223 protein-coding genes, 5 tRNA genes and 1 pseudogene (1 of these 229 only partly in view) are annotated in these 224773 nt (G+C 36.8%); 120 read left to right on the forward strand and 109 right to left on the reverse strand.

Annotation, left to right across the window (positions count from 1 at the left end; all coding sequences use genetic code 11):
- The 3 genes in view from HNP38_RS10215 to HNP38_RS10225 are tightly spaced (at most 2 nt apart) and all read right to left on the reverse strand, a layout consistent with a single transcriptional unit that may run on beyond the window.
- Window positions 1-80: the beginning of a glutathionylspermidine synthase family protein gene (locus HNP38_RS10215; RefSeq protein ID WP_184188851.1), read on the reverse strand. It extends 1051 nt beyond the left edge of the window; 80 of the gene's 1131 nt are visible here — the first part of the coding sequence; the start codon lies at window positions 78-80; its stop codon lies off the left edge, out of view.
- 2 nt (window positions 81-82) lie between these two features.
- The gene (locus HNP38_RS10220) at window positions 83-415 is read right to left on the reverse strand and encodes a hypothetical protein (protein ID WP_184188854.1); all 333 of its coding nucleotides are present in this window, start codon (window positions 413-415) and stop codon (window positions 83-85) included.
- Between the two features lie 2 nt (window positions 416-417).
- Window positions 418-747, reverse strand: coding sequence for a hypothetical protein (locus tag HNP38_RS10225; RefSeq protein ID WP_184188857.1), 330 nt, complete (start codon window positions 745-747; stop codon window positions 418-420).
- A gap of 80 nt (window positions 748-827) precedes the next feature.
- On the opposite strand from HNP38_RS10225, the gene HNP38_RS10230 reads away from it, so the two are divergent.
- A complete protein-coding gene (locus HNP38_RS10230) occupies window positions 828-1682 on the forward strand; it encodes a neutral zinc metallopeptidase (protein WP_184188860.1) in 855 nt (284 codons plus the stop codon).
- Window positions 1683-1736: 54 nt separating this feature from the next.
- Here the strand turns inward: HNP38_RS10230 and HNP38_RS10235 are convergent, their stop codons facing one another.
- Window positions 1737-2603: a GLPGLI family protein gene (locus HNP38_RS10235; protein ID WP_184188863.1), complete on the reverse strand. Its 867-nt coding sequence runs from the start codon at window positions 2601-2603 to the stop codon at window positions 1737-1739.
- A gap of 145 nt (window positions 2604-2748) precedes the next feature.
- On the opposite strand from HNP38_RS10235, the gene HNP38_RS10240 reads away from it, so the two are divergent.
- From HNP38_RS10240 to sufD, 6 genes are all read left to right on the forward strand, one after another.
- Window positions 2749-3078 carry a HesB/IscA family protein gene (locus HNP38_RS10240; RefSeq protein ID WP_184188867.1) on the forward strand — a complete coding sequence of 110 codons (330 nt, stop codon included), beginning with the start codon at window positions 2749-2751 and terminating at the stop codon, window positions 3076-3078.
- Window positions 3079-3119: 41 nt separating this feature from the next.
- Window positions 3120-4565 carry a Fe-S cluster assembly protein SufB gene (sufB, locus tag HNP38_RS10245; protein ID WP_184188870.1) on the forward strand — a complete coding sequence of 482 codons (1446 nt, stop codon included), beginning with the start codon at window positions 3120-3122 and terminating at the stop codon, window positions 4563-4565.
- Between the two features lie 38 nt (window positions 4566-4603).
- The gene (locus tag HNP38_RS18140; RefSeq protein WP_317166725.1) at window positions 4604-4777 is read left to right on the forward strand and encodes a four helix bundle protein; all 174 of its coding nucleotides are present in this window, start codon (window positions 4604-4606) and stop codon (window positions 4775-4777) included.
- Window positions 4740-4946: a four helix bundle protein gene (locus HNP38_RS18145; protein WP_317166726.1), complete on the forward strand. Its 207-nt coding sequence runs from the start codon at window positions 4740-4742 to the stop codon at window positions 4944-4946. Before HNP38_RS18140 ends, HNP38_RS18145 begins: the two co-directional genes overlap by 38 nt.
- 93 nt (window positions 4947-5039) lie before the next feature.
- The gene (gene sufC / locus HNP38_RS10255; RefSeq protein WP_184188873.1) at window positions 5040-5783 is read left to right on the forward strand and encodes a Fe-S cluster assembly ATPase SufC; all 744 of its coding nucleotides are present in this window, start codon (window positions 5040-5042) and stop codon (window positions 5781-5783) included.
- A 114-nt stretch (window positions 5784-5897) separates the two neighbouring features.
- Window positions 5898-7205 carry a Fe-S cluster assembly protein SufD gene (gene sufD, locus HNP38_RS10260; RefSeq protein ID WP_184189538.1) on the forward strand — a complete coding sequence of 436 codons (1308 nt, stop codon included), beginning with the start codon at window positions 5898-5900 and terminating at the stop codon, window positions 7203-7205.
- A gap of 65 nt (window positions 7206-7270) precedes the next feature.
- On the opposite strand, the gene HNP38_RS10265 is transcribed toward sufD, so the two are convergent.
- Window positions 7271-8191: a DUF3078 domain-containing protein gene (locus tag HNP38_RS10265; RefSeq protein ID WP_184188876.1), complete on the reverse strand. Its 921-nt coding sequence runs from the start codon at window positions 8189-8191 to the stop codon at window positions 7271-7273.
- Window positions 8192-8446: 255 nt separating this feature from the next.
- On the opposite strand from HNP38_RS10265, the gene HNP38_RS10270 reads away from it, so the two are divergent.
- The 4 genes from HNP38_RS10270 to HNP38_RS10285 all read left to right on the forward strand — a co-directional run bounded on the left by HNP38_RS10270 (window position 8447) and on the right by HNP38_RS10285 (window position 12546).
- Window positions 8447-9214 (forward strand): rhomboid family intramembrane serine protease, encoded by a 768-nt coding sequence (locus HNP38_RS10270; protein ID WP_184188894.1) that lies wholly within the window; start codon window positions 8447-8449, stop codon window positions 9212-9214.
- A gap of 35 nt (window positions 9215-9249) precedes the next feature.
- Window positions 9250-10359 (forward strand): DNA-processing protein DprA, encoded by a 1110-nt coding sequence (dprA, locus tag HNP38_RS10275; protein ID WP_184188911.1) that lies wholly within the window; start codon window positions 9250-9252, stop codon window positions 10357-10359.
- Window positions 10360-10549: 190 nt separating this feature from the next.
- Entirely contained in the window at window positions 10550-11908 is a 1359-nt protein-coding gene (gdhA, locus tag HNP38_RS10280) for an NADP-specific glutamate dehydrogenase (RefSeq protein WP_184188914.1), read from the forward strand.
- Between the two features lie 260 nt (window positions 11909-12168).
- Window positions 12169-12546: an iron chaperone gene (locus tag HNP38_RS10285; protein WP_228461030.1), complete on the forward strand. Its 378-nt coding sequence runs from the start codon at window positions 12169-12171 to the stop codon at window positions 12544-12546.
- A 38-nt stretch (window positions 12547-12584) separates the two neighbouring features.
- On the opposite strand, the gene HNP38_RS10290 is transcribed toward HNP38_RS10285, so the two are convergent.
- The 3 genes from HNP38_RS10290 to HNP38_RS10300 all read right to left on the reverse strand — a co-directional run bounded on the left by HNP38_RS10290 (window position 12585) and on the right by HNP38_RS10300 (window position 14507).
- Window positions 12585-12926 (reverse strand): hypothetical protein, encoded by a 342-nt coding sequence (locus HNP38_RS10290; RefSeq protein ID WP_184188917.1) that lies wholly within the window; start codon window positions 12924-12926, stop codon window positions 12585-12587.
- Window positions 12927-13047: 121 nt separating this feature from the next.
- Window positions 13048-13536 (reverse strand): YkgJ family cysteine cluster protein, encoded by a 489-nt coding sequence (locus tag HNP38_RS10295; protein WP_184188921.1) that lies wholly within the window; start codon window positions 13534-13536, stop codon window positions 13048-13050.
- A complete protein-coding gene (locus tag HNP38_RS10300; RefSeq protein WP_184189542.1) occupies window positions 13536-14507 on the reverse strand; it encodes an ion channel in 972 nt (323 codons plus the stop codon). Before HNP38_RS10300 ends, HNP38_RS10295 begins: the two co-directional genes overlap by 1 nt.
- A 191-nt stretch (window positions 14508-14698) precedes the next feature.
- On the opposite strand from HNP38_RS10300, the gene HNP38_RS10305 reads away from it, so the two are divergent.
- On the forward strand, window positions 14699-15082 hold the full coding sequence (locus tag HNP38_RS10305; RefSeq protein WP_184188924.1) for a group III truncated hemoglobin: 384 nt from the start codon (window positions 14699-14701) through the stop codon (window positions 15080-15082).
- On the opposite strand, the gene HNP38_RS10310 is transcribed toward HNP38_RS10305, so the two are convergent.
- The 7 genes from HNP38_RS10310 to hflX all read right to left on the reverse strand — a co-directional run bounded on the left by HNP38_RS10310 (window position 15079) and on the right by hflX (window position 21110).
- Complete coding sequence (locus tag HNP38_RS10310) at window positions 15079-16149, reverse strand: calcium:proton antiporter (protein WP_184188927.1); 1071 nt, start codon at window positions 16147-16149, stop codon at window positions 15079-15081. The genes HNP38_RS10305 and HNP38_RS10310 overlap by 4 nt on opposite strands.
- Window positions 16150-16215: 66 nt before the next feature.
- The gene (locus HNP38_RS10315) at window positions 16216-16548 is read right to left on the reverse strand and encodes a DUF6122 family protein (protein WP_184188930.1); all 333 of its coding nucleotides are present in this window, start codon (window positions 16546-16548) and stop codon (window positions 16216-16218) included.
- Window positions 16549-17268, reverse strand: coding sequence for a DNA alkylation repair protein (locus HNP38_RS10320; RefSeq protein ID WP_184188934.1), 720 nt, complete (start codon window positions 17266-17268; stop codon window positions 16549-16551).
- Between the two features lie 4 nt (window positions 17269-17272).
- Complete coding sequence (locus tag HNP38_RS10325; RefSeq protein ID WP_184188937.1) at window positions 17273-17920, reverse strand: DUF4919 domain-containing protein; 648 nt, start codon at window positions 17918-17920, stop codon at window positions 17273-17275.
- A gap of 28 nt (window positions 17921-17948) precedes the next feature.
- Window positions 17949-19235, reverse strand: coding sequence for a cation:proton antiporter (locus tag HNP38_RS10330; RefSeq protein WP_184188940.1), 1287 nt, complete (start codon window positions 19233-19235; stop codon window positions 17949-17951).
- Window positions 19236-19257: 22 nt separating this feature from the next.
- A complete protein-coding gene (locus HNP38_RS10335; protein WP_184188944.1) occupies window positions 19258-19887 on the reverse strand; it encodes a DUF4919 domain-containing protein in 630 nt (209 codons plus the stop codon).
- Window positions 19887-21110 carry a GTPase HflX gene (gene hflX / locus HNP38_RS10340; RefSeq protein ID WP_184188947.1) on the reverse strand — a complete coding sequence of 408 codons (1224 nt, stop codon included), beginning with the start codon at window positions 21108-21110 and terminating at the stop codon, window positions 19887-19889. Before hflX ends, HNP38_RS10335 begins: the two co-directional genes overlap by 1 nt.
- A gap of 204 nt (window positions 21111-21314) precedes the next feature.
- Between hflX and HNP38_RS10345 the strand changes: the two genes are divergently transcribed.
- The 4 genes from HNP38_RS10345 (at window position 21315) to HNP38_RS10360 (ending at window position 25621) form a co-directional block, all read left to right on the forward strand.
- Window positions 21315-22022: a LytR/AlgR family response regulator transcription factor gene (locus tag HNP38_RS10345; RefSeq protein WP_184188950.1), complete on the forward strand. Its 708-nt coding sequence runs from the start codon at window positions 21315-21317 to the stop codon at window positions 22020-22022.
- 149 nt (window positions 22023-22171) lie between these two features.
- Window positions 22172-22651 (forward strand): T9SS type A sorting domain-containing protein, encoded by a 480-nt coding sequence (locus tag HNP38_RS10350; protein WP_184188953.1) that lies wholly within the window; start codon window positions 22172-22174, stop codon window positions 22649-22651.
- 6 nt (window positions 22652-22657) lie between these two features.
- A complete protein-coding gene (locus HNP38_RS10355) occupies window positions 22658-25204 on the forward strand; it encodes a beta strand repeat-containing protein (RefSeq protein ID WP_184188957.1) in 2547 nt (848 codons plus the stop codon).
- 6 nt (window positions 25205-25210) lie between these two features.
- Window positions 25211-25621: a hypothetical protein gene (locus tag HNP38_RS10360; RefSeq protein WP_184188960.1), complete on the forward strand. Its 411-nt coding sequence runs from the start codon at window positions 25211-25213 to the stop codon at window positions 25619-25621.
- A gap of 87 nt (window positions 25622-25708) precedes the next feature.
- Here the strand turns inward: HNP38_RS10360 and HNP38_RS10365 are convergent, their stop codons facing one another.
- Window positions 25709-26143 carry an META domain-containing protein gene (locus HNP38_RS10365; protein WP_184188963.1) on the reverse strand — a complete coding sequence of 145 codons (435 nt, stop codon included), beginning with the start codon at window positions 26141-26143 and terminating at the stop codon, window positions 25709-25711.
- A gap of 89 nt (window positions 26144-26232) precedes the next feature.
- Between HNP38_RS10365 and HNP38_RS10370 the strand changes: the two genes are divergently transcribed.
- The 3 genes from HNP38_RS10370 to HNP38_RS10375 all read left to right on the forward strand — a co-directional run bounded on the left by HNP38_RS10370 (window position 26233) and on the right by HNP38_RS10375 (window position 28996).
- On the forward strand, window positions 26233-28437 hold the full coding sequence (locus HNP38_RS10370) for a S46 family peptidase (RefSeq protein ID WP_184188966.1): 2205 nt from the start codon (window positions 26233-26235) through the stop codon (window positions 28435-28437).
- An 81-nt stretch (window positions 28438-28518) separates the two neighbouring features.
- On the forward strand, window positions 28519-28656 hold the full coding sequence (locus HNP38_RS17995) for a hypothetical protein (protein ID WP_228461031.1): 138 nt from the start codon (window positions 28519-28521) through the stop codon (window positions 28654-28656).
- Window positions 28616-28996, forward strand: a complete 381-nt coding sequence (locus tag HNP38_RS10375; RefSeq protein ID WP_228461032.1) for a YdeI/OmpD-associated family protein — start codon at window positions 28616-28618, stop codon at window positions 28994-28996. Before HNP38_RS17995 ends, HNP38_RS10375 begins: the two co-directional genes overlap by 41 nt.
- A gap of 335 nt (window positions 28997-29331) precedes the next feature.
- On the opposite strand, the gene HNP38_RS10380 is transcribed toward HNP38_RS10375, so the two are convergent.
- From HNP38_RS10380 to HNP38_RS10425, 10 genes are all read right to left on the reverse strand, one after another.
- On the reverse strand, window positions 29332-30867 hold the full coding sequence (locus tag HNP38_RS10380) for a YifB family Mg chelatase-like AAA ATPase (RefSeq protein ID WP_184188969.1): 1536 nt from the start codon (window positions 30865-30867) through the stop codon (window positions 29332-29334).
- A gap of 187 nt (window positions 30868-31054) precedes the next feature.
- Entirely contained in the window at window positions 31055-32023 is a 969-nt protein-coding gene (locus HNP38_RS10385) for a T9SS type A sorting domain-containing protein (RefSeq protein ID WP_184188972.1), read from the reverse strand.
- A 38-nt stretch (window positions 32024-32061) separates the two neighbouring features.
- On the reverse strand, window positions 32062-33471 hold the full coding sequence (locus HNP38_RS10390; RefSeq protein ID WP_184188975.1) for an outer membrane beta-barrel protein: 1410 nt from the start codon (window positions 33469-33471) through the stop codon (window positions 32062-32064).
- Complete coding sequence (locus tag HNP38_RS10395; protein WP_184188978.1) at window positions 33464-34030, reverse strand: RNA polymerase sigma factor; 567 nt, start codon at window positions 34028-34030, stop codon at window positions 33464-33466. The genes HNP38_RS10390 and HNP38_RS10395 overlap by 8 nt, the downstream gene beginning before the upstream one ends.
- A gap of 100 nt (window positions 34031-34130) precedes the next feature.
- Window positions 34131-34703: a DUF4840 domain-containing protein gene (locus HNP38_RS10400; protein WP_184188981.1), complete on the reverse strand. Its 573-nt coding sequence runs from the start codon at window positions 34701-34703 to the stop codon at window positions 34131-34133.
- 359 nt (window positions 34704-35062) lie between these two features.
- The gene (locus HNP38_RS10405; RefSeq protein WP_184188984.1) at window positions 35063-35485 is read right to left on the reverse strand and encodes a hypothetical protein; all 423 of its coding nucleotides are present in this window, start codon (window positions 35483-35485) and stop codon (window positions 35063-35065) included.
- 2 nt (window positions 35486-35487) lie between these two features.
- Window positions 35488-37446: a hypothetical protein gene (locus HNP38_RS10410; protein WP_184188987.1), complete on the reverse strand. Its 1959-nt coding sequence runs from the start codon at window positions 37444-37446 to the stop codon at window positions 35488-35490.
- Window positions 37433-37759, reverse strand: coding sequence for a hypothetical protein (locus tag HNP38_RS10415; RefSeq protein ID WP_184188990.1), 327 nt, complete (start codon window positions 37757-37759; stop codon window positions 37433-37435). The genes HNP38_RS10410 and HNP38_RS10415 overlap by 14 nt, the downstream gene beginning before the upstream one ends.
- Window positions 37746-38114, reverse strand: a complete 369-nt coding sequence (locus tag HNP38_RS10420) for a hypothetical protein (RefSeq protein ID WP_184188993.1) — start codon at window positions 38112-38114, stop codon at window positions 37746-37748. Before HNP38_RS10420 ends, HNP38_RS10415 begins: the two co-directional genes overlap by 14 nt.
- A gap of 21 nt (window positions 38115-38135) precedes the next feature.
- Window positions 38136-42164: a hypothetical protein gene (locus HNP38_RS10425; RefSeq protein WP_184188996.1), complete on the reverse strand. Its 4029-nt coding sequence runs from the start codon at window positions 42162-42164 to the stop codon at window positions 38136-38138.
- A gap of 397 nt (window positions 42165-42561) precedes the next feature.
- Between HNP38_RS10425 and HNP38_RS10430 the strand changes: the two genes are divergently transcribed.
- The 4 genes from HNP38_RS10430 to HNP38_RS10445 are packed head-to-tail and all read left to right on the forward strand — an operon-like array spanning window position 42562 to window position 44462.
- Window positions 42562-43074: a hypothetical protein gene (locus tag HNP38_RS10430; RefSeq protein WP_184188999.1), complete on the forward strand. Its 513-nt coding sequence runs from the start codon at window positions 42562-42564 to the stop codon at window positions 43072-43074.
- The gene (locus HNP38_RS10435; protein ID WP_184189002.1) at window positions 43071-43412 is read left to right on the forward strand and encodes a tRNA-binding protein; all 342 of its coding nucleotides are present in this window, start codon (window positions 43071-43073) and stop codon (window positions 43410-43412) included. The genes HNP38_RS10430 and HNP38_RS10435 overlap by 4 nt, the downstream gene beginning before the upstream one ends.
- A 15-nt stretch (window positions 43413-43427) precedes the next feature.
- A complete protein-coding gene (locus HNP38_RS10440; RefSeq protein ID WP_184189005.1) occupies window positions 43428-44132 on the forward strand; it encodes a 3'-5' exonuclease in 705 nt (234 codons plus the stop codon).
- Window positions 44133-44135: 3 nt separating this feature from the next.
- On the forward strand, window positions 44136-44462 hold the full coding sequence (locus tag HNP38_RS10445) for an SUF system Fe-S cluster assembly protein (RefSeq protein ID WP_184189008.1): 327 nt from the start codon (window positions 44136-44138) through the stop codon (window positions 44460-44462).
- An 83-nt stretch (window positions 44463-44545) separates the two neighbouring features.
- Here the strand turns inward: HNP38_RS10445 and HNP38_RS10450 are convergent, their stop codons facing one another.
- The 4 genes from HNP38_RS10450 to HNP38_RS10465 all read right to left on the reverse strand — a co-directional run bounded on the left by HNP38_RS10450 (window position 44546) and on the right by HNP38_RS10465 (window position 47324).
- Window positions 44546-45394: a sulfurtransferase gene (locus HNP38_RS10450; RefSeq protein ID WP_228461033.1), complete on the reverse strand. Its 849-nt coding sequence runs from the start codon at window positions 45392-45394 to the stop codon at window positions 44546-44548.
- A gap of 9 nt (window positions 45395-45403) precedes the next feature.
- Window positions 45404-46252 carry a hydroxymethylglutaryl-CoA lyase gene (locus HNP38_RS10455; RefSeq protein ID WP_184189014.1) on the reverse strand — a complete coding sequence of 283 codons (849 nt, stop codon included), beginning with the start codon at window positions 46250-46252 and terminating at the stop codon, window positions 45404-45406.
- 294 nt (window positions 46253-46546) lie between these two features.
- On the reverse strand, window positions 46547-46918 hold the full coding sequence (locus HNP38_RS10460) for a helix-turn-helix domain-containing protein (protein ID WP_184189016.1): 372 nt from the start codon (window positions 46916-46918) through the stop codon (window positions 46547-46549).
- A complete protein-coding gene (locus HNP38_RS10465) occupies window positions 46893-47324 on the reverse strand; it encodes a transposase (RefSeq protein ID WP_184189019.1) in 432 nt (143 codons plus the stop codon). The genes HNP38_RS10460 and HNP38_RS10465 overlap by 26 nt, the downstream gene beginning before the upstream one ends.
- A 234-nt stretch (window positions 47325-47558) precedes the next feature.
- On the opposite strand from HNP38_RS10465, the gene pepT reads away from it, so the two are divergent.
- Window positions 47559-48806, forward strand: a complete 1248-nt coding sequence (gene pepT / locus HNP38_RS10470) for a peptidase T (protein ID WP_184189022.1) — start codon at window positions 47559-47561, stop codon at window positions 48804-48806.
- A 302-nt stretch (window positions 48807-49108) separates the two neighbouring features.
- On the opposite strand, the gene HNP38_RS10475 is transcribed toward pepT, so the two are convergent.
- The 5 genes from HNP38_RS10475 to HNP38_RS10495 all read right to left on the reverse strand — a co-directional run bounded on the left by HNP38_RS10475 (window position 49109) and on the right by HNP38_RS10495 (window position 51031).
- Entirely contained in the window at window positions 49109-49510 is a 402-nt protein-coding gene (locus HNP38_RS10475) for a hypothetical protein (RefSeq protein ID WP_184189025.1), read from the reverse strand.
- Window positions 49488-49883: a hypothetical protein gene (locus tag HNP38_RS10480; RefSeq protein ID WP_184189028.1), complete on the reverse strand. Its 396-nt coding sequence runs from the start codon at window positions 49881-49883 to the stop codon at window positions 49488-49490. Before HNP38_RS10480 ends, HNP38_RS10475 begins: the two co-directional genes overlap by 23 nt.
- A 98-nt stretch (window positions 49884-49981) precedes the next feature.
- Window positions 49982-50386, reverse strand: a complete 405-nt coding sequence (locus HNP38_RS10485; RefSeq protein WP_184189031.1) for a hypothetical protein — start codon at window positions 50384-50386, stop codon at window positions 49982-49984.
- A gap of 32 nt (window positions 50387-50418) precedes the next feature.
- Complete coding sequence (locus tag HNP38_RS10490) at window positions 50419-50706, reverse strand: hypothetical protein (protein ID WP_184189035.1); 288 nt, start codon at window positions 50704-50706, stop codon at window positions 50419-50421.
- 64 nt (window positions 50707-50770) lie between these two features.
- Window positions 50771-51031, reverse strand: coding sequence for a hypothetical protein (locus tag HNP38_RS10495; protein ID WP_184189038.1), 261 nt, complete (start codon window positions 51029-51031; stop codon window positions 50771-50773).
- 1042 nt (window positions 51032-52073) lie between these two features.
- On the opposite strand from HNP38_RS10495, the gene HNP38_RS10500 reads away from it, so the two are divergent.
- Window positions 52074-53840 carry a helix-turn-helix domain-containing protein gene (locus tag HNP38_RS10500; RefSeq protein ID WP_184189041.1) on the forward strand — a complete coding sequence of 589 codons (1767 nt, stop codon included), beginning with the start codon at window positions 52074-52076 and terminating at the stop codon, window positions 53838-53840.
- 40 nt (window positions 53841-53880) lie between these two features.
- On the opposite strand, the gene HNP38_RS18000 is transcribed toward HNP38_RS10500, so the two are convergent.
- The 3 genes from HNP38_RS18000 to HNP38_RS10510 form a co-directional block, all read right to left on the reverse strand.
- Window positions 53881-54048, reverse strand: a complete 168-nt coding sequence (locus HNP38_RS18000; protein ID WP_228461034.1) for a hypothetical protein — start codon at window positions 54046-54048, stop codon at window positions 53881-53883.
- A 2-nt stretch (window positions 54049-54050) separates the two neighbouring features.
- Window positions 54051-55103: a thiamine-phosphate kinase gene (thiL, locus tag HNP38_RS10505; RefSeq protein WP_184189044.1), complete on the reverse strand. Its 1053-nt coding sequence runs from the start codon at window positions 55101-55103 to the stop codon at window positions 54051-54053.
- Window positions 55104-55165: 62 nt separating this feature from the next.
- The gene (locus HNP38_RS10510) at window positions 55166-55660 is read right to left on the reverse strand and encodes an acyl-CoA thioesterase (RefSeq protein ID WP_184189047.1); all 495 of its coding nucleotides are present in this window, start codon (window positions 55658-55660) and stop codon (window positions 55166-55168) included.
- Between the two features lie 114 nt (window positions 55661-55774).
- On the opposite strand from HNP38_RS10510, the gene HNP38_RS10515 reads away from it, so the two are divergent.
- The 4 genes from HNP38_RS10515 to HNP38_RS10530 are packed head-to-tail and all read left to right on the forward strand — an operon-like array spanning window position 55775 to window position 59873.
- Window positions 55775-56977 carry an NAD(P)/FAD-dependent oxidoreductase gene (locus tag HNP38_RS10515; protein ID WP_184189050.1) on the forward strand — a complete coding sequence of 401 codons (1203 nt, stop codon included), beginning with the start codon at window positions 55775-55777 and terminating at the stop codon, window positions 56975-56977.
- A 37-nt stretch (window positions 56978-57014) separates the two neighbouring features.
- Window positions 57015-58316 (forward strand): alpha/beta fold hydrolase, encoded by a 1302-nt coding sequence (locus HNP38_RS10520; protein WP_184189053.1) that lies wholly within the window; start codon window positions 57015-57017, stop codon window positions 58314-58316.
- Window position 58317: 1 nt separating this feature from the next.
- Window positions 58318-58956 (forward strand): DUF2306 domain-containing protein, encoded by a 639-nt coding sequence (locus HNP38_RS10525; RefSeq protein ID WP_184189056.1) that lies wholly within the window; start codon window positions 58318-58320, stop codon window positions 58954-58956.
- Complete coding sequence (locus HNP38_RS10530) at window positions 58953-59873, forward strand: YARHG domain-containing protein (protein ID WP_184189059.1); 921 nt, start codon at window positions 58953-58955, stop codon at window positions 59871-59873. The genes HNP38_RS10525 and HNP38_RS10530 overlap by 4 nt, the downstream gene beginning before the upstream one ends.
- 2 nt (window positions 59874-59875) lie before the next feature.
- Here the strand turns inward: HNP38_RS10530 and HNP38_RS10535 are convergent, their stop codons facing one another.
- The 3 genes from HNP38_RS10535 to HNP38_RS10545 form a co-directional block, all read right to left on the reverse strand.
- Window positions 59876-60274, reverse strand: coding sequence for a DUF2809 domain-containing protein (locus HNP38_RS10535; protein WP_184189063.1), 399 nt, complete (start codon window positions 60272-60274; stop codon window positions 59876-59878).
- A gap of 118 nt (window positions 60275-60392) precedes the next feature.
- The gene (locus HNP38_RS10540) at window positions 60393-61049 is read right to left on the reverse strand and encodes a thioredoxin family protein (protein ID WP_184189067.1); all 657 of its coding nucleotides are present in this window, start codon (window positions 61047-61049) and stop codon (window positions 60393-60395) included.
- 10 nt (window positions 61050-61059) lie between these two features.
- Complete coding sequence (locus tag HNP38_RS10545) at window positions 61060-61548, reverse strand: TlpA family protein disulfide reductase (RefSeq protein ID WP_184189070.1); 489 nt, start codon at window positions 61546-61548, stop codon at window positions 61060-61062.
- A 121-nt stretch (window positions 61549-61669) separates the two neighbouring features.
- Here HNP38_RS10545 and HNP38_RS10550 point away from each other — a divergent pair, with 121 nt between their 5' ends.
- Entirely contained in the window at window positions 61670-62116 is a 447-nt protein-coding gene (locus HNP38_RS10550; protein WP_184189073.1) for an energy transducer TonB, read from the forward strand.
- A gap of 271 nt (window positions 62117-62387) precedes the next feature.
- Here the strand turns inward: HNP38_RS10550 and mutS are convergent, their stop codons facing one another.
- Both mutS and HNP38_RS10560 read right to left on the reverse strand, forming a co-directional pair.
- On the reverse strand, window positions 62388-64976 hold the full coding sequence (gene mutS / locus HNP38_RS10555) for a DNA mismatch repair protein MutS (protein WP_184189076.1): 2589 nt from the start codon (window positions 64974-64976) through the stop codon (window positions 62388-62390).
- 226 nt (window positions 64977-65202) lie between these two features.
- Window positions 65203-66075, reverse strand: a complete 873-nt coding sequence (locus HNP38_RS10560; protein ID WP_184189079.1) for a cupin-like domain-containing protein — start codon at window positions 66073-66075, stop codon at window positions 65203-65205.
- A gap of 80 nt (window positions 66076-66155) precedes the next feature.
- Here HNP38_RS10560 and HNP38_RS10565 point away from each other — a divergent pair, with 80 nt between their 5' ends.
- The gene (locus HNP38_RS10565; RefSeq protein WP_184189082.1) at window positions 66156-67052 is read left to right on the forward strand and encodes a bestrophin family protein; all 897 of its coding nucleotides are present in this window, start codon (window positions 66156-66158) and stop codon (window positions 67050-67052) included.
- Here the strand turns inward: HNP38_RS10565 and HNP38_RS10570 are convergent.
- Window positions 67042-67641: a carboxypeptidase-like regulatory domain-containing protein gene (locus tag HNP38_RS10570; protein ID WP_184189085.1), complete on the reverse strand. Its 600-nt coding sequence runs from the start codon at window positions 67639-67641 to the stop codon at window positions 67042-67044. The two genes, HNP38_RS10565 and HNP38_RS10570, sit on opposite strands and share 11 nt — an antisense overlap.
- Before the next feature lie 55 nt (window positions 67642-67696).
- Here HNP38_RS10570 and HNP38_RS10575 point away from each other — a divergent pair, with 55 nt between their 5' ends.
- The 11 genes from HNP38_RS10575 to HNP38_RS10625 all read left to right on the forward strand — a co-directional run bounded on the left by HNP38_RS10575 (window position 67697) and on the right by HNP38_RS10625 (window position 76507).
- Window positions 67697-68314, forward strand: a complete 618-nt coding sequence (locus HNP38_RS10575) for a toxin-antitoxin system YwqK family antitoxin (protein ID WP_184189088.1) — start codon at window positions 67697-67699, stop codon at window positions 68312-68314.
- A 4-nt stretch (window positions 68315-68318) separates the two neighbouring features.
- Window positions 68319-68849 (forward strand): RNA methyltransferase, encoded by a 531-nt coding sequence (locus tag HNP38_RS10580; RefSeq protein WP_184189091.1) that lies wholly within the window; start codon window positions 68319-68321, stop codon window positions 68847-68849.
- A gap of 185 nt (window positions 68850-69034) precedes the next feature.
- Window positions 69035-69685 carry a CBS domain-containing protein gene (locus tag HNP38_RS10585; protein WP_184189094.1) on the forward strand — a complete coding sequence of 217 codons (651 nt, stop codon included), beginning with the start codon at window positions 69035-69037 and terminating at the stop codon, window positions 69683-69685.
- 1 nt (window position 69686) lies between these two features.
- Window positions 69687-70553 (forward strand): NAD kinase, encoded by an 867-nt coding sequence (locus HNP38_RS10590; RefSeq protein WP_184189097.1) that lies wholly within the window; start codon window positions 69687-69689, stop codon window positions 70551-70553.
- Between the two features lie 70 nt (window positions 70554-70623).
- Complete coding sequence (gene fbaA, locus HNP38_RS10595; RefSeq protein ID WP_184189100.1) at window positions 70624-71694, forward strand: class II fructose-bisphosphate aldolase; 1071 nt, start codon at window positions 70624-70626, stop codon at window positions 71692-71694.
- A gap of 97 nt (window positions 71695-71791) precedes the next feature.
- Window positions 71792-72646 carry an acetyl-CoA carboxylase, carboxyltransferase subunit beta gene (gene accD / locus HNP38_RS10600; RefSeq protein ID WP_184189104.1) on the forward strand — a complete coding sequence of 285 codons (855 nt, stop codon included), beginning with the start codon at window positions 71792-71794 and terminating at the stop codon, window positions 72644-72646.
- Between the two features lie 54 nt (window positions 72647-72700).
- Window positions 72701-73219: a DUF6973 domain-containing protein gene (locus HNP38_RS10605; protein ID WP_184189107.1), complete on the forward strand. Its 519-nt coding sequence runs from the start codon at window positions 72701-72703 to the stop codon at window positions 73217-73219.
- Between the two features lie 80 nt (window positions 73220-73299).
- Window positions 73300-74010, forward strand: coding sequence for a hypothetical protein (locus HNP38_RS10610; protein WP_184189110.1), 711 nt, complete (start codon window positions 73300-73302; stop codon window positions 74008-74010).
- 86 nt (window positions 74011-74096) lie between these two features.
- Window positions 74097-75500 carry a nucleoside recognition domain-containing protein gene (locus HNP38_RS10615; RefSeq protein WP_184189113.1) on the forward strand — a complete coding sequence of 468 codons (1404 nt, stop codon included), beginning with the start codon at window positions 74097-74099 and terminating at the stop codon, window positions 75498-75500.
- Between the two features lie 2 nt (window positions 75501-75502).
- Entirely contained in the window at window positions 75503-76054 is a 552-nt protein-coding gene (locus HNP38_RS10620) for a hypothetical protein (protein WP_184189116.1), read from the forward strand.
- Between the two features lie 60 nt (window positions 76055-76114).
- The gene (locus tag HNP38_RS10625; protein ID WP_184189119.1) at window positions 76115-76507 is read left to right on the forward strand and encodes a hypothetical protein; all 393 of its coding nucleotides are present in this window, start codon (window positions 76115-76117) and stop codon (window positions 76505-76507) included.
- Window positions 76508-76519: 12 nt separating this feature from the next.
- On the opposite strand, the gene HNP38_RS10630 is transcribed toward HNP38_RS10625, so the two are convergent.
- From HNP38_RS10630 to HNP38_RS10645, 4 genes are all read right to left on the reverse strand, one after another.
- Window positions 76520-77401 carry a ferric siderophore ABC transporter substrate-binding protein gene (locus HNP38_RS10630; protein ID WP_184189124.1) on the reverse strand — a complete coding sequence of 294 codons (882 nt, stop codon included), beginning with the start codon at window positions 77399-77401 and terminating at the stop codon, window positions 76520-76522.
- 32 nt (window positions 77402-77433) lie between these two features.
- Window positions 77434-77832, reverse strand: a complete 399-nt coding sequence (locus HNP38_RS10635) for an ExbD/TolR family protein (RefSeq protein ID WP_184189127.1) — start codon at window positions 77830-77832, stop codon at window positions 77434-77436.
- 61 nt (window positions 77833-77893) lie between these two features.
- Window positions 77894-78598: a MotA/TolQ/ExbB proton channel family protein gene (locus tag HNP38_RS10640; RefSeq protein ID WP_184189130.1), complete on the reverse strand. Its 705-nt coding sequence runs from the start codon at window positions 78596-78598 to the stop codon at window positions 77894-77896.
- Window positions 78599-78769: 171 nt separating this feature from the next.
- Window positions 78770-79231, reverse strand: coding sequence for a hypothetical protein (locus tag HNP38_RS10645; RefSeq protein ID WP_184189133.1), 462 nt, complete (start codon window positions 79229-79231; stop codon window positions 78770-78772).
- Between the two features lie 168 nt (window positions 79232-79399).
- Here HNP38_RS10645 and HNP38_RS10650 point away from each other — a divergent pair, with 168 nt between their 5' ends.
- On the forward strand, window positions 79400-81196 hold the full coding sequence (locus HNP38_RS10650) for a DUF885 domain-containing protein (RefSeq protein WP_184189148.1): 1797 nt from the start codon (window positions 79400-79402) through the stop codon (window positions 81194-81196).
- A gap of 160 nt (window positions 81197-81356) precedes the next feature.
- On the opposite strand, the gene nth is transcribed toward HNP38_RS10650, so the two are convergent.
- Window positions 81357-81977 (reverse strand): endonuclease III, encoded by a 621-nt coding sequence (gene nth / locus HNP38_RS10655; RefSeq protein ID WP_184189151.1) that lies wholly within the window; start codon window positions 81975-81977, stop codon window positions 81357-81359.
- A 32-nt stretch (window positions 81978-82009) separates the two neighbouring features.
- Here nth and HNP38_RS10660 point away from each other — a divergent pair, with 32 nt between their 5' ends.
- Both HNP38_RS10660 and HNP38_RS10665 read left to right on the forward strand, forming a co-directional pair.
- The gene (locus HNP38_RS10660) at window positions 82010-82459 is read left to right on the forward strand and encodes a peroxiredoxin (RefSeq protein WP_184189154.1); all 450 of its coding nucleotides are present in this window, start codon (window positions 82010-82012) and stop codon (window positions 82457-82459) included.
- A gap of 4 nt (window positions 82460-82463) precedes the next feature.
- The gene (locus tag HNP38_RS10665) at window positions 82464-83357 is read left to right on the forward strand and encodes a TolB family protein (RefSeq protein WP_184189157.1); all 894 of its coding nucleotides are present in this window, start codon (window positions 82464-82466) and stop codon (window positions 83355-83357) included.
- Between the two features lie 12 nt (window positions 83358-83369).
- On the opposite strand, the gene HNP38_RS10670 is transcribed toward HNP38_RS10665, so the two are convergent.
- The 5 genes from HNP38_RS10670 to HNP38_RS10690 are packed head-to-tail and all read right to left on the reverse strand — an operon-like array spanning window position 83370 to window position 87598.
- A complete protein-coding gene (locus HNP38_RS10670; protein WP_184189160.1) occupies window positions 83370-83912 on the reverse strand; it encodes a GNAT family N-acetyltransferase in 543 nt (180 codons plus the stop codon).
- The gene (locus HNP38_RS10675; protein ID WP_184189163.1) at window positions 83872-84543 is read right to left on the reverse strand and encodes a hypothetical protein; all 672 of its coding nucleotides are present in this window, start codon (window positions 84541-84543) and stop codon (window positions 83872-83874) included. Before HNP38_RS10675 ends, HNP38_RS10670 begins: the two co-directional genes overlap by 41 nt.
- 31 nt (window positions 84544-84574) lie before the next feature.
- The gene (locus HNP38_RS10680) at window positions 84575-85657 is read right to left on the reverse strand and encodes a mannose-1-phosphate guanylyltransferase (protein WP_228461035.1); all 1083 of its coding nucleotides are present in this window, start codon (window positions 85655-85657) and stop codon (window positions 84575-84577) included.
- Window positions 85658-85659: 2 nt separating this feature from the next.
- Complete coding sequence (locus HNP38_RS10685; protein ID WP_184189166.1) at window positions 85660-86250, reverse strand: SprT-like domain-containing protein; 591 nt, start codon at window positions 86248-86250, stop codon at window positions 85660-85662.
- A gap of 1 nt (window position 86251) precedes the next feature.
- Window positions 86252-87598, reverse strand: a complete 1347-nt coding sequence (locus HNP38_RS10690) for a TolC family protein (RefSeq protein ID WP_184189169.1) — start codon at window positions 87596-87598, stop codon at window positions 86252-86254.
- Between the two features lie 503 nt (window positions 87599-88101).
- On the opposite strand from HNP38_RS10690, the gene HNP38_RS10695 reads away from it, so the two are divergent.
- From HNP38_RS10695 to HNP38_RS10710, 4 genes are all read left to right on the forward strand, one after another.
- Entirely contained in the window at window positions 88102-89772 is a 1671-nt protein-coding gene (locus tag HNP38_RS10695) for a GEVED domain-containing protein (RefSeq protein ID WP_228461036.1), read from the forward strand.
- A gap of 134 nt (window positions 89773-89906) precedes the next feature.
- On the forward strand, window positions 89907-91148 hold the full coding sequence (locus tag HNP38_RS10700; RefSeq protein ID WP_184189175.1) for a bifunctional folylpolyglutamate synthase/dihydrofolate synthase: 1242 nt from the start codon (window positions 89907-89909) through the stop codon (window positions 91146-91148).
- 46 nt (window positions 91149-91194) lie between these two features.
- Window positions 91195-91269 (forward strand) — tRNA-Val (locus HNP38_RS10705).
- Window positions 91270-91302: 33 nt separating this feature from the next.
- A tRNA-Val gene (locus tag HNP38_RS10710) sits at window positions 91303-91377 on the forward strand.
- A gap of 75 nt (window positions 91378-91452) precedes the next feature.
- On the opposite strand, the gene HNP38_RS10715 is transcribed toward HNP38_RS10710, so the two are convergent.
- Genes HNP38_RS10715 through HNP38_RS10730 form a run of 4 tightly spaced genes read right to left on the reverse strand, consistent with a single transcriptional unit; the run spans window position 91453 to window position 94219 of the window.
- Complete coding sequence (locus HNP38_RS10715; protein ID WP_184189546.1) at window positions 91453-92391, reverse strand: glycosyltransferase family 9 protein; 939 nt, start codon at window positions 92389-92391, stop codon at window positions 91453-91455.
- A gap of 44 nt (window positions 92392-92435) precedes the next feature.
- Entirely contained in the window at window positions 92436-92855 is a 420-nt protein-coding gene (locus HNP38_RS10720) for a SufE family protein (RefSeq protein ID WP_184189178.1), read from the reverse strand.
- Window positions 92856-92901: 46 nt separating this feature from the next.
- Window positions 92902-93996, reverse strand: a complete 1095-nt coding sequence (locus HNP38_RS10725; RefSeq protein ID WP_184189181.1) for a glycosyltransferase — start codon at window positions 93994-93996, stop codon at window positions 92902-92904.
- Window positions 93977-94219, reverse strand: a complete 243-nt coding sequence (locus tag HNP38_RS10730) for a uroporphyrinogen decarboxylase (RefSeq protein WP_184189184.1) — start codon at window positions 94217-94219, stop codon at window positions 93977-93979. Before HNP38_RS10730 ends, HNP38_RS10725 begins: the two co-directional genes overlap by 20 nt.
- A gap of 153 nt (window positions 94220-94372) precedes the next feature.
- On the opposite strand from HNP38_RS10730, the gene HNP38_RS10735 reads away from it, so the two are divergent.
- A complete protein-coding gene (locus HNP38_RS10735; RefSeq protein ID WP_184189187.1) occupies window positions 94373-96898 on the forward strand; it encodes an ATP-dependent Clp protease ATP-binding subunit in 2526 nt (841 codons plus the stop codon).
- Window positions 96899-97132: 234 nt separating this feature from the next.
- Here the strand turns inward: HNP38_RS10735 and HNP38_RS10740 are convergent, their stop codons facing one another.
- Entirely contained in the window at window positions 97133-97660 is a 528-nt protein-coding gene (locus HNP38_RS10740) for a hypothetical protein (RefSeq protein ID WP_184189191.1), read from the reverse strand.
- 104 nt (window positions 97661-97764) lie between these two features.
- On the opposite strand from HNP38_RS10740, the gene mnmA reads away from it, so the two are divergent.
- Window positions 97765-98952, forward strand: a complete 1188-nt coding sequence (gene mnmA / locus HNP38_RS10745; protein WP_184189194.1) for a tRNA 2-thiouridine(34) synthase MnmA — start codon at window positions 97765-97767, stop codon at window positions 98950-98952.
- A 1-nt stretch (window position 98953) separates the two neighbouring features.
- Here mnmA and HNP38_RS10750 read toward each other — a convergent pair whose 3' ends face one another.
- The 6 genes from HNP38_RS10750 to HNP38_RS10775 all read right to left on the reverse strand — a co-directional run bounded on the left by HNP38_RS10750 (window position 98954) and on the right by HNP38_RS10775 (window position 103672).
- On the reverse strand, window positions 98954-99733 hold the full coding sequence (locus tag HNP38_RS10750; RefSeq protein WP_184189197.1) for a hypothetical protein: 780 nt from the start codon (window positions 99731-99733) through the stop codon (window positions 98954-98956).
- 111 nt (window positions 99734-99844) lie between these two features.
- Entirely contained in the window at window positions 99845-100081 is a 237-nt protein-coding gene (locus tag HNP38_RS10755) for a hypothetical protein (RefSeq protein WP_228461037.1), read from the reverse strand.
- Window positions 100082-100091: 10 nt separating this feature from the next.
- Window positions 100092-100859 (reverse strand): glycine-rich domain-containing protein, encoded by a 768-nt coding sequence (locus HNP38_RS10760; protein WP_184189200.1) that lies wholly within the window; start codon window positions 100857-100859, stop codon window positions 100092-100094.
- Window positions 100860-100899: 40 nt separating this feature from the next.
- Window positions 100900-101316: a hypothetical protein gene (locus HNP38_RS10765; RefSeq protein WP_184189203.1), complete on the reverse strand. Its 417-nt coding sequence runs from the start codon at window positions 101314-101316 to the stop codon at window positions 100900-100902.
- A 33-nt stretch (window positions 101317-101349) separates the two neighbouring features.
- On the reverse strand, window positions 101350-101778 hold the full coding sequence (locus tag HNP38_RS10770; RefSeq protein WP_184189206.1) for a hypothetical protein: 429 nt from the start codon (window positions 101776-101778) through the stop codon (window positions 101350-101352).
- A gap of 46 nt (window positions 101779-101824) precedes the next feature.
- Complete coding sequence (locus HNP38_RS10775; RefSeq protein ID WP_184189209.1) at window positions 101825-103672, reverse strand: SPFH domain-containing protein; 1848 nt, start codon at window positions 103670-103672, stop codon at window positions 101825-101827.
- Between the two features lie 101 nt (window positions 103673-103773).
- On the opposite strand from HNP38_RS10775, the gene HNP38_RS10780 reads away from it, so the two are divergent.
- The gene (locus HNP38_RS10780) at window positions 103774-104667 is read left to right on the forward strand and encodes a hypothetical protein (protein WP_184189212.1); all 894 of its coding nucleotides are present in this window, start codon (window positions 103774-103776) and stop codon (window positions 104665-104667) included.
- 49 nt (window positions 104668-104716) lie between these two features.
- On the opposite strand, the gene HNP38_RS10785 is transcribed toward HNP38_RS10780, so the two are convergent.
- The 7 genes from HNP38_RS10785 to HNP38_RS10815 form a co-directional block, all read right to left on the reverse strand.
- Window positions 104717-105460 (reverse strand): LytR/AlgR family response regulator transcription factor, encoded by a 744-nt coding sequence (locus tag HNP38_RS10785; protein ID WP_184189215.1) that lies wholly within the window; start codon window positions 105458-105460, stop codon window positions 104717-104719.
- A gap of 58 nt (window positions 105461-105518) precedes the next feature.
- Window positions 105519-105812, reverse strand: coding sequence for a 2TM domain-containing protein (locus HNP38_RS10790; protein WP_184189218.1), 294 nt, complete (start codon window positions 105810-105812; stop codon window positions 105519-105521).
- A 464-nt stretch (window positions 105813-106276) separates the two neighbouring features.
- Window positions 106277-106834 carry a methyltransferase family protein gene (locus HNP38_RS10795; protein ID WP_228461038.1) on the reverse strand — a complete coding sequence of 186 codons (558 nt, stop codon included), beginning with the start codon at window positions 106832-106834 and terminating at the stop codon, window positions 106277-106279.
- A 1-nt stretch (window position 106835) separates the two neighbouring features.
- Window positions 106836-107135, reverse strand: coding sequence for a 2TM domain-containing protein (locus HNP38_RS10800; RefSeq protein ID WP_184189221.1), 300 nt, complete (start codon window positions 107133-107135; stop codon window positions 106836-106838).
- Between the two features lie 11 nt (window positions 107136-107146).
- The gene (locus HNP38_RS10805) at window positions 107147-108463 is read right to left on the reverse strand and encodes a 2TM domain-containing protein (RefSeq protein WP_184189224.1); all 1317 of its coding nucleotides are present in this window, start codon (window positions 108461-108463) and stop codon (window positions 107147-107149) included.
- Window positions 108464-108653: 190 nt separating this feature from the next.
- On the reverse strand, window positions 108654-109298 hold the full coding sequence (locus tag HNP38_RS10810; protein ID WP_184189228.1) for a hypothetical protein: 645 nt from the start codon (window positions 109296-109298) through the stop codon (window positions 108654-108656).
- 82 nt (window positions 109299-109380) lie between these two features.
- Window positions 109381-111606 (reverse strand): TonB-dependent receptor, encoded by a 2226-nt coding sequence (locus HNP38_RS10815; protein ID WP_184189231.1) that lies wholly within the window; start codon window positions 111604-111606, stop codon window positions 109381-109383.
- A 270-nt stretch (window positions 111607-111876) separates the two neighbouring features.
- Here HNP38_RS10815 and HNP38_RS10820 point away from each other — a divergent pair, with 270 nt between their 5' ends.
- Entirely contained in the window at window positions 111877-112380 is a 504-nt protein-coding gene (locus HNP38_RS10820; RefSeq protein ID WP_184189234.1) for a superoxide dismutase family protein, read from the forward strand.
- 57 nt (window positions 112381-112437) lie between these two features.
- On the opposite strand, the gene HNP38_RS10825 is transcribed toward HNP38_RS10820, so the two are convergent.
- A complete protein-coding gene (locus HNP38_RS10825) occupies window positions 112438-114567 on the reverse strand; it encodes a carboxy terminal-processing peptidase (protein WP_184189237.1) in 2130 nt (709 codons plus the stop codon).
- Window positions 114568-114711: 144 nt separating this feature from the next.
- Here HNP38_RS10825 and surE point away from each other — a divergent pair, with 144 nt between their 5' ends.
- The 4 genes from surE (at window position 114712) to HNP38_RS10845 (ending at window position 118181) form a co-directional block, all read left to right on the forward strand.
- Window positions 114712-115500: a 5'/3'-nucleotidase SurE gene (surE, locus tag HNP38_RS10830; RefSeq protein WP_184189240.1), complete on the forward strand. Its 789-nt coding sequence runs from the start codon at window positions 114712-114714 to the stop codon at window positions 115498-115500.
- Complete coding sequence (locus tag HNP38_RS10835) at window positions 115481-116146, forward strand: GNAT family N-acetyltransferase (RefSeq protein ID WP_184189243.1); 666 nt, start codon at window positions 115481-115483, stop codon at window positions 116144-116146. The genes surE and HNP38_RS10835 overlap by 20 nt, the downstream gene beginning before the upstream one ends.
- A gap of 227 nt (window positions 116147-116373) precedes the next feature.
- Window positions 116374-117414: a GMP reductase gene (locus HNP38_RS10840; RefSeq protein ID WP_184189246.1), complete on the forward strand. Its 1041-nt coding sequence runs from the start codon at window positions 116374-116376 to the stop codon at window positions 117412-117414.
- 8 nt (window positions 117415-117422) lie between these two features.
- Entirely contained in the window at window positions 117423-118181 is a 759-nt protein-coding gene (locus tag HNP38_RS10845; protein ID WP_184189249.1) for a DUF1835 domain-containing protein, read from the forward strand.
- Window positions 118182-118187: 6 nt separating this feature from the next.
- Here HNP38_RS10845 and HNP38_RS10850 read toward each other — a convergent pair whose 3' ends face one another.
- The 4 genes from HNP38_RS10850 to HNP38_RS10865 form a co-directional block, all read right to left on the reverse strand.
- Window positions 118188-119516 (reverse strand): DUF6056 family protein, encoded by a 1329-nt coding sequence (locus tag HNP38_RS10850; RefSeq protein WP_184189252.1) that lies wholly within the window; start codon window positions 119514-119516, stop codon window positions 118188-118190.
- Between the two features lie 3 nt (window positions 119517-119519).
- Window positions 119520-120263, reverse strand: coding sequence for a 3-oxoacyl-[acyl-carrier-protein] reductase (gene fabG / locus HNP38_RS10855; protein WP_184189255.1), 744 nt, complete (start codon window positions 120261-120263; stop codon window positions 119520-119522).
- Window positions 120264-120498: 235 nt separating this feature from the next.
- Complete coding sequence (gene rsmI, locus HNP38_RS10860) at window positions 120499-121173, reverse strand: 16S rRNA (cytidine(1402)-2'-O)-methyltransferase (RefSeq protein WP_184189258.1); 675 nt, start codon at window positions 121171-121173, stop codon at window positions 120499-120501.
- A 2-nt stretch (window positions 121174-121175) separates the two neighbouring features.
- Window positions 121176-122579: a hypothetical protein gene (locus tag HNP38_RS10865; RefSeq protein ID WP_184189262.1), complete on the reverse strand. Its 1404-nt coding sequence runs from the start codon at window positions 122577-122579 to the stop codon at window positions 121176-121178.
- A 60-nt stretch (window positions 122580-122639) separates the two neighbouring features.
- Here HNP38_RS10865 and HNP38_RS10870 point away from each other — a divergent pair, with 60 nt between their 5' ends.
- The 6 genes from HNP38_RS10870 (at window position 122640) to HNP38_RS10895 (ending at window position 131359) form a co-directional block, all read left to right on the forward strand.
- A complete protein-coding gene (locus HNP38_RS10870) occupies window positions 122640-123230 on the forward strand; it encodes a thymidine kinase (RefSeq protein WP_184189265.1) in 591 nt (196 codons plus the stop codon).
- A 138-nt stretch (window positions 123231-123368) separates the two neighbouring features.
- Window positions 123369-125816, forward strand: a complete 2448-nt coding sequence (locus tag HNP38_RS10875; RefSeq protein ID WP_184189270.1) for a bifunctional UDP-N-acetylmuramoyl-tripeptide:D-alanyl-D-alanine ligase/alanine racemase — start codon at window positions 123369-123371, stop codon at window positions 125814-125816.
- A gap of 2 nt (window positions 125817-125818) precedes the next feature.
- A complete protein-coding gene (locus HNP38_RS10880) occupies window positions 125819-127978 on the forward strand; it encodes a patatin-like phospholipase family protein (protein WP_184189274.1) in 2160 nt (719 codons plus the stop codon).
- 4 nt (window positions 127979-127982) lie between these two features.
- A complete protein-coding gene (ybeY, locus tag HNP38_RS10885; protein ID WP_184189292.1) occupies window positions 127983-128390 on the forward strand; it encodes an rRNA maturation RNase YbeY in 408 nt (135 codons plus the stop codon).
- A 173-nt stretch (window positions 128391-128563) separates the two neighbouring features.
- On the forward strand, window positions 128564-130426 hold the full coding sequence (gene mnmG, locus HNP38_RS10890; RefSeq protein WP_184189294.1) for a tRNA uridine-5-carboxymethylaminomethyl(34) synthesis enzyme MnmG: 1863 nt from the start codon (window positions 128564-128566) through the stop codon (window positions 130424-130426).
- Between the two features lie 111 nt (window positions 130427-130537).
- Entirely contained in the window at window positions 130538-131359 is an 822-nt protein-coding gene (locus HNP38_RS10895; RefSeq protein WP_184189298.1) for a class I SAM-dependent methyltransferase, read from the forward strand.
- Window positions 131360-131459: 100 nt separating this feature from the next.
- Here the strand turns inward: HNP38_RS10895 and HNP38_RS10900 are convergent, their stop codons facing one another.
- The 3 genes from HNP38_RS10900 to HNP38_RS10910 all read right to left on the reverse strand — a co-directional run bounded on the left by HNP38_RS10900 (window position 131460) and on the right by HNP38_RS10910 (window position 135303).
- Entirely contained in the window at window positions 131460-132047 is a 588-nt protein-coding gene (locus HNP38_RS10900; protein WP_184189301.1) for a hypothetical protein, read from the reverse strand.
- A 6-nt stretch (window positions 132048-132053) separates the two neighbouring features.
- Window positions 132054-133997 carry a hypothetical protein gene (locus tag HNP38_RS10905; protein ID WP_184189304.1) on the reverse strand — a complete coding sequence of 648 codons (1944 nt, stop codon included), beginning with the start codon at window positions 133995-133997 and terminating at the stop codon, window positions 132054-132056.
- Window positions 133998-134112: 115 nt separating this feature from the next.
- A complete protein-coding gene (locus HNP38_RS10910) occupies window positions 134113-135303 on the reverse strand; it encodes a phosphoglycerate kinase (protein WP_184189307.1) in 1191 nt (396 codons plus the stop codon).
- 547 nt (window positions 135304-135850) lie between these two features.
- On the opposite strand from HNP38_RS10910, the gene rpiB reads away from it, so the two are divergent.
- From rpiB to tsaB, 10 genes and pseudogenes are all read left to right on the forward strand, one after another.
- Window positions 135851-136285 (forward strand): ribose 5-phosphate isomerase B, encoded by a 435-nt coding sequence (gene rpiB, locus HNP38_RS10915; RefSeq protein ID WP_184189310.1) that lies wholly within the window; start codon window positions 135851-135853, stop codon window positions 136283-136285.
- A 376-nt stretch (window positions 136286-136661) separates the two neighbouring features.
- Window positions 136662-136916 (forward strand): annotated as a pseudogene (locus tag HNP38_RS18005) (thrombospondin type 3 repeat-containing protein); the annotation flags it as partial.
- A gap of 656 nt (window positions 136917-137572) precedes the next feature.
- The gene (rnr, locus tag HNP38_RS10925) at window positions 137573-139726 is read left to right on the forward strand and encodes a ribonuclease R (protein WP_184189313.1); all 2154 of its coding nucleotides are present in this window, start codon (window positions 137573-137575) and stop codon (window positions 139724-139726) included.
- A gap of 62 nt (window positions 139727-139788) precedes the next feature.
- Window positions 139789-140475, forward strand: a complete 687-nt coding sequence (locus tag HNP38_RS10930; RefSeq protein WP_184189316.1) for a LysE family translocator — start codon at window positions 139789-139791, stop codon at window positions 140473-140475.
- Window positions 140472-141401, forward strand: a complete 930-nt coding sequence (locus HNP38_RS10935; protein ID WP_184189319.1) for an LD-carboxypeptidase — start codon at window positions 140472-140474, stop codon at window positions 141399-141401. Before HNP38_RS10930 ends, HNP38_RS10935 begins: the two co-directional genes overlap by 4 nt.
- A gap of 2 nt (window positions 141402-141403) precedes the next feature.
- A complete protein-coding gene (locus HNP38_RS10940; protein ID WP_184189322.1) occupies window positions 141404-141901 on the forward strand; it encodes a hypothetical protein in 498 nt (165 codons plus the stop codon).
- Between the two features lies 1 nt (window position 141902).
- A complete protein-coding gene (locus tag HNP38_RS10945; protein WP_184189325.1) occupies window positions 141903-142274 on the forward strand; it encodes a YraN family protein in 372 nt (123 codons plus the stop codon).
- Between the two features lie 83 nt (window positions 142275-142357).
- Entirely contained in the window at window positions 142358-143107 is a 750-nt protein-coding gene (locus tag HNP38_RS10950) for an SDR family NAD(P)-dependent oxidoreductase (protein ID WP_184189328.1), read from the forward strand.
- A gap of 1 nt (window position 143108) precedes the next feature.
- A complete protein-coding gene (locus tag HNP38_RS10955; RefSeq protein WP_184189332.1) occupies window positions 143109-143549 on the forward strand; it encodes a nuclear transport factor 2 family protein in 441 nt (146 codons plus the stop codon).
- A gap of 110 nt (window positions 143550-143659) precedes the next feature.
- Window positions 143660-144349, forward strand: a complete 690-nt coding sequence (tsaB, locus tag HNP38_RS10960) for a tRNA (adenosine(37)-N6)-threonylcarbamoyltransferase complex dimerization subunit type 1 TsaB (RefSeq protein WP_184189335.1) — start codon at window positions 143660-143662, stop codon at window positions 144347-144349.
- A gap of 57 nt (window positions 144350-144406) precedes the next feature.
- Here tsaB and HNP38_RS10965 read toward each other — a convergent pair whose 3' ends face one another.
- From HNP38_RS10965 to HNP38_RS10980, 4 genes are all read right to left on the reverse strand, one after another.
- The gene (locus tag HNP38_RS10965; protein ID WP_184189339.1) at window positions 144407-146971 is read right to left on the reverse strand and encodes a tetratricopeptide repeat protein; all 2565 of its coding nucleotides are present in this window, start codon (window positions 146969-146971) and stop codon (window positions 144407-144409) included.
- 84 nt (window positions 146972-147055) lie between these two features.
- Window positions 147056-147610: a Maf family protein gene (locus HNP38_RS10970; RefSeq protein WP_184189550.1), complete on the reverse strand. Its 555-nt coding sequence runs from the start codon at window positions 147608-147610 to the stop codon at window positions 147056-147058.
- Between the two features lie 9 nt (window positions 147611-147619).
- A complete protein-coding gene (locus HNP38_RS10975) occupies window positions 147620-148138 on the reverse strand; it encodes a KdsC family phosphatase (RefSeq protein WP_184189342.1) in 519 nt (172 codons plus the stop codon).
- Window positions 148128-148877 (reverse strand): Rossmann-like and DUF2520 domain-containing protein, encoded by a 750-nt coding sequence (locus HNP38_RS10980; protein WP_184189346.1) that lies wholly within the window; start codon window positions 148875-148877, stop codon window positions 148128-148130. Before HNP38_RS10980 ends, HNP38_RS10975 begins: the two co-directional genes overlap by 11 nt.
- 97 nt (window positions 148878-148974) lie before the next feature.
- Here HNP38_RS10980 and HNP38_RS10985 point away from each other — a divergent pair, with 97 nt between their 5' ends.
- From HNP38_RS10985 to lepA, 10 genes are all read left to right on the forward strand, one after another.
- Window positions 148975-149526: an RNA polymerase sigma factor gene (locus tag HNP38_RS10985; RefSeq protein WP_184189349.1), complete on the forward strand. Its 552-nt coding sequence runs from the start codon at window positions 148975-148977 to the stop codon at window positions 149524-149526.
- Window positions 149527-149545: 19 nt separating this feature from the next.
- Window positions 149546-150082 carry a hypothetical protein gene (locus HNP38_RS10990; protein WP_184189352.1) on the forward strand — a complete coding sequence of 179 codons (537 nt, stop codon included), beginning with the start codon at window positions 149546-149548 and terminating at the stop codon, window positions 150080-150082.
- 6 nt (window positions 150083-150088) lie between these two features.
- A complete protein-coding gene (locus HNP38_RS10995; protein WP_184189355.1) occupies window positions 150089-150598 on the forward strand; it encodes a hypothetical protein in 510 nt (169 codons plus the stop codon).
- A 102-nt stretch (window positions 150599-150700) separates the two neighbouring features.
- A complete protein-coding gene (locus tag HNP38_RS11000; RefSeq protein WP_184189358.1) occupies window positions 150701-151729 on the forward strand; it encodes a hypothetical protein in 1029 nt (342 codons plus the stop codon).
- Between the two features lie 182 nt (window positions 151730-151911).
- Window positions 151912-154086 (forward strand): zincin-like metallopeptidase toxin domain-containing protein, encoded by a 2175-nt coding sequence (locus tag HNP38_RS11005; RefSeq protein ID WP_184189375.1) that lies wholly within the window; start codon window positions 151912-151914, stop codon window positions 154084-154086.
- Between the two features lies 1 nt (window position 154087).
- Window positions 154088-154387, forward strand: a complete 300-nt coding sequence (locus HNP38_RS11010) for a hypothetical protein (RefSeq protein ID WP_184189378.1) — start codon at window positions 154088-154090, stop codon at window positions 154385-154387.
- A 94-nt stretch (window positions 154388-154481) separates the two neighbouring features.
- Window positions 154482-154907, forward strand: coding sequence for an EndoU domain-containing protein (locus HNP38_RS11015; protein ID WP_317166728.1), 426 nt, complete (start codon window positions 154482-154484; stop codon window positions 154905-154907).
- 18 nt (window positions 154908-154925) lie between these two features.
- Complete coding sequence (locus HNP38_RS11020; RefSeq protein ID WP_184189381.1) at window positions 154926-155288, forward strand: hypothetical protein; 363 nt, start codon at window positions 154926-154928, stop codon at window positions 155286-155288.
- Between the two features lie 256 nt (window positions 155289-155544).
- Window positions 155545-155898, forward strand: coding sequence for a hypothetical protein (locus HNP38_RS11025; protein WP_184189384.1), 354 nt, complete (start codon window positions 155545-155547; stop codon window positions 155896-155898).
- 129 nt (window positions 155899-156027) lie between these two features.
- The gene (lepA, locus tag HNP38_RS11030) at window positions 156028-157824 is read left to right on the forward strand and encodes a translation elongation factor 4 (protein WP_184189399.1); all 1797 of its coding nucleotides are present in this window, start codon (window positions 156028-156030) and stop codon (window positions 157822-157824) included.
- 38 nt (window positions 157825-157862) lie between these two features.
- Here the strand turns inward: lepA and HNP38_RS11035 are convergent, their stop codons facing one another.
- The 3 genes from HNP38_RS11035 to HNP38_RS11045 all read right to left on the reverse strand — a co-directional run bounded on the left by HNP38_RS11035 (window position 157863) and on the right by HNP38_RS11045 (window position 160797).
- Window positions 157863-158075, reverse strand: coding sequence for a hypothetical protein (locus HNP38_RS11035; RefSeq protein WP_184189403.1), 213 nt, complete (start codon window positions 158073-158075; stop codon window positions 157863-157865).
- A gap of 47 nt (window positions 158076-158122) precedes the next feature.
- On the reverse strand, window positions 158123-159988 hold the full coding sequence (locus tag HNP38_RS11040; protein WP_184189406.1) for a hypothetical protein: 1866 nt from the start codon (window positions 159986-159988) through the stop codon (window positions 158123-158125).
- A gap of 167 nt (window positions 159989-160155) precedes the next feature.
- Window positions 160156-160797: a DUF1579 domain-containing protein gene (locus HNP38_RS11045; RefSeq protein WP_184189409.1), complete on the reverse strand. Its 642-nt coding sequence runs from the start codon at window positions 160795-160797 to the stop codon at window positions 160156-160158.
- Between the two features lie 132 nt (window positions 160798-160929).
- Here HNP38_RS11045 and HNP38_RS11050 point away from each other — a divergent pair, with 132 nt between their 5' ends.
- The 18 genes from HNP38_RS11050 to HNP38_RS11140 all read left to right on the forward strand — a co-directional run bounded on the left by HNP38_RS11050 (window position 160930) and on the right by HNP38_RS11140 (window position 174377).
- Window positions 160930-161607 carry an NUDIX hydrolase gene (locus HNP38_RS11050; protein ID WP_184189411.1) on the forward strand — a complete coding sequence of 226 codons (678 nt, stop codon included), beginning with the start codon at window positions 160930-160932 and terminating at the stop codon, window positions 161605-161607.
- Between the two features lie 275 nt (window positions 161608-161882).
- Window positions 161883-162425, forward strand: coding sequence for an NADAR family protein (locus HNP38_RS11055; protein ID WP_184189413.1), 543 nt, complete (start codon window positions 161883-161885; stop codon window positions 162423-162425).
- A gap of 22 nt (window positions 162426-162447) precedes the next feature.
- Window positions 162448-162996: a 2OG-Fe(II) oxygenase gene (locus HNP38_RS11060; RefSeq protein ID WP_184189415.1), complete on the forward strand. Its 549-nt coding sequence runs from the start codon at window positions 162448-162450 to the stop codon at window positions 162994-162996.
- 70 nt (window positions 162997-163066) lie between these two features.
- Complete coding sequence (locus HNP38_RS11065; RefSeq protein ID WP_184189417.1) at window positions 163067-163402, forward strand: hypothetical protein; 336 nt, start codon at window positions 163067-163069, stop codon at window positions 163400-163402.
- A 2-nt stretch (window positions 163403-163404) separates the two neighbouring features.
- Complete coding sequence (locus tag HNP38_RS11070; RefSeq protein WP_184189419.1) at window positions 163405-164259, forward strand: hypothetical protein; 855 nt, start codon at window positions 163405-163407, stop codon at window positions 164257-164259.
- Between the two features lie 3 nt (window positions 164260-164262).
- Window positions 164263-165333 carry an adenylosuccinate synthetase gene (locus HNP38_RS11075; protein ID WP_184189421.1) on the forward strand — a complete coding sequence of 357 codons (1071 nt, stop codon included), beginning with the start codon at window positions 164263-164265 and terminating at the stop codon, window positions 165331-165333.
- Window positions 165334-165353: 20 nt separating this feature from the next.
- Window positions 165354-165758 carry a hypothetical protein gene (locus HNP38_RS11080; protein ID WP_184189423.1) on the forward strand — a complete coding sequence of 135 codons (405 nt, stop codon included), beginning with the start codon at window positions 165354-165356 and terminating at the stop codon, window positions 165756-165758.
- Window positions 165759-165761: 3 nt separating this feature from the next.
- Window positions 165762-166994 (forward strand): TIGR02452 family protein, encoded by a 1233-nt coding sequence (locus HNP38_RS11090; protein ID WP_228461039.1) that lies wholly within the window; start codon window positions 165762-165764, stop codon window positions 166992-166994.
- On the forward strand, window positions 166991-167638 hold the full coding sequence (locus tag HNP38_RS11095; RefSeq protein ID WP_184189425.1) for a DUF4291 domain-containing protein: 648 nt from the start codon (window positions 166991-166993) through the stop codon (window positions 167636-167638). The genes HNP38_RS11090 and HNP38_RS11095 overlap by 4 nt, the downstream gene beginning before the upstream one ends.
- Complete coding sequence (locus HNP38_RS11100) at window positions 167622-168137, forward strand: O-acetyl-ADP-ribose deacetylase (protein WP_184189428.1); 516 nt, start codon at window positions 167622-167624, stop codon at window positions 168135-168137. Before HNP38_RS11095 ends, HNP38_RS11100 begins: the two co-directional genes overlap by 17 nt.
- 3 nt (window positions 168138-168140) lie before the next feature.
- Window positions 168141-168824: an SIR2 family NAD-dependent protein deacylase gene (locus HNP38_RS11105; protein ID WP_184189430.1), complete on the forward strand. Its 684-nt coding sequence runs from the start codon at window positions 168141-168143 to the stop codon at window positions 168822-168824.
- The gene (locus HNP38_RS11110) at window positions 168824-169792 is read left to right on the forward strand and encodes an ADP-ribosylglycohydrolase family protein (RefSeq protein ID WP_184189431.1); all 969 of its coding nucleotides are present in this window, start codon (window positions 168824-168826) and stop codon (window positions 169790-169792) included. The genes HNP38_RS11105 and HNP38_RS11110 overlap by 1 nt, the downstream gene beginning before the upstream one ends.
- Window positions 169793-169796: 4 nt before the next feature.
- Complete coding sequence (locus HNP38_RS11115) at window positions 169797-170285, forward strand: hypothetical protein (RefSeq protein ID WP_184189433.1); 489 nt, start codon at window positions 169797-169799, stop codon at window positions 170283-170285.
- 194 nt (window positions 170286-170479) lie between these two features.
- A complete protein-coding gene (locus tag HNP38_RS11120; RefSeq protein ID WP_184189435.1) occupies window positions 170480-171022 on the forward strand; it encodes an RNA 2'-phosphotransferase in 543 nt (180 codons plus the stop codon).
- Between the two features lie 3 nt (window positions 171023-171025).
- Window positions 171026-171760 (forward strand): metallophosphoesterase, encoded by a 735-nt coding sequence (locus HNP38_RS11125; RefSeq protein ID WP_184189437.1) that lies wholly within the window; start codon window positions 171026-171028, stop codon window positions 171758-171760.
- A gap of 91 nt (window positions 171761-171851) precedes the next feature.
- Window positions 171852-173576, forward strand: a complete 1725-nt coding sequence (locus HNP38_RS11130; RefSeq protein WP_184189439.1) for a hypothetical protein — start codon at window positions 171852-171854, stop codon at window positions 173574-173576.
- Between the two features lie 119 nt (window positions 173577-173695).
- Window positions 173696-173977, forward strand: coding sequence for a hypothetical protein (locus tag HNP38_RS11135; RefSeq protein ID WP_184189441.1), 282 nt, complete (start codon window positions 173696-173698; stop codon window positions 173975-173977).
- On the forward strand, window positions 173967-174377 hold the full coding sequence (locus tag HNP38_RS11140; RefSeq protein ID WP_184189444.1) for a hypothetical protein: 411 nt from the start codon (window positions 173967-173969) through the stop codon (window positions 174375-174377). Before HNP38_RS11135 ends, HNP38_RS11140 begins: the two co-directional genes overlap by 11 nt.
- 59 nt (window positions 174378-174436) lie before the next feature.
- On the opposite strand, the gene HNP38_RS11145 is transcribed toward HNP38_RS11140, so the two are convergent.
- Window positions 174437-175318, reverse strand: coding sequence for a cupin-like domain-containing protein (locus HNP38_RS11145; protein WP_184189446.1), 882 nt, complete (start codon window positions 175316-175318; stop codon window positions 174437-174439).
- 340 nt (window positions 175319-175658) lie between these two features.
- On the opposite strand from HNP38_RS11145, the gene HNP38_RS11150 reads away from it, so the two are divergent.
- The 8 genes from HNP38_RS11150 to HNP38_RS11185 all read left to right on the forward strand — a co-directional run bounded on the left by HNP38_RS11150 (window position 175659) and on the right by HNP38_RS11185 (window position 186017).
- Window positions 175659-178361, forward strand: a complete 2703-nt coding sequence (locus tag HNP38_RS11150) for a TonB-dependent receptor (RefSeq protein ID WP_184189449.1) — start codon at window positions 175659-175661, stop codon at window positions 178359-178361.
- A 277-nt stretch (window positions 178362-178638) separates the two neighbouring features.
- Window positions 178639-179550 (forward strand): GLPGLI family protein, encoded by a 912-nt coding sequence (locus HNP38_RS11155; protein ID WP_184189451.1) that lies wholly within the window; start codon window positions 178639-178641, stop codon window positions 179548-179550.
- A gap of 128 nt (window positions 179551-179678) precedes the next feature.
- Window positions 179679-179933 (forward strand): ferrous iron transport protein A, encoded by a 255-nt coding sequence (locus HNP38_RS11160; RefSeq protein ID WP_184189453.1) that lies wholly within the window; start codon window positions 179679-179681, stop codon window positions 179931-179933.
- On the forward strand, window positions 179933-181966 hold the full coding sequence (gene feoB / locus HNP38_RS11165) for a ferrous iron transport protein B (RefSeq protein WP_184189455.1): 2034 nt from the start codon (window positions 179933-179935) through the stop codon (window positions 181964-181966). The genes HNP38_RS11160 and feoB overlap by 1 nt, the downstream gene beginning before the upstream one ends.
- Entirely contained in the window at window positions 181966-182118 is a 153-nt protein-coding gene (locus tag HNP38_RS11170) for a hypothetical protein (protein ID WP_184189457.1), read from the forward strand. Before feoB ends, HNP38_RS11170 begins: the two co-directional genes overlap by 1 nt.
- Window positions 182119-182200: 82 nt before the next feature.
- Window positions 182201-183037: a DNA damage-inducible protein D gene (gene dinD / locus HNP38_RS11175; RefSeq protein WP_184189459.1), complete on the forward strand. Its 837-nt coding sequence runs from the start codon at window positions 182201-182203 to the stop codon at window positions 183035-183037.
- Window position 183038: 1 nt separating this feature from the next.
- Window positions 183039-184421, forward strand: coding sequence for a phosphoglucosamine mutase (gene glmM / locus HNP38_RS11180; protein ID WP_184189462.1), 1383 nt, complete (start codon window positions 183039-183041; stop codon window positions 184419-184421).
- A 216-nt stretch (window positions 184422-184637) separates the two neighbouring features.
- A complete protein-coding gene (locus tag HNP38_RS11185; RefSeq protein ID WP_184189464.1) occupies window positions 184638-186017 on the forward strand; it encodes a tetratricopeptide repeat protein in 1380 nt (459 codons plus the stop codon).
- 85 nt (window positions 186018-186102) lie between these two features.
- Here HNP38_RS11185 and HNP38_RS11190 read toward each other — a convergent pair whose 3' ends face one another.
- Genes HNP38_RS11190 through HNP38_RS11200 form a run of 3 tightly spaced genes read right to left on the reverse strand, consistent with a single transcriptional unit; the run spans window position 186103 to window position 188070 of the window.
- Complete coding sequence (locus HNP38_RS11190; RefSeq protein WP_184189466.1) at window positions 186103-186990, reverse strand: DMT family transporter; 888 nt, start codon at window positions 186988-186990, stop codon at window positions 186103-186105.
- Window positions 186977-187630 carry a leucyl/phenylalanyl-tRNA--protein transferase gene (gene aat / locus HNP38_RS11195; RefSeq protein ID WP_184189468.1) on the reverse strand — a complete coding sequence of 218 codons (654 nt, stop codon included), beginning with the start codon at window positions 187628-187630 and terminating at the stop codon, window positions 186977-186979. The genes HNP38_RS11190 and aat overlap by 14 nt, the downstream gene beginning before the upstream one ends.
- Before the next feature lie 56 nt (window positions 187631-187686).
- Window positions 187687-188070: a DUF3127 domain-containing protein gene (locus tag HNP38_RS11200; protein ID WP_184189470.1), complete on the reverse strand. Its 384-nt coding sequence runs from the start codon at window positions 188068-188070 to the stop codon at window positions 187687-187689.
- 162 nt (window positions 188071-188232) lie between these two features.
- Here HNP38_RS11200 and HNP38_RS11205 point away from each other — a divergent pair.
- The 3 genes from HNP38_RS11205 (at window position 188233) to HNP38_RS11215 (ending at window position 188488) form a co-directional block, all read left to right on the forward strand.
- Window positions 188233-188314: transfer RNA gene (locus HNP38_RS11205), tRNA-Leu, on the forward strand.
- 8 nt (window positions 188315-188322) lie between these two features.
- A tRNA-Gly gene (locus HNP38_RS11210) sits at window positions 188323-188398 on the forward strand.
- A gap of 6 nt (window positions 188399-188404) precedes the next feature.
- Window positions 188405-188488, forward strand: a tRNA-Leu gene (locus HNP38_RS11215).
- Window positions 188489-188601: 113 nt separating this feature from the next.
- Here the strand turns inward: HNP38_RS11215 and HNP38_RS11220 are convergent.
- From HNP38_RS11220 to HNP38_RS11300, 17 genes are all read right to left on the reverse strand, one after another.
- A complete protein-coding gene (locus HNP38_RS11220; RefSeq protein ID WP_184189472.1) occupies window positions 188602-189132 on the reverse strand; it encodes an antirestriction protein ArdA in 531 nt (176 codons plus the stop codon).
- 606 nt (window positions 189133-189738) lie between these two features.
- Entirely contained in the window at window positions 189739-192420 is a 2682-nt protein-coding gene (locus HNP38_RS11225; RefSeq protein ID WP_184189474.1) for a DUF4365 domain-containing protein, read from the reverse strand.
- 416 nt (window positions 192421-192836) lie between these two features.
- On the reverse strand, window positions 192837-193187 hold the full coding sequence (locus HNP38_RS11230; RefSeq protein ID WP_194299352.1) for a hypothetical protein: 351 nt from the start codon (window positions 193185-193187) through the stop codon (window positions 192837-192839).
- A 53-nt stretch (window positions 193188-193240) separates the two neighbouring features.
- Window positions 193241-193915 carry a hypothetical protein gene (locus HNP38_RS11235; RefSeq protein WP_184189476.1) on the reverse strand — a complete coding sequence of 225 codons (675 nt, stop codon included), beginning with the start codon at window positions 193913-193915 and terminating at the stop codon, window positions 193241-193243.
- A 363-nt stretch (window positions 193916-194278) separates the two neighbouring features.
- Complete coding sequence (locus HNP38_RS11240; protein WP_228461040.1) at window positions 194279-194947, reverse strand: hypothetical protein; 669 nt, start codon at window positions 194945-194947, stop codon at window positions 194279-194281.
- A 322-nt stretch (window positions 194948-195269) separates the two neighbouring features.
- Window positions 195270-195668 carry a hypothetical protein gene (locus HNP38_RS11245; protein WP_184189478.1) on the reverse strand — a complete coding sequence of 133 codons (399 nt, stop codon included), beginning with the start codon at window positions 195666-195668 and terminating at the stop codon, window positions 195270-195272.
- Between the two features lie 702 nt (window positions 195669-196370).
- A complete protein-coding gene (locus tag HNP38_RS11250; protein WP_184189480.1) occupies window positions 196371-197312 on the reverse strand; it encodes an RHS repeat-associated core domain-containing protein in 942 nt (313 codons plus the stop codon).
- A 41-nt stretch (window positions 197313-197353) separates the two neighbouring features.
- Window positions 197354-197749, reverse strand: a complete 396-nt coding sequence (locus tag HNP38_RS11255) for a hypothetical protein (RefSeq protein ID WP_184189482.1) — start codon at window positions 197747-197749, stop codon at window positions 197354-197356.
- Window positions 197746-201678, reverse strand: a complete 3933-nt coding sequence (locus HNP38_RS11260; protein WP_228461041.1) for a DUF6443 domain-containing protein — start codon at window positions 201676-201678, stop codon at window positions 197746-197748. The genes HNP38_RS11255 and HNP38_RS11260 overlap by 4 nt, the downstream gene beginning before the upstream one ends.
- A 32-nt stretch (window positions 201679-201710) precedes the next feature.
- A complete protein-coding gene (locus HNP38_RS11265; protein ID WP_184189484.1) occupies window positions 201711-204863 on the reverse strand; it encodes a hypothetical protein in 3153 nt (1050 codons plus the stop codon).
- A gap of 6 nt (window positions 204864-204869) precedes the next feature.
- The gene (locus HNP38_RS11270) at window positions 204870-206432 is read right to left on the reverse strand and encodes a T9SS type A sorting domain-containing protein (RefSeq protein ID WP_184189486.1); all 1563 of its coding nucleotides are present in this window, start codon (window positions 206430-206432) and stop codon (window positions 204870-204872) included.
- A 206-nt stretch (window positions 206433-206638) separates the two neighbouring features.
- Window positions 206639-206866 (reverse strand): hypothetical protein, encoded by a 228-nt coding sequence (locus HNP38_RS11275; RefSeq protein ID WP_184189488.1) that lies wholly within the window; start codon window positions 206864-206866, stop codon window positions 206639-206641.
- Window positions 206863-207699 (reverse strand): hypothetical protein, encoded by an 837-nt coding sequence (locus HNP38_RS11280; protein WP_184189490.1) that lies wholly within the window; start codon window positions 207697-207699, stop codon window positions 206863-206865. Before HNP38_RS11280 ends, HNP38_RS11275 begins: the two co-directional genes overlap by 4 nt.
- A 17-nt stretch (window positions 207700-207716) precedes the next feature.
- The gene (locus tag HNP38_RS11285; RefSeq protein ID WP_184189492.1) at window positions 207717-208055 is read right to left on the reverse strand and encodes a hypothetical protein; all 339 of its coding nucleotides are present in this window, start codon (window positions 208053-208055) and stop codon (window positions 207717-207719) included.
- A gap of 412 nt (window positions 208056-208467) precedes the next feature.
- The gene (locus HNP38_RS11290) at window positions 208468-209364 is read right to left on the reverse strand and encodes a hypothetical protein (protein ID WP_184189494.1); all 897 of its coding nucleotides are present in this window, start codon (window positions 209362-209364) and stop codon (window positions 208468-208470) included.
- 154 nt (window positions 209365-209518) lie between these two features.
- Window positions 209519-209782, reverse strand: coding sequence for a helix-turn-helix domain-containing protein (locus tag HNP38_RS11295; protein WP_184189496.1), 264 nt, complete (start codon window positions 209780-209782; stop codon window positions 209519-209521).
- A 587-nt stretch (window positions 209783-210369) separates the two neighbouring features.
- Window positions 210370-211671 (reverse strand): phage integrase SAM-like domain-containing protein, encoded by a 1302-nt coding sequence (locus tag HNP38_RS11300; protein ID WP_184189498.1) that lies wholly within the window; start codon window positions 211669-211671, stop codon window positions 210370-210372.
- 460 nt (window positions 211672-212131) lie between these two features.
- Here HNP38_RS11300 and HNP38_RS11305 point away from each other — a divergent pair, with 460 nt between their 5' ends.
- The 4 genes from HNP38_RS11305 (at window position 212132) to HNP38_RS11320 (ending at window position 218741) form a co-directional block, all read left to right on the forward strand.
- Window positions 212132-213235 carry an NUMOD4 domain-containing protein gene (locus HNP38_RS11305; protein WP_184189500.1) on the forward strand — a complete coding sequence of 368 codons (1104 nt, stop codon included), beginning with the start codon at window positions 212132-212134 and terminating at the stop codon, window positions 213233-213235.
- Between the two features lie 765 nt (window positions 213236-214000).
- Complete coding sequence (locus HNP38_RS11310) at window positions 214001-217795, forward strand: hypothetical protein (RefSeq protein ID WP_184189502.1); 3795 nt, start codon at window positions 214001-214003, stop codon at window positions 217793-217795.
- A gap of 124 nt (window positions 217796-217919) precedes the next feature.
- A complete protein-coding gene (locus HNP38_RS11315; protein WP_184189504.1) occupies window positions 217920-218522 on the forward strand; it encodes a Fic family protein in 603 nt (200 codons plus the stop codon).
- Window positions 218523-218741 carry a hypothetical protein gene (locus tag HNP38_RS11320; protein WP_184189506.1) on the forward strand — a complete coding sequence of 73 codons (219 nt, stop codon included), beginning with the start codon at window positions 218523-218525 and terminating at the stop codon, window positions 218739-218741.
- 3 nt (window positions 218742-218744) lie between these two features.
- Here HNP38_RS11320 and HNP38_RS11325 read toward each other — a convergent pair whose 3' ends face one another.
- Entirely contained in the window at window positions 218745-219578 is an 834-nt protein-coding gene (locus tag HNP38_RS11325) for a tyrosine-type recombinase/integrase (protein WP_184189508.1), read from the reverse strand.
- A 1070-nt stretch (window positions 219579-220648) separates the two neighbouring features.
- On the opposite strand from HNP38_RS11325, the gene HNP38_RS11335 reads away from it, so the two are divergent.
- Genes HNP38_RS11335 through HNP38_RS11350 form a run of 4 tightly spaced genes read left to right on the forward strand, consistent with a single transcriptional unit; the run spans window position 220649 to window position 224377 of the window.
- Complete coding sequence (locus tag HNP38_RS11335; protein ID WP_184189510.1) at window positions 220649-221851, forward strand: hypothetical protein; 1203 nt, start codon at window positions 220649-220651, stop codon at window positions 221849-221851.
- Between the two features lie 4 nt (window positions 221852-221855).
- Window positions 221856-222722 (forward strand): JmjC domain-containing protein, encoded by an 867-nt coding sequence (locus HNP38_RS11340; protein ID WP_184189512.1) that lies wholly within the window; start codon window positions 221856-221858, stop codon window positions 222720-222722.
- A gap of 19 nt (window positions 222723-222741) precedes the next feature.
- Window positions 222742-223023 (forward strand): nitrile hydratase subunit alpha, encoded by a 282-nt coding sequence (locus HNP38_RS11345; RefSeq protein ID WP_184189514.1) that lies wholly within the window; start codon window positions 222742-222744, stop codon window positions 223021-223023.
- Between the two features lie 10 nt (window positions 223024-223033).
- Window positions 223034-224377 (forward strand): DUF4135 domain-containing protein, encoded by a 1344-nt coding sequence (locus tag HNP38_RS11350; RefSeq protein ID WP_184189516.1) that lies wholly within the window; start codon window positions 223034-223036, stop codon window positions 224375-224377.
- The last annotated feature ends 396 nt before the right edge of the window (window positions 224378-224773 follow it).

Here is a 224773-nt window from a genome sequence, read left to right on the forward strand (position 1 = left end):
TCCAGGGAATGATATCCAAACCCAAGGCTTTCAAGTTTATGTTCCCAATTTTTACGGATCTCTGATGGTATTCTCTTCATAATTATGATGATGCTCTAAATCCGCTTTTTCCCAAGCCTCCTCTTGCAATATTTCCCTTATAAGTATTTCTTCCAAGATTGGATTTCGCACTTATGGCGTCGCTGTAATACCCAGCTTTCTGATAAGCGCCATTATTATAAAATCCATAAGGCCTGAAAGCATGGTACAGGAAAAAACCAGGCATAAAACCGTGAGTTCTTGTGTAGGATGCAGTAGTATCAGATCTCATGTACACCTTCTTCTCATTCTTCAGCTGTTCTTTTGGCTTATTTTGAGAACAGGCGGCAAGAATACCGGTTACAAAAAGTAATTTTACAGAACTTGACTTTTTCATTATCATTGAACCGTTATAAAAAATTCATAATCCTTTTTGACTTTTGCAGTATGTTCATAACCATCTTTATCACCTACAACCATCATAGTATCTTCAAGACTTGGAATAGTATCCCTTTTAATAATCTCTTTGAAAAGCTTATTATTTTTCCATATCTTATGCTTGGTAATAAGAACATCTGCAGTATCCATATGCTGAACCGAAAGCTCAGTTTCAATAGATGCTTTTTTATCCACGCTCCCCACTGTATCTTCTGCAGGCTTTTTTTTACTGCATGCCATTAAAGCAATCATACCGGTCAATAATAAAAAGCCAAGTTTAATTTTTCTCACTTTAATTGTAATTTTTCACAAAAGTAGTTATTTAATAATGATATTAATTTTAAATTTACAAGCGAAAAAATTATTTTACTATGAAATGGACAGACGACAGAAGTGGTAATGTGGAAGACAGGCGTGGGCTGGGTAGCGGTGGTGCTATCGTAGGCGGTGGGCTTGGAACCCTTATTATTGCTGCAATTATATTTTTCCTGGGCGGAGACCCTTCATCCATCCTTTCTTCAGGAGTTGGAAGTAGTTCTACACAAACCGAGCAAAGGCAATTAAATGCCAATGAGCTTAAAATTCGTGAATTTGTGCAAATGATCACCGCTGAAAATGAGCAGACCTGGAACAAAATTTTCGCAGAGAACGGGATGCAGTACCGTCCGGCAAGGGTAGTCCTGTTTGAAGATACTACACAATCAGGATGTGGTACAGCGCAATCTGCAATGGGACCTTTCTACTGCCCGGCAGACCAGACGGTTTATATGGATATGAGTTTCTTCAAAGAATTACAGCAAAGATTTGGTGCCCAGGTGACTGAGTTCTCTATTGCATACGTTATGGCACACGAAATGGGGCACCATGTTCAAACCCTATTAGGAACTACACAGAAAGTAGATGCATTAAGACGAAGCGGGAGATATTCCGAAGCTGATATGAACAGGGTTTCGGTGGCTACCGAACTACAGGCAGATTTCTATGCCGGGCTTTGGGCCAGACAAACGGATAGCAGGGAGCATATTCTGGAGCCGGGAGATATTGAATCGGCTATCAGTGCGGCTCAGGCCGTAGGTGATGATAACATCCAGAAAAGGTCTCAGGGATATGTGGATCAGGAAAGCTTTACACACGGTTCATCAGCACAGCGTAAAGAATGGTTTATGAAAGGCTATAACACAGGAGACATCAGACAAGGTGATACTTTTAACCAGCTTTTAAAATAAGTCTATTTACCATATAAAAAAACCCTGAAATGTTGTTTCAGGGTTTTATTTTTACTATTGCAATTCGATCGGATTACTGTTTCTCTTAACCTCTTCTTTTATCCTCTCCTCCATTCTTTTTCTCATTTCTGCCGGATTTTGATTTCCGCCACCAAATCCACCGCCGCCACGGTTTCCTCCGCCACCGCCTATCCTCATTGGCCCGGCCCCACCGCCGCTACTTTGGGCGATGAAAGACATAGGGTCATCCAGAAATTTTTTCTGCTGCTTCACAAAATCCACTCTCTTGACTTTTATGGTATTTCCAAACTGATTCAAACCCGGAAGCTCATCAATTTTATAGTTTTTCATCAGGTCAAAAGAATAATCCCCCTGATCATCTTCCACTTTAACAATTAAACCCGGAAGCCCTCCAAATTTATAAGGCCCATCCTGATAAGGAAGATCTGTAGTGAACCAGGCCGTCCATTTCCGTCCTGCAAAATCCGTTTCTGCCTTCTGAACCTTATACTCCCCTATTTTTGTAGTTTCCGGAAGAATCTTCCAGTTTAAGGAGCGATCTTCCTCATAAGAATAAATATACCTTCCCAGTCTGTCCTTAAAGACTGTTTTTTGATCCGTCTTATCCTTTTCAACCGAATAATTAATATTTGATCTCAATGTTTCCATCTGATCCCTGTTAATACTTCCTCTTCCGCCGCCACCCTGAAATGCCCGCTGCATAATGGAATCCCTTTTATACCTGTTCTCAGAGTAAAAAAGAGACTTTTCCGCAGAAATGTCTAAATAAGCATTCTCTGTTTTTATCTCATTTTTATTGGATGCATCCGGCTTCATTGTCACCTGGTAGACAAACCTGTTCGCTTGTGCAAAAACATTCTGCATAAACAGTGCTAAAGCAATAATGCCAATTCTCTTCATTTTAAAATTATTTATTGTTTGGATTTCAAAAGATTATCAAAGTTAAAGCTATCAATAATAAAAATCGATAAAATAAAAATGTTGATTTTTATTTCCTAATTATTGTTCGTAGTTTTGCATAATTAAATCATTCTAAATAAATACAATGATAAAAGTATCAGATCATGCAAAGGCAAAAGCTGTTCAACTGATGACAGAAGACGGCTTTAACCCTGCTGAAGACTATATAAGAGTGGGGGTGAAAAGTGGCGGGTGCTCCGGTTTAGAATATGTTTTGAGGTTTGACAACGAAAAAACAGATACTGACCAGATTTTTGAAGACAATGGGATCAAAATCATTGTAGACAAAAAATCGATCCTTTACTTAGCGGGAACCATTTTAGAGTATTCCGGAGGATTAAACGGAAAAGGATTTGTTTTTAACAATCCGAATGCATCCAGAACGTGCGGATGCGGAGAGAGTTTCAGTCTTTAAGATAAATTAAAAGATTTAGAAATTCATAGATTTAGATAATTATGAAGTACACAGAAGACGACCTGCGTGTCGATTTAGAAAATAAAAAATACGAGTTCGGATGGGAAACGAAGATTGATTATGAAGACTTCCCGATCGGCTTAAATGAGGATATCATCCGTGCCATCTCTGCTAAAAAAGAAGAGCCGGAATGGATGACAGAATGGCGTCTGGAATCTTTCAGGATCTGGCTGAAAATGGAAGAACCTACATGGGCGAATATTAAGTATGAAAAGCCTGACTTTCAGGCTATTCGTTATTATGCTGCCCCCAAAATAAAACCGGAACTGGCAAGCCTGGATGAGGTGGACCCGGAATTATTAAAGACTTTCGAAAAGTTAGGAATTAATATCGAGGAACAAAAAAGGCTTTCAGGAGTTGCGGTTGATATTGTAATGGACTCTGTCTCAGTAAAAACAACATTTCAGGACACATTGGCGGAAAAAGGAATTATTTTCTGCTCGATCTCTGAAGCGATCAGAACCCATCCTGATTTAGTAAGAAAATACCTTGGAAAAGTAGTTCCGAGAGGAGACAACTTTTATTCGGCACTAAATTCTGCCGTATTTTCTGACGGAAGTTTCTGCTATATCCCGAAAGGCGTAAGATGCCCGATGGAGCTCTCCACATATTTCCGTATCAATCAGGCAGGTACAGGGCAGTTTGAAAGAACCCTTGTTATTGCTGATGAAGGAAGCTATGTTTCTTATCTTGAAGGGTGTACTGCCCCGTCAAGAGATGAAAATCAGCTCCACGCTGCCGTTGTGGAATTAATCGCACTGGATAATGCTGAAATCAAATATTCAACCGTTCAGAACTGGTATCCGGGGAATGAAGAAGGAAAAGGAGGGGTTTTCAACTTTGTGACGAAAAGAGGGCTTTGTGAGAAAAATGCAAAAATCTCCTGGACCCAAGTAGAAACAGGTTCTGCCGTAACATGGAAATATCCTTCGTGCATTCTGAAAGGAGACGGTTCTATCGGAGAATTCTACTCTATTGCGGTGACCAATAATCACCAATATGCAGATACGGGAACAAAAATGATCCATATCGGAAAGAATACAAAGTCAACGATCATTTCTAAAGGTATTTCGGCTGGGAAATCCAATAACTCATACAGGGGACTGGTAAAAGTAATGCCTTCTGCCAAAGGAGCCAGAAACTTTTCTCAGTGCGATTCCCTATTGATGGGCAATGAATGTGGCGCACATACTTTCCCTTATATTGAGATCAAAGATCCTTCTGCACAGCTGGAGCATGAAGCTACAACCTCAAAAATCGGGGAAGACCAGATCTTCTACTGCAACCAGAGAGGGATAGATACGGAAAGAGCCATTGCTCTGATCGTAAATGGCTTCAGCAAAGAAGTTTTAAATAAACTTCCTATGGAGTTTGCCATCGAGGCTCAGAAATTACTAGAGATTTCATTAGAAGGCTCCGTTGGATAATTAAAAATGAGGTAATTTGAGAATGTGATAATCAGGTAATGAAAGAAAATATAATTTTAAGTAAAACATTCAATTTTTCATTACTCATTATTAAATATTGTGAATTACTTCATGAACAAAAAAGGTTTGTCATATCAAACCAGCTTTTAAAATCAGGAACATCGATTGGAGCCAATGATAAGAGAAGCACAAAATTCAGAAAGCAAAAATGATTTTATACATAAATTCAAAATTGCAGCAAAAGAAATAGAAGAAACAAATTATTGGTTACTTTTATGCAAGCATTCTGAAAATTACCCTAATTGTGATGATTTGCTTGAACATTTAAAAGAAATTGAAAATATTACAAATAAAATAATAATTACATCAAAAATGAGATAATTTGAGAATAAGATAATTTGAGAATCGTAGTTTACATTTGCATTCTTCCTCTATTACCTAATTACCATATTATCTAATTATCATATCAGATTTATGTTAGAAATAAAAAACTTACACGCCAGAATTGAAGATGGTGCAGAAATTTTAAAAGGAATCAATCTTGAAATAAAACCAGGTGAAGTTCACGCTATTATGGGACCGAACGGAGCCGGAAAATCTACTCTTTCTTCTGTAATTGCAGGAAAAGAAGACTATGAAATTACGGATGGGGACATTATTTTCGATGGAGAGAATATTAATGAAGATGCTCCTGAGGACAGGGCGCATAAAGGGATTTTCCTTTCTTTTCAGTATCCGGTGGAAATTCCGGGGGTTTCTGTAACCAATTTTATCAAAGCGGCTCTGAATGAAAACAGAAAAGCAAACGGATTAGAAGAAATGCCTGCCAAAGAAATGTTAGGAATGATCCGTGAAAAGTCTGAAAAATTAGGAATTAAAAAAGATTTCCTTTCCAGATCTTTAAATGAAGGATTTTCCGGAGGTGAAAAGAAGAGAAACGAGATCTTCCAGATGATGATGCTTAATCCCAAACTGGCTATTCTTGATGAAACAGATTCAGGACTAGATATTGACGCTTTAAGAATTGTTGCAGATGGTGTCAACACATTTAAAAATGAGGGAAATGCCGTTCTTCTGATTACTCACTACCAGAGATTGCTTAATTATATCCAGCCTGATTTTGTTCATGTTTTAGCAGATGGTAAGATCATTAAAACAGGTGATAAATCTCTGGCGTTAGAGCTTGAAAGCAAAGGTTACGACTGGTTATTGAATTAATCATCGCGCATATTATCTGGGATTTCCCACATGATAATAAACGGATAATCCGTAAAAATTAAAACAAATTATTTTAAAATATATAAATAAGGTGTGATGGCCGAAATATCAGTAATGGCTTTATACGAACAAATTACAGACAACCACGGTAAATTTCTGGAGAGTCTTCGTCACAGGTTTTTAGACGAAAGCAGAAAGGCAGCTCTTCAAAGATTTGAAACCGCTGGTTTTCCGACCAAAAAAGACGAAGAATATAAATATACCAACCTAAAGGAGATCACTGAAAAGGAATATAATTTCTTTCCGAAAGAAAGTCACAATATCACCAAAGAGCAGTTAGACCAGCTGCATTTGGGAGAAGAAAATTTTGACTGGATCGTTTTTGTAAATGGTAAACTTCATAAAGAGCTATCAAAGATCTCTATTGAAAATGTAGAATTTCTTTCATTCAACTATGCTTTGAATGATGAAAAGCATAAAGAGGTTTTTGATACTTATTTCAATACGATTGCTTCCCAAGGCTCTGCTTTCATCAATTTGAATCTAGCCTACTGCAAATATGGTTTTTTCCTGAAAGTGCCTAAAAATGTAGTGATTGAAAAACCAATTCACATTTTCTATCTTTCACAAAATCAGGAGGAAAATACGTTCTACAATACAAGAAATTTATTAATTGTAGAAGACGGGGCCAAAGTGGAGGTCATTGAAAGCCATCATAATTTTGATGATACCTTCGTATTGACGAACTCTGTGACTGAAATTTTCACGTATCCCAATGCAAAAGCAGACTGGCATAAACTCCAGAATGATAATGATACCTCCTATCTGATCGACAATACCTTTGCAAAACAGGAAAAAGACAGCTTAACGACTGTGAATACCTTCTCTTTTGGAGGTAAACTGGTAAGAAACAACCTGGATTTTATTCATAACGGACAGAATATCAATTCTTTCATGAACGGGATCACTATTATCGGGAAAGACCAATTAGTAGATCATCATACGGCAGTGCATCATAACTTTCCCAATTGCGAAAGTTATCAAAACTATAAGGGTATCTTCGGGGACAATGCCCACGGTGTTTTCAATGGAAAGGTTTTTGTAGATAAGGTAGCTCAAAAAACAAATGCTTACCAGCAAAATAATAATGTGCTTTTAAATGAAGGCGCCACCATTGATACCAAACCTCAACTTGAAATTTTTGCGGATGATGTAAAATGTTCTCACGGCTGTACTGTAGGACAATTGAATGAAGACGCCTTATTTTATTTAAGGGCAAGAGGTATCTCCAAAAAAGAAGCGCAAGCTTTACTTTTATATGCATTTGCCAATGACGCCATGCAGAACATTGACATTGAGCCTCTTAAAGAAAAAATATCGAAACTATTGGCTGAAAAGCTGAATGTAGATATTGAGTTTTAAGATAGATAATTGATAATCAAAAAGCACTTCCGGCGGAAGTGCTTTTTGATTTCAGTCCTGATTAATTATTTTAACCAAGACTGATTATCTTTTTTAGAAGAACGCTTTACTCCATTATCAATATTATATGCCAGACCAACACCTAAAGTCTGCTTCAGCTGCGTTCGCTTGATCTGGTTATGGTCATACAGCAGGTCCAGGGTTATATTCGATGAAATATATTTGTTGATCTTCATATTTAAGACTGCCCCATAGGCAAGAACCAGCCTTTCCGGATGATCCAGATAGTTTGAAAATACAGAAGCCGTATTTGTCAGGTTAATATTCTCCATAAGTTTCACCTTATAAATAGCTGTTCCTAAGAAACCGAACTGGAATAATGATGAATCCCCGTCATTTTTTAATCCGTATGTTCCTGCTTTCTGTAAATCTTCATCCAGAACAAAGGTCCATCTTGCATTGGCAGGACGCAGAGTCATTGTAAAGTTATCATTAGGACGATAAGTAACCCCGGCACCTACATTCACATATCCAGGAGCCATAAAGTTTGAAATTTTAGCTGCTTCCGGATTGTTGCCGTCATCATAACCTGCTGCGAACTGAGTCAGCAAACTTGCTCCGACTGAGAAATACCAGTTCTTCGCAAACTCCCTCCCATAATTAGTGGAAAGATTAAGCACATCCTGGGTCTTTCTTGTTCCTATCCCTTTCGTATTATTCTGCCCGTACCCGAGAACAATAATATTTTCCCAAAGATCTTTACCTTTTTCATAAGTCAGATTATAATTAGCTCCGGCCAGCCATCCCACGTTATTGGCCCCACCGCCTACCCAATTAGAAAAGGCAGCCTGGTTAAGCATTAAAGTATTTTGTCCCTGAACTGACCATGCTTTGATCGTATCAGCAGCAGGAGCGTCAGTTTTGGTTTCCTGTGAGGTCACACTTATCCCTAAAGAAACAGAAATGACCAATAAAAGTTTTTTCATATATAAAAGAATTTCTGTGCAAAAATAAAAATATAATTTTTGTTAAAAGAAAAAGTCACTATACAATGAATACCATATGAAGAATATATCCTTCAAAATAATTAACTTCTGCTCGTCAATGACAAAATAATATACTAAAAAACCCAAAGTTCCTTAAAATCATTACCTTTTGTCTTAAAATAAAATAACCCTCACAAAATCATCGCCAAATTTTCCGAAATTTATTGTTGGCTTTTGATTTGACGTATTTCCTGCATGTTTAAAAATGTAATTTCCAAAAGAGCGATCATAAACCCTTTGCTGATGCTTTCGGCCATGTGGTTAGGCTATTTTCTGCAGATGCAGGGCTTTTTTGACAGCTGTTTTGGAGCTATTATTCCCTTATTGCCTGAAGGTTTATTGGGCGTGATTACGGCACCTCTTTTACACGGAAACCTGGACCATATTATTAGCAATTCAATTCCTATTGCAGCACTCATGTTCCTTTTATACCAGTTTTACCCTTTGGTAGCCAATAGGGTTTTCATCTTGGGATGGCTGGCAACAGGCTTGTTGGTCTGGCTTCTTCCTCCTATTGATATACTTACGGGCGAGTACCTTTATACATGTACCATCGGAGCAAGTGGTGTAGTATATGTATTAGCCTTTTTCCTATTTTTTAGCGGTGTTTTCAAATGGAATATGAAACTCCTTACCATTTCCTTACTTGTAGTACTGTATTACGGAAGTCTCATTTGGGGAATGTTTCCGGAAGAGCTATTCTATACCCTTAATGAGCCAAGCAAAATATCCTGGCAGGCACACCTTGCCGGAGCTGTTGTAGGGAGTATTATCGCTTTTGTTTTCAAAAATGTAGGTGAAAAAAAAAGAAAGTTCATATGGGAATTTCCTAATTATTACAGTGAAAAAGATGACAGGCTGTGGCAGGAATATAAAGAAAGGCACCCTGAGGATTTTCTGGAAATGCCTTATAAAAAAAGAGACGAAATCTGGGATCATCTGGATGAATTAAGAAAAAGGTAAGACTTATTTCATTACATTTGAAATAAAAACACACAATGATTTCCGAAGAACATCTTTATGCAATCGCACTCCGCGAATGCAGTCAGATTGGTGATATCAATTTCCTTAAACTTGTACGGGCATTCGGAAGTGCTAAAAATGCATGGGAAAATGCAAAAAAAGGGCATCAACCGATAGAGGGTATCAGCAGAAAAACGGTTATGGATATAGGCAATCCCGAATATCTGAAGTTTGCTGAAAAAGAACTGAAATTTTGTGAAAAGAATAATGTACGGATTAAGCTAAGGCATCTTAACGATCTTCCTTTTTTACTGAATGAATGTGATGATGCTCCTGCCATTTTATATCAGAAAGGCCACTTTGATCATTCCATAAAGACCATAAGCCTTATAGGTACAAGGAATATTACCTCATATGGCAGGCAATTTATAACTGATTTTTTTGAAGAAACCGGGAATTGCCATTATATTTCTATAAGCGGACTTGCTTTAGGAGCAGATAAAGAAGTTCATGAACGATCCATTCAGTACAAAATTCCTACAGTTGCTGTTCTTGCCCACGGATTTCACACCTTATATCCTTCAAAGAATAAAAAACTTGCGGAAAAAATACTGGCAGAGGGTGGAGCACTGATCACTGAATTTAATTCTTCCCGAAAACCGGACAGGGAAAATTTTATTCAGAGGAACAGGATCATTGCGGGAATTTCTCCTTCTACCATTGTGGTGGAAACCGGTTTTGGCGGTGGATCAATAAGCACGGCAACTTTTGCCAATCAATACAACAGGGATGTTTTTGCACTTCCCGGGAAAATTACGGATCAATATAGCCAGGGGTGCAATCAGCTGATCTTACAAAATAAGGCAACAGCCATTTCAACCCTTAAAGATCTCATTGATTATCTTGGTTTCAGCATACCTTCTGTAAAACCGGGTGATCTTTTCCCTAGCAGCGAAACACATACACAATTATCTGAAAATCAGAAAATAATCTACCAGTCCATAACCTGCCATCCTAAAATTTCCATAGATGGTTTAGCCGACAAAACAGATTTTTCTTCCCATCAGATTTTAGCTATAATTTTAGAATTAGAGCTTTTAGGGAAAGTGAAATCATTTTCCGGGAGACAATTTATCTCGATCTAAGATTTAACGATTTCTTAATATTGCATTATTTTACAAATAAGATTTAATTTTTAATAATATTTGCCTTCAAATTGTCAGTTTAATAATATTAAGTCATTATATTTTTAAATTTTCAGCAATGTTTCATTAAGGTGTTGTGAATCTTGAAAAAAAAATTAAATTTGTTGGCAATAATATTCAACCTTACTCTATGGAACAATATAATATTGAGCAGAAAATCCAGGATTTTATCGCTAAGATTGAAGCAAAAAATCCAAATGAACCGGAGTTCTTGCAAGCTGTAAAAGAAGTTGCTGTAACTGTAATTCCGTTCATTGCTACAAAGAAAGAATATAACGGAATGAAGCTTCTTGAAAGAATGGCTGAAGCGGAAAGGATCATTATATTCAGAGTTCCATGGGTTGATGACAAAGGAGAGATCCAGGTAAACAGAGGATTCAGGATTCAGATGAACTCTGCGATCGGGCCATATAAAGGAGGAATCCGTTTCCACCCTACGGTAAATTTATCTGTTCTTAAGTTCCTTGCTTTTGAGCAGGTATTTAAAAACTCCCTGACTACTCTTCCAATGGGAGGAGGAAAAGGAGGTTCGGATTTTGACCCTCAAGGGAAGTCTGATATGGAAGTAATGCGTTTCTGCCAGGCTTTCATGACAGAATTATGTAAGCATATCGGTCCTGAAACGGATGTTCCTGCGGGAGATATTGGTGTAGGCGCCAGAGAGATCGGTTATCTTTTCGGGCAATATAAGAAGATCAGAAACGAATTTACCGGAGTTCTTACAGGTAAAGGTCTTGCTTATGGGGGTTCACTGATCCGTCCTGAAGCTACAGGATACGGTGTTGTTTACTTCGCTGAGCAAATGCTTAAGACTATCGGACAGACATTTAAAGATAAAACAGTAACGGTTTCAGGTTTCGGAAACGTAGCCTGGGGAGTGATCAAAAAAGTATCTGAACTGGGAGGAAAGGTAGTAACTATTTCCGGGCCCGACGGTTACATCTATGATAAAGACGGTATCGATGGTGAAAAGATCGATTACTTACTGGAGCTTAGAGCTTCCGGAAACAACAGAGCCGAAGATTATGCCAAAAAATATCCTTCTGCCGAATTCCATGCAGGAAAACGCCCTTGGGAAGTGAAGTGTGATGTAGCGATGCCTTCAGCAACTCAGAATGAATTAGACCTTGAAGATGCTAAAAAATTGGTTGAAAACGGATGTGTTTGCGTGACTGAAGCAGCCAACATGCCTTCAACTTTAGATGCAATCAATTATTTCTTAGACAGTAAAGTATTATTCTCTCCTGGTAAAGCTTCTAACGCTGGTGGTGTAGCAACTTCAGGATTAGAGATGACTCAAAACTCCATTCGTCTGAACTGGACCTCTGAAGAGGTAGATGCAAGACTGAAAGAGATCATGATAGGAATCCACAAAGCCTGCAGAGACTACGGAAAAGAGGAAGACGGCTATGTAAATTATGTAAAAGGAGCTAATATTGCCGGCTTCGTGAAAGTTGCAGAAGCAATGCTGGCACAAGGAGTAGTATAAACAATATAAAGGTTGGGAAAATTCCCGGCCTTTTTTCTTATAGCCTGTTCCCGGGGAAATGGGAAAAAAGTAAAAAGTGAAAGGAGAAAGCATTGAAAAATTTCAATGCTTTTTTTATTTTTATAGAGTTATAATTTTAAACGCAAAGTTCGCTAAGATTTTTTTAAGAACTTTTTGTTTTTTAAGATCACAAAAGTGTTTGACTTTGTCAAATCTATGATAGAATTTGAAAAACTTTTTGAACGAAAATTAATGTAATCATGATGAAAAATACTTTCAAAAATATTGATGAATATATAATGCTTTTTCTTGAAGAAGTACAGGAGAAATTGCTACAGCTCAGACAGACCATTCATTCCCAGCATCCGGATATTGAAGAATACATCGGCTACCAGATGCCTGCTTTCCGGTATAAAGGGAAACCTTTGGTTTATTTTGCCGGCTATAAAAAGCATATTGGCTTCTACCCTGCCTCGGATGGAATTAAAAACTTTGAAAAGGATTTCATTGAAAGAAATTATAAGTTCTCGAAAGGAGCCGTACAGCTTCCTTTGGATGAGGAGCTTCCGGTAGAGTTAATCAATACCATTATCAGATTTAAAATTAGTGAGATTGATCAAAAAAATCCTGAAATATAACTATTTCAGGATTCCGCATTTCTACTTTCTACTTTTCACTACTTCGCCTTTTTCTTTTTAGCTTTCTTTTCTTCTTTTGTTGCCTCTGCAGGTTTAGCTGCTTCCAGGCTGGCATCTGTGTCAGTACTTACTGAAGTATCTGTTGCAGTTGTTGAAGTGGCAGCATCTACAGTAGCTGCAGCAGCCGTATTTTGATTCTGAGCAGCAGCATTGGGACTGGCGTTGTTCCAGTCTGTTGTTGCCTGTGTGCTCTGTTGTTGGGTTTGAGTTTTAGTTTGGTTATCAGTCGTAGTTTCAACCGGTTTTTGAGTTTCCGTTTGAGCCGATACAGCGATTACTCCGACAAATGTAAACGCAGCTGTTAAAATTAACTTTTTCATAATGTAATATTTATTAAATGGTTGTTTAATATTTCTTAAACGACTACTTTTTTATTAAATTATGTGTAAAGTGTTTATTTAACGTACTTTATAATTCTTTAAGACGATTTGGGATTATCCCTTATTTTCCTAAATTTTTCATAATTCTCTCCACAAACTCGAATGCAGCGGGGCAGATCAGTGTATTTTTCATCATCAGATGATTGATCTGGTAAATCTTCTTACGGTCTGTATGGGGATATTCTCTGCAGGCTTTTGGCCTTACTTCGTATATTGAACAGGTATTGTCATTGCTGAGGAAAAAGCAGGGAAGGTTTTGCAGTACTTTATCATTATCCTCGTCTATTCTTAAAAATTTCGTTTCAAAATCCGCAGGCTTCATGCGGAGATGTTTTGCTATACGTTCAATATCTTTTTCAGTATATAACGGGCCGGTTGTTTTACAACAATTGGCGCATTGGAGGCAGTCTATTTCTTCAAAAACTTCTTCATGGGTTTCCTGTACCACATAATCCAGGTTTTTGGGCGGCTTTTTCTTCAACCCGTCCAGAAATTTTTTATGCTCTTTCTGCTTTTGGAAAGCTTTTCTTTTGTAATCTTCCAGATCCATTATGATTGTATCTCCGTTAAAACCGGGATGTCAGCTTTTTGATATTCATTGATCTTGTCCAGATTCAAAACTGTAGTAAGATTATCCCTGCTCGGATAATACATCGGGGTAAATTTAGCTCCGTAAATGATCTCATTGGAACGGTAAGAGGTCCTTTGAACCACCGTATTGGAAAAAACCTCATCAAATGCACGGATCTGAACAATGATCTCAATATTCGTATTTTTAAAATCCTCTTCAGAAAAACTATAAAACGGAGAGCTCTCATTGATCAGATGAACTACAGTCCAGTTTAGTGCCAGAGTGTTGATCTTACTTAATTGTGTATCCAGTCGGTAAAAATTGTTTTTGGAAACCCCGTTTTCAATAACTTCAATAGCCGTTGAAACGATAACATCCGCGTCTGTTAATGCATTGTTCTTATAAGGAGCCAGCCGGAACATTAACGCAGCAGTGCCCTGAAAGGGAGCAATAACAGAAATATCCGAAAATCTTAAATATGCCCTCGGCCTGGAAAACCTTCCATAAAAAAGCCCTGTGGCAATCGCAAAGGTAAGCAGGCCCAGAAAGGCTTCAAAAGTAGCAACTAAACTGGCTGTAAACCCCACAGGTGCAATTCTTCCATAACCTACTGTGGTGAAGGTCTGGGAGCTGAAAAAAAATACATCCACAAACTCATTTAACGGATCACTTTTGTCAATCCCGGTAAGATGTTCCACCCCGATCAGGTAATAGATGAACGCAAATCCAAGGTTGATCAGTATATAGGCTGCCACCAGGTACGAAATAAAACGGAATGACGACAGGTTCAGCATGGTATGATACCAACTAAGCCTGTTGAATACATTCACACCACGCCTTTGAACATTAGGAAGGCCGTCCTTGTTGATGAATCTCCCTGAAGAATTGTTTCCAAAACCACTGTTTTCAGTATTTTTCTGCCTGATCTTTTGCCTGAATCCTTTTCCCATCATTTTTAATCAAATAATTTTTATTCCTGTTTTTCAAATGCTTCGTACTCTTTAACACTACTAAAAGCATCATAATGAATGGATAGGCTTGTTTTGTATTAAAAGAACATGCAAAGATAAAATATTGTTTTCATGAAATTTATCAACTTTATGATTGAATTTTTAAATTCATTTTGAATTAACTTTGAAGTATGAAAAAACTGGAATCAAGAGAAGATATTGAGCATCTTGTGAATTCATTTTATGCCAAAGTGATTAAAGATGAGACTATTGGGTTTTTCTTTAATGATATTGCCAAAGTGGACTGGGACAAGCACCTTCCGAAGATGTATTCGTTTTGGGAAACTATCCTTTTTGGGCAGATGAACTACAAAGGCAATCCAATGGCCGTCCATTTCCCTATCAATGAAATTCAGGCAATGGAAAAAGAACATTTCGACAGATGGCTTGCACTCTGGAGAAATACAATTGAAGAAAATTTCGCCGGGGAAAATGCTGATATGGCGATCTATAAGTCTGAAAATATTGCCAAATTAATGGCTTATAAAATGGAAATGGCCAGAAGGCTGGATTAAGGAACGATTACGGTAAAAATATAGGCCGCAAGATTGACCAGAAGGACAGTTCCGTAAAGAATATTTGTTTTTCCGCGGCTTAAGGAAAGCATTACGATAAATACGGATAAGGAAAGCAGGATAATGTCTTTCTTGTCAAGCCCCAAGACCAAAGGAATATCATACATTATACAAACCATGGCCACCGCAGGGATCGTAAGTCCGATACTTGCCAATGCAGAGCCTAAGGCTAAATTCAAACTTGACTGGATCTGGTTACTCCTTGCCGCTCTGATAGCTGCAACCCCTTCAGGAAGTAAGACAACCGCTGCTATAATTACTCCCACCAATGATTTTGGCGCTCCCAGACTCTGTACCATATCTTCAATGGTTGTAGAAAGCCCTTTTGCCATCAAGACCACAATTCCCAGGCAGACCACAAGAAAAATGAAACTTACCGTTGTTTTGACACGAGAAGGAACATAATGTTCATCCGGATGCTCTTCGGGGATCGTAAAATAATTTCTATGTCTTACGGTCTGCACCATCAAAAATACTCCGTAGATGACCAGGCAGGCGATCGAAACAAAGGTGAGCTGCGCTTCATTGTAAAAGGGCCCGTTTACACTGGAGGTAAAATTAGGGAGTACCAACGTAAGCACCAGTATGGATACAATACTCACCAGATAGGTAGTGGCTGAAGTCCTTGCAAAAAACTGTTCATAGTACTTTACACCCCCCACCAGGATACAAATTCCTAAAATTCCGTTCAGAATAAGCATTACAGCCGCAAAAACGGTATCTCTTGCCAATGTGATCGCCTGATCGCCACCGGCAACCATGAGCGAAATAATTAAAGCGACTTCAATAATAGTGATACAAAGCGCCAGAATAATGGTTCCGAAAGGTTCTCCCACTTTATGAGCCACTACTTCCGCATGATGAACTGCCGAAAGGACACTTCCTGCAAGCAAAAGACCCGCAATGATATCATAGGCAACACCCTTCCCCATCAATCCGGAAAAATAATAAAGTACGGCCAGGACAGGGATGATACAGGTATAGTGTAAAAGTTCTTTTACTTTCATAAATCACTTACAAAATACAAAAAATCTATGAAATTTTCAATACTAAAAGACAATATTAATGATATTTTAATGACACCAGAGGTGAAAATCCTGAAAATCGGTCAGCATATGAAGCAGCAGTCCGATAGCAATGATCCTGATATTTCCTTTGAAAAAGAGCATCAGAAAATACACTACAATGGCATACCAGGAATGCAGAATATGAAACCCTATACTGTTCCTTGACGGATCGAAAACAGGATCAGCCAATACATGGTCCAGATCAACCAGCATGGTCGCCAGGAAAATAAAACAGGCTTTTTTCCAGTTTTCACGATAAAAAATAAGGGCTATAAAAACAGGAAATACCAGATGTAAAAAATAATGGGTACATGTTTTCCAAAAGTAGCAGTCCGTCATTTATATCCTGCCTTTTAAATAATCCTTCCTCAAATCCTCATCCAGCTTTTCAATTGCGTACCGCAGACATGTTCTGGGCATTTCTTTATAATGGGCATTAAGGTAACTAATCAGTTCCTGTTCATTCTTATTCCCCATTTCCCTTAGCAGCCAGCCGTTTGCTTTGTGCATAAGATCATGCGGGTGTTTCAGGTTAATGGTTACAAATTCTTTTGTGAGCTCAAAAGATCCTTTTCTTATATAGTGCATAGTTCCTACAACAGCAATTCTTTTATGCCACATTTTCTCAGAGACCGAAAGGTTCCGCAACAGGTTTTCTTTCTGATTTTCAAAGGCATATCTCCCTAAAATTTTATAGCAGCTTGAGTCTACAAGATCCCAGTTATTGACATATTTCAGGTGTTTGAAATAGAAGTCAATGATTTCATCTTTTAGTTTTGGATCCCTGGTTTTTTCAAATTTGGAAATCAACATGAATAAAGCCGTCAGCCTGTGCTCATGATATGCTGAAGAAAGTAGTTCACTAAGCTCTTCCAGGGAAATTTTTGAATAATATTCCTTAGATACTGATCTCTGGTCGGGAACTGTTACCCCAATAAAAAGGTCTCCTTCACCATATTCCCCTTTTCCCGTTTTGAAGAATTTTGGAAAAAAAGCAGCTTTCTCCGGGATAGATAAAATAGCCAGTGCTTCCTTTATTTCTTTAACTGTAGCGTACATATTTTTATTCTAATCCTCCCACCAGTTTCACAATAATTTTTTTATTTCCTACCGAATAAGTGGTAAGCATACTTCCATCCGGTAAAGTTTTCATCTTCTGATCGAAATTCCCCATCAGACTGTATGCCATCAAACCTTTAATTCTGTTTATCATATCTCCCGCATGGATCACGCATATGGGAGAATCTTCCGATTCCCCTGTACCACTTTTTTCTATAGTTTCTACAATAGCCTGATACTGAGATATGCATAAATCTCTTTTAGCCGTATCATTCAGAGCACCGTAGATATAAGACATATGGTGTAGCACTTCTTTATCCAGAGGATTTTTTGCATATCTTTCTTCTGCCTTGGTTATAATTTTCTGGGCCTTGTGTTTTGACATTCTATTCTTTGCATATTTCCAGACCGTTTCATAGTCTTTATTATAACCGAATCTCCCATAGCCGGATTTCACAAAACAACTTCCATAATACAATTGGTTCATTTGCTCCCGAGTAAGACTTGCCGGATCTTTCCTGAAAATCTCCAGATAATTATAAAAATAAGTTTGGGGCTCTTCTGTTACCTTCTTTTTGATTTCATCCACATTGATCTGAGAAAAATAAAGGCCGAAGCTTAATAAAAATATTATATGAAAAATCTTGTTCATTTCTAATGTATATATGATTTTCAATTAATTAATCAACACTATCTAAAGCAATATCTTCCTGTTCCTGCTCTTCTCTGGCAATTTTATTAGGATTAGCTACTTTTGCAATGGTAAGCCCCTGAACTACAATAGAAAATACAACCACACAATAAGTAATACTTAAAATAATATTACTGTATTCACTTTTAGGAATAGACATCGCCAATGCAATGGAAACCCCGCCGCGGATCCCTCCCCAAACCAGAATTTTCACGGTCTGCGGGCTGAATCGTGTTCTGAAAGACATAAACTTTGTAGGTACCCAGATGGAAATAATCCTTGCCAGCAGAACGACCACAATGGCAATAAGCCCGGGAACCATGAAATGTTTTAAATCTTTGATCATTAAAAGTTCAAAACCAATGAACAGGAATAACACCGCATTCAGGATTTCATCGATCAGTTCCCAGAATTTGATGAGGTAGTCCTGGGTAATAGATTTCATTTTAAATTTCACATTGAAATTGCCCATGAACAATCCTGCAGCAACCATTGTTAAAGGCCCTGAAATATGCATTTGTCTTGCAATAAGATAGCCTCCCATAACAACGGATAAGGTAACCAGGACGGAAATAATATAATCATCCACCTCACGCATAAGCCGGGAAGTCACCCAGCCCAGAATAACCCCAAGCAGCAATCCTCCGCCCGCTTCTTTCATCAGCATTAAAATAATACTTTCAACGCCCAGATCCACTTCTTTCCCAACGGCCAGCTGCAATACAACCGTAAATACCACTACCGCCATACCGTCATTGAACAGGGATTCTCCTGCAACTTTTGTTTCCAGCGCTTTGGAGACATTAGCCTGTTTCAGGACACTTAAAACCGCTACAGGATCCGTAGGGGAAATTAAAGCTCCAAAAACCAGGCAATAGATGAAAGGAAGCTGAATCCCCACCAACGGAAGCAGATAATAAACCCCGAAACCCACCACAAAGGTAGAAATCACAACCCCGGCTGTGGAAAATATAACAACGGGACGGAACTGCTCTTTAAGATCATTAATATTAATATGGATTCCTCCCGCAAACAAAAGGAAATTAAGCATTGCACCCATGAGAACTTCCGTAAAATCTATACTGCTCATCAGATTATGAAGATGACCAAAAGTCCTTGGTAAAACGGTTTCACCAAATGAAACCAGAAAAATGGAAACCACAATTGCTATCACCATGATCCCGATGGTACTCGGAAGTTTAAGAAATCTGTAATTAAGGTATGCAAATATTGATGCTAAAACTATTAAAGCTGAAAATGAATAATATAACTCCACTAAGCTGTTTTTTTAATTAAAATTAGAGTTCCAGATAAAGTACTTTGATATATATTTTGATGTCATCTTTTTCCCAGGTATCTAACATCCCGTCTTTTTCAGGACTCGAGCCCCGTTCATATTCCTGGCCTATGTTCAGCATATTCAGCAGGATATACTCGTCACCTATTGAATTGACTTTATATGCTGTTTTTTCAGATTTTCCGTCTCCGGAGCTTTTCACGGCATCCGTCAACAGCCGGAACTGATTCAGGTGATGAGTGAAATTGCCTGCATCTTTTTGATAATCATAAGCTCTCAGCAAAATCAGGAGAATATCAAGATTAGTAGGGTCTTTGCCATATAAAGCCCTTCCTAATCTTATACAGTCTGCAAAATTCTGTTCTTTATAGGCCTCTGCCAGACTTTTAAAATCTTCATCCGAAGTGGACACCTTATCTTTTTTAAAGTTTCTTCCGTAATAAAGGTGCTGTGCTTCTATAGTGTCCAAAGCTTTAGGATATCCTTTATACTTGAAGATCAGCCTTTCGTAATGATACGGAGAACCGGAATTTTTCAGATTCTTTTCTATGGCCTTAAAGTCAGGTTGTGATTTTTGGCTGAATCCAAAAACCGAAAAAAGAAGAAATAAAAGGAAAAAATGAAACTTCATTACTCGTCGTTTTCTTCGTCGTCGTTGTCAAAATATTCAAACAGGAAATCGTTGTACGGAAATCTTGAAATATGGATTTTCATGACCTCATCATAGATCATTCTTTTCATTTCCGGGAAGTTTTCTTTGGTTAGGGCAGAAATGAAAACGGTCGGGTATTTCGATTTGCCCATCCAGGTTTTCATCCATTCTTCCAGAGAAATATTCTTCCTTGTTGCCGGGGTAAGATCGTCCTCATCTTTCTTCTCATATCTGAAATCATCAATCTTATTAAAAACCATGATCATAGGTTTTCTGTGGGCATCTATTTCCTGCAGGATCTGATTGACGGAAGCGATATGATCTTCAAAGCTTTCATGGGAAATATCCACTACATGGATCAGAAGATCGGATTCCCTTACCTCATCAAGGGTAGACTTGAAGGATTCTACAAGCTGTGTCGGCAGTTTTCTGATAAATCCTACGGTATCCGTCAGTAAGAACGGTAAATTTCCAATAACCACTTTCCTTACGGTAGTATCCAACGTTGCAAACAATTTATTTTCTGCAAAAACCTCAGACTTGGAAAGCGTATTCATCAAGGTGGATTTCCCTACGTTGGTGTATCCTACCAATGCCGCACGCACCATTTTTCCTCTGTTATTCCTTTGGGTCGCCATTTGCTTGTCAATGGTTTTCAGCTTTTCTTTCAGCAAAGAAATCCTGTCACGAATGATACGGCGGTCGGTCTCAATTTCTGTTTCCCCGGGGCCCCTCATCCCAATACCCCCTCTCTGGCGCTCCAGGTGGGTCCACATTCTTGTCAGACGAGGTAAGAGATATTCATACTGGGCCAGTTCTACCTGGGTTCTTGCATATGAAGTCTGTGCTCTCTGGGCAAAAATATCAAGAATAAGATTGGTTCTGTCTAAAATTTTAACTTCAAGTTCCCGCTCCAGGTTCTTGAGCTGTGATGGTGATAATTCATCATCAAAAATTACGGTTCCTATTTCATTTTCTTTTACATAATTTTTGATTTCTTCTGCCTTTCCGCTTCCGACAAATGTCCTGGAGTCCGGCTGGGATAATTTCTGGGTAAATCTTTTTTCTACTGTTGCCCCCGCGGTATAGGCAAGGAACTCCAGCTCATCCATATATTCTTTTAACTTATCCTCATCCTGATCCTTGGTAACCAAACCTACCAAGACCGCTTTCTCATAATAATGTTCTTTCTTTTCTAGCATTAATTCTGTCTATGTTTGTGAGATTTACAAGATAATATTTTTAAATAAAAAATCCAAAAAAAGTATCGTGTCAGCAAATATTTTATGTTAAATTAAATTATTCATACTGATGATTAATAGAATTTTAATAACTTTATGAAGTTGATTTTCATTTTTTAAATACTAAAATTTGAAAATTATATAAAAACTAATTTCCAGAGTATCATGATTACCAATATAAGATGTATGATTATTGATGATGATGAACTGGACAGGCTGGTTCTTCACCATCACCTTAAACAATACGAGAATATCGAAATCGTTGCTTCTTTTGATTCTGCCGAAAAGGCTGTCCCTTATATTGATCTCTCTATTGATCTCCTGTTCCTGAATACAGACCTCCCGGGAATGAGCGGAATAGACTTCCGGAAACTTGCCCATAAAATCCCCGCCTGCATTTTTGTAAGCTCCCATCCGGAATACGCTGTGGATACATTTGAACTGGACACTTTAGACTTTATTACAAAACCTCTAAAAACAGAACGGGTTCACCTTTCTATTCAGAAGCTCCTCGATTTTTTTGAGATGAAAGAAAAATGTGAGTGCTTTGATGCCCTGATCGGGGAAAACTGTATCAAAATAAAGGACGGAAGCAATATCTGCCAGGTAAAAATCACAGATATCTTATATCTCGAGGCCCTGAAAGACTATACCCTTATTGTCACTTCGGATAAAAAACATTGTATGCTGGATTCCCTCGGAAACATCTTACACAAAAGCCATTTTGATACCTTTGTGAGGATACACCGCAGTTATGCTGTTCCAAGACACCTCATCCGAAGTAAAAACACGCATGAAGTAGAGCTTGTAGAACAGATCAGGCTGCCCATAGGAAGGGCTTATAAAGACAATCTGTTTTTTTTTGACCCCTAAAAAATCTTTTTCCTTTATTTTTTTCGGCCGTCGTTGGTCGATTTTTTTTGTCGTTTATCTATTTTCAAAATATCAGGTTTTAATATATGGTAATTTTAGTGTCCCAAACACTATGAAAATATACTATTTCTAACCATAAAACCTATAATATGAAAATCAAATTTACTCATCTCATTCTTTTTTGCGTGTTTACTTCTCCCGGACTGCTAAAAGCACAAATGGCAGTTTTAGCTGCGGGGGGTGACGCAACCGGAGGCAATGGGTCCAGTTCTTACAGTGTAGGACAAACTGCCTACCTTCACAAAGGAATTAACAATCAAGTGATGGAAGGTGTTCAGACCGCCTTCGAAGTTTCGGCTCTCGCTACTCAGGAATCGGGAGTTGAAAAGAACGGTATATTACTTTATCCCAACCCGTTCAGGGACAATCTCTACTTAGATTTCAATTCGGAGGATTACAGGGGCTCAGGGTATCAGCTATTTGATGCTCAGGGGAAACTGATCAAAAAAGATAAGATCCATCAGTCAAAATCCGAACTTAATTTCTCTGATCTTCCAGCCGCTGTGTATATCATCAGCATCAATCAGGAAGGTAAAAACATCAGAACATTCAAAATCATTAAAAAATAAATTACCATGAAAAAACTGTTATCTACTATAGGCATTGTGCTGGGCATATGTATGGCTTCAGCCCAGGTCCCTGAGAAAATGAGCTATCAGGCTGTAATCCGGAATAATATCGGACAGCTGATCCCTAACCAGAGTGTGGCCGTGAAGGTGAGCATCTTACAAGGTTCTCCCGCCGGAGCAGCCGTATATTCCGAGAGGCTTACGGGAAACACCAACGCCAACGGGCTTGTAAGCCTTGAAATTGGCTCTGGAACAATCCTTACCGGAAACTTTCCTACGATCGACTGGTCAACCGGAAGTTATTATTTAAAAACAGAAACCGACCCTGCAGGGGGAACCAATTATACCATCGCAGGAACCAGCCAGCTATTAACGGTTCCTTACGCCATGTATGCCAAATCAGCAGGTGGCGGAGGAAGTTTCACCCTTCCTTATACCAATACCCTGAATAACGCTTCTACCCTCTTCTCTTTAATCAATGATGGAGACGGCACTTCTTTGGAGGGCGTTAACAATACTACCACTTCAAGCATCGCTGCGGTGCGCGGTTTGGTTACCAATACTTCTCCGGGAGGGTTTTCTTCCGCTGTCCGCGGCATCAATAATGGTACCGGCGGACTAGGAATAGGTGTCTGGGGAAGCCAGAACGGAAGCGGATGGGGAGTTTACGGTGTTACTCCCAGCGGATTGGGGGTTTACGGTAATTCCAGCGCCAATGGATATGGTGTGTATGCCAACAGTAATACCGGTACGGGATTAAATGCGACCAGTAACAATGGTATTGCCGCAAATTTCTCCATTTTTAATAATGCCAATAACAATACGGTGATTACAGCAAATACTGTAGGGAACGGAACTGTTGTGGATGTGACCACTACAGGAAACGGAGCCGGGGTAAGAAGTTCTACCGGAGGAGGATTCGCTGTTCATGGAATTACTTCTGCTCAAACCTCTGCCGGTATTATTGGAGATAACACCGGAGCCGGAGAAGCGGTTGTCGGCAGAACCACCAGCGATATTGCCGGAGCAGTAGTAGGTAGAAATGATGGCGGAGGCTACGGTGTAAGAGGTTTTGTTGCAACCAACACAAGCGGAACCGGTGTCGGGGTTTTAGGCCAAGTCGGGCTTAATAATAGTACGGGACGTGCAGGGCGCTTTGAAAATTTTAATTCTTCAAATAACATAAATAATACTTTCGAAGTAGAATCAAACGGAAATGGAAATATTCCGGATAATACTCAAGGTAATGCCTCTTCTTTCTTACTTGATAATACAAACAGTGTAGGAGCAGCGGTAAGAGGTGAGGTAAATACCATTTTTGGAAACTTTGGTGCTGCCGGTATTTTTGGCATTTCTTCAGGAACGGGAGGCCGTGCAGGATTATTTTATGCATCAAACCCATCAGGAAACGGGGCTTCTCTCATTGCTTTAACCGATGGAAACGGAAATGCCATCACTGCCAATGCCGGGAAAGACGGAAATGGTGTTGAAACCAATGTAGACGGGGCGGGTAATGCCCTTTACGCGTGGGTGCCATCTTTTTCCGATGGACGCGCAGGCAGATTCGAGATTTTTAATGAAGACAATGAGAACGACGTAATATCTGTAAAAACCGTAGGTAACGGTATTGCAGGTAACTTCCGTGTTGATCGTAATACCGGTACTTCACCGGCAGTAAAAGGTGAAGTGAATTCCATGTTTGCCAACTTTGGTACTGCAGGTGTGTTTGGCCTGTCATCAGGTACCGGAGGATATGCAGGTCTGTTCTATTCCTCCAATCCAAGCGGTAATGGCCCTGCCATACTGGCACTCACAGATGGTAATGCAAATGGTATTACCGCCAATGCCGGCGGTAACGGCGATGGCGTTGAAGCATCATGCGACGGAAATGGAAATGCCATCTCCGGCTTTATTCCTAATTTTGGGACCGGAAAGGCAGGCAGATTTGCCAATTTCAATAACGCCAACAGCCAGCCAGTAGTACATGTAACCACCACCGGTACTGGTTCTACCCTTCTTGTTAACCATCAGGGACCTTCAGGTAATATTGCCGTATACCAAAGTGCCTCAGTCAATGTAGCCCGTATCAATAAAGCGGGAAGAGGCTTTTTTAACGGGGGAACTCAGGCAAGCGGGGCTGATGTGGCCGAGGCATTTGATGTAGAAGGAAACATTTCAAGCTATGAGCCCGGAGATATTTTAGTGATTTCAACTACAAAGGACAGATCCGTAGAAAAATCTTCTGCTCCTTATTCTAATCTTGTAGCCGGTGTATATGCGACCAGGCCCGGAGTTTTATTGACCGAAGAACACATTGACGCAGATCTTTCTGATAAAGTTCCAATGGGTGTAATCGGAGTAATTCCTACCAAAGTATGTCTGGAAGGCGGAAAAATAAAAAGAGGGGACCTTCTGGTAACTTCTTCAAAATCCGGAGTGGCCATGAAAGCTAATCTTAAAAAAGTGAAAATCGGGCAGGTTCTCGGTAAGGCGCTTCAGGATTATGATCAGAACGGAGTCGGAAAAATCAACGTATTGGTAAACATTAAATAAACTATCATGAAATCATTATATATCATTTCTTTTTTAGCATTAAGCTTAAATGTTTATGCACAGCAGGATAAAAATATTTCTGAAACACAGGAAGCTGCGAACTTCAAAGAATCTAAGGAGCTCGAAGCCAGAACGATGAAGGAAGCCCAGGAGAGGGCAAAGCAAGCACCTTCAACAACACTACCTTCCGAACAGGGGCTTGAAGTAAAAAAACAAAGCCCGAAACAAGAAACAACAAATAATTCCGGAAAACTGCTGTCCAATACGGCAAGCCTGGAAGAAATACGTGCAACAATCCCCGGAAGACAACCGCATAAAGCAAATAGTTCCAAAATCAAAAGTAATAATACACAAGGTTTAGTCAGTACTCCGAATCTGACCATACAGGACATCAAAAAAACGATCCCGAAAAACTAATAACAAAAAACAGATTTTTCAACAAAAAAGAAAGTCCGCTGATTGCGGGCTTTTTTATTGGTTAAATTTATTTTAGCAGACCGATTATCAATCCCAATCTGCGGCAATAAATTTCATCTCATTCCCATTTTCATCAGACAGGGTAAGAAAATGCCCTTCAATGGAATATTTTGTCATTTTATCAAAGTTTTTTGCAAAAGCAGTTTCCAAATCCATGTTTTGACACGCCATCATGGTACTCCCGACTCCGGAAATTGTTACTTTCCCGCCATTTTTGAATTCGGAGGTGAAAAACATTTTGTTACAGCCCATAAAAGCACCGCCACGGATTTTACCGTTCTCTTTTTCAGCGGTCAAATTAATACCTGCTTTGTTTTTTACCATCTGTTTTTTGGTAAAGCCTTCCAAAGAAACCAGCATCCATTCTCTCTGAATATGAGGATTTTTGAGCTGTGCAGAAGAACAATTCAAAATGATTCCTAAAGTAAGAACTGACACAAGGGAAATGATTATTTTTTTCATACAGGGTTTCATCCCATTTTCATACCAACTGCGGACAGCCGTATCGTAAAATTTAGTAAATTAGCGACACAAAAATTTAATTTATAAAAATGAAAAGAATATTTCTATTATTCACTTTCTTATTGAGTTTTGCTCAAATGAGAGCGGACGAGGGGATGTGGCTTTTAATGCTCATCAAAAGACTTAATGGTGTAGATATGCAAAAGGAAGGTTTGCATCTGACACCGGAGGAAATTTATTCGGTTAACAATTCAAGTTTGAAGGATGCCATTGTAAGCTTTGGCGGCTTCTGTACAGGTGAGATCGTTTCTGACCAGGGTCTTCTTTTTACCAACCACCACTGTGGATATGGCGCTGTTGCAGCTGCTTCTACTCCGGAAAAAGATTATTTAAAGAATGGTTTCTGGGCCATGAAGCAAAAAGATGAATTCAACGCAAAGGATCTTTATGTAAGGTTTTTAGTGAGAATGGATGATGCTACGCAAAGAATTAATTCCAAGCTCAATAACAATATGACCGGCACAGAGAGAAAAGCCGTGATCGATGCTGAGACCAAGGCTATACAGGCTGAAAATTCTGAAAACGGAAAATATACGGTAGTAGTACGAGATTTCTTCAACGGAAATGAATTCTATTACTTTGTTTATCAAGACTATAAGGATATAAGATTAGTAGGGGCTCCGCCTTCTTCACTGGGTAAATTCGGTGGTGATACGGATAACTGGGAGTGGCCGAGACATACGGCAGATTTCACGGTTTTCAGAGTGTATGCTGATGCTGCGGGAAATCCTGCTGAGTATGCTCCGGGCAATATTCCTTTGAAACCTAAGCATTTCTTACCTGTTTCTCTTAAAGGGATTAAACCTGGTGATTTTTCAATGATCTTAGGATACCCGGGAAGAACCAACCGTTACCTGACTTCTTACGGTATCGAACAGATGGTTAATAAAGATTACCCGGCTTGGGTGGAGGCTTCCAAAATGGCTATGGATATTATGAAGAAGTATATGGATAAGGATAAGGGAACTCAGCTTAACTATGCTTCTCAGTATGCCGGCGTGGCAAATTACTGGAAAAACAGACAGGGAACCATTGATGCTGTTGAAAAAAATGGAACAATTGCTGACAAACAGAATATTGAAAGAACTTTCAGAGAATGGTCCGTACAACCTGAAAATTTAGAGTATGATGGAATATTGGATGAAATTTCCGGCTACTACAAACAGGTTTCCAACAGAAATGTGGAAAGAAACTATATGGCCCAGCTTTCAAGAAACGCAAAATATATCAGTCTTGCCTACCAGGTTGGAGCTGTGCTTAAGTCTTATGCTGAGCAGGATATGCAGGGAAGGCTTGCTATGAAGCCTAAAGTAGACGCAGCTGTTAAATCAGCCTATGAGAATATTAATACCAACCTGGAAGGAGAAATGCTGAATTATTTAGTAAATCTTTACCAGACAAGAGTAGATAAGGACGTTGCTTCTCCGACAATCATGGGGCTTGATGCCAAGAATCTTTCCAATGTTGCCTACTCTTCAATTTTTGCAAATAAAACTTCGGTTACCAACTTTATTTTAAATCCTGACCGTTTAAAGCTTGATGCTGATCCTCTTTTAAAGATTGCTAATGGGCTGGCTACGGATCAGAAATTATCCGGCGAAAGATTTTCTAAAGTAGATGATAATTTTGCAAAAAACAGCCGTTTATTCTTAGCTGGCCTTATGAAGGCTATGCCTGAGAAAAAATTCTATCCGGATGCCAACTCAACAATGAGATTAACATATGGAACGGTTGACAGACTGCCTGTAAGGGATGACAGAAATTATTACGGTATTACGGATAACTATTATACAGACATGACAGGGCTTGTAAGTAAATACAAGAAAGGGGACGAAGAGTTTGACCTCCCTCAAAGGGTTATTGATCTTTATAATATGAAGGATTTCGGACAGTATGCCGATGCGGAAGGTTATATGCCTGTAAACTTCCTTTCTAACAACGATATTACAGGTGGAAATTCCGGTTCTCCGGTAATCGATGGTGACGGAAACCTTATCGGTATTGCATTTGACGGAAACAGCGAAGCATTAAGCGGTGATATCGTATTTGAACAGGAATGGCAGAAAACCATTAACGTAGATGTTCGTTTCGTTCTTTGGATCATTGATAAATATGCCGGTGCGAGAAGATTAGTTGACGAACTGCAGCTGGTAAGAGGTGAAAATACTCCTGCCGACACAAAAACCCGTGCTGCTAAGCCTGAACATGCGAAAACAGGTAAAAAGAAAAAATAATTTTTATTGAAATATATCTTTAAACCGTGAAATTAAGTTTCACGGTTTTTTTATTTTTGACTGAATTTAAACCTAATCGGAATGAAAACAGAAGTCATACAATTTTCAGCAGTGATCAAGCAAGACGGAAACATGAATGCCGCTTTTGTGGAGTTTCCGTTTTCTACGGAAAAATTATTTGGCACGAAAAGGCCAGGTAAAGATCAAAGCGGTGTTTGATGATAAGATAGAATACCGCGGAAGTCTTGCCAAAATGAAATCCGACTGTCATATTTTAGGTTTGACTCAGGAAGTACGGAAAAAGCTTGGAAAAACCTTCGGTGATGAGGTTTTGGTAAGCCTTGTTGAGGATAAGGAAGGAAGAAAGGTAGAAATTGCGGATGATATTAAGGCTGTTTTTAATGAGAACCCGGACGCAAAGGTATTATTTGATGCGATGAGCTATACCCACCAGAAAGAATATATCCGATGGATCGAGGAAGCTAAAAAGACCGAAACGCGGGAGAGCAGAAAGGTGAAGATGGTTCTGATGATTCTGGAGGGTAAAAAAGGAGTTTAAAATGATTAGACATTAGTTTTGATATTCTCTTCTGATTATATTGTGAATGATAAAACATCTTATTTAATCAATAATTAATGGATTTTTTGTCGTTAACTTACTATGAAATATTTTAATCTGATTGTTTCTTGAAGAGTCTAAATACATAGGGATTAAATATTTTTTGATTTTATTACTATCAATTTCTATCTGAATGAAATATTTTTATTTTTCTTAAGAAGAAAATACGAACTTGAGTTTTTAATCTGATCAAATAATAAAGCAATACCCCTATCAAAAATCTGTTTAGTTTTTTAATAAAATAGCATTGATCTCTCAGCTATCTCTACCGGCATTTATATGTTCCAGAAATCCCGGTCTAAGCTTCTGTATTGGATAGCTTCGGAAATATGATGGGACAGAATATTCTCAGCCTCTTCCAGATCAGCAATAGTTCTCGCCACTTTTAAAATTCTGTCATAAGCCCTTGCTGAAAGATTCAATCTTTCCATTGCTAATTTTATAAGATTAAAAGAGGCTTCATCAAGTTGACAGAACTGTTCTATTTCCCTGGGACCTATTTGAGCATTGTAGCTGATCTTCAAATTTTTATACCGGTCATTCTGTATCTCACGGGCTTTTAAAACACGCAGTCTGATATCTGCGCTTTTTTCGCCTTTTCTTTTTTCTGCCAACTGCTCGAATTCAACCTTCTGGACTTCAATATGGATATCGATCCTGTCCAAAAGAGGGCCGGAAAGTTTGTTCATATACCGCTGCATTTCGTAAACAGATGAGGTGTTGTTCGGGTCATCGGGGAAAAAGCCACTTGGGCTTGGATTCATAGAGGCAACCAGCATGAAGCTTGCGGGATAATTGACTGTAAATTTTGCTCTTGAAATGGTAACTTCCCGGTCTTCAAGGGGCTGTCTCATCACTTCAAGAACCGTTCTTTTAAACTCCGGCATTTCATCCAAAAATAAAACACCGTTATGAGCCAGCGAAATCTCTCCCGGCTGAGGATAGCTCCCACCTCCAACAAGTGCTACATCTGAAATGGTGTGATGCGGGGACCGGAAGGGCCTTATGGTCATTAAGGAAGTTTCTGTGCCTATCTTCCCGGCAACGGAATGTATTTTGGTCGTTTCCAAAGCTTCTTTCAGGGTAAGTGGGGGAAGAATGCCAGGGATTCTCTTGGCAAGCATGGTTTTTCCGCTTCCCGGCGGGCCGATCAAAATGATATTGTGTCCTCCGGCAGCGGCAACTTCCATCGCTCTTTTTGCAGCTTCCTGCCCTTTGACCTCGGAAAAATCAAAAGGAAACTGGTTGATCTTTTCCTGAAATTCTTTCCTGGTGTCAATGATCACTTTTTCAATGGGTTTTCCTTCATTAAAGAAATCAATGACCTCTTTGATGTTCTCAGCTCCATATACTCCAAGATTGTTTACGACGGCTGCCTCCCGAGCATTCTGTTTTGGTAAGATGATTCCTTTAAATCCTTCTTCACGTGCCTGGATGGCAATAGGCAGGACTCCTTTTATCGGCTGCAGGCTTCCATCAAGAGAGAGCTCTCCCATAATGATATAATCCTGAATATTTTCAGCACGGATCTGATCTGATGCAGCCAGAATACCAACAGCAATACTGAGATCATAAGCTGAGCCTTCTTTTCTGAGGTCAGCAGGAGCCATATTGATTGTGATCTTTTTTCCGGGAATTTTGTATCCAACGTTCTTCAAAGCAGCGGATATCCTGTAGCTGCTTTCTTTAATGGCATTATCGGGCAGCCCTACTAAATGGTACCCTATTCCGCCTGTGTCTACGTTGACCTCAATAATGATTGTTTGAGCAGCAACTCCATGAATTGCGCTTCCATAAATTTTTATCAGCATGTTTGTGTTTTAAAGTAAATGTAATCATTTTTGGTTTAATTACAAACTGCTTTCTTTTCATTATATCCTGATATTCACCTATTTTCGCTTAGGTTTTTAAAAAATAAACCGGCGCAAATAAATTTGTGCCGGCCTAACCATTATTGAAAAAAAACTAAACAAATCCATTTCCGGATCTATCCATATCTTACTTTTTAATAAACTTATTCTTATAGATCTTTCCGCCCGCACTTTTGGAAATAATAAAATAATTTCCGGCGGTAAGCCCGCTGATGTCTATTGCTTCTTTATACTGATGATTGCTTTTTTGCAGGATCAGCCTTCCTGATACATCTACCACAGAAATATCATACGTTTTATCTGACTCTTTTCCAATAAAAAGAACCTGAGTCGCCGGATTGGGATACAGGGAAAGATCATTTTCTTTCGGGTCTACTTCGCCGGTTACTAAACCACAAAAACCCCAGTTTCCGAAATTCAGTTTCACAAACCCTCCAAGCCCCAGAAACTCACACTGGTCCGGGCAATATTCCGTGCAGGCATAAAAGCCAAACTCCCCTGAGTCTGTTGCAGTATAGGAGTCTCCTGTTGCTCCACTGATGATGCAGGGATCTCCCAGAACCGGCGGAATATTTGCCGGGACACATTTATACCATGTATGTAATCCATACAAAACAGGAAAAATATTTTCAAAGGTTACAGATGATCCGTTGCAGACATTATATTCACCTGCATCGATCTGCTGATAGGTTCCGGGCGTAAAAGTTGTCAGCATTGCGGGAAGAGCATAGGCATATCCGTCTGAAAGGATTGCAGGGCTTTCTGCCGTACAGTCATTAAGGCTGACCTCTACTTTGAAGTAATACAACATATCATTGGCCCCGTCAATGGTTAAACTTTGAGAAGTAGCTCCGGGAACAGGTACCCAGGGATTAGGGTTGGGGGTCTGCCAATCCCATTCCTGCCTGTACCACTGATAACTATCATAGGTTTGTGTCGTAAGCGTTTCTGATTCCGTGTTACAAAAAACAACCTTATCCGGAAACATCACTCCCAGTCTTGGACTGGTAATTGCAGGACTGAATGAACATTGAGCACTAATTTTTAATATTCCGAGGAATACATAAAGGGCTAAAAAAGTTAATTTTGTCTTCATATCATATCTATTTAATGGTGAGTTTTATGTACAATAAGCTAGTCGATCACCAGCCTGATCCCGAATTTCATATTGAAGTTGAGCGGCTTATCTTTATAGAGGGTATTCAGCGAGCTGTTATCCCTGAAATGATATCCTACTCCCGGCTCCGCATAGACCCCTACATTTTTTATGATCTTATATTGGACTCCTGCTGCGGTGTTGACGGAAAACTGGACGGGTTTAGATTCCAATTTTTCCTTTTTCTCTTCTTTGATCTCATCGTTAACAATGTACTGGGTTTTCACACTTCCTGCCACGGCCTTCTCTACCAATGCCCCACCGGTGATATACCCCGTAAATTTCCCTTTCTGTACGACATTATAATTAACCTGAATAGGAATACCTATATAATGAACCGACTGATCGGTTTTTATCAGGCTGGTAGTACTTCCCGACCTGAGTTCTGATGATAATTTTGTATAGTTCACTCCTGTACCTATCCCCCATCTTTTTCCCAGATTCCTGTACAAAGAAACTCCAAATGTCACCGGGACTTTATGTTTTACGGTAGCTTTCACTTCTTCCTCCTGATTGGCTAATAATACTTCCGTTAATGGATTTTCTCCATATCCGGACGTGTGAAATACTTCATCAATGCTCATCGGGCTTCCGTTTATGGTGGCATATCCCGGAAACTGCTCCGCAGAGTTTGAGGAGGCATTACCTGTAAGCAGGCTGAGCATCCAGGATGGATTAGTTTTCTTTTTAGCCGATGCTAATTTTTGATGTACTTCATGGGTATCTTCTCGTTCTTTTTCGTTTTGGGAAAGATGTTCTGTGTTTTCCCCTTCAGCAGGGTGATCAGGATCAGCAATTGATTTGTTCTCCTGTATTCCTGGCTGATTATCTCCCAGATCAGCAGTTTTATCAATATTCTGATGAATTCCGGTCTCTGAACTATTATCAATCTTTATAATATTATTCACTTTATCAATAATCTGCGTAAAAATATTTTCCGTAGAAGTTGCGTCTGATATCATCATACCAGAGTGATCTTTCTTTCCTGAGGAGTATCTCATACTCATGTTTTCCTTTTCATTTTGAAATAGCTCATTATTGGGAAAATTATCCGGATTTTTTATTTTGCTGTTATTTTCTGACCGGGCCTGGCTTTGCAAAGAGCTGTTTCCATTTCCATATCTCTCGAAAAGCCGATTCCCTATCAAAAAGAATAGGGCAACAGCCGCCGCTGCTCCTGCAATGCGGTACCATACGGGCCTGTAGCCACCTCTCGGATTTTTAAGATCTTCTTCCGGATTCTTGCTTTCCGGGTTAAAACCAATAACTTTATTTTCCTCCTGATTACCGAATAATTCATCTCTGATATCCTCCCACAGACCATCCGGAGTATCTTCTGTATGATCCTCCATTTTTCTGCGCAGGTTATTTAACCATTGATTATTCATATTGTGCTTTTTTTGTCTTCTTATATTCTTTAATGTTCCGGGCAAGCATCGCTTTAGCTCTATGAAACTGTGATGCGGAGGAATTTTCGGCAATCTCTAAAAGTTCCGCAATCTCTTTATGGCTCTTTCTTTCGAAAACATACAGGTTGAAAACAGCCCTGTATCCCTCAGGAAGGGAGCGTATCATTTTCATAATAACTGTCTGCGGGACCTCTTCAAGATCAGGATCTTCTTCATGAGGAATATCCGGGAAATCAAACTCATCCTCAAGCCTTCTTAAATCATAATTTTGCTTAATCTGCTTCAGGGATTCGTTGACCACGATCCGGGCCATCCATGCTTTCAGTGAACCGTCTCCCCGGTATTCAAAGGTTTCTATGGACCGGAACATTTTAATAAAGCTGTTCTGCAGGACATCATGGATATCTTCTTTGCCGATGACGTAGCGGGAGCATACGGACGTAAGGCTTCCGGAATGCATTCCGAAAAGCTCTTTCCAGGCGGCTTCCTCCTTCCGCAGAAGGCGGCTGACCAAAATCTGCTCCTTATTTTCTTTCATGCAGTTTTACAATAATTCCTGATTTAATGATTGATCAAAATTTCAATACAAAAATAGATTGCATCTTAACGAATACAATCTATTCTGCATTTATCTTTATTTAATTCTTTATACAATACGGGAAATCATGCTTAATAATATCAAAAGGATCCAGCATCAATCCATCCACCGTTATTTTTTCCACAGCCAGGCCAAATCTCAATGAAAAGTCCTGTCCTACATAAAATCCTTTCTGTTTAGCCGCCAGTGTTACGGTTGTATTCCTGTTGATTCCATCTACAGGGATCTGGAGCTGAAGGGTCTTGGGTGCAAACGATAATTCCACTAGGTTATTTTCTGCGTTCACTTTTGCGGTATAGTCAAGGTTATATTTCACCTTCCCTATTGCTGCCAATGCCGCTTCTGTTTTTACCGGGTCTTTCACTACGGACTTTACGATCTCTTTTATCGGAAATTCTATAAACTTAATGGTGTCTTTTTTGACGGTAAAGTCAACTATTTTTTCTGTCTTTATATTGCCCTGTGAGGTGACAAGCTTTCCTTTATAATTTCCGTTCACATCTTCCAGTTTTACGGGTATGGGTTCATAGTCATCATTGCATGACATCAGAGACAGGCTTACAAAAAGGATCAAAACAGACATAAAGGTTTGAAGTACTGTTAATTTTTTCATTATTTTCAGGATTTTCATTAAACATTAATTATTTGAGTACTCATCTATATAAATCCGTTTTTCGGGAAATCTTGCATGGAATTTTAGAAAAAAAAGATAACTCATTGATTTTTAGAGAAAAAAATCAATACGAGAACAGAACGTTTTAACAGACTTAGTTTTTATAAATAAAAAGCCGCCTTTGTTGAAGGCGGCAGTGTTTAAGAACTAGAATGTTCTCGAAATTGCTTAAAATCACGTACAATTTTTTAAAATCCCTACATCATTTTACTCCAAATAAATACAAAGCTTTTCCAGAGAATCGGTATTATTCTGAAGCGCTCCAAAGAAACAAGCATGCTTTTTAACTGTTTCTAATTTCATAATAGAGAATCCAATCGTTTTTCTTTGCCTAATATAAAATCTTTAAAATATGCCTGCAAAATTTTTAAAACATCTCTGATATTTGCTTCCGTTGCTTCTGAAGAGGCATATACTGAGGTATCGTCTTGTAAGTTCAAATCATCAAAAACATCTGGATTTTTATCATAATCTTTCACTATTTTTTTTAATGAAGAATACATATCAATATAACAATCTTTTCCTTGAAATGAGGTCAAATCAAAAGAAACATCATTTTCATATCCATTTTTAAGATATATTTCAGATTTAGGAAATATGATGCTTACTCCATCTGCATCTTCTTCCAATTTATAATCTGCAGGCCAATTAAATTCTTTCATTACTTTTTCTACTGCTGATAAACTAAAATAGTCTTCAGGTACATACATTTTATTTCCCATAATTATTTAATTTTTGTTGCAACATGTCCATTTATTTGATATCCATTTTTTCTTAGGTGTTCCACTTCTCTACTAAAAATAGTCGGGATTTTATTCCCACTTTCATCTACTGCAAATTTATTTTTCCCGGTTTTCACATATTTTCCAATGTCGGAATCAGGATCTGTAACAAATCGGATAGGATCTTTTCTCTTTATAGCTTCGTCCAACCATGGTTTGTTAACTTTCTCCCAAAATTCATCTGTCACTTTTTTGTAATATTTATTTTTATCAACAGCTTCTAGGTATTTGTATTTTTCAAGAATCTTACCCCATTTTGGAGATCGAAGAATATTAATTCCTCCATCATTCATTCCCATTTTTGTAATCCCTTCCATCACCTCTCCTCTTCTTGCCACAGTATTAACGTCTTCAAGAATACCTGTTACCGTTGTTGTTTTATCAGCCTCTAACAATATTGTATTCCCTCCGAAAATCTGAGTTTTACTTCCCGTCAATTCTAAATACTTCCCTCTTAAAAAATTACCAAATTCTTTCCCTGTCTGAGGATTTACCAATCTTTTTACAGGAGGGACTTTTACTTCTTCAGGCACCCTGCCATCAACGTCTTTTTCAGCTTTTTTTGATGCCTCTTCTATAGCTTCCTTTGTTTCTCCCGATTCTAAGGCTTCCTTCGCTGTTTTGGAAATATGTTTTGCTTCTTCCTCAGTAAGCTCTTTTGCTACATCTTCAGAGGCTTCTTTCACCGTTTTTTCTATAGTTTCTTCAACAACCTCTTCTGTTATTTCTTTTCCTGCTAATGTGCTTATTTTTGCCACTTTAGACCCTTTTAATATAGGAATAAGAAACGTTAAAATATCCGGTATTAATTCTCCAAATTCTTTAAGAAGATAATAGCTTTTCCCCTTATAGGTAAGTAGCCAGATTCCAAAATCTTTAAATATTTCAAATACTTTTTTAAATATTTTGTTCAGTAACTCAAATGTATTATAAAAAAGTTCATTCACAAAATTCTCGAATTTCTCAACCAGCTTATCAGACATCCTGAACCCTATTTCATCTCTCAGGATAAGAATGATAATGGCAACCAGATCACATAATCCCGCTAAAAACTCCAAGATCCCGTTATAGAGGCCAACTAAAAAAGCATGGTAGTGCTTTAAAATGGTCTGAAAATTTCCATCAGGAATATAAAAGTCCGCCAGCTTTTCAAGGTAACCGTCTGTTATTTTCTGACATTCATCAATATTTTCATGGAGCCACTCTTTAAGCATTTTAGAAATAGGATCCTCGCGGGTGATCTTCTTATCTATCTCTTCTTTTAAACTTTTATAGGGCCTGTTAAAAAAATCTTTCAGAGAATTAACTCTGTCTTCTTTCGTATCATAAAAAATAAAATTCGGTAAAAAAGCAGGCGTATATTCTTTTCCTGGCAAATCGCCGTTCCAGTATCTGTCTTCTTTATACTTTTTAGTCCTCAGCCAATGCCCTAACTGAAAGGCCCAATCAGGCATATTAAGATCTATGTATTCTGCCCCCTTCAGTATAAGTATAAACCATGAAAAGTCATCAAATTTCTGATTGTCATATTCATACTGAATGGCTTTTATCAGTAAATCTTTAAACTCCGGCGTGTTTTCCTCTTTCTCTACAGCCTGTACTGTTTGGGCCGAGACGCTGGTAGCCCATGCCGTTTTAATATACAGCTCCGCAATATCTTCCGGATCATTGTCTTCCCACGGCAGTTCCTGAAAGTATTTATTCCTTAAATCATCTACTACTGCAGCTCCGAATTTTACCCTTACTATTTTACCAAAATCGAATCTCCCGTCATCTGTTTCTATAAATACCAATACCTCAAATGGCTTTTCCGGGTTAGGAACATTTTTAGGATCCTCATACATTTTTATGACCTCCTCTCCGTCCGGATGCGAATACACTACAAAATTATATTTTGCCATTTTTCTTATTTATTAGTAGGTTATAAAAATCTGCCTGGTTATGAGATATCTTTGAGGACAGGTCTGCAATAGTAATGTCCCTTTTATCCAATATTTTTGAATTCCCAAAAATCTCTTTAGCCCAATCGTGGATATTCTTATCCCAAAACTGCCCAAACGGACTGTTTTTAAATACACTCATATTCTCAAAGGTCTTATCTGAAAGCCCTTGCAATGGGCTCTTATTTCCTTCAAAGCCTTTACTTACTTCTTCAAAAGACAATATTTTGAATTCCGATAAGTCATCACTCCATTCATCATTAAATATTTCCATGTTCTTTGTTTTTAATTGTTAAACACTCCAACTCATTCACGGGAAAAAGCTCTTTAACGGTCTTTCCTCTGCAAAAAACTTCAGTCTGGCTTTCATCCATCACCAGCAGATCCAGATGATAATCTTCATCTATTAATACTCTGCTATTTTTTAATCTGAACTTTGCCTGTACCAGAACATCCCAGTCTTTTCCCTCCAGTTCATTCCAGCATGCTGGCGGAAGCTTTCCCCTGCTCCCGAAAAGCATGATTTTTTCTACGGCTGTAATCTCATCAATCTTGTCCTTAAGACGCGTGAGGATATAAGGCAGCACTTTTTCGTGCTGCCAAATAGCCTCAGGTTTTACCTGGCTCATCTTTACAATTTTATTTGATTTTTACATTACGGACTGAACCAGAAACTTGCTTAAAGGAACCGTGTCCAGATATTCTGTCTGAGGAATAACCTGTCCGTCTTTGTCCAGAATCCTTTCATTGCCATATCTGCTATAATCCGGAGTAGACATTTTTAAAGTGGAGTTCCCCAGATCAACTGTGAATTTCAAGGTATCGTGCAAATCATCGCCTCCCGGTTTTATGAACGTAAAGGTCTTTATCTTGCTCACATTGATTTTGAATGTGATCCCGTTGCTTCCCGTTGGAGATGCCTCTACTCCTTCAATGGAAGAGATTTCATCAGCTAGGGCTTTATAGGCAACGGTTGAAGGTTGTGCCCCGAACCACGAAGCATCTCTATCAATGGTTATACTATTTCCCAAGCATTCATATGTTTTTGGAAATACTTGTGCTGTATCCATTTCAGCAACGGTTCTGTACCAATCCATATTGTTGAAGGTGATCTCCATCCACTGATCTGCGGGTTGTCCGATCTGGTTATTGTTCAGTTCAAAGCCGCTGTCACACATTTCCCCCAGGTTATCATCAAATTTCACTCCCGGTTCACAAGCGCAAGGCAATGCTTTTTCTACCTTTAAGCCGATAGAATCTGCCTGCAGAATGGTAAGTGATGTAGGGATCTTCTCTCTCCAAGGCTCTCCTTCTTTGGTTCCTTTCGGAGCACGCATTTCATCTACAATGGAAAGGAATAATTCATCGTCAATTACAGGTACTTCTCCTCCGTTCCAGATCTGTCCGGTTGCCATGAAATGTCTTACCGCTTCTTCAAACCCCGGTCTTACGGTAACAATAACCCTTGCCATCCCGGATTGCATAAATGCTCTGAAAGTAGGGTCATTATCGTCGAATTGGTATAAATCTCCCCATGATTTTCTTTCTCCCCAATAGTACGGATAGAAATAATAGCTCATGATCTCCCATTCGAAAGCCTGCTCCATAAATTTCACAAAAGCGGCATACTTATCCAGTTTTCCATCCACTTTGATGTCTGTATTATTGAATGTCTCCTCTGCAGCTCCATCGTTGGTATAATACCTCTTTTTCCCAAAAGTAAGGTCAACATTAGGATTTTGATTTAGCATATAGGAAATACAGTTTCTTCTTAAGATTGTATTTTCTATTTTCCTGTAGAAACCAGGATTTGAGCCTTTGATCTGAACACCTAAAGCTTTTGCATCTGCTAAAGCCTGCTCATATTTGGATAATTCCACATTGTATGCATCAATGATCTTATTGAATATTTTTTGCAGCCATGCATTTTTTGCATTTTCAGTTAATATCAGATCTGCAACCAAAGAACCACTGATCCCTCTGATATCCCAGAATAATGAAGAAACGGTAATCGCCTGTTCAACATTGTCCAGGATCATATTAACATTTCCTCCGGTTTCAGTTCCACAGATGTACACACGGCTTGACGGATGCATTCCCGTACCTGCTCCAACGCCAACGTTCACCGTACCTTTCACTTTTGTAGCACAATATCCTTCTTCAACTTTGAAATCATTATTATTATAGACACCGGTCCATCTACCATATACTCCGCTCACGTCCTGTCCAATGTTTTTATCCGCGAAGGAGAAACTTATTTTTTTAGTGTATGCCGGCCTTTCGTCCAATTCCACATTATAAATCCCGGACCAGTATCTTAAGACCGTTTCGTTGCTCAAAGAAGAGAAATTTTCCATCTTGTGAATAGCAGATTTTCTTGGGTCTACCGGTTCTACCAGCTGATTTTCTGCATTTTTGGAAGCTTTCATTCCTAAAGAATGCAGTTTGGCCGGCTCAGGAACCATAAATTCGAACATCATACGTTTACCATAGTTGTAGATCTGGTTTTTCACCACTTTATCCACCCAACGGTAAACTCCTACCACATGGTTGTCTCCTTTAGTATTATCGAAACCATGCTTATTGTTTTCCTCATATTCTTCCAGGATCTTATCAATACGCTCTTCTTTTACCTTGGTTACGATTCTGTCCAAAGCTCTTGCAGTAATATCTTTAGCTTCGGTAACAGCTTGCCTGTTGCTTTCTTCTTTAGAATTGTGAGTGGCATAATTGGCTCCAACACTCAATCCATACTTTCCGGTCGCATCACTTCCCCAGCTTGCGGTGAATCCTGCATTGGCTGCAAAATCTCTGGATTCCTGAAGGATCTTAGCTACTTCGCTCTGCATTTCATGTCTTTCGGTGGAAGTAGTATCGGTAAGCTTTTCTTTTTCGGATTCTGACGACTTAGTCGTTTGGGACTCACTTCGCTTCAATCTTCTGGTTGCCCTTTCCTTGTATTCTCTTGCCATAATGTTTTCGATGTGGGCTACATCTCCTTCTACATAACAATAGGTACTTTGCTCTACCTTCCGGTAATCCGCCACACCTATATTCTTCATTCCGAAGCCGGATGGGATAAATGCTCCGTTGGGATCTGTGCTTCCTCCCTGATTGCCTCCGCCTGTTTCTTTTTTCAGGGTGAATGCTCCGCTTCCTTTGAAAACTCCTTGCTTGAACGGATTATTGATATCTGACGGATCCTGTATAAGGGTTACATCCATAAGATAGGTTTTCCCGTCTTCCAGCACTACTTCTCCTCTCAGAATAAAGCCATTCTGCCTTGCTGTAAGGGAAGCCGGAATACCCGGACTGTTATAGAACAGGAAGCTCACTCCATAGGACGGTTCAAATACAACATTAGAGCTTAGCTGCGTTCCATTGATCGTTACATCATAAGAACCGGACATGATCCTGTGGGCAAAATTCTCAACAATGATCTGGATGAACCATTCGGAATTATTTTTTACCGATGTTTTCACGCTGTATGGGATCCATCCGTTGGGAGTTGCCGAATTCGTCACCGGCACCACAACGCCTCCCACTGATGTGGAAACCTGCTGATTCAGTACTGTATTATCTAAAATCGTCTGCTGTAATGACTGATTGCTCTGAGCAATCCCTTGTGAAAGTTCCTCAAAGGTGGAAATCTGTGATAAAGCATTACTTCCTTCAGAAATACCCAATACTCTGTTTAAAGCTGAAATATTTTCATCATTCAGATCTTTTAACAGGTCTTCAGCCTGAACTTCCGGCCTGAAGTCGAACCTGAATTCCGGAAGTTCCGGAGCGGATATATAAGGCAATCCTGCCAATTCTTCTCTTTTTCCGCTGTCAATATATAATTGTTTTTTATATTCCTGCTCCGTTAACTTTTGCTGATATTCCTTTCTTACAGGATCTACTTCTCTGTCATAAGCATCCAAAGCCCGCTGATGTTCTTTCTGATATTCTTTTTTATAGGCTTTTTCCAGCATATTCAGGGCTTCGGATAAATTCTGGTTTTCCTGAAGCTGCATTTTTGCATCAACAAACTTCATGTTTTTATCGTTATACAATACCCTTGGAGCCTGAACTTCTTCTTCCATTTTAGCCATTTTGGCCGCTGCGCCTCCGGAAGGCGTTGAAGATCCGCTGTCTATCCTGAAAAGCTCTTTCGGCAGGACTACCTTTGCTTTAATGATATCCTGATAAACCACCTCATCTGATCCATCATAAACCCGAAGAATATGTTTAAGGTGCAGATACTGCATAAGGATTTCCTTGGCATAGAAATCTTCCTGTGTCACAACCTGATAAATAAGGTTATCCCATATCCAGGTATCTTCCCCCAAACCTGCACGAACCGCATGTGAAGCATAGTCATTAATTTTTGCATCAAATTCTTCTTTTGTAGCTGCTGCTTTATTTCTGGCTACCCAAACAGCTAATTCGTAGAATTGAGGATCTCTTTCCTTTAAAGATTGTTCTGTTTCTATCGTTAAGCCTGCGATGGTTTCGCAAACCCTCTGTAAAGATTCGCCGTTTTCCACTCTTGGGTCAATGACTCCTCTTTGGGTGTTATAATCCCTGAAAATAAATCTTCTTTCTTTGTTTTGAGGGTCTGATAATTCCGGATTACGCATTGTTGCGAATCTGAATAATGTTTGTGAGCTATTATTTTGATTAATTGCTGCCATTTTTGTAATTTTGTTTTGATTTTATTAAATAGGTTAAGATTTTGAAGATCTTTTTATTAGAGTGTCTTCAGGTTTTAGCCTTATTTTTTTAGGTGGTTTCCGGCAAAAGATGTCCACCCTGTGTTTTAAAATCTGCTCTCATATTATCTTTTTTTCTCTGAGGCAAAGATCAATGCTGATGACGACAGAACTCGTCGTATTAATTATTTTTTTGTATTATTTTATTTGCCTGATCCTGAACATTCATATAAAGCTTTTATTAAATAATTAATTTTGTTTAAAATTTTTCTTTATAAAGCAGAAATGGGTAAAGCTGTAGATATATCCTGTAAATGAAGCAAAAGACAGGTTCCAATTATTTCATTATTTTAATACATTTGCTAAAACATCATTCCGAATGAACTTTGAACAGATCAACTTGCATCTTGGAGCTTATAAAGAGCATGATCAGATTATAGATGCCGCAGAATATTTAATCCGGTCATTTAACTTGGAGCACGAAAATTTTGCCGGATTTGGTTTCCGGGAAGAGCTTTCGTCCAATTCAATGCTTTTAACAGCGGAAGGGGAATTGGGAGGGCCACAGAAGGTCATGATCCCAAGGAACTTATTCGATTTTGATCTTAATCTTGTCCTTAATATGGTTGCTCATGAAATGCTCCATGTAAGACAGAAAGCTCCCGGAAATGTTATTGAAGATAAAAATGAAAGGGAGTTCCAGGCATATTATGAGATGCTTTTTCATAAGGTTTTTCCACAGATCCCCGATGTTTCGGATTTTCATAAAAAGTTTTTCGGAAACAAGGCACTGGAGTATTACAGGAGAATGGGAGAAGGTTCTGAATTGCAGCAAAAATATGCTGTACAGAAAACTGAAGTACAACAACTCATTAATTCATTACCGCAATGATAAAACCGGAGATCAGCTGGGGAGATTTTGAAAAGATAGATATAAGAACGGGAACCATCATTTCCGTAAGTGATTTTGAAAAGGCAAAAAACCCGTCTTATCAGCTGGAAATTGATTTCGGAGACCTGGGTATAAAGAAATCGTCCGCCCAGATCACGACGCTCTACAGAAAAGAAGATTTAATAGGTAAACAGATTCTGGCCGTCGTTAATTTTCCAAAGAAGCAGATTGCCAATTTCTTCAGCGAATGCCTCGTTTTGGGAGTATATGGAACTGATAAAGAAGTGACTCTTCTCACCCCTTCCTTGCCCACCCCAAACGGTATGTCCGTAGGATAAAATTTAAAAACACATATGATACAAAACATTCCATTAGAAAGAATTTTATTTCTTGATATTGAGACCGTTCCGGGAGCAGCCCTGTGGGATGATCTTTCTGAAACCGACCAGAAACTCTGGGATAAGAAAACCAGATTCCAAAGGAAAGAGGAGATATCTGCCGAGGAGTTTTATCCGGAAAGAGCCGGGATTATGGCTGAATTCGGGAAGATCATCTGCATTACCATTGGTATGCTGGAAAAGAACGATACTTTAAAAATTAAAAGTTTTGCAGGCCATGACGAAAAGAAAATGCTGCAGGAATTCGGGGAATTATTCAACAGCCCGAGGCTCCGGGATATTATTCTCTGTGCCCATAATGGTAAGGAGTTTGACTTTCCTTGGATCGCAAGGCGGTTTCTGGTCAACGGGATGCAGCCTCCGCTCCCGTTCCAGATGTTTGGGAAGAAGCCCTGGGAAATCCCTCATATCGATACGATGGAGCTATGGAAGTTCGGGGACTATAAAAGTTTTGTTTCTTTGGAACTGCTTGCCCATGTTTTCGGGATTCCTACTCCTAAAGATGATATAGACGGATCAATGGTTTCATCAATTTACTACATAGAGAAAGACTTGCAAAGAATAGTTGACTATTGTGAAAAAGATGTCTTAACTTTGGCAAATATTTTCCGGCGCATGCGTCAGGAGGATTTATTGAAAAGGTATATCAATTTAGATTAAAAAATGAAATTTACAGACGATCAGATTGCTGACATTGGCGAAGATATCATCAGGACCCTTAAAACCGTATTTGACCCTGAAATTCCGGTAGACATTTATGAATTAGGCCTGGTGTATGATGTACAGATCTCCGAAGACGGCGATGTAAAAATTATAATGACTCTTACAACGCCTAATTGTCCCGTTGCCGAAACGCTTCCTCAGGAAGTAAAAGACAAGGTACAGGGAGTGGAACATGTAAAAAGTGTTGATCTGGAGCTTACTTTTGAACCGAGCTGGAATAAGGATATGATGAGCGAAGAAGCAAAATTTGAATTGGGAATGCTTTAATGAGCAAAAAAAGTAAAATACGAAGACTGCCTTTAAAAGACAGTCTTTTTTATTGGGTTTTATTTTTCAAAGCAAAACTTATTTTAAATTTCTCTGGCAATCTCTTTTCCTTCTCTTCTGCTCCATTCGCTCCATGAGCCTACGTACAGGGCAGGGATCTGAAAGCCTGCGTAATCCAATGCTAAAATGGTATGGCAGGCTGTAACTCCCGAGCCACAATGGATAATTATATTTGGGGGCTTATTTTTTAATAATTCTGAGTATTTTTCTTTTAAAGCTTCAGGGCTTAAAAACATCCCGCTCTCATCAATGTTTTCAGAGAAAGGGATATTAATAGCCCCAGGAATATGCCCGGCAACCAGGTCTATAGGTTCAGATTCTCCCTTATAACGATAAGCGTCTCTTACATCTATCACCGTGGAGGAATTGTTTATTAATTCATTTTCAACCTCTTCCAAATTCGAAACGGGGAGAAACCACTGATCTCTTTTAATGATTACTGCTGGAGAAAAAGCTTCTTCTCCTGAAGAAAACGGCAGTCTTTCTTTTTCCGCGGCCTGAATTCCGCCATCCAGAACCTGAACATTTGCCAGCCCGAAGGCTTTCAGCATCCACCAGGCTCTCGCTGCAGCATTTGAGCCATTTTTATCATCATATACCACAATATGGGAATCTTCTTTTATTCCCAATTTTGAAAGGGTTCCGATGAATTTTTCAATACCGGGAAGAGGGTGCCTCCCGCCAAAAGCGGCATTTTCCCCGATCTCGGCCAAATCTTTATCTAAATCAATAAATTTTGCTCCTTTAATACGACTTTCAAGATAGTTTTTGTGAGCCTCTTTTCCGGTTCTTGCATCAAGGATGATGAGGTTTTCATTTTGAATTACCTTTTTTAGTTCAGAAGCATTGATGACGGGTGAAATTCTATGCATTTTGTTCATTTAAAAATGAAAAATATCCTTTGCTTTGTTATAGGAGCTTTCAAAGTTCAATACATTCAGAGTGTGATCTATTTTTTCGACACTCATAAAGTTAATGACCTGTTCTGTAGGCATATTTCCCACTAGATCGTCTTTTGCCATCGGACAGCCTCCGATCCCTTTAATAGCACTGTCGAATCTTCTGCAGCCTTTATCATAAGCGGCCTTCAGTTTAGAATAAGAATCTTCGTACCGGTTATGAAAATGCCCTCCAAAATTGATCTCCGGATATTTCGAAGGTATTTTTTCAAACAAAAGAGCAATGGTTTCAGGCGTTGCAACTCCCGTTGTATCAGACAGTAAGATATTTTTAATGCCTATTTCAGAAAACCTCTGTGCCCAGAAATCCACATCTTCCCATTTCCACATTTCCCCGTAAGGATTTCCGAAAGCCATTGAGAAATAAATATTCAGTTCTTTGTTTTCGCTTTTTACAAGGTCAAGCATTTTTATGATCTCACCGAATGCTTCTTCCCGGCTTTTGTTTGTATTTCTATGCTGGAATGTTTCCGAAATGGAGAACGGGAATCCTAAAATATCTACAGACCGGTGCTCCAGTGCTTTTTCGGCTCCTCTGTAATTTCCTATAATGGCAGATACTTTTGTGCCGGACACAGATTTATTAATATTTTCCGCAACTTCAGCAGAATCGGCCATCTGTGGAATTGCTTTCGGAGATACAAAGCTCAGGCAGTCCAATACATCAAACCCCACTTCCATAAGAGAATTGATGTAATCTATTTTTTTATTGGTGGGTATAAATTCTCCCCAACCCTGCATTGCGTCCCGCGGACATTCGGTAAGAAACATTTTTTACTTTTGATTTTCTCAAATATAATAAAACTAAACTATTTTGTATGAGTCTTACCCAAAGCTAAGATTATTTTGGTTTTCAGCGGTTTATATACGATTTATAATTTCAATCATTGATATGCTGTTGTAAATAAACTGTCCTGAATATTCAATTTTTTAATTTTAGGTTTAAATTTTTATTTTTTAAAACATTAAGATATTGGATACTTTTTGATATGCTTAAACAAAAGGAAGTCGTAGTAAATAATATTCCTTTTTTAATATTAAAGCATGTCCGGACTGGTTTGTATTTTAATTTTCTTCATATAGTTTTTTCCATCGGGCAATGGTAGTCCTGCTTATTTTAAAATGGGCGGAAAGCTGTAAGTTGGTAAAATTCTGTTTTTTCTGATATTCTAAAATTTCAGATATTGATTTTTTGTCATAAGATCTATGCTGTTGATTAAGGCTCAGAGCTTCCTGATCTTTTGTCTCAAATATTATTTTGTTGAGTGCAATGACATCCAAAACCGATATATCCGTTTTTTTTAATATTTGTTCACATTTTTCCCTTTTACCGGGATACTTCAGGGTAATAATGTCATTATAAATTCTTTTATAGTCGGGTTTTTCGAATGTTTTTACGGGGATGACCGTCTTAGTCTCTTTGCTTGTATTTTGCATACCATTTGTATAAAGTGGTTTTGGGTATTCTGTATTCTTCCATTACCTGCTGCCTGGTTTTCTGGTGGGTATCTATGAGCTCCATAATAAAATCAATAACTTCTCTGGTATAAATATTTTTCCTGAACTCAGGAAGCCCGGATTTTATTGCAGACGGCTTATTGTACCCTGTTTTAGCAGGAACAGCGTACAGGATCAGATGCTGTGTGTATACCCTGAAGAAATCATATTCCAGCAATTTGCTCCAGCGAAGCAGCAATTGGGTGTCCATTGAGGCACTCTTATACATTTCCCGGATCTCCATTTCGCTGCAATTAAGAAAAGCACACATCCTATTGATGGGAATTTCCATTTCTTCATTTCTCTGTTTTATGAGTTCACCAATGTGAATATATTTATAGATCATAGGTTAAAGTTTAACCAGACAAAAATATCAGAATGCCCTTCTCATTATCAAACAAACTACTCACGGAATTATTAATTTCGAGAATATTAGTATCATAAATAACTTATTATCAAAACTATACTCTACAATAGATATTCAAGGTATGATGGTTCATATGCATAAGCATTCCCTAAAAGATGCAATGTCAATTGTTCATAATTTACATTGTATATTTGTGAAAATTTATGAAATCAGATGAGTACTATAGAATTCACCCCATTATGGAAAGAAAAGTTATTGAACCGTTTTCTTGCTTATGTAAAAATTTATTCAACCAGCGATGCTGAGAGTGAGACGACTCCGTCAACTTCCAGACAATGGGATATTGCCCGGTACATTGCTGAAGAATTAAAAACAATAGGGCTGGAAGATGTTTCTATAGATGATAACGGATATATTATGGGCTATGTGCCTTCTAATCTTGAGAATAATGATAAGCCTGTCATCGGATTTATCTCACATTATGACACTTCACCTGATTTCAGCGGGGAGAATGTAAAACCACAGGTTTGGGAAAACTATGACGGAAATGACTTAGTTTTAAATCGGGCAACAGGATTCACATTATCACCATCAAAATTTGAAAGCTTAAAAAAATATGTCGGGCAGACTTTAATTACTACGGACGGCAATACGCTTCTTGGCGCTGATGATAAGGCAGGCTGTGCGGAAATTGTAACAGCCGCTGAATATCTGATCGCGCATCCGGAAATCAAACACGGAAGAATTGCCGTAGGATTTACTCCGGATGAAGAGATAGGAAGGGGAGCCCACAAATTTGATGTAGCTAAATTCGGGGCAGAATTTGCGTATACGATGGACGGCGGAGAGGTAGGAGAACTTGAATATGAGAACTTTAATGCTGCCGGAGCCGTAGTAAAAATCCACGGGCTGAGCGTTCATCCGGGGTATGCTTACGGAAAAATGGTAAATGCCGCACTTCTGGCTGCAGAATTCGCACAAATGCTTCCTCCCAATGAAACGCCTGCCACCACAAAAGGATTTGAAGGTTTTTATCATTTGATGGATATTCATGCCGACATTTCGGAAGCGAAACTTCAGTATATCATCCGTGACCACGATGTGGATAAATTTGAAGGCCGAAAGAAATTCATGGAGGAAAAAATTGCTGAATTCAACCAAAAATACGGGGAAGGGACTGCTGAGGTTGAAATTAAAGAGCAATACCGCAATATGAAGCAGCAGTTTGAAGGTAAAATGCACATTATTGATCTTGCGGCACAGGCTATGAAGGAAGTTGGCATTGAACCTAAGATAAAAGCGATAAGGGGCGGAACAGACGGTGCCCAGCTGTCTTACATGGGCTTGCCGTGTCCCAATATTTTTGCAGGCGGGATCAACTTCCACGGGCCTTATGAGTATGTGGCACTGGAGAGTATGGAGAAGGCTGTTGAGGTGATCTTGAATATTGTAAAGGCTTAGAATCTGATCTATTGATATTAACAAAAACCACCGAAAGCGGTGGTTTTTTACTTAAAAATATAAGAAAATACTTTTTCCAAAACCGAGCGATACTCCCACAAATTGTATAGGGACAACAGCTCTAATAGTATAATTGCCCCATATGCGGAAACAGATCCCGGTGTTGTTTTATTTTTGAACAGGTATCTTAAGTAAACTATACAGAATATCTGTATAAGGATAAATTCTACGATATACATTATTTTATATTTAACTTTCTGTTCGAAGCCTCTTTTTCTCTACTTTAAATTTTGTTATAGCACTTATCTGTCCGGATCATCAGGTATATATTTTGAAGCAATCCCGGATATTTTCAGCTTGTCTCCCTCAATGAACACCTTTTCTACCGTATTGAAAACCCATTGAATATCTTCTCTGGGGTAATTTTTATCCTTTATTAAAAAGCGGATGATCATGGTTACTATATTAAAATGGCTTTCATCGGCTTTAAGCATCTTTTCTGAAAACAGTTTGTCATTGATCCCAATTCCAAAAGAGCTTTCCAGAGATCGTATCAAATCCCGTTCATTAAGTATTTCAATCTCATAATAACAGCTATCTGTTTTATTAATCTTTTGAGAATGGTACCAGACGCTCGCTGGCGAAATATCTTCTCCTTGTACTTTAAAGCTGATCATTCCGTCAGTATTTATTAATTGCGTCATCTGTACTGTCAGGTAAAACTTCCCATTCCGCATGTAAAAGCCTGTGCTCAATAACTTCCGTATTGGCTGGAATAGATGAAACCTGTGGTGGTATTACATCATTTTCTGATATTTTTTCCAATTTTCCCACTTTATACTTACGGGTCTTCAGGATTCCTTTTACAATCATTTTCTTATGATCAAGCTCTTCCGGCCATCCGGAAAGGCTATCGATGATATACATCACCGAGTCTGTCTGTAATCTTGCTCCTTCCTTGAAATTAAGGGCCGTCCCTTCTATTGTGGTCTCTTTTCTATTTTCTTGATTAACACCCGGTTTATAATCCTGGCATTTTAACAGGAAGGCCAGTAACAATAGGATACAATATTTCATTTTATGTGCTTTTATTCGAATGAATCATATGTAATTTATACTTATTTTCCTGTGAGAAAATTTTATGCTATAATCTCCTGATCGAAATTTTCTCAACTCTATATCAGGCTATCCAGATCGTAAGGCTCATAGTCGAAAGCCCTTCTTTTCGCTGCCTCATATTCTGTAATGCCCAGCGGAGTCATTCTATCATTCGTTCTATCATAAAGATATATATTTTGTGGGGCACTTCCATCTGCAGAACCTGACAATTGTATGATCATATGATCCGTAAGTACTGCATATAAGCAGTCATAATCTGTACTTAAATGTGCTATTTCATACTTGTCTTTTTCTGACAACCGGATTTTGCTATAGTCTTTCAGATCAATGGTTTCATTGGTTATTTTTATGATCTCACCTTCCTTATAAACAATTGAAGCCTCATTTCCGCTGTTGAAAAATAATAATTCTTTTTGTCCGCCTTCTAATTTATAGTAGAGTCCGTTAAAGATCCTGTCCATCTTTATTAATATTTCTATTCAGCCTGTAAAATTTATTTTCTTACCTGCACTTTTTCAATCTTATTCCGGTTGGCTTCTTCAGGATTAGTAAGGTCTTCGTATAGCATATAAAATGACATCACGATAATCACTACACCCAATCCCATTCCGCATAAGGAACGCCAATAGCTCATTCGCTTCAAATTATTTTCCGGTCTTGGTTCCAGTTCTTTTTTACTGTATGATTTGGAGAATAGGTACATCACTACCAATAAACAGACTCCAAGGATGAAGAACGTAACAAATTTTACAAAAATATGTTCTTTCAAATATTCGTCCATTTTCTTAATTATTAATTCTAAAAGTTACGATATCATTGCTATCATAACTCATTGTGTCTCATTTTTATTTTGCTTCGGGATCTTCCAATACCTTATCCAGCCATACGACACCTCCTGCCAGGAGTAATACGGCAAAAGGAAAACATCCTAAATAGTAAAACCATATAAAAACGGGATCAATCATCAATTCAAATATTTTCCCTATCCCCAGCAAACCAAAAAACATAGCAGAGATTATACTGGCCGTCTTATACCATTCTATTTTTCTACTGATCATAAAATATGTACAGGCTACCATGATTGTTATTATTAATATTCCTATCATATCTATTCTGGTATTTCAAGGGAACATCCCAATTTATTAAAATTTTCTTTCAATAGCTCAAATCCTTCTGTACTAAAGTTTCTCATTAAAAACGTGATACCTCGTAATGTTGCTGAAAGATTATATGCTAATTTCCGCCTAGTACCTGTTCTTTTTTATAACATCGAAACAAGCAGAATACAATTATCTGTATCGTCTATTTTGTCCTGATATTCTGTCTGAAGAAGCTGTTTTTATAGCCTTAGTATAAAAATGAGGGAATACAAAGAGGCGGTGAAAGATTATGAAGAATAAGAAATTAAAGCCTGCTCTGGTAAGCAAGCTTTAATTCTATAATCTAACTTTGAGCATTTACTAATAGCTTATAATTGCCTGACCTTTTTTCCATAATCTCCATTCATTATAATACTATATTGTTTAATTATTAAATCTCCGTATTAAAAAAATTCCCGGTCATTTTAACTTAAAAAGACCTATTAGAAAATTTCAATACATGAGTTTATTGAATTTGTTAAGACAGATGAGGTGTATTTTATTTTAAAAGTTCTCTGGTTGTGTTTTTTTTTATACTTTTAAAATACTTTAATTTGTTAAATTAAATCTCATCCATCAAAGACCATCAGCAAAAAGAAAGATCGAAATAATTTTTTTTCATAAATATCTGAGCTTTGTGTTTCATCTTATTAAGGTTTGGATTTAGCAAACAACTCTTCATCTGTAACACTACATTCAGATTGGTTTTCAGTTTTCAAATGTATTCAATCCTGAAGTCCTATAAAACAAAATGTACAATAGATTTATAAATTTGTAGCTTATATTTGCATATTTAATAATTCACAAGTTAATGACAAACAATTGGTTATATTGTAAAATAATATTCATGTATTTTTTAAAGTCATTGCAAAACTTTAAGTCATAAAAAGACCGTTTTTCCAAACAAATAAATATTTTTTCTGCCTGATTTTTCGGGATTTAAATTAAAAGTAGTTCATAAACACCTAAAATCCCGACTATTCTTTGTAATTTCGAATACACTTTTCAAATGTCAAAAAACACAAAAGCAATGCAGATGATTTTAGTAAAAAAACTGCTGTTAATATTAATTTTTTTCATTCCAATAAAAATATATTTACAAGAGATATCCGATCTAAAGGCTTCACGGGAAATAGACAGCTTAATTAAAAAAGATCAGTGGGAATTGGCACATTTTAAATTAAGCAATGAAAATATAAAATTTAAACGGCTTTCCAAGTATGAATTGAATTATGACATCTTAATTAAACTTGACTCTGCATCTGCGTTGTACCGGAAGGGGAAATATGAAGAATCGAAAAAGGCTCTTTTACAGACCATGAATTTTATCGAGAGCAACAAAAACAGACTGAGCCTGTCTAATTATGAAGGATTGAAGCATATGGGTATGACCACTCTGTTTTATACCGAAAAAAGGCTGGGAAATGTAGCACAGGGACTAAAATACCTGAGCTTTTTTTCAAGAGGAATAAGCCCCGTCTATATAAAAAAGCAAAGACTCTATTTTGCTATTGCCCATATAGAGTTAGGAGATTATAAAAAGGGGATCGATCTTCTTAGGATCAGGCTGAATGATGTACGTATGGATACAACACATGTTCTATACAACAAAATCATAACAGAAAAAGAAATCGCAACAACATACAATACCATAGCAGATACCTATATCAAATGGTATAAAGATACTGGTGAAAAGAAGTTTTTGGACTCGTCTCAAATCAATTATGAGAAAGCTTATTCAGCGGTTAAAAAAGCTCCTCTCATTTCCCAATACTCCAAAGCCCTGCACATCAACAGACTGGCCAATATCGCGTTACTCAAAAAACAATATAAATATTCTTTATCACTCTATAATATATGTGAAAATGATTCTTCTCTCATGGAAAAAGGGTTTTCCCGGGAAGCCATCTGGTTGGGAAAAGCGGAAAACTATACATTCCTTAAAAAAACCGATTCCGCATTTTATTATATTCATAAGTTGTATGATGAAAAAGCAGATTCAAAACTTGCCTATGATATTCAACTAAAAATATATCATCTCCTAAGCATTAATTACGAAAACCTCGGAGATAATAAGAATGCTTATAAATTTGCGAAGCTTAGTCTCTCTGAAATTCAAAAAAAGAAAGTTCGCGATGATTCAGGAAATATATTTTTAGGAATGTATGAGCAGCAGCAGATAAAATCCATCTCCGATGAAATGCTGAAAGAGAATAAAAAAAATATTTTACTGCTCATTGCTCTAATCGTTTTAACCTGTTCCGGAATTATTTTTTACGCTGTTGACAGACAAAAGAAAAGAAAAAAGAAAGCTCTTCTTGAAATTCAAAAAAGACAGGAAAAATTTAATATTGCCAATATAGATCCCGCAGCGGATGAAAAGACCGAGACCCCTCTGATCATAGAGGACGAGCTGGTCAATCGGATCCTTAAAAAAATAGAACTAATGGAGTCTGGCGAAAAGTTCCTGTCCAATAAATTTAAGCTTGCCAATGTGGCCAAACAGCTTAATACAAACACAGCTTATTTATCGCAGATTATCAATCAGCATAAAGGCATGTCGTTTTCAGAATATGTAAATACCCTGAGAATAGATTATGTCTTAAAAGAATTACAGGAAAATCCGAAATTCCGGAAATACACCATTCAGACCATCTCTGAAGAAGTTGGCTATAAAAGTCCTACTACATTTATCAATTCTTTTAAAAGCAGGGTAAATATGACCCCTTCATCTTATATTAAGCAATTAGAAAAAAGCGGGAATACAGAAGAATAGTATACCCCGCTATTATATTGAATCTTATACCTATACCGGCTCAACTGAAAACAAAATAATAGATCATACTCCATATAGCTACGAAAAATAAAACAAAGCCAAACGATTCCCTGAGATTCTGATTCTGTTTTCTGATATAATGCTTATAGAGCGTTACAATGATAAACGTAACGATAATTAAGCTTGGCAGTACCGTAAAGGTGTACATCTTTATTTATTTAAAAAAGCGTCCCATCCCTGCGCCGTCAGCGGAACCAATTGATTGGATCCTCTTGCCACCATAAAATTACCCTCCTGCTTATCCACAGCGTGCCCGATAATTGTAAAATCCGGGTGATTTTTGATCTTATCAAAATCATTCGGGGATATCGTAAACAGCAATTCATAGTCTTCTCCTCCGCTGAGTGCCGTCATGACAGGATTTAAATTAAGCTCATCCGCAGTAGAAACAGTAAGGCTGTCCATCGGGATTTTTTCTTCATACAATCTGAATCCCACTCCCGACTGCTCTGAAATATGCAGAATTTCCGAAGCCAGGCCATCCGAAATATCGATCATGGAAGTGGGCTTGATGTCCAGCTCTTCCAAAATATTTTTAATGTCAGTTCTCGCTTCAGGTTTCAATTGTCTTTCCAGGATATAGTCATAGCCTTCCATTTCAGGCTGCATATCAGGATTGGCCAGGAAAACAGCATGCTCTCTTTCCAGGATCTGCAGTCCCATGTAAGCTCCGCCCAGATCTCCGGTTACCACAAGAAGATCATTAGGCTTAGCCCCGCTTCTTTTTACAATACCTTCTTCATTCTCAATCCCAACAACAGTAATACTCATGACCAATCCGGAATTCGAGCTGGTTGTGTCCCCTCCCACCAGATCTACTTTATATCTTTTGCACGCAGCCTGAATTCCGTCATAAATTTCTTCCAGTGCTTCCACGGGGAAACGGTTAGAAACGGCGAGGGAAACCAGGATCTGTGTCGGAACAGCATTCATTGCCGCAATATCGCTGAGATTTACAATGACTGCTTTGTACCCTAAATGCTTTAACGGGACATACCCTAAATTAAAATGAACTCCTTCCGCCAGAAGATCCGTACTAAGAACTATTCTTTTATTGCCAGGATTAATAACCGCCGCATCATCCCCGATTCCCAGTTCCGAAGTCTCGTTGGATAAAGGAAAATGCTCTGTCAGATGCCTGATCAGGCCAAATTCTCCTAATTTGGAAATAGGAGTTAACTCCTGTGATTGATCTTCAAACATATTTTTGAAATTATAAGTAATTAGTAATAATCAATGAACTAGCAACCATCAACTCTAAACTATTATTTACCGAATTCTGCCGGGTCAATATTCTGCGGATGGAAAGGAAACTTTTTGAAATCCTCTTTCGACAGAACCACGGTATCCGGGCTTCTATACTTGTTCATTGCTTCTATTACATCATCCGGCGGAGTGGTCATTTTTCTGATCATCATATCGATCCATACCCCTGTAGCTTCTGATGTGGCACAGTGGGTCCCATCCGGAAGATAGAATTTATGCAAAAAACGGTAAATAGAAGAATCATCCGAAGATCCGTCTATTTCCACACTTACGATCACCGTCTGATCGGCATAGATCTCTTTGAAAAAAGAATACCTCTCATGCAGCATCACAGGCCCTATTCCCCATCTGCTCAGCTGGGTAACCCCCATTTTCTCTTTGGTCATAAAAGCCATTCTGGCTTGTGCACAGTATTGAACATACGTTGAGTTAGCTAAATGTTTATTGGCATCAAGATCACTCCAACGCACTTCGAATGTATGGTAGAAAATCATTTTGAATATCGTTTTTGAACTCCTAAAATTATATTCTTCAAAAATACTCAAATAAGATGGTTTATAAAAATTGTACTTTTGGAAAAATAATCTTCAGCATAGGATTAAACGTACATGAAACAAATTATCATTATCGGAGGCGGTGCAGCAGGTTTTTTCTGCGCATCGAATCTTGACGAAGCCCGATATACAATTACCATACTCGAACAAAATTCAGACGTGCTCCAGAAAGTGAAGGTATCGGGAGGAGGCCGTTGTAATGTGACCCATGCCTGTTTTGACCCAAGAGAGCTGGTGCAGTTTTATCCCCGGGGAAACAAAGAATTACTAAGCGTTTTCAGCAGATTTCAGCCCGGAGATACCATGGAATGGTTCGACCAACGAAAAGTTTCGTTGAAAATAGAAAAAGACAACCGAATATTCCCCGAAAGCAATTCTTCACAGACCATTATTGATACTTTCCTGAATGAGGTACAGAAAAAAAATGTTGAAATAAAGACAAAATGTTCTGTAAAGGAAATTGAGAAACTGGAAGATCAATACCTGATCAGGACCAGTTCCGGAGATTTTTTAGCAGATTATATCATTTATACGACCGGAAGCTCGCCAAAATCCCTGAAGATGATTGAAAACCTGGGACATACTATTGTTGAACCAGTCCCTTCCCTTTTTACCTTCAACATTAAGGATGAACTGATGAATGATCTTGCGGGCACAAGTTTTGAGAATGCCGAAATATCCATTCCATCATTAAAGACGGAAGAAAGCGGGCCTCTGCTGATCACTCATTGGGGGCTTTCCGGTCCTGCCGTTCTGAAGATATCTGCCTGGGAAGCAATAAGCCTCGCCAGGCTTAAATATCATTTTGAGATCGAAGTCAATTTTATTTCAACGGATTTTCAGGATGCAGAAGAAATATTCCAGCGTTTTAAACAGAATTATCCTAAAAAAACGATCGGACAATCCAAAATCTTTGATATCACCAATAGATTCTGGCAAAGAATATTACAAATATCAAAAATAGACCTCAACAAGCAGATTGCTAATATTTCCGGAAAAGAAATGCAGCTTATTTTGGAAAATTTGTGCCGAAAAAAACTGCCGGTAAAGGGAAAGTCAACTTTTAAAGAAGAGTTTGTAACAGCCGGAGGTGTAGACCTAAAAGAAATAAATTTTAAAAATATGTCTTCCAAAATACTCCCCAATTTTTATATTGCCGGTGAAGTTCTGAATATTGACGCTGTTACGGGCGGTTTTAATTTTCAGGCATGCTGGAGTGAGGCCTGGCAGATCGCACAGCATCTGAATACCATTTAAAAATCAATTTTATATTTGTACTATAAAAAACAATTGCATGAAAAAAAACCTGTCCCTTTTCCTCCTGCTGTTCCACATGCTGATCTTTGCTCAGAATAAGACCTTAATATCCAACTGGACTTCATATGTGCAATCCGTAAATGTAGAGGACAAACAAAACCAGAATTTCCGTGTCACAGCAAAAATGAGGAAAGACAATAATAACAACGGCTCCAACTGCGGGATCTGGTGCCGGGTTGATAAGACCGATGGAAAAAACGGTTTTTTCGAGAACCAGTACTATACGGTACAAGCCACTAATGAGTGGAAAATCTATGAAATAAAAGGAGTTATAGACCCAACGGGTAAGCTCTTGAATATAGGTGCGTTTGCTCAGGATAACGGTGATTTTTATTTTGATGATTTCAAGTTGGAACTCTTTAATGGAAAATCAAAAAAATGGATCGAAGTTCCGTTAAAAAATAGTGGTTTTGAAGAAAATTTAAATTCCGATAACAACTGGTATGAAGGTATCTATTCCGGAGAAACGGCCCATATAAAGCATTTTAATATTGAATCTTCTGCTTATCAACCTGCAAGTGGAAAGAAATCCCTGCTGATCAGGGGAAGAAATATCATCGGCACCATGCCCGAAGGAAAATTTGCAGATGTTAACGGTGTAAAGCTTTATTATGAGATATACGGCGAAGGAGAGCCTTTGCTCATGCTGCACGGAAACGGACAGTCAATCAGTGCATTTATCAATCAGGTTGAGGATTTTTCCAGGAAATATAAAGTTATTCTTGTTGACTGCAGAGGGCGGGGGAAATCTGCTTATGACAAGAATAAAGAGCTTACTTTTGATCTCCAGACTGAAGACCTGAAACAGTTTCTGGATAAACTTGGTATAAAAAAGACAAAGATCCTGGGCTGGAGCGATGGAGGAATCCTTGCCATATCCTTAGCTTTGAAATATCCTGAACTGACCGATAAAATTGCATGCTCGGGAGCCAATATCTTTCCGGAAGGTATAAAGGACGACGAATTGAAATCATTAAAAGAATATAAGGCTTCGCTTGTATCTTCTAATAGGAATCATCAGAATGATCTGTTGATCGATCTGCTTGATTTAGACATCAAATATCCTAACTGGAAATTTGAAGATTTAAAAAACATCCAATGTCCTTCCCTGATCATCGCCGGAGACAAGGATATGATAAAAACAGAGCATACCGTGAAAATAGCGGAATTTATCCCTAAAGGGCAGCTGGCTGTTATTCCCAAGTCCAGCCATTTTGTTCCTGAAGAAAAGCCCACGATTTTCAATCAGCTTGTTCTGGATTTTTTTGAAGATAAATAAAATGCTTTTAGCCAGAAAAAATATTTCAGTTCTTTTAAAAATCCTTTTAGTGATCGGATTTGTATATTTCTTTTGGCTGATGCTGAGGATCACCCTGGAATATATTCCCTTGAAAACAGATGTGAGCTTTCTGATGATCAAGCAGACGGAAGTTCATGAGAGGCCGGAATATCTTACCTTTTTCTATACCCATGTGTACACAAGCATTTTTGTATTACTTTCCGGATTCCTGGCCATCACCAGAAAAGATTTTGGCATCAAGAACTTTCACCGGTTTTCGGGAATGGTCTATATTATTATTCTGTTGATCTTTTCTGCTCCTTCGGGGATTTATATGGGGGTATTTGCCAACGGAGGCTTTTACTCAAAGATTTCTTTTGTCCTATTGGGCAGCCTGTGGTGGTTTACAACCTTCAAAGCCTATCAGATGGCCCGGCAGAAAAAATTCAGGCAGCACAGGCAATGGATGTGGCGAAGCTTTGCATTAACATTATCTGCCGTTACCCTAAGAATGTGGAAAGTTATTATTGTATATTTATTCCACTCAAATCCTATGGATGTCTACCAGATCATCGCATGGCTGGGGTGGGTCCCCAATATCCTTTTAATTGAATATTTAATAGCAAAAAAACATATATGAAAACTTTAAAACTGACATTGATCCCGCTTCTTGCCGCTACTCTGGTAAGCTGTAAAAAAGAAGCAAAAACCAATGAATCACCAAAAGACTCCCTTACCGTGAAAAAAGACTCCTTGATAGTTCCTGAAGTGTATAAGGAATACTATGGGGTTTATACCGGAGATTTCGCAGGCATGGAAAAAATAATCGATGAGGCTGACGGCTCCGAATATGAGAACAGCATCATGAAAAGAATTTCCATAAAGATCAACAGAATCACCAGTGACAGTGTGTACGGACAAAGCATTGTTAACGGCAATCAGCGCCCATTCCGGGGTATTTTCAATGAAAGCTCCAAGTCTTTTGTATTGGATGAGCCGGGTGATGATAATACCGACGGCAGGTTTGAAATAAAACTCAGTGGAGACAGCTTAGCCGGAAAATGGACGGCATTCAATAAAGCAGCCGTGAAAGCCCCGGTGAAGACTTTAAAATTAACCAAAAAAGAATTCGTTTATAATCCGAACTTCATGCTGGATGAAAATTCTGATCTGGTAGACTGGTCTAATCCCAAAGATTTTGTTCAGAAATATACCGATGAAGAAACCGGTAAAACGGAAAGCTATACCACTTCCATGAACAGGATCGCTTCTGATGCCATCTTCAAACTGAATGCATCTAAACAGAAACTGACAGAAAAGGATCTTAAGAATTTAAGGAAACTTGACCTTGAGATCATTAAAAATGCCGTATTCGCCAGGCACGGATATTCTTTCAAAAAAGAAACCTACCGGTATTTCTTTGAACAGACCGACTGGTATATCCCCGTATCCAATAATGTAGATCAGGAGCTTTCTCCTATGGAAAAAGAGAATGTGGCTTTACTGAACCGATTTATCAAATATGCTGAAGATAAATACGACAGTTTCGGAAGGTAAGCCTAAAAACTCACATTCTCCGTACGCTCAGAGCTCTTGATTTTCACAAAAAGATAAAGCAGGAAGCATCCGGCAGCATAACACAAAATATCGATCCAGGAAAAAGAATTTCCGATCACAATATACATCAGGCTTCCCTCACGGAAGCCTAGTTTTTCTGCAATATTAAAATACTGAGCGAATTCGACAAGACAGGAAAAAGCCAGTATCCCCAAGATGAGTTTCTGATCATTCATTTTAGCGAAACTCCTGATAAAAGTATAAATAAGGATGACCACAATTACATCTCCCAGGTAAGCCCTTACAAAGAAGAAATCCTTCAGCTTTGTAGCAATTAAAACTTCTGTAAGAAAAATGAATATCGTTAAAAGGAAATATTTAAGGTTGAATTTTAATTTCATCGTTTTATTTTTTGGCTGAAGCCTTTTAGTGCCTTTATTCAGCGGGCTAATGTCCGCCCCTGATGAATGATCCATAAAAAATCGGTATTCTTTGAACACCGATTTTTTTACAAATATATTATTTCTTTACTTTAACCGTACATCCGATTGCTACTGTCTTCGGAGTTTTTATGGCCTCTCCTCTGAGCAGCGCATTCACCGCATCCTGAACATAGTATTCTGAGACATCGTTTGGGTTTTCATAATTGTTGTCTATGGCACCAATGTATTTTACAATATTTTTACCGCCTTCCTTCTGTAAAAGAAATACATGCGGGGTCTTGGTGGCTCCGTATTGAGGATAAACCTTTTGCCCCTCATCCATTAAATAAGGAAAAGTAAAACCTTTCTCCTTTGCCCTTTCGATCATTTTCTGGTAGCTGTCTTCCGGCTGAACAGCAGGATCATTCGGGTTGATCGCAATTACAGGATAGCCCAGGCTTTTGTATTTTTTATCCAGCTCTATGATCCTGTCTTCATATTTTTTCGCGTATGGGCAATGGTTGCAGGTAAAGACCACGATAAAGCCTTTGGCCTGTTTATAATCATTCAGGGAAACCATTTTCCCGTCAACGTTCTTTAGCTTGAAGTCTGCTGCTTCATCTCCTATTTCATAGCCTTTCGGTAAAGAAGCAGACTGTTTTTCTGCCTCATTTTTGTCAGGATTTATTGTGGTAAAGCTTAAAAGTCCGAGGCCCACTATAAAAGCGGCCATTAAAATTTTCAGGTTTTTCATAATATTTCGTTTAAAGTAAGTTTTTAATTATAACATTTTCCAGTTCTTCTTTGCTCATTTCTCCGTCATTGAAATGTATTTTTTCTCCGTTTTTATAAAACAGGGTTACCGGGATATTTCCGTCCCAGTCTTTTTCAAACCTTGGTATCCAGGTATTCATTCTTTTAATATCGTCCAGTAAGATCACTTCTGCGGTAAGGTTCTTATTTTTGATGAACTTCATTACCCGTTCCTTATCCACCAGCCTGTCCAGAGAAACGAGAAGCATTTTAAACTTCGGGTTATCTGCATGTTTGTTATTAACCTCCATAAAATGAGGAAGCTCTTTCACACAGGGAGCACAGGTCGTAGACCAGAAGTTGACAACCAGGAGCTTATCTCCTTCCTGCTGAATTCGTTTCTCCAGCTCTTCATACTTCACGGAAGGAACTATTGACTGTTGAGCATTGAAAACAGCAAAACATGCAATCATGAATAGTAAGGTGAGTAAATTTTTCATACTCAAAATTAATAAATTATTATTATTCAATATCTAATAAAAAGATAAGTATTTGGCGTTCTTTTTGTTGGTTATAATCTAAGGCAGCATAATCTCTTTTTTTTAGATAAAATCCATAGCTATGAAAAAGGTAATCTTCTTTTTAGGAATGCTTTTCTGCATCATAATATCCGGTCAGATAACCGATATAAAAAGCACGGCCCCCGCAACGATATCTGCTGTTCCCCACTATGAAGACTTAAAAACAAAAATCAATCTGGAAGGTGCCGTGACCAAAGCAGACAAGGCCCCGGAATTTCCCGGCGGTATGACTGCTTTTTACCGGGAATTCCGGTACAATATGGATATCATTTCTGCTAAATACAATAAAATTGATATCCGGGTATACTTCATTGTGGAGAAAAACGGCTACGTAAGGGACGTCACTGCAATCGGGGAAAACAAAAAGCATCTGCAGGCTGCAGAAACGGCTATAAGAAGAATGTTTGTCCGATGGAAACCGGCAACCATCAATAATGAGCCCGTTCGTTTTCTCTATACTTTTCCTTTATCTTTGAAAAAATATTAACCGATTAAAATTTGATCTTGTTAAAAATATTCTATTGTACAGATGTTTTCAACAGGACATCTGATTAAACTTATAAAAAGATAAAACACATAAAACACTTAAGTTTAATCAAAAAACTGCTTTTGAAGTTTATTTCAGTCTTTTGAAAACTAATATTGAGTAGGCTAAAAATTCTTCTTATATGGGCTTTTTTATTTCCATAAAACAATAATTTTTAACACTTTAAGTGACGTATAACAATATTAACCTTTTTTCAGTAAAAGTGGCCGGATCACCCCCCGATCATCTTTTTAATCGCATTAAGTTTCATCAAAGCTTCAATCGGAGTTAAGGTATTGATATCTATTTTTGTCAATTCCTCACGAATGTTTTCCAAAACAGGATCATCCAGCTGGAAGAAAGAGAGCTGCATATTTTCTTCGGTCACTCTTTTGATACTTTCTGATGACCCTCCGCCCTGTGTACGGCTTGCTTCAAGGGTTTTCAGGATTTCAGAAGCTCTGTTTACTACTTTTGAGGGCATCCCGGCCAGTTTCGCTACATGAATACCAAAGCTGTGCTCACTGCCTCCCGGAATAAGCTTTCTCAGGAAAATAATATTCCCTTTATTCTCCTGAATGGATACGTGGAAGTTTTTTATCCTTTCAAAATTGACGGTCATCTCGTTCAATTCATGGTAATGGGTAGCAAATAATGTTTTTGCCTGCGTCGGATGCTGATGAAGGTATTCCGCAATGGCCCAGGCAATAGAAACCCCGTCATAGGTTGAGGTTCCCCGCCCTATCTCATCCAGCAGGATCAGGCTTCGCCCTGAAATATTATTTAAGATATTCGCGGCTTCATTCATTTCAACCATGAAAGTAGACTCCCCTGCCGAAATATTATCCGTAGCTCCTACTCTTGTAAAAATTTTATCTAATATCCCTATCTCAGCATGTTTTGCAGGAACAAAGCTCCCGATCTGCGCTAAAAGGCAGACAATGGCAGTCTGACGGAGTATTGCCGATTTACCGGCCATGTTCGGTCCCGTAACCATAATGATCTGCTGTGAGTCTTTATCTAAAAAGATATCATTCGGGATGTATTTTTCTCCTAAAGGAAGTGCATTTTCAATGATCGGGTGCCTTGCTTCTTTAAGGTCAATGGCATATCCGTCATTTAAAACCGGTTTCGTATAGCTTTCGGAAACCGCGAGATCAGACAATCCTACTGCTACATCAAGCTGTGCAATGATATTTGAATTTTCCTGGATCTGATCAATATATACCATAGTTTCGGCACAAACATTCCGGTACAGCTCGGTTTCCAGAACACCTATTTTTTCTTCTGCTCCAAGGATCTGGTTTTCATATTCCTTTAATTCTTCGGTGATATACCGTTCTGCGTTGACAAGGGTCTGCTTTCTGAGCCAGTCTGCAGGAACTTTATCTTTATGGGTATTCCTGACTTCGATAAAATATCCGAATACGTTGTTAAAGTCTATTTTTAAGCTCGAAATTCCTGTTCTTTCAATTTCTCTCTGGCACATTTCATCCAGGAATCCGCGGCCTTTGCTTTGAAGGTTCCTCAGCCTGTCCAGTTCTTCGGAAATGCCTTCTCTGATGATATTTCCTTTGGCAATACTTACGGGAAGTTCTTCATTCAGATGGTTTTGTAAAAACCTGATCAGCTCTTCAAGATCATATAAAGGATTCAGCCATCCCAAAACATCAGCATGGGGATGAAGCAATGCTTTGATCTGATGAATATTGATCAGACTCTGGCGAAGATAGCCTATCTCCTTAGGAGAGATCTTTTCAGCAGCAAGCTTTCCCATCAGCCTGTCAAGATCCGAGATAGATCTTAACAATTGGGAAATGTCATACTTCAGGTTATCATTCTCGTTGAAAAAATCGATCAGGGATAGTCTTCTGCTGATCTCATCCACAGATTTTAAAGGGAGAATAATCCGTCTCCTCAATAACCTTCCTCCCATCGGGGTAGAAGTCTTATCAATGATATCCAGCAATGATTTTCCCTGAGGGTTTCCGGAATATACAATTTCCAGATTTCTCAATGTAAAATTATCCATCATCAGGAAGTCTTCCTGCGGAATAACCTGTATCTTTGTGATATGCGAAAGCAGGTTATGATGGGTATCTTCTACCAGATAGGCAAAAATAGCCCCGGCAGCAGTAATGGCCTGTTGAAAATTCTCTACACCAAATCCTTTTAAGGAATTCGTTTTAAAATGACCGGTGAGTTTCTCATGTGCAAAACTATACTGATAGGCCCAGTCTTCCAGTTTAAAGGCACTTTTGTTCTTAAGCTGTTCCGGAAGCTGTACACTTCTCTGGTAAATGATCTCGCTGGGATCGAACGTATTGACAATATGTAAAAGCTTATCTAAATTTCCTTCACTTACCAAAAATTCTCCCGTAGAAATATCCACCAGAGCTATTCCGTATTTTTCTTTCTCTTTATGAAGGGAAAGCAGGAAATTATTCTTTTTGGAGTTTAAAACCTGGTCATTGAATGTAACCCCTGGTGTCACAAGCTCTGTCACCCCTCTTTTTACAATTCCTTTGACCATTTTAGGGTCTTCCAGCTGATCACAGATGGCCACCCTCATACCGGCTCTTACCAGCTTCGGCAAATAAGAATCTATGGAATGATGGGGAAACCCTGCCAGCTCAATATGGCTGTCGCCGTTATTCCGTTTGGTAAGAACAATCCCGAGGATCTGGGAGGTTTTCACGGCATCCTGCCCGAAGGTTTCATAAAAGTCCCCTACCCTGAATAACAAAAGCGCATCAGGATATTTCGCCTTGATGGTATTGTACTGCGTCATTAACGGGGTCTCTTTCTTCACCTTTGCCATTGAAATTGTGTCTTAAAATTTAGGATGGTAAAAGTAAGAAATAAAATAAGATGATTAACACCCTTTAAAGTGAATTCGATGTCTTACCCTTAAAAAATATAACCACAGATTTCACGGATTTTCACAGATGATTGTGTTTATTTTTATACAGAGATTATCCAAAATATTTTTAACCGTAAACATCTGTGAAAATCCGTGAAATCTGTGGTGATTTATAAATAGTTCGTTAATTTTTAAGATGCTTTTCTAATGCTTTAGTGCTTTTTTCATAGGCCCACCTTTGCTTGTAATTAACCCATCTGACTTTGAAAAGTTTTCGTAAAACTTTATCTGTATACCTCATGATAAAAACATGATACAGCATATTGGCAAAAACTTTCGGTTTATTGGGAAGCGCACGAAGCGACAGGGAAAATCCCGGTTCCAGGTAGCGGTTAAAATGCCAGAACGCTCCGGGAATGAACAGCGCATCTCCATGTTCCATAAAAATTTCGTAACCTCTTGCATATTTCAGGGCCGGGAATTTTTCATAATCCGGGTTTTCATAATCCAGTTCATAAATGGTGTGAACCGACAACGGAACTTTATATAAAAACGGAGATTGTTTCTGATCAAACAACAGGATCCGTTTCTTTCCCTCGAAGTGGATATGGAGAAAATCTCCCAGATCCACATCATAATGCATGAGAACATGGGCCTCGCTTCCCCCGAAAAATAAAGTAGGCAGCCTTTTGAAGAACTTCATTCCAAGATCGGGATAGGTGAAGTTTTTCAACAGCTCCGGAAGCCTGTCTGTAATGATATAAAAGAAGATACGTAAGTCTGATGGCTTTCTTTTGATGGTATCAATATAATCCTTCATCTTCATATGAGTTACCGGAGCATCCGAGCTTTTGGACGCATCGGCAGGCCTGTTATCATATAATGGAACATCCTGTTCCCCTGCTTTTTCGCGGATGTAGTCAAAATTCCATTTGTCAAAAGCATCCCATCTGCCTGCAAAATTTTTGATCAGCAGAGGCTTCTGCTTTTTGAAATAGTTTTTCTGAAAGTCTTCTTTACTAATATCTTCAACAATATCTGCGCTATCGAGGATCATTTGTTTCTTGATTTAATGAAATAAAAATAATGCTTTTTTCGAAATTTATAAAAATTTATATTTGTACTACAACTAAATGTATGAGAGCCTACAACACCAAACATTTCCTTAGGATCCTTTTCAGCCTGCATAAAAGTGATACTTTAAAGATCCTGTTCCCTACCATGTTCCTAGTGGGTATCTATTCTTACGGGATCGCTTATCTGGAGCTGGAATATCTCCACCTGACCTCAAAATCAAAGGTAAGTAATGTGGGGCTTATTCATTCCCTGCTCGGCTTCGTACTTTCTTTATTGTTGGTCTTCAGGACCAATACGGCCTATGACAGATGGTGGGAAGGAAGGAAACTATGGGGAAAACTGGTAAATGATACCCGCAATTTTGCCATAAAGATCAATACCATTCTTGAAAATGACAGAGCCAACGCAGAACAGATTGCAAGGTATTTAAAATTTTTTCCGCATTTCCTGGCCAAACACCTTTCACAGGAATCCACACGGCTGGCTCTGGACGAAGATTATTCAGAAATAGAAAATTCCCTTAAGCATCATGGCCCAAGTGATATCATCATTCTTCTGACCCATAAACTGAATCAGTTAAAGAAAGAAGGAAAGATTTCCGATATCGAAATGATATATCTGGATAGCCAGCTTTCCGGTTTTCTTGATGTATGCGGAGGCTGTGAAAGGATCAAAAACACCCCTATTCCTTACTCTTATTCTTCATTTGTGAAGAAATTTATTATCCTTTATGTCCTTGCTCTACCTATAGCCTACGTTATCAATATCGGACTGTTTATGATCCCGCTGACTGTTTTTGTTTATTATGTACTGATGAGCCTGGAGCTTATTGCCGAAGAAATTGAAGATCCGTTCAACAATGATGAAAATGATATTCCAATGGAAGCCCTGGCTCAGACTATTGAGAAAAGTGTCCATCAAATCATGGGACCTAAAAAATCAATCTTTAAAGATTGATTTCCAGCAGTTCCCCGTCATTTTTTATTTCTACAAATTTGCTTTCCCTGTTGGCTGATGCATAATTATAAAAGAATGTATCATAGATCGGTGTGGAATACAGATATCCGCCGTAAGCGTTATAGGAATCCGTTTGTCCCGTTTGCTGCTGGTAGCTTGCAGATGCGGTAAAATTCACGATGGTTTCAAGATAGTATCTTCCCGGTTTCAGTTTCTCAAACCTGAATCGCCCATGATCATCCGTCAAAGCCTCGATTCTGTATTTAAATGCTTCATCCGACATATAAACCGTGGTCTTTTTATTTTCATACTTTTTTCTCATTTTATGAAATTCTTCAAAGTATGGCGTTACGGGGAAAAGCATGACTACTGTTCCTTTAGGAGCATAATGCTTTTGTCCCAGCAGGGGCTTTATTCCCCAATTGTTCTTTTGTTTGGTGGAAGCCACCCCTTCTATGGTAGAATTTCCGAAGCCGATCATGTTCTGCGCCAGTTTCTTATCAAAAAAAGCTTGTGGATAATAGGTATTTTGTGCTTTTGAAAATATAAAAGTCGATACCAACGTCATTAAAATGAATACATTTTTCATGGCATATATTTTAATCAAATATAAGTATTTTGCTATTTTTGAAATAAAAAAATCTATGAAATACTCTTTTCTATTGCTTTTGTGTGCATTCATGACGGCAGCGCAAAAACCCTGCGGATTTAAAGACGGACTTCAGGAGGGAAACTGTAAGCAGTTCTATGAAAACGGACAGATAAAAGAGATTGCCGACTGGAAAAAAGGAAAACTGGACGGTAATGCCGTTTTTTACTACGAAGACGGTAAAGTACATGCTAAAGGAGAGTACAAAAAAGATTATAAGATAAAAGAGTGGCTCTACTATGATAAGAATGGAAAACTAACCGCCAAAGAGGTTTTCAGAAATGGTGAAAAAAATATTTATGACAACAGCCTTACCGCTACATTCTATTCTCCTTCCGGTGTTGTAACCGAAATTTCAGATTACAAGCTTGGGAAACTGCATGGGGAAAGCAGGATATTTCATGAGGACGGCAAGTCTGTAAAACAGACCGGCTATTATGAAAACGGAGCCGCTGCCGGAAAATGGAAAGTACTTTACCCATCCGGAAAACTGCAGCGTGAAACGGAATTTGCCAATAATGAATGGAACGGGAACAGAATTCATTACCGTGAAGATGGCAGCATAGAAAAAACGGAAGTTTACAAGAACGGAAAATTAATCTCTACAAAATAATACATTGGTACACAAATTAAAACTAGAAGAACTCAACAGGATAGATGTGGAAACATTTAAAAAAACCGAGAAAATTCCATTGACCATTATCCTGGATAATGTCAGGAGCATGCATAATGTGGGAGCGGCATTCAGGACAGCGGATGCCTTTCTGATTGAAAAAATAATCCTTTGCGGAATCACTCCGCAGCCTCCTCACCGGGAGATCCATAAGGCGGCACTTGGCGCTACGGAAAGTGTTGACTGGGCCTATGAAAAAGATATCAATACCGCTATTAATGATGCGAAAAGCCAGAATTATGAGATCATTGGTATTGAACAGACGACCAACAGCCGGATGATCACTGATTTTACGATTGACAAAACAAAAAAATACGCCCTTATTCTGGGAAATGAGGTGGACGGCATCAGTGACGAAGCTCTGGAACATATAGATACCTTTCTGGAGATCCCTCAGCTCGGGACCAAGCACTCTTTAAATGTAAGTGTATGCGGTGGAATTGTAATGTGGGAATTTGCCAAGGCCCTAAAATAAAAAACTGCATATGTCCTTACAGACAGTGCAGTTTGAAATAAATCTAATAAAAAGTAAAAATGAAAGGCTACAAAGGTAATTCTTTTTTCTTTACAAACAAATTTTAACATTAGTTTTTTCAATTTGCTCTAAAAAAAGTTTTATTTTCAGAAAAAGTTTCGTTTAATTTTTTATAAATTAGCACAATGTTTATCAAGGATTATATCTCGAAGGATTTCTCGTGTTTTCATCTCACTGACTCAATAGAATCGGCAAGAGACACTTTAGAAGACTTTGGATATTCCCATATATTTATCAAAAAAGCCCATCATTTTTACGGAGCTATTGCACAGGACTTTCTCTATGAAGAAGAGGGCACTTTGAAAGACCTTGAACATCAGATCGAACGGTTCGCGATCCTTGAGGATAATAACATCATGGACAGCATTCGTTTATTCTATACTTTTAATTCCAATGTGATCCCCGTGATCAATAAGAATGAAAAGTATCTTGGATATATCAGCTGTGAGGATATCTTCCAGGATTTTTCCCGATATCCTTTGTTTTCAGAGTCAGGAGCTATTCTTACCATTGAAACTCCGGCAAGGAAATATTCGATGACCGAAATTGCAAATATTGTTGAAAGCAACAATTCTAAATTTTACGGCGGGTTTATCTCCCTGATGTCCGACGAGGCCATCCAGGTGACCATAAAGATCAGCAATGAAAATCTGAGTTCCATAGATGCCACTTTTGACCGGTACGATTACAGGATCGTTGAAAAATACTATTCTGATGAGAAAACAGACCTGTTCAAAGACCGTTTCGGGTTTCTCCAAAAATTCATAGAAATATAACATGAAGGCAGCCATCTATTCTCAGAAAAAAGATCTTGATACATTTTTGTATTTAAGCAAATTTATCTCGGAGCTTGAAAGCAAAGGAGTAAAGTCTGTTTTATATGATGAGATGGCGGAAGCACTCCAGTTTTCCAAGATTTTTGAAACTTTTAACAGTAAAAAAGACCTTATTGATAAGGAAGTGGATCTTTTCTTCACTTTTGGCGGAGACGGAACCATTGTGAACTCCATAACCTTTATTGAGGATCTTGAAATTCCTATCGTAGGAGTAAATACCGGAAGGCTGGGCTTTTTGGCCAGCTTTACCAAGGAAGAAATATTTAAAGAACTGGATGCTATTATAAAAGGAGATGTGAAAACCAGCAGACGTTCTGTGATTGAAGTGGTTTCTCCCAGATCGGAAGACTTTTTCCCGTATGCCTTAAATGATGTTACGGTTTCAAGAAAAGAAACAACCTCCATGATTACCGTGGATTCTTACATCAATAATGAATTCCTGAACGTATTCTGGGGAGACGGGGTCATCATATCTACACCGACGGGTTCAACCGCCTATTCTTTAAGCTGCGGCGGGCCTATCATTTCCCCGAACAACGAAAACTTTGTCATTACACCTATCGCGCCCCACAACCTTAATGTAAGGCCACTGATCGTGAATGATACAGTGGAAATAAAATTCAGAGTAGAGAGCCGGGTACCTCAGTATTCCCTGTCTTTGGACTCAAGGCTGGTACACATAGAAACCGATAAAGAGGTAATCATCAGAAAGGGCGGCTTCCAGATCCTTCTGGTTCAGCCCAATAACTTAAGTTTTTATGAAACCATCCGTCAGAAGCTCCTTTGGGGACGCGACAAAAGAAATTAGTAATTGAGCAAAATTCCTTACCTTTACAGGAATTTTAAAAACACCCTAATAATTATTTAAAAAGTAAAACATGAGCAGAATTTTCCCGGCAGGAGTTGCCACAGGTCAGTTAGTTACAGATATTTTCCAGTATGCTAAAGAAAATAAATTTGCATTACCTGCAGTGAACGTTATCGGATCAAGCAACGTAAATGCCACTATGGAAACTGCAGCCAAATTAAACTCTCCTGTTATTATTCAGTTCTCAAACGGAGGAGCTTCCTTCAACGCAGGAAAAGGACTAAGCAACGACGGCCAGAGATCTGCTATTTTAGGAGCCATTGCCGGAGCAAAGCACATTCACACACTTGCTGAAGCGTATGGAGCTACGGTAATTTTACATACTGACCACTGTGCAAAGAAATTACTGCCTTGGATCGACGGATTGATGGATGCCAATGAAGAATTCTTCAGGCAAAATGGTAAATCCCTATACTCTTCTCATATGCTGGATCTTTCAGAAGAATCTCTTGAAGAAAACCTTGAGGTATCTGCTCAGTATTTTGAGAGAATGGCTAAAATGCAGATGACCCTGGAAGTAGAAATCGGGGTTACCGGCGGAGAAGAAGATGGTGTGGATAATTCTGATGTGGATAATTCCAAATTATATACCCAGCCGGAAGATGTAGCTTATACTTACGAAAAACTAAAAGCCATTTCCGACAACTTTACCATTGCTGCTGCTTTTGGTAACGTACATGGAGTATATAAGCCCGGAAATGTGGTTCTTACTCCGAAAATATTAGATAACTCTCAGAAATATGTTCAGGAGAAATTCGGAACAGCTGAAAAGCCGATCAACTTTGTATTCCACGGAGGTTCCGGATCTACTTTGGAAGAGATCAGAGAAGCTATTGATTACGGGGTGATCAAAATGAATATTGATACAGACCTTCAATTTGCTTATACAGAAGGGATCAGAGATTATATGGTCAACAATATCGACTATTTAAGATCCCAGATCGGAAATCCTGAAGGAGAAGAAAAACCAAACAAAAAATTCTATGACCCGAGAGTATGGGTGAGAAAAGGAGAAGATACATTCTCAACAAGATTAGTTCAGGCTTTTGAAGACTTAAATAACGTAAATACGCTTAAATAATTTTGAGTTATAAATTTTGGATTTTGAATTGCTAATCTTAGACATAAAATCCAAAATCCGGCATTCAAAATTCAACATTTTAAATAAAATTTCATAAATGGCATTCGACTGGTTTAAAAGAAAAGCAAAAAACATCACTACCTCTACTGATGAAAAAAAGGATGTTCCCAAAGGTCTTTGGCATCAGACTCCGTCAGGAAAAATAGTGGAGCACGAAGAACTGAAGAGAAACAGCTACGTTTCCCCTGAAGACGGCTTTCACGTTAGGATAGGAAGTGCGGAATTTTTCGAGATCCTTTTTGATGAAGGTAAATTTACCGAACTGGATGCTAATGTTGAAAGCATAGACATCCTGAATTTCAAGGATACCAAGCCTTACGCAGACCGTTTAAAAGAAGTAAAGGCAAAAACCAAGCTCACGGATTCTATCAGAAATGCCGTAGGGACCGTAAAAGGAACCCAAATGGTGGTTTCCTGTATGGATTTTGCATTTATCGGTGGATCTTTAGGCTCTGTAATGGGTGAAAAGATCAGAAGAGCCATAGATTACTGTATTGCCAACAAACTTCCTTATATGATCATCTGCCAGTCCGGAGGAGCAAGAATGCAGGAAGCGACTTATTCCCTGATGCAGCTGGCTAAAGTACAGGCTAAACTGGCCCAGCTTTCGGAAGCGGGACTTTTATACATCGCTTATCTTTGTGACCCTACTTTTGGAGGAATTACGGCTTCTTTTGCTATGACCGCAGATATCATTATGGCAGAACCGGGAGCACTAATCGGGTTTGCCGGGCCAAGAGTTATCCGTGAAACGATCGGAAGAGACCTACCAGAAGGTTTCCAGACATCAGAATTCCTACAGGAAAAAGGATTCGTGGATTTCATTGTAAAAAGAACAGAAATAAGAGATACTGTATCTAAAACAGTAAATTTATTGGCAGTAAATGCTTAAATTTTGTAACAAAAACGATATAATCTCTCTCTAATTGGGGAGAGATTTTTATTTATGAGGACTTTTAGAATATTTTTCAACTCCATCCGAAAGCTGAGCCTGAAAAAAATTATGCGGCTCTTTTCCCTTGTGGGTCCTCATCCCCTGTTTTCCCTGCTGAGTTTTTACGCCACACTAAAGGCATATACCATTGCCCAGCAGCATTTTCCTGAAACGGCATCCAATAATGGCGTAGGGAACGCTTTCAGACATGCGCTCTGGTGCTGCTTTATCATGATGTACTGCTGTAAGATATCTTCGCCCCAAAAAGCCCTAGATTTCTGTAAAAGACTTACTGATATGCACGAAGAGCTTTTTCCCAACGAGCCCCTGGAAACCAAAATGGATCTTCACAATAATAAAATAGGCATGGACTATTTTATGGAGCTGCTGCCCGGCATACACCGCCAGTTTTTCGAAAAAGGGTTCTTTATTGATGCTCTTATTAAAAAAACCCACAATGCAAAAGTCCTGGAAAACTTAGATGATGACTTTGGTAATGACCTCATCTATCTTGAAAATAAATTATTATAAGATCCTCACTGCTTGGTTTTTAAAATTTTATATCTTTGATATAAAAAATAGCGATGAGGTTACTTTCAATAATTTTTGTGTTGTCTATAAACGTCTGTTATTCTCAACGTCCGGGTGCCGGAGATCCGGCTCTTGCAGTGGCAGCCAACCAAATGCTTAACTACACGACCAATGTTAGTTTTGATATGTATAAATATACCCTGGATAAAACGACCAGAGATCAGTATGAAAGCAATCCCCTTTTTGAAAATAATGTTTACCGGTATGAAGATTTTACCATCGCCAGAATATCGAACATAAAAGATCCTAAGCTGATCCGTTATAATCTGGTAAATGATGAAGTTGAAGTCAAAATGAAAGATAATGTATACGCCGTTGATAAAAACGATATGTATAATGAGTTTTTAATTGAAAAAACGGGCGAAAGAATAAGGTTTCTCCCTTATATCGATAAAAACGGCACAGAAACCAAAGGATATTTATTTGAAGTTTATTCTGATAAAGATTTCACCCTGTATAAAAAAATATACTCAAAATTCATAGAACCTAAAGAATTAAAAAGCGGTTTTGAGACCCAGAAGCCTTTTGGTTTTATCAATCAGGAACCGTTATATTTTTTCGCATCCACCTACACGGATAAAATCAATTACCTTCCTGAAAAAAAGAACAAACTGGCTTCGCTTTTTCCTGAAAAAGATGAAAAGATCAGAAAAATTATCCGCGAAAGTAAAGTCAGTTTTTCCGATCAGAGAAGCATCATCAATCTTCTGAAAGAAATCCATAATCACTGATCATCATCAAAGCAGGATCGTCTCAACAGAATATTGATCGCCTTTTTCTCAAAATTTCACTACATTTAAGACCAAATAAACAATAAATGGTTCTCAGCAGAATTTGGTCGGCATTTATCATTATTGCCATTGCCATTGCCAGTATAAAATATATCTCTTCAGGTCATTACAAAACCATTTTCAATGATATGGTGGTGGGAAAAGGCGGTGATACGGTGCAGATCGCCACACAGAAAATGAACGCCCTTTCTCCTGTTGTCAGAGACAGCCTGATGAAAAAATCTGATTTTGCAGATAACAGAATTCATTATAAAACAGATTCTTTAAGACAGGATGTGAAAGTTTACCGCGTTCAGGAAGCAGACGGCGTTATCGGAACCTCTGAAACCGCCGTTAAAATCTGTCTTGGACTGATCGGGATCATGACTCTGTTTATGGGATTCATGAGTATAGCTGAGAAAGCAGGCGGGATCAATCTTTTAAGCCGGTTTATTCAGCCGTTCTTTTCAAAGCTATTTCCGGAGATCCCTAAAAACCATCCGGCTTTCGGGCATATGCTGATGAACTTCAGTGCCAATCTCTTAGGTCTGGATAATGCCGCCACTCCTTTCGGGTTAAAAGCCATGGAAAGCCTTCAGACCTTAAATCCTAATAAAGATACTGCCAGTAATTCCCAGATCATGTTCCTGTGCCTCCACGCCGGAGGAATGACTCTGATCCCGGTTTCCATTATTGCGATCCGGGCTTCCATGGGATCTAAAACACCGACAGACATTTTCCTTCCCTGCATGATCGCGACTTTTGCTGCAACTATGGCCGCGATGATCATTGTTTCTTTATATCAGAAGATCAATTTACTCCGTCCGGTCGTTATTGCTTATATCGGAGGGATTTCTGCCGTTATCGGACTGCTTGTCTGGTATCTGGTACAGCTCAGCAAAGATGAACTGGACGGATTCAGCAAAGTATTAAGTAACGGGCTTATCCTCTTTATCTTTCTGGCAATTGTTTTGGGTGCAGTCTATAAAAAAATCAATGTGTTTGAAGCTTTTATTGAAGGGGCCAAAGAAGGTTTCACTACCTGTGTAAAGATCATTCCTTATCTGGTCGGGATGCTGATCGCGATCTCTCTTTTAAGGACATCCGGTGTTTTTGATGTGATCATAGACGGAATGAAATGGGTGGCTAACATGGCCAGCCTGGATACAAGATTTGTTGACGGGCTTCCGACTGCTTTGATCAAGCCTTTATCCGGCTCCGGAGCAAGGGGAATGATGGTGGATACCATGGCGACTTTCGGAGCAGATAGCTTTCAAGGGAAATTGGCAGCGGTGCTTCAGGGAAGCTCAGATACGACCTTTTACGTCATCGCTGTATATTTCGGGGCAGTGGCAGTAAAGAACACAAGATATACGGTAATTGCCATGCTTCTGGCCGATTTGGTGGGGATCATCACTTCTATCATACTGGCTTATTTATTTTTTGCTTAAAAGTGATGAGAATATTAACCATTCTTATTCTGTGCCTGTTGCTTGTTGGCTGTAAAGAGTACAAGGCAACGGAAAGTCTGAAAAAGGCAACCGTCAAAAAACAGAATTTGAAGGATTATATCGATTTTGAATATGATCAGGTGATCGCCTTTGCTACCGTAGATCCGATGGAATATCATGAAACCGGAGCAAAAGATCTTGATTTTAATAAATTTCACGATACCATCAGCAGAAAATTAAGTCCTGCTCAAATAAAAAAGCTTAATACTATTCTAAGCGGGAAAGAAAATAAGAATGATGACAGCCCTTTACACGCAGACTGTTTTTATCCCAGACATAATATTGCTTTTTTAGATAAGGACAAGAAAGTGGTCAATCATATTTTAATCTGTTTTGAGTGCAATAATATTGAAAGCAGCAAGCCTTCTTTGGCCAGCATGAAAAACTATGAAGATTTCTTCAATTCTTTAGGATTGAAAGTTTTTTACTCTCCTTTTGAACATGCTGACTATTATAACTCTATCAAACTTTCAAATAATAGTAAATTTAAATAATCGCTTTTCCGCAGGAATAACTCCAAACTATCACCCCCTAAACTTTAAACCCATAACTCTATGATCCAGGATAAAGATTTCACCTTAAGACTCATCCGTCAGCTAACCCAGGCATTGGAAAAACTTCTTTTAGGAAAGCCTGAAGAAAGTCTCATGCAGAAAGAATTGGATTTTGATTCCCTGATGAAAGATATTTTCAGGATGGATTTTTCGGAGGTGTCTTCAAAAACAAAGGAAGAGCTCACTGCAATGGTGAATGAAAGACAGGAAAAGGATCACAAGGATTATTATGAAATGCTCGGAAATCTTTTCTATTTCAAAGGAAAAGAAGCCCATAATGAAGATTTTCTGGACAAGGCAAAAGCTTTCTACGAAATGTATCTTCAGACCAGCGGAATTTTTGCGCTTCCGGTCATCAACAGAATTAACGAAATAAAAAAAGCACTTGAATAAGTGCTTTATATTTTAGAATGTAATTTTATAACTTCCGGTTGAAGAGGTATTTGCTTTTTCGGCTTTTACATATTTCTTTACCCAGGAAACCGATGTAGACACTACACAGGGATCCGATACGCCTCCTGACCTTCTTGCAGAAACCACATTTCCAGCCTTATCTACCGTATAAGAAATGGTAATAGACCCACCCGCTGAACAACTGTGTGACGGCTGTGCCCCTCCTCTTCCCATTGTTCCGGGAATAAACCCTACCAGTCTTCTGTCAATCCCAATTTTACTATCCCCGTCACCATCACCTCCTAAAGGATCACCTGCATTTCCTATTCCTGATCCTGTTCCTTGGCTTCCGGCTTTGGTTCCCCTGCCTTTAATCAGGTTCCCTATGGCTGCATTTCCTTTACCGTCTCCACTTCCTGTTTTAGAATTAGACGTTGTGGCAGAAGCTTTCTTATCATTTTTGGAAGCTGTAGTTCCGGATGTGGTCTTTTTAGTGGATTTTGATTCCTCTTTTTTAGGGGCGGTAACTTTTGAATTGTTCCCGGTAATGATCTTTTCCTTGGCCTCGGATTTCTTGGTTTCAGGCTGAGGATCAGGTTTTACGACGGTTTTTGTTTCAGGAACTGCCGTCTCTACGGGCTCAGGAGTAATTTCTTCCGGTGCTGCCGCTAAGCTTCCTTCCTGATTAGCCGGTTCTTCTATCCCGTTTCCGTTTCTGTTATCCCCGAAGTTGACCAGCATTGTGGTAACAACTTCAGGCTCCTGTTCCAGTTCCGGTTTCAATTTATAAAGAAAAACAAAAAGCAAAATGGCAGACCAGATGAGAATAGAAAGTATGCCACTTTTTATCCGGTCTCTGTTTTCTTCCTCTTTATTTACAGTATAGCCTCTCATTTTATATGGATATCATTTCCCTGTTGTGATGGTTACTTATCTTTCACCGTTGCAATGGCGATATTAAACTTATGCTTTTCAGCAATTTCCATGACAAAAACAACGTCTTTGTGCATTGTATTTTCATCTGCTCTTATGGTAAAAGACTTATTAGCCTGATTGGTCAGTGCATTTGCAATCGTTTGTTCCAGTTGCTCTCTTGCAACCGGCTTATCATCTGCATAATAAGAACCGTCAGGCTTAATGCTTACTGTCAATGGATTCGGGATATTATCTTCAATGGCTCCGGTTTTAGGCAGCTTTACATCAATAGCACTTTGATTGGCTGCTGAAGATGTGACCATAAAGAATATCAGCATTAACAGGATAACGTCTGTCATCGCGGCTAAACTGAATTCGGGATTTGCTTTATTTCTTCTCTGAATTTTCATCTGTTTTATTTTATTGTTTTTTAATGCGTCAGATGGAACCTTTCGGTTTCATAAGAAAGATTTATAAAGGTTTATTGATAATATCTAAAAATTCTCCGGACATATTCTGGGCCCTCAAAACAAACTTGTCTATTCTGGTCAGAAGCACATTATAGAAGAAATTAGCCGGAATTGCCACTGCCAGACCTACCGCCGTTTGTCCTAAGGCTGTATAAATACCTTCTGAAAGCGTTTTTGGAGAAAAAGAGCCTGTAGCATGAGATAAATTAAAGAACGCAATGATCATCCCTATTACAGTTCCCAAAAGCCCCAACATAGGAGCAATACTTGGTACTACAGCTAAAAGGTTCAGGTTTTTCTCCATATTGGCTACTTCCACCTGCGCCTGAGCCTCCATAGCACTCACAATATCCGACACCGGGCGCCCCAGTCTTGAAATTCCTTTTTCCAGGATCCTTCCTTCAGGAGAGTTTTGTCTTTTACAGTAATCTGCTGCTGATTCTATCCTCCCTTCTTTTATGAAGTCTTCAATATTATTCATAAAATTGGAATCGGTTTTTGAAGTAAGCCTTTTGATAAAGAAAAATCTTTCAAAAAACAGGTATACGGAAAACACACCAAGCAAGAGCACGGTAACCATCACTATTTTGGCGAAAGCTCCACCGTGGAACATTATTTTCCAGAAAGAAAATTCTAAATCGTCAGTGCCTGCTACAGGTGCAGTAATTTGCGCAAATAAAATCTGAGTAAGTTCCGTTAACAGCATTAATGTGTATGTTTTTTAATGGTTTAAACGACAAAAATAATGGAATATTATTAATTGTGGTCTTAAAAATTGCTTAAAAACAACTTAAAGTTTGTTATTTTCTATAAAAAGCAAATTTCTTTCCAAAAAGATTTGAAAAGAAATTCGATATGAAAATAATAAGGGCAGATCTTATTCTTCGTCTACCTTTATATCATCTTGTTTAAATTCACATTTAAGCCTGAAAGGAAGCGGGGTATCTGATCCCGTATAAAAATCATCGATGGTTCCTTTCCAGATTACCTGCAGTTCTCCTTCTTCATTTCTTTCAAACAAAAGCTCATTGTCATAAATATAAGCTTCCTCGTCATCAAACAGATCCACTTCTGTAAAGGTCTCCTCTTCAGAATCGTTAACCTGTATCACTTTTCCTTCGATTTCCTCCGATTCGATGGGAAAATCAAAGATTTCAAGCGAAAGTTGCGGAAAGTTATATTGCAAAGAATCATCATCTACATGATCCAGACCGTCATCCGTAATAATTTCAACCTCAAGAAAATGCTGCTGGTTGCTATAGACCGCCTTACAATAAGTATTTCTTATATTGTATTTTAGCGTTTCGTCCGGATGGTAAATTTTTAAAATCCCTTTCATTGTCTCTTAAAAAGAACTGTAATAGTATGAGTGTTAAACGTTTTCGACAAAGATAAAAAATTGATTGAATGTGAAAAATTTTTTGAAAATTATTTTTTGAAAATTAATTCTATGGATCATGGAATATTTTAATATTACTTACTTTTGTTTTCATAAACGATTCTGAAAATGAAAAATATTTTATCAAAAGGCATAGTAAGCTTAGGCTTAATAGTAAGCCTGGTTTCCTGCAAAAAATCTGATTCGCCTTTAACGAAAGTAACTCCGGCAAATTTGGATTCTATTGCGGCCAATTATTATGAACAGTATTTAAAATTATATCCTTTAGAGGCTACATCTCAGGGAGATACCCGGTACAATGACCAGTTGCCCGTCAATATTGATAAAGACTTCATTTCAGGAGAAATTGCTTTTTACAATACGGTTCAGAAACAGCTGGAACAGGTAGATTATAAAAGCTTATCCGATGAGGATAAAGTGGTATATGATGTCCTGGACTATACGCTAAAAGACAAAATTGAGGCATACGCTTATCATCCGGAATACATCCCGTTCACTCAGTTTTCAGGATTGCCTCTTTCTTTCCCCTTATATGGAAGCGGGCAGGGAAGCCAGCCGTTCAAAACGGAAAAAGATTATGATGACTGGCTGAAAAGAATGGAAAAATTCCCGGAATGGATGGATGCAGCCATAGAAAACTTCCGTGAAGGGATCAATAGTAAAATAGTGCTTCCTAAAAAGCTGGTCGTAAAAATGATCCCTCAAATGAAAGCCGAGGAAATCACCACATCAGACCTTGAAAAGAATATTTTTTACGGGCCCGTTAAGAACTTCCCGAAAGCGTTTACACAAGCACAGAAAGATAAATATTCAACGCTTTATAAAAATGCAATTGCCAAGAACATTATTCCTGCTTATACCAAAATGGCCAGTTTCCTGGAAACCGAATATCTGCCGAAAGCAAGAGAAACAGACGGCTACAACAGCTTACCTAAAGGAAATGATATTTATAAGTATTATGCAAAAAGCTGGACAACTACAGATAAATCCCCTGACGAGATTAACAAAATAGGATTGCAGCAGGTTGCCATGCTACGGGCTGAAATGGAAAAAGTAAAACAGCAGGTCGGGTTTACAGGAACATTGGAAGAGTTCATTAATTTTGTAAAAACAGATCCTAAAGCCATGCCTTATAAGAATTCTAAGGAGGTTTTGGATGCATTTAACGGAATTTTAGCTAAAATCACTCCCAAGCTGAAAAAGATGTTCAGCATAACTCCGAAAACGAAATTTGAGATCAGGCAGACGGAAAAGTTCAGGGAAGCAAGTGCAAGTGCAGAATATATACAGGGAACTCCTGACGGGAAAAGGCCGGGAATATTTTATGTGCCCCTTCCTGACCCTTCAAAGTTCAATACAACTTCAGGAATGGAGTCTCTTTTCTTACATGAAGCTATTCCGGGGCATCATTATCAGGTTTCTCTTCAACAGGAAAATACAAAGCTTCCAAAGTTCATGAGATTCGGATGGTTCGGTGCGTATGGTGAGGGATGGGCGCATTATTGCGAAACACTGGGCCCTGAATTCGGATTATACACGGATCCCTACCAGAAAATGGGATATCTGAGCGATCAAATGCTGAGAGCAGTAAGATTAGTAGTTGATACAGGTTTGCATACCGGAAAAATGAAAAGAGAAGAAGCGATCAAATATTTCTTAAGTAATATTTCTTACGATGAGGCAAGTGCCACAGCAGAAGTGGAAAGATATATGGCCATGCCCGGGCAGGCTTTAGGATACAAAATAGGCTCAATAAGGATCCGGGAACTGAGGGATCAATATCAAAAGCAACTGGGAAGCAAATTCAGTCTGGCGAGCTTTCATGATGAAGTTCTGAGCCAGGGCTGTCTTCCTTTAGATGTTTTGAACAGAAAAATGGAGCTTTGGGCGAAGAAGCAAAAGTAAAATATACAGAATTCCCTTTGTTCTGAAGGGTGATAAATCTTTGATTTGACGGGGTGTTACAATTTAATATTCAATTATTAACTACCCCGTCTTTTTGTTTCACAAAAATCCACCCCTTCATGGAAGGGGAATTTTATTCTGTTCCCGAAAGTATCGTTTTTTATTTATCGAACATCATTTTCGTAATAAAATCCTTATCTCCTTTACCTCTTGCCGGAGAATATTCCCGCCCATAAAAAATAATCTGTAGATGAAGCTTATTCCATACATTTTCATGGAAAATAGTTTTGGCATCTTTTTCTGTTTCCACTACATTCTTTCCTGAGGTAAGCTTCCATTGGGTCATTAATCGATGAATGTGCGTATCTACCGGAAATGCAGGAAAACCAAAAGCCTGGCTCATTACCACAGATGCGGTTTTGTGTCCTACTCCCGGTAAGGCTTCCAATTCTTCGTAAGTCTGCGGTACAACCCCATTGTGTCTTTCCAAAAGAAGTTCTGCCATTCTTTTCAGGTTTTTAGCTTTTGTATTGGAAAGCCCGATCTCTTTGATAAGCTCGCGAATTTCTTCTACTTCCAATTGAGCCATTTTTTCAGGAGTTCCGGCTACCTTGAAGAGATTGGGGGTCACTTCATTCACTTTTTTATCGGTGGTTTGGGCAGAAAGTGCCACGGCAACCATCAAGGTATACGGATCGGTATGGTGTAACGGAATAGGGACTTCCGGATATAATTTTTCTAATTCCAGCTGGATGAGCTCTGCTCTTTGTTTTTTTGTCATGTAACCCTTAAATTTGAACAAAATTAAACATTATGTTGAAAGTTGGAGACCCATTACCGGAATTTGAAGGACTAAACCAAGACGGAAATATCATAAAATCATCAAAACTGACCGGAAAGAAATTGATCGTCTTCTTTTATCCTCAGGCTAATACTCCGACCTGTACCGTGGAAGCCTGTAACCTCAGCGATAATTATTCCAAATTGAAAAAAGCGGGATTCCGACTATTGGGAGTGAGTGCAGATTCTGTGAAAAAGCAGAAAAACTTTCACAGCAAGTTTGCTTTTCCTTATGATCTGATCGCTGATGAAAACCGTGATATCGTAGAAAAGTTTGGGGTCTGGCAGCAAAAGACCACATTCGGGAAAACGTACATGGGAATTGTAAGAACTACTTTTATTTTTGATGAAAACATGATCTGCACACGTGTTATTGAAAAAGTGACTTCCAAAACGGCTGCCACGCAGATTTTAGAAAACTAATGATATGAAAATCTTTTCTTTTTTGCTATGTTGTACAGCTTTTCTTTTTACAAGCTGTCATGGCCTTTCTGAAAGTAAAAATTCAGGAGCTATCTTTTTTATGAGTAAGCGTGACGGCAATTTTGAAATTTACAAAACAGATTCCAAAGGCAGTGAAGCCAAAAACCTTACTCAAAATCCGGCAGAGGATTTTTGGGCATCTTCTGACGGTAATCTTATCTATTTTTACAGTAACAGAACCGGAAAAAATCAGATCTATTCTATGAATCCGGATGGCTCCGGCCAGAAGAATATCAGCAATAATTCATACAATGACCGTTTACCCAATGTCTCCAGAGACGGAAAGCATATTCTTTTTGTGTCCGATAGGGATGAGAAAAACGGAGAATTGTATATTCTTCATTTAGAAACCAATACCACCGAACGCCTTACCCATAACAAGGTTTTTGAAGATGTTGCTTTTTGGGGTAAAAATTCCAGAGAGATCCTTTTTACCCGTGAAATAGAGCAAAAAGAAGGAGAGCTGTTCAACGGGGAAATTTTTCAAATGGATCTAAAGACAAAAAAGGAAAAAAGACTTACAAACCAGGCTGGTTATGATGGTGGTGCCCAGTATTCACCCGATTTCAGGAAGATCGCTTTTTATGCAAAGTCTGCTAAAGGTAAATATGATATTTTTGTTATGAATGCAGACGGAACAAGTATTGAAAACATCACCAATGACGATGAAGAAGATTATTCGCCTTCCTGGTCTCCTGATGGAAAAAAAATAGTGTGCACTTCCGGTGATTCCAAAAACTATGAGGTGGTAATGATTGATCTGAAGACCCGAAAAAAGGAAAACATATCACAGAATCCTAAGCGGGATGAAAGTCCTTTCTGGTTGTTGGCTAAATAACCTTAGTCCCGGTTAAATAGTCTCATAGTACATCAATTCTTCGTTGTCTTCCGGAAGAATTACATATTTCTGAAATCTTAATCCCAGCTTTTCAATTAATTTTTGGGAAGACAAATTATCTTTTGTGGTAATAGCCGACAGTTTTTTAAGCCCGAATTCATCCATCCCTATAGATTTGACTTTAGCCGCCGCCTCATAAGCGTATCCTTTGCCCTCAAATCCTTCCAGTAAGGAAAAACCAATATCTACTACATCCAATCCTTCTCTTTCAAATATGCCTACTCCGCCTATTTTTTGATTTTCGTCTTTGGTAACGATCAGGTAATTACCGAACCCTAATTTTTCGAACAGTGGAAGAAACCTTGTTTTGATATAGCTTTCCGCATCAGAAAGGGTTTTGATATTGCGGTCTCCGATATATCTGATAAACTTCGGGCTATTATACAATTCAAAAATAAATTCCGCATCATCCAATGACATCGGACGGATGATTAGTCTCTCTGTTTCGTAAAAACTATTTTCGTGGGGTTGATTTGGCTGGTTTTTTGGGTTCATCTTTTGGTTCCTCCTTTTTTTCGATCTTTAGAAGCCTTGGATTATTCTTACATTTCTTATAGTACAGCTCAATATAAGTTCCGTTATCTTTTACACTGGTAATGGCTCCTGTAGATTTATTTACCGTTAAAGTATAATGTGTTTTCTGATAGGGACATTCTTTTGAGGTCAGTTTTCCGAGGTCCAGATAGTAATTGGAGCCGTCCTCATAATAGTTTCCAGCAATGTCCTTAAACTCTTCATCCACCATGTATCCTTCTATGGTTGCAGCAATTGCCGCTTCTTCCACATTGTCTACTTTTCCGATAAACTTTTTCAAACCTTCCAAGTCAGTGACGTAATTGGTCTTTCCTGCTGATGAATAGACGATATAATAAAAGCTGTCTTCATCCGGAAAGATATCAAACCCGGAAAACTGAGGTGTATAATCTTTCTTCCCTCCCGAAGTCTTTATTTCCCTGTCTTTGCCGTATGTGTTATAAACCAATACCCAAAAATCTACCCTGTCATCCGGAATTATTCTCTGAAGGAGATTCGGAATATCTGCAAATTTTTTCTTCTGCTGAGCGTATGTTAACATTCCCAAAAACAGAAAAACAAATAGTATGAGCTTGCCTATATTTTTTTTCATAATTCTAAACCCGGCAGAAAGTATGCCATTTTTACATAAACTTTTCTCCCTTTTTAAGGTTTTTCAGGTCAAGGACATAATCTTTGATCAATTGGTCATGTTCTCTCGGGCAGATCAGCAGTACTTTCTCCGTATCTACGACAATATAGTCTTTCAAGCCGTCTATTACTATAGCTTTATTGCTGTTTTTGATATGAATAATATTGCCTTCAGAATTATAGGTTATGATATGCTTTTGTTTTACAGCATTCTGATTCTCGTCTTTTTCAGTATTTTCATATACCGAAGTCCAGGTTCCCAGATCACTCCAGCCTAGATCCGAAGGAATAACGTATACGTTTTTTGCTTTTTCCAGAATTCCGTTATCTATAGAGATCTTCTGAACTTTAGGATAAATGGTTTCTATACAGCTTTCTTCTTTCTCAGAATTATACTCACAAGCCATGAAATGCTGGGTCATTTCCGGAAGGAACATTTCAAAGGCATGATGAATGGATTTCATATTCCATACGAATATCCCTGCATTCCAGAGAAAATCCCCGCTTTCCAGAAAGCTTTGGGCAATTTCCAGGATCGGTTTTTCCGTAAAGGTTTTTACCTTGAAAAATTCAGATCCTTTTTTATCTACAAACTGTATATATCCGTAGCCTGTATCTGGTCTCGTTGGAGTAATTCCCAGCGTAACAAGATAATCGTTTTTGGACGCCAGATCGAAAGCAATCTCCACTTTCTGAAGAAAAACGTCTTCCTTAAGGATGAGGTGATCCGCAGGCAGAACGATCATTGTCGCATTAGGATTGATCTCGGCAATTTTATTGGCCATATATAAATTACAGGCAGCTGTATTTTTTATCATGGGTTCTCCAACAATATTCTGCTCAGGAACTTCCGGAATCTGCTGATGAGAAAGGGCTACATATTCTTTGTTGGTAATTACAAATATATTTTCATCAGGAATTATTTTACTGATCCTGTCATAGGTCTGCTGAATCATGGTGCGCCCGACTCCTAAAATGTCCTGAAATTGTTTTGGGAATTTCTGAGTACTCATAGGCCAGAATCTGCTGCCGATCCCTCCTGCCATAATTACACAGTATTTATCTGATTTTGACATGTTTAACTGCATTTTTCTACCCGAGCTAAAGGTTTGAAAGAATACTTTCTCCCAGTAGCCAGGTTCTTACAAAGATAGTTTTTTTTAATCAGACCTTCTAATAAATACTTTTCACTGCGATATATAAAATATTCCCCTTTCTGAAGCTCTTCAATAAACTGAAGCTTATCATCCTTTTTCTCAATATGAAAATATTTTACAAGCTCTGGACTTGCCATAAAGTTGGCTTTTGGAGATCTTGAAAATTTTATGATGATTGGTTTCAGATCTTCTTCATAGGCATCAATGCTTTCCAGAAGCATTTTCCTGAAGGTATCCTTCCATTCCGTCCCGTGGGGAGAAATCCTTCTTCCATATTTTTCAAAAGCAATTAAATGGGCCAGTTCATGCGTGAGAACAAAGAAAAACAATGGGGGAGCCAGAGTAGAATTAATGGTTATTCCATGGGAATTATCCGGAAGTTTTCTATAATCTCCCAGTTTGGAATTTCTGTTCCTTGTGATCTTTATATGAATATAGTATTCTGAAAACCAGAATTTTAAATATTGAAGCGTATTTTGTGGTAAATATTTCTCTAGTGCTTGGATCGACATTTTACAAACTTAATGGAATTCCTGCATAGAAATTCAACAATTTAAGACTGAAAAGATAATTAAATTTTGCCTGCGCCACAGAACCCTGTGCATTGGCATAGTTATTTCTGGCAATATTTACATCATAGATGGTAGACCTTCCTGCCGCATAGCTTTTATCTGCAAAATCTAAAGCCAGTTTTGTGCTTTTCTCTGCTTCTACAGCCGCCAGATAGATCTCATAATTGGCATCTACATCATACTGGGCTTTCTGAACATTCTGTTTTACGGTCTGCTTCTGCTGCTCCAGTGAATTTTTGGCAACGCTTTCATTAATTTTAGACTGTTCTACCTGCAGTTTCGTAATTCCTTTATTAAAAATCGGGATGTTGACGGATACCCCCGCCTGCTGTCCGAAATTATCTTTGTATTGCCGGAAGAATGCAGGTTCTTTAAGAGGATTCCCGAACTGATCATATCCTGAATAATTTGTATTCAATAAATTATTATAAAAGCTGCCGATTCCCGCACTCGCCGTTACAGTTGGCCAGAAGGCTGTTTTCGTAACTTCGGTCTGGGCTTCTGCCGACCGGATCCTGCTTTCTGCAGCTTTTACCTGTGGCTGGGTTTCATAAGCCGTATTTAATACCTCTTCCACAGATTTCAATTGTGGAGCCAACTGATCGGGAACATTGACATCTTCTACGTCAAAACCCTTATAATCCGGCAATTGTAATAGCTGCGCTAAGGCAAACAAGCTCCGTCCTACATTGATTTCTGCTGTTTTGAGGTTTTGCTTCTCTCTTGCCAAAGCTGCTTCGGCTTCAGCGAGGATGGTCTGTGCCGTAGTTCCAACCTGGGTGGTTATCTTAGCCCTGTCGTACTGTTTTTGGGCATTCCCAACAGCACTCTCAGAAATTTTTACAATTTCCTTATTCAGCAATGTGGTCAGATACTGTTGTGCGATCTGTAAAGAAATGTCATTTTTTATGGTTTCCACATCATATTGGCTTGCTTCCACATCAAATTCAATTTTTCTGATATTTTTTTCCAGCCTCCCGTTATTGTAAAGCAGGATATCGGCCCCGAGATTGGCACTGTTGCTAAACCTGTCATTCCTTAAACTACCGGTTCCGAATGAGGTTTGCCCAAAGCTCACATTATTACTCATATTGGCTGATACCGAAGGAAGATATTCCTTTCGTGCCATTTTAAGATTAGCATCCTGAATCTGTTTTGAATATTCATTTTGGATAACCTGAAGATTATGCTTTACGGCATAATCCACACATTCTCTTAAGGACCATTTCTTCTGGGCGTTTAAACCCAGGCAGGCCAATCCAAAAATGATGATCCAAACTTTTCTCATATTAATCTTTTACTGAATTAGACGAATCAAATATAAAAAAGTTACAGTTTTAAAAATTAATATTTCTTTTTAAAAAAACAGGAAATTTCATCTCTCGGCAATAATATAATAAGCCAAACTGTTCTTTTTTATAGGCAATGCCCACCATTTTTTCAGTTGATACTGATATGAAATTATTTTTTTATTGATTAGGAGCCCGTTTTACACACTGCATTTACACTTAGTTTTTCTGTTTTTCCCTTTAAATTCATGCGTTTATGTGTGCAGTAGAAATACAGTGCCTGTTTTAAAAGCTTATATCTTTATTTTTGAGAATATTTTAATATCCTCTGATTTTCTCAATTATTTCCATTAAAATTTATTCTCCTAATGCTATGAAAAATTATTTACAACTATTTTTTTTACTGTGCTTTTTATTTACTTTTTCACAAAGCAATAATAAAAGTTTTGAAGAGTGTGCTACCAACAAGGTTATGAAGGATCTTTACATTCAGCACCCCGAAATGAAAATAAAAGAAGATGCTTTCAACCGGGAGCTTTCAAAAATGATCAGAAGTGGGGAATTAAATAAGTTTTATTCCAAAAACTCCCCGGTTTATGAAATTCCTGTTGTTGTTCATGTGGTAAGCGACGGAAGCCCTCTGGGATCTTCCTGTAACAGAACTGATGCAGAAGTGATCAATTGGATCAATCATACGAATGATATTTATTCCGGCAATTCAGCTCCCGGAATAAGCACTCCCATTCCTGTTAAGCTTGTTCTGGCAAAAATTGACCCTAACTGTAATCCTACCAACGGAATCAACAGGATCAACGCATCACATCTTACCAATTATGTAACCTATGGCGTAGACTCCCAAGCCAATCAGTCCGGATTATATCAGTTAGATATGACTGCTTTGGGAAAATGGGATCCTACTAAATATTATAATATCTATGTAGTGAAGGACACTGCGGGAGGAGGTGTGCCTAATGGAGGATGGGCTACATTCGCATCAAATCACGGGAATAATACCGATCATGCCATCATTCATTATACTGCAATAACTTCACCTTCCCGTCACCATGTGCTTTCTCATGAATTTGGCCATGCAATGAGCCTTTATCATACCCAGCAAGGATCTTCCGGTTCTACCTGTCCTGCAAACAATGATTGTACATTAGACGGCGATCTTGTCTGTGATACGGAGCCTAATATTCTTTCATCTCCGGGGACGACGCCTTGCCAGGCTGGTCAGATTAATCCATGTACCGGAATAGCATACGCCGGTGCAGAAAGTAACATCATGACTTACACTGCATGCTACAGAGACCGATTCACTGCAGGGCAGCGTGACAGGGCAATCGCCCAACTACTATATTACAGACAAAGCTTGCTGAATTCTCCGGTCCTTAATACTACACCTATCAATAATACTGTATCCCTTACCCCGGCTTGTACTCCGGCAACAATTACAGGCCCTAGTAATTATAATTATGGCATTACATACGTTAAGTTTGGTGAGATTAATAATTACTCCCGTGCCTACCAGCAGTCTGCTAATAATTTCTATGAAAATTTCACCGGAAGCTACTGCCTGGGCAAAGCCACAACTACAATCCCATTGACGAATGCGACCACTATCACAATTGCTCCCGGTCCCGCAAGTTCAAGTAATCCGGCTCATCTTATACGAGCCTATATAGATTATAATAATGACGGCCAGTTCAACGAAACTACGGAAAGAATTTTAAGCCAAACTGTTTCTGCAGGGTCAGTAGCTACTTCTTCTATTACTCCTCCTCCCACTGCTGTACTGAACACACCTCTGAGATTAAGAGTAATCGGGGACAGTAATAATTTTGCCTCCAGTGTCAACGCATGTTACAATCCTGCAAGGGGACAAGTGGAAGATTATTCCATAACCATCCAGAGCCAAACCCTATCAACAAATAAAGAGATAACAAATACCAGCCCTATTATTACAAAGGTTAATTCATCGGTTTATGTAAGAAGTGACCGCAAGATCTTGTCCGTTACCCTATATGATGCTTCCGGCAGAATTGTACTGAACAGAGAAGGTATAAATTCAACAGAATTCAAATCTTCTTCCTTAGATATACAAAACGCTATAATTTTTGTAAATGTTATTTTAGAAAAAGGTGAGACCATTGTCAGAAAAATAAAGTTTTAACATCAAATAGTTTATAAAATGAAAAGAGCTTTACAGCTCTTTTTTTGTTTTGTGATCATTTTGTTTGTAAAAGTTAATAGTAAATTATATAGTACTATGGTACATCATACAAAAAACTTTAAGAAATTTGTATCATGACAAACGAACAATACCAGGAAGCCGTAGAATGGCTTTTCGTACAGGCCCCTAACTATCAGATTGACGGGCAAAAAGCCTATAAACCCGGTTTGGATAATATCACAAAGCTTTGTGCTTTCTTCGGCAACCCCCAGGAGAACCTGCAATGCATTCATATCGGGGGCACTAACGGAAAAGGCTCTACAAGCAATATGCTGGCTTCAATTCTTCAGGAATCCGGCTATACCGTTGGTTTATATAATTCTCCTCACCTTATTGATTTTACAGAACGTATAAAGATTAATGGTAAAAACTGTGATAAGGAATTTGTCTATCATTTCATTCAAAAGCTTAAAAAGCTTCCCGAAGATATCCGCCCGTCATTTTTTGAATTTACTACGATTATGGCTTTCGAATACTTCTATCAGCAGAAAGTGGATTTTGCCATCATTGAAGTTGGCCTGGGCGGGAGATTAGATTCCACAAACATCATCAAACCTTTGGTTACGGCGATTACTAATGTTCAGCTTGATCATCAGAATATTCTGGGAAATACTATTGAGGAGATCGCCAGAGAAAAAGCCGGAATCATCAAAAATAATACAACAATTATTTCCGGAGATGAAAATGAAACGGTAAAAAGCATTATTAAAGAAAAAGCAGATCAGGAAAATGCCCCATTTGTTGACGCGAGTTTACTAAATTCTGATTTAAAATCGGATTTGAAGGGGAATTATCAGGAAAAGAATATAAAGGTGGTTCTGGTATTGGTTGAAGAATTAAGGAAACTCAATGTCAGTATTTCCGGCAGGGAGATAGAAACAGGATTACTGAATGTTCATAAAAATACCAGATTTATTGGCCGCTGGTTTGAATTTTCAAAAGACCCTCTGACGATCTGTGATACGGCACATAACCAGGCCGGATTGGAACAGGTTTTTGCCCAGCTCAATTCCATAGGCCGGCAAAAGCATATTGTTTTAGGTTTCGTGAATGATAAAAAGATAGATGAGGTCATGAATATGCTCCCGGAAAAATCTGTTTTTTATTTCGCTAAGCCTTCTATACACAGGGGCAGGCATCCAAAAGATTATGAAGACCTTCTTCTGAAGGCAAAAATAAATTATAAAATTTTCGATTCTGTGCAGGAAGCTTATCTTTCTGCTAAGCAACAATGTAGCAGTGAGGATATGATTTTTATTGGTGGAAGCAATTTTGTGGTGGGAGAATTTTTAGAAAAAAATTTGCTGGTTTCTTAATAAGTCGTATATTTGCACCACTCTAAACGAGAAAACTTGTTAAAGAGGGTTCTTAGCTCAGTTGGTTCAGAGCATCTGGTTTACACCCAGAGGGTCGGGGGTTCGAATCCCTCAGGACCCACAGAAAAGGAAACGAAACCTTTCAAAAAAATTCGGGTTCTTAGCTCAGTTGGTTCAGAGCATCTGGTTTACACCCAGAGGGTCGGGGGTTCGAATCCCTCAGGACCCACAAAAAAACCGCAACTTTTGTTGTGGTTTTTTTATTTCTGAATATTTATAGGTTTTTATCCTTTTTACACTTATATTATTCAGGATGTATTGCTGAAAATATTTTTTCTATAATCTTCTGAACATTAAGTTCTTCCAGGCACGCCCAATCTCCCCTATAGCATTCTTTATCCCCAAATACGGAACAGGGCCTGCATGTCAGATCTTTTACCTGCACCACATCATTTTCACTTTGCCCGAATCCGAGAAAACCGGCATAGGGATGCGTTGCTCCCCAAACCGAAATACACCTTGTGCCGACAAGACTTGCCAGATGCATATTGGCCGAATCCATTGAGATCATCAGTTCCAATTCTGAAATTTTGTTAAGCTCCTCCGTAAGGCTTAATTTCCCTGCTAAACTTTTTGTGTTCGGGATTTCTCTTTCCCATTGCTCTAACGTTTCGGTTTCTTTTTTGCCGCCCCCGAAGAAATAGAGCGCATGATTTTGGGCCAAAACCCTTGCTAATTCATAAGACTTTTCCAAAGGAAGCATTTTACCCTTATGCTGGGCAAAAGGAGCAAAACCGATTCCTGATTTTTGATTTGAACTCGTCCTTAATTGGTTAGAAAGTCGAATTTCATACCCCATATCCCTGAAAACATCGGCATAGCGTTCAACTGTTTTTTTCAGTTGTACCTTATCCAGATTCCAGATATCGGTCAGCTTTTCTTTTTCCTCTTTTCCTTTATTGATCTTAAAAACTTTCAGTCCTTTTCTCCTGTAAACTTTATCTAAGATCTTGGTACGGATCACATCATGCAGGTTGGCAATCATATCCGGCCGGAATTCCTTCAAAAGCTCATTGGCCAGTCTGTTCAGTCCAAAAAATCCTTTATAATCATCCAAGTTGACTCCTTTAAATATAACATTCGGAATATCAGCAAATAAGCTTTCAAAATTCTTTCTGGAAACCATCACAATCTCCACATCGGGATTCTGTTCAAGGAACTCCCGGAATACCGGTGCTGTCATCGCAACATCACCAAAGGCAGAAAAGCGGTATGCCAATATCCTTGTCACGATTTAAGCTGATATGCAACTGCGTAAAACTTGATCTGTTTGGTCATGGCCATTAAACCATTGGCTCTGGATGGGGAAAGAAACTCCTGCAGGCCGATTTCCGAGATAAAATTGAAATCGGAATCTAAAATTTCCTTTGTCGTGTGCCCGCTATAGATGCTTACCAGTAAAGAAACAATCCCTTTTGGCAGGATACCGTCTGAATCTGCATTGAAATGCAGTTTGCCGCCTTTGAATTCAGCATCTATCCACACCTTGCTCTGGCAGCCTTTGATGAGGTTGTCTTCCGTTTTCTTTTCTTCGGAAAGCCCTTTCAGCTCTTTTCCAAGATCAATGATGTACTCATACTTCTGCTCCCAGTCGTCAAGAAAAGCAAATTCATCGATTATTTCCTGCTGTTTTTCTTTAATGGTCATGTTAACAATTTCTTTAGGCAAAGATAGCCAATTTGTAAAGAATATTTTATTGGGATGCTCTGTGAAAAACCTCCAGTAATTTTGGTTCTTCATTTTCCCAGCAAAGAATACCGGAAGCTCTTTCCAGTTCTTCCTGATAGTTTTTTCTTCCCTTGTGCAAGACCGTTTGAATGACTTCAGCAATAACCTGAGGCTGATGGTTTTTTATAATTTCACCGACGTCAAATTGATTTTTAATATTCCGCATCTCGGGAAGATCCGCCATAATTAAAGGCACTCTGGCCTGAATATAATCCAGCACCTTATTGGGAAGCGAATACAGGTAGCTGTCTCCACCATTCTCTTCAATACTGAGGCCTGCATCTGCCATTACCGTTATTTTCCTTAAGTCTTCAGGTTTTAGCTTTCCCAAGAACTGTACTTTTTCCTGAAGGTTCTCCTGAATGACCAAATCTTCATATTCTTTTTTCCGGGGGCCGTCACCTGCAATTTTCAGTATGGTATTATCTAGATGATGCATGGCCAAAATAGCTTTATCAATACCCCGGAAAGGATTGATCGCTCCCTGGTATAAAATGATATAGGGATGATTATCCGGAATTTCTGATCTTACCTCTATTCTTCCGGGTGCATTTTGAATTACTACAGGGCTGACTTCATATTTTTTTTGAAACCATAAGGCATAGCTTCCGCTTGCCGTAATCATGAATTTTATATTAGGAATGATCTTTTTTTCAAGATATCTCCACAGTTTTTGTGACATTTTGCCCTGAATGGCAGGCATTTCGGAAAAAATTTCATGACTATCAAAAACCAGGGGAATATTTAATTTCTTAGCGATAAGGTAATTCGGTAAAAGAGCATCAATATCGTTGGCATGAAGAATAGTGTTTTGATCTGCTTTCTTTTTTAATTCATGGTATAATTTCCAGTTAAATTCAAAGTAAGCTGTTTTCAGACTTTCAGATTTTAAGGGTATTCTTAGAAACGGATAAGGCCGTTCCATTTCTTCCGATCCGCCCCAGTTATTCCCGATCAGCTCAATCTGATAACCATTTTTATATAAAGTTCTACAGACCTTTTCTATCCGCTGATCTGTATACAGGTTACTAAAAGCCGAACTAATAATTTTTTTCTTCATGGTCTTTTTTTCCTTTGATCAAATAATAGATCTGTACAAAGCAAAGCAATACATTAGGAATAATAACCGGCCAGAGCATCCCGCTGAAAGTGCCATAAATAACAAAACAAATGCATCCTATCAGATTAATGATCCTTATTTTTCTTAAATCTTTTAAGATAAAGCTCAAAACGATAAAAAAAGAGGCGGCATATCCTATATATGTGGCAATTTCAGGGCTCATGAATACTATTTAAAAGGAAACAAACTTAATCATTTTCAATAAGATAATAAAATTTTTTTCTGCCATAAAGTCATTAATTGGTTTTTGGTAAAATATTTGTAATTTAGATAATGAATAAATGATGATTCTATCTTTATTCTAATTAAGTATATTATGGATTATAAGTTTTCACAAGGTTTGAGCCAGGTGTTCAAACAAAGCAAAAATGAAGCGAAGAGGCTGAAAAGTGAATTTCTTAATACAGAACACCTTCTTTTAGGTATTATAAAAACGGAAAACTCTGCAAAAGAAATCCTTCAAAACCTTAATGCGGATTTAACACAAATCAGAAGAAAAATTGAAACTTTAAATACAGCAAGTCTTAATCCTATTTCTGAGGAGGTTACGAATATTTCTTTCACCAAGATGGCGGATCATGCCATTAAACGTGCAGAGCTGGAATGCAGGCAATATAAAAGTAATGAAATTAATACCGTTCATCTGCTTTTAGGCATTCTTTATAAATATGAAGATCCTACTTCAAGTATTTTGGGAGCTTATGACATTGACTATGAGGGAGTTTCAAAAGAGTATCAGACGATGCTTAAAAATTCCGGACAGGCACCGCAGATGAGTGCTTATGATGATGATGATGAAAGAGAGGAATTTGAACAGATGCGGAAACCGACAGGAAATTTAGGTTCTGCAAAAAGCAAAACGCCGACATTGGATAATTTCGGAAGAGACCTTACCTCTTTGGCCAGAGACGGGAAACTGGATCCGGTGATCGGTCGTGAGAAGGAAATTGAAAGGGTTTCCCAGATCTTATCCCGCAGAAAGAAAAACAACCCGCTCCTTATCGGAGAACCCGGCGTTGGTAAGTCTGCCATTGCCGAAGGTTTAGCTTTAAGGATCCAACAGAAAAAGGTATCAAGAGTTCTTTATGGAAAGCGCGTGATCACATTGGATCTGGCAAGTTTAGTGGCCGGGACCAAATACCGTGGCCAGTTTGAGGAAAGAATGAAAGCCATTATGACGGAACTGGAAAAAAACCGTGATGTGATCTTATTCATCGATGAGCTTCACACTATCGTTGGCGCAGGAAGTTCTACAGGAAGCCTGGATGCGTCCAACATGTTCAAACCGGCCTTAGCAAGGGGAGAAATTCAATGCATCGGAGCTACAACCCTGGATGAATACCGTCAGTATATCGAAAAAGACGGTGCTTTGGAAAGAAGATTCCAGAAAGTAATGGTGGAGCCTACTTCCATTGATGAAACTGTTCAGATCCTTAATCAGATCAAAGACAAGTATGAAGAGCATCATAATGTAATTTATACTCCGGAAGCTATTCTGGCATGTGTGAATCTGACCTCAAGATATATTACAGACCGTTTCTTACCGGATAAGGCTATTGATGCGATGGATGAGGCAGGCTCCCGTGTTTATATTAAAAACATGAAGGTTCCCACCGAGATCATTGACTTCGAAAAGAAAATTGAAGATATCAAAGAACTTAAGCAGAAAGCTGTAAAAGCTCAGGATTATCTTGAAGCGAGAAAGCTGAAAGATGAGGAAGAACGCCTTCAGATGGAATTAAATTCGGCTCAGGATCAGTGGGATAAAAATGTAAAAGAGAAAAAAGAAACCGTAACAGAGGAAAATGTAGCGGAAGTGGTTTCCATGATGAGCGGTGTTCCTGTAACCAAAGTGGGCAAGAATGAGCTTGATAAATTAGCCCAGATGGATGATAAGCTTAACGGAAAAGTGATCGGACAGGAAGATGCGGTTAAGAAAGTAGTTAAAGCCATTCAGAGAAACAGAGCCGGCCTTAAAGACCCTAATCGTCCGATCGGCACCTTTATCTTCTTAGGAACAACCGGAGTTGGTAAGACCGAGCTGGCAAAAGTAATGGCAAGAGAACTTTTCGATTCTGATGAAGCATTGATCAGGATTGATATGAGTGAATATATGGAGAAATTTGCCGTTTCAAGACTGGTAGGTGCGCCTCCGGGATATGTAGGCTATGAAGAAGGGGGTCAATTGACCGAAGCGGTAAGAAGAAAACCTTATGCTGTGGTTCTTCTGGATGAGATCGAAAAGGCTCACCCGGATGTATTCAATATCTTATTACAAATTCTGGATGAAGGCCACGTTACGGATAGCCTGGGAAGAAAGATCGATTTCAGGAATACGATTATTATCCTTACGTCAAACATCGGTACAAGAGATCTTAAAGATTTCGGGGATGGTGTAGGATTCGGAACTTCCGCCAAGAAATCAACTTCAGATACTAGGGCGAGAAGCACGATTGAAAATGCCCTTAAAAAAGCATTTGCTCCTGAATTCCTGAACAGGATTGATGATATTATTATCTTCAACTCTCTTGAACAGAACGACATCAAGAAAATTATTGATATTGAACTGAGTAAGCTTTACGGAAGACTGGAAAAATTAGGCTACAAAGTAGAATTAACTGCTGAAGCCAAAGATTTCATTTCTGAAAAAGGCTGGGATAAAGATTTCGGTGCAAGGCCACTGAAACGTGCCATCCAGAAGTACATTGAGGATTTACTGGCTGAAATGCTAGTGAACAAGCAATTGACTGAGGGAGAAACGGTAGTACTGGACCTTAATGAAGCCAAGGATGCCCTTATCGGGAAAGCCCAGAAAGCTAAGAAGACTGAAAAGTCTCAATAATAAATAGTTATTTTAATCATAAAAAAGCATCGGGAAATTCCCGATGCTTTTTGTTTTATTTTTTGGATGCCACAGCTAAAACCGGATTTTGAAGTTTTCTTTTTGTAAAGGGGCTAGGTTCCGATTTTTAGTTTTAGTTTTTCCCACAGATGGCACAGATTTGCACGGATGATTCTGCTAAAAAATCTGCTTTATATGCTAAATCTGAGAGATAATAAAATTTTTAGATGCTATTTATAGCCCTACCACAAAACCGACACTTGGGATCAGTCCGCTTGAAAACACACTTTCATTTTCTTTCCAGAGCACATTATACATCACTCCTATCTGCATATAAGAATTTCCACCTATCTTCTGCATATATCCCCCGCCAAGATACAATGCCGTTTCTTCTTTACTCACCGCATAATCATAGTATTTATCCTGATAATTGATAAAATAATGTTGAAGGCTGGCTCCTACATAAAAAGATCTGGCAATGTAATAGTTAGCAAATGGACCAACCCCGAACATGGTAGATTTATAAAAATCTGAAGTCTGCCACGAAACACTTCCCATCACCCCGGCTTCCAGATCATTGGTAAGCCTGTATCCTGCTCTTGGAGAGGCCTGAAGATAAAATGAGCTGTTACTGCCAAATCCCAGGCCTATACCGCCTCCGAAAGTCCACCTGTTGTTATTTTCTGCTGTCGTGCCTGCTGAAACCTGAGAGAATACTGATCCTGAAATCATCAGCATCATAGGAATAATTATTTTTTTCATACTATCGTTTTTATCAATGCTTAAAATTATAACTTTTTTTAAGAAGAGGTTTGTCGTAATTTTGCATCCGTTAAGATAAATATAAAAACTTTGTCAGAAATAGTATGAAAATAGTCGTAGGATTATCCGGTGGTGTAGATTCCAGTGTTGCAGCTTATTTACTGCAACAGCAGGGACATGAAGTTGTAGCCTTATTTATGAGGAACTGGAATGACGCTTCTGTGACATTAGAAGATGAATGCCCATGGATAGAGGATAGCAATGATGCATTGATGGTTGCCCAAAAATTAGGCATCCCGTTTCAGGTGATCGATATGAGTGATTTGTATAAGGAACGCATTGTAGATTATATGTTTGCGGAGTATGAAAAAGGCAGGACGCCCAACCCGGATGTTTTATGCAACCGGGAAGTAAAATTCGATGTGTTTATGAAAACGGCAATGTCGTTGGGTGCAGATAAGGTAGCAACAGGGCATTATGCGAGGGTAACCTCAACTTTCGATGAAAACGGAAAGGAGACCTTTCATCTTCTGGCAGGAAAAGATCATAATAAGGACCAGTCTTATTTTTTGTGCCAGCTGAATCAGGATCAGTTGTCAAAAGCGTTGTTCCCTATAGGTGAGCTTACAAAACCTGAAGTACGGGAAATTGCCAAGGAAATAGGTCTTGTAACGGCTGATAAAAAGGACTCCCAGGGGCTCTGCTTTATCGGAAAGGTAAGCCTTCCTCAGTTTTTACAGCAGCAGTTGGTTCCTAAAGAAGGAGAGATTGTAGAGATTTTCAGAGACTCTCCTCTGTTTTCACAGGAAAAACCTGAGTTTTCTTCAAAAGAAGAGGAACTGGCATTCTTATCACAAAAGATCCATTATAAAAAATCTGACGGGAAAGCGATCGGGAAACATCAGGGCGCCCAGTTCTTCACGATAGGACAAAGCAAGGGGCTTGGAATAGGCGGACATAAAGAAAGCTGTTTTATCATTTCCAGAGATATGGAAAATAATATTCTTTTTGTCGGAGAAGGGCATGGTTTCCCCGGTTTGTACAAAAAAGCATTAAAGATTGATAATCCGGAGCTGCATTGGGTCCGTGAAGATCTGCGGTTGAAAAACGGTGAATCTATGGAGGTGATGGCAAGGATACGATACCGGCAGCCATTACAGAAAGCTACATTGTATCAGTTTGAAAATGTTTTTTATATTGAGTTTGAGGAAGCACAGTCTGCCATTGCTGAAGGACAGTTTGCCTCCTGGTATGAGGGCGAAGAGCTTTTAGGAAGCGGTGTGATAGGGTAATTTACATCTCATAAGATATATACTGTATTTTATTTCCGATGTCTTTTATGATTACATCGCCTTTGAAATTGCGTCTGTTTCCCTTTTCTACATTGATAAAGAGAAATTCTTTAGTTTTTAAGCTGTAAATGAGCTCATACTTTGTTTTCAATAATTTGTCATAGGTATATATAGTATCTGTAAAGTCTAATTTTGCAGGAGTGGAAATATTTTTTGCCAGAAGAGAGATATAAGGCTGATCATATTTGTTCTTCATTCCTGCAAGTGCTTCAATGGTCATATTAATAGTCCCGAAATATGAGGTTCTATATTTTTCAAGTTCGGAAATAATCCGCTTCTTATGGATTGAGTCTGCAACCAGTTCAACATCTGTTTTCACCTCTATTTTATTTCCTTTATTATCAAATAATTGAGTGATGAAATTTAGCGGATCGCTGCCCTGCTCAATATGGATGTTCTCAACTTCAAATGTATTTTCAAGAGCATATTTACCATACCGGGAATACACGATCTGATCCCTGAAAAAATTAAATACAATAAATAACAAGATAAGCTGAAACATTCCCCCCACTGTTATCCATATAACGGCTATGATATCCATAAATACAGACTGCGGAAAATCAGAATTAATTCTCGATAATACAATCATTTCCAGAAAAAATATTGTCAGATATATAAGAATGAAAAATATAACTTCCATACTCAATCCGCTTCCCTGCTGATGTAAGGGAATCCCTTTGTAAAGAATATTTTTCTCCTCTTCAGTAAATTTTCTAACCATATCACTATACGTATTTTTTGTATGTGAAAATATAACAGCACGCCACCATAAACTCTACGAATAGTATCATCATTAGAAAGCCAACCGGTTTCCCTAACACGATTCCTTTGATCAACTTAATGATGCCAAAAGAAAGATAAAAATCATAAAGAAAAATGTGGTTTTTGAAGCCTGTTCTTTAAAGAATTTCAGAATAAAAACCGAAATATAAAATCCTGAAAGAAGGAGGAGGTAAAATTTTAAAAATACCGGGCCTTTTAAAGTGATCGGATCATACGTCTGATATTTGGTAACAAGCCAAAGCACACTTATTATAACCGGCACAGCGTGAAGTATTATCTTTTTCATGATATTTATATTATCCTCCGCATCCACCACCACAGCCCCCGCAACCGCCACAACCTCCGCCGCAGCCCCCGCCGCTACAACTGCCTCCGCTGCCACCTCCGGCTCCTCCGCAACCGCCTCCTGAGCCGTCCTCATTATTCCTGTCTTTTTTATGGTAAGAAGATACCCCGCTATCTTCTGACAATGCCCCAATTAGCCCGAAAAAGAAGACCCCTCCGCTTATGACAGCTACAGCACACATCATATTACTGAACCCTTCTCTGTCTGAACAGGAATTGGCTATGAATAATATAAATATCATGAAAAAGATGCCTAAGATTCTCCGCCGGTTATTTCTTCGTACCGATTTTTCATTCCGTTGATTCCATATCTCTTCAGGAGCTTCCTGCTGAAAGATTTCCCTGTAGTTTTTTAAAGTATCTGCGAACCAGTCTTCATGTTTTAGTTTTTCTTTTGGCCCTCCGCTGGAAGGATGGTGATGAAGCTTTCTTTTTAAGATATCCGGGCAGAATTCTTCCCAGTAATTTTGAGTATAAATGAGGTGCATGTGCCAAACTTTATCTACGGTTTCGCTCGGAGAAGCTCCGTTTGGCAAAATACAGCAGAGATAAACGAATTTTTTATATTCTTCTATTGCTTTTTTAGTAAAGTCCAATGTCCAGTTTTCTTCCTTGGCCAGTTTTCTTGAAAAAGGAAATGCTGCATCGGGTTTGTCTATGGAAAAATTGACTATTCTCTGCCATAGACCGTCGTCATTTATTAGTTTAATTGTTTTCATTTTCAAATTGTTTTTTTTGGTTATTTCGGATTTTATAGAATTACTGTACCTTTTTAAGTATAAGATAATTGCTGTTTTTTTCTATGAGCAGTGGGATTGCGACAACAATCAGCGGAATGGCTAAAAGCAGAAAGAATTTTGAGCCGAAAAGGCTGTATAATGCCCCTACTGCGAATATTAAAATACTGAATACAGAGAGCAGATTCATGGTGCCGGCATTTTGTATAACTTCAAATTTCAATACCTCTCCTTCCCGTACGTTTATTTTCTGGGATTTGCTTCCTGCCGTATCCATTGATACTTTTACCTTGATCTCATGGAGGCCTTCCCTGATCTCAAATGCCCTTGTATCCCTATTGAAAAGCTCAGTTTTTTTTACCCCGTTTATTTTTATAATGTAAGCTTTGGTGTTATTGCGTGGATGACCTACCGGCCTGTGAAATTGAATGGTTGCCATAGTTTAAGTTTTTAATTGTTATGGTATTGAAGTTTAATAGTGTTCTTTGTTTGCAATTCTCTTTTGCAGTTCCTGAAATTTCCGGATCCTGAAAGGCTCATTACCACCTGTTATTTCCCTTTCAATACGGTCAAAAAGATTTCTTCCGAAATGAGGTTCAAAAAATACATAAAGGCTGTGGAAATCACCTGTCTTCACAAATACTCCCACCCGATAATCCAGTTCATCTCCCTCCATAAACTGAGCCTGGTGCACCCAGATCGAGGTAATCTCCTGAAACGGGATCTCTGTAGTTTTACTCTTTCCTTTATTGACGATCTTCTTCTTTTCAAAATCAAAAGTGATGGTTTCATGAAGTTTATAGTCTCCGAACAGGAATCCCAATCCTAAAAATCCCGGGTCTTTCAGGTACTTCTGGATCTCAATTTTCTTATTCTCCGTGTTTATTATTTGTCTGTACATGATTTTGTTTTTATAGTATTTGAATTTGTATGTCCTGGAAAAATATTTAACCCTGGCTCATATCATCAAAGTTTCTTTTTTCCGGCTTTTTGGCTATTGATTTTTTCGCATCCACCTGTTCAAGAAGCTTTAGCCCGAGCAGCCCGCTGATGCCTCCGTTTGCAGTATCTCCACCGCCTCCGATGAGAACATCCGGCATTATTTTGACATTCTGGCTGGCTATGGATTCCATTATTTTAAGTTGGGTAAAGTTATCATCTCCCATAGCATCCACCGATAGTTTGTAGGCTTCAGCATTGGACTTTCCTATGGCCAGTATTTTTTCGGCTTCTGCTTTACCGATCAGGGAGATCTGCTCAGAATTCGCTTTGGCAAGCAATCTTGTTTTTTCGGCCTCTCCATTCGCTTTTTTTACTGCCGCAGCCGCCACCCTTTCTGCAATGAGTACGCCCTGGTCTGCTGTTACGATCTCTTTCTGGATGTCTGCCACTGCGGTTTCTTTTTCAAGACTCTGTCGGGTTTCCTGAGCCAGTTTCTGCACTTCAAAGGTGGTTTTCTGCTCTTCTGCTATCTTTCTGTCAGTCAAGGTTTTCATCAGAGTTTCCGGCGGGACAATATCTCCGATCAGGGTATCGACAGCGGAAACGTTATATTGCTCCAGAACATTGCTGATGTGCTCCCTCGCAGACTGCTGGCGTTCTTTACGGGTTCCGAGGAAGGCAATGACATCACTGTCCTGTGCGGAATTCCTGAAATAGTTTCCGATGGTGGGTTCCAGCACCTGCCCTACAAGGTTGATCATGTTCCCGAAACGGGCGATCACTTTCGGGGCTTCATTGGAGGGAATATGGATGATCTGGGAGACATCCAGGTTGAACGGGAACCCGTCCTTACTTCTTACGGTAATGGTTGAAAGGTTTTTATCTAACTGGTGGGATTCGCTTCTTGCCGACGCCCAGTTCAGAACCAGGTTGGTGGTAGGTACCAGCTCTGTTTTCATAATGTAAGGATTGATGGGGTATTTTCCCGGGCCAAGTGCTTCTGCCCAAACGCCTTTATAGCCTTTTTCTACAATATTTCCATGTTTAAATTCTGCCCCGCTCAGGTCTTTTCCTTCTTCTCCCACATAGCTGATCACCACTCCTACGGAACCTATCGGAATCTCGGTCATTTTCACCATTTCAAGCAGTACAAACCACGGATTCAAGAAATAAGACCCGGCAAGGATTACCTGTTCCTGCAATCCTTTATATCCGCCTTTATTGAGAAATGCATCTACATCCTGAAATTTATTATGTTCTTCGATGATCTTTCCTGCGATCTGCCCTTCATCAAGGGGCTGCCCTTCCAGAGTAGTGATGATCCCTACCGCATTATCGGGAATTTGCATCATGTCTGTCAATGAGACATCAAAAAGCAATGTGTTGATCCTGTAGGATCCCGGGGCAATCACTGCGGTCTGCCTGCCTTTTCTGCCTCCGTTCTTCAAAAAAGCTTCTGCGTCCTGAAAGGAGTCGCATTCTACTTTTCTTCCTAAGATCCTTCCTGTTTCCAGCTCCTTCCCGTCCTTTGCCAGGATAAGCCCTATCTTCCCGGTCGGGATAATGGTGAAGGGTTGAAAGTGGATGGAATACTGCCATATCCATTTCCAGAAATAGATTCCCGGAGCAAGGGTCTGGGCCTGAAAACCGGCCTCGCCGCTGGTAGCAATAATCCTTCCTTCGGGCAATTCCTGTTTCCCCAGTAATACAAATTTTTTGGTAACCAGCCCTATTTTATCTTCCGGGATGATTACCAGACCAAAAAAGACCCTTAAAATGAATTTGTAAAAAATAAGACAAAAAAGGATGGAGATTCCTGGGATTAACCATACTGACTGTAAAATGTTTTCCATGATGTTTATGTTTTTGTTTGTATTCAAATGTCTTTTGATTTTAAAATATAAAAGTCTTGTAAAAATCTTTTTTGGTTTTAAAAAAATCTTAAATTGGTCTTATGAAAAAAGAAGATATTCTGCACCTGGAAAAGCTCATGAATTTCCTGAGCCTCCATTTTCTGAAAAAAAATCATTGGGAAGACGTAACCAAGACCGAATGGTCTTATATTGTCGCAGAAATTAATGACCTCATCCTTAGTGATAAGGAGGAAAAGAACATTAAAAAAGAAGCAGATCTTCTGGGTTCAAATTACCTCTATGAGCATTTGATTATCAACAAATTAAAGAAATATCAATATAACGAAAGTGCAACCCTGAGCAAACCAAATCTTGCAAAATTAAGCCTTATTGTAAAGGTGCTTGGGTATTCCAATTATATCGATTTTATTAACTCTCATACCGGGGTTTTCAATTTTAATGACCTAAGAATTGACATGAATGTAAAGCAAAATACCGCACTTTTAGACCATTTGACGGGGTGCTGGTATTCTTATAACAGAAATCTGCCGGATAATCCTTTAGAGGCGAAGGATAACCGCGTCTGGCGTTCTGCCATGGAAATTTATAAGTCTGAAACTTCGGGGGAATATTATATTGAAAGGAGCGGCGGAGACCAGCACAAGTATTTCGGAAAGGTAACGGCGTATTCAGACTATGTTTTTATTATAATGAACAGCAATACCTTCATCCGACAGAGGCATTTTATTTCAAGGATAAAAGATATCAAGGAAAAACTTAAAAATCCAGAGTATAAGCTCCATGAGTTACATTTTATAAGTACGTGTATCAGTTTCAATCAGGAGCCTATTGCCCTGTTTGAGATATTTCAGAAGGCGGACAGGAGAAATTTTATTCCGGATTCCATCAGCTTTCCGATTGACAGTGATGAGGTCCCGCCGTCTATTGTAAAACAGCTTGAAGATACGGAAGCCAACAGGATCGATTATAAATAGGTGCAATCCAGTCTAATTTCTATCAGCAAACACAATAATGGCTATTTAATCAACTGATTAACCAATCTTTAAAATCTTTAACGCGGTCTCTGCTCACGGTAATCTCTTCCTGAGGCTGAAATTCAAGATCGACCTTGTAGTAAGGTGAAGTGTGGATATTTTTGATATGATCTGCATGGATAATAAACTGCCGGTTTACCCGGAAGAACTTCTTCTCATCCAGCACTTCTTCCAGTTCGTCCAAAGTAAAGTCCGAAGGATAAGTCCTCTCACTGGTCTGCAGATATACAATTTTATTTTCACTGAAGAAGCAGCTTACTTCATGGGTCTGAACGATTTTTAAGTTATATCCTATTTTCACCAAAACCCTGGAAAGTGTAGTCTTCTCCTTTTTAATTAATTCTTTGATTTCCTGTGAACTAACAGAATTTCCGGAAGGGATAAATGATTTGAATTTTTCAATCGCTCCCGCCAGGTCTTCTTCCAGAATAGGTTTCAATAAGTAGTCGATACTATTCAATTTGAATGCTTTCAAAGTATACTGATCAAAAGCAGTAGTATAAATAATAAAGCCTTTGGTAGGAATTTTTTCAAAAATATCGAATGAAAGCCCGTCACCCAGAACAATATCCGAAAAGATGAGCTGAGGATGCTCATTCTCTGAAAACCATTTCACTCCGTCTTCCACAGATTCTATATTGGCAACAATCTGTATTTCAGGAAATAAACTCAACATTCTTTCCAGTTTTCTTGAAGCGGGTTTTTCATCTTCAATAATGACGGTTTTGATCATGATTTTTCGTTTTTTTGAATATTCCGGGCTAAAATTAGTCAAAAACAGCCGGTTTCTGTTAAAAATTGACCGGTTTTTTACCTTCTTCTTTCTCCATGAGTTCCCTGATCTTTCTTTCTTCCCATTCTTTTCCGATTCCGAAGACATTCAATGCATGCACCGCAAGTCCTATTCCCCAACCTAACATAGGCCAGTAAAACCATAAATGATCAGCAGATGTTATAAGGTTAAGCACCAATAGAAAAGGGATGACCAGACAGTAAGATGTAAGGTTTCCATAAAATCCTTTTAATTCTTTAACTCTTTTTGATGCTTTTCTGTAGGCCGTTGTCTCTTTGTTATACGTTTCCATAATGATTTGCTTTAAAATTGAATTTTGCTTGTTTTCTTAGGTCAAATTTATGCTGAAAAACATCTTCAGATCAACTTTATCTTACTGAGCGGTAAAATATGATTCCTAAATGGTAAAAATCTGCGCTTATCTGAATTTAGATTTTTTATCGCATTACTTTTAGTAATAAACTTATTAAAAATGCTTCCTTGAAGATGTAAAAGTTTAAGACACTTTAGTTTTTTAAGTTTATAATAAGTGGGTATAGTAGAATACTTTAGATTTCTAGTTTATGTGAATTTTAAAATCGTCAGTTCTCTTGTGTATAAGTAGCGAAAGTGCCAATAAACTTTTGTGCATTTTGTAGTGAAAAGGTAATATTGCATTTTGGCCATTTCAGGCAGTGCTTTATTTAATTGTTGAGATTCTTTCAGAATGACAAAGATTACTGTATCATCAGGCATTTCCGCTTTTTTGCCTTTTTGCTAATAAATAAACGGGACCAGTTTCTTTGTGGTCTTCCTGTATTGGATATACTCATCCCCGAATTGTTCCACAAGAGCTTGTTCCTCGATTCTGATCCTATAGCTGAATGCCAGGAAAGGAGGAATAAAAGCTATAATAAGAGAAATCCAGTTATTCAGAAACAATCCAAGGCCAAGAAACGTTAATAAAGAAAATGCATAAGAAGGGTGTCTTATATATTTATAAAATCCTTCTTTTTTAATTTTATGGTCTGTTTTTATAGAAACATCTACCGTAAAGTATTTTCCCAGGGACCATATGATGATCAGCCTGAAGATAATACCGAGGAGAATCAGTGACTCGCCAATAATCAGGATCATGGGATTATCCGTGACCGGAAGTTTAATAGTATAAGATATTGTAACTGCTGCAGCCACAGATATCATAATAACCATCCATAATATACCTAGCGTAGATCTGTCTTTCTTCTGATCTTTGTCTTCTGATTTCAGTTTTTGCCTGTAAATGATCTCTGTGAGAAACCATACTGCCATAGAAATGTAAAAGATTGTCCCCATACTACTTGTCCTTATCCATCAGTTCTTTTATTTTCCTTTTCTCCCATTTGCTTCCCAATAAAAATCCGGGTAAAAAAACAGTCATCGCATACCCTACAAGACCAATTCCCCAGAAAAAAGGAACCAGAAAATATTTAAAATGCCAGATGCTTTCGCCGGGTTGCAGGCTCCTGTAGTTCATGTATAAAATAAATGCATTGACGGCAAAATAAATGAATACAGACATATAAAAGTTCTTTAATTTCTTCACTTTTTTCTCTGCTTCTAAGTAGCGGATATCATTATCATCCATATTTTCCATTGTAGTCGTTTTTATCGTTTGTTTTCTTTTTCCAGAATTTCCCTGATCTTCTTATCTTCCCAATTCTTTCCTATGGCAAAAACACTCATTCCGTGAGCAGCAAGGCCTATTCCCCACCCCAGCATCGGAAAATAAAACCAAAGGTTTTTAGGTGAAGTAAGCAGGTTAATAATCACTAAGAACGGGATGACGATACAGTAAGAGATGAGATTGCTGTAAAAGCTTTTAATCTCTTTAACCCGTTTTTGCGCTTTTTTATATGAAGCATCTGAGGTATCGGTTTTTGTATTGATAACGTTGGGCTTTTCTAAAAGGATTGGAAGCTTTACTTTAAAATAGTCTTCAGATTTTTCTATAAAAACATTTCGCCTGGTAAGCAACGAATAGCGCTGGACAATATTGGCCAAACCTATTCCTGCACTTTCTTTCATCTGTTCTCTTACCTGAAGGTTATTTTCGATACACAGGGTATCATTTTCAGAGAAAACCTTAATAACTAATGGTTTTGAGGAGGTGGCAAAATTATGCTTGATACAGTTTTCCAAGAGCAATTGTAATGAAAGTGGGACCACATATCTCCTGAAGTCTTCTTTTTTCACATCAAAAATAAAGTCTACGCTGTCTTCGAATCTTGTTTTTAATAGTTCACAGTATGTTTTGGCAAACTCAAGCTCGTCTTCTACGGTTACCAGTTCTTTATCTTTCTGCTCCAATACATACCTGTAAATCTTTGACATTGAGGCTGTAAACTTCTGTGCCTGCCTTGGGTTTTCATCGATCAATGAGCTGAGGACATTCAGTGAATTGAACAGGAAATGTGGATCCAGCTGGTTTTTAAGGGTCTCAAACTGTGCATTGGCTGATTTTGCAATCAGCTTCTGTTCCACCACTTCTTTTTTGGAAGTCTTCTTGAGTTCTTCCATAAAGCTCTTTGCATGAAGAAAGGCAGATATCAGCAAAGCGATATTGATCATGAACCAATTGATAAAATTGTATTTTCCGGAAAAAAACTCTGCCGTGGTTGCATTCCCCTGAAATACCACGAAATTCATATAGTTACAGAAATACACCAGAATAAAATTGATGATCAGGATGGAAACAATGCTTAGAATGGCCCTTTTCGTAGTGGCTTCGGACCAAGGGAATTTTTTATTCAGAACTTCGTTAATAAGTCCGTTTCCCGCCCCTAAGAGGAACGAATACATGGAAGAAATAAGCAGGGTGATCATGAAATTCCGCATGCTCTTCTCATCTGTAAAGAATAAGAAGAAAAACAAGGAGGTTCCTAGTGATATCCAAAGTAATATAAAAAAGCTTTTGCGTTTCATAGGCTGGTTTCCTAGTTCAAAATTAACCGATATTAAAGGTATTAAAAATTATTTCTTACCGAATGGTACGTTTCCGGTGCTGAGCTGTATGAAAAAACCTTCCGTTATTGGGAAGGTTTTTGTTTTTTCGTTTTTTGATAAAATTTTATTCTATCCTTTACTAAGTCGACCCTTTGGGGCTCATTATCTTTTATTTTAAGGGCTGGCTGATGAAATATTCAGCTTCTTCTTTTCCCCAAACCGGGTCTACTGATGTTTTCGGCTTGAAGGAATTAAACTTCTCCAAAGCCAGCTTAAACAGCTCCAACCCTTTTGTTTTGCTTCCGCCATACTGTTCCGGGGTGAAGTACATATCTTCCGCTTTGATCAGGGCCACCCTAGGGTTATCCGGATTTAATTTTTCTGCCACAGCAAGCTCTTCTGCCGCTTTTGCTCCGTCTGTCATATATCTCTGCATAGGGTTTACCATCATTTTTAAAGAATAGGCCATTTTTTTGAGTAAGTGGATCTCAGAGTTATTTTCAATCGTCTCCGCAGAAGCCAGATACTTCATAGCCTGGTCTGCAGGGATGTCCAGGTCTGCCGTTTTTCCGTCTCTCATCTGTATCCTTCCTTTCTGAATGAATGAGAATGCCACATAATAAAGAGGCTGCCATTTATCTTTTTCTTTTTCGGCAATTCTCTGGAAATCGTTGGCCAGAGCCTGAAAGTCTTCCGGAGATTTGCAGGCCTCCAGTTTGGTGATTTTTTCTGTCATTGCTTTTTCATAGCCCGTCTGGGCAAAAGCCGTTACACTCAATACTACTAAAGCAAAGCTTAATAAATATTTCTTCATTATTTCTAATTTTTTTGGTTTATAATTTATTTAAAATTGATTTTAATCAGAGGTGAAATTATTAAAAATTATTGATTACACATTATAAATTATTATTGATCGCATCCTGGGTTTTATCTACCCCAAAACTGATAAATGCTCCTATAAAAACGAAGGTATTCACAGGCGGAACAACCGCAGAGCTTCTCGAACCGTTTGTTGAAAAATTGTATCCATAGATATTTTTTGTCCCTAAAACGTTTGAAACGCTTAATACAAGTACCGTAAATGCCTTAGCATCTTTTTTTCCCAGATTCGGAAGGTAATTAAAGCTTAAATTCAATGCGTTGTAGTCTTTTAATTTTCCTTCTGTTCTGATAAAATTGATCGTTTTTCCGCTTTCATCCTTTGTAGCAATATCATAATACGGCCGTCCTTTGGCATATGTATAGGAAAGGTTGATCCCTGATTTCCATTCCGGGAAAAATCTTTTGGCAACTACTGAAAGGGTATGCTCCGAGGCAAAATTAGGTTTCAGGCTGTACGGATAGTTCATGAAATCTCTTTTTGAATCCAGGAATGAATAGCTGATCCAATAGTCAATGTTTTCAAAGGTTTTTTTGTCTCTCCAGAACAGCTCGACTCCTTTTGCAAATCCATATCCGTTGTTATTATCTGCTGTCTGAACATACTCGTTAAGATTTCTGATCTTCAACAACTGATCATATTTTTTGTAAAATGCTTCAAGCCTTAAACTTCTTCCTTCAGAAGCTCTCTGCAACTGGAAAATATAATGCTGGGATTTCTGGAAATCCAGATCTGCAGGTTCATTGATGTATTTACTTTCAGGATTCTGGTAAAAAAGTCCGTAGGCAAAAGATGTTGTCCAGTCTTTAGACAGACGGTAAGCCAAAGCAAAACGCGGTGCAATATTAGTCTTTCCAAGGAAAGAGGAGTTCTCTGCTCTTACTCCTATTTTTGCGGACAGCTGATTGCTGAAGCCCAGATCTGTTTCTACAAAAACAGATGAGATCAGGTCTTTATAATGTTTATTTGCTTCTTCAAAATCCAGTTTCTCGCTTGTATTATTCAGTTCAATCCCTCCTCTTACAGCACTGATCTTATTGATTTTTCTTTCTAAAACGGCTTTGAAATTGATATAATTTCCGTTGTTCAGCAGCTGTGTTTTCCCTGATTCCACCTCACCTGTTTCTGTTGAGAAATTAAGATCTGACCTGTTGTATGAGTAAGACGTGCCCGCATTTAAAAGATAGCTTCCGAATTTTTGCTTAAAGGATAGGTTGTGATAGGTATTTTTCCCTTTCAGCCTTACCAGCGCATAGTCATATTCCGGTTCCAGGCTTTCGGACCTTACTCCCATTCTGTTGCTGTCATACATTCCGTAATATTTGAAAAAACCACCTGACTTTGTTTTGACCCTGAAATTAAAATCCCCGTTAAGACCTTTAGGAGCCTCAATAAAGTCCGTATTAAAGTTAAAAACTTCCTGCATCACACTTAGAAGGGAATATCCTAGTGTCCCTCCATAAGAATATGTTTTTTCTTTGCCCAGCTTCTGAAAGCCAGCACTTAAAAATATCGGTGAAATCCCAAAGTCATAAGAACTTTGATCCGGAAGATCCACACTTTCAAGCATTAAAGCACCGGAAAGAGCCTGGCCATACAACGCCGAATATCCACCGCTGGAAAAGATATTCCCTTTAAAAAGAGCGGTATTGAACCGGTCTCTTCCTGCAATTCCCGGAACCGAATTGGAAAAATAATTGTTGATGAGACTTCCGTCCATAAAGATCTTGGACTCTGTGCCTGTTCCACCCCTGATGAAAAGGCCTTCCGTTTCGCCCACTTTCTGAACCCCCGGAAGATAGTTTAATGCAGAAGAGATCTGCCCGTCTGCTCCCGCAGTGGTATAAATGTCGATAGGGGTTAACAAAGCCGTAGCTCTTTTCTTATCGCTTGCTTCTATAGAACCGGCGGAAACCACTACTGCATCAATTTCACTGATCTGCTCTTTTAATTCTGTATTTACAGAGATTTCTTGGTTTTCAATGGTAACAGGCTTTTCAACATCATTATATTTCGGGTGGGTAAAGGTCAATATATGATTGCCTTTTTCAGAAGTTTCAAAAGTGAAATTTCCGTTCGCATCCGTTGTTGCTCCGTCATAAGTATCTTTCAATGTTACATTTACCTCACTTATTCCTTTATTCCTAAAGGTCACTTTCCCTGAAATTTTCACCTGGGAAAAGTTGAAAATAAAGGATAGGAAAGTGATCAGAAGTAATAGTTTTTGTCCTTGTGTTCTCATTGCTATTAATTTGCCCCAAAAATAAGGTGAATATTTACATTCTTTTAATTTTTCTGGCTGAGTTGTAAAATTTGTCAGCTGAGCGGTAAAATCTTATCGGGTAGTTGAAAGAAGAGCCTTGTCAATTTAGATTCTTCACTTCGTTCAGAATGACACCGGAGTATGGTTCGCATAAACTTAATGACTAAAAAGAACTGAAATCATAAAGTGTTTCTGAAAATCTTTCATAATTTTATATATGTATTAAAAATCACTTAAAATCATTTAAAAATGAAAGGACAAACATTAGCATTATTGGCAGGATGTGCGTTTTTGGCGGCTTCATGCTGTACTACAAAAACATACTCCATCAATGCAAAGAGCGGAACAGAAACGGGAGGAACAGCCAAGTTCACCCAGAAAGGAAGCGAAGTAGTAATGAATCTTAACGCTACTCATCTTACTCCGGGAATACATGCTGTACACATTCATGAAAAAGGCGACTGCTCCGCAGCAGATGCAACTTCTGCAGGAGGACACTGGAATCCGGCAAAAGATGATCATGGAAAATGGGGTGCCGAACATTTTCATATGGGAGATATCGGCAACCTTGTTGCTGACCAGAACGGAAATGCAACACTTACCTTTAAGACCGATAAATGGTGCCTTGGCTGTACCGACGAGTCTAAGAACATCATAGGAAAAAGCCTTATCATGCATGCTGCTGCAGATGACTTTCATACACAGCCTACAGGCAATGCCGGCGGAAGAGTAGGATGTGTGGAAATTAAATAGCTCTAAACTCCTTGTAAATAAAAAAACCACTAATTTTCATTAGTGGTTTTTTTATTTTTATGATTTTGCATTCATATCTGTGATGATATTCATTGCTTCCTGAAGGTAAGAGTCTTTTCTAAGGTTTTTGACCCATATTTCAGATTTCTTTTTGAATGCTTCGTCTTTTTTCTCTCTTTCCACTTCATTCTGATACATGGTGAACTTAAGCCCGTTTTCAAATTTAGTGAGTGCCTTGAATTTTTCAATCTGGGCTTTTCTCTGCTTCATCACCTCATTGAATTTATTGATATTCAGGGTAATGCTTTCTTCTTTATCCAAATTCTCTCTCCATTGGGCAGATTCAAGTAAAAGCTGGTAGTTTGAATTTTTAGCCATCCTGTTAGTGCTTGCCTTTTCAAGGTTCTTAATATCAAAATAGCTCATTTTCTGGAAGTTTGTACTTGGAATTTTATCCCATGCCAAGGCATAATCATCATATCTTTCTCCCACTTCAGCATAGGTAAAGAAGTCTTTCATCTGGATATCGGAAACAATTCCTTTTCTTTGAGTAGACTCTCCTGTAACTCTGTAGAATTTCTGGATCGTTAATTTTAAAGATCCGAAGTCATCTTCTGTATTCAGAAACCTGTTCAGATCTACAAAAGTCTGTACTGTTCCTTTTCCGAAAGACTGTGGGGAACCAATCACCATCGCTCTTCCGTAATCCTGCATGGCCCCAGCCAAAATTTCTGATGCTGATGCTGAAAGCTCATTCTGCATAATTACCAAAGGCCCTGTCCAGATCGGAGATTCGTTTTTATTCTTTAAGGTCTGGATTTTTCCGTTCCCGTCTTTTACCTGTACATAAGGCCCTGCATTCATGAAAAGCCCCATAATATCGCCTACTTCCGTTAAAGAACCTCCGCCGTTATTTCTAAGGTCAAGAACAATTCCCTGAACGTTTTGGTCTTTAAGTTTAATAATTTCATTTTTGATATCATCAGATGCATTCCTTCCTTTTGCATCTTCAAAATCCGCATTGAAGCTCGGCAGATTAATAAAACCATATTTTTTACCATCAGGAGTATCTACCATGATACTTCTGGCAAAAGTATCCTCGATAGCCACTTCCTCACGGATCATGGTAACATCCTTGATCGTGCCGTCTTTTTTCTGAACAGTTAAGGTTACCGGTGTTCCCTTTTCTCCCCTGATCAGTCTTACGGCTTCATCGGAAAGCATTCCTACTACATTTACCGCATCATCTTTCGGTTTGGATTTTACTTTCAGTATTTTATCTCCTTCTGAAAGCTGCTTGGATTTCCAGGCCGGAGCCCCGATAGTTAAAGCACCCAGATAAAGGTTTCCTTTTTTCTCCTGGATAATGGCTCCGATCCCGATCACTTTTCCGGTGAAATTGGTATCAAAATCTTCTTTATCTTTTGGAGAGTAATAGTTCGTATGCGGATCGAAAACTTCTGTATAGGCATTCATATACACCGTGAACCAGTCCATTTTCTTTCTTTTCTTAAATCTTGTAAAGGTCTCTTTTACAAGGTCTTTTACTTCATTCGTAGCTTTTATTCTTTTTTGCTCCGGAGTAAGGATCTCAAGCTTGATGGTATCTTTAAGCTTGTATTTCTGAACAGAATCTTTCTTCTCTTTCTGGGCTTCTTCCTTGCTGTTCATAGATTCAATCTCCTGAAGGATGTTATATTTAATGAACTTTTTCCACTCATTGTACTGCTCCTGTTTGGTAACGGGTGCTTTCTTAAGTTTCGGTTCAAGGGTCAGCGTTTCGTCTTCTTCCAGATTGATTGGTTTGCTGAAGATCTCCTGCGTGATTTTATCGATCTCATCCACCCTCTGGTAAAGCCTGTCAATGGTAAGCTTATAGAAAGTGAGGTCTCCTACGTTCAGATAATCATCAAGCTTTGCTTCATGTTTGCTGAATTCATCCATATCGGATTGAAGAAAGTATCTTTTAGCAGGGTCTGCCAATTCAAAATAATGCTTATAAACGTCTTTGGAATAAGCGTCATTGATGGGCTTCGGGCTATAATGTAAGTAAGAAAGGGTATTTTTTACACTCACCATTATCGTCTGCATTTTTTCATCGTCATTCTTCGGCGAATTGAAGCAAAACATAAGACTTGTTAATGGAATTAGAAGTAAAAATTTATTTAGTTTAAAATTTTTCCACATAAACTGTCTGTATTTATTAATTTTTTTTAATTATTATTACAATTAGTAGTAACATTCTATTTGCTGTTACAAACTATCAAATTTAATACCTTATTTACAATTATCGAATACTTTTGAGTATTTTTGTTAAAATTAATTTTTTTTATGGAAAGACCTCTTATTCTGGTTACTAATGATGATGGAATTACAGCACCTGGTATCAGAAATCTTATAAGTTTTATGAATGAAATTGGGGAAGTTGTGGTAGTAGCTCCGAATTCTCCGCAAAGTGGAAAGGGTCACGCGATCACTATCAATTCTACCCTAAGCTATGAAGAAGTACATCTGGATGGTCCTCAAAGAGATTTTTCCTGCAGCGGAACTCCTGTTGATTGTGTAAAAATGGCTCTTGACAAAATTTTGCCAAGAAGACCGGATATTGTAGTGTCAGGAATTAATCACGGAGCCAATTCTTCCATTAATGTGATCTATTCCGGAACGATGTCTGCGGCGGTGGAAGCCGGTGTTGAAGGTCTTCCTGCAATCGGGTTTTCTCTTCTGGATTTCAGCTGGGAAGCAGATTTTACCCAGGCTAAAGAACATATTCAGAATATCGTTAGAAGAACATTGGAAAACCCAATGCCAAAGGGTATTGTTTTAAACGTGAACATTCCAAAGCTGAGTACGGAAGAAATAAAAGGAATCAAGGTCTGCAAGCAGGCTCATGCCAAATGGGAAGAAAGCTTTGATGAAAGAGTAAATCCGCACGGAAAAAAATATTACTGGCTGACCGGATATTTCAATAACATGGATGAATCTGAAGATGCTGATGAAACGGCTTTAGCCAACGGATATATTTCGATAGTCCCGGTAAAATTCGATCTGACAGCTTATGAATATATGAAAGAACTGGAAGAGGTAATGAATTTTAACGATGTACGGGAAACTAGATAATCCTGTTTATCATTCTCTTAATGAGTTTCATCAAAAGTTTTGCTTAAACTTTAGAAATTCCAAATTCTACCATCCGGAAGTGGCTGCCTTTGGAGGTTCTCCTGATTTTGCTGCGGAAAAAGACATCACAGAATACGCAAAGATCTGTGATGATTTTCTTATTTTCGGAGCAAAGCCGGATTTAGGGAATTTCCGGACAGAATTATCTAAGCTGGTCTGTGACCAGTATGTTCTTGAAAACAGAATAGAATTGGACATCAGTGAAGAGATCGTCCTTCTAAAAGCTGAAAATCAGGATGAATTGCTGGTTTTTGTGAAAAAGTTTTACCCTCATTATTTTAAGAACAGGACTCCCGAGTTAGGACGTTACTTCGGGATCTTTAAAGACCATAAACTTGTAGCGGTAACCGGGGAAAGGATGCAGATGAACGATATGACAGAAGTAAGTGCAGTGATTACGGATACGGATCACCTCGGGAAAGGATATGCCAAACAGCTTATAACCTTTGTTTCAGATAAAATATTTCAAGATGGTAAAACGCCTTTCCTGCATGTGGCTGAAAGTAATTTCGGGGCTAAAAAGCTGTATGAAAAACTCGGTTTTCATCATCGGGGTACAATAAATTTATGGGGCGTTAAGAAATAGTCTTCTCCCTTTTTATTTTAACCCATTAAGATTAGCTTTCTATTTCTCGAGAAATCGTTCTGACTCAAACCTCATTCAATTCAATTCCTATTCCTTAAAAAATCTTAATGGCTGATAGCCTTTATTTAAATTTATCTTAAAGTCCGGAATATTAATTCTGCTTTTCTGTTTTTCATTCAATCTTTTTGTTAATTTTATTTTGCAAACAATTTTAATCAATTATCCAAATGCGAATAGAATATGATATAAAACTGGGATTCAAGGATGTAATGTTCCGTCCTAAACGTTCTACCTTAAAATCCCGTTCTGAAGTTGATCTGGAAAGAGAATTTACTTTTCGCCACACCAAAAAGAAGTGGAAAGGTGTTCCCGTTATTGCAGCCAATATGGATACGGTGGGAACTTTTGAAATGGCGGTAGAGCTGGCAAAAGAGAAGATCATTACGGCCATTCACAAGCATTATTCGGTTGAAGAATGGAGCCGGTTTTTACAAAGCCAGCCGGAAAGCATCTACCAATATATCGCTTTAAGCACCGGAACCGGGAAAGTGGATGAGGAAAAAATAAAACAGATCCTTGAAAAGCACCCAAAAATTGAGTTTCTCTGTATAGATGTAGCGAATGGCTATTCTGAGCATTTTGTGGAATTTGTGAAGAAGGCAAGGGCCAGTTTCCCGGATAAAATCATCATGGCAGGGAATGTAGTAACCGGTGAAATGGTGGAAGAACTTCTTTTGGTAGGTGCGGACATTATAAAAGTGGGAATAGGCCCCGGATCCGTATGTACTACCCGCGTAAAGACCGGTGTGGGTTATCCCCAGCTTTCCGCTATTATTGAATGTGCAGATGCCGCACATGGCCTTGGAGGGCATATCATTGCAGACGGAGGCTGTAAAGTTCCGGGCGATGTGGCCAAAGCATTTGGCGGCGGGGCTGATTTCGTAATGTTGGGTGGAATGTTTGCCGGCCATGATGAAAGCGGAGGTGAAATGATTGAAGAAAACGGTAAGAAATTCCGTTTATTTTACGGAATGAGCTCAAAAACAGCAATGGATAAGCATTCCGGCGGTGTTGCCGAGTACAGGGCATCGGAAGGAAAAACGGTAAAAGTAGCCTATAAAGGTCCTGTTTCGGAAACGGTAAAAGATATTTTGGGCGGTGTACGCTCGACCTGTACTTATGTGGGTGCATCCAAACTGAAAGAGCTGTCTAAAAGGACTACTTTCATCAGGGTTCAGGAGCAGGAAAACCAGGTCTTTAAAGATTAAATTTTTGAATGAATCCTGTATTTCACATACTGAACGGTGACTGCCTCGCTGAACAATTAAAGGAAACTTCTGTTGGTGGCGAGGTAATTATCTGTCGGGAAGCTTTGGTTTCGGGAAAGGTAAAGGCAGATTCCCTGGAAGATTTCTGGGAACTGAGGGCTGAATTTATTTCCGGAGAATATGGTATTGAAAAAGAAACTTATTACGAGAAAACCGTTTCTGAATTTCAAAAAATAATAAACATTCCCGAATTTTCTGAAGTCAACTTATGGTTTGAAGATGACTTGTTTTGCCAGATCAATTTATGGTTCTGCGTTTTTTTGCTTTCAAAAATTAAAAATATCAGAATGTACCTAGTTTTTCCTCTGGTTTCCGAAAATGAAGATCACTGGAGGGGATTTTCATTATCAGACAGTAAGGGTCTGGAAGAATCGATGCAGTCGAGAATTGAGTTTAGAGAAAAAGATATTCAGCTGGGTGTAAATCTTTGGAATACTTATCAAAATGATGATAGGCAGCAATTGATCCGATTATCCGAAAATGAATCTGATTGTTTCGCTTTACTTAAGCCTGTGATCGAAGCGTATTGCAATACTTCTCCTGAAAATATTACTTTAACAAATCCGGAAGTGTATATAAAAAACCTCGTTGATAATGGAATCAGGGATTTTAGCTCTGTTTTTAAAACGTTTCAGCAAAATTTGGGAATATACGGTTACGGTGATCTTCAGGTAAAGAAAATGTATGATAAGGCTTTACAATCGTAAAAATGCCTACCTTTCCTTTGATCTGATGTATTTTTTATTGAAGTATTTTTCCAGCTGATCATTGATATACAGCTTCTCCTCGCTGGCTGAAGACATTTCTCCAAAATATAATACTTTAGGCACGGTTTTTATCCTTTCAACTACTATTGAATCTTTGGGAGAAGTGCTGATCACAGAGATCCTTTCATTGACCTCTTCTTCATACTTTCCGAGATCTGTATATGCGATTTCCTTAATAATAGTATTCAGGTTATAATTAATATCAAAATTGGAATATTTTTCAGGGAAGAAATGAGTTCCGGGCAGAAATATTATCGCCAGACTTATCCACCAGTATCTTCTGATATCTTTATACAGTAACATCAGAACGGGTGCGGCAGTGATACAATAGAAGAAAATAATGTTTTCGAACTGCCTTCCCATAGGATTCAATATATAGCCTGTAAAAATTAAGGGGAAAAAGGAGCTCCCCCAAATCAGCATTACTTTTTTCAGATTGATTTTCCGGCAAATTGTTTCCAGCTCTTTTTCGAAGATTTTTATAAATAATGGTAATACCAAGGCTGTTTTTATGAAAATATAGACGGAATTCGCCCCAAAAACTTCGATTCTTTTGATCCATTTCTGAATGAAGGAAAGTTCTAACCCTCCGCTCATTCTTTTAAAATTCCCGGGTGCTAAAAAACTTACTAAAAGAAATACAGTTCCTACTGCTAACAATATTTTATATTCTTTCGATTTCTTCTGAGAGTACAGAAGTATCAACAGTCCTTCAATAATCAATGCCATTATTTCATTTGAACCCATAAGAATGGCTATAAGCATAATGGAAAGCCAAAATCCTGTTTTCATTCCGGATTCATTGTATTTTCCGAGAAAATAAAGCAGAAGGCCTGAAAGAATAACCGGCAAAAAGTATATATTGGATCCTGTGACCCAGAAATAATGTTCAGGTAGGCCCGTAAGAAGAACAGTATAAAAGAAAAACAACAGAAAACCTTTAATCAGTGCTTCTTTTACGGTGTATTTAAAATAATATCTGAAATTTAATCCCGCGGTTCCTATGAATGCCAGAAATAAAAATACCGGGTATATTTTAGGTAACAACCCCAGGTGATCATAATAGACAGGGTTTAAAGTACTTATCGAATATCCGAAATACCTCCCACCCCAGTTTGAATAAAAGTTTTTAATATTCTGAAAAACTCCAAATTTCCGTGTAGTATAAGAGTATATATAATCATCGGTCTGATATACATTAAAAAAAGAAATGTAAATCAGACCGATAAGTAAAGTGATCGATAAAAATAGGGTGATATTCCGTACCGATTTCATTTTTTATGTCAGCAACCCGCCATCTACATTCAGAACCTGCCCTGAAATATAGTCTGCCATATCACTTCCGAGGAATACACATGCATTGGCAATATGCTCAGGCTGTCCTAATCTCTTCATCGGAATACTGTCTTTCCACATCTGAACCGCTTTTTCGTCTAAAGCTGCCGTCATTTCAGTTTCTATGAAACCTGGAGCTATTGCGTTGCAACGGATGTTTCTTGATCCCAATTCAAGGGCTACCGACTTGGTAAAACCGATAACACCTGCTTTGGAAGCAGCATAATTAGCCTGGCCTGCATTTCCGCTTATCCCCACTACTGAGGTCATATTGATAATAGAGCCTGATTTCGCCTTCATCATTGGCTTAATAACCGCTTTTGTAAGGTTGAATACGGAATCTAAATTTACTTTCATAATAATGTCCCAGTCTTCTTTGGACATTCTCAGTAATAAATTGTCCTTTGTGATCCCGGCATTGTTGATCAGAATATCGATCTTGCCAAACTCAGCCATTACTTCATCCACTAATTTCTGGGCTGCATCATAATCCGATGCATCAGACTGGTAGCCTTTAATTTGAGTTACAGAACTTAAAGCAGCTTCTAATTCTTTAGCTTTGTCTACAGATCCTGCATAGGTAAATGCCACTTTTGCTCCCTGCTGGGCAAAAACTTCGGCAATCCCTTTCCCGATTCCTCTTGTAGCTCCGGTAATAAGTGCTACTTTTCCTTCTAATAGTTTCATATTTATTAATTATTATTTTTCTTCACTCAATCAATCCCTGTGCTTAGCTGGTGTTTTGTATCTCTAAAATAGATTTTTTAGCCTATTAAAAATAATAAGAGACCGCAAAGATATTACAATTTACTATTCAATACATTTTAAATCATCAATTTACTGAATATTTGCAACTGTTTTTCATCATAAATGTATAGTGAAAGATCCTATAGAGCAGATAGGAGACAATGAAGCTGAACCTTTAAATGGAATTATTCACAATCAGGACAATTTCCCCTTTTAACGTTTTACTCTTGGAGAATTCGATCAGTTCATGGATTGTGCCTCTTTTTGTTTCTTCAAATTTTTTAGATATTTCCCTGCTCAGGCTCACTTTTGTATGCTCCCCGAAAAATTCCCTGATCTGCTCCAAAGTAGTATTTATTTTGTGCGGGCTCTCGTATAAAACAATGGTTTTTTTTTCTTCGGCAAGCTGTTTCAGCTTTGTCTGCCTTCCCTTTTTTTGAGGCAGAAATCCGGCAAACAGAAATTCATTATTGGGTAATCCTGAAACTACAAGAGCCGGAACAAAGGCCGTAGCACCCGGAAGGCATATCATTTCAATATTATGGTCTGCCCCTGCTTTCCCCAATAAATATCCCGGGTCTGAAATTCCCGGTGTTCCTGCATCTGTAATGATGGCAATATTCTGTCCGTTTTTCAGGTCGGAAATTACTTTTTCCGTGGCCTGATGCTCATTATGTAAGTGATAGGATTTTAACGGCTTGGAAATTTCAAAATGCTTTAAAAGTATTCCTGAGGTTCTGGTATCTTCACATAAAATATAATCCGCTTCTTTCAGAACATTTACGGCTCTGAAGGTCATATCTTCCAAGTTCCCTATGGGAGTAGGAACGAAATATAGTGTACCGCTCAAAACTATAAGAATTTATTTTCTACCAATACCCACAGCCTTTGCGCATATTCATCCGCTTTTTTCCAGTTTTTCTCATAATAGAGCTCGCTCAGGTATTCTTTAGCCTCTTCCAGGGTTTTGAAACTGTTCAGTTCTGTAACCACCTCATTCAGCTCTGACTGGCTTCCTCCAAAGAGGGTCTTTGTAAAAGCTATCCTGTCATTCAGGTCTAATCTGAATTCAGGCTTGGTTTTTTCTGCCTCCATATAATCTGTCGGGATATTGGTTTTCAAGATACTGCCTGTACTTTCTACGGTCTGTACCGGTTTTTCCTGCGGAATATTCCTTTCCAAAGGATCATCATCAAATAAGGTCTGTACTGCTTTTAATCCTTTGATATTGGCCAGTTTTATTTTTTTCTCCTGGTTATAGGCATCTATGTTTTCGAAGCTTTCATCAGACGCAGGCCTCTCCTTTTCGGTTTCCGGCGAAGGCCTGTCTATTTCGACAATTTTTCTTCTGTCTGCTTCTCCGGAAATTATGATTTCCTCCTGTTTCTCTTCTGCCTGAGCTTCATTTTTTATTTCATTTACTATATTCTCTACATTCGAAGTTTCGCTTGCCATTTCTCCCTGCTCAATGATGGTATTCGAAGTGATAAACCGCTCTTCATCTTCTTCGATCAGGATATCATCTTCCGGAATTTCAGTATCAAAAATGCTTGGTATCCTTTCAGTTGCATCCTGTGTTTGATCAGCTTCTTTTTCCCCACTTATTTCCTGTTCAAAGCTGTCCTGAATTTTTTCTTCCTCATCAAAAGGTGCATCGGCATTTCCCTGGTAATCAGAAACTTCGTTTTCAAACTGATCAATCTCATTCAACTGATTGTTAAAAATTGCTTCCTCTTCCGTCACCTCGTGGGTGAACATTCCTTCATGAATCCCATCATCATTATCAGGTTCGGCATTGGCAAGAATCCTTTCCTCATCTATAAAGTTTAATACACTTTCCTGATAATCGGAAGGTTCGCTTTCATCAATTTCGTTCAGTTGGTTATTAAAAACAGCTTCTTCTTCTGTTATTTCGTTAGGTGAAGATTCTTCCTGAATATTTTCAGAATGATCATCTATTTCGTTTAATTCATTATTAAAAATCGCCTCTTCTTCTGTAACCTCATGGCTGAACTCCTGTACCTCTGCATCAGTATTTATAATATATTGGTTATCAGAATTCTGAAATGAATTATCCTGAATAAAATATTCGATGTTTTTTTCCAGCAATCTTAAAAAAGAGATCCTGTTGGCCAGTTCATCTACCAGATCCTGCTTAGAAAGTAATTCATCTACATTGTTTATTTTCTCCAAAATATCAATGATATTTTTGGATTCGAAAAAAATCTTTTCCTTTAAATCTTGGATGTTCTGCATATAAGATTCTTGTTAAAATTGCTTACTTTTGATGTTAAAATATTACGGCTAATTTAACAAATGTTTTTAGAAAATACAATTAATCATTCCAAACAAAGCGGATGGATGGAAGTTATTTGCGGCTCTATGTTTTCAGGAAAAACTGAAGAGCTCATCCGGCGGCTCAGAAGGGCTGAAATGGCAGGACAGAATGTGGAAATTTTTAAGCCTAAGCTGGATACCCGGTATTCTGAAGAGGATGTCGTTTCTCACAATCAGAATAAGATCCGCAGTACGGCAGTGGAAAATCCCAACGAGATCCTTTTGCTGGCTTCCAATTGTGATGTGGTGGGAATAGATGAGGCACAGTTTTTCGATGAAGGCATTGTTGATATATCTAATCAGTTGGCAAACAGTGGAATAAGAGTAGTTATTGCAGGTTTGGATATGGACTTTCTCGGCCGCCCTTTTGGGCCTATGCCTAATTTGATGGCTACTGCAGAGTACGTGACAAAAGTGCACGCTATTTGCAAGAGAACAGGTAATCTCGCCAATTACTCTATGAGAACATCTCAGGGAGATAACCTGGTGGAACTGGGGGAAACTGAAAGTTATGAAGCCGTAAGCCGCCGTGTTTTTATTGATGAAGTTCTTTTAAAAAAGAAAAAATAAATTTATAAAGGTAAAATCGTGAAATTGTAAAAAGACTGAAAATAAGTTCTTTAAAACAAATTCGCAGTTTTACAATTTTGCCTTTTTACGATTTTGCGATTTGGCAATTTCGCTCAAACCAAAGCAGAAAGGGTATCAATGAATTATACAGTAAAAGAAATTGCAGCCATCACCAATGCACAGATCATTGGAGATAAGGAATTAGTGGTTAAAAATATAGCTTTTGACAGCAGGATCATTTATTCAACAAAGAATACGGCATTCATAGCAATTAATACTAAAAAAAATTCAGGGGAAAAATTCATTGAAGCTACTATTGACAGGGGAATAAATATAATTATCTCCGAACATCATGCCCCACAGTTTGAAAATATCACCTGGCTGATTGTAGAAAATTCTGTTGAATTTCTGCAAAAGCTGGCCAAATACCATTTTGAAAACTCCGGATTAAAATCTATCGGAATTACAGGAAGCAACGGAAAAACTATTTTAAAAGAATGGCTATATCAATGTTTATGGAACGAATTCCCGACCGTAAAAAGCCCGAAAAGTTTTAATTCCCAGATCGGACTTCCACTTTCTTTACTTCAGATCAACCATTCCCATGAACTTGGGATTTTTGAAGTAGGTATCTCCAAGCCAAATGAAATGCGAAGATTGGAAAGTATATTCCATCCACAGATCGGCTTGCTTACCCATATCGGTTCTGCTCATGCTGCCAATTTTGAATCCGAAGAAGAGCTGATCAACGAAAAAATCAAGCTTTTCAGAGAATCTGAGGTCATCATCTACAATGGCGATAATTCACTGGTTGATAATAGAATAAAAGAATTATATTCAGGTAAAAGATTAATTTCTTACGGATTTAAAAAAGAAAACGATGTCTTTATCAAAAATAATATTTCAAAAGACGAAAATATCGTGGTAGAATATTTTGATGAAGAGATCATATTCCCTGTTCATCAGAGGGACGAAGCCACTTTGACCAATGCTTTGGCCCTGATCACGGTTTTAAAGGAACTGAATATTGATAATCAAAAGATTATTGAAAAAATTAATAGCCTGAAAGCCATTGAAATGAGGCTGGAAGCTATTGAAGGAATTAAAAATAATATCATCATCAACGATTCCTTTAATCTGGATCTGGATTCCCTGAAAACAGCACTTCAGTTTTTAAATGAATATAAAAAGCCTAGGAAATCATTAGTTTTAACGGATATTGTTGGAGTAAACTCTAATTCCAAAGAGCTGTATGAAGAAGTTTCAGAGCTTGTGAATGAACAAAAATTTGATTCTGTCTTCCTCATCGGGCACGAAATTACCAAATTCGATAGCCTTTTCAACACTAAAACCTTTACTTTCATTAATACTAAAGAACTTATTGAAAGTAAACACCTTAATGAAATTGAAAATCAGATTATTCTTTTAAAAGGAGCAAGAAAATTTGAGATCGAAAAACTGAAAGATCTTCTTGAACTCAGAAAGCATGATACTGTTTTGGAGATCAACCTGAACGCAATTTTGCACAATATCAATTATCACAAATCTTTACTGAAACCCGGCACAAAAATGATGGCCATGGTAAAAGCAAATTCCTATGGATTGGGAAGTTATGAGGTTTCAGAGTTTTTACAGCATCATCATATTGATTATCTGGGAGTTGCATATGCTGATGAAGGTGTTGAACTTCGTAAAAAGGGAATTACCACTCCTATTGTTGTGATGAATCCCGAACAGCATAGCTATGAAGCCATTATTGAATACAATTTAGAACCGGAAATTTACAGTTTCAGGGTATTGGATTTGTTTTACGAAGCCGTTCAGAAATCAGGATACGACAAAAAATATCCTATCCACATCAAATTAGAAACAGGAATGCACCGTCTTGGTTTTAAAGAGTTTGAACTAGATTATCTCAATGAAACCTTAGAACATAAAAATCTGAAAGTTCAGAGTATTTTCAGTCATTTATCATCTTCTGATGTACCCGCAGAAAAAGATTTTACCTTAAAGCAACTAGAAGCTTTTGAGAAAAGTTCAGCATATTTAATCAAAAAATTAGGATATCAACCTGACCGCCATATTTTAAATTCTTCGGGAATAACGAGTTACACGGACTATCAGTATAATATGGTGAGAATCGGGATCGGTATGCTGGGCGAGTCTTCCAATCCGGAGATCCAGAAGCAGTTGCAGTCTGTGGTAAGCTTTAAAACGGTAATTTCCCAGATCTCCTTAGTAGAAAACGGGGAATCTGTCGGTTACAGCAGAAAGTATAAAACGGATCATCCCACAAAGATTGCCACCATTCCTGTTGGCTATGCAGACGGAATTCCCAGACTGATAGGAAACGAGGTGGGAAACGTGGGGATAAATAAAGTTTTAGCCCCTATTGTTGGGAATATCTGTATGGACATGATGATGATTAATGTAGATGATATCCCTAATGTAAAAGAAGGAGATACGGTAACTGTTTTTAATGCCAAACCCAACTTAAAAGAATTTGCAGATTATTGCAAAACAATAACTTATGAAGTATTAACCTCTATTTCGCCCCGGGTGAAACGGATATATATAAAAGATTAATTATGAGAAAACTCCTGATCCTTTTATTCGTATTCCAGCTGTTCCTGATCCATGCACAGGTAAAAAAAGGCCTTGTAATCTCTAAAAATCCAAAAATAGGGCTTTCACTGGCTGGCGGCGGAGCAAAAGGTTTTTCTCATGTAGGAGTGCTGAAAGTATTGGATTCCCTAGGAGTTAAGGTCGATTATATTGCAGGGACAAGTATGGGGGCTATTGTAGGCGGTCTTTATGCTTCAGGATATTCCGGCAAAGAAATTGAAAAAATAGTCATGGATACGGATTTCTATTCTTTGATCATGGATCCAAAATCCAGGCAGGAAGCCACTTTTTATAATAAATCTGTTGATAAATACCTTCTTTCCATTCCTTTAAAAAATGGGAAGATCACCCTGCCCTCTTCCATCAGTTCCGGCCAGAAAAATGTGTATTTGCTGAAAGAACTTTTCAAGAATGTTTCCAATATTGATGATTTTTCTAAATTGCCTATTCCCTTCATGTGTGTAGCCACCAATCTGGAAAGCGGAAATATGGAAATTTTTGAGAAAGGAGATTTGGTACAGTCTATTATGGCAAGTTCAGCTTTTCCTTCACTAATGGATCCAGTAAAGATTGGGGACAGTATCTACATTGACGGAGCCATGACGGTAAATTACCCCTCAAAGCCATTAAAGGACAAAGGAATCGATATCGTTATCGGGGTGGACCTGAACCAGGATCTGTCTAAAAGAGAAGATTTAAACAATATTATTGCCATCCTGAACCAAGTGATTGATTTCGGGATCAAAAAAGATACAAGGCGCCAGTATAAATACACGGATATTAATATTAAGCCCGATCTGAAAGGCATGACCGCTACCAGCTACGATGAAAAGAAAAAAATCCTTGACAGCGGATATACAGAAGGACTGAAATATACGGAGATACTCGACCAGCTTCCAAAACGTCCGTTTGACCGCCTTAGGGAGCGCATAAATCCAATTTATTCCAATGTCTATAAGATAGACAGCCTGGCTTTGGAAGGAGGGAAAATTTATGGCAAAAATTATATTTTAGGTAAAATGGGGCTCAGGCTCCCTTCTATGCAGACCTATGGGAGCATCAACAGGATGCTCGATAAACTGGTCGCTACTAACAACTACCGATTCATTAACTATGATATTGTTCCTGAAAACGATGCTAATTATCTTAAGCTGTATGTCACAGAAGATGAAGCCCGTCATTTCCTCAAATTCGGATTGCATTATGATGAAGTTTTCAAAACAGGTTTGCTTTTAAATTATTCTGCCAAGCGGCTTTTATTTAAGAATACCAATCTCTCGCTGGACGTTATAGTTGGAGATAAACCAAGATATTATTTAAACTATTTTATAGATAATGGTTACATTCCCGGACTTGGAATTTATTCATCAGGAATGAGTTTCGACATTAAAGACCAGAATAATTATACGGTAGATAAATGGGAATGGCTAAGAAATGAAGCCTATATTCAATCCATCTGGAAAGATAAGTTTGCCATTGGCGGGGGTATAAGCCATGATTATTTTGAAGCTGAAGCCGCTGACGGTACTAACAAAAGATATAACCGGTTTTTGAATCCTTATATATTCTTAAAAAGCGATACCCAGAATGATAAGGATTTTCCTACCAAAGGGATTTTCCTATCAGCAGAAGGAAAAGTGATCGACCTTTTAAAATCAGAAATAGAAAAAAGAGTGGTACAGGTAAAGGCGGATATCAGGATCAATATACCGCTAACAAAACAATTTGCTTACCGTCTTAATCTTTACGGAGGAATAACCATTGGCGAAAATCTGCCACAGTTTTACCAGTACAGATTAGGGGGAATTTTTGAACAGAATGTGATCAACTTTAAAAACTTCTCCGGGTTTTATTTCGCACAGCTTAGTACAAATAATACTATTCTGATCTCTAATGATCTTCAGTTTAAATTCAATAAAAACTATTTTATCAGCGGAAATTTCTCTTTTGCCAATCTTTCCGATGATATCAGCTTCGAAGATACAGTTAAGCTAAATTATAGTTCGTTAGGTATAACTGCTGGCTATAAATCTCCATTCGGGCAGATCAAAGTCAATTTTAGTCATTCACTCAAAAATAATCAAAAAGGCATATTCAGTGTCATATTAGGACACTGGTTTTAAAACAATGATACAATTCTTTTACGAAAACTTACCCGAATCTGTTAATACAGAATATATATCATGGCTGGAAGCCCTTATTATTTCAGAAGAAAAAAAACCTGGGGAGATCAATTACATATTCTGTGATGATGACTATTTATTGAAGGTCAATCAGGATTATCTCCAGCATGATTACTATACGGATATCATTACTTTCGATTATGTAAAGGGCAAAACCATAAGCGGGGAGATTTTCGTATCTTTGCAGCGCATTTCAGATAACGCTTCTACCCTATCCAAAAACTATGAAGAAGAACTGAGAAGAGTTTTAGCTCACGGTATTCTTCATCTTTGCGGGTATAAAGATAAAACTGAAGAAGAAGAAAAAGAAATGCGAAGAAAAGAAGATTTTTACTTAGCTAAGTATGAGTAAATATTTAGAGAATGAAAATATATAATTTTTTGCCTTTCTAAATTTTTAAATCTTTTAATCTAGTTTAAGAAAAAACAAACGAAAACAACCATTATAAAAAGGTTTTTTAATTAATGTTTCACGTGAAACATCATGACAGAAATATTGATTAAAAGGCTAAATATTGTGAGAAAATGATTTCAGAAATATATGATGTAATAGTCGTAGGTGCTGGTCACGCAGGATGTGAAGCAGCAGCTGCCGCAGCTAATCTTGGATCGAGAACCCTGCTTATCACTATGAATATGCAGACCATTGGACAGATGAGTTGTAACCCGGCAATGGGAGGTATTGCAAAAGGGCAGATCGTCCGGGAAATAGATGCTATGGGAGGATATTCAGGAATTGTAGCGGATAAATCTGCTATTCAGTTCAAGATGCTCAATCTTTCCAAAGGACCTGCTATGTGGTCACCAAGAACCCAGAATGACAGAATGCTTTTCGCAGAAGAATGGCGTTTAGCATTGGAAAATACTCCCAATCTTGATTTCTTTCAGGATATGGTAAAACAACTTGTTATCGAAAATAATAAGGTTACAGGCGTTATGACCTCTTTAGGAATTGAAATAAAAGGCAGATCCGTAGTTCTTACCAACGGAACATTCCTTAATGGTTTGATTCACGTGGGAGACAAACAATTAGGTGGTGGAAGAATGGGTGAACCAAGGGCTTTCGGGATCACAGAACAATTGGTTTCTCTAGGTTTTGAAGCCGGAAGAATGAAAACCGGTACTCCACCGAGAGTTGACGGAAGAAGCCTGGATTATAGCAAAATGGAAGAACAAAAAGGAGATGAAAATCCTCAAAAGTTCAGCTATTTAGACACTCCTAAATTAACTAAACAATTAAGCTGCCATATCGTTTATACAAACGAAATTGTACACGATATTTTACGTGAAGGTTTCGATAGAAGCCCTATGTTTAATGGTACCATTCAAAGCTTAGGACCAAGATATTGCCCAAGTATTGAGGATAAGATCAATCGTTTTGCAGAAAGAACAAGACACCAGCTTTTCGTAGAGCCAGAAGGTTGGAAAACTGTGGAAATCTATGTAAACGGATTCAGCTCTTCCTTACCGGAAGATGTACAGATCAAGGCAATGAAGCATATTCCAGGCTTTGAAAACGTAAAAGTATTCCGTCCGGGTTATGCTATTGAGTATGATTATTTTCCACCAACACAATTAAAGCATACCTTAGAAACAAAATTAATAGATAATTTATATTTTGCCGGACAGATCAATGGTACTACAGGATATGAAGAAGCAGCCGGACAAGGCTTTATGGCAGGGATTAATGCCCACAATAAAGTACATGACAAGGGTGAATTCACTTTAAACAGAGATGAGGCTTATATTGGTGTTTTAATTGATGATCTCATTACAAAAGGTACGGAAGAACCTTACAGAATGTTTACTTCCCGTGCAGAATACAGGCTTCTTTTGAGACAGGATAATGCAGATATCAGATTAACTGAAAAAGCATATAATCTTGGTTTAGCCAAAGAAGAGAGATTAAAAAGAGTTGAAGAAAAAATAGCTAAAAGTGAAGAACTTGAAGATTTTTTAAGAGAAACTTCTCTAAAGCCGGGAATTATAAATCCTATTCTTGAAAGTATAGAAAGCAGCTCGGTAGACCAGGCTTACAGAGCAGCTCAGATTCTTACAAGACCGAATATGACCCTGGAAAAGCTTGAAAATATTGAAGCCATACAAGAAAAAGCTTCTCAGTATGACGATGAAGTAAGAGAACAGGCAGAGATCAATATCAAGTATAAAGGCTATATTGAAAAAGAAAAAGAAAATGTAGCTAAACTGAACCGCCTGGAAAACATTAAAATTCCGGAAGATTTTGACTATGCAAAAATATCAAGCCTTTCCGCAGAAGCCAAACAGAAAATGTCTAACGTGAGGCCAAAAACAATTGCCCAGGCAGGCAGAATAAGCGGAGTTTCTCCGGCAGACATCAATGTATTACTGGTATATTTAGGAAGATAATCGAGAGATGTTTCACGTGAAACATTTATAAAAACAAAACAAAAATTAAGGTATTGATGAGCTTGGTTTACACTCTGAATATCTTAATTTTTAATTTAAAAGGAGCATATAATGAAAATTAAAGATCATTTTCTTACCCAGGAAATATTTGAAATTAAAGAAACGGAAACAAAAGGAGTTTTCAAGACCTCCCCTATTCCATCCAATATTTCCATATATTATGAAAGTGAAGATTATATTTCCCATCATCAGGATTCAGGAAGTTTCAAAGAAAAGCTATATAAATTTCTGCAATCTTTTAATCTGCAATACAAAAAAAATATTCTTGCAGACAGAATAAAAAAGAATTCAAGAGTTCTGGATTATGGGTGCGGCGCCGGGGAATTTGTAAAATTTATAGAAAATGATTTTGAAACTTTAGGTTTTGAACCGGATTCTGATGCCAGAAAAGCAGCCCAAAATAAAATCACTAAAGCCAAAATTATTGATAATATTAACCTGATTGAAGATGGGAGTTTAGACGCCATTACATTATGGCATGTATTTGAGCATATCGAAAATCAGGATGAAATGCTCAATATTTTTCATACAAAATTAAAAGAAAAAGGACTATTAATTATTGCTGTTCCCAACCCTACTTCTTACGATGCTCTACATTATAAAGAATATTGGGCAGCTTATGATGTCCCACGACACATCTATCATTTTTCAAAAACCGGAATGGAAAATCTGATTTCAAATAAACCGGATTGGAAAATGAGAAAAATCAAACCTCTGATTCTTGATTCCTATTACATCTCCATGTTGAGCGAAAAATATAAAAAATCACCAGTTTTTTGGTTAAAAGCAATGATCTACGGAACAATTTCGAACGTAAAAGCAATTTTTTCGAACGAATTTTCAAGTTTGGTATATATTATCGAAAAAAAATAGAAAATCGATTTTTGACCTATTTATGAAGGTCAATTTTCGCTAATTTTGATCTAAAATTTAAAAAACTCTGAAAAATTTCAGAGTTCTTGTTTCATTAATCTTAAATTAAATTTTCTGTCAAATCATAATTATTATTTAACCAGATGAATAATTCATCTTCATTTTCTGGTCTTTTGGTACATCCCTGACTTAACAGTTTTTTTGAATAGGTTTGAAGATCTTCATAAGATAAATTCCATGAGTCCTCATAAGTATCTCTAAAAAAATTTTCATCTTCATAAAAAGTCCCACAATATTGCTTCCCAAATTTGAAGCAATTTATTAAGTCTTTTTTATTCATAGAATTGCCAATCTTAAGAAGTAAAGAAAAAGGATTAATATTAAGGTATTTATTGAGTATCTTTATATCATCATAGCTCTGAGAGTTAATAAGTCTAAAATCATTTTCAATTACTTCTGGTCTATCATTATTATTTATTATAATATATTCCCAATCATTTATATCAAAATCAATCCAAAGTTCAGGATTAGATTTAAAAATACTTTCCGGTAGATGGTATATAGATAAAGCATACAAAAAAGAATCTCTTCTTTCATCTTTAGGAAATTTAGAAAAAACATTTTCTACAGAGTCAAAACCTCTGGTATTTCTTTCTTCAATAAGATCAATATAATTTTTTGCTTTCATTTTTTACTATTTAATTTTTTTTGCAACTTCTTTCCAAATTTTATTTTCAGAGATAAAGCCTGTAGTTAAATATGTTCTTTTTAAATCGACACCTAATTCTTTAAAAATAAGAGGAAAATTATCTGTTTCTATGACAGATGGCCAATAATGCCCTGAAAAATTAGTTATACTTGTAACCCTTCCTTTGTCAATTTTTAAAGTGCCCGCAGCAATTACATCACTTCTATTACCAAGGAGATGATGCTTATACCCTAAAATTAAATTACCATCCAGATCAATAACAAAATCGACTTTACTATATTTAGGGATAATATTCCCATCCAATTTCAATAACCCATTTTCAACTTCAACTATTCCATAAATCTTTCCATCTAAAGGTAATTCTTCTTTGGGAAACTTATTACTAATTCGAGGAAATTTTTTAAACTTATTAATAATTTTATTGTTAGTTTTAATCCTTTTAAGTGATCTTAATAAAAGATAAATTTCGGTTTCAACTAATAAACCAACAGCTATATTATTAAGCACACTCCAGAATTCCTCATCAATTTTTCTGTCTGTAAAATATTCTGCTACAAAGCAAGGTATATACAATTCTTTACCATCCTCTAAAACCATTTTCATGGGATCAAAAGGAAGTTTAAAATCATCCGGTCCTATCTCATTCTCATGATAAGGCATTACAAAAGACTCTTCATTATCATAACCAAACATAGCTGTCCCTATCTTATACTTTCTTTCTTTTTCCAGGTAATAGGCAAAGCCTGTGTATCTTAGTTTAGTAGTAGTAGAAAAATCAATTTCTTCATAGTTCAGATCGAATTTCCATGCATTATCCAGATTTTCTTTTTTCCAGTTTCTTAATCCCATTCTGGAGAAAATGAGTATTAATTCTTGAATATATTCTCTATTAAATTTCTTAAAAATCTTGCGAATAGGTTCAGGATTATTATTGATATTAGAAAACCAGACCGTATTTTTTAGCCCTTTTAAAAGATTAATAATGGCTATATTTTCATTGGTCCCGATAGTATCAATTCCAGACTCAGAAAGAATCATCAGATCAGCCCATAATTGAGTCTCAGGAATTGATTCTAAAACAAATTCAGGAATATTTTCATATAAACCGTCCAATGCATCGGAATTATTTTCAGCTCTAGAAAAGAAATAATTAAAATATCTGATAACATTTTTTTTCATGGATTCAGCCTCTTTAAGGCTAAAAATATACCCAATGAAAGCCAGATATACATTAACATCACTGGTGAATAGTTTTATAGCAACATATTCGTCATTTAATTTAAAATCAGTAGGGCTTTCACTGCTATTACTTTCAAGATCTTGAAAGCTCTTATCCTCCCCGTCTTTATATATAAAATTAATGTTGTATGCAACCTTATTATTATTATAATATATTCCATAAGTATACTGATTACTTAATAAGTTTTTTCTTTCATTAAGTTTACCTGTATCAAAACTTATTTGAATTTCGTTATCATCATTATGAAATACAAAGGGTTTATCATACTTTAAAGATGAAGTAATAGGAACATTTAACGAATTGCTTCCTGAAGAATTGATTTTATTATCCAAAGTATATTTACTGAAATCAAATAAAAAATTCTTTATTCTATTAAGATTACTTTTTAAATCAGTAATTAATAAATCATAATTGATACTGCCAGTATAGAAATTCTGCGTAATTGGATCATAATCATTTACATCAGGTTTATAGAAAACACTATTCTTTCCGAAAGGTCCTGATAGAGCAATTTCATTAGAGATTTCGCTGAACGATGTATTCAATTTTATATCATTTAATTTCGTACTATTCAGGCCTTTGAGAGCACTAAAATCCAAAATAGATTTACTCTTGTAATAACTTTTTAAAATATTCTGATTTTCAATATCAAAGTCATCAAAATCGGGAATTGCATCATAATCTTTCATATTTAAATTTTTATCATGCAAATATTCATCGACGAAGCGCCAAAACCTGTCGTATTAAAAATAAAAAAAGTCTGCTGAAAAATCAGCAGACTAAAAAATTTATATTCTAAAAATATTACTTGTTAATAGCAGCAACTCCCGGAAGTTCTAAACCTTCCAGACTTTCCAGCATAGCCCCTCCACCGGTTGAAACATAACTCACTTTATCGGCGTAACCAAATTGCTTAACAAAAGCAACACTATCTCCTCCCCCGACTAATGAGAAAGCTCCTAAACCAGTTGCCTCAGCAATACTGTCACCTAAAGCTACCGTTCCTGCAGCAAAGTTTGACATTTCAAAAACTCCGATAGGTCCATTCCACAAGATAGTTCGCGAATTCAAAAGAACATCATTGAACTGATCCCTTGATTTCTGACCCGCATCCAGTCCCATCCATCCTTCAGGAATAGCATAGATATCCACTTCCTTTCTGTCTGCATCATTACTGAAATTTTCAGCAATGATAACATCAGACGGAAGATATACTTTTACGTTATGCTCTTTAGCTTTGCCTAAAATTTCTATAGCTAAAGCAAGTTTATCATCTTCTACTAAAGAATTTCCTACTTTACCTCCTAAAGCCTTAATGAATGTAAATGCCATTCCTCCGCCAATAATCAGATTATCTACAGCAGGCAGGATATTCTCTATAATGGTAATTTTAGTTGAAACTTTAGATCCTCCCAATATAGCCGTTATAGGCTTTTCACCGCTTTTCAAAACTTTATCAATAGCTTCTAATTCTTTAGCTATCAATAAACCGAAAAATTTAGTTGAATTAAAATATTGAGCGATAACTGCTGTAGAAGCGTGTGCTCTGTGAGCTGTACCAAAAGCATCATTCACATAGGCATCACCTAATTTAGAAAGCTTTTCTGCAAATGCTTCATCTCCTTTTTCCTCTTCATTATGAAAACGTAAATTTTCCAATAATAAGATCTCACCCGGTTGAAGAGCTGCAGCAGCCTGCTCAGCCTTCTCTCCTACTGATTCTTCTACAAATTTTACTTCCTGGCCAAGAACATTAGAAACTTCATCTACAATATGTTTTAGGGAAAACTCATCTTTTACTTCTCCTTTAGGTCTTCCCAGATGCGTCATTAAAATTACAGAACCTCCGTCTTTAAGGATTTTCTCTACCGTTAGTTTTACCGCAACTATCCTGGTATTATCCGTAACTTTAAGCTGATCATCCTGTGGAACATTGAAATCTACCCTTACCAGAGCTTTCTTATCTCTAAAATTGAAATCATTGATTGTTTTCATAAATTACCTTTGAATTTTCTTTTCACAAATGTAATACTTTAAACTTCTTGAAAAGATCGAACACGACAAAAGTTTTCAAAAAACTTCCCACAAACCCGATCATCCATTAATCAACATATATTGTTTTTTTTAAAAAAAGAAAGTTGATAGTTGTTGTTGAGTATTGTGAGTTTCGGGGATAACTTTTCTCTAAAAACTTCATAACATAAAATTTGATTTCAATTCATATTTAATTAACAGTATAATTTACTGGAAATGTGATAATTTTTGGATTTACTAACAAATATTGATAACTTGGCAGCTGGCTATTTTATTAATTTCTGTTCTATGGAAAAAGTAGAGATTAACTGGAAAAAAGATTTTGAAAATTCCCGGTAAAATTTTTGGAGCTTATTTTCAATAATGATTTTTTAAAAAAAAGAAATATTTAGTTAATAAAAGTTTTCCACACTTATTCACATTGCTTTTCACAATTAACTAATGAAAAGCTAACAGTTCTTATCAGAATACTTAACTTTGTAGAGAAAGTAAATCTAATATTGTAATTATGAAAAGAAAGATAGCTATTGCAGCTGATCACGCAGGTTTCGAATATAAAGAGATCATTAAAAAACATCTTGAAGAGCAGTTTGACGTTCAGGATTTCGGGACATATTCTGCAGACAGTGTAGATTACCCGGATTTCGTTCATCCTGCAGCAACTTCTGTGGAAAATGGTGATAATGAATTGGGAATCCTGATCTGCGGAAGCGGAAACGGAGTTCAGATTACGGCCAATAAGCATCAGAAGATCCGTTGTGCGCTTTGCTGGATGCCTGAAATTGCAAGTTTGGCAAGACAGCATAATGATGCCAATATGATTTCCATTCCGGCAAGATTTATAGCGAAAGAACTGGCAATAGAAATTGTTGATAAATTTTTGTCAACCGGTTTTGAAGGTGGAAGACACCAGAACAGAGTAGATAAAATTGCATATTGCTAAAAGATAAAGGCTTGTCAATCAGTTGGCAAGCCTTATTTATTTTAAAATGATTATATTTGCAAAGTCAGATAGGAATTACAGTCTATTATTTCCATTTAAACCAGACAGAATATTTAAAAGATATTTAAACCAGGTTTTCTCCCCTCTTCTCCATATTTGTATTAAATTTATACAAAACGAAAGTCCCAATAGTAAATAAATTGGAAGGAAAATTGATGTTGTGAAGTTAAGAATGAATTAAAATATGATGAAAATAAAAGGCTCTTTATTAATATTTTTTGTGTTCATATTAAGTTGTTTCCATGCTCAGGAAATAATAAATAAAGATGCTCTTAAAAAATGCAGAAAAGAGTTTAATAAAAAGACTTGTCTTGGTGATGACGACGAAGACGGAATATTGTTTTATTTAGACCAATGTCCTAAAGATGCAGGTGCTGCTGAAAATAATGGCTGCCCTTGGCCAGATGTTGATCTTGATGGTGTTATAGATAAAGATGATGCTTGCCCTGAAGTTGCAGGTGCTGCTGAAAATAATGGTTGTCCATGGCCGGATACAGATGGAGATGGTATTTTGGATAAGGATGATGCCTGTCCTACTGTAATCGGTGTAATTGAAAATAATGGTTGCCCTACACAAAATCATGACTGTACAAAATTCTATGAAGAAGAAAGATTAAAGTTTGAGAAATTTAAAAATGACAATAAAAATATTGAAAATATTTACAATTCATTGAGTATTAATATTTTAAATTACTTTAAAAAGGAAAACAAAAATATAGAAATAAAGGAAGCTTATCTTAATTTTTTAGATTACGGTCCTCAATGTTTGTATTATCCGAAAGGTTATGTTCCTCAATGTGAAAGCAGCAGAAATACAGATGAATATAATTTTTTAATCACAAAATTTTGGAATAAAAATGCCTTGGAAAATTTCTCGAAAAAGAAGAATGTTTTAATTAAAATGAAATATTTATTTAAAGATTATGAGCAAGAATTCAGTAATATTATCTCTGAAGAATTACATAATTTTTTAGTAAGCAGAAAGGTAAATGATAGAAACGTTGTTATTTCTCAAAAGCCATTAAGAGATAATGAAAAAGAAATTTCGCTTGAAATAAAAATTAAATTTATCAATCCATATCAATTAGTAATTGACTATACTCCTTTTGCAGGCGGAGTATATCAGGTTTCAAAAAAAATTGAATATCAAAACGGCAATTGGATTGAATTAAAAGAACAAAATTAAAAATGGGTACAGGAATTTATCCTGTGAAATAAAAAATTAAAATGTCAAGAAAAAGAAAATATATAAGTCAGAAAAATGACCATAAACTCATGGAAATCGGCAGGTTGATTCTGCGTTTCATGAACGAAAATCCGTCTAAAATCTATAATTACAAACAGATTGCAGATGGAATAGATTATAAAAACCCAAGACAAAGAGAGCTTGTCATTCAGGCTTTACATAAGTTACAGGGTTCCGAAAAAATAAAAGAAACAGAAAAGGGCAAATACATTGTCAATCTGAAAATAGCCGGCACTTTAACCGGAATCATAGATTTTAACCAGACAGGAAATGCCTATGTGAACGTAGAAGGCCTGGAGGACGATATCTTTATCCATTCTAAAAATGTAAAAGATGCTTTACAGGGCGATAAGGTTCTGATTATAACCTATCACTATAAAGGTAAAAAGCTTGAAGGTTCCGTATTGGAAGTATTGGAAAGATCCAGAACCGAGTTTGTGGGTACATTCCAGATCATCAATCATAAAGATTTCGGATTTGTAGTATGTGATAAAAAAAGCATCAATACAGATATTTTTATCCCGAAAACAAAATTCAACGGAGCTGAAAACGGAGATAAAGTTATCGTAAAGATGACAGAATGGAAACCGGGAGATAAAAATCCGGAAGGTGAAATCATCCAGGTCTTGGGAGCCCCGGGAGAACATGAAACCGAGATCCACTCTATCCTGGCTGAATACGGTTTACCCTATGAATTCCCAAAAGAAGTGGAAGCGGATGCTGATAAAATAGACAGAAGCATTACCGATGAAGAAGCGGCAAAACGCTGGGATATGCGTGGGATCTGTACCTTCACCATTGACCCGAAAGATGCCAAGGATTTTGATGATGCCCTATCGATCAGAAAATTAGAGAACGGAAACTGGGAAGTCGGAGTACATATTGCAGACGTTTCTCATTATGTGGTTCCCGGAACTATTCTGGATGATGAAGCATACCAGAGGGCGACTTCAGTGTATCTGGTTGACCGTGTAGTTCCGATGTTGCCGGAAGTATTGAGTAATGATGTCTGCTCACTTCGTCCTAATGAAGATAAATATACATTTTCAGCAGTATTTGAGCTGAATGATAATGCTGAAATTCAGAAACAATGGTTCGGAAGAACGGTTATCCATTCAGACAGAAGATTTACTTATGAAGAAGCCCAGGAACGTATAGAAACGAAACAGGGAGATCTTGCGGAAGAAATTCTGGTATTGGACAGATTGGCCAAGATCATGCGGGCAGAACGTATCAGGAAAGGAGCCATTACTTTTGACAGAAGCGAAGTAAGATTCAACTTGGATGAAAACAATGAACCGATCGGGGTTTACTTTAAAATAAGCAAAGATTCAAACCATCTGATTGAAGAATTCATGCTTTTGGCCAACAGAAAAGTTTCAGAATTTGTTTCCTTGTCCAGAAAAGGAGAAATTACCAATAATACTTTCATTTACAGGGTTCACGATGATCCGGATCCTGCTAAATTAGAAGCTTTGAGAGATTTTGTTTCCACTTTCGGATATAAAATGAATCTTGCCAATACTAAAAAAGTAGCTGAGTCTTTGAACAAGTTGCTTCACGATGTTAAAGGAAAGGGCGAAGAAAATATGATCGAAACTTTAGCCATGAGAAGTATGAGTAAAGCGGTTTATTCTACAGAACCCATTGGGCACTATGGTTTAGGATTTGAGTATTATTCCCATTTCACCTCTCCTATCCGTCGTTATCCGGATTTGCTTGCCCATCGCCTGCTTCAGCATTATTTAGATGGAGGAAAATCTCCCAGTAAACATGAACTGGAAGAGAAAGCAAAACACTGCAGTTCGAGGGAAAGACTGGCTGCCGATGCAGAAAGGGATTCCATCAAGTTCATGCAGGTGAAATTCATGGAAAAACATATCGGAGAAGTATTTACCGGTGTGATTTCCGGAGTTGCAGAATTCGGTTTCTGGGTAGAAATCCCTGAAAACGGTGCGGAAGGATTGATCAAGTTGAGAGATCTGGTAGATGATTCCTATATGTATGATGCCAAAACCCATGCGGTTTATGGTATAAGAAATGGTAATAAATATCAATTGGGAGATCAGGTTCAGATAAAAGTGGTAAAGGCTAATTTGATCCAAAAGCAGTTGGACTTTAAGATTGTTGATTAATTGAATCATAAAGTATAACTTTGTATAAGATGAGTATTTTTCATCTTTAAAAGAATTACTGAATGTTTGAACTTGTACTTTCTGCTATTGTATTAGGCTTTATGCTGAGCCTGGTTTTCATAGGACCAATTTTTTTCCTTCTTATTGAAACCAGCTTTTCAAGAGGCCCGAAACATGCCCTGGCTCTGGATCTGGGAGTAATTTCTGCCGATTTATTGTGTATCCTGGCAGCTTACTATGCAAGTGCAGATATAGTAACTTTAATAGACAAACATCCCGGGTTTTACAGGATCACCTCCATCCTCATTTTTGTCTATGGAATTGTAATGATGGTGACGAAAACCAAAATGCATATGCCCGGTGAAGAAAGAATCATTAATCAGAATTATATTAAAACGTTCATTAATGGTTTTTTCTTCAATCTTTTAAATGTAGGAGTAATCCTTTTCTGGCTGGTGACCGTAATTTCGGTAAGGAACCAGTATCCCGATACCGGCAATTTTATCCTTTATATAGGGACTGTAATTGCCACCTACCTGTGTATAGATCTGGCCAAAATATTCCTGGCCAAACAGTTTCATTATAAACTCACACAAAAACTTGCCAATCAGATCAGAAGAGTGGTTGGCGGGATTCTTATTGTCTTCAGTTTTTTTATCTTTTTACAAAGCTTTAAAAAATTCAACCAGTTTGATAAAAAGCTGGAAGAAGCCGAGAAGACCGAAGTAAAATATCAAAGAAAAAAATGATGAAAAATATTTTTCCAAAGTCACTTAAAAAAGGAGATAAAATAGCCGTTATTTCCCCTGCCGGAGCCGTAGATGCTTCCCAGCTTGAAAAAGGCATAGAAATGATAAAAAACAAAGGTTTTGAACCTGTTTTGGGAGAACACCTTTACACGAGATTTTCTAACGGCTATAATTATGCAGGAACAGAGAAAGAAAGAATAAAAGATATCAACTGGGCTTTAAACGACAAGGATATTTCCGCAGTCTGGGCTTCCAGGGGCGGATACGGATGCCAGCACCTGCTCCGGCATTTAAAGCTGAAAGACTTTAAGGAAAACCCGAAATGGTATATAGGATACTCAGACAATACCGTGGTACAGAGCTATTTGTTGAAAAAAGGCTTTGCTTCCATTCATGGGCAGACCATTAAAACATCAAGCTTTGGCGTGACGGAAGGAAGCTATGATCTGATATTTGATATCCTGAAAGGAAAAAAGCCAAAATATAGCTTACCATCGAATGAATTAAATAAAGCAGGGAATTGTGAAGGAGAATTGGTGGGAGGAAATTTAGCCCTTATTTATGCCCTTTTAGGAACCCGGTATTCATTTGATTTCAGGGATAAGATTTTATTCATCGAAGACATTGGTGAAAACTTTTATGCTCTTGACAGAATGATAATGAGCTTGGAACTTGCCGGAGTTTTTAATAAGATCAAAGGGCTTATTATAGGAGGAATGACCAATATGGGAGATGAAAAAGAGAACAAAGGCTATGAAGAAAGCTTTGATGGGTTTGCTAATAAATTGATCTCGGACAGAATTTCAAAATATAAATTTCCGGTTATTTTTGGTTTCCCTAATGGACATATTTATGATAACAGGCCTTTGATCATTGGCGGAAATGTGAAAATGAAGGTTGAGGATAAGGTTAAGGTTGAATTTTAGATATGGATGAAATAATTCTTAAATATAGTTTTAGTCCAGGTTTCATGGATGATATTATTGCCAAGGAATTATTAATTTTTAAGAATTTTGATACACGATTGGAGTTTTTCTGGTACTTTGATGCAGGTTTTTTTCCGGATAATGATTGGCAACGGAAACAACAGAGAAGATGTACAAAGATCAGAAATATTTTGCCACAGGAATTACAGAATCAACTTGTAAAATTATTAGAAAGTGATTTAAAAATAATTGAACCGGAAATAATTAAAACAGATAAAATTATATATGCTACATCCGCTCATCCTAAAAGTGAATATTACAAGATAAAAATTGGTGATGAAGAAAAAACTATACATATTCCGTATGATATAGATAAGGTTCTTATAGAAAAAGCACATAAAAAGATATTTTTAGACTTTCATTATCAATTACAAACATGGATAGATCAGGAATTTGAAGTTGCTTCAGAAGGAAAAGCAGTTAGATTTAACAAAAAATAAAATGGCTACTCACAACGATTTCGGGAAAAAAGCAGAAGATCTAGCTGTAGAATATCTACAAAAGAACGGCTATAAGATCCTTGCGAGAAATTTCCGGTTTCAGAAAGCTGAAATTGATATCATTGCTGAAAAAGATAACATCATTGTCATAGTTGAGGTAAAAGCACGATCCACAGACGCATTTATATTGCCTCAGGAAGCAGTTACCAAAACTAAAATAAAGTCAATTGTTTCCGCGGCCAATCATTATCTGGAAGAATTTAACAGGAATAATGAAGTCAGGTTCGATATCCTTTCCGTCCTTCCCGATCAAAACAAAAATTTAATAATCGAACATATCCCTGATGCTTTTGAAGCTTTGGATGCCAATTGATGTAACAATTTAAAAATATAACAATGTAACAATTGGTAAACTGTTACATTGATAGATTGTTACATTAAAAATTTATAATTTTTATGAAGACAGTATTAATCACCGGGACAACCTCCGGAATCGGAAAATCGACAGCTGAGCTCCTGGCCAGACAGGGAAACAGGATCATCATCTGTGGAAGAAGGAACGATGTTTTGGAGTCATTAAAAACGGAGCTTTCTGAATTCACCGAAATATTTAGTTTAAAATTCGATGTAAGAAATCTGAAAGAAGTTGAGGACGCAATAGAGTCTCTTCCTGAAGAATGGAAAAATATAGATGTTCTGATCAATAATGCGGGAAATGCTCATGGTTTGGACCCTCTTTCGGCAGGAAAGACCGATGACTGGGATATGATGATCGACGGAAATGTGAAAGGGCTTTTATATATCTCCAAAATGATCATCCCGGGAATGAAAGAAAGGAATTCCGGACATATTGTTAACATCAGCTCCGTAGCGGCAAGACAAACCTATGCCAACGGAACAGTGTATTGTGCAACCAAAAAAGCAGTGGATGTGATCTCCGAAGGAATGAGGCTGGAATTGACGGAATTCGGGATCAGGGTTACCAACATTCAGCCGGGAGCCGTAGAAACAGAATTTTCTTTGGTGAGATTTAAAGGAGACAGTGAAAGGGCTGCCACGGTATACGCAGGATATGAAGCCCTGAAAGCCGAAGATATCGCCGATGCCATTGCCTATTGTGTGAATGCCCCAAAGCATGTGACGATCTCAGATATGACCATCTATCCGTCTGCCCAAAGCGAGCCCAGAACAATTCATAGAAAATAAGATGAAACAATTATCGCTTTTTATTCTCCTTTTTTTATTCTCCTTTTGGAATGGTCAGAATATCAGGACAAACCCTAAAGATGAAAAACTGTTTGAAAATGTCAGGCTTTTAGACCGCTATTTGCAGAATAATGACGATAAAATAATTAATATCCTTTGCCCCGACGTTTCTTTTGGACATTCTAACGGATGGGTTCAGAATCTTCAGGACTTCCAAAAGGATTTTTCTTCAAAAAAAGTGGTCTATAAAAATATTGAACAGACAGAACTTTCTGAAATTAAAAAATACAAAAACATGGTCAGCATCAGGAGGAAAATTAAAGTTGCCGGGACTTATAAAGGACAGGATTTCGGAATGAAGCTGGCGCTCCTGGAGATCTGGATGAAAAAGAATTCCATCTGGAAACTCTGGAGCCGGCAGAGTGTCGAAATAAAGCCATAAATTTGTAGGGAAATCATCAAAATTCAACACAGCCTTTGTCATTCCGTAGGAATCTAAAAAATGTTGAGATGCTTACAGAATGACAAATAAAGGATATATTTAATTAGAAAATGAAAATATTATACCTGGAAACCTCTTCAAAAAACTGTTCGGTAGCTGTTTCAGATAACGAAAAACTATTATGCCTTTGTGAAGAAGTTTCTGATAACTATAAACAATCTGAAAGCCTTCACACCTTTGTGGAATGGGCGCTGGAAGGTGCGGGAATCTCCCTGAAAGAGATAGAAGCCGTTTCCTTGGGAAAAGGGCCCGGTTCTTACACAGGATTAAGGATCGGTGCATCCTCTGCAAAAGGTTTCTGTTATGGCTTAAAAGTGCCGTTAATTGCTGTCAATTCTCTCGAGAGCATGATAGAGCCTTTTTTAGGACAAAACTATGATTACATAGTCCCTTTGATCGATGCGAGGAGAATGGAGGTTTATACGGCCACTTACGATGGCGTAACAGGGAAAGAAATATCAGAGACTCAAGCTAAAATTTTGGATGAACATTCTTTTGAAGAATTGAAAGGCAAAAAAATACTGTTTGCAGGAGACGGAGCAACAAAGGCAAAAGAAATTTTGAAGCTTCCTGATGCAGCGTTTAATGAAAACGTCTACCCTTCTGCACAATACCTGATCAGAAAGACCGTGGAAAAAACAGAAAATAAGGATTTTGAGGATATGGCCTACTTTGAGCCGTTTTACTTAAAAGATTTCCATGGAGCAAAGAAAAAGAAATCGTCAGATGATTCTCTGTGACCGTAAAAATTAAACTGCATATAAAAAGCGAAGATCAGTCAATCTTCGCTTTTTTATTTATTGTGGCTTTGAAGGAGCTCCGGAATTGGGTTTTGGATCCTGCTGGCCGGGTTTTTTAGGCTGGTTGTTGAAATTACCATTCGGGTTTTGCGGCTGAACATTTTTATTCTGTGGGGAAGAAGGCTGCAAAGGCATATTATTTCCCTGATTTTGAGGAATAATATTTCCCTTATTGTCCGTAGTCTGGAAGCCAAGGTCACTCTTCAGATAATTCAGCATTTCCTTGGCCTTCTCTCCTTCCGGGGTTTTTGAATAGTTGAGAGCGATCTGTTCCAATTGCAGGATCATCACCTCCTTACCGCTTGATTTACCGGTATTGAAAGCATTCAGCAAATACAATTTAGGAACCAGAGCATCTTTCGGGTATTTCTGAATAGCCTGATCAATCACCCCTTTGCTTTCCTCAAACTTTTCCGATTCAAACAGGGCATATGCTCTTTTGTATTCATTTTCCACATCTGCGGAAGATTTTACAAAGGTATTGTTCTTAGGATTTCTCGCAAATTCGGCGTAAGAAGTATAAGGATAGTCGGCCAGTAAGATCTGCTTCGCCCTATCCCCTGCCTGAGGGGTTTTCTCATAGTTCATGGCAAAGATCTCATACAAAGCCTGCAGCATCACCTTTTCTTCGGGTTTATTATCTACCAGGTCATAGAGTGTTTTGGTAGCCAACGGGGTATTTGTAAAATAATTGTGGTACATGATCCCCAATCCTAATGAAGCAGTATCCCTGTCTTTTTTCAGCTGGGATAATTTTCCGGCATCCACAGGAATCTGCTCAATATAATAAGCGGGTTCAAAACGTCTTGGATTAGGAGCGGAAGTAACTCCCAAAGCCTCGTTTTTAAGATCCTCAATAGAGCTCATTTTTTTAGAATAACGCCAGTTGTCGGCAAGAGCCCTCTCACCCCAAACCTGTTTGAAAGAAGAAGACCCTTTGCTTACCGTATTCATATTACCAAAATAAAAACCTTTGGTTGTAGTCCCGAATTCCTCAAAAGAACCGGAATTGTTGGCAAAAATAGAATTGGCATTATAATCCCCGGTATCAAAACCTTTGCTTCTCTCTGCACGCTTTCTTTCCAGCTCTTCTCTGGCTTCTTTCGCTTTTATTTTTTCAATATGTTTGGCAAAATATTCATTCCTTTGGGCATCATTCATTTTAGCTAATGCGAGGATACTGTCATTTTTCTTAATTAAGTAATAATTTTTGGAGATTTTCTTAATATTTTCAGACTGATCCTTTAAAAGCACTTTCGACGGCTCATAAGACATTACGGCAAGGGCGGAATCATAATAACTCCCTGCTCCTATATAGTCGTTCTTTTCAAGGTATGACTTCCCTATTTCATAATAGGTCAATCCGCGGACCTGAGGGTCTGAAACCTTTTCAAATAAAGATTTTCTGAAAAACTCCTGCGCTTCATCCTTTTTGCCGGCATTATTCGCCATTAATCCCAAAGCATAGTAAAATTCATTTTTTCTGGAAGCGTAAGTCCCCTTTTTACTGATATCTTCCAGATATTTTTTAGCCCCGTTGTAATCGCCTTTTCCATTAAATGTTTTGGCAACTTCTATCTGGGATTTTACTTCGAATTCAAAATCATTGGCATACTTATAAGCCGCCATAAAGCTTTCTCTCGCAGCCTCATTTTTCCCTAATTCTGATAAAACCTGCCCTCTTAAATAAGCAATACGGCTTTTAAGCTTTCTGTTGCTGTTCAGTTCGAATGCCCGGTCAAGCTCTTTGGTAGCCTCTTCTTTCTTTCCCGCATCCAGAAGAGCCTCAGAGTTATAAATGCTTAGCAGTTTATCATAGGACTTATCTATTTCTTCTCCCTTAATTTTAGCAAAAGTTTCATTGGCTTTGTGATAATTCTTAAGCTGGGCGTATGCCACACCCTGATAGATCTTTGCCAGCGCAATCCTTTTATCGTCCTTCATATGGGAGAAAACATAATTTAAGGCATCCAGAGCCTCCAGAGCCTTATTCTGATAGATCCTGGATTGTGCAAGGATCATGTAGGCATCAAAGATCTTTTTATTCTTTTCCTCCCCGTTTTTAATTACGGAATATTTGTTGATCGCTTTCAAAGCTTTAGCCTCAGCAATCTGAAGAGGGGTAGCACTCGTTAAATCAACATCACCAGACTCCTGGGATGGGGATAATATAGGATTGATGAGATCTCCTACGCTGCCCGGCATATCCGATGGTTTTGAAGGAATTGTCCTTCCATTGGAATTGTTTTTATTACCGGAAGGCCTGTTGACCTCCGCCATTTTCATGGAATTTTCGGCAAAAGCCTGAGACTGCCCCAGATCACTTCCCAAAGGCTGATCTTCATACGTAAGGATAGGAATATAAGGGGCATAAAAATTATCCTTATGACCTTTATCCCGGCTCGTAAATTCACTGTTCAATGCATCTTTCGCATTAAAAAGCGTATTATAATATGTGGAAAACCCTTTCATGAACTTTGATCGCTGTTCCGGCTTTTTTGTTTTGGTAGCACACGAAACAATGATACATGCTGCTAAAAGGAATAAAATATTCTTTTTCATTATTCAATATAACTCGCTAATCTGCTTTTTATTATAAAAAGTTGATGATTTTGTAAAAATAGTAAAATTTTGTATTGAAAACTTTTATATTTCTTTCAGGATTTTGTAAACCACATGAGTTGGAAGTCCCATTATGGTATAGAAACTTCCATTCATTTTTTTGATTTTAGCCATACCCAGCCATTCCTGTATCCCATAGCTTCCCGCTTTGTCAAAAGGACGGTATTTATGGATATAGTATTGAATTTCAGCATCTGAAATTTCATCGAACTCTACCTCTGCCATATCCGTTTCCGTAAAAATTTTATCATATGTTTTTATGGTAATTGCCGTATAAACCTGATGAGTCCTTCCGGCAAGAGTCCGAAGCATTGTTTTGGCATCGGCTTCATTATTTGGTTTTCCCAGGATACGGTCATCAATCGCTACAATGGTATCGGCCGTGAGCAGAACTTCACCATCTTCAGGAACTCCAAACGCATCGGCTTTTAATAAGGAAAGATAGCCGGCTGCCTTTTCTATCTCAATTTTTTCAGGCAGGACTTCTTCGCAGTCTATTTTCACTACTTCAAAATCGAATCCTAAGCCGGATAATAATTCTTTTCTTCTCGGAGACTGTGATGCTAAAAGTAATTTCATCATAAAAAATTAAACAGATTGCGTATTATCGTCATGCCAGTTCCCCTGCACTTTCATCACCTGCTCTATCACATCGCGTACAGCCCCGCTTCCACCCTGTTTCTGGGAAATATAATCGGCGATCCCTTTGATCTCAGGAACGGCATTTTCCGGACATGCAGCAATGGCTGAGTTTTCCATGATATGTAAATCAGGAAGGTCGTCTCCCATAGTTAAGATTTCTTCATTTTTAAGGTTATATTTCTTTTTAAAATCTTCAAAATCCACCATTTTATCATAAGATTTAGGGTAGTAATCCTGAATACCCAGATAATTGATCCTGTGTTTTACCATTTCATCATTTCCACCGGTAATAACACCTATTAAGTAATTGCTTTTTAAGGCTTTAACTACGGCATAACCATCCAGGACATTCATGACCCGGCACATATTTCCTCCCGGAAGAAGATAGACACTCCCGTCTGTGAAAACACCGTCTACATCAAAAACAAATGCCTTAATATCTTTTAATTTCTCTTTATAGCTCATACATTTCTTGAATAGAATGATTCATTGTTTTATAAATTTCAAGGCTCTCACCCTGCAGTAATTGTTCGTGCAATTGTAAAACCCTTTCATCATTTCTCACTGCGGGGCCGGTTTGTGCCGATCTCGGTTCAATTTCATAAATTTTATGAACCGTTTCATCAATAAGAGGCAGAAAATAATCAAAAGGAATTTCCTGGGAATCCGAAATCTCCTTAGCCCTTGAAAAAAGATGGTTGACAAAATTACAGGCAAAAACAGCAATAAGATGAATGTATTTCCTTTTTTCATAGGTGCTTTCCATGACATTTTTTGAAATTTTGGAAGCAATAGTGAAAAGAAGCTTTTTGTCATCTTCATTCTCAGCTTCTATAAAAAACGGGATTTTTTCATAATCCAGATCCTTGGATTTTGAAAAGGTCTGCAAAGGATAAAAGCTTGATTTTCTGTAGTCCCCCACTAAAATTTCCTTAGGAAGAGATCCTGAAGTATGGGCAACCAGACAATCTTTTTTAATGATAATCTTTGAAACATTTTCTACTGAATGATCACTTACACAAAGGATATAAAGTTCCGCATCCTCCAGAATTTCCGTAGAATAAGGGATGTTCAATTCTTCGGAGATCTTTTTCAGATCCCCTTCATTCCTGCCAAAAATCTGGGTTAAAGGAATATTATTCAGGACAAAAGCCTTCGCCAGGTGGTAGGCAACATTTCCGGAACCGATAATTACAGTTTGCATCTAACAAAGATAAGATTTTATGATATTTGGACTAAAAATTGAATAAGTAATTTAACTTTTAGATATTTTTGTAATCCAAAACAGTGAAAGCATCTTTATGAAGATCAAGGACGCAGAAATTATTGCGATGATGCAGAACCCGCGAAGCCAGGATAAAGGGCTTCGTGCACTGATGGATGCTTATCAGAGCAGGTTGTATTGGCATATAAGGAGGATCACTGTGGATGGAGATCTTGCTCAGGATACTTTGCAGGAAACGTTCATAAAGGCTTACCAGAACTTTCACCAGTTCAAGAATGACAGCCAGTTGTATACATGGTTGTACAGAATTGCAACCAATGAAGCGCTGCAGCAGATCAACAAGCTCAAAAAAATGCAGAAGACGGATGAAGATGCCGAATATCATATGCAGAACCTTGTAGCTGATAATGCGGAAAGAGATGCAGAGGAAATACAAATATTATTACAGAACGCCATACAAAGCCTGCCTGAAAAACAGAAACTGGTATTTATGATGAGGTATTATGATGATCTTCCCTACGAGGAAATATCGAAAATTGTAGATATGTCCGTAGGAACCCTGAAGACAAATTATCATTATGCCAAACAAAAAATAGAAGAATATATAAAAGAAAATTACGAAAGATAATTTTTTGAGAAACTGAAAGATGAAAGATTTTGATATAGAAAAACTGGAACGTAAAAACATTTACAAAGTACCGGATCATTTGTTTGAAAATATTCAGGGAAAAGTAATGAATGAAGTGCAGAGCGGGAAAAAAGCTCCCATTTTTAAGCTGAACTGGGCATACACTGTGGCGGCTGCAGTGGTTTTGATCTTTGGAATTACTTTTGTTTTAAATTCTGAAAATAATTCAACTGAAGAAACGGCTGGTGCTACGGATACATATGCTTTGAGTAAGCCGGTACCTAAAACCGAAAGCGAGAAGGCATATGAAACCCTGAAATCAGATTTAACTTCTGTTGAAAATACTAATCACATAGTTGAAAACCAAGGAAGTAAAAATATGACAGACCTGCAGAAAACTAAAACTGAAAAAGTAACAACCCCGCAAACAGTGAAAGCTGTTTCAAAACAAGAAGAGACGCAGATGAACGAATACTTGGATTCTTTCACCAACTCTGAAATTTCAGAACTGGCAAGCAATTCGACACAGGATGTTTATTTGGATCTATATAATTAAAGAAAGATGAAAAAGATATTATTTACACTTTTTATATTGTATGGTTTTGGCTTGAATGCTCAAAGGACGGATTATGACTGGAAAAAAATGGACCCAAAACAAAGAAAAGAGGTAATAAATAATCTTTCTCCTGAAGAAAGAAAAGAACTTCTTAAAAAATTCAGAAATAATATGGTGATGGATAACCTGAACATAGATTCCGGCGATAAGGCTGAATTTACGACCATTTATAATGAGTATCTCGAAAACCAGAAGAAGATAAAAAACGAATTTGATTCCAACTTTGATCCCGAAACCCTGTCTGATCAGGAAGCTAAGCAAAAGCTGCAGCAGAGTTTTGATGTAGGACAGAAATTATTAGATAACAGAAAAAAATACGCTGATAAAATGCAGCAGGTGATTCCTTGCCAAAAAGTATTGAAGCTGTTTCAGTCTGAAGGAATGATGAGAGACAAAATGAATGAAAGAAAGCCTCACGGAAGCAATAAGGCGGCAAGGCCCAGACAAAACCCATAATAGTTTATTTTTTTAATGTTGGACGACTCTCACAAATCTTTTGTGAGAGTCGTTTAATTTTTATGTACTTATATTTATTATTTTTGCCGGAAAAATTAACCGATGAAAAAAATAGTATTTTTCACATTATTTTCTATTTCCCTGTATGCTCAAAAAAATGAATTCATTGAGCTTAAGGAAAGCATAAAAGACAAAAAAGCACTTACAAAATCCCTTACCGTAATTGATAACAGAGCCAGTGGAGAGATCGGGACCATTTCTGATAAAGGCCAGCCGGTGGAGGTGAAGTTTGCTGATGAAAATATTAAAAGCTATGTAGAAAAATGGTTTTCAAAAGACAATAAAGAAAAGGGAAACAATGATATTGTCCTGATGCTGGAGGAACTGAAAGCCTATGATGAGAAAGATCCGGGACAAGAATATGCTTTCAGTAAGATTGGGATTAAGATTTCAAGCTTCATCAAAAGAAATGACAGGTATTATTTTATCAACCGGTTCGATAATGTGATTGTTTCGGATCCTAAAAGAACAGTACAGGCTCCAAGATATCTGGCGCAGACGATCTCAGACATCCTGACGGAATTTATTAAAGCTTCCTATACCAATTCTGTTTCCAGCCAGTATATCCCGGAAAAAGACATCAATAATTACAATGCTTATCTGAGCAAAAACTATGATGCATTAATGACATCTGAGCTGAAAGACGGGGTCTATATGAGCTTTAAAAACTTTTTGTCTCAGGAACCCGCATTTGGATACCGTACAGAGAAAAACAGAAAAGGAGAAGTGGTACGGGTGAAGTATAAAACAGAACAGATCCCGCTGGATGATGTTTATTGTTATGTGGAGGCAGGAAAGGCTTATCGCCTGACGCCGGTGGGTTTTCTTGAAATGGAAAAAGATGATAAAGGATTCTATATTGTTGCAGCCAGGACCGATCTTTTTGCAGAAAATCAGGGAGGAGGGATGATGGTAGGAGCTATAGCCGGAGGAGCTTTAGGTGCCATTATTGGTGCTGCAATTGATTCAGGAAATAATAAAGGAGCTATAGCAGGTTTCGGATTCAGATCTCGAACTTTGTCCAATGTTTATATAGACTCTATAACCGGAGGATATATTTTTGAAAAGTAATTAAAATATTATACAGCCCTTAGAACGTTTATTTATAAATTCGATTGACTATCAGTATTTTATATACTTAATATCATAGCTTTTGATAAAAGCTTTGTGTTAAAAATTATTTTATTTTTAACACGTCAGGTTTTGTCGCTGTCCGAATCTACATTTGGATCATAATAGTAAAATATACCATTATGATGCAAAGATTAGAATATGTACTGGCTAGAAATATTGACAGCCCGTTTCAAAAAAACAGCGTATTTTTTGAAACATTTATTGTTCCTCCCGAAGATTTTGACAAAATTACTGAAACCAAAGAAACAGAAAGAATAAAATATACTTTTATACTATGCAAAAGTGGTGTTGAGGTATTTGACAGGTATGAAAAAAAGGAAGTGGAGCCCAAAGAATTTAAAGTCTTTTATGAAGAGGACTCTCCTGATAAAAGTAATTTCTTTGGAACAGCCTGTAGGGTGAAAATGAGTAAAGAGGCAAAAGATTTTTTCACTAGAATTTCATTGAAAAATCAGCCGATAAACTTTCGTGGGGTGGTATATGATTATCTCAACCTTAAAGATCTTGATGGATTGGTTAAAATCCTTGCAAAAGAGAAAAAGATCAATGAAACTCTTTTGAAAGGGGCCATCTACTTGGAAATTGCAGAGGAAAGCAAACTTAATGAAACCTTTAAAAAAGTATTTTCTCTTAACAATCAGCTGGCAGACTGGATCAGAGGAGGTATTGAGGCGATTGAAAAATGGAAGTTTACAGAGGAAAATTATGATTATCAGACCCATTACGTGGAGCCAATGTATAGTAATTTACATCATTATGGTAATCCTAAGGTTTTTCCCGGACAGGAAGTAAAATATAAACCCATTATTCCGGTACCCATTTCCGCCAGAGAATACAGGGGTATGCAGAATGCTTCTGAAATTGCAGCCAGCGGTTTTAATAAGCTTAAAGGTTTTGCAGATTATTTTGGCGAAATTTCTACAGCTGCTGTTTTGAACATTGTAAAGGCAACCCCTACCATTACAGATGATATTTTCTTTGCGGTCGTTTTCTACGTAAAGAACTTTATAGAAGACCGTATTCCTGAAAGTATAAAAAATGTCTATATTAAGCTCAAAACTTTCTTTAAAGAAATATCAGAGACCATTTCTGAAATTGGTAAGTTCATAGGGGTAAAGATCAACCGTGAGATTGCAAAGGTTAATGCTTTCTTATGTGGACTGCTGAATGGCTTGATTTCTCTGGCACAAACCATTATCATGCTTTTGGCAATGATTACGGATAACCTTCCGTTTCTCGAAATGGAAAAGCTAAGCCCGGCGGAGCTGGCAAAACATCAGGAGAAGCTCGAATTTATTGAGGATTTTGTGGATCTGTTTGCTGAAAATTCCAAAGAATTTCTTGCCGGGATCAAAAACCTCTTCAGTGAAGGCAAAATCTGGAAAGAAATTTCAAGGATAATAGACGGGCTTAAAAAGAAATTTTTGGATCTCAACGAGTTCTTTTGGGCCTACTTTATTGGTGCAGTTGCCTTTGAACTTATTTTAGATGTTGTAATAGCCTATTTTACGGGAGGAGCTTCTTTAGTAGGTAAAGCTTCTGAAAAGATAGCACAGGCTGCAGGAAAAATTAGCAGGATTACTGCTAAACTGGAACAACTGGGAGCAAAAGGAGTACAGTTTTCTAAGAATTTAGGCAAAAAAATAGCCAATACAGCACAAGATCTTTACAAGTGGCTGGAAAAAGAGTTTTTAGAATTGGTAGAAGCAGTGAAAATTGGAAATATTGAAGCATGGATTAAAAAGAAAATTGATACTATATTTGGAGAAGGGAATAAACCTTTGGGGGAGCTATTAGGGCTAAATGATAATGAATTGGACTGGATGGCAACCCGAAGATTAGATGAGCTTGGAGGAAAAATATTGACCGCTAAACAAATTAGGAGATTAAGAGGCATTCTTAAAGAAAAAGGGATAACTCTGATTATGGAGGATGATATAAGAAGTATCAAAAGGCTCTTTAAACCTGTAATGGGATACGGAAATGTAGATGACCTATTTTACTTTATGAAAAAGTATAATATTGCAGGAGGGTTTGATGCGGTTAATAGACAACTTGTACTTCCCAGAGATGTTTCAGAGCTTGTTGCTTTCCACGAAATGTCTCACGTAAAGCATTTTGAGCAATTAGAAGATGTATATCATACTTTGAGTACATTAGAAAAAGAAACTTATGTTTGGGAGCAGACCTTAGCCAATAGGCATAGATGGACAAAAACAGAATTTGAAGAAGCCTTGGACTATATCAATAGAATAAGAGAAGATTATAAATTAGGACCAATAATAATAAAATGATATGAAAAATACTGAAAATATAATCAAAGAAAAAACAATTAAGATATTAAATGATTTAACAGAAGGTGTTTACAATGAAGATAATATTGTAAATATTAATTTTCATGAGAAAAATAAATTAACATTTCCTACTGAAAAAATTATCGACGTATGGGTTATTTCAATAAAATCTCTCTTTGACAACAGGGATTTTTTAATTATTTCTGATGAAACAGGGGAGCCAATATATTATCATAATTTTAATTATATTAAAAGTGAAATCATTAAAAATAGTGATGAAGCCTATCAATATAAAAAATAATAGAGATGATTTACAATCAAGTGCTTTTTACCACATTAAAATAGAAGATTTTTAAATCATTTAACAAGAAAAGTAGGGAGTTATCAGACAAAAAGTGTTTAATATCCAATGGCTGAGGTTTGAAGAATGGATTTATCTTGGAGACAAAGGGCAGGGAGGACATTTTATAAACAGGTTTCTGGATGTGGAAGAAATAGTATATCCTGAAGGAATTTATTCTTTGACGCAGGTTCCGGATGATGTTCCTTTTATAGCCCGGGTAACTATAAAATCTTTAAAAGGAGAAGCTTTTCCTAAGATGGCATCATCAACCATGTTTCCTAAAAACTGGAACATTAAAAGAATACAGGAAGAGATAGCTTATGTATATGAAAATACTGTAGCTAAAGGAACAAACAAAAGACCAAGACAAGCTAGTGATATATTTGACAAATATGATGGAATATCTTCCTCTGGGTTTAAGATTAGAATAGAAGTCAATGATTTTGGAGACATAATGAATGCATACCCTATTTTATAACTTTTAAAATTAAAAATAATGAAGTATACTTTTGAAGCACAAATTTTGGATATTGACGAGCACCCTTATTACTCTATTAATGTAGAGGAAAAACTTTTTTATACGATAGGTCGTTTTAGTGACTCTGGCTGGACCCCCACAAAAATCCAAAAAATCATAGACGGTTTAGAACAAAGCAAGACAAAACCCAAAGGAGAAGAATTTCTCTGGGGAAATGAAGATGTAAATCTTTATGCCAACGAAAACGGGGTATTGCTGATAGATGTAATGGCACAAAGAGCCAAACAGTATGATCCCGATGTGATTACTTTAAGACTGACCCATGAAGAAATAATAAACTTTCTCCAGGACTTCAAAAAATTTGTTGAAGAAAACAGTTAAATTGAAATGACCTCTCAAAATTTGAAAGATTTTTAATATGATTATCTCCGAGAGAGGGTGTATTTTAAAAGAATACAGGAGGAGGTAGCTTATGTATGTGAAAATACTATAGCCAAAGGAGGCCACATATATGTGATGATACAGGGAAATTTATGAAATATAGGTACTATTCCTCTGATGGTTCATTTAAAATTTTAATAGAAGTAGATGATTCTGGAAGAATTATGAACGCTTACCCACATTTAAGATAATAATTATGAAATACACATTTAATACTAATGAAAATTTAGGGGATATTGTATATATAATAAAAACGAAAGATCCCTATTTAATTTTACAAAGATTCTCAGATGCATATTGGACCCCAAAAAAAATCCAGAAAATCATAGAGGGTTTAGAACAAAGCAAGACAAAGCCCAAAGGAGAAGAATTTCTCTGGGGAAATGAGGATGTAAATCTTTATGCCAATGAAAATGGGGTATTGCTCATAGATGTAATGGCACAAAGAGCTAAACAATATGATCCCGATGTGATTACCTTAAGATTGACCCATGAAGAAATAATAAACTTTCTCCGGGACTTCAAAAAATTTGTTGAAGAAAACAGTTAAATTGAAATGACCGCTCAAATTTTGAGTGGCTTTCCCAAGAAATGCTAAAAATTAATTTCAAACTATAAAATCAGGAGGGATCATATTATCCCTCCTTTTTTCTATCTTTGCAAATTACAAGATTCTTAAATGAAAAACATACGAAATTTTTGCATAATCGCTCATATCGACCACGGGAAAAGTACATTGGCAGACCGTCTTCTTGAGTATACCAATACTGTCTCCCAGAGGGAACTGCAGGCTCAGACACTGGATGATATGGATTTGGAAAAAGAGCGTGGAATTACCATTAAATCCCATGCGATCCAGATGGATTATGAATATAAAGGAGAAAAATATATTTTAAACCTGATCGATACACCGGGACACGTAGATTTTTCTTACGAAGTTTCCCGTTCCATTGCAGCATGCGAAGGAGCGCTTCTTATTGTAGATGCTGCACAAAGTATTCAGGCACAAACAATTAGCAATCTTTATCTCGCTTTGGAAAATGATCTTACCATCATTCCGATTCTTAATAAAATCGATCTTCCATCTGCCAACCCTGAAGAAGTAACGGATGAGATCATGAACTTAATTGGGTGTGAGTATGAAGATGTATTGCGAGTTTCCGGAAAAACAGGGGAAGGAGTTCATCACTTGCTGGAACAGATCGTTGAAAGAATTCCTGCGCCCGTAGGGGAACCTGATGCGCCGCTTCAGGCATTGATCTTTGACTCTGTTTACAATCCGTTCAGAGGGATTGAGGCTTACTTTAAAGTAGTGAACGGAAGCATTAAGAAAGGGCAGAAGGTTAAATTCATGGCTACGGATAAGACCTATGAAGCAGACGAAGTAGGAACCCTGAAACTGAAACAGGCCCCTAAAACAGAAATTAAGACCGGGGATGTAGGCTATATCATTTCAGGGATCAAGGATGCCAGAGAAGTAAAAGTTGGAGATACAATCACAACAGCTGAAAAGCCGGCCGATAAGCCGATAGAAGGTTTTGAAGAAGTGAAACCGATGGTTTTTGCAGGGATTTATCCGATTGATTCTGAAGATTTTGAAGAATTGAGGTTCTCCTTAGAAAAACTAAGATTGAATGATGCTTCCCTGGTTTTTGAGCCGGAAAGTTCTGCTGCCCTTGGTTTCGGATTCCGATGCGGATTCCTGGGAATGCTTCACATGGAAATTGTTCAGGAACGTCTTGACAGGGAATTCAATATGAACGTTATTACTACGGTACCAAACGTGTCGTATTTCGGATATTCCAAAAAAGAACCGGAAGTGCCGATCCTCATCAATAACCCGTCTGAAATGATGGATCCTTCCATTTTGGATAGGGTAGAAGAGCCTTATATTAAAGCTTCCATCATTACGAAATCGGACTTTGTGGGGGCTGTAATGACCTTATGTATTGAAAAAAGAGGAGAAATCGTCAACCAGAGCTATTTAACATCGGATAGAGTTGAGCTGATCTTCAACATGCCTTTGGCAGAGGTTGTTTTCGATTTCTATGACAGGTTAAAATCAATTTCCAAAGGATATGCCTCGTTCGATTACCACCCGATCGGGTTTAGGGCGTCCAAGCTTGTAAAAATGGATATCCTGATTAATGGGGATATGGTAGATGCCCTTTCTTCATTAATCCATGACAGCAATGCTTATCACATCGGTAAAAAAATGTGTGAAAAGCTTCGTGAGCTGATCCCAAGACAGCAGTTTGATATTGCAGTTCAGGCAGCGCTAGGAACGAAAGTTATTGCGAGAGAAACCATCAAAGCTTTGAGAAAAGACGTTACCGCAAAATGTTATGGAGGAGATATTTCCAGAAAGCGTAAGCTCCTGGAAAAGCAGAAAGAAGGTAAAAAGAAAATGAAGCAGATCGGCAGGGTAGAAGTCCCTCAGTCTGCATTTATGGCTGTATTAAAACTGAATGATTAATATAAAAAAAGACCGGAACATTTGTTCCGGTCTTTTTTTTAGAGATTTCTTTGTTGTTTTTCAATTAAATTCCCCTGTATAGCCAGAGCTCCCAATCCGAGGATGACTTCGGCAATGCCCAGAATTCTTACGAGGTTGAGTCCGCATACGATGCATTCAGGTTCAGGGAAAGGTTTTTTCCCTACGATAATGATGATTACTCCGCCAATAATGATGATGATCACTATAATGACTTTTAATAAAGTTTTCATGGTATTAGTTTTTTTGGTTATGTTTTTTCTATAAGATTGAGTTGCATTTATATTTTACAGAAAGATACAAGGTCGTGATATGAGCTAAGGTTACCGTCTCCTGTAGTAAGCAATGCCGTAGCTGAAATAGAAACAGTGTAAGCACAAGGCAGAAGATCTGCCACGGTATCCGTAGGAGGGGTAAATACCAGCTGCGTTGTACCATATGTTTCAGGAGAAGGCATAGGAATGATCGGATTGAATCCAAAGCTTTGTCCGGGTTTGTGCGGTCCGGTAATGGAAAGGCTTACATTGTCCAGATTTTCATTCCTTGCCCCGTATTTCACATGCAGGTCTGTCGTAATTTTGCTGCATCCGCTGCTTCCCGAAATAATTTCTTCAAGATCTACAGATAATGCAATTCTCTGGTCGTTTACCGTGGCAGGTGCCCAACTCCCATGCTTATTGACATTCTGGTAAAGCACATTGAATATGGCGATCGGTTTAGATGTTCCGGCGATGGCTTCTGTATCAGGCTCGCCGTCTTCTCTCTGTTTCATACGGATGGCAAAATACCTGTTGGAAGCATGCGGTCTGGCTGCAGATATGGTTGAACTTCCTATACCTGATGTTGGCATACTCATATCTATAGAAAGTACTCCCGTAAGCTTTTCAGTATTAAGCTTAAGGATTTCCGCATCTACATGGGCTGCAAATTTGGGATCCTGAGGCACCTTTATCCAGTTTCCATTGAAGGTAACGGTTTTTTCAGTTCCCGTTCCGTTAATATAATAAGGCTCATATTGGATCGGATTGGGGCCTCCTACATACGTCCATAAGTACCCGATAATGGTCTTATCAATCATATTAGGTTCTACAGGGCTCCATCCCACAGGATTTAAAGCATCTGAAGGATCAGCTACTTCCTGATACTCGAAAAGATATTCCATAGGCTTGGTATTGATCTGTTTGCTGATCGTTCCTACCAGATTTACAGAGGAGAAAAAGGCGTATTTGTCTGTTGTTTTTCCTGTTGCCAGATCTATCCCTGCCTCGATAGGGATACGCTGAGTGATCCCGAAATGCGTAAAAGAAGGCGGAATAGACGGATCTACAGGAATGAGCTCTTTAGAGCAAAGCTTAACGCACAGGCAGTATCCTACATTATTACGGCGGTCATCTTTTGTCTCTAAGGCAAAACGCTGTCCTTCATATTCTATGTGAAAGTATACATCCGGGCCGCTTGCAAACGGAGGAAGAACATCAGTTTCCACATTAATGACCGGGGACAGGAAGGTCTTTTTAAAATCGGCGGAAGTATAATAGATCTTAAAATGCCCGTTGCTGTCCGTGGTATTGCTGCCCAGTTCATCGTCTGTGATAAAATCGGCATCCATTGCAATGACCTTAATTCCGGCTAATGGTTTACCGGTTTTGCAATCTGTTAGTTTTCCACAGATAGTCCATACATCAAAATATTGTCCTTTGATCAGGCACCACCATTTGTCAGGAATGATATAGGAAAAGTCGGCAGTATATTCCTGCTGTTCTCCGGTGATCTCCCACTGAGGAGCAAAGGTAGTGATATGAAACTGTCTGGCTTTTCCCTTTTTAGGAGGCAAAGGAGGCTGGGGAACAGATCCGCAGTAAAAGTCTATTTCCAGTGCGGAACGGGAGTATTTTTCATCAATTTCCACAGAAAAAGCCCCGTTGACTTCTGTTTCTGTTTCTGCAACCAGCCTGCGATGCTTGGCATTGATCTCATCTTCCGTAACTTCTCTGAAGGTATCCTTTATTTCAGCGGATGAAACAGCTTCAATATTAGTTTCATTTTCAGGAAGGTAAATACGTACTTTTACCTGGCTAAGGTATTCTGAACAATCTCTGTCTCTGCACAAATAAGCAACAAGATTTCCTTTGATAATATAATTCATGGTTTTAGCAATTAGATTATGCCTACTCTTTAAGGTTTTCGGCTGTATCCTTTATTGATACCAAAGTTGAATATAACTATCAAAAAATCAACAAGTAAAATCACCGTTTCTTTCAGGTGTTTTTCCCTTTTTTTACAAAAAAACCGCTTCATCTGAAGCGGTGTATTTTATTTTTTTCGAGTGAACTTGATCTCCATTGTTTTGACCTCTTTCCCCGTTTTAGAGCCCGGGCCAAACATTTCAAGCTTTTGATTATTGTCATCAATGAATGTATAAATTTCCCTTACATCGCAGTCTTTACCCGGTCGGGAAGGATCTGTCATTTTACCTTTGAATTCAATAGCTTTTTTAGCCGCGTTCCATTCACCTTCCATATACATGATTCCGGTTCCCATATTATCGATCCAGGTGCTTATGAATTTCTTTTTGGCATTATCATAGCCTGTAATGCTCATCCCTTCAAAAGGCATTCCCATAAAATCTCCTTTGTGATTACTTATCTGATAACGGTTGTCAAACATCATTTTATTGGTGCATTCTGATGTGCTTTTAAGAGGCTGTCCGCCTTCTTCCATCCATGTTGTATTTTCACCGGTCCAGGTTCCGTCAGATTTTGCCAGCATTTTGTGCATATCTCCCGGGGTGGCAAATTCCATCCAGGCTTTTGTTGCTGTGGCAGAATCTACGGGCTTCCATTCAGAATCGGCTGCTATAGAGTCTGTTTTGTCCGTACTTTTTACATCGACCTTTACTTTGTCACAGGCAATAAATAAAAATGCCGTACATGCTGCGAAGAATAAGTTTTTCATAATAGTTTAGTTTTAAGTTAGTTATAATTAAAACTTAAAGGTAGGAAAATTTATTATGGCATGAATTATTTTTTAATGTTATAATTTATCAATCAAAAGCGTTAATTTTGTGTAATCATAACGCAAATTAAAATGCAGAATATTAAAGTTGCGGTAGACGCTGTTATTTTCGGATATTTTGATAAAAAAGATCTGCAGGTCCTGCTGATCAAAAGAAAAATTGATCCCTTCAAAGGAGGCTGGGCACTTCCGGGAGGTTTGGTTTTAGATGAAGAAAACCTGGATGATGCGGTAAAAAGGGAGCTGTATGAAGAGGCTGGCATAAAACCTGATTTTCTGGAACAGCTTTATACATTCGGGAATGTAGGGAGGGATCCAAGGAACAGGGTAGTTTCTGTCGCTTATCTGGGGCTGGTAAACCCATCCTATCATGAGCTCTTTGCCGATTCCGATGCAGAAGATGCCCAATGGTTCAGTGTGAACAAACTTCCAAAACCGGCTTTCGACCATCAGATTATTATAGACACTGCATTAAAAAGACTGCGTACCAAAATTCAGTATCAGCCGATCGGCTTCAATCTTCTCAATGAGGAATTTCCCTTTTCAGACCTTGAAAATCTTTATAAAACTATTGTGGGACAGGAAATAGACCGCAGGAACTTCCGTAAAAAGATTATGAGTTACGGACTTCTCAATGAAACCAATAATGTTAAGAAGGAAGGCAGCGGGAGGCCCGGCAAGCTCTTTACCTTCAATCAGGAGAAATATAAAAAGCTTGAAGAGCAGGGATTCTATTTCGAGATCAAATAAAACCTTTTGCTTTACCTCAAAAAGCCATAAAGGGTATTTGAATAGGATTGAACACTTTAGGCAGAGATCAATCAGGCTGCTTTATAATTTCATATGAAGTAAAATTCAGTATTCATCTTTCTTCATAGATGTTCTGAAATGAGATTCTTGATAAGAAGAAGGAATATTTTTCTATCTGTAAATCAATCAATTAAATATATTAGTGTAAAAAACACACAAATAAATTTGCACAGTAAAAAGATATTCATTTAAATTTGTGTAAAAATAACACAATTATGAAATACACACTTGAGAATATAATTAAAAGATTTCAGCAAGAAAAAGAAACTGAATTTCTGTTTTTCTGGGGACATACCGCAAAAGACGAAATCACAAAATCCTGCTTCAGCCAGTGGTTTACTTGTGAGTTTGAAGAAAACGGGATTTCCTATAAGACGGCAGAGCATTACATGATGGCAGGGAAGGCCAGATTATTTGATGATGATATAATATGTAATGAAATCCTAAAATCAAATGATCCTGATATGGTCAAGAAACTGGGAAGAAAGGTAAAGAATTTTGATAATCAGCTTTGGGATGAGCATAAATATGAAATTGTAAGAAAAGGAAATCTTTTAAAATTCTCACAGAATCAGAAGCTCAGGGATTTCCTTTTGTCTACAGAAAATAAGATCCTTGTAGAAGCCAGCCCGTATGATAAGGTATGGGGAATAGGAATGCTGGAAAATAATCCGAAAGCAGAAAATCCTCTCGAATGGAATGGTGAGAATCTCTTGGGATTTGCCCTGATGGAAGTAAGAGATGAATTGAAAAGATAAACCGAAAAACCAAAATAGGATCATGAAAAAAATAGACTTACACCCACAGGTATTTTTAATTGAAGATTTCCTGACCCATCCGGAATGTGAGAAATATCTGGTAATGTCTCAGGATAGGGTTTTTGAGGAGGCAAAGATCAATATGAATGGGAGGCAGCTCATGAATAAAGGGGTCAGAAATAACGACAGGCTTATGATCTTTGATGATCAACAGGCAATAGGCCTTTTTCAAAAAGCCTTTGATTTCCTGCCTCAGATTCACGAAAACTATCAGGTATCGGGTTTTAATGAAATGTTCAGGGTTTACAGATATTCTCCTGGACAACGATTCAAAATGCACAGGGACGGGAGCTTTATCAGAAGCGAGAGGGAAAAAAGTTTCTATACATTTCTGATCTACCTGAATGATAATTTTGAAGGCGGGGAAACAGAATTTGAAAACCTGTTCACAATAACTCCGAAAAAGGGCTCTGCATTGGTCTTCTATCATCCTTTAAGGCATGAGGGAAAGACCCTCATAAGCGGGACAAAGCATGTTTTACGAACAGATGTTATGTATACTGTAAAATAGCTTTGGAAGCGTCATGATAAACTATGCATCTTCAAATTAGTGTAAAAACAACACAAATAAATTTAAGAATATGAAAGGAGAATTAAAACCAAGATTCATAGAGTCATTGCAAAGGAATAATGACCGGATCAGGGAAGACCGCGCCAGTATAATAGGTGAAGATACCGAGCTGATATACAGACGATGCGTTGAAGATATTGAATTAAAAATAAAAAGACTGGAACGTGAACAAGAAGGTCTTATTGATATCAGCCCTTTAGATAAGAACAGCTTAACATTTGCTGATTTCCAGCCGGAAGCATTTGTTCAGAAAGATATGGAATTATCATTGATGATCAGGAATTTAAACATTCAGCTGGAAATTACAAGAAAAAGATTTGAATATTTATTTGGTAAAAAATTTTAGTTATGGGAAGTACAAGATACGATATGGATGCTCGTTTTGACAGAGCAAGAAAAATGGGTTATGCATCAAAAAGTGCAGGTGAGATTTTCACCCAGAATGCAAAAAGAATGGCACACGAATCTATGAATCCTAAAGGCATTTCTTTCAGGGAAGCAAGAGACTCATCCGTACATCCGAATTCGGTACCTGTTATTTTAGGACTGGATGTAACCGGAAGCATGGGACACATTCCTCACGAACTTATTAAGGAAGGCCTGCCAAAACTAATGGGCGGAATCATCCAGGGAGGTGTTCCGGATGCAGCACTTTTGTTTTTGGGGATCGGGGACCACGAGTGTGACGGCTATCCTTTACAGGTAGGGCAGTTTGAATCAGGAGATGAAGAACTGGATATGTGGCTTACAAGAACCTACATTGAGTCAGGCGGAGGCGGAAATGCAGGGGAAAGCTATCTTTTAGCGTGGTATTTTGCCGCCTTTCATACCAGAACCGATGCTTTTGAAAAAAGAAACCAGAAAGGATTGCTGTTTACAGTCGGTGACGAACCGTGCTTAAAAACACTTCCCGCCTCTGCCATCAGGGAGATCATGGGAACAGGCCAGCAAACCCACACCCATACTGAATTGCTGGAAGGAGCGAAAAAAAAATATGAAGTATATCACATCAGTGTTTTGCATTCAGAACAGGCACTCAGAGCAGATCGCGGCTGGAAAGAATTGCTGGGGCAAAACTGTTTATCCATAACAGACTACAGGGATGTTCCCAATGTGATCAAAGAAGTTGTTTGCAATAAATTTAAAGGTGAGACTCCGGGATTTGTGGATTTAGGAGGAACAGATAATATTCGAATGCTTTAAGTGATGAGAACCGCACAAATAGTTATAGGCTTAGGTTTTGGTGATGAGGGGAAAGGGATCACCACAGATTTTCTGGCGCATCAGAATCCTGAGTCTGTAGTAATCAGATTTTCAGGAGGGCAGCAGGCAGCACATACCGTGATGATTGATGATAAGAAACACGTTCATTCAAGCTTTGCAAGCGGGGCACTCCGCGGGCTGCCTTCTTATTTCACCGAGCATTGCACCATTCATCCTGTTTTTTTACTGAATGAAAGAGAAGAACTGAGAAAAAAGAACGGAAATGTAGAACTCCATATTCATCCGCTGGCAAAAGTAACGACACCTTTTGATGTGTGGCACAACAGGAAAAACACAAAAAACCTGGAGCATGGAACCTGCGGAAAAGGAATTGGTGCCACTATGAAAAGGCATGAAAGCCCATTTAAGCTATTCGCCGTTGATTTGATCGGGCCAAGATCTATGCTAATAGAAAAATTAAAAGGAATAGCCAATTATTACGGTTGTATTAAAGGCAATGAAATAGAGAATGAAATACACTATTTTATAGAAGCAATAGATCAAATAGACTGGAACATATCCGGTTACAGCTATCTGGAATCATTTGACAACCTTATTTTCGAAGGAAGCCAGGGTATTCTGCTGGACATGGATCATGGTGTATTTCCTCATGTAACCTATGCCAGCACTACCTCAAAAAATGCATATGAAATCTGTAAATTGCTGAAAATTGATCATATAGAAATGTATTATGTAACAAGAAGCTACCTCACACGCCACGGAAATGGATGGATGAGTAATGAAAAGGAGATCATATTAAAAAACAATGAAGAAGAAACATGCACTTTCAATGAATATCAGAAACAGCTTCGGCTAGGGGATTTGGATTATGATCTTTTAAACTATGCCTTGAAATTGGATGAAGCTTATATATTTGCCAGTAAGAAGAATTTGGTAGTAACCTGTATGGATCAGACAGATGAAAAATTTAAAACAGAAAAACTGAATACAAAATTTGATGCAGTTTATGGATCTTATTCTCCATATTCAAGAGATTTTGATAAAATGATGTAAAATATTGTAAAAACATAAGGATGAAAAAAATATATGTCTTTGGAAACGGAAACCTGTCGTGGGAAAAATTTCATGAGTTTTATCTCGATTTATTAAAAGATCTTGATCTTTCCGAATGTGAATTTATTATGGGAGACTTTTCAGGAACAGATACGATGATGATGGAATATTTAAAGGATAAATCTGAAAACGTAACCATAGTTCATATCGGAGAGAGACCCAGGTATTTTGTCAATACTTTTAGAACAAAAGCCCAGAGCTGGAAAACTTTAGGAGCCTTTAAATCCGACTCCGATAGGGATAACTATGCGATTTCAAACTGTACGCATTTTCTGGCAGTTGATTTTAATTCTGATGAGAAAAGAAAAAGCGGAACACTAAAGAACATTGAAAAGTGTCTGGCTTTGAATAAAACTAAACTTTGAACCATGAATACAAAAATACTATACAGACCCGTAGGAGAAAAAGAAATGTCTTTAATCATAGAAAGCAATTACAGGAAATTTCCGCCACGTTTGGAATGGCAGCCCATTTTTTATCCCGTTTTGGATGAAGGATATGCCTCAGAGATCGCGGAAAAGTGGAATACGAGGGATGAGTCCGGGAATTATCTGGGTTTTGTGACCCAGTTTGAAGTGAGGGAAGAAGAAGCGGATCAATATCCTTCTCAGAATGTAGGAGCAAAAAATCATAATGAATTGTGGGTGCCTTCAGAAAAGCTGGAAACTTTTAACCAGGCGATTGTAGGGAATATTAAAGTCGTTAAAGTATTCATAGGAGATCATTTTAAAGAGCCTTCAAATCCCGGTATAGAAAATTTAATGTCAAACATTAAAAAATTAACCATGACAAACAAAGGAATGGCAAAAGATACATTGGAGATCTTAGCGCAAAAATATTATATAAATACAGAAAACACAAAGGTTGATTTAGAGAAGGAACTTGAAACCTGCAAAAAAGAAACACGATTATTCATTTCAGAAGAACTTTCGGAATTAACGGACAATGAAATGTCTGAAACCCGTTTTGAAACTGAAATAGAAGTCTGGAACTGCAGTTCCTTACAAGCGATCTTAAGATTGGCTGAAGAAGAAGATCAGGAAAAAATAATGTGCCTGAATTTTGCATCGGCAAAAAACCCGGGCGGGGGTTTTATAAGCGGGGCGGAAGCTCAGGAAGAGAGTCTGGCTAGGACATCTGCCCTATATGCAACACAGCTGGAAGCAGAAAGTTTTTATAAAACACACCGTGGAATGAAATCCTGTTTTTATACAGACAGTATGATTTACAGCCCGAAAGTCCCGGTTTTCAGGAAAGATAAAGGAGAATTATTGACGAAGCCGGTGTTCTGTAACTTTATTACTTCTGCGGCAGTCAATGCAGGTGTTGTGAAACAACAGGAGCCGGAAAGAGTGAAGGAGATTTTCGGAGCGATGGATATAAGAATGGATAAAATGTTAGCTTTGGCTTTAAATCAGGGAAACGAAACCCTTATTTTAGGAGCCTGGGGATGCGGAGTTTTCAGGAATGATCCAAAAGAAATTGCTGAATTGTTCAGAAAGCATCTTCATGGGAAATATAAAAATAAATTTAAAAGAGTGGTTTTTGCAATCCTGACGAAGAAAGAAGAAATGTTGAAGTTATTTGAAGAAATAAAATGAAACTTAAGTTAAAGAAATATAAAGAACAACTACAGAATTGGCCTGAAAAAGGGCATCACATCATGGCTCAATATGATGAGGATAAGATTATTGTTTACCAGTCTTATCAAAAAGAAATTGGGGAATTTGCGGTTAATAATCAATATTTTGGGGGCAAATTCAGCATAGAAAGAATGACATGGATTAAGCCTAATTTCCTTTGGATGATGTATCGGAACGGATGGGGAACAAAAGAAAATCAGGAATGTGTTTTAGCCATTCATTTAAAATTAAAAGCATTTAAAAAGTATCTGGAAAATGCAGTATACTCGTCATATGGAGAAAAATTAGGAATTTCCAGAGAAGAATGGCAGGATCAGGTAAAAAAGTCTTCTGTAAGACTTCAATGGGATCCGGATCATGATCCCTTTGGGAACAAAATTGAAAGAAGGGCAATACAAATTGGATTGAGAAATGAATTTACCCGATCCTTTGCTAAGGAAGACATTATTTTAATAGAAGACATTACAGATTTCGTGAAAGAACAATATCAGCTAGTTTTGAAAGATGATCTGGAAAACTTACTTATTCCGGAAGAAAAACCGCTATTATTTAATGATGAAAATTTGAACAAAAAATTAAGACTGGATGAAACCAAAGGTTGAATTAATAAAAGGAGACATTACAAAAATCCATGCAGATGCTATTGTAAATGCTGCCAATTCTTCTTTACTCGGAGGAGGCGGTGTCGATGGAGCTATCCATCGGGCAGGAGGGCCAAAAATACTTGAAGAATGCCGGCAGATCAGAAATAAGCAGGGAAAATGTAAAACAGGGGAAGCAGTAGTAACAACGGCAGGAAACCTTCCTGCAAAATATGTTATTCATACAGTCGGGCCTATTTGGAATAATGATGAAAAAAAATGCTCAGAGCTCCTGGCCGGTTGTTATAAAAACTCATTAGAGCTTGCTGAAAGTCTTGGAGTAAAAACAATCGCCTTCCCAAACATAAGCACGGGGGTGTACAGGTTTCCAAAAGACCTGGCCGCTGAAATAGCCGTTCAGGAAGTAAAAAATTTTCAGACAGAAACTATTGAAAAAATAATTTTTGTTTGCTTTGATGAAGAAAATGAGAAGATTTACAAAAAACTATTAAATGAATAACAAATGAAAAAACTAACCATATTAAGCGGAGCAGGAATAAGTGCCGAAAGCGGAATACAAACCTTCCGGGACAGCAACGGCCTTTGGGAAAACCATAGCGTAACGGAAGTGGCAAGCCCACAGGGTTGGAGAAATAACAGGGAATTGGTATTGGAATTCTATAACCAGAGACGCCGCCAGCTTCATGAAGTTGAGCCTAATGATGCCCATAAGCTGCTGGCAGAACTGGAAAAATACTATGAAGTTCAGATCATTACCCAGAATATAGACGACCTCCACGAAAAAGCAGGGTCATCAAAAGTGTTACATCTGCACGGTGAACTCTTCAAATCATGCTCATGTAACAATAAAAATTTGATCTACGAGCAAAAAGAAGATATAAAGATAGGGGATAAAGCAGCAGACGGAGCACAGCTGAGACCATTTATTGTGTGGTTCGGAGAAGACGTTCCTTTAATGAAGGAAGCAGCCAGGCATGCAAAAGAAGCGGATATCTTCCTTGTAATAGGAACCTCTTTACAGGTGTATCCGGCTGCCGGACTCTTACAGGATATAAAAGATACCTGTCTATTAATCGTCATCAACCCGGATGACAGTATGGGCTATGGAAAAAGAGCTGTAGTGATGAAAGAAACAGCAACCACGGGCATGAAAATTTTATTTGATAAACTGGTAAATATGGCCTGATGGAAAATGTAGTAAAAGCCGGGATCTTTGGAGTTTGCATTGGCGATGCTCTGGGGGTTCCCGTTGAGTTCAGAAGCAGAGAACAGCTAAAACGTTCACCCGTTACAAAAATGAGAGCAATGGGAACACATCATCAGCCTGCAGGAACGTGGAGTGATGATGGCTCCCTGACTTTATGTCTAGCAGATAGTCTTTGCAAAGGATATGATCTGGAAGATATGGCTCTAAAGTTTTTACAATGGTACAATGCAGAAATCTGGACTCCTCACGGGAGGGTTTTTGACATTGGCATTGCAACATCTCAGGCTATTCATAGGATCAGCAGAGGTATTTCTCCTGCTTTATGCGGTGGAAGCTCAGAGTTCGATAACGGAAACGGTTCTTTAATGCGGATCATGCCATTATTATTTTATATTAAAGATTTCCCTATTGAGAAACGCTTTGATATTACAAAAGCTGTCTCTTCTATTACACATGCGCATATCCGCTCTACTTTAGCTTGTTTTATTTATTTAGAGTTGGCTTTGGAAATACTGAAAAGAAAAGATAAATGGGAAGCCTACAGGACAATGCAGAAAACAGTTAGGGAATTTTTAGACCATAATCCTGTTTGCTCTCAGAATGAAATGGATAAATTCCACCGGATTTTAGAATTAAAAATAGGTGAATATGATTTGGCTCCGTTACATACATTACAGGAAGAGGAAATAAGCTCTTCCGGCTATGTTCTTCACAGCCTAGAAGCCTCATTATGGTGTTTCCTGAATACAGAAAGTTATTCCGAAGCTGTTTTGAAGGCAGTTAATCTGGGAGAAGATACCGATACAACAGGAGCCATCACCGGCGGAATTGCAGGAATTTATTACGGATTTGATCATATTCCTCAGGAATGGATTTCCGAACTTGTGAGGAAGGACGATATTGAAAGACTTTGTGAAAAACTGCAACATAAACTTTTAAATAATTAGAAGTATGATAGGAATGTTAATAAGGCTTTTGTTTGGAGAAAATAAACATCAGCATGATAAACCGGAAGAGAATGATTTGAACGAGCCGTTGCAGGAGTGTCAACAAAATATAGAAGTGAGCAGATACCTGGAACTATCAAACTGTCAGGTTTTTTATTCAGAAGACTATTCATTCAGAACACCAGACGAAGTCCTAAAATATATTGCCTATAAAACCATAATCTGGGTTGATTATAAAAATTATCTGCTGGGCTTTTCCAATAAAAAAAGGACTTTATTATTTAAAGCAGCAAATATAAAAAACTTTGAAATTGAAAATATCCTTCCGGCCAGAGGAAATGGTTGCAGCTATCTTGCCATCCGGCTGCTGCATGAAGGAAGGCAGATACAGCTATCCATATCCGGACCCAAAGATTTCGATATCTATGCAGAGGAAATCTTTAATATGACAGGGATCGAAGTCGTTTTTGCCCCGGAATATTATGATTGTTAAAATATAGAATAGAAAGGCATGATATTTTGAAACACCTATGCATTATTGTAAAATGCTTTAAGATAGCAATATGGAAACATTAGTCTATGAAAATCTTTGATTTTCCTCTTATGTGAGCTTTTTTGCAAACATTAATTATCGAGCTTATATGTCCTAAAGTGTATTTAAAATAAAAATTTAAACAGATCGAGAACATGAATGAAACAGAAAAGAAAAAAATAAGCAAATTCCTGAGCCTTATCCTGAGGCATCAGCCGGAAACCATAAATCTGCACCTGGATGAAAACGGATGGGCAGACGTAGTGGAGCTGATGGGGAAATGTGCTAAAAAGAGAATATATTTTACCCTTGAAGAATTAGATGAGGTCGTAGAGACCAATAACAAAAAGCGGTTTGCTTTTAATGGAGAGAAAACCATGATCAGGGCAAGCCAGGGACATTCCATTGATGTTGATTTGTCTCTGGCAGCACTGCAGCCTCCGGAATTTCTTTATCATGGTACGGCAGAAGCCAATATCCCTTCCATTTTGGAAAAAGGAATTGAAAAAAGAAGCCGGCAACACGTCCATTTAAGCAGTGATAAAGAAACTGCAACTAAGGTAGGAATGCGACATGGAAAACCTGTTAACCTCACCGTAAGGACAGGAGCGATGTTTGAAGAAGGAATGAAGTTCTATCTTTCCGAGAACGGAGTCTGGCTGACGGATTTTGTGGAGGTAAAGTATATTTCGAAATAAAAAATGAAAAGAACATTAGTAGTAGGAGACATTCACGGTGGGTATAGAGCTCTTGAGCAGCTCTTGGATAAGGCAAAAGTTACCCAAGACGATAAGCTGATCTTTTTAGGAGATTATGTAGACGGATGGAGTGAGTCTTCCCGGGTAATACAATTTTTGATCGGGCTTTCCGAAAAACAGGAATGCATTTTCATCAAAGGAAATCATGATGCATGGTGCGAAGACTGGCTTTCCTTCGGGAAAGGAGAAGAGGTGTGGCTTTTCAATGGAGGGAAAAGCACGGTCGACAGCTATTCAGAATATTCTTTAGAAAATATGGAAATACACCTGGAATTTTTCCAAAGAATGAAAAACTATTATACAGATGAGGAAAACCGGCTGTTCATTCATGCCGGATACTCTTCCATGCACGGCCCGGAAAAAGAAATGTACTCCAGCAACTACCGGTGGGATAGGACCCTGTGGGAAACTGCAGTTGCTATGGATAAAAAGTTGTCTAAAAATTCAGAACTATATCCAAAAAGATTACTTCTTTATCAAGAGATCTTTATCGGACATACCCCTACACTGCATTTGGGCATAACATCACCATTAAATAAAGCCAACATCTGGAATATGGACACAGGAGCTGCTTTCACAGGCTCCCTGTCAATGATGGATGTGGAGACTAAAGAATTTTGGCAGAGTGACCCGCTTCCTGCCTTATATCCCGGTGAAATAGGTAGAAATGGAATGTAAAACCATAAAAATTCAATCCTGAATTTATTCAGGCTTCCTCATTCGGGCATCATTTCAAAATTGTAATTTTAAAACTTAAAATTTTGCCTCAATGAAACTGAAATATCTATTACTCTTCCTGAATATTTCGCTGCTTATTGCCCAAAAGCCCTTTCAGGCACCTTTCGAAAAAGGAAATGGAAACCAAACGGCTACCTATGATGAAATGAATGCTTATTATCAGGAACTTTCCGGGAGCTTCAATACCATTCAGTACCTTAAGAAAGGAGAAGATGACAATGGAAAGCCCATTTATGTGGTAATTTATAATCCTTTTCCTGAAAAAGATCTGGAAAAGCTCAGAAGGGACAAAGCGGTTCTTTTTGTCAATAACGGGATCCATCCCGGAGAACCGGATGGGATAGATGCCACCATGATGCTGATGCGTGATCTGGCTACAGGAAAAGTAAAAACACCCCGAAACTTTATCGTGGCTGCCATTGCAGCATATAATGTAGGCGGAATGCTGAACCGGGGATCTTTTTCCAGGGCCAATCAAAACGGGCCGGAGCAATACGGATTCAGGGGAAACGCAAGGAATCTTGATCTGAACAGGGACTTCATCAAAGCAGATTCCAAAAATGCCAGAAGTTTCCAGGAGATCTATCACTGGCTGAAGCCGGATGTCTTTATTGATAATCACGTAAGCAACGGGGCAGATTATCAGTATACATTCACCTATATCTCAACATTTAAAGAAAGGTTGGGAGATGTTTTGGGAGAATATTTTCATAAAGATTATCAGGTGAAAAATCTTCATGATCTAAAAGAATTGGGCTATGAAAGTACTCCTTATGTGAACATTCACGGAGATGTTCCGGAGATTGGTTTTGCTGCCTTTGAAGATTCACCCAGATATTCCACGGGGTACACTTCTTTGTTCAATACTTTGGGCACTGTGCCTGAAACGCATATGCTGAAACCTTATGACAAAAGGGTGGATGCCACCTACAAATATATGCTTGTCAATCTCCGCAATCTGGATCGGGAATACAAAAAAATAAAAGAACTGCGCCTTAAAAACCTGCAGCAGTATCAGGCAGGAAAGCAATACGGAATCCGTTGGAAAATAGACTCCACACAGTTTGCCACAATGGATTTTAAAGGATACGAAGGGAAATATAAACCGAGTGAAATTTCAGGGAAACCCAGACTATACTACGACAGGAATAAGCCCTTTACCAAAAAGATAAAACTGTTTACAACAGCAGTGCCCACGGGATATATTACCATCCCCCGGTATTATGTGATTCCCCGGTCACAGCACAAAGTCATAGAAGAATTTAAACGAAATCATATTCAGATGGAGCCTCTTCAGAAGGACAGTATTATTTCCGTTGAGTCATACAGGATCAGGAGCTTCGAAACTGTTAAAAACCCTTATGAAGGACACTATCTTCATTATGAAACTACCGTTGACAGAGCAATGAAGAAGATCACTTTTTCTACAGGAGATTACCTGGTTCCAACCCATCAGGATGGAGTAAAATATATCATTGAAACGCTGGAACCGGAGGCATTGGATTCTTTTTTCAACTGGAACTTTTTTGACGGTATTTTAAGTCAGAAAGAATATTTTTCAGCCTATATTTTTGAAGATACCGCTTCCGAACTGCTAAAAAAAGATCAAAAACTGAAAGATGCTTTTGAAGCAAAAAAATCATCCGATAAAAAATTTGCTGATGACGGAGATGCCCAATTAGACTGGATCTACAGGCAATCGCCATGGTTTGAAGAAAAAACATTCCGGCAGTATCCGGTCTTCAGGGTTTTATAAACAACTGATAATCAGTTAAAATTACAGTGTTTTTCCCCTGCCTGTTTGGGGGATTATCCTGAAGAATATTTATTATTTTAGGGCTAGCTTCGTTGTATAAAACCATAAAAACAACGATCATGGCAACTAAAAAGCATTTTTTCATTTCATTGGAAGGTGTTGACCTTACCGATGCACAGTTGAAGAATATTGACAAAGGTATTCAAAACGTTGTACTTTCTGAACTTTCAAAAATTGACAACAGCCAGTCTTTTGCAGCACAGAGAGATTTTAAGGGGCTCGTAAAACCCCTCAGAATTAAAGACTGGTTCCCGTGGGGAATCATTATTTTCAAACCGGGAATAGATATCCAGTCACAGATTAAAGACCTGCAGTCTCAAATTAAAGGTTATGGAGGCTGATATAAATCCTTCAAAAAAGCTGTGTCCCAGTTATATTGGAAAAGCCGGGGCACAACTTTTCGGAGTGGTAAACAAAGACGGCAAAGTACAGTTCATTACCCCGCTTACCGTCACCGAAGAGTTCCTTGCACTTAACGAAGGAAAGAACAACCTTGAGCAGAGATTCCGTTTTATGGGAAAATGTGTGGAAAAGGGTTGTGCACAATGGAGCAGTGAGGAATCTAAGTGCACCTTGTCCCACAAAGTCCAGGACCTAGATATTAAATATAAAAATACAGAATTGCTCCCTTGTCCGATACGCAACAATTGCAGATGGTTTTTCCAGGACGGAAAAGAAGCCTGCTTTTCATGCAATGAGGTCATCAGAAATATGGAAGAACTCCTGCTACAGGAAGGATAAAACAAAAAGGTGTGATATATTTATGATACCACAGCCTTTTTTAATGAAAATAATATTTTTTACTTAGGAAGTCCCCTTTTCAGTGCAGCATTGGCTCTTTTGACTGCTATGCCTTCCTTCCAGTCCATGTATTTCTTTTTGAACTGTGTTTTCATAATATCGTCGAACTTACGCTGTACCGTAAGATTCCATAAAGAGTGAGCTTTTACGGCCCAGGATTTATCCCATGCCCTTAAAGAAATGGAGAAACTTCCGTCCAGATACTTCATCCAGTGCCACCACCCGGTCGGCATGAATAACGTGTCCCCATGTTCCAGGTAGCATTCAATACCTTCTACGCCGTCCAGAGCGGGGAATTTTGTAAAATCAGGGTTTTCAATATCATAATCCTCCAGTGCATAAGTTGCATACGGAAGCTGATACAACCTTTCTTTCCATTTATAATCGAAGAGAAGGACATGTTTTCTTCCGTTAAAATGAGTATGGAAAATATGGGCCATGTCAATATCATAATGAAGAAAAGTTACAGAGCCCTTTCCTCCGAAGAACATAGACGGGTATTTATCCAGAAAACCACCCATTAAATCTTTAGGTGAAATATAATCTTCCAGTAATTTATTAGCGTGCTTTATGGGGTCGAAGAAGAAAATTCTCAGGTCCGTTGGTTCCCTTTGAATCAGGTCAATATAATCTCCAAACTTCATTTTCATAGCAGAAGCATTGATGGGAGCTGCGGGATCAGCTTTTGAACTATCATATAGCGGAACTTCCACATCTCCCACAACCTCCTTCACATATTCCATTGTCCATTTCTGATAAGCCGGCCATTTTTTTGCCATATTTTTAATAACAAGAGGCCTTCTCGGCTTAAGATATTTTTCGTAGAATTCTTCTTTGGTAATATCATCTACAATATCTATAGGCTTTAAAATAATTCCCATTCTATAAATTTTATGTTACAAAATTATTAAATAAATATATATGAAGACCTGTTTAAATTTTTTTTAATCTATGATTGATATTAGCAATTTAAATATTTAGACTAAATAAACTCTAAGTACAATACGGAGATTAGCTTGATTCTTATAAAACAAAACTCCTGTAAAGAATATTACACGGGAATTCTTTCATGGCGCTTTATTCCCAAAAGAAAAATTTTATAAAAAAACATCACTGCTTTTATAGTGATACAGCATGTTTTAACCTTTATTTGGAAAATAGATCTTTATAGAAGTGTAACAAACAAAAACAAACAATAACTAATAAGCCAAATAATGAACTATGAAAAAGAATATTTTTTTCTTCCTGATGATTTTTTTCTCTGTGCTGTCTTTTGCGCAGAAAACAGTTTCGGGAAAAATTACTGATGAAGACGGGATAGCCATTCCAAGTGCCAGTGTAACCATTGAAGAACCGGGAAAAGATGCAATTTTGGCTTATGGGATAACGAATTCCAAAGGAGAATATAAAGTTACCTTTACCTCTGCAGAATCTAATGTAGACTTGAAAGTAAAGGCATTTAACCAAAAACCTTTAACAAAACAGATCAGCAACAGTGATCAGAATCTGAGCTTTAAAATGCAGTCCGAAGCTACGGAGATAAAAGAAGTTCAGCTTAAAACAAAAATGATCACTGCCAGAGGCGATACCATTTCGTACGACCTTAAGGCTTTTGACAGTAAAAACGACAGGACCCTTGCAGACGTTATGAAGAAAATTCCAGGGGTAGAGGTGAATGCGGACGGAACCATCCTCTATCAGGGAAATGCCATCAATAAATTCTATGTCAACGGAAAAGACCTTATGGAAGGAGGCTATGGAACGATCAACAATTCCCTGCCTAAAGATGCCGTTCAGAGAGTTGAAGTACTTGAAAACCACCAGCCCGTAAAGATCCTTCAGGATAAAGTTCCTTCAGATCAGGCGGCGATCAATATCAAGTTGAAAAAATCAGTTACCATGACCGGACGCGGGGAAGTAGGAAGCGGTTTCGGAGACCCATGGCTTTGGAATGTGAAACTGACCCCAATGTTCTTCGGGCAGAAAAGCCAGTGGGTAGTCAATTACAAAACCAATAATATGGGTGAGCAGGTGGAAAATGAAGGGAATATTCTGGCTTTCGGGAACAGATTCGAAGGAAGAAGGATCAATGCGGCACAAAATGACTGGCTGAATGTAGAAAATGCAGATGTACCTAATCTTCCTGTGAAAAGATATTTAATGAACAATGTTCATTATGTTTCGGCAAACTATCTCACCAATATCGATAAGAAAAAAGAGTGGGAACTTAAAGCCAACGCCAATTACACTAATAATGCTGTAGAAAGGGAATCTTACCGTCAGACAGATTATTTTGCAACATCTGACGAGGCAGCATCAAGGGTGACTCAGAATATTTTTAATCAATTTTATACCAATAAAGCAAAAGGAGAATTGATCTTTACCAAAAACGCGAAAAAAGGATTTTTTAAAAATACAACCAGTTTTTCACAATTCTGGAATGCAGACAGAGCAATTGCAGACAGGACGGATCCTTTGGGCAGCAGGCATGGAGAAGAATCAGTGGACTCACCCACCAGTTCTTTCCAGAACTCATTGAGTACGATTATTCCATGGAAAGAAAAAATGTTTAATGTTCAGTCTTTCATTAATTATCAGAATGACAGACAGACCTTAGATGTTACACCAGCCTCATATCTGAAGCTTCCTGGTTTTAATCCGGGTAATAATGCAGAAACCGTGAGACAGAACTTTAGAATGAAAACTTTTGAAGCCAATCATTCAGCAAATATAGGTTTCTCTAAAAAAGGATGGACATTTACCCCTGAGATCGGATTCAATTTTAAAAGGACAAGCCTCAATTCAGATCTTACCAATTTACAGAACGGGCAGTATTTCGGATATGGCGAAGAATTTAATAATGATCTTACCTATTCCACGGCAGTACCTTATGCAAGTGTAGGAGTCAATTATAAAAATGATGCATGGATGATCTATGCCAACCTTCCGGTAAATTCTAATAACATCAAGGCAGATGATCCTGTCAGAAATGTTTCCAAATCTGTGAACAAGGTTACCTTTGAACCGAATATTTTTGCACAATATACCTTTGCTTCTTTTTGGAAAGCTTCGGTAAGCGGAAATATAAATAATAATTTCGGGGAAGTTAATTCTGCGTATGCCGGTTACCTGATGACATCTCCAAGCGGGTTGTATGCTATGGATGTAGAAAACCCTATTCCACAGAATAATACAAAATCAGCAGGAACAAGACTGGAATACAGAAACCCATTGAATAATTTATTCTTTAACGTTAACTATCGCTATAGCGACACCAAAAGAAACCTTATTTCTTCTCCTACCAGAAATACTTCAGGTTTTACCATTATCGGGTATAGAGAAGAAGAAAATCATGCATTAAGCAACGCATACAGTGCGGAAGTAGGAAAATATTTCCCGAAATTCAAGACCAACGCTTCCGTAACCTATGGTAATAATACCTCCAAATCGGATGCTTATCAGAATGATGACGCTTATAACAGCAAAAACAACACTCAGTCATACGGATTTAAATTCAACAATACCTATTTCGATTGGATGAGTATAGATTATAATGCGAGCATCTCCAGAACAAAGCAAACCAGCAGAAGCCTTAGAGCGGAGTTGAACAATGAAAATTCAAGAAAAGGATTTACCCACAACCTGGGAGTATTCTTCTACCCGGTAGAAAATCATACGATCGGATTTAACTGGGATCAGGTAAACACGAACTCAGGACTGAATAAATACAACAATGCATTTTATGACGTATCCTATCAGTTCAGCTGGGCCAAGAAAAACGTTGATTTTGAGCTAAAATGGATGAATATTGCCAATAAAAAAGTGTTTGAAACCTATGATATCAATCCACAAAGTATCTCTTATACAAGAATACAGCTCCGGCCAAGCCAGGTTATGCTAACCGTAAAATTCAACTTTAAATAAATCAGAAAACCAATCCTCAGGATTGGTTTTCTGATTCCTGTATTTTATTCTGCTCAGAAAAAGGATGATCTGCAGAAGGATTGTACTCTCATGTAAAGCGATCTCATAATTGTACGGGATCTCAAAAAATATAAATTATCTGTAAGGATTCAAATCGTACTAAATATCAAATACATAAAAATAATTTGAGAACAAAAATTCTGAACAGAATAAAATAAAGCAAAAAAATCTGTAACAAAATAGCCAAAGTAATAACTAATTAGTAAACATTTTTAAAATGAAAAAACTCTTTTCAGTATTTTTTATTGCCCTTTTCGTCTTTGCCAATGCGCAGGATAAAGAGGAATCAAAAGAAACAGCAAACCGTTTCTTTTATGAATTAACTTTTAAGCCCAAAAAAGATTCTACCAAACTTGAAAAAGTAATGACCGTTCTGGATGTTACAAAGGATAAATCTATTTACAGAGACTACACAGTTATCGCACAGGACTCCATTATAAAAGTTGAAGTAGAGGCCATGCAAAAATCAGGGACATTCAAAGACCTGTCAAAAACGATCAGAATGCCAAAATTCTCAGAAAAGATCGATAAATTTTATCCGGACATGAAAGTTCAGTATGTTGAAAGGATCGCCAACGGATTTACTCCGGTAAATATCGCCTATACCGAAAACCTGAAATTTGACTGGAAGATCTCGAACGAGAAAGAAAAAATAGGAGCCTATACCGCTCAGAAAGCCACTACGGAATTCGGAGGCAGACAATGGACGGCCTGGTTTACTACAGACCTGCCTTTCCAGGACGGCCCTTATAAGTTTTCAGGACTTCCGGGACTTATCGTGAAAATTGAAGATGCAGATAAAAACTATTCCTGGGTGCTTCAGGGAAATAAGAAAGTGGCCAATTGGGAAGAACTGTCTTATGCAGAAAAAATCTCCGGAATGAACCTTAAGGTTACCGAAGTTTCAAGAGAAAAATTCAATAAAACCTTCAATGATTTCAAAAAAGATCCTTTAGCTTCGGCAAGGCCGTACTTAAAGCCTGAGATGATGTCTCAGAAAATGCCGGGAAGCGATATCACCGTAGGAGAAATGATCAAAAATCAGGAAAAAATGTATAAGGACTTTTATGGTGCCGTTGACAATCCTGTAGAGAAAACCCAGCCTGCCCCGGAAAAGAAGAAAAAATAGCTTCATATCAACTAAATTATATTTTGATAAACCCAAATGTATCAGTGCATTTGGGTTTATTTTTTAGAAAGGCCCGGTTATTTAGATTAAATTTAAATAGCGTATATTTGCATTCACAAAAAACAGTTTTGAAAGAAAAGAATTTACATAAACTGAGCGGATTTCCAAAGAACAAAATGGGAAAGATACTGGGGTATGATAATGACAGCCTGAAAATGCCCAATAAGATCATAGAGATGGGCCTCCTGCCGGAGACTGTTTTCAGAATACTTTATCAGGCGCCATTTAACGGGCCTATGTATGTAGAGTTTGGGGAGGAAAAAAGCCGCATCGCTCTTCGTGAAGAAGAGGGAGATTATATCATTGTTGAAGAACTGAATTGATGCAGGAAAATAAGAAAAAACAAGTCCTTTTGGTCGGAAATCCGAATGTCGGAAAATCCACGGTTTTCAATACCCTATGTAATAAAAAACAGAAAACAGGGAACTATGCCGGTGTTACCGTTGCGAGCCATTCCGGGAACTATGTCTATAAAAATGAAGAAGTTGAGGTAGTTGATCTGCCCGGGTCATACAGTATTTATCCAAGTTCTGAGGACGAAGCTATTTTTTCTAAATTTCTTATTGAAGAACAGAAAAATTATTCAGGAGTTATTTATATCCTAGAAGCATTAAGTTTAAAACGCGGGTTGCTGCTTTTTCAGCAGATCCAGGATTTGGGAATTCCGATGATCTTAGTCGTTAATCAGATCGATCAGGCAGAAAGAAGAGGAATTAATATAGATATCCGGAAATTTTCTGAAGCGGGTGGTATTAAAATTATTCAGACCAATGCCAAAGAACATTTAGGAATAGATGAAATAAGAGAAGCCGTATTCAACAATGAATTTGTAAAAACAGATCAGATTTCATTCGATACACCGAATGAGTATAAAGATTTTCTTCAGAAATTTGCGGCTCATAAAGGGATCGACAATCCCTATCAGGCATGGATGGCCATTTTTTCGGGTATGGAACCGGGGAGAATAGAATCCATACACGAGCTGATGAATACCCCTGAAGCTAAAAGTATGGTTCCGAAAAGATTACAGGTTCAGGAAACCGTAAGGAGATATCAGAATGTAGACAGGATCTTAGCGGATGTTATTTCTAAAAAGCCTCAATTCAAAGAACTTCTGACGGAAAAACTGGATAAGATACTGGTTCATAAATTCTGGGGATACGTGGTTTTTCTGGGAGTTTTGCTTATCATATTTCAAAGCGTCTTCTTCCTAGCAGAATATCCGATGAACTGGATCGATGAGTTCTTTGCCTGGTTCTCTGCTTTTGCAGGAGAGCATTTGCCGGAAGGGCCGGTCAATTCATTAATTTCTAATGGGATCGTTCCGGGATTAGGAGGAATTATTGTTTTTGCACCGCAGATCGGGATTCTTCTGTATTTTTTATACCTGCTGGAAGACTCTGGGTATATGGCAAGAGTTATTTTTCTGATGGACAGATTTCTGCGGCCTTTCGGGCTGAATGGAAAAAGTATTGTCCCATTGGTTTCCGGGACAGCCTGTGCAATTCCCGCTATCATGTCAACAAGGAATATTGAAAACGTCAAAGAAAGACTATTGACCATTCTGGTAACACCTTTCATGACCTGTTCCGCAAGGCTTCCGGTTTACAGCATTATCATCGGGCTGATCATTTCAGAAGGAACCTTTTTAGGAATAAAATATAAAGCTTTGGTTTTATTGGGAATGTATTTACTGGGATTTTTGGTGGCTCTGTTTTCAGCCGCAATTCTTAATAAATTCATTAAAAATAAAGGAAAAACATACCTGGTAATGGATCTGCCTACTTACAAAAAACCACTTTTTGGCTATGATCTCAAAATGGTTTTGGGAAAAGTATGGGATTTTATCACTGGAGCCGGGAAAATTATTTTTATTGTAAGTATCATTATCTGGTTCCTGAGTTATTTCGGACCTAAGCAAACCCCGGAACAGTTCGTTGCAACCGATGTAAAGCTTGAGCAGTCTTACCTGGCAAAAATGGGAAAGACCATAGAACCGATAATAGAACCTCTGGGTTACGATTGGAAAATGGGCGTTGGGATCCTTACCAGTTTTGTGGCGAGAGAGGTTTTCGTTGGAACTATGTCAACACTGTACAGCCTGGATGATGATGCCCCTGAAATGAAAGTGATCGATAAAATGAGGCATGATGTAAAACCGGATGGAACAAAGGTTTTTAATTTTGCAACAGGAATTTCGGTTCTTTTATTTTATGCATTTGCCATGCAGTGCGTCTCTACACTGGCAGTTGTTTACAGGGAGACCAAAAGCTGGAAATGGACTGCTTTTCAGATGATCATGATGACTGGTTTGGCATATTTTGTGTCTATGTTTGCTTATCAAATATTAAAATAATGAGCACATCATTAATCTTTCAATATATACTTATACTCCTTATTGTGGCATTAGCCTGCTATTCTTTATTCAGGATGATCAGGAAAAACTTTGCTCCTAAGAAGTTCAGCTCAAAAAGAACCCATTGTGATAAAGACTGCGGATGTTCATAAGAAAGGATATTTCCTGTGGAAAACTAATAATTTTTAAAATTCATATTTTATTTATTTTTGTATTATACAAAACACAGATAATATGAAAAGAGAATTAATAGAGGACCTTTTTTTGAAATTCGAAAATGCCTCACATTTATATAAAGACATTGAATGTTGGAGTGCAAGAGACTTACAGGAAATTCTCAATTATACAAAATGGGACAACTTTTTAAAGGTTATTGAAAAAGCTAAAAAAGCTTGTGAAAATGTTGGAGAAGATTCCAAAAACCATTTTGCCGATATCGGGAAAATGGTCTTACTTGGAAGTGGCTCTGAAAGAGAAATATCAGATATAGCTTTAACTCGGTATGGGTGTTATTTAATTGCTCAGAACGGAGATTCATCAAAACCTGAAATTGCTTTTGCCCAAACCTATTTTGCTGTTCAAACAAGAAAACAAGAAATTATTGAAAAAAGATTGTTAGATGTTGAAAGGATAACTGCAAGAGAAAAATTATCAAAAGCTGAGAAAAAACTTTCGGGAATCATATATGAAAGAGGAGTTGATGATAAAAGCTTTTCAATAATTCGGTCAAAAGGAGATCAGGCTTTGTTTGGAGGCTATACAACAAATGAAATGAAGAAAAAAATGGGAGTTCCACAAAGTCGGCCACTTGCAGATTTTCTTCCTACATTAACAATTAAAGCAAAAGATTTTGCGACGGAATTAACCAGTCATAATGTTGTTGAAAAAGACTTAAATGGAGATTCTCAAATTACTAATGAGCATATTGAAAATAATTTAGCAGTAAGAAAAATGTTAGGAGAAAGAGGAATAAAGCCTGAAAGCCTTCCGGCACTAGAAGATATCAAAAAAGTCCAGCGAAAACTGGAAGGTGAAGAAAAGAAAATTTTAAAGCAAACAAAGAAAAAATAAAATGTCATTAATAAAAAGTATTTCAGGGATCCGGGGCACAATCGGCGGAAAAGTAAATGATAACTTAACCCCGCTTGATGTGGTGAAATTTGCTTCGGCATTCGGAACATGGCTTCAGAACAATAAAAATAAAAAAGATTTAACGCTTGTGATCGGGAGAGATGCAAGGATTTCAGGGCAAATGGTTTCATCCCTGGTTACGGCAACATTACAGGGATTGGGGATCAATGTGGTAGATCTGGGGCTTTCCACAACACCTACCGTTGAGGTTATGGTACCAGAACTGAATGCAGACGGCGGAATTATCCTTACTGCTTCCCACAACCCCAAACAATGGAATGCCCTTAAATTGTTAAATGATAAAGGAGAGTTCATTAACGGGGAAAACGGGGCTGAGGTTCTGGCTTTGGCAGAAAATGAAAACTTCAATTATGCAGAAGTGGATGATCTGGGTTCCTATGAGACAAGAGAAGACGCCTTTGATATCCATATTCAAAAGATCCTTGATCTGCCGATGGTAGATGTTGAGGCCATTAAAGCGAAGAAATTTAAAGTGGTTTTAGACGCCGTGAATTCTACAGGAGGTATTGCGATACCTATGCTGCTGGATAAGCTTGGTTGTGAAACCGTAAAATTATATTGTGAGCCAAACGGTCATTTTCCTCATAATCCGGAGCCTTTAAAAGAACATTTGGGAGATATCTGCGAATTGGTTAAAAAGGAAAAAGCAGACTTTGGAGTTGTTGTAGACCCGGATGTTGACAGGCTCGCTTTGATCGATGAGAAAGGAGAAATGTTCGGGGAAGAATATACCCTGGTTGCAGTTGCCGATTATTTGTTGAAAAATAAGAAAGGGGCTGCCATTTCAAACCTTTCTTCAAGCCGGGCATTGAGAGACGTAGCGCAGGCCCATGATTCAGAATATTTTGCAAGCGCAGTTGGAGAAGTAAATGTGGTTACCTTAATGAAAGAGAAAAATGCCGTGATAGGAGGAGAAGGGAACGGAGGAATCATTTATCCAGACCTTCACTACGGAAGAGATTCTCTGGTAGGCGTAGCACTGTTTTTAACCCATCTTGCAAAGGAAAATAAAACGGTTTCCGAACTTAGAGCTGGATATCCGGCCTATTTTATGGGCAAAAAGAAGATAGAGCTTACTCCGGAGATTAATGTAGACGAGCTTTTAACCAAAATGGAAAAAGAATATCAAAATGAAGAGGTTTCTACGGTAGACGGAGTTAAGATAGATTTTGAAAACAATTGGGTTCACCTCAGAAAGTCTAATACGGAACCGATTATCAGAATTTATACAGAGGCAAAATCTCAGGAAGAAGCCGATAAGCTGGGTGATGAAATGATCACAAAAATCAGAAGCCTGATTTAATAAAAAAATGAAGAGGCCATATGATTTTATTGTAAAATAAATCCATAGGAGGGGGTTAAAATAAATTAAACTTTATCCCCGGAATTGCCTCAAAAAATTAAGACGAATTTCATTCATTTTAAAAAGAATTATTATTAACTTTATAGTACTAAGATTTTCAGAACCGAGTATTTGTATATCTCATATCTCAAGTCTTAAATCTTAAACTTGTATATATTGGAAGAGTATTTTGGAAATGAACTTGTAAAAAAGTTCGAGGAAATGATGGAAAATAATGATGAATTCTACTTTGACACAGAAGAGTTGGAAGACATTATTGTTTATTATCTGGAGCTGGGAGATTTTAACTATGCAGACAATGCAGTTAACTATGGCCTTAAGCTTCATCCCAATTCTTTGGACATCAAGATCAAAAAACTTGAAGTCCTGCTGGAATGGGAAGAGTATAATACCGCAAAAGAGCTTATTGATGAGCTGAAGGCTTCATCTATGGAGAATACAGACTTTCTGGTATGCTATGCGAAGTATTATTCGAACCTGGGAAACCCCAGAAAATCCATTGACATCTGTAAAAAAGCACTTGAGCTGAAAGAAGAAGAAAACTTCCTTCATAACTTTATTGCGGATGAATATGTGAACCTGGGAGATCCTTTTAACGCTCTTAAACACTACAGAAAAGCACTGAAAGAAGATCCAACGGATGAATACGCACTGGAAAACTGTATGATCTGCTTTAGCGACCTGAATAAGAGCGAGGAGGCAATAGCCTTTCTTAATGAATATTTAGATGAATTTCCCTATTCCGAAACCGCCTGGTTCGAATACGGACAGTTCTACTTCAACAAAAAGAACTATGAAGAAGCTATAAAAGGGTATGACTATTTGCTGGCAATTAATTCAAGTTCTGTGGGGGTGTATGCAAATAAAGCGGCATGCTATGAAGCTTTGGGGCAATACAAAAAAGCCATAGAAGTATATGAAGAAATGCTTGAGCTGGAATACACAAAAGCATTCACCTTTTATAAAATAGGATTGTGCCATAAAGCATTGAAGCAGCCTATTGTTGCTCTGAACTCATTCCAGAAATCCCTGAGGGAAGACCCCCAGTTCTATCTTTCGATGATGGAGCAGTCTTACCTGTATGAGGAAATGGGCGGAATGACAGAGGCGCTGTACTTTGCAAAAGAAGCAACCTTACTGAATGAAAATAATCTTGATTATCAAAAGAGGCTTGCATTTTTATTCATAGACTCAGGTAAATTTGAGGAAAGCCTTGCCTGTCTGAAGAAATTGGTTGATGCCGAACCATCAAGATTTTATAACTGGTATGCCTATTCGGAGGTATTAATGCTTCTGGGAGAGTATGAAGAAGCCGTTACTCTGCTGTATTCGGCATTACAAAAGCACGACAGGGCAGAATTATATTACCAGTTGAGCAATTGCTATTTCAATTTAAAAGAACAGGAAAAAGGAGTGGAAGCCCTTCAGAAGGCACTGGCATTGGATCCGTCACTTGTTCAGGATATGCAGAAGAAATATCCGTTTATCAGGGATGGTGTAAAGAAAGCCAGGGCAAAGGTGAAGAAAAAGAATTAATCCAAAAGAGTCTAACCTTAGCCTTAATAGTTAAGAATAGAGTAATTAAACAAACTTAAATAGAAATCCTGCATCACTGCAGGATTTATTTTTTTATTCCATTCGATTTTGCCCTTAAAAAGATCAGTCCGCCGATAATGACTGCGGTGCCTATAAACTGCAGAACAGTGAGCTTTTCACCATCCAGAATGCCCCAGACGATGGCAACAATAGGCATCAATAATGTTACTGTGGAGGCAAATAGAGGAGAGGACACTTTCAATAGCCTGTAATTCATCATCATGGCCAGACCGGTTCCAAAAACAGACAATAGTCCCACAAACATTAGCCCTGTCATATTATCTTTTGAAAAGGTGAACTCTGAAAAGAATCCTGTAAAGGCCAAAGCAATAATAGACGGAAGAAATAATACAAAAGAAAATACAAATGCGGATAGGATAGTAGAAGAAACATCCATCAGCTTGGATTTTACCGTGGTAGTACTTATGGCATAGCACAAAGTGGCCAGCAGAAGCAATAATATCGGGATCAGTTTAAACTCTCCACCTTCTCCTCCTCCGAAAGCCAGCAGGCATACCCCTGTAAAGCTGATGAGAGTGCCGATGATCTGTTTTTTCGTGGTCTCAAATTTCCAGACCAGTGCCCCTACAATAATTACAAAAATAGGCATCATGGAATTGATGATTCCCGCAATGCTGCTGCTTACCTCTGTTTCTGCAATCGGGAATAAAAACATAGGAATGAAATTCCCGGTAAAAGCAGCCAAAAGAAGCCATTTTATCTGTTTTTTTGGAAAAAGCTTGTATTTTGAAATGGCAATTGGTAATAAAATAATCCCCGCGATAAGGACCCTTAATGCTCCTACCTGAAAGGGGTTAAAATGCTCCAGGGATTTTTTTATTAAAATGAATGATGAACCCCAGATGATGCTGAGGATAATGAGAAGGATCCACTTTTCTTTATCTGCGTTCATTATTTTTGTGTAAAATTTTTAAAAACTCTTTTTTAGGGATCATTCCGGCACCTAAACTTTCCAGATGTTCGGTATGCGACTGGCAGTCGATCAGATCAATATTTTCACGGTTGCTTTCAACGAAATGAATAAATCCTGCTTTTGAGGCATTGCTTACTTTGGCAAACATACTTTCACCACAAAAAACATTTCCGATCTGCATCCCATAAAATCCTCCTACCAGCTCATTATCCAACCATACCTCAATGCTTTTGGCCAATCCGTATTCATGAAGCCGGATGAATGACTCCATCAGCTCATCTGAGAGCCAGGTCCCCGTCTGGTCTTTCCTGCTGACTGCCTGACAGTTGCTGATCACTCCTCTGAAATCCTTATTTTCCGTGAAAGTGAATAGGTTTTTGTTCAGGATCTTTCTCATAGATTTAGAAACCTTTAATTCATCCGGAAAAAGGACAAACCTCGGATCCGGACACCACCAGAGAATTTCCTCATCAGGGTTATACCAAGGAAAAATACCCAATTGGTAGGCAAACCAGATGCGCTCTACGGAAAGATCGCCTCCAAAAGCAATAACGCCTTCATGGCCGTCATAAAGCTCGGGGTCGGGAAATGAAATTTCGTTTTCGTCTAATCGAACCATTGAGAAAAAAAATCCCACTTAAAAAGCAGGATTGACATTTCGTTGTTATATCTTGATTAAAAAGGAAGATCGTCGTCGTCGTCTCCGGCAAACGGATTTTCATTAGATACGGGAGATGCGGATTGTGCAGGCATAGCCTGTGTAGGCTCGGCACTGCTGCCGCTATCAAAAACCTTTTCCAGTCTCCAACCTGTAATAGAGTTGAAATATTTAGTCTCTCCCTGTGGTGAAGTCCATTCTCTTCCTCTGATATTGATTCCTATCTTCACATTCTCCCCCTCAGATACATTATCTAATAAATTTATTTTATCAGCTAAAAATTCAATACTAATGGGCTGCGGATATTGTTCCTGAGTTAAAATAACCAATTCTCTTTTTTGAAAGCCGCTTGCAAATGTTTGAGTTTCAAAAACTTTCTTTACCGTTCCTTGTAATTCCATATCATAAATGTTAACGATGTAAAAGTAAGAAAATGAAATGTAATACAAAGTCTCCGGAAGAAATTTTATAAAAAAAAATATTTTTTCCCGGAAAACTCTTGCAAATACAAAAAAATGCCCTATATTTGCACTCACAAAAACGAAAGAAGTTCTTTACAAAATGCGGATGTGGTGTAATTGGTAGCCACGCCAGACTTAGGATCTGGTGCCGTGAGGCGTGGGGGTTCGAGTCCCTTCATCCGCACTACGTTTGCGAAAATAGCTCAGCTGGTAGAGCACAACCTTGCCAAGGTTGGGGTCGCGGGTTCGAATCCCGTTTTTCGCTCCACTCCAAGCCCTGGTGGTGGAACTGGTAGACACGCAGGACTTAAAATCCTGTGCCTCTTTTGGCGTGCGGGTTCAAGTCCCGCCTGGGGTACTAAAAGCCTTATTAATCATTTGATTTTCAAGGCTTTTTTGTTTTTCACTCCCGACTTTCTTCCCGACTTGAATTATTTTAATCATTTTCAATCTGTTTTAGTCTAAATGAATTTAAGATTTAAAATAATGCCCATCACTCTCAAAATAATCATACATTAAATTTCTTGCTGTACTTTCCCAGTCAATGTAAATATAGTTTGGTAGACTTTCAGGAACATCTTCCTCTAAAAGATATTGTGCAAATGTTTCATTGTCTGAATACTCACCAATATAATAATTTATTACACCGTCATAAACACCCTGAAAATCCATTTTCCCAACACAATCTATATAAGCCTCAAAAACTTCTAAATCATAGCCAGAATCGTTTATTTGATCTGCTATTTCAAATATCTCATTTGATATATAACTTTCTCCAATTAATCCGAGTTTTTCAAATAGCTCACAGTTTTCATAATCCTGTAACATAAATTCAGGATCGTGTTCGTCTTTGTGTAGATCGTGCATTGCTTCAAGTAGTTCATCATAATCTGAATAATCAGTTAAATTAAGCCATTTGCCGTAAAGGCTTCCATTGTTGTACTTTGCATAAGTGCCTACATATATACAGGCATTTTGAAGACAATTTGTTAAATTTGTCATGTCGATAAGTTTTAGGTATGTTAAAATTTATTGATGTTGCCTTGTTGTGTTCCCGCACTTCAAGGCTTTTTTATATAATATTGTGAAAATCTATGTAAAAAAAGAACTAAAAAAAGTTTTTAGACATATTAATAAACTCAATATTCATGCCACTTTACAGAGATTTTGATTAAAATATTAAAGTTTTTAAAATATTTTTAAACATAAATAGCAACAAACAAAAATACCTATCAAAAACCGACTATAAAACATACAGTTTGAAGGAAATCGCAGTAAAGTAAGTGGAAATAAAACTATGTCTACAAAAACCACACACCACAAAACAACTGTATTAGAAACGGTTTGACAGTTGGTAGGGGGAGATAGAAAAAAGGGTTAATGAGGTACGGTATAAGCCAATAGTAGGTCATGTCTTTACACACTCAACATATTTTGGTGTAAAACTGTCACAAAATCTACTATAAGCAAATTTGAATTTTTGAAATAAAGTTGGTGGGGGTATTTTGGTTAACGAGGGTTTACCGTTATCTCTTTATTCAGATAATTTTATAGTATTTAGTCTTTCCTATCAAACAAAACAATTTTGTAAACTAACGAATTAGAAATTTATACCAATTCCTCAAAGTAAATTTTGGCAACACCCTCAATATAATTTTCTTTTAATGATTTCGATAATTCCTCTTTTAATTTTGTAGAATTTTTAAATCTTTCAAAATAATACTTTGTCCTATACTTTAATACCCAAAAGGGATTAAATTTTGTATAATCATAATTATCAATATCCATTAACCAACAATAATACTCGTAATAATTAGGATGAGATTTCTTTGTAAGAGACTTAATCTCATCGTTAATTTCCAAATTATATTTAAAAACTATATTCATTATCTGTCCTAAACGATCATTTTCATAATATCCATGACGAAATCTTTCTTCATCCAAATTTGACATATCTGGAGTTGTTTGAATAAATTTCTGAAACAGCTCTTTATCAAAATCAATTAATTTGAAAATAATAGATAAATCATATAACTCTGCATCAAATTCTTCATTTAATTTTTTGGTTATTTTAACTTTAATCTTTTCTTTAAAATCATTTTTTAAAAATGTAAACAAATAAAATAATTTTTCAATGTGTTCATTATCTGAATTTATTTCTATATCATCTAATCTTTTAACTTTTAAAATTGCTTTTATTAAGTTTTCAATCTCAATTTCTGAAGATTTTTCAGCATAAATCTTCAATAATCCTCCAAAACCAAATCTTTCATATTCATCTAAAAAGAATAAGTCAATTATAGATTTTAACAAATCTTTATCAATGTCATGCTCGTTAACTTCTCCAAATTTAACCAACTCACTATATGGAATAATATGTTTATTTTCCAATATATCACATAGTTTTATAATACTTTGAATTATTCTTTTTTTCTCTTTAAAATCAACATCCAACAAAGATGTAATCAAAATAATCTTATTAAGAATTATATCGATTCTAAGAGGATTAAACCAATTTGATAAATTTTCAATATACTCGTTTGATTCAATAAGATTTTCAATCAATTCGTTTAGTCTGTCAGCAATCTTTAACTCATTATCAATAATAATTTTCTTTATGCTATATTTTTTTAAAAGATATTTTGAATAATCTTCATCAACATTAAAAATCCACATTTCTAATATACTCCAATCAAACTTTTCGTATTTATTGGTTAACGGATTTTTTAATGTATATAATGTAAATATACTTTCTAATACGTTTTTAGATAAATCTTTAAATTCTGAATAATGATTAAAGATTATAAAATTATGCTCCAGATAACTTGTAAATCGTAAAAAAGTAGACTTTAATTTATAATAGCCATTTTGAGAAATTACGCTTCCAAGTTTATCATTAAAACTCAACTTTTGAATTTCAGTAAAACTATTTTCTATATCATCTTTTATATCATTAAAAAATCTTTGTTCTTTAATACTTCTGAAAACGTCTAAAAAGTAAGGAGCATTTCTATTTATTATTGGTTCATCAATATCAAAATCAATATTGGATATTTTTTTTAAGATTTCATTTCTGTCGCTTTCATAATATGTTAGCTTAATTAATCTCCTAAGTTTCGTTAAGTTATAGGTTGATATTGTATAAATTATTGGGTTATTATTTCTATCTGCTTCATTATACATACTAAGGAAAATATCAATGGAATTTTTGTAATCTCCTAAAAGATAATAAGTATAACCTCTTCTTAATTTTTCATAATTAGTATTAATCTCCGAATTCTTACTTAGTATGTCATTTGTTTTTTTGACATTTAATCTTTCCAAATTACATCTCTCACACTCACACCTCCCATATCTGTACAAGTAATGTACACAAATCTGTCTTTTTGGGCTTTTACCTCTCCACCTAATATGCTGTATATGATTGACCTGTAAAAAACTAATTATATCTTTTAATTTTTCTTTTTGATTTTCAACAAATATTTCTTTTGATTTTACTTCTAATTCATTATCTCTTAAAGATAAACTATCCATAAAATCAAAGAACTCCTCATTATCAGTATATAATTCAAACTCATTAATATAGGTATTGTTCTCTGACCCTCTAAAAGGATATAGTTGGCATATTACACTAGTTGGAAGGACTTTAATTCCATCAAATAATTTTAGTGTATAGGTTATTTTATCAATAATATGTTTATTTAATGTATCATTCTTTGTTTTTGAATAATCTGCTTCTATATTTCCTCCTAAGAGTTTTTTCTTTCTAATTTGGTTAATTTTTGAATATTTTATTTCATTCAAAAGGTTCTTAAAATTCTCTTCATTTAAAATATTTCCAGTAGGAATATATATCTGAATTGAATCAATATTATTATTCTTTTGTTGTAAAATTCTTTCTTTTAAAGAAGTATCATTTTGTATATCATACCAATAAATAACATTAGTACTTAAATCACAAAGAGTAAAAATAATCGCTTCATCAAATTCATTATAATAATTAACAGCATTTCTTAAACTAATTTGATGTGAAATCTTACCAAAATTTATATCATTCTTATTTTTAATAATTGGTAATTCTTCATAAGTTCCTTTATTTTGATTTCTAAAGAAAAAATTATGTTCATCTCTTTCACTTGTTACATCAAAATAAAAATCAGTCCCATTATCTTCTCCTGCGGATGCAGAATGTTCTTTTAAACTCATACTATTTTGATAAAAAAAATTTCTCAATTTACCTTTCAATAAATCATCAGCCTCTTTTCTAATATAATTATTATCTTTTTTCATCGTCATATTAAAGTAAAATAAATCTAATTAAAAAACTTCTCTTTTCAAAGGGAACTTATAAATCATGGTCAATAATTCCTATAATATTTAGAATGGGTAAAAACTTTGGGATTAATTATTATTGAGGGTGGGTAAGGTAAGTAAATTCTAATATTTAAAAGTTTTAAAAATAAATATAGTATTATAAATTTAAAAAATTTATGAAATTTACTTACCTATCCTTAATCAGTTCTAACAATCTATAAACCCTAATAATAAAACATACAGTTGTTTGAGTATTAAAGTGTGTAGAAATTTATCCCACCCTCGATCATAAAACCAACTGTACAAAACTGTTTTATCAATTAAGGGTTAAAAAATCTTCAAGTTATACCTACTTAGCTTATTGACTAATTTCATCAAATCACCACCTAACATCAAAGTAAATCATGCCAACTATATCCACAATACCTGCATTGTTTTGCATAGGGCGTACGAGCAAGCTTATTGCATTTTGGACAATTGTTGAAAAACACTTTTTGTGGTGTTTCAGCCATTATTCGTTTTGCTACATTTAATTCAAATTCTTCATAGCCATTCTTTAAAAAGTTGATTATTTCAGGATCAGAATTAATCCAACCTTTTTCCAACATCATCTTTCTCATTGTGGGATTGTCAGAAGATTTATAGGTATAAATATGATGTTTCAATGCCAACTTTTCATCATTAGTCATTAAGTTACTAAAATAGTTTCTGATATAGTTTGCTGCTTCTTTATCTATTTTCATGTTTAATATTAACATAAAAGTGCATTATGATAAAATAATTACAGATTTTCAGTTCAATAAAATTCTTTATTTATCCTATAATTTTCTAAAAGTTCAAAACCATCAGTAGTTAAATCTAGCGGAATTTTAAAACATTTAGTATTTTTATCATAAATCACGGATTTATTATTTTCTTTAAATATAGTAGACAATTCAATCATCCTTAAAGAATTTTCCTCATATTTGATTTTACTTTGGTCATACAATGCCAATACTGTTCTTTTATCAATCAAACTATTCATTCTTTCCAGCTTCATTAATTCATAATATCTTATATAAAAATATTGGATGTTCTTAATTGTATAAAATGATAAACACTTTACATCTACTTCAATATCCTTACAGTTTTTAATTACAAAGTCTGCTCTTTTTATGGTAAAAGAATCCAATATATTGTAATTTATAAAACTCTTTGTGTCTTGTGGAATAACTTCTACCATAAATTGTAATTTCCTGGCTGTCTCTTCAAACATTTCTTGTGCCCGAAGCCCATTTCTAAATTTTTCAACACATAAGTTTTTATATTCTTTTGAGTCTTTGAGAAAAAACGGTTCGGTATCTTTGGATCCAGCTACAATAATGGCATCGTTGATATCACCATCTACATGATATATCAAATCCTCTAATCTATCAACATATATAGAAAATGGTTGATTGATTTCACCTGAATTTATTAGATAATACCCCATGACTATACGGATTAATTCTTAATCAAATATAAAAATAAATCACATAGTATTGAGAAATATAAAGTTTTTATTTAAATGATGGTTTCTTTACATAATTTTGAGTTCTTCTATACTTTAATAACTCCCAATTGTATGCTGACAATATAGTTAAATAGTAATTCTTATAATCTAATTTTAAAAAATGTAATTTATGAGTCTCAATTATTAATATCAATAAGATCATAAATGATATTGAATCATATAAAATTACATCATCAATATTTTGTTTAGTTTTTGCATTAATTATACCATTTAAATTATGTACAAGCATATCTTCTATGTTCAATTCACTGTCATTTGTTAATGGAACAAAACTGTTTAGCATTAAATTGAAAAAATTCGAGTGAATGTGCTTTGATGTATCGTCATAATATTCATCTTTTGGTATTCATCCCATAATTCTTCATTAATGTTATTATTTGGTAATTTTTTTATTTCCTTAATAATTTTATTTGAAGTCTTCTTTATAGTATCATACTTTAAGGTTTGAAAGTTTTTGGTAGGATCGTCAACATTATTTTGTTTCTGAAAAAAAGTATAAAACTCTTCATCACCTAAAATGCCAATACATAACTCTGTTAATTCTATTGTGTTTCTAAAAATTATTTTTGCTTGATAATCTTTACCTTGTGTAAATAGGTCTTTAAGAGTTATATAGTTATTGGTAATTACAGTGAAGATCATCCAAAAATGGTTCAAAGCTGTATAAGAATAGCTTTTATCTGAATAATCTTTTTCTGCTTTTTTAGATTTTCTAAAGTAATATTCAAGTGAAATTATAATTTGAGAATTTTTTCCAACTATAAAATCAAAATATTCTTTTTCAAATTTCAACCCTTTTTGAAAATGTTTATTTATGAGATTTATAGTCTCTGACATTTTATCGTAGTCATCTTTATCATTTAAAAACTCTTCATAAGAATAATTGAAAGGAAATCTTTTCGTATCAAGTTCTTCTCTTAATTTATACTTGATTATTGTTGAAAGTTTCATATAATAACTAATTAGTTATAATTTATAATACTAAAATTTCAAACGTGTACTTTTGCATTCAGATAAAGTTTTCTTCTACAATCCCGTATCTTCATATTTAGATCGTTCAGTTTTAAGAGAAACCAACCAATCTAAATACATTTCCTCAGGCATATTACAATACCTGATTTATGTATGTATATTCTTTATTCATAATGATTTCTAATATCAATCAAACATAAAAATAAATCACCGTAACCAGAAAGAATGTTATATTTGAGTTAGAAAGAATGAGTTTTTTCTATACTAGTGTTTAAGTCTTCCTCATTATTAGGAAGACTTTTTATTTATCAGATTTTATACTAATACCAAGCTCGTTAAAAAAAGACTCAAATCTGGGAAGGTCTTTTTTATTGATTAGTGATCTTGAAATTTTTAAAATCTTATCAGAACTTCTGAATATATAATCATCAGCCTGGCGATCCACCCATGTTAATTCACTAATTAAGATATGCTTTTTCGGAATGTCATTAACGGTAATCTTTGCTTCAGTAATCTTAATGTACCTTCCAAAATATTCATAAATAAATATCAGGAGAAATAAAGTCCCAACTGCAATAGTCAGATATGGAATTCTATCAGAGTTTTTATCTTCAAAAAGATAAAATATTCCTAGACCTATCCAGACAATTCCAATAATTAAATTAGTAAAAAGTCTTTTGTTGGTGTATGCGATTTTCATATTAATAAGATTGAAATTTTCATAATTTATAAACATGCCCTGACCAAATAGTCAAGGCATGTTTGAAGTTAACAATATTTATTACACTTCTTAGATGATCATCCAATAAAGTATTATAAATTTCTGAATGTATGTTATAATCATTGATTTCAACAAGCAAAATATGTTTTTAACAATTTCTTCCATGTCTGTATATAAATAGTTCCCCAGTCTGTTCTCAGATACTTTATCACAAAGGCTGATTTTCACTATTTATATCAATCACATTTCATCTACACCAAGTTAGAATATACATTCTGGCATTATAATCATCATTCAAGTTTCATTTAGTTCCTCTTTTCTTTTTATATACTTATTATTCACTGCTTTTATACGGTAAATTATATTTATACCCTTGTGGAACTGGTCTCCGTTTTAAAATAATTCCATGTGCTAAAGTGCTATCTAATTTATTGCCTCCATAAATTAATAATGTATCTTGAAGTATCATATGAAAATCCGTATAACATCTCATACAATGAAATATAGTATCTTTTGAAGTCTTATCAACTATTATCAGCTCATTAGGAAAAACCTTATTGGTATTGTTGATATAAGTGTACCCTTCTATTAAATAATCTTTTGTTTCTATTTTTTTATATGTAAGTTTCTCATTCTTACATGATATTAAAAAAAATAAAATTAAGAAAATCATGTACCGCATTATCTTGATAATTTTTGATTAGTAAATTGATGGAAATAACCTCTATATATATTGGTGCCTGAATATGTGTGTTCTCCATAAAATGGGAAACCTTGATTATATCCATCCCCTTTAAAGAAATTAGCTCTATTATTTCTAAATTGATTATAACCTCCTACAGCCTGCATTGCATATATATAAAAGTCTTCTGCTTTTGGAAATTTATTTGTAAACTCCGTATTATTTTTATATTTTTCATATATCTTGCGCATATTAAACCCAAAAAGAATATTTGAAGCTACTCTTAAAGAGGTAATATTTTTTCCAGCTCTTACAGGAGTATATATATCTAAGCCTAATGATTTTTTGAGGTCTAATTTTCCCATGCTTCTGCCATTGTAGTTAGCGGACATATAAGCTAAATTCATTAAATCTAAATAGTAATTTTCAATATCATTATCTGTATCATAAGCATATTTATATAGTAAGGTGCTTAGATTAAGACTTGTTGTAAGGGTAATATTTGAGCCATTTTGTCTATGTGCAACGCCTTTAAGAAACTTTCCAGTTTCATCATTTGTTAGTAAGAAATCAAACGAATTATTTAAAGTTCCCACTCTTTTACTCTTTTTAATATCATAGTTACCATTCGCATCGGCTAAATAGATACCTATATCTCCGTCATTTTTTGCGCTAATAATTTCATAATCACCATTTTTATTTTGAATAACACCTATACTTGCAATATAATTATTTGTAGGAGCAGAAATCATTCCTGTAGGATCATTGTAAAAAATAGGATTATTACTCGTATAACTATACGGTTGAAGAGTAGCATCACTCAAAGGATCGTGTACTCCCCACCGTCCAATATCCGGCATATAAAATCTTGCTCCATAATCATACATTCCTGTCTCCTGTAATTCCTTACCGTTGTACTTGTAGTTATAGGGAATTGCCATCGGATCATACAATGTTGCTTGGTTGCTCTTCAGATTTTGTTTTATTTCTTTTGATAAAATTTTCTCACTGTAGGACCAGAAGATACTGCCGTTGTGTCTACCTTAATATTTAATCCTGCTATATTCTGTTTTAAAGATATAGGGTTTTGATAAATTTTGGGCTTTCCATAAAAAGATAAAATAATCTCATTATTAGAAAAACTTACATCTTTTATATTAGTAGAATTTACAATAGTATCATTCTTATTGTTTACAGGGTCATAAAGCAATACATAATCAGCTGTTACGTCACCAACTAATGAGTAATAAAACCACTCGATTGTTTTATCGTTAACAGGTATTTCTTTTAAATAAAGACGGTTTTTTTTATCTACCTCTTTGTCTTTACAACCTATTAAGAGTACAAAACTGAAAAATAAAATTAAATACTTTTTCATTTTTTATAAAATTGTCTGAAGTAACCAAAGTAAATGAAGCTTCCTGAATAGGAATGTTCTCCAAAATATGGATAATGTGCGTTATAACCATTACCTCCATTTTGAGATTGATTATATTGCCCCGCTTTATTCATAATAACACCATACCAATAATTCTTTCCGACAATCGGAGGTTTTGCAAGAAGCATATTCGCTCCAAACCCTATATTTCCCATTGCTCTAAGTGTTGTGATTATTGGTTTGCCTCTAGAATTTTTCCCATTCCCGACTGCAGTATAAGGATGTAGTCCCATACTTACTTTTACATCTAAAATTGACCCATTTGCAGATAATTCCCGAAGTACTTCAAGCCATCCAAATGGAGTTCCTGGCATATCTCCATTTATAGTATTCATATAGTATTGCTTAATCCACTGCAAAAGACCCGCAGCGTCTAAATCTTCCAATTCTGCACTTCTTCCTTTTTTATCTTTTGCCGTCCCAGAAACTGTAAGATTATTCAAATTAAATGTAACTCCTGTCTCATTTTTATCAAAATATAAAGACCCGTCTTTATTATTTGCAGACATAAAATCAACTGGAGTCATAGTTTGCCCTATTACCTCGCCTGTTCTTTTTTTGTCCTTTTCGTTATTAACAACATAGATATTTGTATCTCCGTCGTCATATGCTCCAACAACCCTATAAGACCCGTCTTTGTTTCTAACAACATCCGTACTTGCAAATGCTTCTCCAACCATACCTGTTGGGTCATTAAAGAAAATAGGATTATTGTTTGCGTAATTATAAGGTTGAAAAGTAGCATCACTCAAAGGGTCATGCACACCCCACCGTCCAATATCCGGCATATAAAATCTTGCGCCATAGTCATACATCCCCGTCTCTTGGAGTTCCTTCCCGTTGTACTTGTAGTTATACATACTTGCCACACCAAAAGCCGCCTTCTCATTTCTTGGAATATTCATCCCAAAAGGATAATAATCATTCTGATCTGTAACCTCTATGCCATTTGCTCCCTTCTTATAACTTACCCTCACATTTCCTAAATGATCTTTATACTGGTAAATATACTCATTTTTTTCATAATCATAAAATCCTTCTGCGGTAGGAAAAAACTGCAATGCAGGTTCTGGCTTTTCTTCAAAAGAGGCTTCCAGAAAGGCTTCTTGCTCATACGCAAAATCTATAGGATCTGCCTTAACTGGTTTGCTTCCTACCGTGGTCAGGTAATGGAAACCATCCAAGTAGTCGGTAACAGCAGTAAATGCGCTTCCGTCTTCTTTTATGTAATTAAAAATTTTCCGAAGCTTTGCTCCATCTGTACGATAGGTATAGAACATCTTTTTGTGGCTCTCCTGTATCTTTAATGTATTGGGAAGGTTTAGGAAGTTATATCCGATCTGCTGGATATCTTTATCTAACATATTGATCATATTTCCATTAGGATCATACCCAATATCATTTCCTCCGCCTTCATAGCCTGTAGGGTTTTGGGATTCATCCACTACATTTAATAGACGGTTTCCTCCCCCATATTCATAAACGAGCGCATCGATCTGCTCAGCAGAACTGCCATTAAGGCTTTTCGCATTTCTTGTCAAATACAGCATATTTCCATTGAGATCATATTGAAAAGTTTCATCATTGAAATGGTTTATAGGCACAGTAGCTTGTGGGTGGGAAAATACAGCGGATGTCAGACGGTTAAGCCCGTCATACTGATAAGAATACCGCTGAAGATTATCATTATTGGTTACTCTCCAAGTGATCTCAGAGATATTCCCATTGTACTTTCCTGAGGTCTGTGAGGTATTGACAGGATTTTGATATCTGATCTCATATCCAAATAAATTTGAAGCATTATAGGCAGGATCATTGAGTTTAGTCATCCAGCCTCTGATATTGTACTGGTAATTTATATTTTGCAGGTTATTGCCTACCTTCTTATTAGACAGCTGTGAAAGCTCATTGTAAGTATTTTCTGCTAATAATACCTGTGGATTATTATCTACCTTATGCCAGTGCTTTTTCAGCCTGTTCTGGTTGTCATATTCAAAGTTTTCTGCAATGACGGTTTCTATATCATCATTCAATCTTTTGTGATAAGTTTTGGTCTGTAAGATTGCTCCTGCAAAATCCAGCTCGGTTTCTGTTCTGGTATAGCCTCCCAAATGATTGATGGAGTGGGTTCCTATTAATCTTTCCTTAGTATCATAGTAATTGTAATTCTTTGTCCAGTTATTATCCTCAATATTTTTTACCACGCTCATTAAAGGTAAGCTTCTGGTACTTATATCTCCTGCTGAGTTATCTGTTAACACAGATTTTCCAAAAATAGTTGGTGGAAACGCAGGGCTAAAATTATAGGTTGGATAAGTATCATAATAATTAACAGTCAGAATAGTCATGCTTCCTGTTGGAAAAGCCTCTTTAGTATAGTAAATATCCATTCCGTTTTGAGTGATAGGAGTAGTGCTTCTCTTCTCATTATTTCCTGCATTGGATGCCATGTTATTGATGGTAGTCTGCATAGAAGCTCTTGTTGCTGTATTGGCAAAGAAACCTGTATAAGCTACTCTTCCGAACTGATCATATTTGGTGAACAACCAGCCTTTTCCTCCGAAAGTATTGGTAGTAGTTCTCAGGTTAGCATCTTGAGTTAAAACCATTCTATCCTGCTTATCATAGACTATGTAGTCCCAGCCTTTTCCAGGTAGCTTTTTTTCCACTAATCTATTTCTATTGTCATACTTATACTGATAACAGAGATTATCCAAAACAGTTTGATCTATCCCAGAAAAAGCAGACGCTAAGGGAGGAATGACATAAGTAAGATTCCCATAAATATCATATACATTATAAGTATCTGCTTTTATCCCATTTACATATTTTCTTTGTAAAATAATCTTTCCTTCTTTATCTGTAAACTCTTCTGATGTATTATTACTTCCGCTTGCAGGTGTCCAATCTTCATCTTTAACGATTTTTTTTGTTAAACTGCCAGCATTGTAAATAGAATTAATGGTTAGTGACGGATTATAAATATCAGCATTAAAAACTAATGCTACGGTACATTTTTTAACATCATCTGAAGATGTATTTACATCATACTCAAACTTTATTTCGTGTCCACTATTTTTTTGCCATGCAACCCCTGGAGCAGCCTGCATTAAAATCCTGTTTAAAGGTGATTTTTCAAGAGCTTTTTCTGAAAAAGCAGGCTCATTATTATAAAAAGATGAGGCTAAGGAAGATGCAGTACCCGTGTCAATAAGTAATCCACTATTTTGATTAGTAGGGACAGGTAAAAAGTCTTTTACCTTTCTTCCATAATCATCATACTCAAACGGTATTATTAAATCCTTACCTGATGGTGTGGATGCCTTAGCAACATTTTGCAATTCCCTTCCAAGACCATCATAATACATCACAGAAACTTTTTTATTTCCAGAAGTTCCCTGATCAGATAAATAATTGATTTCAGTAACTTTATTTTGGGATGTCCAGTTGGCTAAATATGAATAGATGTCTCCCGGAACAGCAACAGGAGAATTTAAATCTATGGATATTACACCACTAAAACTTGCTATTGCAATAGGATTTTCATGATAAATTGCAATTTGGTTGTCTATAATAAAAAACCTATATCCTTTATCCGAAAAAAAGCTTCCAGCTGGTACAGGTATTTCTGTATTAGGAAGTGTCCCCACATAATCTGTGGGTGCTACTTTACCTTGTTTCAAATATGTTTCAACAAATCCAGCACTGAAGTTAAGACTTAATATGTTATTATTAATGTTCAGTGAAACGCCCCCGCCTCCGCCTGTAATAAAGGGTGCGAATTTATCCCAGTTATAATATTTAGAATAATTAGAATATTGAGCTTTCATTGCTGATGCAGTAAACAAAAGAACAATAAATAATTTCAAATTTAAAAGTTTATATGTCAATTTCATTTTCATTATTGGTTTTTAATTTCATAACTATAGCTTTTTACAAGCTTTCCGCTTTGATCCTTCACATTGATTAGCCTTCCTATATTATCATAATTGTAATACTCAATTATTCCTGATGAATTTCTTACACTACTCACTCCATAATTAGGCTTAAATGTATATAAGGTACACATATGATTAGGTAATGAATTAATAATATTAGATTGTTGTTGTTTAATTTGTGTATAATCAGGAGATGCTGTATTTAATAATGACTTCAGTGTATTTAGATGCCCTAAAATTGCAGTTTCATCAGATATTTCTGATCCTTCTATTTTTAATATAGGATATCTGTTGTTATAGCCATAGTAATAATAAATATAATTACCATTAGTCTTATGTGCCTTCAAAATATGTCCATCTATATCATACTTATCAATTACTAATTTTTCTTCATACACATTGTTTCCTTTTGCATTTGAAATTTTTTGTGGGAATATTTGGGAAGTAATCGGGTTTCCAGATATATCAACCGTTGGCACTAAAGCATAATCTGTTTTTGTTTTTTCCAGAACTTCCTGATCCGCAAGTTTTGATGTCTCAACAATAGAAAATTCTCTCCGATTTGTAAGTGAGGTATATGGTTCCGTACCGTTTTTATCAAAAGAATAAATGTAATTTTCTGAAATATTTTTACCATCATTATCAATATAGGATTTGTTTTTTAAAAAATTGTCTCCAAAACTTCCATAATCTATAAAACTATTATTTTCAATTGTCTCCAAAAATTGCCCCCCATTTCCATAGGTTCGGGTTTTCTTTGTTAATCCATTAAAATCAGAATAATATATTTCATAAGCAGTCCCTTTTAGTCCTGGGTTTCCATCAGGCTGTCCGTTGGGTATTCCCGGCATTCCTTGTAAAAAACAGGTTCCAAATATATCATACGAAAGTGCTCTTACTTTTTTCGTTCCCGTAATATCATATGTAAGTTCTTCTTCATATTTAAGAATGTTATTAACGTCAAAAATTGATTTTTTCCTTAGAAGTCCTCTTTTGAAACTGAAATCAGTTTTTGGATCAAAAATGCTGAATGATAACTGGATTGTGTTTACAAAAGAGTCTTTATAATCAATATAGGAAGTGTAATTGTTCTTAGTATATCCTATAGAGTTTCCATTTTCATCAGACCTTTTTTCAATGACTACCGGGTACTCTATGTGTGTTCCTGAAAAATTGGATAGAGGTACAATACTGTTCATACTGAAACTAGTCTCATAAAAATTGGAACCACAATCTGTTTTTCCAGCAAAATTGGTAATATTATATAAGTTTTTTAATAAGAGTATTCCGTTAGGTGTATTATTTGCAATATCATTCTGATATAGATAGTCTTTAATAACTTTATTATTAGGATCACTAAAGTCCGTTACCCTCTTTATTCTTACGCCTCCTATTATTCCTGATTCATTAATAAGGGATGCTTTATCATTAGAAACATTAGAAGAGTATTTATGAGGCTCATACTCAAAGGTAGTATAACCTCCTAAAGGATATGTTATTTTGGATAGGGTTCCATATTTTACGTAGTTCTCATTAGTCTGTCTATTTGCATAATGATTAGTTTGATCAACTACATTTACATCGTAGTTATTTCCATTGTAATAACCTAAATGATCAAAAGCCTGAGAACAAAAAGTAGGAAGGGATTCTAAATTATTATAATCGAAAGAATATTTAAATTGATTATCTATAGTAACTTTTTGCAACTTTAATCTTTTGGTAGGATCATCGTTGAAATTAAAATTTACAGTTTTCAAAGTAATATTATTTTCGTCTTTAATAATAATATTATTGAGCTTTCTCCACTTCCATTCTGTAATAATTTTACCTAAACTTGTCAAATAATTCCCTGTCTGGTAAATCGTATTTTCGGTCATTGGATCACCATTATTTATAGGGGTATGGATAGAATACCAGAAATAATAATTGAACATATACCATGCTTGATTAGCTTGTCCTATTGAAACAAGATGGTTATAGTATTCACTTTGCCTGTAATTTGTTCTATATATGATAGGATCATCTGCCTTATATTTAAGAGAATTATGGTTTACAGAAGAAAGATTTACAGACATTCCTTTATTGGTAATTATTTTAGTCAGGTAACATGGCTTGATAAGATTTCCTGCAACCCAGGCTTCAGTTTGATTATAAAGCGTTTGTCCGCAGGCTCCATACACTCCACATGCATCTCTATTTAAGAACTTCCACCCTGCATTAACAAATAATTGCCCTTGATCATCTCCTCTTTCATATTGGAAAGAATAAATTTTGGTTCCAAATTTATTATAGACTTCTGACAAGTACCAGGCACTGGAATATAAAGAAAGCTCTGATTGATGGTCGTAAGAGTTGATTGTATATTCAATATCATTTTGAGTTTTCCCAAAAATATAATAATTGCCTTCATCGTCACTAATTTTTATTTTTCCTATTGAAGGACATCTTTTCCAGCTATTTGCAGTCTGACCACCAAAAAACTTAACGTTTAGTGGCAGAAAATAATCGCTTTCATTGATTTCAACTTTTAAATTATCTTTTGATGAAACTTTCCAGCCTCCGTCTTCTCCTAAAAAGAATTTACCTGTTTTCCCCATGAAATTAAATGTAAAAATATCAGGTTCATAATCTTTAGAGTTGCCGTAAGTATTCATGTAATTATGTACAAGATTTCTTATATTTCCTCCATCACTCCAATTTCCCGCTTGCAAATCACTTCGGTAGAATAAATAGCCCCAATTAGAATCTGGGTTTCCAGAACCATTTGAACATGTTTTCCCTTCATCATGTCCCTTGCCTCTTTGGGTTCGGGTAATTACTCCCCCTGCATTTAACGCCCAATTTTGTCCAACCCAACCCGGGACATCATTGACTCTTACTCCACCTGTATCATAATTCAAGCTAATATCTAGTGGAATATTCCCTTCATTTATAGAATATAGGGAAATATTTACTCTTGCTCTCCCAGTAAATAAATCCATAGGAATATCTCCATATTTTCCCAAAGAGGATGCATTCGGGGACTGAATATTTTTCGGCAATTCTAAGGATTGGGCTTTAATTAATCCAATATGGGAAAAGATTATCCCATATAGTAAAAATATAATTTTCTTCATTGTAGTTTAATTTTTAATCAATTTTGCACTTGCGATTTTGTTGGTATCTGTCTTTATACTCACCAGATATGCTCCCTGTATTAAAGGCTGTGTGTTGATCTTAGTAACCTTATTCTTTGTCTTGGTTTGTTGTAGCAGCTTACCGCTCATATCATACAACAATATATCTGCTTCCTTGAACTCATACCCGATCTCTACATAGGTATAATCCTGTACAGGGTTAGGATATACTCTAATCTCCTGCTTCTCGATGAGCTGATCCACCTGACTGTCTCCCAACTTCACGATCTTCCAGTTCTCTTTGCCCAACTCTTCTGCACTGGTGCCTGCCAATATGATGGAGCCATCCCTGTTGAGCTTTATATCTGATAACCTCTCTTCTTTCTTCCTTGTTTCTCCTTTTACATGCTTTCTCCACTGCTCTTCTCCATTTTGATTAAGATAAAGCATCCAGAAGGTCTCATCATCGGTTTCTATTCTTCCTTCTGCCTGGGTATAACCGCCTAATAAAATGCCTTTAGCTTCCGGCTTCTGGCTTTTGGCTTCTGAGCCATAAATAACACTCATTCCCATGAGTACATCCCGGTTCTTAAAGTTGTAGGATTTCTGCCACAGCTCTTCGCCTCTTTCGTTGAGTGAGATCAACCAAAGGTCTGTCCCTTCTTCTATGCCTGTGGTCTTGTTTCCTGATCTCTCTGATCTTGACTCGCCTCCAATGATATAGCCTGAGGAAGTCATAGCCAAGGTTCTGATATGATCATCTCCTTTGCCTCCGAAGTTCTTTTCCCATTCTACTTTATTATCTTTTGAAAGTTTGACAACCCAAAAATCGCCCTCTCCGTAGTTCTCAGTCTTCTTTGAACCTCCGATATTACTCCTCGAGTAGATCCCTAACAATACACCGCCATCTTTAGTTGGGATCATCTTTTCTACTTCATCCAAGCCTTTACCTCCTAACAGGATTTGGGACTTCTCTTTTCCGTCTTTATCTAACCTGATAATCCATACATCTTTGGAACCGTAACCTTTGGAGTCCTGAGCCTGTCGAAGGGTGACATTTCCTGCCACAAAGTAGCCTAAATCTGTGGTCTGGATCACGGCTCTGGCTTCTTCATCGGAAACTGTGCCTAATGTTTTCTGCCACAATTCATCCCCAAATTCATTAATCCTCACTAACCATAGATCGCTACCTCCTTTGGCATCTTCTTTTTTATCTAATCCTTTTCCTGAATAAGTGGTTCCTGCTAACAGAAACCCGCCATCCTGAGTTGATATACTTGCCGATAAAAAATCGTGATTTTGTCCTGAAATGTATTTTTCCCAAACCTCTTCACCCTGTTGATTGAGTTTTACCAAATGGAAATCATAACCATTATTCTGCTTGCTTTCTGTTTGTTTTGAAGCTTGAATACTGCTTCCAGTGATTAAGTATTGCTGATCTATGGTTGTTGTGACCTGGCTTAAAAAATCCTGTGTACTGGACTTAATATCTTTCTGCCAGATTACTTCCTGGGCTGAAAAGCCACAGATAATGCATAGGAATAATGCACCTGCGTAATTTTTTTTCATATTTAGTGTTTAATTTTTATTTATAAAAACGTTAACATTGTTGCAAATATTGTGCCTCAAAATCATAATTCGTTGAGTTTTTCCATGAATTTTATCATAAATTATTCTCATTTTACAAATCTATAGCCTGCTAGCGACAAAACGTGTCGTATTATATTAGAGATGCAAATATTTTTGAAAAGGTTGGAAAGGTTTTTATTTTTTTATTAAAAAGTTTTGTAATAACTGATTTTCAATAGTCCTTCCAATGAATTTTGAGGTTTGCTTGTTATTACTGTTTTTAAATCTCTCTCAGATAATTCGGCAAATTCAATAGTCTTTAATATAGAGTATGCAATATCTTTCAATCCCAATTTTCTTAAAGCCATCCTTATTTCTTTATCATTTGGAAACTGATTATCACTCTGTTTTAAATGGATTTTGTGATTTTTCATATTGTGGATTTATAATATTGAACCTTTAATATTTGATAAACATTATTGATTAGTTTTTCTACTTCATTTTTTGGAATGTTGGCTGATTTGGAATATTCATTTGACTGATCCAATGAAATTTCCTGATAAGTCCTCAAAAGTGTTTGTGTAGCTATTTCCCGATCATCTAACATTCCTCTTATTTCCATTTCCATTAAATCTAAAACGAGTGCTTGTTTGGCTGATTCAATAAGGGTTTCTTTCAACTTCTCCTTCCTTTGACTGTATGAAAGATAGTTTTCTTTTGTTTTAGGTGTTGTGGCAACATCAAACTTTACATCTACTTTGTTTTTTGAAAGAAACCAAATAAAAAACAATACTATTCCAAATATTAAAAGTGGTATTGTAAGTAGATTTAATAATCCATCAATATCAAAACTGCTCTGTTTTTTTGAATTTTCATAAATAGCAGGTTTTTGTTCTACCGGCATTACAGTTTGGGAAACAGGGGTTTTACAAGTAACAACATCTATTTTATTACTATTTGGAAACATTTCGTCAATAACTTCTTGAACTTTATCGGGTTCTTGTTCTATTTGAGGAGATTTTATTTTTCTTATATCCTTTATAATATCATTTATTTTAGGAGTTATATCAGGTGATATGGCAGGAGATTGACCCCAATCAGAAAATAAATTCTGTTTTGGTCGGGGAGGCTCTATTACAGGCTGATAACTAGGAGCCATATCACTAATTCCAGAGGTGTTAAACTGTTCATCTAATGTAACTATACCTGATTGAGCATTAACAATCAGAAAACTCCCCAAAAACAATAATGGTAAGACCTTTTTCATACAGTTGGGTTTAAGGATTATTTAGAAACTGTATCAAAAGGATTTTGCTCCGCACCCATAAAAACGGTGCCCATTCTTTTATACTTCATTGGTTTCCCTGCAACACAAACCGAGTACATTCCATTTCCTTTTTGTTCCGAAATTCTTAAAAAGATTACATCTTTCAGATCGCAGTCGTTTTCTACTGCAATATGCTTTCTAAGATCTTCAATAGTAGCATCACCACGTTTTAGAAATGATTGAATTTTTTTGTCTGGTTTTGGCTCTTGATAATCTTTTGGTAGATCACATTTGTTTTGTTGTGCAAAAAATAGTGTTGGTAAGGTTAAACCAATCGTGAATAATAGTTTTTTCATAAGTGAAAATTTTTACCCACTCAGTCCCAAAGTGAAAGGTTAATAAATGCAAACAGCGTGGAGACTAAAGCTCTTAATTTGCTAAAAGGAGGTTCTGGTAAACCATTATATCACAAACAAGAAACAAGATAGCCTACCACGCCATAGGTGGAGGCATCAACTGTTTACTCTGTGATATAATTGAAATGTACCAGATTTCCTTTTAACAGAATAAAAGCCAACGCTTTATTTTTTCGATAAAATTTGAATTACAAATATATAAATTTTGCAATCCATATCGAACATTCAAAAACCATTCCTAAAACTTATGAAAATAAAATTTTTATTGAGGACAAATTCTTCTTAATATATACTTCGGTTTTGTCCTTTCTAACTCCTCAATCGCTCCAAACAACATAATACACAACTGTACTCAATACTCCTCCTCAATCAATAGGTCAAATTTATCCACGAGTAAATCCTTTAATTCCTGTTTTATGGTATTTAACTCATATTTATCCAATAACATATTATATCTATCCCTCATATCATAATAATGGCTTGATGATTTATTTTGTTTAATTTCTCTCCAGAATGAGGAACTTTTACCTATTTCTATAAATGTTTTGGTATGATGCGGCATTTTTTGATCTGTAAAGCCATTATCAATAATATTTATTTCATCAAATGCCTTTATAAGGTGGTTAAATAGCACTTTCAGACTACTTTTATTATAAATGTCTTTAGTAGTATAAATTCCAAAGTTTTTTAACATTTTGCTATCAGTTATTTTAATCTCGACCCTCATTAGGTTGTAAGGCAAGCGGAACTGTAAGCCTTTGTCATAGATTTTTACAAGATATTCACGTCTATTATATTGTTTATAATACCCATAACCTCCAAAAGTATCTATTTGACTAAAATCATCAAAATTATACATGATAAAGTTGTTTTCTAAAAGGGTTTTAGGACTTTGAGAAGTTCTGATATTTAACCCAAATTCTAAATTGGTTATTTTACAATCTTCAATATTTTCGTCAAGATCAATTTGCAGGAGATCAAATGCTTTTATCATATCACTATAATAAAAATCAGTATAATTATTACTTCCTAAATCGTTTATCATATTGAAATATTTATGGATTGAATTTCTTACTATTGCCATAGTATTAGTAATTCTAACTTCCATATTTTCAAAATATCTCCTGCATGGATATTGTAATTCTCCTGTATAATAGTTTAGAGAGCATATTGTATCATCAAATTTATTTTTGAGATTGGTTTCTAATGCCTCCTTATTATTGGTATATATTTTAATAAAGTCTATCATTTTTTACTGTTTTTCTAATATTCAGACATAGCAATATCTCCTTAGTATAATTTACTAAGACTAAATATTGGCTTATGATTAAATTAAAGGTGATTTAAAGGTATTTACAGCAGTATAACAGGAAAAGCTAAATAACGAACTGTAAGAAGTAGATTTAAGGATTTAAACGAGCTAAAACCTCACTTTTAGAGTAATAAACTCTTTTACCTATTTTGGTATTTTTTAAAGTTCCGTCATTATTCCAATGAAACAGAGTGGTCAAGCTAACATCTAACAGTTTTGCAGTTTCTTCACGAGTGTAAAAATCTTTTTGATCTTTTGGTGCTTGACCCTGTTGCATTTTTTCTAATACTTTGTAAACTATTTGCTCAAATTCCTGCATTAGTTCGTCTTTTGAAATTGAAATTAACTGTATCATAATATTTATTTTTTATTTTGTTTCTGATTAATACCAACAAAAAAGGAAACCCTAAAAGGATTTCCTATCTTGTTATTTTTTTATTTATTTTGTCAATTTTTAGGCACAAAAAAAGACCAAACTCTTAAAGAGCTGGTCTTAAATTTTATTTTTAAACATAATTATCCCATGTAATTAAGCGACACTAGTTTTTTTATTTGCTTAGGCTGCAATGCTTAATTGATTGAAGACATAATTTTCCCTATCATAGCACCGTAAATTTTTTTACATGGTTACGTTCCATAAGTTGTGCCGTAGAGAAAAATATATTCTCCTATTATTATTTTTGAGGACATGATTTCCTCCTACATAGTGCCTACAATTTTTTTATTTGGTCGCGCTCCAAAGTTGCACCGTAGAGAAATTAATCTCCTATATAGATTTTCAACATACTTATATTTACACTTTGAGGTATGTATTATGCTACGCATCCTAATATTACAGTATAAATTTTGTTGAATAAAGAACATCTAGTCTGATAACATTCTAAATAGTTGTTTTTAGAACTTAAATCTGCTTTTCAAGTATTCAATTAATGTGCCAAAATATTATACAATTTTCAATTTTGGCTCTTTTTCTTTCAACTTTTCCTGTTCTTCCCAATATTTCTCCAATTTTTCAGCGTGTTCTCTTTTTGAGGTTTTGACATAATCCAAAAACTGGCTATGTGATTTATGTCCTGTAATTGCCATTATGGTTTTATCATCTAATTTTCCATAATGATTTGATACAAAAGACCTACGGCAGGTATGTGAAGCAATCAGCATAAATTTTGGATAGTAACCTTTCTCTTTACGGTTGGTTTCGGGATTTTTCAAACCTCCCAAAATCACTTCATCAATTCCAACTAACTCACAAAGTTCTTTGACATATTCATTAAATCTTTGGTCGCTAATTTCAGGTAAAATACCCTCTCGTTTTTCAAGAATAGATTTTAATTGTGGATGGATAGGTATTTCAATAAAACTATTGGTTTTTTCCGTTTCTACAATTTTTATTCTGTTATTAGAAATATCAAAACTGTTTATTCTTTTCAAATCTGATATTCTAAGCCCTGTCCATAAACCTGCAATAAATAAATCTCTTACGTTATCTAGCCTATCATTGTCTGAAAGGTTATAGTTAAAAATCAGATTAATTTCGTATTCATTTAGGTAAGTATCAATTGTTTCATCTTTTTTAATAGTGAATTTATCACTTTGTGATTCTGCATTCGTTTTATAGCCCTTTCCGTCTGCTTCTCTAACAAAAAAACGAATATGGCTCAAAAACTTTTCAATTGTTGTATTTCCATAAATACGTATTTCTTTACAGTAAAATAAGAAATCATTATGAAATTCTAAATTAATATCTGTCGTTCTTAATTTTACTTCTGCATATTCCTGAAAATCTTTTACTATACTTAGTGAATAATTGTATCGTGTAATAGTTTTAGGATCTAATAATTTTCCAGTTTTGGGATTGATTTTAGTTTTCAAGGTTTCAATATGTTTTTCAACAAAAGGAACAAAGAAATATTTTGGGTCATCCTCTGTGTTCGGTCTGTCATGGAACTCATTAATAATTTTAATAAGCCAATCTGAATTTATAGTATTACCTCTTGGAAAGTCCTCTATAAATTTGTCATAAACACATCTTTTTAGTTTTTCCGTCTTTTCTTTTACTGAATTGTTAGTTACATCAATACTTCGTGTACTCTTTTTACCTTTTGCGATTTTTTTATATTTATAATCAGTATCAAAAACAAAAATATTGGTCTTTGCGTTAATATCAATTTTATTATGATAAAATCGTATATTGAGATTTATTGGAGTTTTTTTACTATAAACCCCAAATTCTATATTTGCCATAAAATGTCTATTTTAGATGTGTATAAAGATAATTAATTTTTCCGATTTACTCCCGACTTTAATTAAAATGTCACTTAATTTAATTGAATTTATTTTAATTCAATTGAACTAAAATGGCTGTCAATAAAGGGATTTAAGATAATGTAAGAGTGAATAAAATTAAATGGTTACTTCCGCCTGGGGTACTAGCTGACAATCAGCACATTAGCTCTCTTTTAAGAGGGCTTTTTTTATGCCCTAAAAATCATGGGTACAACATAGGTACAACATTTCTCGGTTTTAATTGGTTTAAAATGATACACTTTGGTGTTTTTAGAAAAAATCAAAATTGTTGTACCCAAAAAATCCTGTGACCGTTTTTGATAATTTTAGTGTTTTTTCAAAGTTTCCTATTTTTGTTTTAAATAATTGAATATCATATCGTATTCATTCATTAATATGCAAAAGGAAATTTTACCATATGAAGCTGCCTACCGACATAGAAGATAAATACCTTAAAGAAGTTCTTTCCAACTTTTCCCTCGAAGATCTCCCTGATGAGCAATGGAAGCTTATTGAAGGTTTTGATAGCTATGCAATTTCCAATTATGGAAGGATAAAGAGCCTTGAACGTTGTATTATAAACTCAAATGGAGGAAAATGGAGAATGGCAGATCATATTAAGAAACCACGAGTCTTCAAATACTTCAATAAACAGTTGAAAAAAGACTGTTATACAGTCCGATGCGGGTTGGCATTGGAAGGAAAGGAATATGGAAAATCAATTCCCCGTTTGGTCTATTATCATTTTGTTGAAAAATTTGATATGACAAATCATAAACTCCTTATATCATTTAAAGATAATAACCAGTTCCATGTCCATGCCGATAACTTAGAAAAACTATCAGTAAGTGAAATACATTATAAAACCATGAAATTAGGAAGAGGCAAGAAAAGAAACTTTAGCAGGACGGTAAGCCAGTATACCGTTGAAGGTACTTTTATTGCTTCTTTTGAATGTATGGATGCAGCCGCCAATACACTTGGTATTGACCGTACAAATATTTTGGATGTCATCGAAAAAGAGAAATTCATAGCAGGAAATTTCCGGTGGTTTTTGAAAGACTATAGCCCTACAAAAGAGGACTTTATTCCGACTGCAAAAAATACATCCGATAAAATATTCAACAAGGCTCTTTGGAAAAGGCTTGGCAAGCCTGAAATAGATGAAAACAATCCACCTGCCTGTATGAACTTATCCCTTGAGGATCTTCCGGACGAACAATGGAAACCGATTCCCGGTGTCGGGGATCAGTTCCTTATTTCAAATAAGGGCAGGATAAAACGGCTGAATATCTGGACAACACAAACCAAAAACAAACTATTTTTAAGGGAACGAATCGTATCGCTTTTAGTGGGCTTCTATTCTGAAGAATCATATTATTTACATACTAATTTATACTATAATCGGAAACAGGTCAATATAAGGCTTAACAGGTTTCTTTATTATTGTTTTGTAGAAGAATTTGATCTGAGTGACAGAACACTAGGTGTTGTCAATCAAAGTGACCGTTGTGGAATATAGATATTTCAAAACTTTCGTTACGTCCTGTTTATTCTTTTCTTAAGAGGGAAAAGTCAGAGAAAAATCTTTCAGCTGTCCAATTGTGAGAGACTACTTTATAGTGAGAAATTTTTATTCCTGTATGCTACAATTTATGGGATTTATCCTTAATTTAGTTGTGCAACAAATACTTAATCTAATATTGTTATGGAAAATACTGAAATTGTAACTGCAAAAAGTGAGTTTCTGAAGTTTATCAAATATTTAGAAAGAGTTATAAACCATGGTATTCTAAAAGCGTAGCACGGAGTTTAAATCTATGGTATGTCTGCCAAAGTCTTTCCATTCTTTGTGGATTTGCGACTGCAATACTTGCTGCATTTTCTGATAAAGAATTTTTTAGCTCAATAGGAAAATTATTGTTGATCATAATTTCTACTATCGGTTCTTTAGCTGCAACAATAATTTTACAATTTAGAATTTTTGATTTGTGGCAATTGAGAGAAAATGGAAGAGTAACAATTGAAAAAATGATAAGTGTGGGTTTCCAGCTTTATGCAAGTAACAAAACAGAGCAAGAGTATTAAGAACTGCACAAGGAATTTATTGAACAAACTTATAAATTAGAAGAAGAACAAAAGACACAATTTTTTCAATTATCATCTGCAAACAGTATATTAAAATTTGGCAAGTCGTAAAGATTATCCTATCGGCGACTGTGCAAACATTAAACTGACAGACAAATGAACGGATAAGCCAATACTTCGACAATAACTTTAATCAAATATGAAACTTGTTACTAGAAATAACCTTGAAAATTGGGCTGATACTACCTTTTCAAAGACAGCCCTACCATATCTTATTTCACGATTAATCAGAGCGACAACACCCGCAAGTACGAAAGCAAATCTCCCTTCAGGCAGTGCTACTTATATTGGTGGGTGGGATGGCATTGTTGAGTGTGAAACAGAAACCTCTTATGTACCTCAGGGAACTTCTTTATGGGAATTCGGTACAACCTCAGATTGTAAAGGCAAAGCAGATGATGATTATGACAAAAGAAAAAAGAATTCTATCGGATTTAATCCAAGTGAATCTGTTTTTATTTTTGTTACACCAAGACTTTGGACAAAGAAAGACGAATGGGTCAAAGAAAAGAAAGCAGAAAGTCATTGGAAAGATGTTAAAGTATATGATTCGGTAGATTTAGAGCAGTGGCTTGACAATGCTTTATCTGTTTCTCGCTGGTTTGCTTCACAAGACGGAGTTGGAGCATATCCATTTGATGGTATAATGACTGCTGATGAATTTTGGGAAGAATGGTCGATGGGGCCAAAAGGATTAGTTCTTTCACCAGAATGTGTAATCGCAGGAAGAGAATATGAGAAAGACTTATTATTATCAGCATTACAAGGATATCCTACAATCAAAGGCATAAAAGCGTCAACAAAGAATGAAGCAATTGCTTTCATAATTGCATCAGCAAAACTATTTTCAACAGAAGAGTTTGACCGATTTTTTTCTAAAGCATTAATAGTAGATACTGAAGGAAATTTTCGTGGCATAAGGATAAATACCTATAATCCATTAAATCTAATACCACGATTTGATGACGCTCAACCTCTATATGCAGCTGTGAGTAACGGTCATCACGTTTTAGTTCCTCTAGGTGCAGATGACGACTTTAATCAAGAAACAATTACATTACCAACAATTGATAGAGATGGTCAAATCAACGCACTAATTAAAAGCGGGATATTACGAGAAGATGCGGAAAAATTTTCTAGAGAATCAGGCAGAAACATTACTATACTCAAAAAATTACTGGGATTCCCATACTACCAGGCAAAATGGATTGAGAAAGAAAATATCCGTGAGATAATTCCTGCTCTTTTACTGGGAAGATGGAACGAAACTTTTGCAGGAGATGTTGAACTAATTGAAAAACTTTCCCAACAAAAATATTCTGACTATTTAGTTATCCTAAACAGGTGGAAGAACTTTGAAGAATCTCCCATTATTCAAATAGGTGAAACTTGGCGGTTAACCTCACCTCTGGATTTGTGGACAGCCCTTTCTTCTCAACTTACACCTAAAGACTTTCAGAATATTCAAGAGTGTTATGTATTAGCCTTCAAAAATGGAAATCCGATAATTGAACCAGAAGAAAAAAACAATTTCGCTGCTTATTTCAATAAAAGAAAGAAATACTCTAATTGGTTAAGAGAAGGATTAACACAATCCTTAATTTTAATTGGACGCTTGGATGGAGTAAAAATCCCGAATCTTAACAATCCCCAAAATTGGGTTGATAATATCATTTTTGATTTGCTCAACAATGCAAGTGGAGAAATATGGATTTCTGTTGATCACGAATTGCCTCTCATTTCAGAAGCATCTCCGGAAAGCTTTCTTAAATCAGTAAAAAATTCCTTAGAAAAAGAACAATCTGAGATAATGGATATGTTCAAAGAGGAAGAAGGTTTTTTGCATGAAACAAGTCACCATACAGGTTTGTTGTGGGCACTTGAAAATTTGGCTTGGCTACCTGAATATCTAAGAGACGTTAGCTTGATATTGCTAAAACTTTCAAGACTTGACCCAGGTGGAAGCTTATCAAATAGACCATTAAACAGTATTTCAGAAATTTTCAAACCTTGGCACTATCAAACTCTTGCATCATATGATGAAAGAATGGAAATTCTTAGATACGTTACTGAAAAAGAAAAGGAATCAGGTTGGACCCTACTAATCAGAATGCTTCCTGACCATCATGGAATTGCCCACCCAACACACAAAATGCGTTGGCGAATGTTTGATAAGAATACTAATCTAACTTATACTTATCAGGAGATATGGAATACACATTCAGCAGTTATTGAAATGCTTATAAAGCTTTTTGATAACAATGAAGAAAAATTCTCCCAACTTATAAAGGAAATAACCAATCTTTCTTCAGGTGATAGAAAAAGTGTTATAGATTGGGCGGATGCTACATATACGAATGTCAAACAAGAAAAATTTACAACCTGGGAAGCTATTCGAGGAATTCTAAATCATCACAGGTCGCATCCTGATACTGATTGGGCATTGCCTGAATCGGATTTAGCTAGGCTGGAAAATTTGTATAACAAACTTCAGCCTGCCGATATTGTCAATAAATACATTTGGCTTTTCAATAATCATTGGCCTGGATTTCCAGAAGGTTTCAGATATGTAGAAAATGAATTTGAGAAAAGGCACGAACAACAAAAAAAACTTATAGATGAAGCTAGAAAGACCGCAGTAACTTTTTTTCTTCAAGAATTAGGTTTAAATGCCACTTTGGAATTGCGAAAGCAGGTTAAAGAAAATTGGTTACTAGGTGATGCTTTGGCAAGAGTAGTTACAAATCAATCAGATATTCTTTCAGTTTGTGAGTGTTTAAATGACGAAAGAAATACCATTAGCTTTGTTCAAAACTTCATTTACCGAAAATCAATAATTGAAAACTTTGATTGGATAAAATCTCTTTTTAAGAAGTTACAAGATAAAGGATTTGGTAACAAAGCGCTTGCTAATGTTCTTATTCCACTAGATCAAAACCAGCAATTATGGAATTTTGTGGTTTCTTTAAATGAAGATACACAAAATGAATATTGGCTAAATGTCAATCCACATTTTTATCATATTAGCAATGAAGAGAAAGTCTTCGGTATAGAAATGCTTTTGAAATATAAACGATTCTTTTCCGTCATTGATATTGCATCTCATTTTACAAATATAATTCCAAGTAATCTTCTCGTCGAAGTGCTCAAAAAAGCGGGTACAGAGGAGGCAAGTGAAGCTCCAAGATTTGGGGGGTATGAAATTGAAAGAATTTTTGAAGAACTTGACAAGAGAGAAGATATTGAAAAATCAGCTCTCATCAATTTAGAATGGATCTATCTCCCAATTCTAGATTCATATGGGACAAGAAGAAATCCAAAAAATTTGGAAGAAGAATTAGCAAACAATCCTGAGTTCTTTATTGAAGTTTTAAAATTGATTTACACACCTAAGGACAAAGAATTATTACAAAAAGAAAGAGAAGAAATTTCAGATGAATTAATCCAAAATCGAGCAAAGCATGCCTATCATTTGTTACATTCTTGGAAGAAACTTCCAGGAATGAAAGAAGATAATTCTATTGATGAGGCAGAATTGAAAAGATGGGTCACAAACGCAAGGAATTTAGCAGAAAGTGTAAGTAGATTAGAGGTTGCTGATGCTGAAATTGGAAAAATTTTGGCACAATACCCTGAGAATAGTCCATTATGGCCAGAAGAAAAAATTTTTCGACTAATTGAAGAAATAAACACGGAGAGTTTAAAGAATAATTATTCTTCTGCTTTATTTAACAAAAGAAGTTTCTCTTCAAGGACAGCATTTGAGGGAGGAAACATTGAAAGAGAAAAAGCAGCTTATTTTGAAAAATTAGAGAACGACTTTAAGAATAAGTACCCAAATGTTGCTGAAATATTCAAACATATGAAAGAAGGCTATTTATCTGATGCTAAAAGAATGGATGAAAGAGCAGAAAGAGATAGGTTAGAATATTGACGCCAACACGTTTGGCCTGCGCAAAAATGCTCAAAATTCATTATTTAATCCCGTTTTATTTGCAATTTAAAAATAACTTATTATACTATGTTGTGTTATACAGTTTATACATAACCATTAAGAAATGCAGTTCCATCCTAACTTTCAGATCACTCCTGCCATAGCCAATCGGCTGTTAGAAATTGAGATGAGGGGCACGGGAACAGGATTCTATATGCCACCCGAAGCAAAAGATGTAGCTCTGCTGATGAAAGCTCTCACAAAATGGATCAACGAACAAATAAAGACTAAAGAACTTCCCGCTCCCATTATTGCAGGATTAGCTCATTATCAATTTGCAACTATCCATCCTTACTATGACGGAAACGGAAGAACAGCCCGTTTATTAACCACCTTCATTCTTCACAAAACAGGTTACGGAATGAAAGGTATTTATTCATTGGAAGAATATTATGCCAAAAACCTGCAAGGATATTATAATGCATTAGCCATTGGGAAAAGTCATAACTATTATTTCGCAAGAGCAGAAGCAGATATTACTCCTTTTTTAGAATACTTTATAGAAGGAATGGCAACTGCCTTCCAAAGAGTATGCGAAAAAGCGTTTAGTGAGAACCAAAAATCAAAAACCAAGAGTAGGGAGTGGGCAAACGAGAATCAAGGAACCGGAGAAAATATAAAATTTCATACCGAAAAATTGCGTGAGCTTCGTCCACAACAACGTTAGGTGTTATCCCTGTTCCAACAGAGCAGGGAAGTAAATGTACAGGAAATTGCAGACCACTTGGGTGTAGGTACAAGAAGTGCTAATGGACTTATCAAAAAATGGATAGAGCAGAATTTTATTCAGATCGAAAATCCTTCCAAAAAAACAAGAACCTATACTCTTGACAGTAATCGGGAGCAAATAATTCTAGGCAGAGACGACAGAAAAACAGATCGTTAATTATCACAATAAGTCCAAAGGACTTCTCACTTTCTCCTTAAATGTGTCCATAATCTGAAGATAAATTTTAGTAGTCGTAATATTACGGTGTCCTAATAATTCCTGAATGGTTTTTATATCTATTCCATTTTCCAAAAGATGTATTGCATAAGAATGTCTCAAGGTACAAACCGTTGCTATGGAGGTAATTCCTGTTTTTTCTAAAGAATTTTGAAAAATCTGCTGCACACTTCGTTCAGAATACTTCTCTCCATTTTGTCCCTCAAATAAATAAATTGCTGGTCGATAGATGATTTTATATTCCTTTAGCAGATTTAATAGTTTATCAGATAAGGTTATAGTTCTTTCCTTTTTGTACCTTATCTCTTTTATCAGGATAATTTTCTCCTTTATTTTTATATCAGTCAGTCTGACATTCAAAACCTCTCTTAAATGCAGACCGCAGGAATAAATAGTAGTAAGAATTGTTCTGTGCTTAAGATTTTCCGTGACTTCTAATAGTTTTTTTACTTCCTCTCGCATCAAAAAATTAGGTAGTTTAATTTCTTTCTTTTGGGGGTAAAGATGTTTCAAATCAATATCTTTTTGAAGCAGTTCCTTATAGAATTTGGTAATGACTCCAATTATTGCTTTTTGATAAGATTCTCCTATTTTCTTTTTCTCTATTAGCCAAATGATAAAATCTTCAAGTTGTTTGGAAGTAAGGTTTTCTGGTTCATACTCATAGAAAAGATTTAGAAAGTAACATAAATGAGACCTGTATGTTTTTATACTTTTCTCAGAATACCGTTGGGCACGGAGATGTACAACAAATTCTTCAATAAGTTTTGTAATCATGGGTATTAGTTTGTGCGTTTATCCTAAGATAAGCAAAAATAATGAGATGATTTTTAGTTTTTTATGAGAAAATATAATCAGGATAAACGCAAGTTATGCAGATAATATCTATTAAACACATAAATTTATATATTATGAAATATGGAGTGCCTAACAGAGAATCTTCAATTTACTAAAACTACACAAAAGTGGTATTTTAAATTAGTGTTTGGCTAACTATATTTGATTTATAATGATATTTCATGAATAAATAGATGTCAACGAATTATTATTTGACTACAAAGATGACTAGTATAACAAATATAAGTAAATGAAGTGGAGAAGAGGTTGATTCTAAAACTAATGTTTTTGTATTTTTTCACAGAGTATTATGACAATAATGTTTTTCTATAAATTCAAATCTATAAATAAAAAATTAGAGCCTATTTAAAAATGTAAAAATAAAAAGAGTAAGAGTTACACCTGAATAAAAAATTGTCATTTTAGAGCTGCAAAACAAACAATAGCAATGGATTCAATGAATTTAACACAAACTTAGTGATAATTAGAAAAAACACTAATTTTGATAACGAAAAACGAAAATATGACTTAATTATCATTTGGAATGCCATTAATTACATATTAAAAATAGGCTGTCAGTGGCGGTTATTGCCCTGTGATTTCAGATAATTTTGGCAGATGGCTGTTACGAAATAAAAACTAAATTTGGTTACATAATAAAAGTCGTTATACGAAGGGATAAGAAAGCATGCATAAAAGATGGATTATTGAACAAACTTTTTCCGGGTTTGATAATGATAGAAGACTATGTAGAAACTATGAGCTCCTGATGGACTCTTCTGAAAGTAAGGTCAAATTATCTGCTATAAAATTATTATTGAATAAAATTTAAACAGGCTCTTAAAATAAACATTAAATAATAATTTTCTTATACTAAATGGTTAATCTATATTTTTGACCAAAAAGTTCAGAAAATTTATTTTAGAGAATCTCTTCAAATTGTTCCATATATCTATACCAATAGAAAATCAATCAAAATAAATTAGTTCATACTTAATAAAAATGAAATCTTGGACTCAGTAATACAATTAGACTCACTTGAAAATATACTTTCACCAATTACTATTGATGATTTTCTTAAAAACGTGAAAAATTCTGCTTTTCATCACTTCAAACGAAATAAATCAAGTGTTAATCCTAAATTTGGAATAGAAGAATATGAAAATCTACTTTGGAATAATGAAAGAATTTTATCAAGTCATTTGAGAGTTTACAATACATGTAATCAAAGAGTTTCACCGCCTAGGAGAAGGGAAAATAAAGATTTATTTAGATGGGCAATTGATCAATACATAGCAGGTAATAACCTTCAAATACATAAAATTAATAAAGTTTTTCCTGTGCTTTCTAAACTTGAAGCTATTTCGACTCAATCCTTATTTTCTAATATCACTATTGATGCTTTCTTATTGCCACACGTTATCGAAATCACCACATTTAGCTTATTATCAAATGAAAATAAGATAGTTATTCAAACAAAAGGAAGCACTCGTTGGAAAATTTATCATCAACAAGTTAGTGATCTTAATAGTAACGATATCAAACACAATACTGACTACTCAGAGGTAATATTGTCTGAAGGAGAAGTTCTTTTTATCAAGCAAAATCACAAGTATAATGTAGTAACTCAAGATTCTTATTCCATTTATTTAGTAATCAATTTCACTCCCTATATAAACTTAGACTATTTAACTTGTCTAGTTGATATTATTGCAGAGAACGATATTACGTTTCGAAGATCAATTAATGAACATAATTATGAAAGTTTACATGTAAACTTTAATGATTTACTTATTAAGTTTATTGAAAAATCGCGTTCAAAACAGATACAACTTCAAACGATAAATCGTCTATGGGTAAATTTGATGACGAAGTTAAAACCATTACCTGGTTACCATTTAAATAATGTAAATAAAATTAATTCTCTTTCTGTAAACTCATTAATTTCCAAAGCTGCAGATATAATAAGGTATCAGTATGAGGCCGGGAATGAAATTCATTTGTTTGTTCCTGGATTGGCTTTAGTTGACGATAGAGACTGGGAACCCGGAAGGTTGGTTTTTCCAATAGAATCATTTCATTTACTTAAATCCATTTTCAGTATGCAAAAAAAATTTACAATAAATGATTTGCCTATAATCTATTCAGAAGAATCAAGGTATGAAGTTGTTAAGAAATTAGTTTTAGAAGGAGTACTAACATTAATTCATTAAAGAAATGGCATTAAGTTTACTATCACAACTATTACATTCTTGTCCAGTTGAGGATTTTTATGATGCTTATTACGAAAAGAAATATCTTCAAATAAAATCAGCTAATTCCTGCTTATTTCAATTCAATACTGAAATGTTCAAAGTAGCATTGCTAAAATCAGCTTTTACTCACCCTGAGAATATTAGAGCAAACAAAGAGGGAAATGTATATATTGCTCCATTGCCGATGGAGCCTTACCAATTATACGATTGGGCAATGGAAAAATATAATAATGGTGCGACATTAATATTGAATCAAGTTGAATTGAATGATGATTTATCAAAACAATTTGCTATAGATTTAGGTAAAGATATGAAAGCGTATATTTCACTTACCGCATTTTTAACACCTGAAAATTCACAAGGTTTTTCTCCACATTTTGACACTCATGATGTATTCGTTATGCAAATGAGTGGTAGTAAAGAATGGCATATTGGTGACTTTGAAATTGAGTTGGCAACAAGAAGACAAGGCTTTTTAGTATCTCCAGAAGTTATGAATTCACCACATACAATAATATCTATGTTTGACAATGACATATTATACCTTCCAAGAGGAATGGTACATTGGGCTTTTGCGGAGCATCTCCCATCCCTACATGTTACTGTTGACATTGATTCTGTCACATATTCAGATTTGCTCTTAGAGCTAATTCTACAAACCTCTCTTAATATGACATCTAAAGAGAATAAAATGATTGTAAATCTCTTTCAAAGAGATTTCAATGGCAATCTAATTCCAGAATTAGAAGAAGTTTTAAAGAATTTGAAATTTGAAACTAAATTGTTTAATTTAGTTCTTGAAAAAAAAGCTAAAATCAGGTATTTATAATTAATAAAAATTCATCAAAATGAAAGTAAAAGAAACATCTCGCGAGGTATTAAACAGAGTAACCGTTAAAGCTTGGACTAATCCAGAGTATATGGAGAATCTAATTAATAATCCTACAAAAATTTTAGAAGAAGAAGGCTTTCAATTTCCAAAGCGAAATTCTAAGGTTATAGTTCACATCAATACTGATGAAGAAATTCATGTTGTTATTCCCACAGCTCCTGAAGAAATCAATTTTTCTAAAGAAGATATTTTAAAATTAGTTGCACAACGTCTCCAAATTGATACAGACCCAGGATAAATCTTGTCTTATGTCTCATCAAGGAATGATGTGTTCAGATCTTGAAAGTTATAAGCAGGCACTTTCGAGGATTAGAAAAGAATTGTCTTTAAATACGGAGTTTCTAGATTTAGATTTAACTTCAACCGCAAAACAAATTTTTAATGTAGTTGAATTAAATATGAATGAAGCTTGGAAAGAATATGAATATAACTTAGCGTCTGATTTGGTAATCTTGACCAATAACAGTTTAAAATCTAGTGTTATCTCCAAATGGATAATTCAAGAAAGTCACAATAATCAAAGACGACCTATTCAATTATCCTTAGCAAAAAAATCATTTATATATAAGCCCAGAAATCTTGCTTCGGATATTGCATGGAATGAATTTATTAATTGGTTAGGGATTGAATTGGGACATCAAATATCATCGGTGTACAAAATAATAAACAAATCAAAATATGGATGGTGCGAATTTGTATCTCACAATTCATGCAATTCAAAATCGGATATTTTAGATTATTATAGAAATTTAGGAATATTAATAGCGATTATTTGGGTAATTGGAGGACGTGATGCGTGTGGAGCAAATATTGTTGCATGTGGAAAATTTCCTACTATTATTGATGCTGAAATGATTTTATCGCCTTCTAACTCTATATATTCTGATAATATTTTTAATGAATTTAAGGAGGGAGGCTTAGTTCCTAAGAGGAATGTTAGTATTAATGGTAATATATTATCTTTTGGGGCAGCACATATTACAGAAGCATTATGTATTCATGAAGATTCGTTTCATACAAATCAAATTTGTAATAAACCAATTACTTCAAAAAGATGTATGAGTTGCAAAAATATACCTCATTTTAATGATAAAGGGTTTTCAGTTAATGGTCATGAAATATATCTAATAGAAGGATATAAAATTGGAATTAATTTACTACTGAATGTGAAAAATAAAATACTCTATAGGACCTCACCGTTTGAGCTTTTTCAATTCGCCCATGGAAGAGTTACATTAAGACCCTCGGTTGCATATAGTGCAATTAAAAAAATATTTATTAATGATTTAATTTTTAATAATATCCAAACTGATATTAGAGAAGTTCTTAAAAATCTTCCATATAATGCTCATGCGAGTAAATACTATGAAAACAGTATATTATTTGCTGAATCAAATGAAATTATTCAATTGGATATACCTAGATTTAGTTTATCTTTTAAATCCAATAGGCTGCTTTTAGACAATAACAAAATTCTATGTAAATATCAATTTTCGGCATTTGACCGTGCAATAAAAAGAATTAAAGGACTAACTAAAAAAACAAGTATTAATGCTGTATTACAATTTGAGAAATATTTAGCATCCTATTAAATGTCATACATTCAATTTAATAGGGAGGTCTTCATAAATACAGAATAATTTTAGTCTCATTTAAGTGGCCCAAGAGAATTTTTTGAATGAGTTATGAAGAATTAAAATTGACATGGATTTAGAAAAAGTAGAGGAATACACGAAAGGCTTACCTATTGTCGGAGTCCTTTTGATGGAGCTGTAACCGTTACCGCAGGTACTCAACTCACTCATAATGCAAATTATTTAGATATAATGTGTAAAGTATCAATAGAACCGCTACAAAAATGACTTAAATTTACGGTATAAAGTTTAAAACCGTTGTAAGCTACCCAATTTTGTTTCCATTCTAAATGATAGATTCTTTCATTTTTTGTTTATATTTTTTAGGACTTATATTCCCTAATGCTTGGTGGG

This window comes from Chryseobacterium defluvii (genome assembly GCF_014204415.1).
GTDB classification, from domain to species: Bacteria; Bacteroidota; Bacteroidia; order Flavobacteriales; family Weeksellaceae; genus Chryseobacterium; species Chryseobacterium defluvii_A.

Coding starts and splice junctions, on each gene's coding strand:
- HNP38_RS10465 (WP_184189019.1), bottom strand. CDS start 47,324: ATGATCTATAAATATATTCACATTGGTGAACTCATAAAACAGAGAAAT.
- HNP38_RS10390 (WP_184188975.1), bottom strand. CDS start 33,471: ATGAATAATCAATGGTTAAATAACCTGCGCAGAAAAATGGAGGATCAT.
- HNP38_RS11200 (WP_184189470.1), bottom strand. CDS start 188,070: ATGGAATTACAAGGAACGGTAAAGAAAGTTTTTGAAACTCAAACATTT.
- HNP38_RS11000 (WP_184189358.1), top strand. CDS start 150,701: ATGAAAAAAATAGTATTTTTCACATTATTTTCTATTTCCCTGTATGCT.
- HNP38_RS11310 (WP_184189502.1), top strand. CDS start 214,001: ATGAAACTTGTTACTAGAAATAACCTTGAAAATTGGGCTGATACTACC.
- HNP38_RS10545 (WP_184189070.1), bottom strand. CDS start 61,548: ATGAAAAATTTACTCACCTTACTATTCATGATTGCATGTTTTGCTGTT.
- HNP38_RS11045 (WP_184189409.1), bottom strand. CDS start 160,797: ATGAAAAACTTATTCTTCGCAGCATGTACGGCATTTTTATTTATTGCC.
- HNP38_RS11140 (WP_184189444.1), top strand. CDS start 173,967: ATGGAGGCTGATATAAATCCTTCAAAAAAGCTGTGTCCCAGTTATATT.
- HNP38_RS10295 (WP_184188921.1), bottom strand. CDS start 13,536: ATGGATCTGGAAGATTACAAAAGAAAAGCTTTCCAAAAGCAGAAAGAG.
- HNP38_RS10930 (WP_184189316.1), top strand. CDS start 139,789: ATGTTTGAACTTGTACTTTCTGCTATTGTATTAGGCTTTATGCTGAGC.
- HNP38_RS10310 (WP_184188927.1), bottom strand. CDS start 16,149: ATGAAAGTAAAAGAACTTTTACACTATACCTGTATCATCCCTGTCCTG.
- HNP38_RS10335 (WP_184188944.1), bottom strand. CDS start 19,887: ATGAAGTTTCATTTTTTCCTTTTATTTCTTCTTTTTTCGGTTTTTGGA.
- HNP38_RS11055 (WP_184189413.1), top strand. CDS start 161,883: ATGAAATACACACTTGAGAATATAATTAAAAGATTTCAGCAAGAAAAA.
- HNP38_RS10955 (WP_184189332.1), top strand. CDS start 143,109: ATGAAACAATTATCGCTTTTTATTCTCCTTTTTTTATTCTCCTTTTGG.
- HNP38_RS10645 (WP_184189133.1), bottom strand. CDS start 79,231: ATGAAAGGGATTTTAAAAATTTACCATCCGGACGAAACGCTAAAATAC.
- HNP38_RS10760 (WP_184189200.1), bottom strand. CDS start 100,859: ATGAAAACAATTAAACTAATAAATGACGACGGTCTATGGCAGAGAATA.
- HNP38_RS10475 (WP_184189025.1), bottom strand. CDS start 49,510: ATGACGCAATTAATAAATACTGACGGAATGATCAGCTTTAAAGTACAA.
- HNP38_RS10540 (WP_184189067.1), bottom strand. CDS start 61,049: ATGAAAAACCTGAAAATTTTAATGGCCGCTTTTATAGTGGGCCTCGGA.
- HNP38_RS10735 (WP_184189187.1), top strand. CDS start 94,373: ATGGATTATAAGTTTTCACAAGGTTTGAGCCAGGTGTTCAAACAAAGC.
- HNP38_RS10395 (WP_184188978.1), bottom strand. CDS start 34,030: ATGAAAGAAAATAAGGAGCAGATTTTGGTCAGCCGCCTTCTGCGGAAG.
- HNP38_RS10265 (WP_184188876.1), bottom strand. CDS start 8,191: ATGAAAAAACTTTTATTGGTCATTTCTGTTTCTTTAGGGATAAGTGTG.
- feoB (WP_184189455.1), top strand. CDS start 179,933: ATGCAGGAAAATAAGAAAAAACAAGTCCTTTTGGTCGGAAATCCGAAT.
- HNP38_RS10355 (WP_184188957.1), top strand. CDS start 22,658: ATGAAAAAACTGTTATCTACTATAGGCATTGTGCTGGGCATATGTATG.
- HNP38_RS10435 (WP_184189002.1), top strand. CDS start 43,071: ATGATAAAACCGGAGATCAGCTGGGGAGATTTTGAAAAGATAGATATA.
- HNP38_RS10845 (WP_184189249.1), top strand. CDS start 117,423: ATGAATCCTGTATTTCACATACTGAACGGTGACTGCCTCGCTGAACAA.
- HNP38_RS10585 (WP_184189094.1), top strand. CDS start 69,035: ATGTTTATCAAGGATTATATCTCGAAGGATTTCTCGTGTTTTCATCTC.
- fabG (WP_184189255.1), bottom strand. CDS start 120,263: ATGAAACTATTAGAAGGAAAAGTAGCACTTATTACCGGAGCTACAAGA.
- HNP38_RS11345 (WP_184189514.1), top strand. CDS start 222,742: ATGAAAGTAAAAGAAACATCTCGCGAGGTATTAAACAGAGTAACCGTT.
- HNP38_RS10405 (WP_184188984.1), bottom strand. CDS start 35,485: ATGGGAAATAAAATGTATGTACCTGAAGACTATTTTAGTTTATCAGCA.
- HNP38_RS10415 (WP_184188990.1), bottom strand. CDS start 37,759: ATGGAAATATTTAATGATGAATGGAGTGATGACTTATCGGAATTCAAA.
- HNP38_RS10975 (WP_184189342.1), bottom strand. CDS start 148,138: ATGAGCTATAAAGAGAAATTAAAAGATATTAAGGCATTTGTTTTTGAT.
- HNP38_RS10455 (WP_184189014.1), bottom strand. CDS start 46,252: ATGTTTCTTACCGAATGTCCGCGGGACGCAATGCAGGGTTGGGGAGAA.
- HNP38_RS10820 (WP_184189234.1), top strand. CDS start 111,877: ATGAAAGGACAAACATTAGCATTATTGGCAGGATGTGCGTTTTTGGCG.
- HNP38_RS10430 (WP_184188999.1), top strand. CDS start 42,562: ATGAACTTTGAACAGATCAACTTGCATCTTGGAGCTTATAAAGAGCAT.
- HNP38_RS10385 (WP_184188972.1), bottom strand. CDS start 32,023: ATGAAGACAAAATTAACTTTTTTAGCCCTTTATGTATTCCTCGGAATA.
- HNP38_RS10400 (WP_184188981.1), bottom strand. CDS start 34,703: ATGAAAAAATTAACAGTACTTCAAACCTTTATGTCTGTTTTGATCCTT.
- HNP38_RS10370 (WP_184188966.1), top strand. CDS start 26,233: ATGAAAAGAATATTTCTATTATTCACTTTCTTATTGAGTTTTGCTCAA.
- HNP38_RS11240 (WP_228461040.1), bottom strand. CDS start 194,947: ATGAAACTTTCAACAATAATCAAGTATAAATTAAGAGAAGAACTTGAT.
- HNP38_RS10230 (WP_184188860.1), top strand. CDS start 828: ATGAAATGGACAGACGACAGAAGTGGTAATGTGGAAGACAGGCGTGGG.
- HNP38_RS11220 (WP_184189472.1), bottom strand. CDS start 189,132: ATGACAAATTTAACAAATTGTCTTCAAAATGCCTGTATATATGTAGGC.
- HNP38_RS10685 (WP_184189166.1), bottom strand. CDS start 86,250: ATGTCGATCCAAGCACTAGAGAAATATTTACCACAAAATACGCTTCAA.
- HNP38_RS10700 (WP_184189175.1), top strand. CDS start 89,907: ATGACAAACGAACAATACCAGGAAGCCGTAGAATGGCTTTTCGTACAG.
- HNP38_RS11300 (WP_184189498.1), bottom strand. CDS start 211,671: ATGGCAAATATAGAATTTGGGGTTTATAGTAAAAAAACTCCAATAAAT.
- HNP38_RS10515 (WP_184189050.1), top strand. CDS start 55,775: ATGAAACAAATTATCATTATCGGAGGCGGTGCAGCAGGTTTTTTCTGC.
- HNP38_RS10290 (WP_184188917.1), bottom strand. CDS start 12,926: ATGAAAAAGTTAATTTTAACAGCTGCGTTTACATTTGTCGGAGTAATC.
- HNP38_RS10765 (WP_184189203.1), bottom strand. CDS start 101,316: ATGGCAACCATTCAATTTCACAGGCCGGTAGGTCATCCACGCAATAAC.
- HNP38_RS10805 (WP_184189224.1), bottom strand. CDS start 108,463: ATGAAACGCAAAAGCTTTTTTATATTACTTTGGATATCACTAGGAACC.
- HNP38_RS10490 (WP_184189035.1), bottom strand. CDS start 50,706: ATGGACGAATATTTGAAAGAACATATTTTTGTAAAATTTGTTACGTTC.
- HNP38_RS10905 (WP_184189304.1), bottom strand. CDS start 133,997: ATGAAAGATTATGATGCAATTCCCGATTTTGATGACTTTGATATTGAA.
- HNP38_RS10560 (WP_184189079.1), bottom strand. CDS start 66,075: ATGATCCTCGATAGCGCAGATATTGTTGAAGATATTAGTAAAGAAGAC.
- HNP38_RS11135 (WP_184189441.1), top strand. CDS start 173,696: ATGGCAACTAAAAAGCATTTTTTCATTTCATTGGAAGGTGTTGACCTT.
- HNP38_RS11120 (WP_184189435.1), top strand. CDS start 170,480: ATGAATGAAACAGAAAAGAAAAAAATAAGCAAATTCCTGAGCCTTATC.
- HNP38_RS10770 (WP_184189206.1), bottom strand. CDS start 101,778: ATGTACAGACAAATAATAAACACGGAGAATAAGAAAATTGAGATCCAG.
- HNP38_RS10810 (WP_184189228.1), bottom strand. CDS start 109,298: ATGAAGAAATATTTATTAAGCTTTGCTTTAGTAGTATTGAGTGTAACG.
- HNP38_RS10910 (WP_184189307.1), bottom strand. CDS start 135,303: ATGAAAACAATCAATGATTTCAATTTTAGAGATAAGAAAGCTCTGGTA.
- HNP38_RS10740 (WP_184189191.1), bottom strand. CDS start 97,660: ATGAAAAAAATAATTATTCCTATGATGCTGATGATTTCAGGATCAGTA.
- HNP38_RS11040 (WP_184189406.1), bottom strand. CDS start 159,988: ATGAATTATATTATCAAAGGAAATCTTGTTGCTTATTTGTGCAGAGAC.
- HNP38_RS11235 (WP_184189476.1), bottom strand. CDS start 193,915: ATGGGGTATTATCTAATAAATTCAGGTGAAATCAATCAACCATTTTCT.
- HNP38_RS10950 (WP_184189328.1), top strand. CDS start 142,358: ATGAAGACAGTATTAATCACCGGGACAACCTCCGGAATCGGAAAATCG.
- HNP38_RS11285 (WP_184189492.1), bottom strand. CDS start 208,055: ATGAAAAAACTATTATTCACGATTGGTTTAACCTTACCAACACTATTT.
- HNP38_RS10510 (WP_184189047.1), bottom strand. CDS start 55,660: ATGATTTTCTACCATACATTCGAAGTGCGTTGGAGTGATCTTGATGCC.
- HNP38_RS11325 (WP_184189508.1), bottom strand. CDS start 219,578: ATGATTACAAAACTTATTGAAGAATTTGTTGTACATCTCCGTGCCCAA.
- HNP38_RS10550 (WP_184189073.1), top strand. CDS start 61,670: ATGAAAAAGGTAATCTTCTTTTTAGGAATGCTTTTCTGCATCATAATA.
- HNP38_RS11270 (WP_184189486.1), bottom strand. CDS start 206,432: ATGAAAAAAAATTACGCAGGTGCATTATTCCTATGCATTATCTGTGGC.
- HNP38_RS11130 (WP_184189439.1), top strand. CDS start 171,852: ATGAAACTGAAATATCTATTACTCTTCCTGAATATTTCGCTGCTTATT.
- surE (WP_184189240.1), top strand. CDS start 114,712: ATGGAAAGACCTCTTATTCTGGTTACTAATGATGATGGAATTACAGCA.
- hflX (WP_184188947.1), bottom strand. CDS start 21,110: ATGCTAGAAAAGAAAGAACATTATTATGAGAAAGCGGTCTTGGTAGGT.
- HNP38_RS10345 (WP_184188950.1), top strand. CDS start 21,315: ATGATTACCAATATAAGATGTATGATTATTGATGATGATGAACTGGAC.
- HNP38_RS10900 (WP_184189301.1), bottom strand. CDS start 132,047: ATGAAAGCAAAAAATTATATTGATCTTATTGAAGAAAGAAATACCAGA.
- HNP38_RS10945 (WP_184189325.1), top strand. CDS start 141,903: ATGGCTACTCACAACGATTTCGGGAAAAAAGCAGAAGATCTAGCTGTA.
- HNP38_RS10480 (WP_184189028.1), bottom strand. CDS start 49,883: ATGAAATATTGTATCCTATTGTTACTGGCCTTCCTGTTAAAATGCCAG.
- HNP38_RS10815 (WP_184189231.1), bottom strand. CDS start 111,606: ATGAGAACACAAGGACAAAAACTATTACTTCTGATCACTTTCCTATCC.
- HNP38_RS11080 (WP_184189423.1), top strand. CDS start 165,354: ATGAAAAAAATATATGTCTTTGGAAACGGAAACCTGTCGTGGGAAAAA.
- HNP38_RS10985 (WP_184189349.1), top strand. CDS start 148,975: ATGAAGATCAAGGACGCAGAAATTATTGCGATGATGCAGAACCCGCGA.
- HNP38_RS11095 (WP_184189425.1), top strand. CDS start 166,991: ATGAAACTTAAGTTAAAGAAATATAAAGAACAACTACAGAATTGGCCT.
- HNP38_RS10895 (WP_184189298.1), top strand. CDS start 130,538: ATGAAAATTAAAGATCATTTTCTTACCCAGGAAATATTTGAAATTAAA.
- HNP38_RS11105 (WP_184189430.1), top strand. CDS start 168,141: ATGAAAAAACTAACCATATTAAGCGGAGCAGGAATAAGTGCCGAAAGC.
- HNP38_RS10325 (WP_184188937.1), bottom strand. CDS start 17,920: ATGAACAAGATTTTTCATATAATATTTTTATTAAGCTTCGGCCTTTAT.
- HNP38_RS10525 (WP_184189056.1), top strand. CDS start 58,318: ATGCTTTTAGCCAGAAAAAATATTTCAGTTCTTTTAAAAATCCTTTTA.
- HNP38_RS10450 (WP_228461033.1), bottom strand. CDS start 45,394: ATGCATAGAATTTCACCCGTCATCAATGCTTCTGAACTAAAAAAGGTA.
- nth (WP_184189151.1), bottom strand. CDS start 81,977: ATGACAAAAAAACAAAGAGCAGAGCTCATCCAGCTGGAATTAGAAAAA.
- HNP38_RS10220 (WP_184188854.1), bottom strand. CDS start 415: ATGAAAAAGTCAAGTTCTGTAAAATTACTTTTTGTAACCGGTATTCTT.
- HNP38_RS11225 (WP_184189474.1), bottom strand. CDS start 192,420: ATGAAAAAAGATAATAATTATATTAGAAAAGAGGCTGATGATTTATTG.
- HNP38_RS10940 (WP_184189322.1), top strand. CDS start 141,404: ATGGATGAAATAATTCTTAAATATAGTTTTAGTCCAGGTTTCATGGAT.
- HNP38_RS10445 (WP_184189008.1), top strand. CDS start 44,136: ATGAAATTTACAGACGATCAGATTGCTGACATTGGCGAAGATATCATC.
- HNP38_RS10235 (WP_184188863.1), bottom strand. CDS start 2,603: ATGAAGAGAATTGGCATTATTGCTTTAGCACTGTTTATGCAGAATGTT.
- HNP38_RS10825 (WP_184189237.1), bottom strand. CDS start 114,567: ATGTGGAAAAATTTTAAACTAAATAAATTTTTACTTCTAATTCCATTA.
- HNP38_RS10420 (WP_184188993.1), bottom strand. CDS start 38,114: ATGAGCCAGGTAAAACCTGAGGCTATTTGGCAGCACGAAAAAGTGCTG.
- HNP38_RS10995 (WP_184189355.1), top strand. CDS start 150,089: ATGAAAAAGATATTATTTACACTTTTTATATTGTATGGTTTTGGCTTG.
- HNP38_RS10440 (WP_184189005.1), top strand. CDS start 43,428: ATGATACAAAACATTCCATTAGAAAGAATTTTATTTCTTGATATTGAG.
- HNP38_RS10605 (WP_184189107.1), top strand. CDS start 72,701: ATGAGGACTTTTAGAATATTTTTCAACTCCATCCGAAAGCTGAGCCTG.
- HNP38_RS10990 (WP_184189352.1), top strand. CDS start 149,546: ATGAAAGATTTTGATATAGAAAAACTGGAACGTAAAAACATTTACAAA.
- HNP38_RS10625 (WP_184189119.1), top strand. CDS start 76,115: ATGATCCAGGATAAAGATTTCACCTTAAGACTCATCCGTCAGCTAACC.
- HNP38_RS11090 (WP_228461039.1), top strand. CDS start 165,762: ATGAATACAAAAATACTATACAGACCCGTAGGAGAAAAAGAAATGTCT.
- HNP38_RS10840 (WP_184189246.1), top strand. CDS start 116,374: ATGCGAATAGAATATGATATAAAACTGGGATTCAAGGATGTAATGTTC.
- HNP38_RS11110 (WP_184189431.1), top strand. CDS start 168,824: ATGGAAAATGTAGTAAAAGCCGGGATCTTTGGAGTTTGCATTGGCGAT.
- HNP38_RS11060 (WP_184189415.1), top strand. CDS start 162,448: ATGAAAAAAATAGACTTACACCCACAGGTATTTTTAATTGAAGATTTC.
- sufB (WP_184188870.1), top strand. CDS start 3,120: ATGAAGTACACAGAAGACGACCTGCGTGTCGATTTAGAAAATAAAAAA.
- HNP38_RS10565 (WP_184189082.1), top strand. CDS start 66,156: ATGAGAGCCTACAACACCAAACATTTCCTTAGGATCCTTTTCAGCCTG.
- HNP38_RS10590 (WP_184189097.1), top strand. CDS start 69,687: ATGAAGGCAGCCATCTATTCTCAGAAAAAAGATCTTGATACATTTTTG.
- sufD (WP_184189538.1), top strand. CDS start 5,898: ATGGCTTTATACGAACAAATTACAGACAACCACGGTAAATTTCTGGAG.
- HNP38_RS11290 (WP_184189494.1), bottom strand. CDS start 209,364: ATGATAGACTTTATTAAAATATATACCAATAATAAGGAGGCATTAGAA.
- thiL (WP_184189044.1), bottom strand. CDS start 55,103: ATGTTTGAAGATCAATCACAGGAGTTAACTCCTATTTCCAAATTAGGA.
- HNP38_RS10410 (WP_184188987.1), bottom strand. CDS start 37,446: ATGGCAAAATATAATTTTGTAGTGTATTCGCATCCGGACGGAGAGGAG.
- HNP38_RS10720 (WP_184189178.1), bottom strand. CDS start 92,855: ATGACCATTAAAGAAAAACAGCAGGAAATAATCGATGAATTTGCTTTT.
- HNP38_RS11010 (WP_184189378.1), top strand. CDS start 154,088: ATGAAAAATACTGAAAATATAATCAAAGAAAAAACAATTAAGATATTA.
- pepT (WP_184189022.1), top strand. CDS start 47,559: ATGAGTACTATAGAATTCACCCCATTATGGAAAGAAAAGTTATTGAAC.
- HNP38_RS10680 (WP_228461035.1), bottom strand. CDS start 85,657: ATGTCAAAATCAGATAAATACTGTGTAATTATGGCAGGAGGGATCGGC.
- HNP38_RS11245 (WP_184189478.1), bottom strand. CDS start 195,668: ATGAAAATCGCATACACCAACAAAAGACTTTTTACTAATTTAATTATT.
- HNP38_RS10500 (WP_184189041.1), top strand. CDS start 52,074: ATGTCAAAAAACACAAAAGCAATGCAGATGATTTTAGTAAAAAAACTG.
- rnr (WP_184189313.1), top strand. CDS start 137,573: ATGTCAAGAAAAAGAAAATATATAAGTCAGAAAAATGACCATAAACTC.
- HNP38_RS10695 (WP_228461036.1), top strand. CDS start 88,102: ATGAAAATAAAAGAAGATGCTTTCAACCGGGAGCTTTCAAAAATGATC.
- HNP38_RS11230 (WP_194299352.1), bottom strand. CDS start 193,187: ATGAAAATAGATAAAGAAGCAGCAAACTATATCAGAAACTATTTTAGT.
- HNP38_RS10935 (WP_184189319.1), top strand. CDS start 140,472: ATGATGAAAAATATTTTTCCAAAGTCACTTAAAAAAGGAGATAAAATA.
- accD (WP_184189104.1), top strand. CDS start 71,792: ATGGCATTCGACTGGTTTAAAAGAAAAGCAAAAAACATCACTACCTCT.
- HNP38_RS10535 (WP_184189063.1), bottom strand. CDS start 60,274: ATGAAATTAAAATTCAACCTTAAATATTTCCTTTTAACGATATTCATT.
- HNP38_RS10365 (WP_184188963.1), bottom strand. CDS start 26,143: ATGAAAAAAATAATCATTTCCCTTGTGTCAGTTCTTACTTTAGGAATC.
- HNP38_RS10835 (WP_184189243.1), top strand. CDS start 115,481: ATGTACGGGAAACTAGATAATCCTGTTTATCATTCTCTTAATGAGTTT.
- mnmA (WP_184189194.1), top strand. CDS start 97,765: ATGAAAATAGTCGTAGGATTATCCGGTGGTGTAGATTCCAGTGTTGCA.
- sufC (WP_184188873.1), top strand. CDS start 5,040: ATGTTAGAAATAAAAAACTTACACGCCAGAATTGAAGATGGTGCAGAA.
- HNP38_RS11295 (WP_184189496.1), bottom strand. CDS start 209,782: ATGATACAGTTAATTTCAATTTCAAAAGACGAACTAATGCAGGAATTT.
- HNP38_RS10360 (WP_184188960.1), top strand. CDS start 25,211: ATGAAATCATTATATATCATTTCTTTTTTAGCATTAAGCTTAAATGTT.
- HNP38_RS10725 (WP_184189181.1), bottom strand. CDS start 93,996: ATGAAGAAAAAAATTATTAGTTCGGCTTTTAGTAACCTGTATACAGAT.
- mnmG (WP_184189294.1), top strand. CDS start 128,564: ATGATTTCAGAAATATATGATGTAATAGTCGTAGGTGCTGGTCACGCA.
- HNP38_RS11265 (WP_184189484.1), bottom strand. CDS start 204,863: ATGAAGAAAATTATATTTTTACTATATGGGATAATCTTTTCCCATATT.
- tsaB (WP_184189335.1), top strand. CDS start 143,660: ATGAAAATATTATACCTGGAAACCTCTTCAAAAAACTGTTCGGTAGCT.
- HNP38_RS10300 (WP_184189542.1), bottom strand. CDS start 14,507: ATGGGAAAAGGATTCAGGCAAAAGATCAGGCAGAAAAATACTGAAAAC.
- gdhA (WP_184188914.1), top strand. CDS start 10,550: ATGGAACAATATAATATTGAGCAGAAAATCCAGGATTTTATCGCTAAG.
- HNP38_RS10380 (WP_184188969.1), bottom strand. CDS start 30,867: ATGCTGATAAAAATTTATGGAAGCGCAATTCATGGAGTTGCTGCTCAA.
- dprA (WP_184188911.1), top strand. CDS start 9,250: ATGATTTCCGAAGAACATCTTTATGCAATCGCACTCCGCGAATGCAGT.
- HNP38_RS10880 (WP_184189274.1), top strand. CDS start 125,819: ATGAGAAAACTCCTGATCCTTTTATTCGTATTCCAGCTGTTCCTGATC.
- HNP38_RS10730 (WP_184189184.1), bottom strand. CDS start 94,219: ATGAGCCCTGAAATTGCCACATATATAGGATATGCCGCCTCTTTTTTT.
- HNP38_RS17995 (WP_228461031.1), top strand. CDS start 28,519: ATGAAAACAGAAGTCATACAATTTTCAGCAGTGATCAAGCAAGACGGA.
- HNP38_RS10485 (WP_184189031.1), bottom strand. CDS start 50,386: ATGGACAGGATCTTTAACGGACTCTACTATAAATTAGAAGGCGGACAA.
- HNP38_RS10350 (WP_184188953.1), top strand. CDS start 22,172: ATGAAAATCAAATTTACTCATCTCATTCTTTTTTGCGTGTTTACTTCT.
- HNP38_RS10970 (WP_184189550.1), bottom strand. CDS start 147,610: ATGAAATTACTTTTAGCATCACAGTCTCCGAGAAGAAAAGAATTATTA.
- HNP38_RS10980 (WP_184189346.1), bottom strand. CDS start 148,877: ATGCAAACTGTAATTATCGGTTCCGGAAATGTTGCCTACCACCTGGCG.
- HNP38_RS10425 (WP_184188996.1), bottom strand. CDS start 42,164: ATGGCAGCAATTAATCAAAATAATAGCTCACAAACATTATTCAGATTC.
- ybeY (WP_184189292.1), top strand. CDS start 127,983: ATGATACAATTCTTTTACGAAAACTTACCCGAATCTGTTAATACAGAA.
- HNP38_RS10715 (WP_184189546.1), bottom strand. CDS start 92,391: ATGACAGCACCGGTATTCCGGGAGTTCCTTGAACAGAATCCCGATGTG.
- lepA (WP_184189399.1), top strand. CDS start 156,028: ATGAAAAACATACGAAATTTTTGCATAATCGCTCATATCGACCACGGG.
- HNP38_RS10575 (WP_184189088.1), top strand. CDS start 67,697: ATGAAATACTCTTTTCTATTGCTTTTGTGTGCATTCATGACGGCAGCG.
- fbaA (WP_184189100.1), top strand. CDS start 70,624: ATGAGCAGAATTTTCCCGGCAGGAGTTGCCACAGGTCAGTTAGTTACA.
- HNP38_RS11050 (WP_184189411.1), top strand. CDS start 160,930: ATGCAGAATATTAAAGTTGCGGTAGACGCTGTTATTTTCGGATATTTT.
- mutS (WP_184189076.1), bottom strand. CDS start 64,976: ATGGCAAAGGTGAAGAAAGAGACCCCGTTAATGACGCAGTACAATACC.
- HNP38_RS11075 (WP_184189421.1), top strand. CDS start 164,263: ATGAGAACCGCACAAATAGTTATAGGCTTAGGTTTTGGTGATGAGGGG.
- HNP38_RS11275 (WP_184189488.1), bottom strand. CDS start 206,866: ATGAAAAATCACAAAATCCATTTAAAACAGAGTGATAATCAGTTTCCA.
- HNP38_RS11350 (WP_184189516.1), top strand. CDS start 223,034: ATGTCTCATCAAGGAATGATGTGTTCAGATCTTGAAAGTTATAAGCAG.
- HNP38_RS18145 (WP_317166726.1), top strand. CDS start 4,740: ATGATAAGAGAAGCACAAAATTCAGAAAGCAAAAATGATTTTATACAT.
- dinD (WP_184189459.1), top strand. CDS start 182,201: ATGAAAAGAGAATTAATAGAGGACCTTTTTTTGAAATTCGAAAATGCC.
- HNP38_RS11125 (WP_184189437.1), top strand. CDS start 171,026: ATGAAAAGAACATTAGTAGTAGGAGACATTCACGGTGGGTATAGAGCT.
- HNP38_RS11250 (WP_184189480.1), bottom strand. CDS start 197,312: ATGGCAATTCCCTATAACTACAAGTACAACGGTAAGGAATTACAGGAG.
- HNP38_RS10800 (WP_184189221.1), bottom strand. CDS start 107,135: ATGGAAAATATGGATGATAATGATATCCGCTACTTAGAAGCAGAGAAA.
- HNP38_RS10635 (WP_184189127.1), bottom strand. CDS start 77,832: ATGAAAATTCAGAGAAGAAATAAAGCAAATCCCGAATTCAGTTTAGCC.
- HNP38_RS10690 (WP_184189169.1), bottom strand. CDS start 87,598: ATGAGAAAAGTTTGGATCATCATTTTTGGATTGGCCTGCCTGGGTTTA.
- rpiB (WP_184189310.1), top strand. CDS start 135,851: ATGAAAAGAAAGATAGCTATTGCAGCTGATCACGCAGGTTTCGAATAT.
- aat (WP_184189468.1), bottom strand. CDS start 187,630: ATGGTTCGATTAGACGAAAACGAAATTTCATTTCCCGACCCCGAGCTT.
- HNP38_RS10795 (WP_228461038.1), bottom strand. CDS start 106,834: ATGGGGACAATCTTTTACATTTCTATGGCAGTATGGTTTCTCACAGAG.
- HNP38_RS11005 (WP_184189375.1), top strand. CDS start 151,912: ATGATGCAAAGATTAGAATATGTACTGGCTAGAAATATTGACAGCCCG.
- HNP38_RS10650 (WP_184189148.1), top strand. CDS start 79,400: ATGAAAAATATTTTATCAAAAGGCATAGTAAGCTTAGGCTTAATAGTA.
- HNP38_RS11305 (WP_184189500.1), top strand. CDS start 212,132: ATGAAGCTGCCTACCGACATAGAAGATAAATACCTTAAAGAAGTTCTT.
- HNP38_RS10785 (WP_184189215.1), bottom strand. CDS start 105,460: ATGATCAAAACCGTCATTATTGAAGATGAAAAACCCGCTTCAAGAAAA.
- HNP38_RS10285 (WP_228461030.1), top strand. CDS start 12,169: ATGATGAAAAATACTTTCAAAAATATTGATGAATATATAATGCTTTTT.
- HNP38_RS11065 (WP_184189417.1), top strand. CDS start 163,067: ATGAAAGGAGAATTAAAACCAAGATTCATAGAGTCATTGCAAAGGAAT.
- HNP38_RS11150 (WP_184189449.1), top strand. CDS start 175,659: ATGAAAAAGAATATTTTTTTCTTCCTGATGATTTTTTTCTCTGTGCTG.
- HNP38_RS10865 (WP_184189262.1), bottom strand. CDS start 122,579: ATGCAGAACATCCAAGATTTAAAGGAAAAGATTTTTTTCGAATCCAAA.
- HNP38_RS11100 (WP_184189428.1), top strand. CDS start 167,622: ATGAAACCAAAGGTTGAATTAATAAAAGGAGACATTACAAAAATCCAT.
- HNP38_RS10790 (WP_184189218.1), bottom strand. CDS start 105,812: ATGGAAACGTATAACAAAGAGACAACGGCCTACAGAAAAGCATCAAAA.
- HNP38_RS10315 (WP_184188930.1), bottom strand. CDS start 16,548: ATGACGGACTGCTACTTTTGGAAAACATGTACCCATTATTTTTTACAT.
- HNP38_RS11155 (WP_184189451.1), top strand. CDS start 178,639: ATGAAAAAACTCTTTTCAGTATTTTTTATTGCCCTTTTCGTCTTTGCC.
- HNP38_RS11145 (WP_184189446.1), bottom strand. CDS start 175,318: ATGGGAATTATTTTAAAGCCTATAGATATTGTAGATGATATTACCAAA.
- HNP38_RS10570 (WP_184189085.1), bottom strand. CDS start 67,641: ATGAAAAATGTATTCATTTTAATGACGTTGGTATCGACTTTTATATTT.
- HNP38_RS10965 (WP_184189339.1), bottom strand. CDS start 146,971: ATGAAAAAGAATATTTTATTCCTTTTAGCAGCATGTATCATTGTTTCG.
- HNP38_RS10870 (WP_184189265.1), top strand. CDS start 122,640: ATGTTTTTAGAAAATACAATTAATCATTCCAAACAAAGCGGATGGATG.
- HNP38_RS10675 (WP_184189163.1), bottom strand. CDS start 84,543: ATGAAAAAAAATATAGGCAAGCTCATACTATTTGTTTTTCTGTTTTTG.
- HNP38_RS10630 (WP_184189124.1), bottom strand. CDS start 77,401: ATGAGAGGCTATACTGTAAATAAAGAGGAAGAAAACAGAGACCGGATA.
- HNP38_RS10665 (WP_184189157.1), top strand. CDS start 82,464: ATGAAAATCTTTTCTTTTTTGCTATGTTGTACAGCTTTTCTTTTTACA.
- HNP38_RS10305 (WP_184188924.1), top strand. CDS start 14,699: ATGAAAAAACTGGAATCAAGAGAAGATATTGAGCATCTTGTGAATTCA.
- HNP38_RS10615 (WP_184189113.1), top strand. CDS start 74,097: ATGGTTCTCAGCAGAATTTGGTCGGCATTTATCATTATTGCCATTGCC.
- HNP38_RS18140 (WP_317166725.1), top strand. CDS start 4,604: ATGAAAGAAAATATAATTTTAAGTAAAACATTCAATTTTTCATTACTC.
- HNP38_RS10320 (WP_184188934.1), bottom strand. CDS start 17,268: ATGTACGCTACAGTTAAAGAAATAAAGGAAGCACTGGCTATTTTATCT.
- HNP38_RS11025 (WP_184189384.1), top strand. CDS start 155,545: ATGAAATACACATTTAATACTAATGAAAATTTAGGGGATATTGTATAT.
- HNP38_RS11020 (WP_184189381.1), top strand. CDS start 154,926: ATGAAGTATACTTTTGAAGCACAAATTTTGGATATTGACGAGCACCCT.
- HNP38_RS11255 (WP_184189482.1), bottom strand. CDS start 197,749: ATGAAAAAGTATTTAATTTTATTTTTCAGTTTTGTACTCTTAATAGGT.
- glmM (WP_184189462.1), top strand. CDS start 183,039: ATGTCATTAATAAAAAGTATTTCAGGGATCCGGGGCACAATCGGCGGA.
- HNP38_RS11315 (WP_184189504.1), top strand. CDS start 217,920: ATGCAGTTCCATCCTAACTTTCAGATCACTCCTGCCATAGCCAATCGG.
- HNP38_RS10875 (WP_184189270.1), top strand. CDS start 123,369: ATGAATTATACAGTAAAAGAAATTGCAGCCATCACCAATGCACAGATC.
- HNP38_RS10750 (WP_184189197.1), bottom strand. CDS start 99,733: ATGGTTAGAAAATTTACTGAAGAGGAGAAAAATATTCTTTACAAAGGG.
- HNP38_RS10240 (WP_184188867.1), top strand. CDS start 2,749: ATGATAAAAGTATCAGATCATGCAAAGGCAAAAGCTGTTCAACTGATG.
- HNP38_RS10670 (WP_184189160.1), bottom strand. CDS start 83,912: ATGAACCCAAAAAACCAGCCAAATCAACCCCACGAAAATAGTTTTTAC.
- HNP38_RS10775 (WP_184189209.1), bottom strand. CDS start 103,672: ATGGAAAACATTTTACAGTCAGTATGGTTAATCCCAGGAATCTCCATC.
- HNP38_RS10850 (WP_184189252.1), bottom strand. CDS start 119,516: ATGAAATCGGTACGGAATATCACCCTATTTTTATCGATCACTTTACTT.
- HNP38_RS11190 (WP_184189466.1), bottom strand. CDS start 186,990: ATGAACGCAGATAAAGAAAAGTGGATCCTTCTCATTATCCTCAGCATC.
- HNP38_RS11170 (WP_184189457.1), top strand. CDS start 181,966: ATGAGCACATCATTAATCTTTCAATATATACTTATACTCCTTATTGTG.
- HNP38_RS10780 (WP_184189212.1), top strand. CDS start 103,774: ATGAAAAAAGAAGATATTCTGCACCTGGAAAAGCTCATGAATTTCCTG.
- HNP38_RS11340 (WP_184189512.1), top strand. CDS start 221,856: ATGGCATTAAGTTTACTATCACAACTATTACATTCTTGTCCAGTTGAG.
- HNP38_RS10640 (WP_184189130.1), bottom strand. CDS start 78,598: ATGCTGTTAACGGAACTTACTCAGATTTTATTTGCGCAAATTACTGCA.
- HNP38_RS18000 (WP_228461034.1), bottom strand. CDS start 54,048: ATGTACACCTTTACGGTACTGCCAAGCTTAATTATCGTTACGTTTATC.
- HNP38_RS10520 (WP_184189053.1), top strand. CDS start 57,015: ATGAAAAAAAACCTGTCCCTTTTCCTCCTGCTGTTCCACATGCTGATC.
- HNP38_RS11070 (WP_184189419.1), top strand. CDS start 163,405: ATGGGAAGTACAAGATACGATATGGATGCTCGTTTTGACAGAGCAAGA.
- HNP38_RS10530 (WP_184189059.1), top strand. CDS start 58,953: ATGAAAACTTTAAAACTGACATTGATCCCGCTTCTTGCCGCTACTCTG.
- HNP38_RS11115 (WP_184189433.1), top strand. CDS start 169,797: ATGATAGGAATGTTAATAAGGCTTTTGTTTGGAGAAAATAAACATCAG.
- HNP38_RS11035 (WP_184189403.1), bottom strand. CDS start 158,075: ATGAAAACTTTATTAAAAGTCATTATAGTGATCATCATCATTATTGGC.
- HNP38_RS10660 (WP_184189154.1), top strand. CDS start 82,010: ATGTTGAAAGTTGGAGACCCATTACCGGAATTTGAAGGACTAAACCAA.
- HNP38_RS10460 (WP_184189016.1), bottom strand. CDS start 46,918: ATGCAAAATACAAGCAAAGAGACTAAGACGGTCATCCCCGTAAAAACA.
- HNP38_RS10270 (WP_184188894.1), top strand. CDS start 8,447: ATGTTTAAAAATGTAATTTCCAAAAGAGCGATCATAAACCCTTTGCTG.
- HNP38_RS10755 (WP_228461037.1), bottom strand. CDS start 100,081: ATGAAAAAGATAATACTTCACGCTGTGCCGGTTATAATAAGTGTGCTT.
- HNP38_RS11280 (WP_184189490.1), bottom strand. CDS start 207,699: ATGAAAAAGGTCTTACCATTATTGTTTTTGGGGAGTTTTCTGATTGTT.
- HNP38_RS10495 (WP_184189038.1), bottom strand. CDS start 51,031: ATGATAGGAATATTAATAATAACAATCATGGTAGCCTGTACATATTTT.